This window comes from Caballeronia arationis (assembly GCF_001544975.2).
GTDB lineage: Bacteria > Pseudomonadota > Gammaproteobacteria > Burkholderiales > Burkholderiaceae > Caballeronia > Caballeronia arationis.
The window spans coordinates 1-183,712 of the sequence record NZ_FCOG02000005.1; the positions used below are offsets into that span (position 1 = coordinate 1).

At 64.5% G+C, this 183,712-nt stretch carries 178 protein-coding genes, 1 tRNA gene, 1 other RNA gene, 1 pseudogene and 1 riboswitch; of the genes and pseudogenes, 93 read left to right on the forward strand and 88 right to left on the reverse strand.

The features are described 5' to 3' along the window. The 3 genes and pseudogenes from AWB81_RS04170 to xseA all read right to left on the reverse strand — a co-directional run. A pseudogene (locus AWB81_RS04170) lies at positions 1-226 on the reverse strand (IS110 family transposase); the annotation flags it as partial. A gap of 171 nt (positions 227-397) precedes the next feature. Further along, complete coding sequence (sodB, locus tag AWB81_RS04175) at positions 398-979, reverse strand: superoxide dismutase [Fe] (protein ID WP_062632644.1); 582 nt, start codon at positions 977-979, stop codon at positions 398-400. A 211-nt stretch (positions 980-1,190) separates the two neighbouring features. Next, the gene (xseA, locus tag AWB81_RS04180; RefSeq protein ID WP_062632645.1) at positions 1,191-2,558 is read right to left on the reverse strand and encodes an exodeoxyribonuclease VII large subunit; all 1,368 of its coding nucleotides are present in this window, start codon (positions 2,556-2,558) and stop codon (positions 1,191-1,193) included. Positions 2,559-3,051: 493 nt separating this feature from the next. Between xseA and lpxK the strand changes: the two genes are divergently transcribed. From lpxK to AWB81_RS04205, 5 genes are all read left to right on the forward strand, one after another. Then, on the forward strand, positions 3,052-4,068 hold the full coding sequence (gene lpxK / locus AWB81_RS04185) for a tetraacyldisaccharide 4'-kinase (RefSeq protein ID WP_062632646.1): 1,017 nt from the start codon (positions 3,052-3,054) through the stop codon (positions 4,066-4,068). After that, positions 4,049-4,252, forward strand: coding sequence for a Trm112 family protein (locus AWB81_RS04190; protein WP_062632647.1), 204 nt, complete (start codon positions 4,049-4,051; stop codon positions 4,250-4,252). The genes lpxK and AWB81_RS04190 overlap by 20 nt, the downstream gene beginning before the upstream one ends. A 10-nt stretch (positions 4,253-4,262) precedes the next feature. Next, positions 4,263-5,060, forward strand: a complete 798-nt coding sequence (gene kdsB / locus AWB81_RS04195; RefSeq protein WP_062632648.1) for a 3-deoxy-manno-octulosonate cytidylyltransferase — start codon at positions 4,263-4,265, stop codon at positions 5,058-5,060. A gap of 298 nt (positions 5,061-5,358) precedes the next feature. Next, positions 5,359-6,021: an adenylate kinase gene (adk, locus tag AWB81_RS04200; protein ID WP_062632649.1), complete on the forward strand. Its 663-nt coding sequence runs from the start codon at positions 5,359-5,361 to the stop codon at positions 6,019-6,021. A gap of 163 nt (positions 6,022-6,184) precedes the next feature. Next, on the forward strand, positions 6,185-6,943 hold the full coding sequence (locus AWB81_RS04205) for a 3-hydroxyacyl-CoA dehydrogenase (RefSeq protein WP_062632650.1): 759 nt from the start codon (positions 6,185-6,187) through the stop codon (positions 6,941-6,943). 57 nt (positions 6,944-7,000) lie between these two features. Here the strand turns inward: AWB81_RS04205 and AWB81_RS04210 are convergent, their stop codons facing one another. Both AWB81_RS04210 and murJ read right to left on the reverse strand, forming a co-directional pair. Then, the gene (locus AWB81_RS04210; protein ID WP_062632651.1) at positions 7,001-7,846 is read right to left on the reverse strand and encodes a SirB1 family protein; all 846 of its coding nucleotides are present in this window, start codon (positions 7,844-7,846) and stop codon (positions 7,001-7,003) included. After that, positions 7,846-9,396 carry a murein biosynthesis integral membrane protein MurJ gene (gene murJ / locus AWB81_RS04215; RefSeq protein WP_062632652.1) on the reverse strand — a complete coding sequence of 517 codons (1,551 nt, stop codon included), beginning with the start codon at positions 9,394-9,396 and terminating at the stop codon, positions 7,846-7,848. The genes AWB81_RS04210 and murJ overlap by 1 nt, the downstream gene beginning before the upstream one ends. A 365-nt stretch (positions 9,397-9,761) precedes the next feature. On the opposite strand from murJ, the gene rpsT reads away from it, so the two are divergent. Continuing rightward, a complete protein-coding gene (gene rpsT / locus AWB81_RS04220; protein WP_062632653.1) occupies positions 9,762-10,040 on the forward strand; it encodes a 30S ribosomal protein S20 in 279 nt (92 codons plus the stop codon). 165 nt (positions 10,041-10,205) lie between these two features. Here the strand turns inward: rpsT and AWB81_RS04225 are convergent, their stop codons facing one another. Next, positions 10,206-10,538, reverse strand: coding sequence for a DUF3579 domain-containing protein (locus tag AWB81_RS04225; protein WP_062632654.1), 333 nt, complete (start codon positions 10,536-10,538; stop codon positions 10,206-10,208). A gap of 498 nt (positions 10,539-11,036) precedes the next feature. Here AWB81_RS04225 and argF point away from each other — a divergent pair, with 498 nt between their 5' ends. Continuing rightward, positions 11,037-11,966, forward strand: coding sequence for an ornithine carbamoyltransferase (gene argF / locus AWB81_RS04230; RefSeq protein ID WP_062632825.1), 930 nt, complete (start codon positions 11,037-11,039; stop codon positions 11,964-11,966). Between the two features lie 65 nt (positions 11,967-12,031). On the opposite strand, the gene murB is transcribed toward argF, so the two are convergent. Continuing rightward, positions 12,032-13,048 (reverse strand): UDP-N-acetylmuramate dehydrogenase, encoded by a 1,017-nt coding sequence (gene murB, locus AWB81_RS04235; protein WP_062632655.1) that lies wholly within the window; start codon positions 13,046-13,048, stop codon positions 12,032-12,034. A 128-nt stretch (positions 13,049-13,176) separates the two neighbouring features. On the opposite strand from murB, the gene AWB81_RS04240 reads away from it, so the two are divergent. Further along, positions 13,177-13,662, forward strand: a complete 486-nt coding sequence (locus tag AWB81_RS04240; protein WP_062632827.1) for a YajQ family cyclic di-GMP-binding protein — start codon at positions 13,177-13,179, stop codon at positions 13,660-13,662. A 57-nt stretch (positions 13,663-13,719) separates the two neighbouring features. Here AWB81_RS04240 and plsY read toward each other — a convergent pair whose 3' ends face one another. From plsY to queG, 5 genes are all read right to left on the reverse strand, one after another. Then, complete coding sequence (plsY, locus tag AWB81_RS04245) at positions 13,720-14,343, reverse strand: glycerol-3-phosphate 1-O-acyltransferase PlsY (protein WP_062632656.1); 624 nt, start codon at positions 14,341-14,343, stop codon at positions 13,720-13,722. Positions 14,344-14,382: 39 nt separating this feature from the next. Next, complete coding sequence (gene ybaK, locus AWB81_RS04250; RefSeq protein ID WP_062632829.1) at positions 14,383-14,874, reverse strand: Cys-tRNA(Pro) deacylase; 492 nt, start codon at positions 14,872-14,874, stop codon at positions 14,383-14,385. Positions 14,875-14,982: 108 nt separating this feature from the next. Then, positions 14,983-15,912 carry a site-specific tyrosine recombinase XerD gene (gene xerD, locus AWB81_RS04255; protein WP_062632657.1) on the reverse strand — a complete coding sequence of 310 codons (930 nt, stop codon included), beginning with the start codon at positions 15,910-15,912 and terminating at the stop codon, positions 14,983-14,985. After that, a complete protein-coding gene (locus AWB81_RS04260) occupies positions 15,909-16,379 on the reverse strand; it encodes a methylated-DNA--[protein]-cysteine S-methyltransferase (RefSeq protein WP_062632831.1) in 471 nt (156 codons plus the stop codon). The genes xerD and AWB81_RS04260 overlap by 4 nt, the downstream gene beginning before the upstream one ends. Before the next feature lie 7 nt (positions 16,380-16,386). After that, on the reverse strand, positions 16,387-17,649 hold the full coding sequence (queG, locus tag AWB81_RS04265) for a tRNA epoxyqueuosine(34) reductase QueG (protein ID WP_062632833.1): 1,263 nt from the start codon (positions 17,647-17,649) through the stop codon (positions 16,387-16,389). An 18-nt stretch (positions 17,650-17,667) separates the two neighbouring features. Here queG and tsaE point away from each other — a divergent pair, with 18 nt between their 5' ends. Beyond that, positions 17,668-18,219: a tRNA (adenosine(37)-N6)-threonylcarbamoyltransferase complex ATPase subunit type 1 TsaE gene (tsaE, locus tag AWB81_RS04270; protein ID WP_062632658.1), complete on the forward strand. Its 552-nt coding sequence runs from the start codon at positions 17,668-17,670 to the stop codon at positions 18,217-18,219. Further along, on the forward strand, positions 18,201-19,724 hold the full coding sequence (locus tag AWB81_RS04275; RefSeq protein WP_062632659.1) for an N-acetylmuramoyl-L-alanine amidase: 1,524 nt from the start codon (positions 18,201-18,203) through the stop codon (positions 19,722-19,724). Before tsaE ends, AWB81_RS04275 begins: the two co-directional genes overlap by 19 nt. A gap of 38 nt (positions 19,725-19,762) precedes the next feature. On the opposite strand, the gene AWB81_RS04280 is transcribed toward AWB81_RS04275, so the two are convergent. Both AWB81_RS04280 and AWB81_RS04285 read right to left on the reverse strand, forming a co-directional pair. After that, complete coding sequence (locus AWB81_RS04280; protein WP_062632660.1) at positions 19,763-20,644, reverse strand: EamA family transporter; 882 nt, start codon at positions 20,642-20,644, stop codon at positions 19,763-19,765. Positions 20,645-20,788: 144 nt separating this feature from the next. Next, positions 20,789-21,064 carry a hypothetical protein gene (locus tag AWB81_RS04285; RefSeq protein ID WP_062632661.1) on the reverse strand — a complete coding sequence of 92 codons (276 nt, stop codon included), beginning with the start codon at positions 21,062-21,064 and terminating at the stop codon, positions 20,789-20,791. Positions 21,065-21,288: 224 nt separating this feature from the next. Between AWB81_RS04285 and AWB81_RS04290 the strand changes: the two genes are divergently transcribed. Then, entirely contained in the window at positions 21,289-22,188 is a 900-nt protein-coding gene (locus tag AWB81_RS04290) for a pirin family protein (protein WP_062632662.1), read from the forward strand. 86 nt (positions 22,189-22,274) lie between these two features. After that, positions 22,275-23,123: a thioredoxin gene (trxA, locus tag AWB81_RS04295; protein WP_062632663.1), complete on the forward strand. Its 849-nt coding sequence runs from the start codon at positions 22,275-22,277 to the stop codon at positions 23,121-23,123. Positions 23,124-23,221: 98 nt separating this feature from the next. Here the strand turns inward: trxA and tcdA are convergent, their stop codons facing one another. Further along, entirely contained in the window at positions 23,222-24,085 is an 864-nt protein-coding gene (gene tcdA, locus AWB81_RS04300; protein ID WP_062632664.1) for a tRNA cyclic N6-threonylcarbamoyladenosine(37) synthase TcdA, read from the reverse strand. 283 nt (positions 24,086-24,368) lie between these two features. On the opposite strand from tcdA, the gene pdxH reads away from it, so the two are divergent. The 3 genes from pdxH (at position 24,369) to AWB81_RS04315 (ending at position 27,492) form a co-directional block, all read left to right on the forward strand. Beyond that, complete coding sequence (gene pdxH / locus AWB81_RS04305; protein ID WP_062632665.1) at positions 24,369-25,010, forward strand: pyridoxamine 5'-phosphate oxidase; 642 nt, start codon at positions 24,369-24,371, stop codon at positions 25,008-25,010. Between the two features lie 200 nt (positions 25,011-25,210). Continuing rightward, a complete protein-coding gene (locus AWB81_RS04310) occupies positions 25,211-26,425 on the forward strand; it encodes a class I SAM-dependent methyltransferase (RefSeq protein WP_062632666.1) in 1,215 nt (404 codons plus the stop codon). Next, positions 26,389-27,492, forward strand: a complete 1,104-nt coding sequence (locus AWB81_RS04315) for a DUF72 domain-containing protein (RefSeq protein ID WP_087134805.1) — start codon at positions 26,389-26,391, stop codon at positions 27,490-27,492. Before AWB81_RS04310 ends, AWB81_RS04315 begins: the two co-directional genes overlap by 37 nt. Positions 27,493-27,526: 34 nt before the next feature. Here the strand turns inward: AWB81_RS04315 and msrA are convergent, their stop codons facing one another. Beyond that, positions 27,527-28,096, reverse strand: a complete 570-nt coding sequence (gene msrA / locus AWB81_RS04320) for a peptide-methionine (S)-S-oxide reductase MsrA (RefSeq protein WP_062632667.1) — start codon at positions 28,094-28,096, stop codon at positions 27,527-27,529. A gap of 241 nt (positions 28,097-28,337) precedes the next feature. Here msrA and AWB81_RS04325 point away from each other — a divergent pair, with 241 nt between their 5' ends. After that, on the forward strand, positions 28,338-28,850 hold the full coding sequence (locus AWB81_RS04325) for a flavin reductase family protein (RefSeq protein ID WP_062632668.1): 513 nt from the start codon (positions 28,338-28,340) through the stop codon (positions 28,848-28,850). 6 nt (positions 28,851-28,856) lie between these two features. On the opposite strand, the gene AWB81_RS04330 is transcribed toward AWB81_RS04325, so the two are convergent. After that, entirely contained in the window at positions 28,857-29,348 is a 492-nt protein-coding gene (locus AWB81_RS04330; RefSeq protein ID WP_062632669.1) for an Lrp/AsnC family transcriptional regulator, read from the reverse strand. 135 nt (positions 29,349-29,483) lie between these two features. Between AWB81_RS04330 and kynB the strand changes: the two genes are divergently transcribed. Genes kynB through kynA form a run of 3 tightly spaced genes read left to right on the forward strand, consistent with a single transcriptional unit; the run spans position 29,484 to position 32,292 of the window. Further along, on the forward strand, positions 29,484-30,113 hold the full coding sequence (kynB, locus tag AWB81_RS04335) for an arylformamidase (protein ID WP_062632670.1): 630 nt from the start codon (positions 29,484-29,486) through the stop codon (positions 30,111-30,113). A gap of 26 nt (positions 30,114-30,139) precedes the next feature. Further along, on the forward strand, positions 30,140-31,405 hold the full coding sequence (gene kynU / locus AWB81_RS04340; protein WP_062632671.1) for a kynureninase: 1,266 nt from the start codon (positions 30,140-30,142) through the stop codon (positions 31,403-31,405). Positions 31,406-31,410: 5 nt separating this feature from the next. After that, positions 31,411-32,292, forward strand: a complete 882-nt coding sequence (gene kynA, locus AWB81_RS04345; protein ID WP_062632672.1) for a tryptophan 2,3-dioxygenase — start codon at positions 31,411-31,413, stop codon at positions 32,290-32,292. Between the two features lie 3 nt (positions 32,293-32,295). Here the strand turns inward: kynA and AWB81_RS04350 are convergent, their stop codons facing one another. Next, complete coding sequence (locus AWB81_RS04350) at positions 32,296-33,084, reverse strand: IclR family transcriptional regulator (protein ID WP_062632673.1); 789 nt, start codon at positions 33,082-33,084, stop codon at positions 32,296-32,298. A 112-nt stretch (positions 33,085-33,196) separates the two neighbouring features. Here AWB81_RS04350 and AWB81_RS04355 point away from each other — a divergent pair, with 112 nt between their 5' ends. The 5 genes from AWB81_RS04355 to AWB81_RS04370 all read left to right on the forward strand — a co-directional run bounded on the left by AWB81_RS04355 (position 33,197) and on the right by AWB81_RS04370 (position 36,219). Next, positions 33,197-34,387, forward strand: coding sequence for an acyl-CoA dehydrogenase (locus tag AWB81_RS04355; protein WP_062632674.1), 1,191 nt, complete (start codon positions 33,197-33,199; stop codon positions 34,385-34,387). Positions 34,388-34,410: 23 nt separating this feature from the next. Further along, on the forward strand, positions 34,411-34,632 hold the full coding sequence (locus tag AWB81_RS44540; RefSeq protein ID WP_144444082.1) for a hypothetical protein: 222 nt from the start codon (positions 34,411-34,413) through the stop codon (positions 34,630-34,632). Positions 34,633-34,697: 65 nt separating this feature from the next. Further along, positions 34,698-35,000, forward strand: coding sequence for an ElaB/YgaM/YqjD family protein (locus AWB81_RS04360; protein ID WP_062632675.1), 303 nt, complete (start codon positions 34,698-34,700; stop codon positions 34,998-35,000). Between the two features lie 262 nt (positions 35,001-35,262). Then, positions 35,263-35,643, forward strand: coding sequence for a phage holin family protein (locus tag AWB81_RS04365; RefSeq protein WP_062632676.1), 381 nt, complete (start codon positions 35,263-35,265; stop codon positions 35,641-35,643). A 75-nt stretch (positions 35,644-35,718) separates the two neighbouring features. Next, entirely contained in the window at positions 35,719-36,219 is a 501-nt protein-coding gene (locus tag AWB81_RS04370; RefSeq protein ID WP_062632677.1) for a DUF3318 domain-containing protein, read from the forward strand. A 10-nt stretch (positions 36,220-36,229) separates the two neighbouring features. On the opposite strand, the gene AWB81_RS04375 is transcribed toward AWB81_RS04370, so the two are convergent. The 7 genes from AWB81_RS04375 to glyA form a co-directional block, all read right to left on the reverse strand. After that, positions 36,230-36,685, reverse strand: coding sequence for a type IV pilin protein (locus tag AWB81_RS04375; RefSeq protein WP_062632837.1), 456 nt, complete (start codon positions 36,683-36,685; stop codon positions 36,230-36,232). Between the two features lie 11 nt (positions 36,686-36,696). Then, entirely contained in the window at positions 36,697-37,200 is a 504-nt protein-coding gene (locus tag AWB81_RS04380) for a pilus assembly PilX family protein (protein WP_062632678.1), read from the reverse strand. After that, positions 37,197-37,985, reverse strand: coding sequence for a PilW family protein (locus AWB81_RS04385; RefSeq protein ID WP_062632679.1), 789 nt, complete (start codon positions 37,983-37,985; stop codon positions 37,197-37,199). Before AWB81_RS04385 ends, AWB81_RS04380 begins: the two co-directional genes overlap by 4 nt. Further along, positions 37,982-38,383 carry a type IV pilus modification PilV family protein gene (locus AWB81_RS04390; RefSeq protein ID WP_062632680.1) on the reverse strand — a complete coding sequence of 134 codons (402 nt, stop codon included), beginning with the start codon at positions 38,381-38,383 and terminating at the stop codon, positions 37,982-37,984. Before AWB81_RS04390 ends, AWB81_RS04385 begins: the two co-directional genes overlap by 4 nt. Continuing rightward, complete coding sequence (locus AWB81_RS04395; RefSeq protein ID WP_374730472.1) at positions 38,380-38,919, reverse strand: GspH/FimT family pseudopilin; 540 nt, start codon at positions 38,917-38,919, stop codon at positions 38,380-38,382. Before AWB81_RS04395 ends, AWB81_RS04390 begins: the two co-directional genes overlap by 4 nt. Before the next feature lie 161 nt (positions 38,920-39,080). Continuing rightward, a complete protein-coding gene (gene nrdR, locus AWB81_RS04400; protein ID WP_062632682.1) occupies positions 39,081-39,563 on the reverse strand; it encodes a transcriptional regulator NrdR in 483 nt (160 codons plus the stop codon). A gap of 6 nt (positions 39,564-39,569) precedes the next feature. Continuing rightward, entirely contained in the window at positions 39,570-40,817 is a 1,248-nt protein-coding gene (glyA, locus tag AWB81_RS04405; RefSeq protein WP_062632683.1) for a serine hydroxymethyltransferase, read from the reverse strand. Positions 40,818-41,007: 190 nt separating this feature from the next. After that, positions 41,008-41,106: riboswitch (ZMP/ZTP riboswitch) on the reverse strand. A 230-nt stretch (positions 41,107-41,336) separates the two neighbouring features. Here glyA and ydfG point away from each other — a divergent pair. The 13 genes from ydfG (at position 41,337) to AWB81_RS04470 (ending at position 53,309) form a co-directional block, all read left to right on the forward strand. Beyond that, the gene (ydfG, locus tag AWB81_RS04410) at positions 41,337-42,083 is read left to right on the forward strand and encodes a bifunctional NADP-dependent 3-hydroxy acid dehydrogenase/3-hydroxypropionate dehydrogenase YdfG (protein WP_062632839.1); all 747 of its coding nucleotides are present in this window, start codon (positions 41,337-41,339) and stop codon (positions 42,081-42,083) included. Between the two features lie 52 nt (positions 42,084-42,135). Continuing rightward, positions 42,136-42,597, forward strand: coding sequence for a tol-pal system-associated acyl-CoA thioesterase (ybgC, locus tag AWB81_RS04415; RefSeq protein ID WP_235025711.1), 462 nt, complete (start codon positions 42,136-42,138; stop codon positions 42,595-42,597). Between the two features lie 180 nt (positions 42,598-42,777). After that, a complete protein-coding gene (gene tolQ, locus AWB81_RS04420) occupies positions 42,778-43,455 on the forward strand; it encodes a protein TolQ (protein ID WP_062632685.1) in 678 nt (225 codons plus the stop codon). Positions 43,456-43,465: 10 nt separating this feature from the next. Continuing rightward, positions 43,466-43,912, forward strand: a complete 447-nt coding sequence (gene tolR / locus AWB81_RS04425; protein ID WP_062632686.1) for a protein TolR — start codon at positions 43,466-43,468, stop codon at positions 43,910-43,912. Positions 43,913-43,916: 4 nt separating this feature from the next. Further along, on the forward strand, positions 43,917-44,993 hold the full coding sequence (tolA, locus tag AWB81_RS04430; protein ID WP_062632687.1) for a cell envelope integrity protein TolA: 1,077 nt from the start codon (positions 43,917-43,919) through the stop codon (positions 44,991-44,993). Positions 44,994-45,088: 95 nt separating this feature from the next. After that, positions 45,089-46,378 carry a Tol-Pal system beta propeller repeat protein TolB gene (gene tolB, locus AWB81_RS04435; RefSeq protein WP_062632688.1) on the forward strand — a complete coding sequence of 430 codons (1,290 nt, stop codon included), beginning with the start codon at positions 45,089-45,091 and terminating at the stop codon, positions 46,376-46,378. Between the two features lie 50 nt (positions 46,379-46,428). Beyond that, complete coding sequence (gene pal, locus AWB81_RS04440) at positions 46,429-46,935, forward strand: peptidoglycan-associated lipoprotein Pal (RefSeq protein ID WP_062632689.1); 507 nt, start codon at positions 46,429-46,431, stop codon at positions 46,933-46,935. Positions 46,936-46,962: 27 nt separating this feature from the next. Further along, positions 46,963-47,712 carry a tol-pal system protein YbgF gene (ybgF, locus tag AWB81_RS04445; protein WP_062632690.1) on the forward strand — a complete coding sequence of 250 codons (750 nt, stop codon included), beginning with the start codon at positions 46,963-46,965 and terminating at the stop codon, positions 47,710-47,712. A gap of 155 nt (positions 47,713-47,867) precedes the next feature. Beyond that, positions 47,868-47,943 (forward strand) — tRNA-Lys (locus AWB81_RS04450). Positions 47,944-48,326: 383 nt separating this feature from the next. Continuing rightward, positions 48,327-49,451, forward strand: coding sequence for a polyphosphate kinase 2 (gene ppk2, locus AWB81_RS04455; RefSeq protein WP_087134807.1), 1,125 nt, complete (start codon positions 48,327-48,329; stop codon positions 49,449-49,451). Positions 49,452-49,594: 143 nt separating this feature from the next. Continuing rightward, positions 49,595-50,725 carry a sensor histidine kinase gene (locus AWB81_RS04460; protein ID WP_062632691.1) on the forward strand — a complete coding sequence of 377 codons (1,131 nt, stop codon included), beginning with the start codon at positions 49,595-49,597 and terminating at the stop codon, positions 50,723-50,725. A gap of 340 nt (positions 50,726-51,065) precedes the next feature. Continuing rightward, positions 51,066-51,419, forward strand: a complete 354-nt coding sequence (locus AWB81_RS04465) for a BON domain-containing protein (RefSeq protein ID WP_062632692.1) — start codon at positions 51,066-51,068, stop codon at positions 51,417-51,419. 303 nt (positions 51,420-51,722) lie between these two features. Beyond that, a complete protein-coding gene (locus AWB81_RS04470) occupies positions 51,723-53,309 on the forward strand; it encodes an aspartate:alanine exchanger family transporter (RefSeq protein WP_062632693.1) in 1,587 nt (528 codons plus the stop codon). Positions 53,310-53,311: 2 nt separating this feature from the next. Here the strand turns inward: AWB81_RS04470 and AWB81_RS04475 are convergent, their stop codons facing one another. From AWB81_RS04475 to AWB81_RS04505, 7 genes are all read right to left on the reverse strand, one after another. Beyond that, positions 53,312-53,566, reverse strand: coding sequence for an RNA-binding protein (locus AWB81_RS04475; protein WP_062632694.1), 255 nt, complete (start codon positions 53,564-53,566; stop codon positions 53,312-53,314). A 141-nt stretch (positions 53,567-53,707) separates the two neighbouring features. After that, entirely contained in the window at positions 53,708-53,953 is a 246-nt protein-coding gene (locus AWB81_RS46780; protein WP_062632695.1) for an STAS domain-containing protein, read from the reverse strand. Between the two features lie 178 nt (positions 53,954-54,131). Further along, positions 54,132-54,953 (reverse strand): polyphosphate kinase 2, encoded by an 822-nt coding sequence (gene ppk2 / locus AWB81_RS04485; RefSeq protein WP_062632696.1) that lies wholly within the window; start codon positions 54,951-54,953, stop codon positions 54,132-54,134. Between the two features lie 74 nt (positions 54,954-55,027). Next, on the reverse strand, positions 55,028-56,407 hold the full coding sequence (gene gad / locus AWB81_RS04490; RefSeq protein ID WP_062632697.1) for a glutamate decarboxylase: 1,380 nt from the start codon (positions 56,405-56,407) through the stop codon (positions 55,028-55,030). Positions 56,408-56,432: 25 nt separating this feature from the next. Then, a complete protein-coding gene (locus tag AWB81_RS04495) occupies positions 56,433-58,046 on the reverse strand; it encodes a bifunctional aspartate transaminase/aspartate 4-decarboxylase (protein ID WP_235025717.1) in 1,614 nt (537 codons plus the stop codon). A gap of 150 nt (positions 58,047-58,196) precedes the next feature. Then, on the reverse strand, positions 58,197-59,888 hold the full coding sequence (gene aspT, locus AWB81_RS04500; protein ID WP_062632699.1) for an aspartate-alanine antiporter: 1,692 nt from the start codon (positions 59,886-59,888) through the stop codon (positions 58,197-58,199). 628 nt (positions 59,889-60,516) lie between these two features. Further along, positions 60,517-60,765 carry a hypothetical protein gene (locus AWB81_RS04505; protein ID WP_144444083.1) on the reverse strand — a complete coding sequence of 83 codons (249 nt, stop codon included), beginning with the start codon at positions 60,763-60,765 and terminating at the stop codon, positions 60,517-60,519. A 22-nt stretch (positions 60,766-60,787) separates the two neighbouring features. On the opposite strand from AWB81_RS04505, the gene AWB81_RS04510 reads away from it, so the two are divergent. From AWB81_RS04510 to AWB81_RS04520, 3 genes are read left to right on the forward strand one after another with little or no spacing between them, the layout of a single operon-like run. Continuing rightward, positions 60,788-61,201: a DUF3302 domain-containing protein gene (locus AWB81_RS04510; protein WP_235025712.1), complete on the forward strand. Its 414-nt coding sequence runs from the start codon at positions 60,788-60,790 to the stop codon at positions 61,199-61,201. After that, positions 61,201-62,331 (forward strand): HlyD family secretion protein, encoded by a 1,131-nt coding sequence (locus AWB81_RS04515; RefSeq protein WP_062632701.1) that lies wholly within the window; start codon positions 61,201-61,203, stop codon positions 62,329-62,331. Before AWB81_RS04510 ends, AWB81_RS04515 begins: the two co-directional genes overlap by 1 nt. 2 nt (positions 62,332-62,333) lie before the next feature. Further along, a complete protein-coding gene (locus tag AWB81_RS04520; RefSeq protein ID WP_062632702.1) occupies positions 62,334-63,782 on the forward strand; it encodes a TolC family protein in 1,449 nt (482 codons plus the stop codon). Positions 63,783-63,819: 37 nt separating this feature from the next. On the opposite strand, the gene AWB81_RS04525 is transcribed toward AWB81_RS04520, so the two are convergent. The 8 genes from AWB81_RS04525 to AWB81_RS04560 all read right to left on the reverse strand — a co-directional run bounded on the left by AWB81_RS04525 (position 63,820) and on the right by AWB81_RS04560 (position 73,426). Beyond that, complete coding sequence (locus AWB81_RS04525; protein WP_374730473.1) at positions 63,820-64,962, reverse strand: porin; 1,143 nt, start codon at positions 64,960-64,962, stop codon at positions 63,820-63,822. A 102-nt stretch (positions 64,963-65,064) separates the two neighbouring features. Continuing rightward, the gene (locus AWB81_RS04530; protein ID WP_235025713.1) at positions 65,065-66,552 is read right to left on the reverse strand and encodes a coniferyl aldehyde dehydrogenase; all 1,488 of its coding nucleotides are present in this window, start codon (positions 66,550-66,552) and stop codon (positions 65,065-65,067) included. Between the two features lie 60 nt (positions 66,553-66,612). Then, entirely contained in the window at positions 66,613-67,302 is a 690-nt protein-coding gene (gene ribB / locus AWB81_RS04535) for a 3,4-dihydroxy-2-butanone-4-phosphate synthase (protein ID WP_062632704.1), read from the reverse strand. Positions 67,303-67,336: 34 nt separating this feature from the next. Further along, positions 67,337-67,750: a GFA family protein gene (locus AWB81_RS04540; protein WP_062632705.1), complete on the reverse strand. Its 414-nt coding sequence runs from the start codon at positions 67,748-67,750 to the stop codon at positions 67,337-67,339. 28 nt (positions 67,751-67,778) lie between these two features. Beyond that, complete coding sequence (locus AWB81_RS04545) at positions 67,779-69,401, reverse strand: 3-(methylthio)propionyl-CoA ligase (protein WP_062632845.1); 1,623 nt, start codon at positions 69,399-69,401, stop codon at positions 67,779-67,781. 265 nt (positions 69,402-69,666) lie between these two features. After that, entirely contained in the window at positions 69,667-71,100 is a 1,434-nt protein-coding gene (locus tag AWB81_RS04550; RefSeq protein WP_062632706.1) for an MFS transporter, read from the reverse strand. Between the two features lie 176 nt (positions 71,101-71,276). Continuing rightward, the gene (locus AWB81_RS04555) at positions 71,277-72,290 is read right to left on the reverse strand and encodes a flavin reductase family protein (RefSeq protein ID WP_062632707.1); all 1,014 of its coding nucleotides are present in this window, start codon (positions 72,288-72,290) and stop codon (positions 71,277-71,279) included. Between the two features lie 71 nt (positions 72,291-72,361). Continuing rightward, positions 72,362-73,426 carry an LLM class flavin-dependent oxidoreductase gene (locus AWB81_RS04560; protein ID WP_062632708.1) on the reverse strand — a complete coding sequence of 355 codons (1,065 nt, stop codon included), beginning with the start codon at positions 73,424-73,426 and terminating at the stop codon, positions 72,362-72,364. Positions 73,427-73,507: 81 nt separating this feature from the next. Here AWB81_RS04560 and AWB81_RS04565 point away from each other — a divergent pair, with 81 nt between their 5' ends. After that, entirely contained in the window at positions 73,508-74,449 is a 942-nt protein-coding gene (locus tag AWB81_RS04565; protein ID WP_062632709.1) for a LysR family transcriptional regulator, read from the forward strand. 42 nt (positions 74,450-74,491) lie between these two features. On the opposite strand, the gene AWB81_RS04570 is transcribed toward AWB81_RS04565, so the two are convergent. Genes AWB81_RS04570 through AWB81_RS04580 form a run of 3 tightly spaced genes read right to left on the reverse strand, consistent with a single transcriptional unit; the run spans position 74,492 to position 76,458 of the window. Beyond that, on the reverse strand, positions 74,492-74,917 hold the full coding sequence (locus AWB81_RS04570; protein WP_062632710.1) for a hypothetical protein: 426 nt from the start codon (positions 74,915-74,917) through the stop codon (positions 74,492-74,494). 52 nt (positions 74,918-74,969) lie between these two features. Further along, positions 74,970-75,560, reverse strand: a complete 591-nt coding sequence (bamE, locus tag AWB81_RS04575; RefSeq protein ID WP_062632711.1) for an outer membrane protein assembly factor BamE domain-containing protein — start codon at positions 75,558-75,560, stop codon at positions 74,970-74,972. Between the two features lie 28 nt (positions 75,561-75,588). Beyond that, positions 75,589-76,458, reverse strand: coding sequence for a peptidoglycan DD-metalloendopeptidase family protein (locus AWB81_RS04580; protein WP_235025714.1), 870 nt, complete (start codon positions 76,456-76,458; stop codon positions 75,589-75,591). Positions 76,459-77,066: 608 nt separating this feature from the next. Between AWB81_RS04580 and AWB81_RS04585 the strand changes: the two genes are divergently transcribed. Next, complete coding sequence (locus tag AWB81_RS04585) at positions 77,067-77,318, forward strand: GlsB/YeaQ/YmgE family stress response membrane protein (RefSeq protein ID WP_062632849.1); 252 nt, start codon at positions 77,067-77,069, stop codon at positions 77,316-77,318. A gap of 82 nt (positions 77,319-77,400) precedes the next feature. On the opposite strand, the gene AWB81_RS04590 is transcribed toward AWB81_RS04585, so the two are convergent. Next, on the reverse strand, positions 77,401-78,063 hold the full coding sequence (locus tag AWB81_RS04590; RefSeq protein WP_062632712.1) for a VTT domain-containing protein: 663 nt from the start codon (positions 78,061-78,063) through the stop codon (positions 77,401-77,403). A gap of 202 nt (positions 78,064-78,265) precedes the next feature. On the opposite strand from AWB81_RS04590, the gene mutL reads away from it, so the two are divergent. Then, positions 78,266-80,203 carry a DNA mismatch repair endonuclease MutL gene (mutL, locus tag AWB81_RS04595; RefSeq protein ID WP_062632851.1) on the forward strand — a complete coding sequence of 646 codons (1,938 nt, stop codon included), beginning with the start codon at positions 78,266-78,268 and terminating at the stop codon, positions 80,201-80,203. Beyond that, the gene (gene miaA / locus AWB81_RS04600; protein ID WP_062632713.1) at positions 80,200-81,147 is read left to right on the forward strand and encodes a tRNA (adenosine(37)-N6)-dimethylallyltransferase MiaA; all 948 of its coding nucleotides are present in this window, start codon (positions 80,200-80,202) and stop codon (positions 81,145-81,147) included. Before mutL ends, miaA begins: the two co-directional genes overlap by 4 nt. A 47-nt stretch (positions 81,148-81,194) precedes the next feature. Here the strand turns inward: miaA and purM are convergent, their stop codons facing one another. Further along, positions 81,195-82,250, reverse strand: a complete 1,056-nt coding sequence (purM, locus tag AWB81_RS04605) for a phosphoribosylformylglycinamidine cyclo-ligase (protein ID WP_062632714.1) — start codon at positions 82,248-82,250, stop codon at positions 81,195-81,197. A 211-nt stretch (positions 82,251-82,461) separates the two neighbouring features. Here purM and hda point away from each other — a divergent pair, with 211 nt between their 5' ends. The 6 genes from hda to panB are packed head-to-tail and all read left to right on the forward strand — an operon-like array spanning position 82,462 to position 87,780. After that, positions 82,462-83,301 (forward strand): DnaA regulatory inactivator Hda, encoded by an 840-nt coding sequence (gene hda / locus AWB81_RS04610; protein WP_200822473.1) that lies wholly within the window; start codon positions 82,462-82,464, stop codon positions 83,299-83,301. 11 nt (positions 83,302-83,312) lie between these two features. Continuing rightward, the gene (locus AWB81_RS04615) at positions 83,313-83,996 is read left to right on the forward strand and encodes a histidinol-phosphatase (RefSeq protein ID WP_062632716.1); all 684 of its coding nucleotides are present in this window, start codon (positions 83,313-83,315) and stop codon (positions 83,994-83,996) included. Continuing rightward, positions 83,993-85,609, forward strand: coding sequence for a polynucleotide adenylyltransferase PcnB (gene pcnB / locus AWB81_RS04620; RefSeq protein ID WP_062632717.1), 1,617 nt, complete (start codon positions 83,993-83,995; stop codon positions 85,607-85,609). The genes AWB81_RS04615 and pcnB overlap by 4 nt, the downstream gene beginning before the upstream one ends. 59 nt (positions 85,610-85,668) lie before the next feature. Continuing rightward, on the forward strand, positions 85,669-86,226 hold the full coding sequence (gene folK, locus AWB81_RS04625) for a 2-amino-4-hydroxy-6-hydroxymethyldihydropteridine diphosphokinase (protein WP_062632718.1): 558 nt from the start codon (positions 85,669-85,671) through the stop codon (positions 86,224-86,226). Continuing rightward, positions 86,223-86,906 carry a deoxynucleoside kinase gene (locus AWB81_RS04630; protein WP_062632719.1) on the forward strand — a complete coding sequence of 228 codons (684 nt, stop codon included), beginning with the start codon at positions 86,223-86,225 and terminating at the stop codon, positions 86,904-86,906. The genes folK and AWB81_RS04630 overlap by 4 nt, the downstream gene beginning before the upstream one ends. 58 nt (positions 86,907-86,964) lie before the next feature. Next, positions 86,965-87,780, forward strand: a complete 816-nt coding sequence (gene panB / locus AWB81_RS04635) for a 3-methyl-2-oxobutanoate hydroxymethyltransferase (protein ID WP_062632720.1) — start codon at positions 86,965-86,967, stop codon at positions 87,778-87,780. 45 nt (positions 87,781-87,825) lie between these two features. On the opposite strand, the gene pabB is transcribed toward panB, so the two are convergent. From pabB to grpE, 5 genes are all read right to left on the reverse strand, one after another. Next, positions 87,826-89,640, reverse strand: coding sequence for an aminodeoxychorismate synthase component I (gene pabB, locus AWB81_RS04640; protein WP_235025715.1), 1,815 nt, complete (start codon positions 89,638-89,640; stop codon positions 87,826-87,828). A 24-nt stretch (positions 89,641-89,664) separates the two neighbouring features. Continuing rightward, positions 89,665-90,798 (reverse strand): molecular chaperone DnaJ, encoded by a 1,134-nt coding sequence (gene dnaJ / locus AWB81_RS04645; RefSeq protein ID WP_062632721.1) that lies wholly within the window; start codon positions 90,796-90,798, stop codon positions 89,665-89,667. A gap of 282 nt (positions 90,799-91,080) precedes the next feature. Then, positions 91,081-93,039 carry a molecular chaperone DnaK gene (gene dnaK / locus AWB81_RS04650; protein ID WP_062632722.1) on the reverse strand — a complete coding sequence of 653 codons (1,959 nt, stop codon included), beginning with the start codon at positions 93,037-93,039 and terminating at the stop codon, positions 91,081-91,083. Between the two features lie 184 nt (positions 93,040-93,223). Then, positions 93,224-93,619: a thioredoxin fold domain-containing protein gene (locus tag AWB81_RS04655; protein WP_062632723.1), complete on the reverse strand. Its 396-nt coding sequence runs from the start codon at positions 93,617-93,619 to the stop codon at positions 93,224-93,226. A gap of 16 nt (positions 93,620-93,635) precedes the next feature. Then, a complete protein-coding gene (gene grpE / locus AWB81_RS04660) occupies positions 93,636-94,235 on the reverse strand; it encodes a nucleotide exchange factor GrpE (protein ID WP_062632724.1) in 600 nt (199 codons plus the stop codon). Between the two features lie 372 nt (positions 94,236-94,607). Here grpE and AWB81_RS46365 point away from each other — a divergent pair, with 372 nt between their 5' ends. Continuing rightward, entirely contained in the window at positions 94,608-94,769 is a 162-nt protein-coding gene (locus AWB81_RS46365) for a hypothetical protein (RefSeq protein ID WP_167306342.1), read from the forward strand. On the opposite strand, the gene AWB81_RS04665 is transcribed toward AWB81_RS46365, so the two are convergent. The 3 genes from AWB81_RS04665 to hrcA form a co-directional block, all read right to left on the reverse strand. Further along, the gene (locus tag AWB81_RS04665; RefSeq protein WP_062632725.1) at positions 94,741-95,148 is read right to left on the reverse strand and encodes an Hsp15 family ribosome-associated heat shock protein; all 408 of its coding nucleotides are present in this window, start codon (positions 95,146-95,148) and stop codon (positions 94,741-94,743) included. The two genes, AWB81_RS46365 and AWB81_RS04665, sit on opposite strands and share 29 nt — an antisense overlap. A 16-nt stretch (positions 95,149-95,164) precedes the next feature. Further along, complete coding sequence (gene hemH / locus AWB81_RS04670) at positions 95,165-96,232, reverse strand: ferrochelatase (protein WP_062632726.1); 1,068 nt, start codon at positions 96,230-96,232, stop codon at positions 95,165-95,167. Positions 96,233-96,367: 135 nt separating this feature from the next. Next, complete coding sequence (gene hrcA / locus AWB81_RS04675) at positions 96,368-97,384, reverse strand: heat-inducible transcriptional repressor HrcA (RefSeq protein ID WP_062632727.1); 1,017 nt, start codon at positions 97,382-97,384, stop codon at positions 96,368-96,370. Positions 97,385-97,570: 186 nt separating this feature from the next. Here hrcA and AWB81_RS04680 point away from each other — a divergent pair, with 186 nt between their 5' ends. The 3 genes from AWB81_RS04680 (at position 97,571) to AWB81_RS04690 (ending at position 101,264) form a co-directional block, all read left to right on the forward strand. Beyond that, complete coding sequence (locus tag AWB81_RS04680) at positions 97,571-98,464, forward strand: NAD kinase (RefSeq protein WP_062632728.1); 894 nt, start codon at positions 97,571-97,573, stop codon at positions 98,462-98,464. A 21-nt stretch (positions 98,465-98,485) separates the two neighbouring features. Further along, the gene (gene recN, locus AWB81_RS04685; RefSeq protein WP_062632729.1) at positions 98,486-100,141 is read left to right on the forward strand and encodes a DNA repair protein RecN; all 1,656 of its coding nucleotides are present in this window, start codon (positions 98,486-98,488) and stop codon (positions 100,139-100,141) included. A 184-nt stretch (positions 100,142-100,325) separates the two neighbouring features. Next, positions 100,326-101,264 carry a hypothetical protein gene (locus tag AWB81_RS04690; RefSeq protein WP_062632730.1) on the forward strand — a complete coding sequence of 313 codons (939 nt, stop codon included), beginning with the start codon at positions 100,326-100,328 and terminating at the stop codon, positions 101,262-101,264. A gap of 108 nt (positions 101,265-101,372) precedes the next feature. Here AWB81_RS04690 and glnE read toward each other — a convergent pair whose 3' ends face one another. Then, the gene (gene glnE, locus AWB81_RS04695; RefSeq protein ID WP_268811734.1) at positions 101,373-104,351 is read right to left on the reverse strand and encodes a bifunctional [glutamate--ammonia ligase]-adenylyl-L-tyrosine phosphorylase/[glutamate--ammonia-ligase] adenylyltransferase; all 2,979 of its coding nucleotides are present in this window, start codon (positions 104,349-104,351) and stop codon (positions 101,373-101,375) included. 42 nt (positions 104,352-104,393) lie between these two features. On the opposite strand from glnE, the gene AWB81_RS04700 reads away from it, so the two are divergent. The 3 genes from AWB81_RS04700 (at position 104,394) to tldD (ending at position 111,100) form a co-directional block, all read left to right on the forward strand. Further along, positions 104,394-108,596, forward strand: coding sequence for a YhdP family phospholipid transporter (locus AWB81_RS04700; RefSeq protein ID WP_062632732.1), 4,203 nt, complete (start codon positions 104,394-104,396; stop codon positions 108,594-108,596). Between the two features lie 77 nt (positions 108,597-108,673). After that, on the forward strand, positions 108,674-109,507 hold the full coding sequence (locus tag AWB81_RS04705) for a carbon-nitrogen hydrolase family protein (RefSeq protein ID WP_062632733.1): 834 nt from the start codon (positions 108,674-108,676) through the stop codon (positions 109,505-109,507). Between the two features lie 126 nt (positions 109,508-109,633). Continuing rightward, positions 109,634-111,100 carry a metalloprotease TldD gene (tldD, locus tag AWB81_RS04710; RefSeq protein WP_062632734.1) on the forward strand — a complete coding sequence of 489 codons (1,467 nt, stop codon included), beginning with the start codon at positions 109,634-109,636 and terminating at the stop codon, positions 111,098-111,100. 20 nt (positions 111,101-111,120) lie between these two features. On the opposite strand, the gene AWB81_RS45615 is transcribed toward tldD, so the two are convergent. Continuing rightward, positions 111,121-111,435 (reverse strand): hypothetical protein, encoded by a 315-nt coding sequence (locus tag AWB81_RS45615; RefSeq protein WP_159938817.1) that lies wholly within the window; start codon positions 111,433-111,435, stop codon positions 111,121-111,123. A gap of 23 nt (positions 111,436-111,458) precedes the next feature. On the opposite strand from AWB81_RS45615, the gene aroG reads away from it, so the two are divergent. Then, a complete protein-coding gene (aroG, locus tag AWB81_RS04715) occupies positions 111,459-112,532 on the forward strand; it encodes a 3-deoxy-7-phosphoheptulonate synthase AroG (protein ID WP_062632735.1) in 1,074 nt (357 codons plus the stop codon). A 60-nt stretch (positions 112,533-112,592) separates the two neighbouring features. Here the strand turns inward: aroG and hmpA are convergent, their stop codons facing one another. Next, positions 112,593-113,795, reverse strand: a complete 1,203-nt coding sequence (hmpA, locus tag AWB81_RS04720; RefSeq protein ID WP_062632736.1) for an NO-inducible flavohemoprotein — start codon at positions 113,793-113,795, stop codon at positions 112,593-112,595. A 233-nt stretch (positions 113,796-114,028) separates the two neighbouring features. After that, positions 114,029-114,580: a cob(I)yrinic acid a,c-diamide adenosyltransferase gene (locus AWB81_RS04725; protein ID WP_062632737.1), complete on the reverse strand. Its 552-nt coding sequence runs from the start codon at positions 114,578-114,580 to the stop codon at positions 114,029-114,031. 227 nt (positions 114,581-114,807) lie between these two features. Between AWB81_RS04725 and AWB81_RS04730 the strand changes: the two genes are divergently transcribed. The 6 genes from AWB81_RS04730 (at position 114,808) to proC (ending at position 121,849) form a co-directional block, all read left to right on the forward strand. Then, positions 114,808-116,223, forward strand: a complete 1,416-nt coding sequence (locus tag AWB81_RS04730; protein WP_062632738.1) for an FAD-binding oxidoreductase — start codon at positions 114,808-114,810, stop codon at positions 116,221-116,223. A gap of 113 nt (positions 116,224-116,336) precedes the next feature. After that, positions 116,337-117,830 (forward strand): FAD-linked oxidase C-terminal domain-containing protein, encoded by a 1,494-nt coding sequence (locus tag AWB81_RS04735; RefSeq protein ID WP_062632739.1) that lies wholly within the window; start codon positions 116,337-116,339, stop codon positions 117,828-117,830. A gap of 92 nt (positions 117,831-117,922) precedes the next feature. After that, positions 117,923-119,011 (forward strand): glycolate oxidase subunit GlcE, encoded by a 1,089-nt coding sequence (gene glcE, locus AWB81_RS04740; RefSeq protein ID WP_062632740.1) that lies wholly within the window; start codon positions 117,923-117,925, stop codon positions 119,009-119,011. Positions 119,012-119,028: 17 nt separating this feature from the next. Next, a complete protein-coding gene (gene glcF / locus AWB81_RS04745) occupies positions 119,029-120,255 on the forward strand; it encodes a glycolate oxidase subunit GlcF (protein WP_062632741.1) in 1,227 nt (408 codons plus the stop codon). 58 nt (positions 120,256-120,313) lie between these two features. Further along, positions 120,314-121,018 carry a YggS family pyridoxal phosphate-dependent enzyme gene (locus tag AWB81_RS04750; protein WP_062632742.1) on the forward strand — a complete coding sequence of 235 codons (705 nt, stop codon included), beginning with the start codon at positions 120,314-120,316 and terminating at the stop codon, positions 121,016-121,018. Between the two features lie 18 nt (positions 121,019-121,036). Then, a complete protein-coding gene (gene proC / locus AWB81_RS04755) occupies positions 121,037-121,849 on the forward strand; it encodes a pyrroline-5-carboxylate reductase (protein WP_062632743.1) in 813 nt (270 codons plus the stop codon). A gap of 153 nt (positions 121,850-122,002) precedes the next feature. On the opposite strand, the gene ubiA is transcribed toward proC, so the two are convergent. From ubiA to recG, 6 genes are all read right to left on the reverse strand, one after another. Next, a complete protein-coding gene (gene ubiA, locus AWB81_RS04760) occupies positions 122,003-122,863 on the reverse strand; it encodes a 4-hydroxybenzoate octaprenyltransferase (RefSeq protein ID WP_062632744.1) in 861 nt (286 codons plus the stop codon). A gap of 120 nt (positions 122,864-122,983) precedes the next feature. Then, a complete protein-coding gene (locus AWB81_RS04765) occupies positions 122,984-123,472 on the reverse strand; it encodes a Dps family protein (protein WP_062632745.1) in 489 nt (162 codons plus the stop codon). A gap of 179 nt (positions 123,473-123,651) precedes the next feature. Beyond that, the gene (locus AWB81_RS45620) at positions 123,652-123,822 is read right to left on the reverse strand and encodes a hypothetical protein (RefSeq protein WP_159938822.1); all 171 of its coding nucleotides are present in this window, start codon (positions 123,820-123,822) and stop codon (positions 123,652-123,654) included. Between the two features lie 27 nt (positions 123,823-123,849). Further along, positions 123,850-125,337 (reverse strand): catalase, encoded by a 1,488-nt coding sequence (locus AWB81_RS04770; RefSeq protein WP_062632746.1) that lies wholly within the window; start codon positions 125,335-125,337, stop codon positions 123,850-123,852. 299 nt (positions 125,338-125,636) lie between these two features. Then, complete coding sequence (locus AWB81_RS04775; RefSeq protein ID WP_062632747.1) at positions 125,637-126,596, reverse strand: hydrogen peroxide-inducible genes activator; 960 nt, start codon at positions 126,594-126,596, stop codon at positions 125,637-125,639. A 133-nt stretch (positions 126,597-126,729) separates the two neighbouring features. Beyond that, positions 126,730-128,952: an ATP-dependent DNA helicase RecG gene (gene recG / locus AWB81_RS04780; RefSeq protein ID WP_062632748.1), complete on the reverse strand. Its 2,223-nt coding sequence runs from the start codon at positions 128,950-128,952 to the stop codon at positions 126,730-126,732. Positions 128,953-129,084: 132 nt separating this feature from the next. Between recG and queA the strand changes: the two genes are divergently transcribed. From queA to secF, 5 genes are all read left to right on the forward strand, one after another. Then, the gene (gene queA / locus AWB81_RS04785; RefSeq protein WP_062632749.1) at positions 129,085-130,134 is read left to right on the forward strand and encodes a tRNA preQ1(34) S-adenosylmethionine ribosyltransferase-isomerase QueA; all 1,050 of its coding nucleotides are present in this window, start codon (positions 129,085-129,087) and stop codon (positions 130,132-130,134) included. Positions 130,135-130,186: 52 nt separating this feature from the next. Further along, positions 130,187-131,347: a tRNA guanosine(34) transglycosylase Tgt gene (gene tgt / locus AWB81_RS04790; protein WP_062632750.1), complete on the forward strand. Its 1,161-nt coding sequence runs from the start codon at positions 130,187-130,189 to the stop codon at positions 131,345-131,347. A gap of 168 nt (positions 131,348-131,515) precedes the next feature. Then, a complete protein-coding gene (gene yajC / locus AWB81_RS04795; protein ID WP_062632751.1) occupies positions 131,516-131,845 on the forward strand; it encodes a preprotein translocase subunit YajC in 330 nt (109 codons plus the stop codon). 132 nt (positions 131,846-131,977) lie between these two features. Beyond that, positions 131,978-134,050 carry a protein translocase subunit SecD gene (gene secD, locus AWB81_RS04800; protein ID WP_062632752.1) on the forward strand — a complete coding sequence of 691 codons (2,073 nt, stop codon included), beginning with the start codon at positions 131,978-131,980 and terminating at the stop codon, positions 134,048-134,050. A 17-nt stretch (positions 134,051-134,067) separates the two neighbouring features. Beyond that, entirely contained in the window at positions 134,068-135,018 is a 951-nt protein-coding gene (gene secF / locus AWB81_RS04805; protein WP_062632753.1) for a protein translocase subunit SecF, read from the forward strand. A 76-nt stretch (positions 135,019-135,094) separates the two neighbouring features. On the opposite strand, the gene AWB81_RS04810 is transcribed toward secF, so the two are convergent. The 3 genes from AWB81_RS04810 to AWB81_RS04820 form a co-directional block, all read right to left on the reverse strand. Then, positions 135,095-135,673 carry a YceI family protein gene (locus AWB81_RS04810; RefSeq protein WP_062632754.1) on the reverse strand — a complete coding sequence of 193 codons (579 nt, stop codon included), beginning with the start codon at positions 135,671-135,673 and terminating at the stop codon, positions 135,095-135,097. Positions 135,674-135,699: 26 nt separating this feature from the next. Further along, on the reverse strand, positions 135,700-136,263 hold the full coding sequence (locus AWB81_RS04815) for a YceI family protein (RefSeq protein WP_062632755.1): 564 nt from the start codon (positions 136,261-136,263) through the stop codon (positions 135,700-135,702). Positions 136,264-136,398: 135 nt separating this feature from the next. After that, positions 136,399-136,971, reverse strand: coding sequence for a cytochrome b (locus AWB81_RS04820; RefSeq protein ID WP_062632756.1), 573 nt, complete (start codon positions 136,969-136,971; stop codon positions 136,399-136,401). A 427-nt stretch (positions 136,972-137,398) separates the two neighbouring features. Between AWB81_RS04820 and AWB81_RS04825 the strand changes: the two genes are divergently transcribed. The 5 genes from AWB81_RS04825 (at position 137,399) to AWB81_RS04845 (ending at position 141,930) form a co-directional block, all read left to right on the forward strand. Continuing rightward, on the forward strand, positions 137,399-138,100 hold the full coding sequence (locus tag AWB81_RS04825) for a paraquat-inducible protein A (protein ID WP_062632757.1): 702 nt from the start codon (positions 137,399-137,401) through the stop codon (positions 138,098-138,100). A 57-nt stretch (positions 138,101-138,157) separates the two neighbouring features. Next, a complete protein-coding gene (locus AWB81_RS04830; protein WP_062632854.1) occupies positions 138,158-138,793 on the forward strand; it encodes a paraquat-inducible protein A in 636 nt (211 codons plus the stop codon). Further along, positions 138,786-140,456, forward strand: coding sequence for a PqiB family protein (locus AWB81_RS04835; protein ID WP_062632758.1), 1,671 nt, complete (start codon positions 138,786-138,788; stop codon positions 140,454-140,456). Before AWB81_RS04830 ends, AWB81_RS04835 begins: the two co-directional genes overlap by 8 nt. After that, entirely contained in the window at positions 140,453-141,160 is a 708-nt protein-coding gene (locus tag AWB81_RS04840) for a PqiC family protein (RefSeq protein ID WP_062632759.1), read from the forward strand. Before AWB81_RS04835 ends, AWB81_RS04840 begins: the two co-directional genes overlap by 4 nt. A 158-nt stretch (positions 141,161-141,318) precedes the next feature. Next, on the forward strand, positions 141,319-141,930 hold the full coding sequence (locus AWB81_RS04845) for a glutathione S-transferase family protein (protein ID WP_062632760.1): 612 nt from the start codon (positions 141,319-141,321) through the stop codon (positions 141,928-141,930). A 286-nt stretch (positions 141,931-142,216) separates the two neighbouring features. On the opposite strand, the gene AWB81_RS04850 is transcribed toward AWB81_RS04845, so the two are convergent. From AWB81_RS04850 to AWB81_RS04860, 3 genes are all read right to left on the reverse strand, one after another. Continuing rightward, positions 142,217-142,786, reverse strand: coding sequence for a TetR/AcrR family transcriptional regulator (locus tag AWB81_RS04850; protein WP_062632761.1), 570 nt, complete (start codon positions 142,784-142,786; stop codon positions 142,217-142,219). Positions 142,787-142,915: 129 nt separating this feature from the next. Next, positions 142,916-144,052, reverse strand: a complete 1,137-nt coding sequence (gene mnmA, locus AWB81_RS04855) for a tRNA 2-thiouridine(34) synthase MnmA (RefSeq protein WP_062632762.1) — start codon at positions 144,050-144,052, stop codon at positions 142,916-142,918. 46 nt (positions 144,053-144,098) lie between these two features. Next, positions 144,099-144,581 (reverse strand): NUDIX hydrolase, encoded by a 483-nt coding sequence (locus AWB81_RS04860; RefSeq protein ID WP_062632763.1) that lies wholly within the window; start codon positions 144,579-144,581, stop codon positions 144,099-144,101. A gap of 275 nt (positions 144,582-144,856) precedes the next feature. Between AWB81_RS04860 and AWB81_RS04865 the strand changes: the two genes are divergently transcribed. The 12 genes from AWB81_RS04865 to ruvB all read left to right on the forward strand — a co-directional run bounded on the left by AWB81_RS04865 (position 144,857) and on the right by ruvB (position 157,453). Further along, entirely contained in the window at positions 144,857-145,999 is a 1,143-nt protein-coding gene (locus AWB81_RS04865) for a Re/Si-specific NAD(P)(+) transhydrogenase subunit alpha (protein ID WP_062632764.1), read from the forward strand. A gap of 20 nt (positions 146,000-146,019) precedes the next feature. Next, the gene (locus AWB81_RS04870) at positions 146,020-146,343 is read left to right on the forward strand and encodes an NAD(P) transhydrogenase subunit alpha part 2 (protein WP_062632856.1); all 324 of its coding nucleotides are present in this window, start codon (positions 146,020-146,022) and stop codon (positions 146,341-146,343) included. Then, positions 146,340-147,782, forward strand: a complete 1,443-nt coding sequence (locus tag AWB81_RS04875) for an NAD(P)(+) transhydrogenase (Re/Si-specific) subunit beta (protein ID WP_062632765.1) — start codon at positions 146,340-146,342, stop codon at positions 147,780-147,782. Before AWB81_RS04870 ends, AWB81_RS04875 begins: the two co-directional genes overlap by 4 nt. A 141-nt stretch (positions 147,783-147,923) precedes the next feature. Further along, entirely contained in the window at positions 147,924-149,240 is a 1,317-nt protein-coding gene (locus AWB81_RS04880; RefSeq protein ID WP_062632766.1) for a THUMP domain-containing class I SAM-dependent RNA methyltransferase, read from the forward strand. A gap of 46 nt (positions 149,241-149,286) precedes the next feature. Continuing rightward, positions 149,287-150,672: an aminopeptidase P N-terminal domain-containing protein gene (locus tag AWB81_RS04885; protein ID WP_062632858.1), complete on the forward strand. Its 1,386-nt coding sequence runs from the start codon at positions 149,287-149,289 to the stop codon at positions 150,670-150,672. Between the two features lie 7 nt (positions 150,673-150,679). Beyond that, positions 150,680-151,837: a UbiH/UbiF/VisC/COQ6 family ubiquinone biosynthesis hydroxylase gene (locus tag AWB81_RS04890; RefSeq protein ID WP_062632767.1), complete on the forward strand. Its 1,158-nt coding sequence runs from the start codon at positions 150,680-150,682 to the stop codon at positions 151,835-151,837. A 198-nt stretch (positions 151,838-152,035) separates the two neighbouring features. Further along, positions 152,036-153,124 (forward strand): tRNA dihydrouridine synthase DusB, encoded by a 1,089-nt coding sequence (gene dusB, locus AWB81_RS04895; protein ID WP_062632859.1) that lies wholly within the window; start codon positions 152,036-152,038, stop codon positions 153,122-153,124. Next, positions 153,121-153,354 (forward strand): Fis family transcriptional regulator, encoded by a 234-nt coding sequence (locus AWB81_RS04900; protein ID WP_062632768.1) that lies wholly within the window; start codon positions 153,121-153,123, stop codon positions 153,352-153,354. The genes dusB and AWB81_RS04900 overlap by 4 nt, the downstream gene beginning before the upstream one ends. 59 nt (positions 153,355-153,413) lie before the next feature. Continuing rightward, complete coding sequence (purH, locus tag AWB81_RS04905; RefSeq protein WP_062632770.1) at positions 153,414-154,979, forward strand: bifunctional phosphoribosylaminoimidazolecarboxamide formyltransferase/IMP cyclohydrolase; 1,566 nt, start codon at positions 153,414-153,416, stop codon at positions 154,977-154,979. 168 nt (positions 154,980-155,147) lie between these two features. Further along, positions 155,148-155,690 carry a crossover junction endodeoxyribonuclease RuvC gene (gene ruvC / locus AWB81_RS04910; RefSeq protein WP_062632772.1) on the forward strand — a complete coding sequence of 181 codons (543 nt, stop codon included), beginning with the start codon at positions 155,148-155,150 and terminating at the stop codon, positions 155,688-155,690. Positions 155,691-155,723: 33 nt separating this feature from the next. Next, positions 155,724-156,305, forward strand: a complete 582-nt coding sequence (gene ruvA / locus AWB81_RS04915; protein ID WP_062632774.1) for a Holliday junction branch migration protein RuvA — start codon at positions 155,724-155,726, stop codon at positions 156,303-156,305. 89 nt (positions 156,306-156,394) lie between these two features. Beyond that, the gene (gene ruvB / locus AWB81_RS04920) at positions 156,395-157,453 is read left to right on the forward strand and encodes a Holliday junction branch migration DNA helicase RuvB (protein ID WP_062632776.1); all 1,059 of its coding nucleotides are present in this window, start codon (positions 156,395-156,397) and stop codon (positions 157,451-157,453) included. Here the strand turns inward: ruvB and AWB81_RS04925 are convergent. Genes AWB81_RS04925 through tyrS form a run of 3 tightly spaced genes read right to left on the reverse strand, consistent with a single transcriptional unit; the run spans position 157,450 to position 159,843 of the window. Then, complete coding sequence (locus tag AWB81_RS04925; protein ID WP_062632778.1) at positions 157,450-158,109, reverse strand: histidine phosphatase family protein; 660 nt, start codon at positions 158,107-158,109, stop codon at positions 157,450-157,452. The two genes, ruvB and AWB81_RS04925, sit on opposite strands and share 4 nt — an antisense overlap. Positions 158,110-158,139: 30 nt before the next feature. Next, positions 158,140-158,583: a D-aminoacyl-tRNA deacylase gene (gene dtd / locus AWB81_RS04930; protein ID WP_062632780.1), complete on the reverse strand. Its 444-nt coding sequence runs from the start codon at positions 158,581-158,583 to the stop codon at positions 158,140-158,142. A 3-nt stretch (positions 158,584-158,586) separates the two neighbouring features. After that, positions 158,587-159,843 carry a tyrosine--tRNA ligase gene (gene tyrS / locus AWB81_RS04935; RefSeq protein WP_062632782.1) on the reverse strand — a complete coding sequence of 419 codons (1,257 nt, stop codon included), beginning with the start codon at positions 159,841-159,843 and terminating at the stop codon, positions 158,587-158,589. Between the two features lie 386 nt (positions 159,844-160,229). Between tyrS and AWB81_RS04940 the strand changes: the two genes are divergently transcribed. Continuing rightward, complete coding sequence (locus AWB81_RS04940; RefSeq protein WP_087134808.1) at positions 160,230-161,360, forward strand: anhydro-N-acetylmuramic acid kinase; 1,131 nt, start codon at positions 160,230-160,232, stop codon at positions 161,358-161,360. Between the two features lie 80 nt (positions 161,361-161,440). On the opposite strand, the gene erpA is transcribed toward AWB81_RS04940, so the two are convergent. The 3 genes from erpA to rplM form a co-directional block, all read right to left on the reverse strand. Continuing rightward, the gene (gene erpA / locus AWB81_RS04945; protein WP_035941185.1) at positions 161,441-161,806 is read right to left on the reverse strand and encodes an iron-sulfur cluster insertion protein ErpA; all 366 of its coding nucleotides are present in this window, start codon (positions 161,804-161,806) and stop codon (positions 161,441-161,443) included. A 196-nt stretch (positions 161,807-162,002) separates the two neighbouring features. Next, positions 162,003-162,395: a 30S ribosomal protein S9 gene (rpsI, locus tag AWB81_RS04950; RefSeq protein ID WP_062632784.1), complete on the reverse strand. Its 393-nt coding sequence runs from the start codon at positions 162,393-162,395 to the stop codon at positions 162,003-162,005. Positions 162,396-162,406: 11 nt separating this feature from the next. Next, complete coding sequence (rplM, locus tag AWB81_RS04955) at positions 162,407-162,835, reverse strand: 50S ribosomal protein L13 (protein WP_062632786.1); 429 nt, start codon at positions 162,833-162,835, stop codon at positions 162,407-162,409. 646 nt (positions 162,836-163,481) lie between these two features. Here rplM and AWB81_RS04960 point away from each other — a divergent pair. After that, the gene (locus AWB81_RS04960; protein ID WP_062632788.1) at positions 163,482-163,904 is read left to right on the forward strand and encodes an OsmC family protein; all 423 of its coding nucleotides are present in this window, start codon (positions 163,482-163,484) and stop codon (positions 163,902-163,904) included. A gap of 70 nt (positions 163,905-163,974) precedes the next feature. Here AWB81_RS04960 and rnpB read toward each other — a convergent pair. The 3 genes from rnpB to pyrC all read right to left on the reverse strand — a co-directional run bounded on the left by rnpB (position 163,975) and on the right by pyrC (position 166,380). Next, positions 163,975-164,388: RNase P RNA component class A (gene rnpB / locus AWB81_RS04965), an RNA gene on the reverse strand. Positions 164,389-164,443: 55 nt separating this feature from the next. Further along, positions 164,444-165,271, reverse strand: a complete 828-nt coding sequence (locus tag AWB81_RS04970) for a DUF3025 domain-containing protein (protein WP_062632790.1) — start codon at positions 165,269-165,271, stop codon at positions 164,444-164,446. A gap of 20 nt (positions 165,272-165,291) precedes the next feature. Next, positions 165,292-166,380 carry a dihydroorotase gene (pyrC, locus tag AWB81_RS04975; RefSeq protein ID WP_062632792.1) on the reverse strand — a complete coding sequence of 363 codons (1,089 nt, stop codon included), beginning with the start codon at positions 166,378-166,380 and terminating at the stop codon, positions 165,292-165,294. Between the two features lie 247 nt (positions 166,381-166,627). Between pyrC and AWB81_RS04980 the strand changes: the two genes are divergently transcribed. Then, positions 166,628-167,521, forward strand: a complete 894-nt coding sequence (locus AWB81_RS04980) for a class II glutamine amidotransferase (protein WP_087134810.1) — start codon at positions 166,628-166,630, stop codon at positions 167,519-167,521. Positions 167,522-167,582: 61 nt separating this feature from the next. After that, the gene (locus AWB81_RS04985) at positions 167,583-167,918 is read left to right on the forward strand and encodes a YegP family protein (protein ID WP_062632796.1); all 336 of its coding nucleotides are present in this window, start codon (positions 167,583-167,585) and stop codon (positions 167,916-167,918) included. Between the two features lie 70 nt (positions 167,919-167,988). Here the strand turns inward: AWB81_RS04985 and AWB81_RS04990 are convergent, their stop codons facing one another. The 6 genes from AWB81_RS04990 to AWB81_RS05015 all read right to left on the reverse strand — a co-directional run bounded on the left by AWB81_RS04990 (position 167,989) and on the right by AWB81_RS05015 (position 173,726). Beyond that, on the reverse strand, positions 167,989-168,714 hold the full coding sequence (locus tag AWB81_RS04990; RefSeq protein ID WP_062632798.1) for an amino acid ABC transporter ATP-binding protein: 726 nt from the start codon (positions 168,712-168,714) through the stop codon (positions 167,989-167,991). Then, positions 168,711-169,388: a glutamate/aspartate ABC transporter permease GltK gene (gltK, locus tag AWB81_RS04995; protein ID WP_062632800.1), complete on the reverse strand. Its 678-nt coding sequence runs from the start codon at positions 169,386-169,388 to the stop codon at positions 168,711-168,713. The genes AWB81_RS04990 and gltK overlap by 4 nt, the downstream gene beginning before the upstream one ends. Then, positions 169,388-170,128: an amino acid ABC transporter permease gene (locus tag AWB81_RS05000; RefSeq protein WP_062632802.1), complete on the reverse strand. Its 741-nt coding sequence runs from the start codon at positions 170,126-170,128 to the stop codon at positions 169,388-169,390. The genes gltK and AWB81_RS05000 overlap by 1 nt, the downstream gene beginning before the upstream one ends. A gap of 71 nt (positions 170,129-170,199) precedes the next feature. Continuing rightward, positions 170,200-171,093: a glutamate/aspartate ABC transporter substrate-binding protein gene (locus AWB81_RS05005; RefSeq protein WP_062632804.1), complete on the reverse strand. Its 894-nt coding sequence runs from the start codon at positions 171,091-171,093 to the stop codon at positions 170,200-170,202. Between the two features lie 238 nt (positions 171,094-171,331). Continuing rightward, positions 171,332-172,645 (reverse strand): Glu/Leu/Phe/Val family dehydrogenase, encoded by a 1,314-nt coding sequence (locus tag AWB81_RS05010; protein WP_062632807.1) that lies wholly within the window; start codon positions 172,643-172,645, stop codon positions 171,332-171,334. Positions 172,646-172,754: 109 nt separating this feature from the next. After that, positions 172,755-173,726, reverse strand: a complete 972-nt coding sequence (locus AWB81_RS05015; protein ID WP_062632809.1) for a LysR substrate-binding domain-containing protein — start codon at positions 173,724-173,726, stop codon at positions 172,755-172,757. 328 nt (positions 173,727-174,054) lie between these two features. Here AWB81_RS05015 and AWB81_RS05020 point away from each other — a divergent pair, with 328 nt between their 5' ends. Further along, complete coding sequence (locus tag AWB81_RS05020) at positions 174,055-175,452, forward strand: MFS transporter (protein ID WP_062632811.1); 1,398 nt, start codon at positions 174,055-174,057, stop codon at positions 175,450-175,452. Positions 175,453-175,509: 57 nt separating this feature from the next. On the opposite strand, the gene AWB81_RS05025 is transcribed toward AWB81_RS05020, so the two are convergent. Further along, a complete protein-coding gene (locus AWB81_RS05025) occupies positions 175,510-177,420 on the reverse strand; it encodes an ABCB family ABC transporter ATP-binding protein/permease (protein ID WP_062632813.1) in 1,911 nt (636 codons plus the stop codon). 254 nt (positions 177,421-177,674) lie between these two features. Here AWB81_RS05025 and AWB81_RS05030 point away from each other — a divergent pair, with 254 nt between their 5' ends. Further along, positions 177,675-178,070 (forward strand): acyl-CoA thioesterase, encoded by a 396-nt coding sequence (locus tag AWB81_RS05030; protein ID WP_062632815.1) that lies wholly within the window; start codon positions 177,675-177,677, stop codon positions 178,068-178,070. A gap of 12 nt (positions 178,071-178,082) precedes the next feature. Here AWB81_RS05030 and AWB81_RS05035 read toward each other — a convergent pair whose 3' ends face one another. Further along, positions 178,083-181,184 carry a sensor domain-containing protein gene (locus AWB81_RS05035; RefSeq protein WP_062632817.1) on the reverse strand — a complete coding sequence of 1,034 codons (3,102 nt, stop codon included), beginning with the start codon at positions 181,182-181,184 and terminating at the stop codon, positions 178,083-178,085. Positions 181,185-181,398: 214 nt separating this feature from the next. Next, positions 181,399-181,878, reverse strand: coding sequence for a nitrate reductase associated protein (locus tag AWB81_RS05040; RefSeq protein ID WP_062632819.1), 480 nt, complete (start codon positions 181,876-181,878; stop codon positions 181,399-181,401). 193 nt (positions 181,879-182,071) lie between these two features. Between AWB81_RS05040 and fdhD the strand changes: the two genes are divergently transcribed. Beyond that, positions 182,072-182,902 (forward strand): formate dehydrogenase accessory sulfurtransferase FdhD, encoded by an 831-nt coding sequence (gene fdhD, locus AWB81_RS05045; protein WP_062632821.1) that lies wholly within the window; start codon positions 182,072-182,074, stop codon positions 182,900-182,902. A gap of 12 nt (positions 182,903-182,914) precedes the next feature. Here fdhD and AWB81_RS05050 read toward each other — a convergent pair whose 3' ends face one another. Continuing rightward, a complete protein-coding gene (locus tag AWB81_RS05050) occupies positions 182,915-183,679 on the reverse strand; it encodes an enoyl-CoA hydratase (RefSeq protein WP_062632823.1) in 765 nt (254 codons plus the stop codon). Positions 183,680-183,712 lie beyond the last annotated feature (33 nt).

A 183,712-nucleotide genomic window follows, 5' to 3' on the forward strand; every position in this document is an offset into this window, starting at 1 on the left:
AGATGAGCTTGACCTGATGCCCGAAGGCCGTCAGTTTGCGGGCCATGTGATGGGCACCGGCGCAAGCTTCCATGACCACGGTACAGGCGTGAAACGTGGCGAAAAATTCGGTAAGCTGCTTGCGGCTGACCTTCTTGCGAAACACGGCTTTGCCGTGCCGGTCCTGGCCGTGAAGGTGAAACGAATGCTTGCCCAGATCGATTCCAACCAGCGTCACGTCTTGCATGATGGCCTCTCCAGAAAGGAAAACACCCTACAGCGTAACCCGCGTGTAGGGTGGGGGTGACCATCTCATTAGCCCTCACGTCGGAGGGCTTTCAAACAAGCTACTTTCTAAAGTTCGTTGCGGATCATCCCGCTGTATTTCCAAACTTTATTGTCACGGAACAGCGGCGACTCACGCGCCGAAATTCTTCGCAGCAAAGTCCCAGTTCACGATGTTCCAGTAAGCCTCGACGAACTTCGGACGCGCATTGCGATAGTCGATGTAATACGCGTGTTCCCAGACGTCGATCGTCAGGAGCGCCTTCGAGTCGGTGGTGAGCGGCGTGGCGGCGTTGCTCGTCGACACGATGTCGAGCGCGCCGTCCGCCTTCTTCACGAGCCATGCCCAGCCCGAGCCGAACGTCCCGATGGCAACCTTCGCGAATTCTTCCTTGAATTTGTCGTAGGAGCCCCACTTGGCGTTGATCGCGTCGCCAAGTGCGCCCGACGGAGCGCCACCGCCGTTCGGCGAGAGGCTGTTCCAGAAGAACGTGTGATTCCAGATCTGGGCCGAATTGTTGAACACACCGCCCGACGATTTCTTCACGATCTCTTCGAGGGAGAGGTTCTCGAATTCGGTGCCCGGAATCAACTTGTTCAGGTTCGTCACATAGGTCTGGTGGTGCTTGCCATAGTGGTACTCAAGCGTTTCTTCCGACATGTGCGGAGCCAGCGCGTTCTTGTCGAACGGCAGCGGCGGGAGCGTATGTTCCATGGTGCGAGCTTCCTTCTATGTTGATTTGTGGGGACTGTGAGGAGTGAGGCAGTGGAGCAATGGATTGTAGGCGAGTTGGGATAACCCCGCAAACCGCATGCCCTTTATGAGGAGGATCGCTTTCGGGACTCTGCCTGCGGCGTAAATAATGCTCGGCTGCCTCGTTCGGAAGGCGTCAAAACTACATTCGCGGATACAGAAAACGCACCCTTCAGAACTCGTCGGAGAGGCGCGGCTGCACATCGGCGAGAAGGACATCCGCGCTGCCTTCGGCGAGATGCACGGTCAGCGCGCGCTTCGGTTTCAGCGCGCCCGGCGCACGCAATGCGCGGCCCGTCTGCGTATCGATCAGTGCCGCGTATCCGCGTTCCAGTGTGCGCCGCGGACTCAGCACCTGCAAGCGCGCCGACAATTCCGACACGCGCGCCGTCTCCCGCTCGTGACGGCTGCCCTGTGCTGCCCGCAATCGCTGCGCCACCCGCATCAGGTGCTCGCGTTCGGCGCCGGGATCCGGCCGCAGGCGCCGCCATCGCAACTGCGCCATCGCAAAGCGTGCGCGCGCTTCACGCGCCGGACGCGCCGCCGCGGAGACGAGACGCATCGCCAGTTGCCGAAGATGCACGCGCTGACGTTCGAGGCGCTCAGCCGGGCTCACGAGCCGGCGCGCGAGCCAGTCGAGTTGCTGCTCGCGGCGTTCCATCATGCGGCCGAAGCCACGCGCGAGCGCCGCGTGCCGGTGATCGAGATCGCGCAGAAGCAACACGCGCTGTGGACTGACGAGTTCGGCGGCCGCCGTGGGCGTCGGCGCGCGGACGTCGGCGGCGAAATCGGCGATCGTGAAATCCGTCTCGTGCCCGACGCCGCTCACCACCGGCAACGCGCTCGCCGCGATCGCGCGCGCGAGCACTTCCTCGTTGAACGCCCACAGATCCTCGATCGATCCGCCACCCCGGCACACGATCAGCACATCCACTTCGCGCCTCGCGTTCGCCGCCTCGACCATCGCGGCGAGCTTCGCGCCGACGCCCGCGCCCTGCACGGGCGCCGGATAGACGATGACCGGCACGTGCGGCGCTCGGCGACAGAGTGTCGTCAGCACGTCGCGCAGCGCGGCGGCCTGCAGCGACGTGACGATGCCGATCGCCCGCGGATGCGCGGGCAGCGCGCGCTTTCGCCCGGGGGCGAACAGGCCCTCGCTTTCGAGCTGCGCTTTCAGGCGGAGGAAAGCTTCGAAAAGCCGCCCCTGCCCGGTGCGCCTCACCGCTTCGACATTCAACTGCAATTCGCCGCGCGGCTCGTACATCGTGACGAGCGCGCGCACTTCGATCTTGTCGCCCTCGCGCGGCGTAAACTCGGCGTACTGTGCACGGCCCCGAAACATGACGCAGCGCATCTGCGCCTGCGCGTCCTTGATCGAGAAGTACCAGTGACCGCTCGCGGCGCGCGTGAAATTCGACACTTCGCCCGACACCCACACGAGCGGAAACGACCGTTCGAGCAGGTTGCCGATCGCGCGGTTCAGCGCGGAAACGGGGACGACGGCATCGCCGCCTTGCGACGACAGGGGATCGGAATTCATGGCAGCGCGGAGTTCGTAGACCTGCCGGACGATACGCCATTCGGCCAGGGCACGTTAAAAATGGACTCGGAGTGTACCAAGTGTCCACACAGCAGGACTTACCGACCGACGCCTCGAAAGCGCTCTGGAAGCCCGAGCGATGGAAATAAGTCGTTGATTTTAAAAGCGAATATTTGTGGAACCATTCGCATTGCCGGAGCAACTCTTTCTTGACGCGGCTTCAGGCGATTTCGGGCGCAAGTTCTTCACAGAGTTATCCACAGGCTGTGGACCCGGCGCCCGTACGGCTCGACGCGGGGATGCCGGCCATTTTCGCCAGTTTTCGCGACTGGCGCGCGCGGCCCGCCCGCGCTAGAGTGCCGGGTTCGTGCACCGGTCGCTCTCGCGAGCGGTCGAGCAAGTTTCTGGAGACCCATGCCGATGCTGAATCCGTCGCACCCTTTCACACCGGCCGCCACATCGCGCGTCAACGTCCACGGCCGCAAGGCGGTCCATGTCTGATCTCAAGCCGCCGATAGAAACCTTCCTCGCGCGCGAATGGCGCAAGCGCGGCTACGTCGCGTGGGCGCTCACGCCGTTCGCCTGCGTGTTCGGCGCCGTCGCCGCGACGCGCCGCGCGCTCTTCGACCTCGGCTGGATCAAGCGGGTCGACGTCGGCGTGCCGGTCGTGGTCGTCGGCAACGTGACGGTCGGCGGGACCGGCAAGACGCCCACGGTGATCGCGCTCGTCGAGGCGCTGCGCGCCGCCGGCTTCCAGCCGGGCGTCGTGTCGCGCGGCTACGGCGCGAAGATTGAAGCGCCGACGAGCGTCACCGCATCGAGTTCGCCGGACAAGGTCGGCGACGAACCGCTCCTGATCGCGCGCCGCACGCATGCGCCCGTCTACGTGAGCCCGGACCGCGTCGCGGCGGCGGTGTCGCTGCTGAAAGCGAATCCGTCGGTGGACGTGATCGTGAGCGACGACGGCCTGCAGCATTACCGGCTCGCCCGCGCGTTCGAACTCGTCGTGTTCGACGACCGGCTCGGCGGCAACAACTTCCTGCTGCCCGCAGGCCCGCTGCGCGAACCGATGTCGCGACGCCGCGATGCGACGCTCGTCAACAGTCCCTACGAGCGCACGCTGCCGCCGTGGCCGAACACCTTCCCGCTCGACCTCACGCCCGGCGACGCCTGGCTGCTCGACGATCCGTCCATGCGCCGGCCGCTTGCGCAGTTCGCGGGCGAAAAGGTCGTGGCGGCGGCGGGCATCGGCTCGCCCGAGCGCTTCTTCGCGACATTGCGCGCGGCGGGCATCACGCCTGCAACGCGCGCGTTCCCCGATCACTACTCGTATCGCGAGAATCCGTTCGCCGACATCGACGCCGACGCGATCCTGATCACCGAGAAGGATGCAGTAAAATTCGGGGCCTGGCGCGACGCGCGCATCTGGGTCGTCCCAGTGGAAGCCGTGCTGAAGCCCCGCCTCATCGCCCTAGTTGTGGAGAAACTCCGTGGACGCACGCCTGCTTGAAATCCTCGTCTGCCCGATCTGCAAGGGCCCGCTCATTTACGATCGCGCGGCGCAGGAGCTCATCTGCAGCGCGGACAAGCTCGCCTATCCGATCCGCGACGGCATCCCCGTGATGCTCGCCGACGAAGCGCGGCAGACCGTCGAAGGCACGCCCGTCGAGCCGCTCAAGCCCGCCGGCAACTGAGCGGCATCTCATGAACGCTTCCGTCAACTTCGTCGCGGTCATTCCGGCGCGGCTCGCGTCCACGCGCCTGCCGAACAAGCCGCTCGCCGATATCGGCGGCAAGCCGATGGTCGTGCGTGTCGCCGAGCGCGCGCGGCTCTCGGGCGCGCAGCACGTGCTGATCGCGACGGACTCGCCGCGTGTCGTGGACATCGCGAACGAACATGGCATCGACGTGCTGCTCACGCGCGCGGATCACCCGAACGGCACCGACCGGCTCGCCGAAGTCGCGACGCATTTCGGCTGGAGCGACGACACCATCGTCGTCAACGTGCAGGGCGACGAACCGTTGATCGACCCGCAACTCGTGCGCGATGTCGCCGCGCATCTCGCGGCGCATCCTTCGTGCGCGATCGCGACCGCCGCGCATCCGATCCACGATCCCGCCGACGTCTTCAGCCCGAACGTCGTGAAAGTCGTGCTCGATGCGAAGAGCGTCGCGCTCTATTTCTCGCGCGCGCCGATTCCGTGGTCGCGCGACGCGTGGCAATCGCGCTGGCCCGATGTCGGTGCGCTCGCCGCACTGCCCGCCGTGCCGCCGAACGTGCTGCGCCACATCGGCCTCTATGCGTATCGCGCGAAATTCCTGCGCGTCTATCCGACGCTCGCGCAGGCGCCGATCGAAGAAGCCGAAGCGCTCGAACAACTGCGCGCGCTCTGGCACGGCGAGCGTATCGCGGTGCTCGTCACGAGCGACGCGCCGCCGCCGGGTGTCGACACCCCCGCCGATCTTGCGCGCGTGCAGGCGCTTTTCGGCAGCGGAAACTGACGCAGGAAGGCGCATGACGCGCCTTCGGCGCAACTCGTGTAAACCCCCGCTCTCGCCCGAATAACGGGCATCACAGCCGTTTTTAACGGTCGCGATTATGACGAGCCGTGGCATAATCAACCGATTAGCGCGAGCCATCCGGTCAGCGCCACGCTCAACATTGCGCCGCTGTCGACTGGTGCCGCGCCGTCTCTCCGACCGGCTGCGCCCCACGTTTCTGACGCCGCACGAGCGCCGCATCACCGGATGCATTTCAGGCCTCGCGACGCAGGTTTCAATACGATTCGGAGATATCACCATGCGTTTGATCCTGTTGGGCGCACCCGGCGCGGGCAAGGGCACCCAGGCAAACTTCATCAAGGAAAAGTTCGGCATTCCGCAGATCTCGACGGGCGACATGCTGCGCGCCGCGGTCAAGGCGGGCTCGCCGCTCGGCGTCGAGGCGAAGCGCTTCATGGACGCCGGCGAGCTGGTGCCGGACACGCTCATCATCAATCTCGTGAGGGAACGGCTGCAACAGCCGGACTGCGCGAACGGGTACCTGTTCGACGGTTTCCCGCGCACGCTGCCGCAGGCGGAAGCGATGAAGCAGGCGAACGTCGCGATCGACTACGTGCTCGAAATCGACGTCCCGTTCGACGAGATCATCTTGCGCATGAGCGGCCGTCGCGTGCATGCCGCGTCGGGCCGCACGTATCACGTGAAGTTCAATCCGCCGAAGAACGACATGGTCGACGACGTCACCGGGGAACCGCTGATCCAGCGCGACGACGACAAGGAAGAGACCGTGAAAAAGCGGCTCGACGTCTATGTTGCGCAGACCAAGCCGCTCATCCAGTACTACAACGAATGGGCGCAGCACGGCGACACGAGCGGGCTGAAGGCACCGGAATACCGGAAGATCTCGGGTCTCGGCAGCGTCGATGACATCCGGACGCGCGTGTTCGATGCGCTGAAATAAAGGCGTCCGTTTTTCGATTTGCCCAGGCAAACCCGCTCCCAGTGAGCGGGTTTTGTCTTTCTGCGCGTCGCGAAACGAAGCGGCGCACACGAGCGGCTACAATCGTCCGGCCCAGCGATATGCGTGCAACGCACCAAGAGACACTCAAGCAAAGGAGCGAGACATGGAGATTCAAGGCAACGTCTTTCTGATCACCGGTGGCGCGTCGGGACTCGGCGCCGCGACCGCGCGCCTCGTCACCGAACACGGCGGCAAGGTCGTGCTTGCCGACATGAACGAAGCGGCGGGCGTTGCGCTCGCGAAGGAACTCGGCGGCGTCTTCGTGAAGTGCGACGTCAGTCAGGAAGCGGACGGGAAGCAGGCCGTCGATGCCGCCACGCAACTCGGCAGCCTGCGCGGCCTCGTGAACTGCGCGGGCGTCGCGCCGGCATCGAAGACGGTCGGGAAGGACGGCCCCCACCCGCTCGACCTGTTCTCGAAGACGATCGCCATCAACCTGATCGGCACGTTCAACATGATCCGGCTCGCGGCAGCCGCCATGTCGAAGAACGAGCCGAATGCCGCCGGCGAACGCGGTGTGATCGTCAGCACGGCGTCGGTTGCGGCTTTCGACGGACAAATCGGCCAGGCGGCGTATGCGGCATCGAAGAGCGGCGTCGCGGGCATGACGCTGCCGATCGCGCGCGACCTCTCGCGCAGCGCGATCCGCGTGATGACGATCGCGCCGGGCATCTTCGAGACGCCGATGCTGCTCGGCATGCCGCAGGACGTGCAGGACGCGCTCGGCGCGATGGTGCCGTTCCCGCCGCGGCTCGGCCGGCCCGCGGAATTCGCGATGCTCGTCAAGCAGATCTTCGACAACCCGATGCTCAACGGCGAAGTGATCCGGCTCGACGGCGCAATTCGCATGCAACCGAAATGAAATAAAAAACGGCGGCCTTTGCGGGCCGCCGTCTTCGTTCTGGCTGCAACGAGCGCTTCAGTCGCCGTCGTGCTGGGTGCGTTGCCTGAGTTCGTGCAATTCCGTTTCCACGACCGTCGCGTCTTCCGCTTCCGGCCGGTCTTCGAGATAGCGCTGCAGGTCTTCCAGCGCCGGGCGCAGGTAATCGAGCCGCGCGTAGGCGAAACCGCGATCGCGCACTTCTTCGATGCTCTCCGGCAGCAGGATCACGAGCCGCTGCTGAACCGCGAGCAGCCGCTGCCAGCGTTCCGTCTGCAGGTAGACGCTCTTCAGGTTGCGCAGCATCCGCGCGACGATCTCGCGGCGCGTCGCGGGCTGCAGCAGGACGCGCAGCGCGCTCCCGAGCGATTCGCCGACGCGCTGCACATACGGCTCCAGCATCTCCACCATCTGCGATTCCGACAGATAGTGGCCGGTGGTCGGATCGAGCATCACGTCGCCGTCGGGCGCGGTCACGCGCAGCAGGAAGTGTCCTGGAAACGACACGCCGCGCACCGGAATGCCGAGCTGCTCGGCCATTTCCAGATAGATCACCGCGAGCGAAATCGGAATGCCGCGCCGGCGCTTGAGCACGACGTTCAGATGGCTGTTGTCAGGATCGTAGTAATCGTTGAGATTGCTCGTGAAGCCGAGTTCGCGGAAGAAATAGCGATTCAGCACGCCGACTTTCTGCTTGATGTCGGCATTGTCGGGCATGCGGCGGCGCACCCGCAAAACGAGTTCGTCGACTTCGGCCAGCACGCCCTGCAAGTCGAGATCGGGATAGGCGTCCTGCGCCAGCGACAAGGCCGACTCCGTGAGCGGCAGCGTTTCGTCTTCCGCCACGAGCGAGCCGAAATAGTCGAGGATGCGCGTTGTCGTCATCAGAGCGTTCGCCTTCGGAAATACGCGTATTTAAAGCCCATCGCGGAGAGCATACCGAAATATAGCGCGGCGAAGATAACCAGGCTTGCTCCGAGCAGCACAATTCGTGCGAGCGGCGTCGCGCGCATGCCGATCCAGTCGAAGTTCGCCGATACCCAGTGCATCACGCCCGCGAGCACTAGACACGCGCCGGTCAACTGCACGAAAAAGCGCGTCCAGCCCGCCGACGGCTGGTAGATCCCGCGCCTGCGCAAGCCGAAAAACAGCAAGAGCGCGTTGGCGAGCGCGCCGAGGCCGATCGAGAGCGTCAGGCCCGCGTGCGAAAAAATCGGCACGAAAATGTAATTGCTGACCTGCGTCATTACCAGCACACCAATCGCGATTTTCACGGGCGTCTTGATGTCCTGTATCGCGTAGAAGCCGGGCGCGAGAATCTTGATCAGGATGAGTCCGATCAGGCCGATCCCGTACGCCGACAACGCCCGGCCGACCATCAGGACGGAATGCGCGTCGAACTTGCCGTAGTGGAAGAGCGTCGCGGTGAGCGGCTCGGCGAAGAAGAACAGCGCGACGGCGCTCGGCGCGGCGAGCAGGAACGTGATCCGCAGGCCCCAGTCCAGAAGCGCGGAATATTCGACCGGATCAGCATCGACGTGCGCTTTTGAAAGACTCGGCAGGAGGATCGTGCCGAGCGCGGCGCCGAGAAGCGCGGTCGGGAATTCCATCAGGCGGTCGGCGTAGTTGATCCACGAGACGGCGCCCTGCCCGATCTGCGACGCGATGTTCGTATTGATGATGAGGCTCAACTGGCCGACGGAGACCGCGAACGTCGCCGGGACCATCTTGAGGAGCACGCGCTTGACGCCGGGATGCCGCAGTGCGCGGAAGAAGTTGAGCCCGATGCGCGGGATCATGTCGATCTTCCTGAGTCCCGGCAGTTGCACGAGAAACTGCAGAATCCCGCCGACGATCACCGCGTACGCGAGGGCGAACACCGGCACTTTCAGGTGCGGCGCGACGAACACGGCCGCGCCAATGAACGCGACGTTCAACAGCACCGGCGCGAACGCGGGCAGGGAAAACTGCTTGTACGTGTTGAGCACGCCGGAAGCGAGCGTCGTCAGCGAGATGAAGATGATGTAGGGGAACATGATCCGCGTCATCGACACCGCCAGCACGTACGCCTGGCCGTCGTGTTTCAGCCCCGACGCCACCGCGAACACCACCCACGACGCGCCCGCCACGCCCGCGATCGAAAGCACGGCGAGGCCCCAGGCGAGAACGGTGGACATCGCATCGACGAGCGCCTTGGTCGGGTCGTGGCCTTCGGTGTTCTTGAACTCGGCGAGGATCGGCACGAACGCCTGTGCGAACGCACCTTCCGCGGACAGACGCCGCAGCAGGTTCGGGATCCGGAAGGCGACGTAAAAGGCGTCGGTAAACTGGCTGGCGCCGAAGGCTCGGGCGATCAGCGTTTCGCGGACCAGGCCGGTCACGCGCGACAGCAGCGTGAAGCCGCTGACCGTCAGGAGGGCTCGGAATAGATTCATGGGGCGCTTATTATACGGGCGGCGCGGGCCGGTCTCAGATCGGCTGCGCACAAAGACGCGGACGGAACCGCCAGTCGACCCGGCGCGGCTTCGGCAACCCGGGAGGCACGCGGCCCGAATCCCCGCTTGTCACATCTTGTGGTTGCTTGCTATAATCTTCGGTTTCGAAGCTCCGCAAAGGCAGCTTCACGTGTTTTTTCCACGATTTTTGCGCTCTCGGGCAATCGTTCCCGGGAGTTCCGATCAAAGCAGCGCGTAGGAAACCACACTCGCACCCTCGTCTGGTCTGCGGCCAGAGCAATAGCGAGAGAGGGCAGAACACTCGCTGGCATAAGTGAACAGCTGGAACAGGATAAGGAACCGTCATGGCAAATACCGCACAAGCTCGCAAGCGCGCCCGTCAGGCCGCCAAAGCAAACTCGCACAACTCGGCACTGCGCTCGAAGTTCCGCACCGCCATCAAGGCAGTTCGCAAGGCGATCGACGCCGGCGACCAGGCCAAGGCTGCTGAAATCTTCAAGTCGTCGTCGAAGACGATCGACATCATCGCCGACAAGAAAATCGTTCACAAGAACAAGGCCGCTCGCCATAAGAGCCGCCTGGCTGCAGCCATCAAGGGTCTGCAGGCTCCCGCAGCCCAGTAATTCCGGCTCGCTGCCGGCCAGATCCGTCGCCGGGCGCGCATCTTCTGCGCACTTCCCGGTGTTTGCGTGATCCAGCCGGCCGCTGCTTCCTGTTTCCGCTGCCGCAGCATCGAAAAAGCCCGCTTTCGCGGGCTTTTTTGTCTTCCGGCGGCGCGCCTCGATGGCTCATCTCTGATTCACCTGCGTACCGTGATGCGGCGGCAGTTCGCACGCCTCGGTGACCACCAGGTCGTTGTCCTTCGCGAAGTTCATCACGAAATCGAACGCCATCGGCTCAACGTCGCGCAGCCGCGAGTCCACGATCACCGTCTTCACGTTGCCGAGCATTGTCGGCCGCACGTATATCGAATATTGCAGGCGCGCATTCGGCCCCCTCGCCCCCGGCCCGAACGCAGACATCACGCCGCAAAGACGCTCCGACCAGTCGCTCGGGCGAAAAGTCTTTCCGCTCTTGGTAACGCCTTGAATGAAGTATTCGGTTGGGGTTGCTTCGGCCATGTAGGAATACCTGTTTGACGGCCGGCTGGCACGCCGGCGAACGCGCACGCATGATGCACAAACCGCGTCGGCGGGCGCTGCCGATGCGGTTTCATCATCGGATACGGCCTTTCGTGGTTCTGTCGGTTCCGGGCTCGTGGTCTGTCGGCCGGACTCGCTTCAGACATCCGGCGCAACGCTGCATCTGAAAGCGTGCGCGTCATGCGCATTGGATCGCGCGTTTCCGGCGAGTCGAACCTGCGCCGCGAGCACGCGTTGAAAGCTGCGAAATGTCACTGATGTGTTGAAAAAACCAGCGCAATTATACAGCAGCGGCCCTCTTTCCGCAGTGCACACAAAAGCCCGGATGCCCTGCTCTGCGCCTTGCGGCGCGGTTCTGCGCGTTTTGGCCAACTCGTCAAACAACGTGAAATCCTTTATGCTCAAATGTGATACCACCAACGACGGCGGCGCCGTCCGGCTCATTCCGGGCCGGGTCGAAGCCGCCGTATGCGTTTCATGACCTCCAAAAAAATTCGCCACTATCTGCAGTTCAAGGACTTCTCGCTCGACGATTACGACTACGTCCTCGAACGCGCGCGCATCCTGAAGCGCAAGTTCAAGAGCTACGAGACCTATCATCCGCTGCACGACCGCACGCTTGCGATGATCTTCGAAAAGAATTCGACGCGCACGCGTCTTTCGTTCGAAGCCGGCATCTTCCAGCTCGGCGGCCACGCGGTGTTTCTCAGCACGCGCGACACGCAGCTCGGTCGCGGAGAGCCGATCGAGGACGCGGCGCAGGTCGTCTCGCGGATGGTCGACATCATCATGATCCGCACGTTCGGCCAGGAGATCATCCAGCGTTTCGCCGAGAATTCGCGCGTGCCGGTGATCAACGGTCTGACGAACGAATATCACCCCTGCCAGGTGCTTGCCGACATCTTCACGTACTACGAGCATCGCGGCCCGATCCACGGCAAGACGGTCGCGTGGGTCGGCGACGCCAACAACATGCTCTACACGTGGATCGAGGCGGCGCAGATCCTCGGTTTCAAGCTGCGGCTCTCGACGCCGCCGGGCTACAAGCTCGACCGTGCGCTCGTCTCCGACGAAAGCGCGCCGTTCTACGAGGAATTCGACGATCCGAACGACGCCTGCACCGGCGCGGATCTCGTCACGACGGACGTGTGGACCAGCATGGGCTTCGAGGCCGAGAACGAGGCGCGCAAGAAGGCGTTCGCGGACTGGTGCGTCGATGCCGAAATGATGGCGCGCGCCAATCCGGACGCGCTTTTCATGCACTGCCTGCCCGCGCATCGCGGCGAGGAAGTGAGCGCGGAGGTGATCGACGGTCCGCAGAGCGTCGTCTGGGACGAGGCGGAAAACCGTCTGCATGTGCAAAAGGCGCTGATGGAGTACCTGCTGCTCGGCAAGCTCAATCACTGAAAAACGCCCGCTTCAACGTAAAAACCCGCCGGCAACGGCGGGTTTTTACGTTCTGACGCGGCGCTTCAGAGACAAACCGGTTCGGCTTCCAGTTCGACATCGAAGCGCGCGAGAACATCTCGCTTGATCGCGTCCGCGAGTTCGAGCACTTGCGCCCCCGTCGCGCCGCCGCGGTTCACGAGCACGAGCGCCTGCCGGTCGTGCACCGCAGCGCCGCCGATCGAGCGCCCTTTCCAGCCGCAGCGGTCGATCAGCCAGCCGGCCGCGAGTTTCGCCGAGCCGTCCGGCTGCCGGTACGAAACCACGTCGGGCTCGCGCGCGCGGAGCGCTTCGAACGCTTCGGCGCTCACCACCGGATTCTTGAAGAAACTGCCTGCGTTGCCGAGCACTGTCCAGTCGGGCAGTTTCGCCCGCCGCACGGCGACGACAGCATCGAAGATTGCCTGCGCATCGCGCTTGCCCGAGCCTTCGAGCACACGCGCGACGTCCGCGTAATCCGCACGAGGCGTCCACGCTTTCGGCAGCCGGAACACGACCGACGTGATCAGAAATCGCCCGCGCCCGGCCCGCTTGAAAAAGCTGTCTCGATAGCCGAATGCGCACGCTTCGCGGTCAAATTCGCGCGCCTCGCCTGTTGCGAGTTCGATCGCTCGCAGACGCTCGAAGCGCTCGCCCATTTCGAGCCCATACGCGCCGATGTTCTGGATCGGCGCCGCGCCGACCGTGCCCGGAATCAGCGCGAGATTTTCGAGCCCCGGCATGCCTTGGGCGAGCGTCCACGCGACGAAGTCGTGCCAGTTCTCGCCCGCGCCGGCTTCGACGAGGTAGGCGTCGGCGGCCTCGAAAATCACGCGCTTGCCCGGAATGCCGACCAGCAAGGCGACGCCGTCGAAATCGCGCGTCAGCACGACGTTGCTGCCGCCGCCGAGCACGAGGCGCGGCAGGCTCGCGATACGGTCATCGCGCGCGAGCGCCGCGACCTGCGCTTCGGTGTCGAGCTTCATCGCATAACGTGCACGGACATCGAAACCGAACGTGTTGTGCGCGCGAAGCGAATAGTCGGCGATGAGAGACGGGAGCATGGAAAAACCGCGTGGGGAAAGACGCGTCCTTGGGCAAAGCAGGACGGCATCGTAAAATGATGTCGGTCCGTGATTATAGCGAGTGCACGCGTGCAAGCCGCGCCTCGCCTCAACGAAGGGGAATGCAGATGCCATCGTTTGACGTAGTCAGCGAAGCAAACATGATCGAGGTGAAGAACGCGATCGAGCAGTCGAACAAGGAGATTTCGACGCGCTTCGACTTCAAGGGTTCCGACGCGCGCGTCGAGCAGAAGGAGCGCGAACTGACGCTCTACGCCGACGACGACTTCAAGCTCGGCCAGGTGAAGGACGTGCTGCTCTCGAAGATGGCCAAGCGCAACGTCGACGTGCGTTTTCTCGACTACAAGAAAATCGAGAAGATCGGCGGAGACAAGGTCAAACAGGTCGTCGAGATCAAGAAAGGCGTGACGGGCGACCTCGCGAAGAAGATCGTCAGGCTCGTGAAGGACAGCAAGATCAAGGTGCAGGCGAGCATTCAGGGCGATGCGGTGCGCGTCTCCGGCACGAAACGCGACGACCTGCAAAGCACGATCGCGATGCTGAAAAAGGACGTGACGGACACGCCGCTCGACTTCAACAATTTCCGCGACTGACGCCTCTGACGCCTGAGCCGCGCACGAAGAAGCCGCCTGCGGGCGGCTTTGTCGTTCTCATTCCGCCGCCTGCGCGGCCCGCTTCTTGTCGCCGATGCGGCTTTCCTGCCCGTTGAGCAGCTTCGAGATATTGCCGCGATGGCGCCAGATCAGGAGCGCGCTCATCGCGACGACCGCGAGCGAAATGCGGCTCGGCCCGAACAGGAATACCTGAAAGAACGGTGCGAAAACGGCCGCGACGAGCGCCGCGAGCGACGAATAGCGGAAGAAGAACGCGATGATGAGCCACGTCAGCAAGGTGGCGAGCCCGAGCGCGGGATGGATCGCGAGCAGGACGCCCGCCGCAGTGGCCACGCCCTTGCCGCCCTGGAACCTGAAGAAGACCGGGTACAGGTGGCCGAGAAACACCGCGATTGCCGCGAGTGCGATGGCGGTTGAATCGAGACCGAAGCGCGCACCGAAATGCACGACGAGCCACACCGGCAGCCAGCCCTTGAAGGCATCGCCGACGAGCGTCAGGATGGCCGCGAGCTTGTTGCCGGTGCGCAGCACGTTGGTCGCGCCGGGGTTGCCGGAGCCATATGAGCGCGGATCCGCGAGGCCCATCGCGCGGCTCACGACGACGGCGAACGAAATCGAGCCGATCAGGTAAGCCGCGACCGCGACGATCAGATTGTTCATGGGTTCAGCTCATTCAACATGGCGGGAGTGGCGCGCATTTTAATCGACGCTCGCGCACTGCACGGGTTTCGCGTGCAGCAGCTCGGTCAGGACCGATGGCCTGATGCTCAAGAGATAGCCGCGCCGCCCGCCGTTCAGGTAGATCGTGTCGAGGTCGAGGATGCTCGATTCGACGTACACCGGCATCGCCTTTTTCGTGCCGAACGGCGACGTGCCGCCGACCAGAAACCCGCTGTGCCGGTTCGCGACTTCCGGTTTGCACGGCTCGATGCGTTTCGCGCCTGTCTGCCGCGCCAGATTCTTCGTCGAGACGGTGCGGTCGCCGTGCATCAGCACGATGAGCGGCTTCGCGTGCTCGTCTTCCATCACGAGCGTCTTTACCACGCGATGTTCGTCGACGCCGAGCTGGCGCGCCGATTCCTCGGTGCCGCCATGCTCGACATATTCATACGGATGTTCGCCGAATTCGACCTTGTTGCGGCGCAGGAACTGCGTCGCCGGCGTTTCGGACACGTGTTTCGCTTTGGACATGTGCGCATTGTAGCGGCGCGCGCATGGGACCGTTGAGCGCTCACCATCGGCCGAACGGTCTATTGCGTGCGTCGCCGCGAGCATGGCACGATCGTTCGCAAGCGTCCCTCAACCGCGCGGATGATGCTGCTGATGAAGCGTCTTCAGCCGCTCGCGCGCGACGTGCGTATAGATTTGAGTCGTGGAGATATCCGAGTGGCCGAGCAGCAGTTGCACGACGCGCAGGTCCGCGCCGTGATTGAGCAGATGCGTCGCGAACGCGTGCCGCAGCGTGTGCGGCGAGAGCGGCGCGTTCACGCCGCCCGTCAGCGCATGGCGCTTGATGATGTTCCAGAACTGCTGGCGCGTCATGCCCTCGCCGCGCGCGGTGACGAAGAGCGCGTCGGCGGCCCGCGCGCCGAGCAGCGCCGGGCGCGACTCGCGCAGATAGCGCTCGATCCAGCCGTGCGCCGTTTCGCCGAACGGCACGAGCCGCTCCTTTGAGCCCTTGCCCATCACGCGCAGCACGCCGTCGTTCAGGCTGATCTCGACCGTCTTCAACGTAACGAGTTCGGTCACGCGCAGGCCGCTCGCGTACATCAGTTCGAGCATCGTGCGGTCGCGCAGACCGAGCGCAGTCTCGATGTCGGGCGCGTGCAGCAGCGCTTCGACTTGCGATTCGTTGAGCGTCTTCGGAAAGCGCGGCGGCTGCTTCGCGGAGCGCAGCTTGATCGTCGGGTCGGCTACGGTGCGGTGTTCGCGCAGCGCCCAGCCGTAATAGCGGCGAAACACGGAAAGCCGCCGGTTCGCGGAAGTCGCCTTGTCGCCGCGGCGCACGGCCATGTAGCGGTTCAGGTCGGCTTCGGTGGCGGTGTCGATCGAGCCGCCGCGCGTTTTCGCGAGCCAGTCGCAGAAAAGCGTGAGGTCGCGCCGGTACGCTTCGAGCGTATTCTTCGCGAGGCCGTGCTCGAGCCAGAGCGCGTCGCAGAAGAGATCGATCGATGCGTTGCTCGCGGCGAATTCCGGAGTCTGCGTGGCTTCGGTGAGTTCGGTGCTCATGCGATCTTTACGCCTTCGTGCGCCAGCAGCCAGCGCTTGATGTCGGTGAAAAAATTCTGGCCCGCGTGGTGCGCGAAACCGCCGAGCCCGTTCGATCCCACCACGCGATGGCACGGCACCACGATCGGCAGCGGATTCGACCCGCACGCCTGCCCGACCGCGCGCGGCACGCTGCCGATCGATTGCGCGAGCTGGCCGTAGGTCCACACTTCGCCGGGCGGAATGCTGCTGATCGCCTGCCACACGCGCCGCTGGAACGCGGTCCCGCGCGACGCGAGCGGAAGATCGAAACGCATTGAGGCCTCTTCGAAATAACGGTGAATCTGCTCGGCGGCCTCGCGTGCGAGCGGTGTGTCCGGCGCAAAACTGGCGGTCGACGCCGGCAGGTAGACGATCTCGCGCACGAGCGAAGCGTCGGTCCGGATGCCGATCTTGCCGAACGGCGCATCGATTATCGCGTTGAACATCATCGCTTCACTCCTCGGGCGCCGCACCGCGCAACGCCCACTCGACATGTTCGCGCACGAGCGCCGACGAATCGTCCGCGCGCGAACGCAACGCTTCGACGATTTCGCCGCGCTGCGCGGGTTCCAGCTTCGTCCGCAACGCGTTGCCCATCGCCACCGCGATATTGCGCGACCACCGCTCATAACCAATGCGCCGGATCGCGCTGCCCTGCATCCTGACATCGAAATCGGCGGCGCTCCAGCGGAACAGATCTACGAGCGACGCCTCGTCGAGACCGTGCCGCACGTCGAAATCGGCGACCGGCGCGGCCTGCGCGAACTTGTTCCACGGACACACGAGCTGGCAGTCGTCGCAGCCGTACACGCGGTTGCCGATCAGCGGCCGCAGGTCCTCGGGGATGCTGCCCGCAAGTTCGATCGTGAGGTAGGAAATGCAACGCCGCGCATCCACGCGATACGGCGCGACGATCGCGCCCGTCGGGCACGCCGCGATGCATCGGGTGCACTGGCCGCAGTGGGCGCCTTCGTGCTCCGGCGCGCTCGACGGATGCGTCTCGGCGTCCGTCGGCAAAGGAATGTCGACGTAGATCTCGCCGAGAAAGAAGAGCGATCCGGCGTCGCGCTGGAGCAGCAGCGTATGCTTGCCGCGCCAGCCGACGCCCGCCTTCTGCGCCAGTTCGACTTCGAGCACCGGCGCCGAATCGGTGAACGCGCGATAGCCGAAACGACCGATTTCGCCTTCGATGCGCTCCGCCAGCTGCTGCAGGCGGTTGCGCATCACCTTGTGATAATCGCGTCCGCGAGCGTAGATCGACACCACCGCCGCGGCCGGATCGGCGAGCCGCGACCACTCGACCGCGCGCCAGTCGTTGCGTTGACCGGCGGACTTCGAAGCGGCTGTCACGACGCTTTCGTCGCCCTTCTGGCCAAGCGTCGAAGCCGGCAAATAAGCGATGCGGGCAGTGATGACGCGTCGCGTGCCGGCCACAAGCTCGGCCGGCCGTGCGCGTTTCATGCCATGTTTCGCCATATAATCCATTTCGCCGTGATAGCCTGCTTCGAGCCATGAGGCCAGGCCTTTCTCGGCATCCGTCAGGTCGGCATCGCTGATGCCGACGGCACCGAACCCCAGCTCGCGCCCCCACGTCCTGATGCGTTGCGCGAGTCCTGCCAGCGCGGCTTCATCGTGGATATCGAAGGCGCGCACGTCGTCGGCGGCGTTCCCGGACGCGGCCGCGACTTCAATGGAGTGTTCCGGCAATCGGTTCATCACGACATTTTACGAGCAATGCCCGCAGCCCAAGCACGATCGACGCATCCTCTTCCCCCAGCGCTATTCGAACGCCGCTTCGAACTGCCGGACGAAGACGCGACGCTCGCCTTCGGCACGCGCTTCGCGCAGGCGCTCGACGCTGTGCGCCACGCTTCAGATTCGAATAACGAACGTTTCACCGGCCTGCAGGTCCAGTTGACTGGCGACCTCGGCGCGGGGAAGACCACGCTCGTGCGCGCGACGTTGCGCGCACTCGGCCATCATGGGCGCGTGCGCAGCCCGACCTACACGCTCGTCGAGCCTTATTCGCTCGAGACGAAGGCGGGTCCGCTCGATGTCTATCACTTCGATCTCTACCGCTTCGCCGATCCCGCCGAGTGGGCCGATGCCGGCTTTCGCGAGTATTTCGACCGCGGCGCGGTCTGTCTTGTCGAATGGCCGCAGCAGGCGGGCGGCCTGCTCGGCGTGCCGGATCTCGAATTCGCGCTGGACATCGAGGGAGAAGGCCGCGTTCTGATTGCGCGGGCGTTTAGCGAAACAGGAAAGACATGTCTCGAAAGATGTTGATCAAGCCGTTCCATTCGATCGAATCGACGGCCACCGCCTCGCACAACTGGAGACGCCGCCAGGTGCTGCGCGCGGGCGTCTCGACGATCGCCCTTGCGCTCGTCGCCCCGCGTCTCGCGCATGCGAGTTCCGTACTCGGCGTGCGCGTGTGGCCGGCGCGCGATTACACGCGCGTCACCATCGAATCCGACCAGCCGCTCGCGAACAGCCAGCAACTGCTGCAGGGACCGGACCGGCTCGTCGTCGACCTGAACGGCCTCGATCTCGACCAGGAGCTGAAGGACCTCGTCTCCAAGATCACGCCGAACGATCCGCAGATCCAGGCTGTGCGCATCGGGCAATATCAGCCGCACGTCGTGCGCATGGTGTTCGACCTGAAGGGATCGGTGAAGCCGCAGGTTTTCACGTTGACGCCGATTGGCAGCTACAAGTATCGGCTCGTGTTCGACCTGTATCCAGCCGTCGCGCCCGATCCGCTGATGGAACTGCTCGCGCAGTCCGAGCACAAGCAGGAGGCATTCGACAAGTCGAACCCGAATCCTGCACCGCCGCCCGCCACGTTGAGCGGCCCGGCGCAGCCCCAGCGGTCGCCCGCGCCCGACAACCCCGACGATTTCTTCCAGAAGTACGCGGACAACACCGACCTGCCGCGCGCGCCCGTCCCGCTCGTGCCGGCACCGAAGCCGTCAGTGAAGCCGGCCGTGCCGCTCGCGCCACCCGTCGCAAGGAAGAACGACAGCGACGACGATACCTACGCCTTTTCCACGCCCAAGCAGAGCGGCAAATCCGCGACGACGCGCCTCTTGACCGTCGCGATCGATCCGGGGCATGGCGGCGAGGACCCGGGCGCGATCGGCGGCGGCGGGACCTATGAGAAGCACATCGCGCTCGACATCGCGAAAAAGCTGCGCGCGAAAATCGACGCCCAGCCGAACATGCGCGCGATGATGACGCGCGACGCCGATTTCTTCGTGCCGCTCAATGTGCGCGTGCAGAAGGCGCGGCGAGTCGACGCGGACCTGTTCGTGTCGATTCACGCCGATGCGTTTACCTCTCCGGACGCGCGGGGTTCGTCGGTGTTCGCACTGTCGGACCACGGCGCGTCGAGCGCTGCCGCGCGGTGGCTCGCGAACAAGGAGAACGAGTCGGATTCGGTCGGCGGGATCAACGTGCGCTCGCAGGATGTGAGCGTCAACCGCGCGCTGTTCGACATGTCGACGACAGCGCAGATTCGCGATTCGATGCGCTATGGCAATTTCGTGCTGAACGAGATTGGCGGCATCAACAAGCTGCACAAGGGTTCGGTGGAGCAGGCGGGATTCGCGGTACTGAAAGCGCCGGACATTCCTTCGATTCTTGTCGAGACCGCCTTCATCAGCAACCCGGACGAGGAAGCGCGGCTCAATGACGATGCCTATCGCGAGAAGATGGCCAACGCGATTCTCAAAGGGATCAAGCGGTATTTTGCGGCGAATCCGCCGTTGGCCAAGAGTCGCATGACCTGAGGTTTCGGGCGGCCGCCCGGGCCGCGCCCGCGGCCCGCTCATTGCGTGGCAAAAAACCTCTGTACGATCCACCCGCCGAATACATTCACGGCGAGCCCCGCCATGACGAGAGCCGCGCCGGCGATCTGCATCGGTGTCAAGGCCTCCCCAAGCAGGACGGCCGCCGAAGCGAGCCCGATGATCGGCACGAGCAGCGAAAACGGCGCGACCTGGCTCGCCGGATATCGCGCTAGCAACTTGCCCCAAAGGCTATAACCGATCAGCGTGGCAACAAACGCGAGATACGCAATCGCAAACACCGACAGCGCCGGAATCGACCGCAGACTCGCCTCGATACGATGAGGCCCCTCGAACACCAGCGACAGCGCAAGAAAAGGCAACGGCGGAATCAGGCTCGCCCACACGACGAGCGACACCAGATCGACCCGCCCCATCCGCTTCGTGACGACGTTCCCGAGCGCCCACATCGCGGCTGCGACGAGCGTCAGTGCAAAGCCGGCGAAGGTCGTCGCGTGGCCGCCCTGCAAGCCGATCAGCGCGAGTCCGCCCGCCGCAATGACGAGCCCGACGAGATTCGCCGCCCGAATGCGCTCGCGAAGGAACATCGCCGCAAAGATCAGCGTGAAGAACGCCTGCGCCTGGAGCACCAGCGATGCAAGCCCCGCCGGCATGCCGACATACATCGCGTAGAAAAGAAACGCGAACTGCCCTAGCGATATGGATAGACCGTAAGCGAACAGCCAGCGCAGCGGCACGCTGGGCCGCTTGACGAAGAACACCGCGGGAAACGCCGCGAGCGTGAAGCGCAGCGCGCCGAGCAGCATCGGCGGGACACCGTGCAGTCCCACCTTGATCACGACGAAATTCACGCCCCACGCGAGAATGACGACAAAAGCGAGCAGCAAATCCTTGGGCGACATCCCGGCTCCGTTGTTGGCCTTGTTGTCGGGCCTTGTTGCGCAAACGGGCAGTTTAGCGGAGGACTTTGCAGCGAGTCTGTAAAAATGCGGTGGGGAAAGAACGCGATGGACCGGTCCGGTCGCGAACATCCATCGCGTATCCGCTTACTTGCCCTGGCCGTTTTCGGTGCCGGCGGCACCGCCGGCCGTCGTCTGGTCCGGGGTCTTCTTGCCGGTCGAAGGCGCATGGCTGCTTGTGTGATGATGCTTCGACTTGTGCTTCGAAGGCGCCATCGTCCCCGAGGACATGTTGTCCTGCATCGGCGATGCGGTCGGCGCGGCCGTCGCATTCGACGAGTTGCCCGACGACGTCTGCGCGATCGCGCCGGTAGCTGCAAAAAGTCCTGCGGTACTGGCGATCAAAAGCTTGCTCTTGCTCATTGTCAGACTCCTATCAAAGTTGCGCGAGACTCACTCGAAGCTCACGGTGACTGCCGTCAATGACCGAAACCCGGTTGCAGGACGGCCCGGCCAAACGCGGCACGTTCCGCACGGCACGCGCCGCCACGAAAACCGCGATGACTGCCCGTCGTCGGGACGAACGCTGCGCCGCCCCGGTTCGGCCAGTAGAATCGGCAGTTCCAGGACTCCTCGCGGCGGACCCCATGTCTTCGGCCATCCACGTCTCTCTCAAGCCGCATCAACATGATGTCGGCGGCCTCACCGTGCGGCGCGTGCTGCCTGCGCTCGCCGTGCGGACCGTCGGCCCGTTCATCTTCTTCGACCACATCGGACCCGCAACGCTCGTGCCCGGCGCGGGCCTCGACGTGCGCCCGCATCCGCATATCGGGCTTGCCACCGTCACCTATCTGTTCGACGGCGCGATCATGCATCGCGACAGCGTCGGCTCGGTGCAGAAGATCGTCCCCGGCGATGTCAACTGGATGACAGCCGGGCGCGGCATCGTCCATTCGGAACGCACGCCCGACGAGGAGCGCGCGTCCGGCCAGTCGATGCACGGCGTCCAGACGTGGGTCGCGCTGCCGGTCGCGAGCGAGGACATCGAGCCGTCGTTCGAGCATCATCCGGGCGCGACGCTGCCGCAGATCGAGCGCGACGGCGTGACGTTGCGCGTGATCGCGGGCAGCGCGTTCGGCGAGACGGCGCCGACCAGAACGTTCTCGCCGACGCTCTACGTCGCCGCGCACTTCGCCGCCGACGGCGAGATCACGCTCGACACCGAACACGAGGAACGCGGCGTCTATCTGGTCGAAGGCGACCTGTCGATCGACGGCACGCCGGTCGCCGAATGCGAGATGGCGGTGCTGACACCGGGCGCAAGCGTGACGCTCGCGAGCGCGAACGGCGCCATCGCGATGCTGCTCGGCGGCGCGCCGCTCGACGGCAAGCGGTTTATCGAATGGAATTTCGTGTCGAGTTCGCGTGAGAAGATCGAGGCCGCCAGGCTCGCGTGGAGCGAACAGAAGATGGGCCACGTGCCCGGCGAAACCGAGTTCATCTCGCTGCCGCCGCCGCGCCGCGAGAACAAGGCGCCGGAGGCTTGATTCAGTATCGGCGGCACATGAGTTGACAATTGCGCAACGCGCCCCAATATGAGCGCCAATCAAAGCGCAAAGGAAAGGAGAACATCATGGATACGACGCTGGCAACTTTCGAAAACGACGTGATCGCGGCCTCGATGCTTGCGCCGGTGCTCGTCGATTTCTGGGCCCCGTGGTGCGGCCCGTGCAAGACGCTCGGGCCGATGCTCGAACGGCTCGAAGCCGAAGGCGCGGGCAAGTGGAAGCTCGTGAAGGTGAACGTCGACGAGAACCAGGAACTTGCCGGCCACTTTCAGGTGCGCAGCATTCCGCACGTCATCGCGTTCGCGGACGGCCATGCGGTCGACCAGTTCGTCGGCGTGCTGCCGGAAGGTCAGTTGCGCGCGTTCCTCGACAAGCTGGTGCCGGACGGCGCCGATGCCGAGCGCCGCGCCGCGCACAGCGCGTGGGCCGCGGGCGACAAGGCCGGCGCGATCGACCTGATCAAGGCGGCGCTCGCGATGGACCCCGGCTACGACGACGCGCGTCTCGACCTGATCGAGTGGCTCCTCGCCGAGCGCCGCACCGACGAGGCGCGCGAAGAAGACAAGCTGCTCTCGCCGAAGACGACGCAAGGCATCGACGCGCGCTACAACGCGCTGAAGACCGAGCTGGACGCCGCCGACGCCGCAGCCGCCCTGCCGCCCGCCGACGCGCTGATCGAAGCCGTGGAAAAGAATCCGGAGGACCTCGACGCGCGCTTCGCGCTCGCGAACCGGCTGATCGCCGGGCGCGACTATGCCGGCGCGCTGGAACATCTGTTCGCGATCGTCCAGCGCGACCGCGGCTTCATGGACGATGTCGGCCGCAAGACGATGCTGTCGGTTTTCGACCTCGCCGCTCATCAGCCAGAACTGGTCGCGCAATGGCGGCGCAAATTGAGCGCGGCTCTCAATTAATGCACGCCCGATAAAAAGCTTTCAGCTTCATTCATTCGGGCTTTTTAAAATAACAACGGCCGGCTTTCACAAGCTGGCCGTTTTTATTACGCCCGGTTTTAAGCCCGCTTTGCCAGATCGCGCAATACGTAGGCGACGGCCGCAAACCCGAAACTCGCTGTCACGCAGACGCTCGATCCGAATCCCGCGCAGTTCAGGCCGACGGGTCCGGCATAGCCCGGCGCGGTTTCGAGGTGCTCGGCGTCCTCGCCGATATCGCAGGCGGGCGCTTCCGGGTAGATCAACGGCTCGTCGGAATAGACCGCGTTCACCCTGAACTTCGACTTCGACCCGCGCGGAAAGCCGTGCAGCTTGCGCAACTGGCCGCGCACCTTCGAGAGCAGCGGGTCCTGGATCGTCTGCGCGAGGTCGTCGATGCGAATCCGCGTCGGGTCGAGCTGGCCGCCCGCGCCACCTACCGTGATGAGCGGCTGCCGGCGCTCGACGCACCACGCGATCAGCGCGGTCTTGGTGCGCACGCTGTCGATCGCGTCGATCACGAAGTCGAAGCCGCCGCCGAGCACCGCGTCGAAATTCGACGGCTCCACGAAATCCTCGACCTGCCGGACGTCGCACGCCGGATCGATCGCGCGGATGCGCTCGGCCATCGCGGTCACTTTCGCCTTGCCGTAGTTGCCGTCGAGCGCGTGGATCTGCCGGTTGGTGTTGCTTTCCGCGACGTTGTCGAGGTCGATCAGCGTTATGCACCCGACGGCGCTCCGCGCGAGCGCTTCCGCCGCCCACGAGCCGACACCGCCAATGCCGATCACCGCGACGTGCGCGCGTTCGAACGCGGCCAGCGCGGGGGCGCCGTACAGCCGCGCGATGCCGCCGAAACGCCGCGCACGGTCGGCCTGCGCTTCGGCGTCCCCGGCAGGAATGGGCGTGGCAGGGTTAAGATTGGAATCGGATGGCGCGGTCATGTGATGTCGGAAGCAGTGGCGGGCAGCGCGTTCAAACCGCGCAAAGCATTATCTGCAGGTTTTTATCGGATTGCGTATTCTGCCTCATCGCGCTGCCTCATCGCGCTGCCCTGACGCGCTGCCTTATCGCGGATTCGCGGACGGAGAACGGCGCGCCATTCGTACATTGACGCCAGATTTACGCCGGGCTTTGACCGCGCGACAATGCTCGCATGGGGATGTAATCGGGGCACGAATTTCCGGCCTTGGCTATACTGATGCGACTGTAGCGTTTGCATAAAACATGACGACTCTCGCCGATCTTCGTAAGAGCTATACCCTCGGATCGCTCGACGCTGCCGATGTCGATCCGAATCCGGTTCGCCAGTTCGAGACGTGGTTCGCCGAGGCGCTCGACGCCAAACTGCCCGAACCGAACACCATGACGCTCGCCACCGTCGACGAGCGTGGCCGGCCGTCGGCGCGCATCGTCCTGATCAAGGGCGTCGACGAGCGCGGGTTTGTCTTCTTCACGAATTATGAAAGCCGCAAGGGCCGCGAGCTCTCCGCCAACTCCGCCGCGAGCCTCCTCTTCTACTGGATCGAACTCGAGCGCCAGGTGCGCATCGAGGGCTCCGTCGTCAAGACGAGCGCCGAAGAAAGCGACGCGTACTTCGCGTCGCGGCCGCTCGGGTCGCGCATCGGTGCGTGGGCGTCGGAGCAGAGTCAGGTGCTCGAAAGCCGTGCGGCGCTCGAGGCCCGTGAGCGCGAAGTGATCGCGCAATACGGCGACAGCCCGCCGCGCCCTCCGCGCTGGGGCGGCTACCGGCTCGTGCCCGACACCATCGAATTCTGGCAAGGCCGTCCTTCACGGTTGCACGACCGCATCGTGTACCGGCGCGAAGACACGGGCAGCGATTGGAGCATCGTCAGGCTCGCGCCTTGAACCGGCTTTCGCCGGTCAGGCGCGCGCGAGCGTTGCATCGCCCCCGGTCCATCGCGGACCATGCAGTTTCATGCGCACCGCAGCGTAACAGTGGCGGCGCGCGTGACCCGTTGGTCGTTCACGGAGTGTAGAAGCAGAAGTCAGGACGAACTGAAGATGCGAGCCTTCCCTTAATTTCATCTAAGCGCGGAGAAACAAGCATGTTCTCGGAGAAGAAGCTGACGCAGTGGGTGCAGGACGTTCGGGACCGGGCCAACCTGCCCGCGCGTCTGGTGTTGTGGGACGGACAGCAGCATGACTTCGGCAGTTTCGCCGCGCCGCAGGTCACGCTGCACGTGAAGAGCGCCACCGCGCTGCCCTATCTGCTCGAACCTAGCCTCGACAATCTCGGCGAAGCCTACGTGAAAGGCAAGATCGACATCGAAGGCAAGCTGTCGGACATCATCAACATCGGCTACTCGCTCGCGACGAGCACCGTCACCAGCGCGAGCAAGCTGGCGCGCGTGCGACGCTACTTCACCCATTCGAAATTGTCGGACAGAAAGGCGATCCAGTATCACTACGACGTCTCCAACGACTTCTACCAGCTCTGGCTCGACCGCAACATGGTCTACTCGTGCGCGTACTTCGAGAACGGCGACGAAGACATCGATACCGCGCAGTTGAAGAAGATCGACCACATCCTCACCAAGATCCAGTTGCAGCCCGGCCAGCTCCTGCTCGATATCGGCTGCGGCTGGGGCGCGCTCGTGATCCGCGCGGCGCAGAAGTTCGGTGCGAAGTGCGTCGGCGTGACGCTCTCGCAGAACCAGTTCGATCTCGCGACGAAACGCGTGAAGGACGCCGGCCTCGAAGGCCAGGTCGAAATCCGCCTGCAGGACTATCGCGACATCGACGGCCAGTTCGACCGCATCACGAGCGTCGGCATGTTCGAGCACGTCGGGCGCAAGAACCTGCCGGTGTATTTCCGCAAGGTCTGCGACCTCCTGACCGACGACGGCGTCGCGATGAACCACGGCATCACGTCGACGGATTCCGACAGCGGCGAAACCGCCTACGGCGCCGGCGAATTCATCGACCGCTACGTGTTCCCCGACGGCGAGCTTCCGCACATCGGACTCGCGCTCGAGTCGCTACAGCGCGGCGGACTGGAGGCGATCGACGTCGAAAGCTTGCGACGCCATTACGCGCGCACGCTCGACGCCTGGGCGGAGCGCTTCGAGTCGAATGCGGAACAGGCAAAGCAACTCGTCGACGACGAGAAATTCCGCATCTGGCGCGTGTATCTCGCGGGCTGCGCGTACGCGTTCGAGAACGACGACGTGTCGATCTACCAGATCGTGTGCCGCAAGGCGGGGCGCAGCGCGACGACGCTGCCGTGGTCGCGCGGCTACATGTACGAGAAGGCGCTCTGAACAGGCCGGTCGAAGGGCTCGCGCCCGAGGAGCAAGGCGACCTGTTCGGCGAGCCAGCCGCTGCCGAACCCCCGCCGACGACGACCTCGCCTCGCAAGCCGCGCGGCGTGCTGCCCGCGACCGTCCCACCCGAGCTCGACGCGCTGTCGCGACGCGTTCCAGCCGCCGTGCATCTGGGCACGTCGACGTGGTCGTTTCCGGGCTGGCGCGACATCGTCTACGGCGACGATTACTCGAACACCAGACTTTCCCGCGACGGCCTGAACGCTTACGGCGCGCATCCGCTGCTGAAATGCGTGTCGATCGACCGGTCGTTCTATGCGCCGCTCTCGCTCGCGGAATACGCGCGCTACGGCAGCCAGGTGCCCGAGCATTTCCGCTTTATCGTGAAGGCGCCCGCCTCCGTCACCGACGCCGTGTTGCGCGGCGAACGCGGCGCGCCCGCCGGCGACAATCCGGCGTTCCTGAACGCGCAGATCGCCATCGACGAATTCGTGCGGCCGTGCATCGACGGGCTCGGCGCGAAAGCCGGCGCGCTCGTGTTCCAGTTCTCGCCGCTGCCCGACGCGATGATCGTCGAGCCGTCGCTTTTCATCGACCGGCTCGCCGCGTTCATGCGCGCGCTGCCGCCGCTCGAAGGCGAAAGCCGCTACGCGGTGGAACTGCGCGACGCCGTCATGCTGACGCCGCGCTTCATCCGCGCGCTGCGCGACGCGAACGTGCGCTACTGCATCGGCGTGCATGCGCGCATGTCCGACACGTGGCGCCAGGCGAAGGCGCTTGCGCTGCTCGACGAAAACGAACTGGGGCCATTGATCGTCCGCTGGAGCCTGCACAGCGGCTTCAGGTACGAGCAGGCGAAGTCGAAGTACGAGCCGTTCGACAAGCTCGTAGACGAAGACCCGGACACGCGCCGCGCGCTGGCCGAATTGGCCGCGCGCTATGTGTTCGCGGGCCAGCCGGTCGTGATCGCGGTGAACAACAAGGCGGAAGGCTCGGCGCCGCTCACCTGCTTCAAGCTGGCGCACGAGATCGCGCTCGCATGCGAAGAGCGGCGCGAAAAATAAAAAACGGCGCCGAGTGGCGCCGTCGAAGAGTACATCAGCGTTTGAGCCGGCTCGCGAACTTCTGCCGGAACTTCGCGACCTTCGGCGCGATCACGAACGAGCAGTAGCCCTGGTTCGGATGCTGCGCGAAGTAGTTCTGGTGGTAGGCCTCGGCGGGAAAGTAGTTGCCGTCGAGCGGCGTCACTTCGGTCACGATCTTGCCGTCGTAGACGTCCTCGCGCTGCAGTTCGTCGATCACTTCCTGCGCGATGCTGCGCTGCTCGTCCGATTCCGTGAATACGGCCGACCGGTACTGCGTGCCGACATCGTTGCCCTGCCGGTTGAGCTGCGTCGGATCGTGCGTCGCGAAAAAGATTTCGAGCACTTCGCGATAGCCGATCACCGACGGATCGAACTCCACTTTCACCACTTCGGCGTGACCGGTGTTGCCGTCGCAGACCTGCTCGTAGGACGGATTCTGCACCCGGCCGCCCGCGTAGCCCGATTCCACCGACAACACGCCCTCGACGCCGAGAAACACCGCCTCCGTGCACCAGAAGCAACCACCGCCGACGGTCGCCGTCTCGCGCGAGGAGGGCTGATTCTGCTGGTTTTGCTCAGTCATGGTTCGCTCCGGTTTGTGCGCATCGCTGACTTATATGGGTGCGCGAACTGAGTCCTCAACCCGGCGAGCTTACTGTCTTTTCAAAAGCCACGCCGGCGACGCGGACTTGAAAAGCCGCTGCAAAGGCGATTCCGCTAGAATCCAGACAATTCCGAAATTTCTTTACATGACTTTTGAAAAAGTCCTTCCGTCTCCAGCGCGACAAGCGGCCGGTCCGGTTGTACACGACACAGTTGCCCCGATGAAACGCGCCAAATCCCCGAATTTCGATCACCCCGCCTTCCGCGACGCACTGAGCCAGTTCGCGACGGGCGTCACGGTCATCACGACGCGCTCGTCGTCCGGCCAGCTGATCGGCATCACTGCAAGCTCGTTCAATTCCGTGTCGCTCGATCCGCCGCTCGTGTTGTGGAGCCTCGCGACCAAATCGGCGTCGATGCCGGTGTTCCAGTCGAACAGTCACTACGTGGTCAACGTGCTGGCGGCATCCCAGATCGACTTGTGCAAGCGCTTCGCCACGGTCAAGGGCGACCGTTTCGCGGGCGTCTCGCACGCGGCCGGCGACACCGGCATGCCAGTGCTCGACGGCGCGCTCGCGTGGTTCGAATGCCATAACCGCAGCCGCTATCAGGAAGGCGACCACGTGATTTTCGTCGGCGAAGTGGAGCGCTGCGGCGTGCACGAGAACGCAAAGGACATCGCCCCGCTGGTCTTCCAGGCGGGGGAGTTCCACACGATCAAGACGATCGGCTGATCCTGACTACGGTCGCGGCTGCTCGATCAGCGCGACCGGCACGCCGCCTTCGTCCTTCATGGTCTGCAGGACGATGTTCGAGCGGATGTCGATCACGCCCGGCGCCTTGTACAGCTTGCTCAGGATGAAATCCGAGTAGTGCTTGAGGTTGTGCGCGAGCACGCGCAGCACATAATGCGTGTCGCCCGTCACGACGAACGCGCTGACCACTTCCGGCCATTCCCGCACGGCCGCAGCAAACGTCTCGTGCCAGTTTTCCTGGTCGTTGCGCATCGAGACGTGGACGAACGCCTCCAGTTCGATGCCGAGCCGCTCGCGATCCAGACACGCGCGATAGCTCGCGATAACACCCTCTTCCTCTAAAAGACGCATCCGGCGCAGACACGCCGACGGCGACAGCGAAATGCGCTCCGCCAAATCCAGGTTGCTGATCCGTCCATCTTCCTGCAGTACCGCCAAAATACGGCAATCCGTTGCATCGAGCGTGAACCCAGTCATTTTTTAGTCTCCCTGGCCCGTTTCATCGAATTATGTTCTAAGACGCGCGGTTTTGGGTGGTTATTTCGCAAGCACTTTTCAGGACTTGACGACTATGATTTGACGCATGTTCACAATTCTGTCAGGCGCCCCGCAATGACCATCCTCTGGGACATTTCCCCGCCGATCCGCCCGGAAACGCCCGTCTGGCCGGGCGATACGCCGGTCGGCGTCGAGCGCGTCTGGCGCATGGAGGCGGGTTCGCCCGTGAACGTCGGACGGCTCACGCTTTCGCCGCACACTGGCGCGCACGCCGACGCCCCGCTTCACTACGACGCCGAAGGCGCGCCGATCGGCGAGGTGGCGCTCGATACCTATCTTGGCCCGTGCCGCGTCATTCACTGCATCGGCGCAGCGCCGGTCGTGACGCCCGCGCACGTCGCGCGCTTTCTTGGCGATGCGCCGCCGCGCGTTTTGCTGCGCACCTACGACCGGGCGCCGCTCGACGCCTGGGACCCGCACTTTTGCGCGGTCGCGCCGGAAACCGTCGATCTGCTGGCGAACCACGGCGTGCGCCTGATCGGCATCGATACGCCGTCGCTCGACCCGCAGGAGTCGAAGACGATGGACGCCCACCAGCGCATCCGCGCGCATCGGATGGCGATTCTCGAAGGCCTCGTGCTCGACGCCATCGCGCCCGGTGACTACGAACTGATCGCGCTGCCGCTCAGATTCGCGACGCTCGACGCCAGCCCCGTGCGTGCGGTGCTGCGGCCACTTCCCTGATTTTCATGACCCAACCGGACATTTCGATGACTAACCGAGACGAAAACGCGCGTGACGATGCAGCGGCCCTCGACCGCGACGACCCGCTTCGCACCCTGCGCGACCAGTTCGCGCTCCAGAGCGACGTGATCTACCTCGACGGCAACTCGCTCGGCGTTCCGCCGAAAGCCGCCGCCGCGCGCGCCGCCGCCGTGATCGCCGGCGAATGGGGCGAGGGCCTCATCCGAAGCTGGAACACGGCGGGCTGGTTCGCCCTGCCGAAGCGCCTCGGCAACAAGCTCGCGCCCCTTATCGGCGCGGGCGAAGACGAAGTCGTCGTTACCGATACGATTTCTAGCAACCTTTTCAAGCTGCTGTCGGCGGCGTTGAAGATGGCGAACGAGCGCGATCCGAAGCGTCGCGTGATCGTGTCGGAACGCTCGAATTTCCCGACCGACCTGTATATCGCGCAGGGGCTCATCGAACAACTGGATCGCGGCTATGAGCTGCGCCTCGTCGACGATCCCTCGGAACTCGAGGCCGCGATCGACGAAAACACCGCCATCGCGATGATCACGCACGTCAATTACCGCACCGGCTACATGCACGACATGGCCGCCGTCACGCAATTGATCCATCGCGCGGGCGCGCTCGCAGTGTGGGATCTGGCGCACTCGGCGGGCGCGGTACCGGTCGACCTGAACGGCGTCGGCGCGGATTACGCGGTCGGCTGCACGTACAAATATCTGAATGGCGGCCCGGGTTCGCCCGCGTTCGTCTGGGTGCCGAAGCGCCACCAGAACGCGTTCTCGCAGCCGCTCTCCGGCTGGTGGGGCCACAAGAAGCCTTTTGAAATGAGCCCGACGTACCGTCCGGACGACGGCATCGGCCGCTTCCTGTGCGGCACGCAGCCGGTGGTTTCGATGGCGCTCGTCGAATGCGGGCTCGACGTCTTCCTGCAAACCAACATGGCGACGCTGCGCCGCAAGTCGCTCGCGCTCTCCGATCTGTTCATCCGGCTCGTCGAGGAGCGCTGCGGGAAGTTTCCGCTGACGCTCGTCACGCCGCGCGAGCACGAACAGCGCGGCTCGCAGGCGAGCTTCGAGCATCCGCACGGCTACGAGGTGATGCAGGCGCTGATCGCGCGCAACGTGATCGGTGATTATCGGGAGCCGCACGTGCTGCGGTTTGGCTTTACGCCGCTCTACACGCGGTTCGTCGACGTCTGGGACGCGGTGGAAGTCCTGCGCGACGTGCTCGAAACAGAAGCGTGGCGCGCGTCCGAATTCGCCGAGCGCGGCGCGGTGACCTGAGAGGTATGGACATGACACAGACTACGACCGGCTGCCCGATGGGCCATGGCGCCGCCACGCCCGCGCAGGAAGGCTGGCACGACGCCCAGCTCGATTTCTCCGACTCGATGAGCTACGGCGACTACCTGTCGCTCGATGCGATCCTCTCGGCGCAGCATCCGCTTTCGCCCGATCACAACGAGATGCTGTTCATCGTGCAGCATCAGACGAGCGAGCTCTGGATGAAGCTCGCGCTCTACGAACTGCGCGCGGCGCTCGAGGCCGTGCATCGCGACGAACTGCCGCCCGCATTCAAGATGCTCGCGCGCGTCTCGCGGATTTTCGAGCAGCTCGTGCAGGCATGGACCGTCCTTTCGACAATGACGCCGTCCGAATACACGGCGATGCGGCCTTACCTGGGCGCGTCGTCGGGGTTCCAGTCGCATCAGTACCGGCAGATCGAGTTCCTGCTCGGCAACAAGAACGTTCAGATGCTCAAGCCGCACGCGCACCGGCCGGCGGTGCTCGCCGAGGTTCAGGCGACGCTTGAAGCGCCTTCGTTCTACGACGAAGTCATTCGTCTGCTGGCACGGCGCGGTTTTCCGATCGCGCCGGAGCGGCTCGATCGCGACTGGACGCAGCCGACGACCCACGACGCCTCGGTCGAAGCAGCGTGGCTCGCGGTCTATCGCGATCCCTCGAAGTACTGGGAACTGTACGAGATGGCGGAAGAGCTGGTCGATCTGGAAGACGCGTTCCGGCAGTGGCGCTTCCGCCATGTGACGACCGTCGAGCGGATCATCGGCTTCAAGCAGGGCACGGGCGGCACGAACGGCGCGCCGTATCTGCGCAAGATGCTCGATGTCGTGCTGTTTCCGGAACTGTGGCACGTGAGGACCGTGCTCTGACCTTCACGCGAGCCGCGCCGCCAGCGCCCTGAGCTTCGGCGCGATGACCTCGCGAAACATCGCCTCCCCCATCGACGACGCCGGCCCGCTGCTGCTCAGCACGAGCCAGCGGCCGTTGCGCACATCGCGGAACGGCGCGGCGATCGCGTTGACGTCCTCATGCCAGTCGCGAAAAGAATAGCAACAGCCGTCGCGGGCGAGATCCTCTAGCGCGTCTTCCGCCGCCTTCACGAGCGCAGGGCCATCATCGCCGGCCGCCGCCGACAGTTCTTCCAGCAACGCCGCGCGCGCCGCCGGCTCCTGCACGGCGAGATAGGCGCGACCCATCGAACTCGTCAGCATCGAGAGCCGCGAGCCGGGCGCGAGACCGAGCGTCAGCGCGGTCTCGCTGCGTATCGTTTCGAGATAGATCATGTCGAGCCCGTCGCGGCATCCGAGCGACACCGCCGCGCCGATCTCCCGCGCGAGTTCCCGCATATGCGGTCGCGCGAGTTCGAGCGTGTCCGCGCCCGCGAGCAAAGCGAATCCGAGCGACAACACGCCCGTGTCCAGCGCGTACTTGCCCGCAGGCTCGTCGAAACGCAGGTAGCCGAGCGCGGTAAGCGTGTAGGCGAGCCGGTTGACCGTCGCTTTCGGCAGGCCGGTGCGCTCGGCGAAATCGCGATTGCCGAGCAGAACCTCGCCCGGCCGGAACGCGCGCAACAACTCCAGCCCGCGAGCGAGCGCGACGACGAACTTGCGCTCGTCGATCGCCTCCGACGAGGCGAAATTACGAATGGAATCCGACGACATCGAGTGCTAAACTCCACATTGGTTTGCAAAACATTGTTCCGCACAGCGGAATTTAAGTCAAGCGCCGAGCGTTTCGAAGCCGGCGCCTTTCGATGAAGTCAGGAGAAAGCACATGGCCGAAGCCGCCCGTTTCAACTGGGAAGACCCGCTGCTGATCGATCAGCAACTGAACGACGAAGAACGCATGATCCGCGATGCCGCGCGCGCCTACGCGCAGGACAAGCTCGCGCCGCGCGTCCTCGCGGCGTTTCGCGAGGAAAAGACCGATCCGGCGATCTTCCGCGAGATGGGCGAACTCGGCCTCCTCGGCCCGACGATTCCCGAACAGTACGGCGGCCCCGGTCTCAACTACGTGAGCTACGGCCTGATCGCGCGGGAAGTCGAGCGCGTGGATTCGGGCTACCGGTCGATGATGTCGGTGCAGTCGTCGCTCGTGATGGTGCCGATCAACGAGTTCGGCACCGATGCGCAGAAGGAAAAATACCTGCCGAAGCTCGCCACCGGCGAGTGGATCGGCTGCTTCGGCCTGACCGAGCCCAACGCCGGCTCGGACCCGGCCAGCATGACGACGCGCGCGAAGAAGGTGAACGGCGGCTACTCGCTGTCGGGATCGAAGATGTGGATTTCGAACTCGCCGATCGCCGATGTGTTCGTCGTCTGGGCGAAGCTCGAAGAGCACGGCCGGGACGAGATCCGCGGCTTCATCCTGGAGAAAGGCTGGAAGGGGCTGTCGGCGCCCGCAATCCACGGCAAGGTGGGCTTGCGCGCATCGATCACCGGCGAAATCGTGATGGACGAGGTCTTCGTCCCTGAAGACAACCTCATGCCGAACGTGCGCGGCCTCAAAGGTCCGTTTACCTGCCTGAACTCGGCGCGCTACGGCATCGCATGGGGCGCGCTCGGCGCGGCGGAGGCGTGCTGGCACACGGCGCGCCAGTACGTGCTCGATCGCAAACAGTTCGGCCGGCCGCTCGCCGCCAACCAGTTGATTCAAAAGAAACTCGCCGACATGCAGACCGAAATCACGCTCGGCCTGCAAGGCGTGCTGCGCCTCGGCCGCATGAAGGACGAAGGCACGGCGGCCGTCGAAATCACGTCGATCATGAAACGCAATTCCTGCGGCAAGGCGCTCGACATCGCCCGGCTCGCACGCGACATGCTCGGCGGCAACGGCATTTCCGACGAATTCGGCATCGCGCGGCATCTCGTGAATCTCGAAGTGGTGAACACCTACGAAGGTACGCACGACATCCACGCATTGATCCTCGGTCGCGCCCAGACCGGGATTCAGGCGTTTTTCTGACGCCCTTCCCGACGCTCCCCGGCATGAAGAAAGCCAACGCGATTTCCGCGTTGGCTTTTTTTATTGAAGAACCGGCTTATATGAACGACGTCTGCCAATCCGCATTTCGTGTAATCTTTCGGCCGTCCGAAGAAACTTTTACGGGCCAGATCGTCTCCATTCCTTTCATGCGCATCGCGCTGCGCCGGGCTGCACATCGTTCGGCGGGAACAAAACGTGCGCATCGAGCTTTCCAAGACGCCTGAGGGCGCTCGTCAGCGACCGCATCTTTGGTTACGATTCGCGTAGCCTCACCCGATTGGAGTCATCAATGTCAGAAATCAATAAGGAGCGATTCATGTCGGATATCAAAACCGTTCTCTCCGATGCCGAGGACCTGCTCAAGCAGGCAGCCAGCGCCACCGGCGAGCGTGCATCCGAATTGCGCGAGACCGCTCTGACCCGGTTGAAGCAGGCGAAGGAGAAGGCAGCGGACGCGCAGGTCGTGGTCGTGGAGCGGGGCAAGAAGGCAGCGCGCGCCACCGACGACTACGTGCACGAGCATCCGTGGGCATCGATTGGTATCGCGGCGGGCCTCGGCGTGATGATCGGCCTCTTGATCAATCGCCGCTGATCGCCGCCGTTCTTCTGTTTTGAAGCGGCAACGGTCGCGCCTGTCTGGTAAACCGGCCAGCAGCGACTGTGTGGGCAGCGAAGCGATCCTTCGCGGTAGCTGGCGGTGGCCTGATCATTGCTGAGACCGTTGCCAACGCTTCGAACCGTTCTCTGCAGTATTCGCCCGACATTCGAACCGGTTCGAACCCATCGCACCGGCGGTCCTCGCTGAGGTCCGCCGGCCCCACTCAGCGCTACTCAACGCGCCTCGCGCCCACGCCATGACGACTGAAAGGCCATCTCCGCAATCGCCCCCCGGACCCTTGCGACGTATCGTGAGTTCCGCGTTCGCCATCTTCGAGACGCGCCTGGAACTGCTCGGCATCGAACTTCAGGAGGAGAAGGACCGTCTGATCAGCGTGCTGTTCCTCGGCCTCGCCGCGATGATGCTGACGATGATGGCGCTGATCACGCTGACGGTGCTGATCGCCATCTTCTTCTGGGACACCTACCGCTGGCAGTCGCTTGCGGGCATTACGCTCGCCTATGCGCTGGTCGCGCTGTTCTGCGGCTTGCGGGCAAGAAGCGGCCTGCGCGACGCACCGAACATGTTCGACGAAACGCTCTCGGAATTCCGCAAGGACCGCGACACGTTCCGCTGACACGCGTATGCCACGACACGTCGCCCCGACACCGCGCCGAACTCTCAACCGCCGACCCCGAACAAGCCGCCCGACATGAGCCAATCCGACGACACCTTCAAGGCGCAAAAGCGCGCCCAGGCGCACAAGCTGAGCACGCCGCACATGCGCGCGCTGCGCAAGGAACTGCTGATCGCGCGCGCGGACGTCGAGCGCATGGAGATCGCGCAGGCGACCGCCGACCTGCGCCACTCGGTGACGCACTTCAGCTTTCTCAAGTTCCTGATCCCGCGGCGTGCCGCCGGCGGCTTCGGCCGGAACCGCGCGGCGGGCGGCGGCGGCATCGCCTCGTTGCTGAGCGGTCTGCTCTCCGGCGGCGGCTTCGCTTCGCTGCTGAGGCAATATCCGATCATCGGTTCGCTCGCCTCGCTGGTTCTGACGAAACCGGTGCTGGGCAAGCTCGCGCGCGGTGCGAAGCCGGCGCTCAAGTGGGGCGGACTTGCATTGGTCGTCTGGGAAGGCTTTCGCGTCTGGCAGCAAATGAAGAGCACGTCCACCGAAACCTCGGCCGACGCCGTCGACCCGACCGTCTTCTGAGCGTTCCCATTCACCGGCCGCTCCAGCAGACGGTGGCGTCGACTGGGGCGGCCGACGCTGGCGCACGGTTCGAACGCGCTCCGGTTGCGTCGATGACGAAGACGCCACAGGCATCGTCCTGCATCGCACCGGGCGCGACCGGCTCGGCCTCTATCGCGTAGCCGCCATTCGTCGCCGATTCTGCGATCGCGCGCAGGCGATACACCGGCGTTCCGTTTGCGGGCGCCTGATCGAAACCAGCGGGCAAGGACGGCACGTCGGCATTGGGTGACGACTGCGCCGCGCGAGCCGTCTCGATGAACTGCGCGGCGCGATACAGCGCCGCCGAAGCCTCCATGCGGTGCGCCTTCGCCACGTGCCCTCGGTACGCGAGAATCGCAAACGTCGCGATGATCGCAACGACGCCAAGCGCGATCATCAGTTCGAGCAAGGTGAAGCCAGCCCGGCGCGTGCACGTCAGGATCATGTCGAATTCCCTCAAAACGGTTTTGCGACGACGCGTCGCCAGCGGCGCTTGACGCTGCTTCCGGCGATTTCGATTTCGAGTTGCAGCCAGCTTTCCGCGTCGCCGCTCGCTCCGAAGCCGCGCGCCGTCAACAGATACGAGCGCGCGGAGGCGTCGCCGGAGCGTGACCAGGGCTCGATCAGGCACTGTGGAACACGCCGTGCATAAGGCCACGCGACGAACGGCGCAATCGCCGATGCGCCCGCTCCTTCGAACGACGCCTTCGCGCGCCAGCCTGTCGGTTTGCCGGCGAAAGCGTTTTGCGGCGGGTCGGACGAATCGACGACCATCCGGCTGCATCGCGCGAGCGCGCTGTCCGCCGCATGAAACGCCTGCACCCGATCGCGCAGGCTCGCGGCCGAGCGCGTGGCGACGATCGAACTTTCGAGCCACGCGCTCGCCGTCACCAGCATCATCGACGACAGAAGCAGCACGATCGGCAGGACCGTGCCGCGCGATTTCGAACGCGGAGTCATGACGGCCTCCCGCTGTCGACCGTGACTGCGTTGCGGATCGCCACGCGCCGCCAGAAAGCCTGCCGGGCGCGCGAATCGGTGGAAACGACGAGCGAGCCGTCGCAATCGACGTAGCTTCTGCCCTTGCCGGCCGTGACCGGATCGCCGCGCAACCGCACGCAGATGTCGGCAGCGACCACCGATGTCCAGCGCTCGCGCGGAACGCTTGCGGCATTGACGGCCGTCTCCGCGTTGTCGAGCCAGTAGGCGAGGCGCAGCCGCTCGATGCCTTCAACCATCGGTAGTGCCTGTCTGCCGACGCCTTCGCAATACAGCTCCGGCTCGCCGGTCGAGGCGCTGGCCTTCGCGTAAAAGCGGTCGACGACATAGGCGCCGGCGGCTTGCCCCTGGCAATCGGTGGGCGCGCCCGACGACGACGGCCACGTCGCGACGACATCTGCGGCGTAGCGGATCAACACGCCGTCCGAATGGCTCGCGAGCGATTCGCACGCTGGCGCATCGTCCGAGCCGACCACGCGCCCCTGCGAGCAGCCGAACAGGCCCACGCCGACGGCGCTTCCAGGTGGCGCGAACGCGGCCATCTGCAATTGCTGGCCGACGAGATCGAGCGCGGCGGCAGCGGCCTCGTGCATGCGCAGGATGTCGGCGGCGCGGTCGTGCGACGCGCGCTGTCCGCGATAAAGCGTCAGCGCCGCGACCACGACGAGAATGCCGAGCGCCATGGAAATCGCCAGTTCGAGCAACGTGTGGCCGCGAGAGACGGGACAGCGACGAACCGGGCTCATCGCGCAAACGCCACTGCGACGCAAGCTGAATTCGGTTTCGCCAGCGGCTCGGCGCAGGCTTCGGCCGAGTCGTCCGCTCGCCAACTCACGACCGCGACGCGCACGCTGTCCGCCTGGTCGAACACATCGACGTCGCCCTGCGGCAACATCGACGCCGCGCGCGGGCGCCATTGCGACACCACCGGTCCGCGATCTTCATCGCGCCGGATGCCCTCAGCGACGGAATCGGCGATCAGCGTCGCCCGTTCGCGGGCCAGCACCATCCGCTCGCTGCGCGCGAGCCACGTCTGCCCTGCGATCAGGCCAAGCGTAGTGATTGCGATGAGCGACAGCGCGATCATCACTTCGATCAACGAGTCGCCGCGTTGCCTCCGATACTGCGTGCGATGGATGATCATGCCGCCGCTCCGCAGCCGCCTTGCGTCATGCGCGCCCGGCCGCCGGTTGCAAGGCGGATGCAGCGGGCGGAAAGCGCGGACGCCGCGAGCCTGCTGTTGCGCGCGCTGAAATCGAAACTCCGGAAGCCGCCGATCACCTGGCCGGCGGGCGGCGTGAACGACAGATCGGTCGTCGCCCCGGCGATTGCAATCGAAGGCGAAGCAGGTTGCGCTCGCAACAACACGGGGGCGCCGTCGCGTTCAACGAAGAGCGCCCAGCCGCACGACCAGTCGGCCGCGCCCGAACCGCAGTTCTTGCCGGGCGCGAGACAGTGGCGCGCGACGTCGATCCGGCACAGCGTCACGCGCGCGCCTCGCTTCACGGCTTCCGAGCGCGCGAGCGAGAGCGTGGAAAAGAGCGCACGGGCGCGCGCGTCGACCTGGTCACGCAGGTGCCACGCAAGAAAAGAAGGCGTCGCGAACGTCGCGATGATCGCCATCACGGCGAGCACCACGGACAGTTCGACGACCGTGAAGCCAAAAAAGCGAGGTTTCATTCGCATCCCTCATCGATCGAGTGAGAACAGCGCTCAATCTAGCGAGAAATGCTGGCCGCCGCCATCGGCCGAATGGCCGACTACCGGACGCGCGAAAGCCGCGACAGACTCTTCTTTGTCGTTGGCTCTCAATGCACGGGAAGGGAAAAATGCAGAAACGCTCAGCGCTTGCGGGAAGTCGATTTCTTCGGCGCGGCACGCCGGAATTCATCGAGCACGTCTTCGAACTCGGAAACGTCTTCGAAGCGTTTGTAGACGGACGCGAATCGTACGTAGGCGATGGTGTCGAGCTGGCGCAACTCGTTCATCACGAGTTCGCCGAGGCGCTCGCTGCGCACTTCGCGCTCGCCGCTGCCGAGCAACTGGTATTCGATGCGGGCGACGGCTGCGTCGATCGCATCGGCTGCAACCGGGCGCTTTCTCAGCGCCAGTTGCATGCTCGCGACGATCTTGCGACGATCGAATTCGGTGCGGCTGCCATCCTTCTTCACCACCGACGGCAGCGCCAGCTCGACCCGCTCATACGTCGTGAAACGCTTGTCGCAGGACGGGCAGCGGCGCCGGCGCCGGATGGCCGCGCCGTCTTCGGACACGCGCGAATCCACCACTTGCGTGTCGTCGTGACGGCAGAAGGGGCAGCGCATCGGGGCTCAGCCGTAGACCGGGAACTGCTTCGTCAGCTCGGCGACCTTTGCGCGCACGCGCTCGAGATTCGCCTGATCTTCCGGGTTGTCCAGCACGTCCGCGATCAGGTTGCCGACGATTTCCGCTTCCTTCACGCCGAAGCCGCGCGTCGTCATGGCGGGCGAACCGAGGCGCACGCCGCTCGTGACGAACGGCTTTTCCGGATCGTTCGGAATCGCGTTCTTGTTGACCGTGATGTGCGCGGCGCCGAGCGCAGCTTCCGCAGCCTTGCCGGTGATCTTCTTCGCGCGCAGGTCGACCAGCATCACGTGGCTTTCCGTGCGGCCGGAGACGATGCGCAGGCCGCGCTTCACCAGCGTTTCGGCGAGCACGCGCGCGTTGTCGACCACGCGCTGCTGGTATTCCTTGAATTCCGGCGACAGCGCTTCCTTGAAGGCGACGGCCTTGGCGGCAATCACGTGCATGAGCGGACCGCCCTGGATGCCCGGGAAGATGGCCGAGTTAATCTGCTTCTCGAACTCGGCCTTCATCAGGATCACGCCGCCGCGCGGGCCGCGCAGGCTCTTGTGCGTCGTGGTCGTGACGAAGTCGGCGTGCGGCACCGGATTCGGATAGACGCCCGCGGCGATGAGGCCCGCGTAGTGCGCCATGTCGACCATGAAGTAGGCGCCGACGCTCTTCGCGATCTGCGACATGCGCTCGAAGTCGATCTTCAGCGCGAACGCGGAAGCGCCCGCCACGATCAGCTTCGGCTTGTGTTCCTTCGCGAGCTCTTCCGTCTTTGCGTAGTCGATGTCTTCGGCTTCGTTCAGGCCGTAACTCACGACCTTGAACCACTTGCCCGACATGTTGACGGGCGAGCCGTGCGTGAGGTGGCCGCCTTCGGCGAGGCTCATGCCCATGATGGTGTCGCCGGGCTTGAGCATCGCGAAGAAGACGCCCTGGTTCGCCTGCGAGCCGGAGTTCGGCTGCACGTTCGCGGCTTCGGCGCCAAACAGCTGCTTCACGCGGTCGATAGCGAGCTGCTCGACCACGTCGACATACTCGCAGCCGCCGTAGTAACGCTTGCCGGGATAGCCTTCGGCGTACTTGTTGGTGAGCTGCGAGCCCTGCGCTTCCATGACGGCCGGGCTCGTGTAGTTTTCCGACGCGATCAGTTCGATGTGATCTTCCTGGCGGCGGTTTTCCAGTTCGATGGCCTTGAACAGTTCGGGATCGACGCTGGCGATGGTGCTTTGGGCTCTGTCAAACATACGTTTTCCGTTAGATCTAAACAGGTTGACCGGATCGCGCGTGCGCGGGCATGGCTGCCTGACGTCACGCTGGTGACACTGGTGACGTTACGGCACGTGGCGCGGGATGCAGAATGGGTCCTGGCGTGGGAGGAAAACTCCGTATACGCGAGACGGACAGCCACCGGCAGCGCAGCGACGGCGCGCGGATCTCAGCTGCCCAGGCGAACGGCAAAACGATGCTCCGCGCTTCCCGGTGGGTCGTTCCACCTTGAATCCGAAGATTCTATCGCCAGTCACGCGGAGTTTGAGCGTTGTAGTGTAATGGGGTGTCGTGCAATAGGCAACCGAGGCCGCGCGCCGCTGCGGGAGCCTAAATCAGGCAAAATTGCACGACCGTTCGTATTGCTGTACGCCCATGATCATGCGGAGCCCGCGACTTGCCGCGCCGCACCAATGGAAGTACGCTTTGCGCCGTTGCAAGGCGCACCCATGCGCCGCGCGAACCTCGTTTCCCTACATCACAACCGGAACCCGCTCATGATCGTATTCGTCACTGGCGCGTCCGCCGGCTTCGGCGCCGCCATCGCCCGCACTTTCGTGAAAGGCGGTCATCGCGTGATCGCCAGCGCCCGGCGCCGTGACCGGCTCCAGGCGCTCTCGAACGAGCTCGGCGACGCGCTCCTGCCCCTCGAACTCGATGTCACCGACGACCGCGCCGTTGCCGCCGCCATCGCGTCGCTGCCGGAAGCCTTCTCGCAGGTCGACGTGCTCGTCAACAACGCCGGCCTCGCGCTCGGCCTCGAACCGGCGCAGCGCGCGAATCTCGACGACTGGAAGAAGATGATCGAGACGAACTGCACGGGCCTCGTCTCGGTTACGCACGCGGTGCTGCCGGGCATGGTCGAGCGCAATCGCGGCCATGTGTTCAACATGGGATCCGTCGCGGGCACCTATCCGTATGCGGGCGGCAACGTGTACGGCGCGAGCAAGGCGTTCGTGCGCCAGTTCAGCCTGAACCTGCGCGCGGATGTGGCGGGCACCGCGCTGCGCGTCACCGATATCGAGCCGGGCCTCGTCGGCGGCACCGAATTTTCGAACGTGCGCTTCAAGGGCGACGACTCGAAAGCGGCCAACGTCTACCAGAATGTTCAGGCGCTCACCCCCGAAGACATCGCCGACGCCATCTACTGGATCGCGACCCGTCCGGCGCACGTGAACGTCAACGCCATCGAGATCATGCCGATCGCGCAGACCTTCGCACCGTTGCAAATACATCGCGGTTGAATGCCCGATTTCGCGTCATATGCGTAGCTTCCGGTAAAATGCGCGGATGAATATGTCTAGCAGCGAAAATCAGCCGGCGAACGATCCGCTGACTTTCGAGTGGCCGATTCGCGTGTATTACGAGGACACCGACGCCGGCGGCATCGTCTTCTACGCGAACTATCTGAAGTTCTTCGAGCGAGCGCGCACCGAATGGCTGCGCGCGTGCGGCATCGACCAGCGAAAGCTGATCGACTCCGAAGGCGTCGCGTTCGTCGTCAAGCGCACGGCCGTGGATTATTCGGCGCCGGCGCGGCTCGACGACATCGTGCGGGTCGTCAGCCGGATCGATCGCCTCGGCCGCGCGTCGGTGGATTTTCATCAGGAAGCATGGCGCGACGAGGTCCTGCTCGCATCCGGAGATATCCGCGTGGCATCGGTCGATCTCGCATCGATCCGTCCCGTCGGCATTCCGGGCGCGGTGCTCGCCGGACTGAAACGCGGGCCCGTGACACCTTCCATGCCGGCTGCATGAGGGCCGCATGAGCATCGGAACGAGCGCCGGCAGAAAACCAATGAACTCGTCGTGACCCTGAGAACACCAAGCCTGCATTGCAAGGCAAGCAGCATCGAGCATGAGCCGGCAAGAGCCGGGACTTTCGAAACTTTCACGAAAGCCTGACACGCTCCATTCGGGACGTAACAGCGGACCTTTATGAACAATACACAAGACCTGTCGATCGTTTCCCTCGTCATTCACGCGAGTCTGCTCGCGCAGGCCGTCATGGCCCTGCTGCTGATCCTGTCGCTGCTGTCGTGGACTTTCATCTTCCGCAAGTGGTTCGCCATCCGGCGCGCCCGCGCGCAAACCGAGCGCTTCGAACGCGATTTCTGGTCCGGCGGGGACCTGCAGGCGCTCTATCAGAGCGCAGCCAACAACCGTCACACCATCGGCGCGCTCGAGCGCATTTTCGAATCCGGCATGCGCGAGTTCCTGAAGGGCAAGGAGCGCCGCATCACGGATCCAGGCGCGATCCTCGATGGCTCCCGCCGCGCTATGCGTGCCGCCTTCCAGCGCGAGATGGACGTGCTCGAAGCAAACCTCGCGTTTCTCGCGTCGGTGGGTTCGGTCAGTCCGTATATCGGCCTCTTCGGCACGGTCTGGGGGATCATGAATTCGTTCCGCGGCCTGGCCAACGTACAGCAGGCGACGCTCGCGAACGTTGCGCCAGGTATCGCCGAGGCGCTCGTCGCCACCGCAATCGGCCTCTTTGCCGCGATTCCGGCGGTGGTCGCATACAACCGCTACGCGCACGATATCGACCGTCTGGCGATCCGCTTCGAGACCTTCATCGAAGAGTTCTCGAACATCTTGCAGCGTCAGGCGCACTAAGGAGTCCGCGATGGCCGGAGGCCCTACTCGTTCCAGCATGCGCGGCAGTTCGCGCCGCGCGATGTCCGACATCAACGTCGTGCCGTATATCGACGTGATGCTCGTGCTGCTCGTCATCTTCATGGTGACGGCGCCGCTCGTCTCGCCGTCGATCATCAACCTGCCGACAGTCGGCAACGCGCAGCCGCAGGAGCAGACGCCGCCGCTCGTGGTCAACATCAAGGCGGACGGCAGCATGAACGTGCGCTACAAGGAAGACGGCGGCGCGGCGCAGCAGCAGAACATGACCAAGGACGAGCTCAATTCGTTCGTGCTGAACCGGCAGGAATCGCATCCAGACCAGCCGGTCGTGATCGCCGCCGACAAGACCGTGAAGTACGAAGTCGTGATGAACGTGATGTCCGACATGAAAGCGCGCGGCGTCAAGCGCGTCGGCTTGCTGGTGAAATCTCAATAACGCAATGATCGATCGGCATATCCGGCAGACCCGCGCCCGACCCATCCGCCCGCCGCGCGAGCGCGGCACGTGGAAAGCGTTCGCGCTCGCCGCGCTGATGCACCTGCTGCTCGGCTGGCTGCTGTATCACGGCATCAACTGGCAGAACAACACGCCCGCCGGCTCGGAAGCGGAACTCTGGACCGAGATTCCGGACCTCTCCACGCCGACGCCCCGCCCTGCACCGCCGCCGCCTGCGCCCGTCAAGGTGCAGCCCGCGCCGCCGCCCGCGAAGGACGAGGAGGCCGACATCGCGTTGCAGGAAAAGAAGCGCAAGCAGCAGGAAGCCGCCGCGCGCGAGGCGCAGCTCGCGGAACAGCGCCGCCAGCAGGAGCAGGCACAACAGGAAGCGGACGCGAAGCGTCAGCAGCAGCTCGCCGCGCAGCAGGCGGCCATGGCTGCGGCGCAGAAGGCCGCGCAGGAAAAGCAGAAACAGGTCGAAAAGCAGAAGCAGCTCGACCAGCAGAAGGCCGACCAGCAGAAGCAGCAGCAACTGAAGGCGCAGCAGAAGGAAGCCGAGGCGGCCAAGGCCGAGCAGTTGAAGGAACAGAAGGAAGCCAAGGACAAGGCCGACGCGCAGGCGAAAGCCAAGGCGGACGCCGATGCGAAGGCCAAGGATAAAGCCAAGGCCGACGCCGCCGCGAAAGCCAAGCTCGATTCCGAGCGCCGCGCGCGACTCGCGCAGTTGCAGGGGCAGGCCGGCGGCGGGTCGAGTGACAGCGGCGAGGGGCTGGCGAAGGGCGGAACGGGCCGCGGCGCGGGTGGCAATGCGACCTCGCCGGGCTATGCGGAGAAGGTTCAGCGCCGTGTGCGTCCGAACATCGTCTGGGCCGGTGAAACGGCCGGGCTCGAGACCGTGGTCACGGTACGTTGCGCGCCCTCGGGCACACTGCTTTCGTCGTCGATCTCGCGCTCGAGCGGCAACGATCAGTGGGACGAGGCGGCATTGCGCGCGGTGCGGCGCTCCGACCCGATGCCGGTCGACATCAACGGCCAGGCTCCGGCGTCCTTTACCATCACGCTGCGCCCGGCTGGCGGCTGATTGCAAGGCTTACAACGCGGGAACGAATCGTGCGGCCGGCGGTCTGTTCTGCAGTTTCGAATAGTTTAAAAATCGCTTTTGGGAACGAATACAGCATGAGTTTGATGACAAAGCTTGGCCTGAGGACGCTCATCGCGTCCTGCCTGATCGCCGCGGGTACCGCACATGCGGAGCTCAACGTGCTCGTGACCGGCGTCGGTTCAACCCAGTTTCCGATCGCAACCGCAAACTTCGCGAACGAAGCGAATTCGCCGCAACAGGTGAGTGCCATCGTGCGGCAGGATCTGGCGCGCAGCGGCAAGTTCAACAACATCGATGCGGGCAGCACGCCGGTATCGGAGACGGACTCCGTCGATCTCGGCAGCTGGAAAGCCAAGGGCGCCGACGCCTTTGTGTCCGGCAGTGTGACGAAGCTGTCGAACGGCCAGTACGAAGTGCGCTTCCGCCTTTATGACACGGTCAAGCAGCAGAGCCTCGGCGGCCTGTCGCTCGTCAGTCCCGAAAGCGGCCTGCGCATGAGCGCGCACAAGGTCGCCGACTACATCTACGCAAAACTGCTCGGCGGCCGCGGCGTGTTCGCGACGCGTCTTTCGTATGTGATCCAGACAGGCGGCAAGTACCAGTTGCAGATTTCCGACTCGGACGGCCAGGACGCGCGCATCGCGCTCAACAGCCCCGAGCCGATCATCTCGCCGGCCTGGTCGCCCGACGGCACGAAGGTCGCGTACGTCTCGTTCGAGAAGAAGAAGCCGGTCGTCTATATCCACGACCTGCCGACGGGCAAGCGCGTCGTCGTTTCGAATCAGAAGGGCAACAACAGTGCGCCGGCGTGGTCTCCGGACGGCCGCAAGCTCGCGGTCGCGCTGTCGCGCACGGGCAACACGCAGATTTTCGAAGTCAATGCGGACGGCAGCGGTTTGCGCCGCCTGACGCAAGGCAGCTCCATCGACACGGAGCCGGCCTACTCTCCTGATGGCAACTCGATTTATTTCACGAGCGACCGCGGCGGCCAACCGCAGATCTACAAGATGCCCGCGGGCGGCGAGAACGCCGGGGCAGCGCAGCGCGTCACGTTCACGGGCAACTACAACACAAGCCCGCGCGTGAGCCCGGACGGCAAGCAACTCGCGTACATTTCGCGTACTGGCGGCGGCTTCAAGCTGTACCTGCAGGACCTCGGGTCCGGCACGGCTACTGGCCTGACCGACACGACGCATGACGAATCGCCCAGCTTCGCGGCGAATGGTCAGTACATCCTCTACGCCACCCAGGTGAACGGGCGTGGCGTGTTGGCAGCCGTTTCGACCGACGGTCGGACGCGGCAAGTCTTGTCCGTGCAGGGCGGCGTCGTACGCGAACCGTCCTGGGGTCCGTTCATGCAATAACCTCATGCTTTAAGTAGATTACGTTGCGCAATAACACAAGGAGAGTAACCATGATGTCGAAACTTCGTGTCGGCTTTGCAATCGCGATGGTCGGTGCGCTGGCCGCCTGTTCTTCGGGCGTGAAGCTCGATGAAGGCGCGAACAAGGGTACAGGCACCAACCAGCCGAACCCGAACGCCGTGGCGACGGTCAACGTCGACCCGCTGAACGATCCGAACAGCCCGCTCGCCAAGCGCAGCATCTATTTCGACTTCGACAGCTACGCCGTCAAGGACGAATACCAGTCGCTGGTGCAGCAACACTCGACGTACCTGAAGGGTCATCCGGAGCGGCGCGTCCTGATCCAGGGCAACACCGACGAGCGTGGCACGAGCGAGTACAACCTCGCGCTGGGTCAGAAGCGTGCTGAAGCCGTGCGTCGCGCAATGTCGCTGATGGGCGTCGCCGACACGCAGATGGAAGCCGTGAGCCTCGGCAAGGAAAAGCCGACGGCGACGGGTCATGACGAAGCTTCGTGGGCCGAAAACCGCCGCGCCGACCTCGTCTATCAACAGTAACGTAACCAGTCACGGGTGAGTCGCCCTATGTTGTATCGCTTCCCCTCGCTGCGCATCGTCGCAGCCGTTTGTGTGGCCGGATCGGCGCTCGCAGGCGCGCCCGCGCATGCGGGTGTCTTCGACGACAACGAAGCGCGCAAGGCCGTGCTCGACCTGCGCACGAAATCGGACAACCTGACGAGTCAGCTGTCCGCAGCCCAACGCACGATCCTCGATCAATCGAATCGTCTCGACCAGCTGAACCAGCAGGTCGCGACGCTTCGAGGCCAGAACGAGGACTTGTCCAACCAGGTCGCCACGCTGCAGAAGCAGCAGAAGGACTACTACGCCGATCTCGATGCGCGGCTGAAGAAGTTCGAGCCGCAGCAGCAGACGGTCGATGGCATGCAGGGCACCGTGCAGCCAGGCGAGACGGAAGCGTTCAACGCGGCGTCGAATCAGTTCCGTGCCGGTGACTTCAAGAGCGCCGCAGCGTCGTTCAAGACGTTCGTGGCGAAGTATCCGCAGAGCCCGTATCAGCCGACCGCGCAGTACTGGCTCGGCAATGCGCTGTATGCCGAGCGCGACTACAAAGGGTCCACTGCAATCTGGCAGAACCTGGTGAAGTCGTACCCCACGCATCCGCGAGCGCCCGAAGCGTTGCTCGCAATCGCGAACAACCAGATCGAACAGGGCCAGAAAGCCGCTGCGAAGAAGACGCTGGAACAGATCATCTCGCAGTACAGCGGCACCGAGACTGCGCAGACCGCGCAGAGCAGGATGTCGCAGGTGAAGTAAGCGAAGCTTCTTCGTCGGAAATTCGCGCCTCTCGCTGTAAGGGCCCGCTGCTTGGTTGCAGCGGGCCTTTTCTTTTGTGAGGGGGCTTGTCGGATGAATCGTTCCCGGCCGATGTTGACAAATTCCGTGTCGAATGACTATAATTTCGGCTCTTTGGGTCGTTAGCTCAGCTGGTAGAGCAGCGGACTTTTAATCCGTTGGTCACAGGTTCGAATCCCGTACGGCCTACCAAAGATCAAAAGGGTTACAGGCGAAAGCCTGTAACCCTTTTCCGTTTGGGCGCTCATCAGCGCATTGCTTGCCAAGCGGATCTGTCAGCCGGCCCGCTCACTCCCGCCTCAAAGCATCCCGGGGTCATTCACACCCGTCTCCGATTTCGCTGTCACTTCGTTCCGCTTTGTCGATATCCCGTTACACGCGACTCCCGGATAAAACATACGCAATCCTGATCATCCACTCGCCTCCCACGGATGACATTCATCAACAATCTCGACGCGCCCAAGCGACAGAATGGATGTCAAAACCTCGTGCTCAGTTGCTACATGCCGCCTTCGAATGACGATACGAATCGCGTCGACGCAACGAGGATGCATCGCAAGCAAGCCGGATACGACATGGAAGAACGACCGCAAGCCCACGAACACCCGGCGTCCGCCGAACAGGCGCGCAATAGCCCAACCCGTCGAAGAGTAAAACAAGGCGACGTCATCCCCACCAACACGCCGCTCGCCTCGCAACGCAACCAGGTCGGCAGCGCGATCGAGTCCGCCGGCGCGATCGTCGCGAGCAGCATGCAGGACATTCTCGCGAGACATGCCACGCAAGAATCCGCGAGCCTCATCGATACCGTCAAGACCTTGATGGCCGGTCTCTCGCCCGACGAAGCCGCTCGCCTTCGCACCGAGTTGCTGACGGGCGAACCCAATGCCTGGCACGCAAACGCGGCGCGTCATCCGGATGAGGAGTTCGCCTTCGGATGGCGCGACGGTGAATATCCTTACCGACACTTGATGTCGCGCCGCAATTACGAAAGGCAGAAGTATCAGCTTCAGGTCGAATTGCTGAAGCTGCAGGCGTGGGTTCGCGAGACGGGCCAACGTCTCGTCGTGCTGTTCGAGGGACGCGACGCCGCCGGCAAGGGCGGGACGATCAAGCGCTCCATGGAGCATCTGAATCCGCGCGGCGCGAGAGTCGTCGCGCTGGAAAAACCCACCGCGACCGAGCGCTCGCAATGGTATTTCCAGCGCTATGTGCAGCATCTGCCGACCGCGGGCGAGATCGTGCTCTTCGACCGCTCCTGGTACAACCGCGCAGGTGTCGAGCGCGTGATGGGCTTCTGCTCCGACCAGGAATACACCGATTTCATGCAGCAGGTTCCGGAATTCGAGCGGCATCTCGCGAGAAGCGGCATTCACGTCGTCAAGTTCTGGTTTTCGGTGAGTCGTGAAGAGCAGCGACGCCGTTTCAGGGAACGCGAAATCCATCCGCTCAAGCAATGGAAGCTGCGTCCGGTCGACGTTGCTTCGCTCGAAAAATGGGACGAATACACGCAAGCGAAGGAGGACATGTTCGCCCGGACCGATACCGCCGACTGTCCGTGGACCGTCATTCGTTCCGATTGCAAGAAGCGAGCGCGCCTGAACGCAATGCGTCATCTGCTGCACAAGTTGCCGTATGCGAACCGCGATCTGAAGACGATCGGCCCCGTCGATTCGCTGATTGTCGGCCGGGCGCTGTAGTCATCGGCGCGCGTCCTCGTCCGCACCGAACCGCCATCCCCGTGCGCCCGGCGGAGTTTTTCGGACCCGCCGACTGAACGATCGAAATAGCGGGTACCATGGCTTTCGAAAGCCCCTGACCCTTCCGGTCTTCGAGAGCGACCATGCGACTGGCCGATTTCATCTTGCGCGACATGGAATCCATTCTCGTGCAATGGGAAGCGTTCGCAGCAACCCTGTTGCCCGCCGCCGCGGAGATGAAGTCGCTCGCGTTGCGCGATCACGCGCAGCAGATTCTGGAGGCCGTCGCGAAAGATCTGGCGACCTTCCAGAGCCGCGAAGCCCAAATGGACAAGTCGCTCGGCAACGGACCGGTCGCCCTCGGCGCGCCGGAAACGGCCGCACAGACGCACGCGGTCCTCCGGGCGTGCAGCGGCTTCGACATCAGGCAGCTCGCCGCCGAATATCGCGCCCTGCGCGCGAGCGTGCTGCGGCTCTGGATGGACGACTGCGCGCCGGGTCAACCGTTCATCGATGACGTCATACGGTTCAACGAAGCGATCGACCAGGCGCTGGCGGAATCAATCGGCTTTTTCAGCGGGCAAGTGGACCAGGCGCGCAACCTGTTGCTCGGCATGCTCGGGCATGACATGCGCAGCCCGCTTCAGACCATCCAGATGACCGCCTCGTACCTCGCCGCGCTCAACGCCGGCGCGAAGGTATCGGAAGCGGCGGCACGGCTGATCAATAGCGGCGCACGCATGCAGGCGCTGCTCGACGATCTGCTCGATCTCAACCGCACCAATCTGGGTCTCGGCATCAACATTGCGCCGGTGGAGGTCGATCTGACGCGTCTCTTCGCCGATGAACTCGATCTCGTGCGCGCCGCGCATCCCGACGTTCGCATCGACCTCGAAGCGGCGGGTGAACTGCGCGGCGTCTGCGACGGCCGGCGGCTTCAGCAACTGCTCGGAAACCTGGTGCTGAACGCAATCAAATACGGCGCCCCCAACGAGCCGGTCCGCGTAACGATGACGGGCGATCCGCAACACATCCGCTTCGACGTCAGCAACACGGGCCCGCGCATCGAGCCGCCGGCGCTCGAGCTCATCTTCGATCCGCTTCACCGTGGTGCAAACCAGGCGAACCAGTACGACTCGGACGGCAATCTCGGCCTCGGTCTCTACATTGCGCGCGAGATCGCCAAGGCGCACGGCGGCGAGATCGCGGCGCGCTCGGACGAGCAGCAGACCACCTTCTCGGTGCGCCTGCCGCGCGTTGGGCCGCCGGCTTAGACCTCGGATCGGAACGCACCCCGATGCGCTCGAGACGACCGTCCGTTCGTTTCGATTCCGGGCATTCAACCCACGTAATCCACACAAGAAGTTCGCAGAACTGCCTTACAAGTTCTTTCGGATCGGCGTATCTTTCTTTGCAGCGCACCCGGAGGGTTCGCCCGTCCGCCGCGCGCAGGTATCACGCTCGACGCGCGCGGGATTTCACCACCGTTTCGGCGGGCCTCGACAGCCGCACGCGTCAGGGGAGTCGCACCACCGCAATACAGGAGCCGTGCCGATTGCGTGCCCGTGCAGTTTCGTCCGGGCCGTTTGAAGATTTCGTCAAAGGAGAATCGCAATGAATGCACTAAAACCACTCAAGTTGGCGGCTGGCGTTCTCGTCGTCATGGCGTCCATCAGCGTTGCATCCATCAGCGCGCATGCGCAATCGAGCGATGCAGCCGCCGCGCCCACCGCGAAGTCGACGAAGGCGACGAACAAGGCGCTCGCCAAGGAAGTGCGGAAGGCACTGACGAAGACGAAGGGCCTGGTTTCGTCGAACATCAACATTCGTGCGCACGACGGCGTAGTGACGCTCGCGGGCACCGTGCCCGACAACTCGCAGATCGACAAAGCGACCGAGGCCGCCAAAGGCGTGGCCGGCGTGACATCAGTGAAAAACGCGATCACGGTCCATTCGATCGGGCAGTAAGCGCCGCAACGGCCTCGCCGCTTCGGTGCCAGTCGCGGCGGCGCGACCGGCACCGAAGCGCAGTTCCGTCGGAGCGCGTCGCAGGGCGCGAACCACGCGACGTCAAACGACTGCTTCGGCAGAACCGGAGCGGCATGTTCCGCGGGCACTCGTTTCATCTTCCGACACAACTGGCCTCACCGAGCGCCAGCGCTTCAACAATCCCGTCGACCATCGATAAACCGTGCTTTCCCTATCGAGAAAGCCACTATCATGCAAAGGCTGGCTACACAGACGACGCCCGATAAAAAAACGAGGTGAGACGTGGAATTCGTCAGAACGCTACTCGAACAGCAGCCGCTGATGGCCGTGTTCCTCACCATCGCAATCGGCTATCTCGTCGGCGAGATCAATATCAAGGGCTTTTCGCTTGGGGTGGGCGCCGTGCTCTTCGTCGCGCTCGGGGTCGGCTGGTTCGCGCCCAAGGCGGCGCCGGCCCCGATGGTCGGCACGCTCGGGCTCGCGCTCTTCCTCTATACGGTGGGCGTCCAGTACGGCAAGCAGTTCTTCCTCGGCCTGACGAGCGCCAGCGGCCGCCGCGCCAACCTGATCGCGCTCATCGGCGTGCTGGTGGCCGGCATCGTGAGCATCGTCATCCAGCACGCGATGCATCTGAAGCTCGGCTACGCGCTCGGCCTCTTCGCGGGATCGGGCACGAGCACGGCGGCGCTGCAGGCGACCATCGCGACGCTCCGCAACGACGACGCCGCCGTCGGCTACTCGGTCTCCTACCCGTTCGGCGTGGCCGGGCCGATCCTGCTGCTCTATCTCGCGTTCATGCTGAAGAAGCCGAAGATCGACACGGCGGCGGGCGCGGGCCTCGAATACGTCGAGATTGCGCTCTCCAACCCGGCGCTCTTTGGCAAAACGCTCGGCGACGTGACCGCGCTGCTGCCCCCCGACGTGCAGATCGTCGCGCGCCGCTCCGCGCACCACAACGAACCGGCGACGCCGGCCATCGTCATCGGCGAGAACGACGTCCTGCTCGCCGTCGGGCCGAGCCGCGAGACGCTCGACCGCGCGCGCGAAGTCCTGGGCGTTGCGGCGCCCGGCCGCGTCACGAGGGATCGGAGCGATCTCGACTACATCCGCATTTTCGCGTCGCGCGCGACCGTGGTGGGCCGGCCGCTCGGCGATCTGCAACTGCCGGGCGACAAGGCGTCGATCGTCGCGCAAGTGCGCCGCGGAGACACCGACATTCTGCCGAGCCCCGAACTCGTCCTCGAATTCGGCGACCGCATCGGCCTGCTCGCCAATCGCAGCGATTTTCCGGCGCTGCGCAAGTACTTCGGCGATTCGATCAAGGGAACCGCCGAGTTCAGCTATATCTCGATCGGCCTCGGCATGGCACTTGGCTTTCTGCTCGGCGCGGTGCAGATTCCGTTGCCGGGCATCGGCAAGCTCGCGCTGGGGCTCTCGGGCGTCCTGATCGTCGCGCTCGTGCTCGGCCGGTTGCGGCGCACGGGCGGCATGAACTGGACGATCCCGCTCTCCGCCAATCTCGTGATGCGCAACCTCGGTCTCACGCTGTTTCTCGCGCAGGTCGGGATGGCGTCGGGGCCGAAGTTCGCGGCGACGATCACCGAGACGGGGCTTCTGATGCTCGGTCTCGGTGCCATCGTGCTGCTCGCGCTGGTGGTGCCGGTGCTGGTGCTCGGGCTCGTGGTGTACCGCATGCCCTTCGACGAAGTGGCGGGCATCGTCGCGGGCGCGTGCGGCAATCCGGCGATCCTCGCGTTCGCGAACAAGCTCGGTCCGACCGAGCGCCCCGACATCGGCTACGCGATGATCTTTCCCGGCATGACGATCGTGAAGATCCTGTTCGTCGATATCGTCGGCGCGCTGATGTAGCGTCAGGCGAAGCCGTCGCGCAGGATCTGGGCGGTCAGCGCGCGGTTCTTCCAGTGCATGTTGTGAATGCGCTTCTGCAACTGGCCGAGCGCATTGGGATCGATGCTCCGGTAGGTGAGCACCGCAGCCGGGCGCGACCCGTCGCCGGGTGCGTGCTCGATCTCGTCGAACGGCGGAAAGCCGTACTTCGCCAGGAACTCGCCGATCTCTTCGTCGGACGTATCGGGTGCGAGGTTGCCGAGATAAAGACGTGTCATGGCAGAACTCCAGTTGATCGGCCGTGCATATGACGTTGCGGAGCGCGTCGCATTCCTGCGCTCGTCGTTCGCCTTCACGGACCTCGTGGACTCATATTACGCAAAGCGTCCGGAGGCCGCAAATCGGTGTGCGCCGCGCGCTCATCGTGCGCCGTCCGCTGAAGTCGAACGGCGATGAAAATCGACCGCCCGGTCGAGGTTGTGGAACATGCGTTCCCGGCCGAGCGTCTCGCCGAGCGGCGAACGCTGCACCATCTCCAGCACGCCCGGATTCAGCCCGACGAGCCACAGCGACACACCCGCCTGCCGAAAGTGCTCTTCGGCACGCGTGAGCATCTTGAGCGCTGTGTATTCGATATCGAACACGCCGCCGGGATCCAGCACCACGACACGCGCGGCTCGGCCTCTTCGATAAACGCGCGCATCTTCTGCCCGACGAGCTTCGCGTTGGCAAAGAAAATGCGGCCCTCGGGCCGCAACACCAGCAGAATGATCGGTAACCCGCAGCCCCGGTCCGCCGACATGCGGCGCGCGGGTCCCGAATGGAGCATCGGCGCAGGTTCGCTCAGAACTTCTCCGGTACGTACTTGTATGGATAATCCGGTTCGCGATAGCCCTTCGGGCCTTGTCGCTTCGGCAGCGTGATCTTCGGCCGCGGCATCGCTTCGTAGGGAATGCTTTTCAGCAGATGCGTGATGATGTTGAGCCGCACGCGCTTCTTGCTGTTCGAACGCGCGACGAACCACGGCGCGAAATCGGTATCGGTGGCGGCGAACATGTCGTCCCGCGCGCGTGAGTAGTCGTACCAGCGGCTGTACGAATCCAGGTCCATGCGCGAGAGCTTCCAGACCTTGCGCCCGTCGTGGATGCGCCCCTGAAGCCGCCGCGTCTGCTCCTCCTCGCTCACTTCGAGCCAGTACTTGATGAGCGTGATCCCCGATCCGACGATCGCGCGCTCGACGAGCGGCACCGCCATCAAAAACGACTCGGCCTGTTCCTTCGTACAGAAACCCATCACACGCTCGACGCCCGCGCGGTTGTACCAGCTGCGGTCGAAGATCACGATTTCGCCCGCGGCCGGCAGATGCGGCAGATAGCGCTGCACGTACATCTGGCTTTTCTCGCGATCGGTCGGAGCAGGCAGGGCGATCACGCGAAACACACGCGGGCTCACGCGTTCGGTGATCGCCTTGATCGTACCGCCCTTGCCCGCGCCGTCGCGCCCTTCGAAGACGATGCAGATCTTCGCGCCCGTCTGCACGACCCATTCCTGAAGCTTCACCATCTCGACATGCAGCCGCGCAAGCTCCTTTTCGTAGGCCTTGTTCGACATCGGGGCTTCCGGATCGTCGCTGGCTTCGGTCTCTTGCTTGTTGCCCTTGCCCATGGTCGTCTCCCTCTCCGAGTGGTGGGCGCGTCCGCATCGCCGTCAGTGGCGACAGCGCGTGCGGACGCGCCGTATCAGCACTTCGCCGCCGTGGTCTTTTCGTCGCCGTGCCCGTGCAGCGTCGGCGCGGTCGCGCTGCCGCCGTGCTGCTCCAGATACTTGCACGCACCGATTATGTCCCGCGCCAGGATCATCGCGACGTTGTGGTTGATGTGCGGCCGCACGACGACGCGCAGACTTCTGACTTCCTGTGCATCGGGTGGCATCGAATACGCCGACAGCACCCAGCCCTTCTCGCGCACCTTGTTCGAGACGTCGAACTCGTTGAAGTTTTTCACCTTCGGATCGAGTGTAACGGCCACCACCGGAATGCGCTGCGTCTCGTTCATGATCGTGAAGTAGCCGCTTTCCACGAGCGCGTTGCGCAGCGCCACGGCGTTCTTGAGCGTGTGCGTCATGCCGCGCTTGTAGCCGTCGAAGCCAAGCCGCAGGAACTGGTAATACTGCACCGCGATCGGCGCGGCGTTGCGGCTGAAGTTGAGCGTCGCGGTGGGCATCTCGCCGCCCAGGTAGTTCACATAGAAGATCAGGTCCTCGTTGAACACCTTGCGCTCGCGGAACACCACCCATCCGAGACCCGGCGGCGTCAGCCCGAACTTGTGCCCCGACGCGTTGATCGACTGCACGCGCGGCAGCCGGAAGTCCCACTTGTAGTCGGGATAGAGAAACGGGTTCACGAAGCCGCCCGAAGCGCCGTCGATATGCATGGGGATCGAGATGCCCGTCTTCTTCTCGTAGGCGTCGAGCCAGTCGTGAATCTCCTGGATGTCGTCGTCCTCTCCGGTGAAGGTCTGCCCCGCGATTGCGACCACCGCGATGGTGTTCTCGTCGACGAACTTGTCGAGGTGCTCGGCGGTCAGGCGATAGTTGCCCGGCTTGAGCGGCACGATGCGCGGCTCGACGTCGAAGTAGCGCAGGAACTTCTTCCAGACGATCTGCACGTTGCCGCCTGTCACCATGTTCGGGCGCGTCGCGTCCTTGCCCGCCTTCTCGCGTGCCTGCCGCCAGTTCCACTTGTGCGCGAGGCCCGCGAGCATGCACGCCTCCGACGAGCCGATGGTCGCCGTGCCATAAGGCTCGACGCCCTTCGGTCCGTTCCATAGCTGATGCAGCCACTTCACCATCCGCGTTTCCATCGCGAACACTTGCGGGTACATGTCATGGTCGATGTAGTTCTTGTACATGTTGCGCTTCGCGACCTCGACCGCTTCCGGCTCCGCGAAGGTCGTGACGAACGACGACATGTTCAGCATCGGGTTGGCGTCGGTCCATTCCTCGCTGACGACGAGCGCGGCGGCCGCGCGCGCCGAGATGCCTGACTGGGGGAACTCGTCCTCGGGTATCGGGAGGTTGAACTCGTCATACGGCGTGACTTTGTCCATCGATGTGTCCATTTGCTTCTCCTGTGAAGGATGCAAGTCAGAGCACCTTGCTCCTGTCGAGCTTCTTGCCGGTTTCGGCGTTGTAGCGCTCCACGTACTCGCCGAGCAGGTTGCGGATCGCCCGGCCGATCTTCACGTAGTCGCTCTCGTTGAGATTCGCGAGCGACACGCGCCCCGACGGATGCTGGGTACCGAAACCGCGTCCCGGCAGCAGCACGACGCGCGCATCCTTCGCGAGCCGGAACAGCAGTTCGGACGGCTTCGTCTTCTTGATGAGCCAGTCGACGAATTCGCGCCCGTATGCGCGCTCGCCCAGAAACTCCATGTCGAGGATCGTGTAGTAGTCGACCTTGTTGACATCGTCGTCATCGAAGGTGATGCCGATCTCGCGATAGAGCGCCTCCTTGCGGCTGCGGATCAGGCGCTTCAACGCGTTCTTGTACGCGTCGGGCGTGTCCATCAGCGAGAAGAGCGAGAACAGGACCATCTGCACCTGCTGCGGCGTCGAGAGCCCGGCGGTGTGGTTCAGCGCGACCGTGCGGCTGTCAGCCACCAGCCGGTCGATGAACTTGAGGTTCTCCGGCTCCGTCGTGATCGACTCATAGCGTTCGTGCAGTTGCTTCTTCTGCTCCTTCGACAGCTCCGCGATCTGTCTGTCGAGGACGTTGTCGCGATGCGTCGCGATCGCGCCGAGCCGCCAGCCGGTCGCGCCGAAATACTTCGAATACGAATACACGAGGATCGTGTTCTTTGGGCACAGTGCGAAGAGCGAGACGAAGTCGTCGGCGAAGGTGCCGTAGACGTCGTCGGTCAGCAGAACGAGATCGGGCCGCTCCTTCACGATTTCGGCAATGTATTCGAGGCTCTCCGTGTCCATCTTCACCGAAGGCGGATTGCTCGGATTCACGAGGAAGAACGCCTTCACCTTCGGGTCGCGCAGCTTGTCGAGTTCGCTCTTCGAGTACTGCCAGCCGTTGGCGACATCGGCTTCGAGATTGACGACGTTCAGGCGGTAGTCGTTCAGGCGCGGGATCTCGATGTACGGCGTGAAGATCGGCGTGCCGAGCGCGATGGTGTCGCCGGGCTTGATCAGATGGTTCTCGCGCATCGTGTTGAAGATGTACGTCATCGCGGCCGTGCCGCCTTCGACGGCGAACACGTCGAACTCGCCGATGAACGGATACGAGCCGACCATCTCGCGCCGCAGATACTGCCCGACGATCACCTCCGAGAGCCTGAGCATCCGGTCCGGCACCGGATAGTTCGACGCCAGAATTCCCTCGCACATCTCATAGAGGAAGTCCGAGGCGGAGAGGCCCATCTGGTCGCGCACATACGACACCGCACCGCGCAGAAAGTCGATGCCCGGCACACCCTTGTTGTCGCGGGCGAAGATCTCGAAGCGCTCTTCCAGCCCTTCGCGCTTCGGAAAGCCGCCGAGCCCTTCGGGCATGTGTGCGAACGAGCGCTCCGATTCGCGCATCGCGAACAGGCCGAGTTGCCAGAAGCCGTGGCGCGGGATCGTCGCGAGGAAGTTCGGATTGCCGCGGCCGGCGTTGAGCATCGACAGGTTCGCCGGGCGGTCCACCGCGCCGCCGCCGGCCGCCTTGATGAGTTCGTCCTTCAGTTCGAAGGGGCTCAGCGACGCCATCTTCGAATCGGCGCCAATGCCCGGCGCGGAGTCTGCCTTGCCCGACTTTGCTGACTTCTCTGACTTTGCCATCCAACACCTCCAGATTAGGGTGAACTGCAAGAATCGAAATCGATGAATCGGTAACGCGCGGTCCGTCGAGCCGGAAAGCTAGGTGAGCATCATCACGATCACCATCCCCCAGATCGTCAGCAGCGTGTTGCCGACCGCGTAGGTGACCGTATAGCCGAGACCGGGCACCTGGCTTTTCGCGGCATCGCAGATCATGCCGAGCGCGGCCGTGGTCGTGCGCGAACCCGCGCAGATGCCGAGCAGGAGCGCCGGATGAAACTTGAAGACATACTTCGCGATGAACATGCCGATTATGAGCGGCACCGTGGTCGCGAAGATGCCCCATAGAAACAGGCTCACGCCGAGTTGCTGCAGCCCCTTGACGAAGCCGGGTCCCGCCGTGATGCCGACCACCGCGATGAACACGTTCAGGCCCACGGAATTCATGAACCAGATGGTCGGCTCGGGAATGCGGCCGAAGGTCGGATGGATAGCACGCAGCCAGCCGAACACGATGCCCGCAATCAGCGCGCCACCCGCGGTGGAAAGCGTGATCGGCACCGCGCCGACCTTGATGACCACCGCGCCGACCAGCGCGCCCAGCGTGATCGCGAAGCCGACGAACGCGATGTCCGCCGCATTCGACGGCCGGTCGATCACGCCGAGCGCCTTCGCGGCCGCCGTCGTGTCCTGCGTGCGGCCGACGAGCGTCACGGTGTCGCCGCGATGCAGCTTGGTGCTCGGCAGCACCGGGATCGGCGTTTCGGTGGCGCCGCGCTTGATCTTGCGCAGGAACACGCCGCGCGCCGCCGGCAGCGTGGAAAGTTCCGACAGCGTCTTGCCGTCCACTTCCTTGCTCGTGATGTAGACGTCGACGCCCTCGGCCGGCACCGCGAGCAGTTCCGCATCGTCGACTTCGTTGCCGCGCGGCCCGACTATGTCGACGAGCTGCTCGCGGCGTCCGCCGACCGCGACGACGTCGCCCGCCTGCAGCACGTCGTCGAGCTTCGCGTCCTGCACGGTACCCCCGCGCCGGATACGTTCGATGAAAAGCCGTGTGCCCGCCGGCGCGCTGCCCTCCGCCTGTCCCACCGACTTGCCGACGAGCGGCGCGCCTTCCGGAATCCGGTACGCGCGCAGCTCGTACTTGTGCCAGGCCTGGCCGGCACCGCCGAGTTCCTGCGCACCGCCGAGCGTCGCCTCGTATTCCTTGCACGCGGCGACCAGGTCGATGCGCAGCAGCAAGGGGCCGAGCGTCGCTAGGATGATCGCCGAGCCGATCGTGCCGAAGATGTACGTGACCGCGTAGGCGGTCGGCATCGCGTTGAGCAGCGCCTCGGCTTCGTCCGGTGGCAGTCCGATCCGGTTGATCGCGTCGGTGGCGAGCCCCATTGATGCGGAGATGGTTTGCGAGCCCGCGAAGAGCCCTGCCGCCGAACCGATGGAATAGCCCGCGAGCTTCGCGGCTACGAAAGGCGCTGCGAGACAGAGCACGCACTGCACGACCGAGAACAGCGCCTGCGGCACGCCGTCCTTCGCGATACCGCGCACGAACTGCGGGCCGACGCCATAGCCGACCGCAAACAGAAACATCAGAAAGAAAACAGATTTGACGTTCGGCGAGATCGTAATTCCGAGCTGCCCGATCGCAATTGCCGCGAGCAGCGTCGCGGTGACGGCGCCGAGACTAAATCCTCGATAACTCTTGCCTCCTACCCAATACCCGATCCCCAGTGAGAGAAAGATGGCGATTTCCGGATAACTGCGTAGCGTTGCGGTAAGCCATGACATACGCACTCCTTTTTGGGCCGATTTTCAGGCAGCGAATTACATGGTAAGCAATATGGAGGGATATTTGAAGTAAAAGCATCCTGCGCGCAAACCATAGGCGCGCGTGGAACGGCAAAAGCGGCGCATTCACCAGATATTCCGCGATGCGGAGAACGAAACGATCGAGCGATGCGTTGCGCCGGCCGACATGGTGGTGGTCTCCTGTCCATATTTGTTCGACTATAGCCGATCTATCTTAGGCGCAGGATTTCGACTATTCAACTTCTTCCGGGCAGTTTTTTAGTTGCTGCTTACAGGAAACACCGAAGATTCCTTCGGATCGATGACGCGCGTGGAGGCTAAATGGAGCAGCTGCGGCACCGGCCGCTCGAAGCTATCGGCATTTCTTATTACGCAACGATAATGTCCCATTGTTTTCAACGATGGCTCGCTAAACACCATTCACTCCTTATATCGCAAATCGTAGGATGTAAAGCGGGAGTAACGGCTTGTCGCACCCGATTAAAAGCAAATAATCAACGCCGATTTTTGCGAAATGGTCTGCGATATAAGGAATCTGCATGCCGCCGGCGATTAGAACCCGAATTCCGGGGCCTTCATTTTCCGTTTGACGCGCCCGCAATTTGTGTTATTGATATTGATTCCATCGTATCGCGAATGTCGTCCGCGACGTATCCGGATTGAACCGAAAATCGAAATTCCAGCCGGCATCGCCTGCCGGTGCGACGCATAGAAAGCTGTCCGGGAGGTTTTCACGACAATGAAACCGATCCTTGCCTGCCTCGCCAGCGTCCTGATCTTTCTTCCGCGTCGCCGCCGCCCACGCGTCCAGCGAGACCATCGACAAGATCGCCGACTGGCTCGCCATTTTCGTCATCTGCGTCGTGCCGGTCGCGGCGGTGGCGATCCTGCTGATGATTCACGTGCTGCCCGAGAAGATCGCGGAGAAGCGCCATCATCCGCAGAAGGACGCGATCCAGATGCTGTGCTTCCTCTCGCTCGTGTTCGGCGGCCTGCTCTGGCCGGTTGCCTGGCTCTGGACCTACTTCAAGCCGCTCGGCTACCGCATGGCCTACGGCACCGACAAGCACGACGACTACTTCTTCCACGCACGGGAAATGGCGCGGCGCGGCGAACTTCCCGCCGACGAACTCGGCTATATCCTCGGCGAACTCGACAGCATCGCCGCCCGCCGCATCCTGCCGCCCGAACTGCAGCGCGTGCGCGACGAACTCGAAGCGCTTCAGCCAAGCGCGCCGCCGCCACGCCCGCACGACGGCGCGCGCGGTGACCAGCGGAAAGGAGATGCCTGATGGAACTCCTCCTCGCCTTTTACGCGTTCATCGCGTGGCTGATCTTCGGCAAGTTCAGGTGGCTGCCGTGGAATATCGTCACGGGTTCGATCACGATCGTGCTGCCGATCATCGGGCTCACCGTGCTCATCCTGACGCTCAATGTCGTCGCGCCCGCCTCGGAAGACGTGCGCGTGATCCGCTATGTCGTGCAGATCGTGCCGCAGGTGCGCGGCCGCGTGATCGACGTGCCAATCGCCGGCAACACGCCGATCAAGAAGGGCGACGTGCTCTTCAAGATCGATCCGACGCCGTTCAACCTGCAGGTGAAGGCGCTCGAAGCTCAGCTCGTCAATGCGCAGGGCTCGGCGCGCAAGCTCAACGAGGACCTGTCGGCCGCCACCGCGAAAAGCGACGCCGTGCGCGCGCAGATCGACCTTGCGAAGCGGCGCGTGTCGGAGAACCGGCAGCTCGTCGAGCGCGGCGCCGGTGACCGCTTCGCGCTCGAACAGGCCGAGACCAACCTGAAGTCGCTGCAGGCCGACCTCGCCGCCGCGCGCGCCCAGGAAGCGCAGGTGCGCGCGGCGCTGAACGCGACCGTCGACAACGACCAGGCCGAAGTCGCGCAGATCCGCGCGCAGCTCGAATCGGCAAAATGGGATCTTTCGCAGACGACGGTCATCGCGCCGGCCAACGGCGTCGCGATCAATCTTCAGCTGCGGCCCGGCTCGATCGTGACGCCGTTGCTGCAGAACCCGGCCATGAGTTTCGTCGAGGACGACTATCAGGTGATCGCGCTCTTCGACCAGAACGAGCTGCGCATGGTCGTGCCCGGCGACGAGGCCGAGATCGCGCTCAAGACGCTTCCCGGCAAGGTGCTGAAGGCGCGCGTGGTGTCGGTCGTATGGGCACAGGGACAAGGCCAGCTCACGCCGGGCGGCACGCTCCCGATCACGGGCAACGAGCCGACCCCGGCCGCGCGCTTCGCGGTCCGGCTCCAGCTCGACGAAAAGGAGCGCGACGTGTTCCTCGCCGCCGGTGCGCGCGGCCACGCGGCGATCTACACCGACCATCTCGAGGAAATCCAGATTCTGCGCAAGGTGATCATCCGCGTCGGCGCGTATGTCAACTACCTCGTGCTCAAGGTTTGATCATGCACGCGCGTCGTTCTGCCTTCTTCGCGTCGCTGGTTGCGCTTCTGCTGCTGGCGCCGATTGGCGGCTGCGCGCTGAAGGACCCGCCCGATGCCGCGACCGTCCAGCGCGACAGCATGAGCAACGCGCACATCCCGCCCGCTTGGACCGCAGAGGGCGCCGTGCCCGGCCCCGTGCGCGCCGACTGGATCGACTCCTTCGGCGATCCGGCGTTGAGCGCGCTCGTCGCCGAGGCGATCGCGTACAACACGAATCTGCGCGTCGCGGCGGCGCGCGTCGCGCAGGCGGCCGCGCTCGTCAAGGTGGCGGGCGGCGAACTCTATCCCGCCGCGAACTTCCTGGCGCGCCCGGGCGGCACCCTAGGCGGCGACGGCTCTGGCCTGAAGGGTTGGCTCCTGTCCACGTCGTGGGAAATCGACCTCTGGGGGCGCGTGCGCTACGGCGTGCGTGCTTCCGAGGACCAGTACGCGTCCGCGCAGGCCGATGCCGAGTACGCGCGGCAGTCGATTGCGGCGCTCGTCGTGAAGGCGTGGTTCGGCGCGATAGAAGCGCAACTGCAATACGCGATCGCCATCGACATGGTCCGGCACGCCGACGAACTCCACGATCTCGCGCAGCATCGCCTGCGTATCGGCAACGGTTCGCAAATCGACGTGAAAAGCGCGGCGGTCGCGACCCAGACCTATCGCGATACCGCCCGTCAGCTGAAGCTCGCACGCGAGCAGTCGCTGCGCGCGCTCAAACTGCTCGTCGGCCGCTATCCGTCGGCGGAAGTCGCCGTGCCCGGCGCGCTCGGACCGTTACCGTCGATGCTGCCTTCCGGTGTGCCCGCCGACCTGCTGGAGCGCCGGCCCGATGTGATCGCGGCGCAACGGCGTATTTCGGCCGCCTTCGATCTCGCGCGCCAGGCCGACGCCGCCCGGCTGCCGCGCGTGACGCTGAGCGCGGGGCTGTTGAGCGTATCGAGTGAGCTGTTCCTCCTTCAGGATCGCGACAACCCGAGCTGGAGTCTCGGCGCAGGCATTCTGGTGCCGCTTTTTCGCGGCGGCGCGCTGAAGGCACAGGCAGAGTACCGGACGGCCGAACAGGATCAGGCACTCGCGAGTTACGGTCAGATTGCGCTGCAGGCGTTCGGCGAAGTCGAGAACTCGCTCGCCGCGGAGGCCGCGCTGCACGAGCGCGACGCGCTGCTCACGCGCGCCGTCGCGGAAAACGCGAGTCTCTTCGATCTTCAAAAGGTGCGCTACAAAGTGGGCTCAGGCGATCTGATCGCCGTGACGCAACAGGAGCTTGCCTATGCGTCGTCGCGTTCCGGCCTGGTGCGCGTGCAGAGCGAGCAGCGCATGCAACTCGCGAATCTGTATCTCGCGCTGGGCGGGGGTATCGACACGACATCGAACGTCGCCGATTCGGGCGGCGCGCCGGCCTCCGCCGTCGCACCGCAATAGACCGCGCCGCTCGCGCGCGGCGCGGCCGGTCAGAACTTCAGAACAAGTGCCGCAAGCCGAACATCACGGCGGTCGTCGCCATGCCGGGGGCGACCGGCTGACCGTACGCGATCGTCTGCGTCATCGTGCCCTTGTTGTTCACGTGACCGACCTGGCCATAGACCAGCGTCGCCTTTGAGAGGCTGTATTCCGCGCCCGCCGCGACTTCGGTCGACTTGTTCGCCGAATTGTTGCGGTCCTTCAGATAATAGACGCCGCTCGTCACCCGGAACGCCGGCGTGAACAGATAGCCAAGTCCCGCCGTGAACATGTCGATGTTGACCTGATTCGAGCGCGCCGGATTCTTGCCGTTGCTGTACGACGCCGACACTGAGAAGTCGTGGAACGTGTAGAGCGCGCCGAGATAGAACATCCGATTGTTGGCGAGGCCCGTCGGCACCGCGTTCGGCGCGGGGTTGGTGTCGTGGCCGTTGTAGTACGCCGCCGAGAGCCGCAACCCGTAGCCCGAATACTTCAGCACCGCCGATTCGCGCGTGTTCCCCTCGAAGCTCCCCGCGACGCCGCCCGGCGCATATTCGAGCAGGCCCTTCACGCCGCCGAAACTCGGCGATTCGTAGATGATCGCATTGCTGTCGTACAGCGCGCCGAGCGGGCCGTTGGTGCTCGTTCCTGCCCAGCCCGCCGCCTGGTTCATGCCGAGCCAGGAGGTCAGGATGCTGCCGAACCACCGTCCGCCGCGCACGTCGGTTTCGCCCATCGCGATTGCAATCGGCGCGATCTGGCGGCCCAGGTTCACCGTGCCGAACGGGCCCGAGACGCCCACGCTCGCGATCTGGTTGAATTCGCCCGCGACGCCCGGCGTGTCTGAGAGTCCGGCCCTGCCGTTACCCGAATCGTACGTGCCTTGCAGCTTGAAGTTCACGCGATACCCGCCGCCGATGTCCTCGGTGCCGGTCAAGCCCCAGTTGCTCGAATAGATGCCCGCATCCTTGAAGCGATAAAGCTTGCCGAGATTCCTCGACGCCGGATTGAACGACGCCGCCGACGTGCTCTGGTACATCAGCCCGGCGTCGATGACGCCGTAGAGCGTCACCGACGACTGTGCGTGCGCCGTGCCGCCCGCCGCGGCGAGCGCGGCCAGGCCCATCCCTTTCCACTTCGACTTCCACTTCGACTTCATTTCGTCTCCCGCCTGATGTGTGTGTTTGAACTTCAACTTCCTGCATGCGGTCGGGCGCTACGATGGCGACTTTCCTGCTGGCGAGCCATTCGCCGCTGCCGTTCACGACGGCAGGCTGCTGCGCGGCCGCGACGGCGCCGGCCCGGTTTCGTTCGCGGCCGGCACGGCGCCGAGAAACATCCGCAATGCCAGCCGCTGCACGAAGCTGCCGTAGGGCGGATGAAACAGCTCGATCGGGAACCAGCGATGCTCCGAGAACACCGACTTCGCATGCGACAACTCGCGGAACCCTTCTTCGCCGTGATAGTTGCCCATGCCCGAGCCGCCGATGCCGCCGAACGGCATGTCGTGATTCAGCACGTGCCAGCCCCAGTCGTTGAGCGTCACGCCGCCGGCGTGCGTGCGCTTCAGCAACGCGTCGGACTCCGTCCTGTCATGGCCGAAGTAATAGAGCGCGAGCGGCCGCGTGCCCTCCTGGATGTGCGCGATGGCAGCATCGAAATCGCGATAGGTGAAGACAGGCAGAATCGGACCGAATATCTCCTCGCGGGCGATGCGCATCGCGGGCGTCACGTCGAGCACGACATGGAGCGGCATCCGGCGCCCGCCCGCCGGCATCGGGCAGACGAAGACACTCGCGCCGTGAGCGCGCGCGTCGTCGATAAGCGCCTGCTGGCGCTCGTACGCACGCTCGTGGATCACAGCCGCGTAGTCCTCGCTGCCCGCCGGATGCATGCGCGCGGCCGCTTCCATCACTTGCCGGGCGAACGCTTCCTCGTCGCCTTCGGGCACCAGCGCATAGTCCGGCGCCACGCAGATCTGCCCGGCGTTGACCGTCTTGCCATGCGCGATGCGGCGCGCCGCCACCGCAAGGTCGGCACTCTTCGACACCACCGCAGGCGACTTGCCGCCGAGTTCGAGCGTGACAGGCGTGAGATTGTCGGCGGCAGCGCGCATCACGTGGCGTCCCACTTCGGGCGAGCCAGTGAAGACGATGTGATCGACCGGCAGCGCGCTGAAGGCCCGCGCCACGGCGGCGTCGCCTTCGACCACGGCGACTTCGTCATCGGCGAAGACGTCGGCGAGCATCGCGCGCAGCGCGTGCGACGTATGCGGCGCGAACTCCGATGTCTTCACCATGCAGCGATTCCCCGCTGCAAGCGCGGTCGCAAGCGGACCGAGCGCGAGATAGACGGGGAAATTCCACGGCACCACGATGCCGACGACACCCTTCGGCTGATACATCACGGCGGCGCGATTGGTGAGGAACAGCCACTCGGTATGGCGCCGCGACGGCTTCATCCAGCGCCGCAGCCCGCCGAGCAGGTGATTGATGTGGAGCACCGACGGAAGCACGTCGACCATCATGGTCTCGGCGTGCGCGCGCTCGCTGAAGTCGCACTGCGCGGCCGCCGCGAGCCGTCCCGCGTGCTCGCGAACCGCCGTCCGCAGACGACGCAGCACGCTGCGCCGCTCGGCGAGCGTCGGGTACGGGCGCGCAACGAACGCCGCGCGCTGACATTCGAGGAGCCTCGACAGGCCGTCGCCGCGGCGCATCTCGCCGGCGGGGCAATCATCTGGATTTGTCATCGTGAGTGGATCTGGTGAGTACAGAACGAGGCGCCGGGGCACCTCGCACGCATGCCGTGTTCACGCGGCCATCGCGTCGCATTCGACCGGCACCGTGTCATGCATGCGCTCGCGATACGCGATCAGGTCGCGGATCGTGATGATCGGCAGATCGTGCTGCCGCGCAAAGGCGATCAGTTGCGGCAGGCGCGCCATGCTGCCGTCGTCGTTGACGACCTCCGCGAGCACGCCACCCGCGCGCAAGCCCGCGAGCCGGCACAGGTCGACCGTCGCTTCCGTGTGTCCCGGACGCTCGAGCACGCCGCCCGGCATCGCGCACAACGGAAAGAGGTGGCCGGGACGGTTGAAGTCGTCCGCGTTCGCGCGCGGATCGACCAGCGCCCGGATGGTGATTGCGCGGTCGGAGGCCGAAATGCCGGTCGTCGTGCCGTGCCGGTAGTCCACGGTCACGGTGAACGCGGTCTGCATCGACTCGTTGCCGCGGGGGACCATCAGCGGCAGTCGCAGCGCGTCGAGCCGTTCGCCCGGCAGCGCCACGCACAGCACGCCGCTCGTGTAGCGGACCATGAACGCGACCGCGGCAGGCGTCGCCATTTCGGCGGCCATGATGAGGTCGCCCTCGTTCTCGCGATCCTCGTCGTCGACGACCACAACGAGCGAACCGCGCCGAATTGCCTGCAACGCGTCTTCGATGCGATCGATGTGATTGAGGCGATTGATGTCGTCGGCACTGAGTTTGTCGGTCTTCATACTTTGTCTCTGCTCAAAACTGGGTGAGAACGTGCTATGCGTCGGGATTGCGCTCGAAGCAGACGGCACCGTCGTCGATGCTCACCCACTCCTGCGCCGACGAACGCCAGATGTGCGTCTGCGGCCGCAGCCACGAGGTATCGTCGAGCGTGCCCGCCTTCACCGCGACGACGCCCGGATTCGCTTCCAGTTCCGTGTACACCGGCGACCCGCAGCGGCTGCAAAAGTGACGCTTCACCGCGAGACCGCTCGCGCCGACGTCGTCGAACGTCGCGAGCGTCTCGCCCGCGACTTCGAATCCCGCCGCCGGAACGAGGACGTTCGTCGAGAACGCGCTACCCGACTGCTTCTGGCAATGGACGCAATGGCAGATCGCGTTCATCAGCGGCGCCTGCGACGATTCATAGCGAACGCTGCCGCACAGGCAACCGCCCTTGATTCGATTCATGTTTCCTCCTGTTTGACCGGTTTTATCGTCACGCGACGAACAGCACGTTCGCGTACTGACGACGCAAATCCATCTTCTGCACCTTGCCGGTAGCGCCGAGCGGCAGGCCGTCGAGGAAGATCACCTCGTCGGGCAGCCACCACTTCGCGACCTTGTCCGCGAGCCAGGCGAGCATGTCGGCACGGTCGACGTCGTGCCCCGGCTTTTTCACGACGAACAGCACCGGCCGCTCGTCCCACTTCAGATGCCGCGCGCCGATCACCGCCGCCATCAGCACCGCCGGATGACCGGCTGCGGCATTTTCCAGATCGATCGAACTGATCCATTCGCCGCCTGACTTGATCACGTCCTTCACGCGGTCCGTGATCTGCATGTAGCCGTCGGCGTCGATCGTGGCGATGTCGCCGGTCGGGAACCAGCCTTCGCGCGTCGCGGGCTTGTCCTCCTTGAAATAGCTCGCCGCGATCCACGGGCCGCGCACCTGAAGCTCCCCCGCGGACGTGCCATCGCGCGGCTGCTCGCGCCCCAGCGAATCGACGATCCGCATCTCGACGCCGAATACCGCCCGCCCTTGCTTCGCGCGTTGCGCGCACTGCTCGTCGGAAGAAAGCGCCGCGTGCTTCGGCAGCAGCGCGCCCTGCGTGCCGAGCGGGCTCGTCTCGGTCATGCCCCACGCGTGCCGCACCTCGACGCCGAAGCGCTGCGTCCACGTGCGGATCTGCGTCTCCGGCATCGCCGAGCCGCCGACGACCGTGCGCGTCATCGTCGTCGGCTTGAGGCCGCGCTGCTCCATGTACTGCGAAAGACCGAGCCAGATGGTCGGCACGCCGGCGCTGCAGGTCACGCGCTCGCTTTCGATCAGCTCGTAGAGGCTTGCGCCGTCGAGCTTCGGCCCGGGCAGCACGAGCTTGCAGCCGTTCATCGCCGCCGCGTACGGAAGGCCCCACGCGTTGACGTGGAACATCGGCACGACCGGCAGCAGGCAGTCCTCCGCGCACAGTCCGAGCGAATCCGGGAGACTCACGGCGAAGATGTGCAGGATCGTCGAGCGATGCGTGTAGAGCACGCCTTTCGGGTTGCCCGTCGTGCCCGACGTGTAGCAGAGCGTGCTCGCGGTGTATTCGTCGAACTCGGGCCAGACGAAGTCGTCCGCCGATGCGGCGATCAGGTCCTCGTAGCAGACGAGACCCGGCACGCGACTCTCCCGCGGCTTATCGGACGCATCACCCATCACGACGTAATGGCGAATCGCCGGACAGCGCGGCGCGACGGCTTCCACAAGCGGCAGGAAGCTGATGTCGAAGAGCAAAACCTCGTCTTCCGCGTGATTGAGGATGTAGGCGAGTTGCTCCGGATGCAGCCGCGGATTGCATGTATGCAGCACCGCGGCGCTGCCCGACACGGCGAAATACGCTTCGAGATGCCGGTGATTGTTCCAGGCGAGCGTCGCGACGCGCGTGCCGTGCGCGACGCCCATCAGTTCGAGCGCCAGAGCAAGCTGACGCGCGCGTTTCGCAGCATCGCGAAAGGTGTAGCGATGGAGCGCGCCGCTCGTTTCGCGCGACACGATCTCGGTATTGCCGAACTGGCGCTCGGCGTGCACGAGCAGCGACGAGACCAGAAGTGGCCGGTCCATCATCGATCCGAGCATGAGGTTGCTCCTTCGGTTGATTGATTCGAGTGGAGTGGCGCGTTCTTCGGCGAAGATGTCGAACAAACGCGCCGGGAGGATGTCGCGCGCGGCGGCGCGACGATCTCCGTCAAGACGTTGGCCGTCGGCGGGCTGGAAAGCAGTCATCCGTGATGTCTCCTCGACATTGCGCTGACGGGCGCACGCGCGAGTCCGCGCACCGCATGCGTGGTGCGTTCGTCCTCGTGACATGCAAAATGGGGCAGTGAACGGGCGCGCCTGGCCTTCAGTGCGCGACGGCAGCGGCTTTCGCGGTATCCGCCGCAGCTTCGGCAACCGCGGCCGGACGCCAGTCGACGGCGTTGCCGAGCGTCCCGCGATACGATCGGATGCCGTATCGGAACAACACGCAGGCAATCGCGCCGAACACGAGGCAGACGATGGCAATGGAATGTCCGATCGCCATCGGACTCTTCAGCACGTAGTCGGTCAGCACGCCGACCGCGACGGGGCCGCAGCCCGCTCCGAGCAGGTTCAGGAGGCCCGTGTACAAGGCCGCAAACTGGCCGCGCATGGGCGCAGGCGAAATCTCCTGGATCGCCGACGGTCCCGCGCCGAAAAGGAAGAACGAGAACAGCGACAAAAGCGCGACGAACACGAGCGCGACATGGCCGTCATGCGCGCTCGCCATGCCGAGCGTCGAGACGACGAGACCCAAGCTCGCCACGATTGCGACGCGCAGATAGCCGTGCGCAACGCCGCGGCGCTTCCAGAAATCGCCAAGCCATCCGCCGAAGATCGCACCGACCGGCCCGACGGACGCGAGCAGCAGGCCGAGCGCCTTGCCGATCTCTGAGTACTTCCAGCCGAATTCGCGTACGAAATACGTCGGCACCCAGGTGGACCAGCCATACACGCAGGTGTAGAAAAATCCCGCGCCGAGCATCAGGCAGAGCATCGTGCGACGGTTCCGCGCCACGTACTGCCTGACCGCTGCGACAGGCACGCCCTCGCGCGGCGCCGCAACGGCGCTCGCCGATCGGTCGCGCGCATTCCTCGGCTCCGTTACGGCCAGCATGAACAGCGCGACGACAAGGCCAGGCAGGCCGAGCGCCATCATCGTCGCCTGCCAGGGGTGCAGGGCGCCGAATCCGGGCAGCACGGGCGGTGCCAGCGTGAAGATACCGAGAATCAGGCCGCCCGCGATCAGGCCCGCGCCCGAACCGAATGGCCCGCTTGCGCCGAATATGCTCATCGCGCGGCCGCGGCGGTTGGCGGGGAACAGATCCGCGATCAGCGAGACGGCGCCCGGCAACAGGACCGCTTCGCCGACCGCCACACCGACGCGGGCGAGCAGAAGATGCCAGTACTCGGTCGCGAGGCCGCCGGCCGCAGTCGCGAGACTCCACAGCGCAATGCCGATCGCGATGATGAGCCGCCGGTCGCCGCGGTCGATGATGCGTGCGATCGGCAAGCCCATCAGCGCATAGAAGGCGGCGAACGTGAAGCCGTGCAGTACGCCCATCAGCGTGTCGCTGACATGCAGCGTCTGCTGGATCGGACCGACGAGCAAGGTGAGGATCTGCCGGTCCATGATGGAAAAGATGTACGCGACCAGCAACACGCCGACCGCGTACCAGGAGCGGCCCGCGCTGATTTCGGGAACGCCCCGCGCGGCGGTGGGTTCGAGCCGTTCCGCTTCGATGGATTCTAGTTTCATGCTTGTCTCCCCCTGTCGACCAGAGTTGGCGCTGGCGCCTTACTGGTCTCATGCAAGGTGGTTGCTGTTGATTCGATCGCCTGATTTTTATGTGCGATCAATCGGGTATTTGTCTTCTCGCTTGGTGGCATGCGAGAAACGGTGAACTTGGCCTGCTTCGATAGGTTCCGGTCCGCTCAGGCGGCGTCCGACGCCACCGGATCGCGCCAGAGATGCTCGTCGCGCCAGAACTGATCGCGGCGCCAGTGGTCCGGAAGCGCTGCGGTTGTCGACTCGATCACGCGCTTGAGCAGGAGCTTCAGCATCTGCGCTTCGCGGTAATCGAGTTCACGCTCCGCGTCGCTCTCCGCCGCCTTCGCGATGCTCAACAATTCGATCGCGTAGGAACGGCCCGACTCCGTGAAGCGCACGACTCGCTTCTCTGCCTGAGCGTTCGCTTCCATCGCGACGATGCCGCGCGCAGCGAGCGTTTCGACGTCTTCTGGCGTGACACGAAGGCCCGAGATCGACACGAGCTTGTCGAGTTCCTCGATCGTGCGCCCGTCGCCCATGCTGAGCACGGTGAGAATGTTGTAGTCGATGTCCTGCAGACCGTGGCCGTTCAGATTGTTGCGAACCGGCACGAGCAGCTGGTAGTAGGCGCGCGCGAGCAGAAAGCCGAGCCAGCCGTCGCGGAAACTCGACGCGGTTTGTCCTGCCGCCTCGCCCTTCTTCATCACCAGGCCGTAGTTGCCACCGTGGAAGACGAGCGGCGCGTGATCGAAGCTGTCGAAGTTCATCACCTCACCGACGAAGATCACGTGGTCGCCGCCTTCGTAGCGATGCACCACACGGCATTCGAAGCGCGCGGAGCAGCCGTCGAGCAGCGGCACGCCGCCGTGACCGCGAGTGAGCTCGCAGCCGGCGAACTTGTCGGCGCCACTCTTCGAAAACCGGTTCGATACCGCTTCCTGATCGGCGGCGAGGATATGCACTGCGAAGTAGTCCGTCGCCGCGAAAACCGGCAGACTGGACGACTTCTTGCCGAGGCTCCAGAGCACCATCGGCGGGTCCATCGACACCGAGTTGAAACTGTTCGCCGTGAGACCGTAGTCTCGGCCGTCGGCGCCTTGCGTCGTGACGACGGTCACGCCCGTGGTGAACGAGCCAAGCGCCTTGCGGAACTGGCGCGCGTCGATTTGCGTTGTCATGCTTGTCTCCTGCTTCATGCCCCGGCCTTTTGGTTTTTTTTCGCCGGGGCGCCATGCTTGGTTGGGTTGGGTCAGCGCATCAGGAGCGGCATGACGAGCCGTCCGAAGCGCTCGGCCTCTTCATGATGCGGGTAGCCCGAAAGGCAAAAACCGCTGCAGCCCACTTCGATGAATTCGCGCAATTGCGCCGCCACCTGCTGCGGGTTGCCGACCACCGCGACGCCCGCGCCGGGCCGCACTTCGGTGATGCCGGTCCACAGGTGCGGCGTCATCTTGCTGCCGACCGTCCTCGACAATTCCTGCTGCCGCTGGTTGGCCACCGAATCCATGTTCGCGCTGAGGTTCTTCACTTGGTCCTTCCAGCCGTCGGCGCCGGCCACGAGCCGGTGCGCGGCCTCCCACGCCTCATCCTCGGTCTCGCGGCACACGATCTGCAGGCGCATTGCGAAGCGCAGCTCATTCTCGCGGCCGTATTTGGCGGCACGCGCACGCATTTCCTTGATCTGCTCGCCGATGCGCTCCGGATAGTCGCCCCAGAACAGATGCACCGCCGAATGACGCGCGGAAATCTCCGCCGCGTGCTCGGAACCACCACCGAGGAAGAACGGCGGATACGACTTCTGGACCGACTTCGGAATGATGACCGGCTGGTCGACGTGATAGTACTTGCCGCTGAACTGGACCTGCTCCTCGGAAAGCAGCCGCTTGATCAGCACGACCTCTTCTTCGAGCTGCTCGTAACGCGCTCCCTTCGATGCCGGTTGCCCTTCGGCGAGGGCGTCCTTTTCGCTCAGACCGGCGATCAGGTTCATGTAGAGGCGTCCCTGCGACAACTGGTCGAAGGTCGAGATCATCTTGGCCTGCGCGACCGGATGGATGAAGCCCGGCTTCATCGCGACGAGCGCCTTCAGCTTCGACGTGCGGCTCACGATGAATGAAGCCGCGACCCACGCGTCCCAGCAATGCGCCGAGACCGGGACCAGCATGTAGTCGAAGCCGGCGTTTTCGGCGGCCACCGCGACGCGCTCGAAATGTTCCATCGACTGGGGAAAGGCCTTCGAGGCATCGCCGAATGCGCTCGTGTCGCCGAGTGTGGGGCAGAACCAGCCCATCGAAAGGGGTGTCTTGCTACTCATGTTCGTCTCCTTGGTTGCGGCTTTTTTGCTATATGAACAGGAGCAGTCTTATAAGTAAAATGAAGTGTTATTATATGGCGCATGCACAAAATTAATATCACTGGGTTCGACCTGAACCTGCTCTCGATATTCGTGATGCTGTGGGAGACGCGCAGCGTCACGCGGGCGAGCGACCGGCTCGCGCTGACGCAGCCCGCCGTGAGCCACGCGCTGCGGCGTCTGCGCGATGCCGTCGGGGACGACCTGTTCGTGAATGCGAAAGGCGGACTCCTGCCGACCGCGCGCGCCGAAGCGCTGATCGGTCCGGTCCGGGAGGCGCTGGAAAAGATCGGGCTCGCGCTGCAGGGTCAGGAAGCGTTCGTGCCGTCGCTCGCTGTCCGGCAGTTGAACATCGCTGCGGGCGATCTGGTCGAGTTTTCGATCGTGCCGCAACTGGTCGAGCATCTCGGGAAGGTAGCGCCGGGCATCGTCGTGCGGATGCATCCCGTGTCGGAGGGCGATCTGGCGCTGGCACAACTGGAGTCGGGTCAGGTCGATGCGATCGTCGGCAGCCAGCCGCTCAAGGGCATGGGCGTGCACAACGAAACGCTCGCGGAGATCACGATCGCGACGCTCGTCTGGAAACAGGAAAAGCTCAGGAGCCGCCGTTTCCCGCTCGATCTTTATCTGAAACGACCGCATGTGATCATTCAGATGCCGCCGCGCCAGGAATCGATCGTCGATCAGACGCTCGCGAACCTAGGCTTGCAGCGACCGGTCGGGGCGGTCGTGCAGAACTTCATGGCAATGCCGATCATCGCGGCGCGCACGGGCTATATCTGCAATGTGCCGAGCCGCCTGGCCGGCGCGTTTGCCGAGCGCTTCGGGCTCTCCGCGCACGAGCCGCCGGTCGACTTCAGCGCCACGCCGCTCTACATGTCCTGGCACAAGCGGTTCGAGGCGGACCCGGCGCACGCGTGGCTGATGCAGCAGATTCGGGACATGGCGCAGAAACCGGAGACAGGCGGCCGGTTTAGCGAATGAAGCGAGGCGTCGAGCCCGATGCACTTCGGCATCGCTGGACGACTAGCCGCGTTGAGCGTGCGAAACCGTGTCATACACACGCTCGCGCACGCAATCGGGGCACCATTCGCGATCGATCGCGGCCGGGCGCGCTTCCCACACATGCCCGAACGCGCATTGCCAGCGCAGAGGCGTGGCCGCATCGACGTAGGATTCCGACAGCAGCGCGCCGCCGCGCAGCGCCGCGAATTCTTGCAGGCGTTGCGTCTGCGTCTCGCGGCGCTGCGAAGCGCAGTTCATGCAGCGCACGTTTTGTGTGGCGCTCAAGGTGTCGTCCCAGGCGTGGCCGCGTGTGCAGTCCCACGCTTTGCCGGCCTGCGCGGCGTGCCTCTCTGCACGCGCTTCCCGATATTGTCCCGCCTGTTCCATCAGTGCGCGACGCTCGCGCACGGTCTCGCTGAATTGATTGCAATAGGTCTTGTGGTCCATCGTCCCGCCAGGGTTCCTGCCATCGACGCCCGGTCGCCGATCTGCCGCGTCTTCAGTGCTTGCCGCCGCCCTCTGCTTCCGAGCGCGATGTCGTCGTGACGATGCCGTCTGGGCCGAAGTGCGCGTTGAACATCGCGTCGCGCGTCACGCCACCCTCTTCCCAGTGCCAGCTCCAGACGCGCTCCTTTTTGAGCGGATACTCGGCGACGGTGGTCGGCTTGCCGAGCAGGCGCCGGACTTCGTCCAGCGTCATGCCCGGCCGCACTTTCGCGATGTTCTCCGCCGTCAGCACCTGCGTGACCGCGACGAAGCGGCCGTTCGCATCGAGATCGACCATGTAGGTTTTCGTGCCCGCCGGACCGCGCGGATATTCGAGCCGCTTCGAACCGTCCGTGAACGTGCGCGCGGTTTCGGGTTCGCCCATCTGGTCGCGGATCTCGGCCTCCGTCGTCACGCCCGGCTTCAGGTCCTTCAGCAGCAGGGCATCCGGCTTCACCGAATTGAAAAACGACTTGAGCTTGTTCATGGCCTCATCGCTTTGCTGCTGGTCGCAGCCGGTCAGGAGCGACGCCGCGCAGAGCACGGCAAGCGCGATTCTTTTCACGAGCGGCCTCCCTGCCGTCTGGATCACTCTGGTTCGCATTGCCGCGCGCAGGGCGCGGCGCGGGCCGTCACTTGAGCAGCGGCACCGGATCGACCGCCTGACCCGATTTGCGCAGCTCGAAGTGGAGCACCGCCTTGCCGTCCGGGCCGGTGCCCATGTCGGCTATGGTCGTGCCCTGCTTCACCGTATCGCCTTCGTGCACGAGCAGCTTGCTGTTGTGCGCGTAAGCGGTGAGGTAGTCGCCGCCGTGCTTCACGATGATCATCTGGCCGTAGGCGCGCAGCCCGCTTCCCGCATAGACCACCTTGCCCGGCGCCGCAGCCTTCACGGGCGACCCGACCTTGCCCGAGATGTCGATGCCCTTGCTGCCGCTCGCGCCGAACTTCGTGACGACGTCGCCCTGGGTCGGCCACGCGAGCGAAATGCCCTTGCCGCCGGCTTCCGGCTCGGCAGCCGATGGCTCCGGTGCCGGTTTGGGCGAAGGAGTCGCGGAAGGCGCCGGTGCCGTGGCGGCCAGCACCGGCGGCTGGGCGGACTTTGCCGTGGCCGGCGCCGCAGCGGACTTGCTCCAGTCGTCGGTGGAAGCGACGGCCGCGCCGGGCGGCGCGATGCGCAGCAACTGGTCGATGTTGACCTGCCGGCTTTCCGGCAGATTGTTCCACTTGACGATATCGGCCGGCTTCTGTTTGAACGTGCGCGCGATGCCAAAGAGCGTATCGCCCGGCTTCACGCGATAGAACCCGGGCCCGGCCGGCGCCACGGCGGGCGCCGCCGATGCGAGTGGCGGCGTGGGCGCAGGCGTCGCCGACGTGCCGGCGGTGGACTGACCCGCCACGGACGCATCACCGCCCGTAGACCGCTCGACGACCGGCGCCGGCACGAGCGCCGACGAACACCCCGCGAGCCCCGCCCCGCAAACGACGGCCCACGCCGTCAACCTGAAAAATCCTGAACGCATCACCGCCATACTTCCGAACCCTGCCTGTTTGTTTTATCGACGTCCCGACGACCACCGCGCCGCTCAGAACCGCATGCCGGCGCCGCATCCGCCTAAAAAGCCACCGTTCGACGCGGCGCCGCTGCAGCCGAAGATACCGCATCCGGACAACATCGCCCCCAGTCCGAACGCCACGACCGCCAAGCGAACCCGACGCCACCCGTTCATTTCACTGCTTCCTGCCACCTTCGATTCAACTTTCCACTTCACGCCTGACACATCCCCGCGAGCATAAAACATTTAACGATTATTCACGATTACACGCGCCAAATTCACAACACCGGGGCGCCTTAACGGCCCCGAAACTTTGGCGTTCTAACCTTTCACGTAATCACACCGGATCGCGCGCTCGCATCTGCGTATGTCCGAATAACCGGCTGGCGCAGGCGGCATTTTATCGGCTACCCGGCCGAATGGCAGCGCGATCGACGTTCTGACAATGCTTGACATTTCCGGGCATCCACGGGGCGTGCGCATCGGCTACATTCACCGCGCTCGATGCGGGTGCATCCTGCATTTCAATTTACGGAGATTGATGCATGGAATTCATGCAACACGGACTCATTTGGGCGCTGATCATCGGCGCGGTGGCGGGCTGGCTCGCAGGCCTGCTCGTCAAGGGCGGCGGTTTCGGCCTCTTGGTGGACATTCTGGTCGGCATCGTCGGCGCGGTGATCGGCAGCTGGCTTTCGGGCGCAGTCGGCATTTCGCTCGGCGGCGGGCTGCTCGGCTCGCTCGTCACGGCGGTGATCGGTGCGGTCGTGCTGCTGTTCGTCCTGCGGATTCTCAAGCGCGGCTAGACCATCCGCGCGATCCGCAGAAACGACGAGGCCGCCAGCAAGGCGGCCTCGTCCGCTTCATGCCGATGCCGGCGAACTCCGCTCAGACCTTCGACGACTTGCGCCGTGTCATCTTCCACAGCGCGCCGAGCGCGATCGGAATGACCGCCGCGCCGATCCCCACCAGCACGATCACGTTCAGGTATTGCCGGATGAACGGAATATTGCCGAAGAAGTAGCCGAGCAGCACGAGCAGCAGCACCCAGATCAGCGCGCCGAGCACGTTGAACAGCTGAAACCGCGCGGCATCCATCGCCGACGCGCCCGCGACGAACGGCGCGAAGGTGCGCACCACCGGCACGAAACGCGCGATGACGATGGTCTTGCCGCCGTGCTTCTCGTAGAAATTGTGCGTCTTCTGGAGCGCTGCACGGTCGAGGAAGCGTTCGAGAATCGGGATGTTCGAATGGAAGACCTTCGGACCAACCGCGCGCCCGATCCAGTAGTTCACGGTGTTGCCGCCGATGGCCGCAACCAGCAGCAGCACGATCAGCACGCCGAGGTGCATCGAGCCGGTCGCGGCGAACGCGCCGCCGATGAAGAGCAGCGAATCGCCCGGCAGGAACGGGAACACGACCAGTCCCGTTTCGCAGAACACGATCAGGAAGAGCACCGCATACACCCAGCCGCCGTAGTGCTGGATGAAGAAGCCGAGCGACTTGTCGATGTGGAGAATGAGCCCCAGAAATTGCAGCAGTGTGTCCAAAAGCGTTCCTTGAAATGATTGAGACGGCGCACTCGGACCGCGCGTGGCGGGCATCGAAGGCGTCGAAAAGCAGTCGCGTCATGATACCGAAAGTCGAAAGCCGGAAACTTAGCGCGCCCGCATTTGGCGGCGCAGAGCGGATACCGTGGCGGTCGAAGCCGGCCAGCGAGTGCGCTTCGCACGCGATCGCTATAATTTCGCCATGCCCGAACTCACCGATACCCCCGCCGCGGACGCGGCCACCGGCGCCACGCGCCGCCTGCGCGCGATCCAGCCGCTCCCCGACCAGCTGATCAGCCAGATCGCGGCGGGCGAAGTGGTCGAGCGCCCGGCGTCCGTCGTGAAGGAACTGCTCGAGAACGCGCTCGACGCCGGCGCCACGAACCTGCGCATCACGCTCGACGAAGGCGGCGTGAAACGCATCGTGATCGCCGACGACGGCTGCGGCATGCCGCCCGATCAACTGCCGCTCGCTCTCTTGCGCCACGCGACGAGCAAGATCCGCTCGCTCGCGGAACTCGAAGCCGTCGCGACGCTCGGCTTTCGCGGCGAGGCGCTGGCGTCGATCGCGTCGGTCGCCGAGCTGTTCATCACGAGCCGCACGAGCGAATGCGCGCACGCAATGCGCATCGACGCGCAGACGGGCGCCCTCTCGCCAGCGGCGGGCACCGTCGGCACCACGATGGAAGTGCGCGAACTCTACTTCAACACGCCCGCGCGCAGAAAGTTCCTGAAAAGCGAGCAGACCGAACTCGGCCATTGCCTCGAAATGATCCGCCGCGTCGCGCTCGCGCGGCCCGACGTCGCGATTTCGGTGATGCATAACGGGAAGGCCGTCGAGCACTGGAACGCGAGTGATCCGCAGACGCGTGTCGCGAAGATTCTCGGCGAAGTGTTCGACACGGCGCACCTGCCGCTCGACGAGCGCGCCGGGCCGCTCGCGGTCTACGGCTGCGCCGGCCTGCCGACCGCGAGCCGCGGCCGCGCCGACCAGCAGTATTTCTTCGTCAACGGCCGCTTTGTGCGCGACAAGCTGCTGACGCACGCCGTGCGCGCCGCCTACGAGGACGTGCTGCACGGCAACCGCTATCCGTCGTACGTGCTGTTTCTCGACCTGCCGCCCGAGTCCGTCGACGTGAATGTGCATCCGTCGAAGATCGACGTGCGTTTCCGCGATTCGCGCTCGATCCACCAGTTCGTGTTTCACGCCGTGCAGCGGGCGCTGGCACGCCACGCGGGGGCGTCGCCGGAAACGACGGCGGGCGGCCACGCCGCGCAGTTGCAGCCGACCGGCCCCGCTTCGTTCAGCGCGCGGCCGCTCGCGGGCGCGGGCGTGCTGGGCTCGAACGCTGCGCAGAACACGCTGGGCAACACCGCAAGAAGCGAAAACGGCACGACCTGGCTGCGCCAGTCGCGCATGACGCAAGGCACGCTGCCCGTCGCGCAGCCGCTCGCACTCTACGACGCCCTCTTCGGCCGCAAGGACGCACCGTCAGCCCCCACCCAGTGGGCGTCGGACAGCGCGCCGGCGGCACGATACGACAACGACGAAGCCGAGCAGCCGCTCGGCTTCGCCCTCGGCCAGATTCACGGCATCTACGTGCTCGCGCAGAACGCTCAGGGGCTCGTGATCGTCGACATGCACGCCGCCCACGAGCGCATCCTGTACGAGCAGTTCAAGAACGCGCTCGCCGATCGCACCATCGCCGTGCAGCCGCTTTTGATCCCCGTTTCGATGACGGCGGAACCGGTGGAGATCGGCGTCGTCGAGGAGGAGCGCGCGACGCTCGATGCGCTCGGTTTCGATCTGGCGGTGCTGTCGCCGACCTCGATCGCGATCCGCGCCGTGCCTGCGCTCCTCAAGGACGCCGACCTGCAATCGCTCGCGCGCGCCGTGCTCGCCGATTTGCAGGCCTACGGCGGCTCGCGCGTGCTGACCGAGCGCCAGCACGAACTGCTCGGCACGCTCGCGTGCCATCACGCAGTCCGCGCGAACCGGCGCCTCACGCTCGACGAAATGAACGCGCTCCTGCGCCAGATGGAAGCCACCGAGCGCGCCGACCAGTGCAATCACGGCCGGCCTACATGGTTTCAGCTGACGCTCGGCGACCTCGACCGCCTCTTCATGCGCGGACAATGAGCGATCGCCAAGCGAAGAAGATCGCCTGTCTGCTCGGCCCGACCGCGTCGGGCAAGACCGCCGCCGCGCTCGCGTTCGCGGCGCGGCGGCCGGTGGAAATCGTGAGCGTCGATTCGGCGCTCGTCTATCGCGAGATGGACATCGGAACCGCGAAGCCTGCTGCCAGCGAACTCGCGGCGGCGCCTCATCATCTGATCGACATCATCGATCCCGCCGAGACTTATTCCGCCGCCGGGTTTCGCGCCGACGCGCTGCGCCTCGTCGGCGAGATCGAGGCGCGCGGGAACGTGCCGCTTCTGGTCGGTGGAACGATGCTGTACTACAAGGCGCTGACGCAGGGGCTCAACGACCTGCCCGCGGCGGACCCGGAAGTTCGCGCGGCGCTCGATGCCGACGCCGCCCGCGACGGCTGGCCCGCGCTGCATGCGCGGCTTGCAGTCGTCGATTCCGAGACCGCCGCGCGCCTCGCGCCGAACGACTCGCAACGCATCCAGCGCGCGCTCGAAGTGTTCATGCTGACCGGGCAGCCGATGTCGGCGCTGCTCGCCGCCCCGCGCCGCGAAGAGGAAGCCGCGCGCTGGCAGTTCGTGCCGGTCGCGCTGGAACCGTCGGACCGCAGCGTGCTGCACGCGCGCATCGCGGCACGTTTCGACGCGATGCTCGCGCACGGTTTGATCGACGAAGTGAAGCGCCTGCGCGCGCGCGGCGATCTGGATCTCGCGATGCCGTCGATGCGCTGCGTCGGCTACCGGCAGGCGTGGGAGTACCTCGACGGCGCGACCGATTACGACACGATGCGCGACAAGGGCATCTTCGCGACGCGCCAGCTGTGCAAGCGCCAGTTGACGTGGCTGCGCGCGATGCCGGAGCGGATCGTCATCGACTGCTGCGCGGACGATGCCACTGCGCAGGCCGTCCGAGCGATCGAGCGCGTGAGCCAATAAAAAACCGCTCACGAGGAGCGGTTTTCATGAACGGCTGTGTGTGAAACTCAGATCACCACGGTCTGCGCCTCGCCTTCGCGGGTTTCGCGCACCGTGCCGATGGTCCAGACCTGCTCGCCGGCAGCCGAAAGCAACCCGGTCGCCGCTTCCACGTCCTCGGCGGCAATGACCACCGCCATCCCGATCCCGCAGTTGAACACGCGATGCATTTCCGCATCCGCGACGCCGCCGTGCTTCTGCAGCCACGCGAACAGCGGCGACAGCGGCCACGCGCGATGATCGAGTTCCGCGGTCAGCCCTTCGCGCAGCACGCGCGGAATGTTCTCGACCAGCCCGCCGCCCGTGATATGCGCCATGCCCTTCACGGTCACGCTCTGCATCAGCGAAAGCAGCGGCTTCACGTAGATGCGGGTCGGCGCCATCAGCGCGTCGGAAAGCGACCGGCCGTCGAAGTCGGCGGCGAGGTCCGGCTGCGCACGCTCGATGATCTTGCGCACGAGGGAATAGCCGTTCGAATGGATGCCGCTCGACGCCAGCCCGAGCACGACGTCGCCCGGCTTGATGGTGCTGCCGTCGATGATCTTGCTCTTTTCCACCGCGCCGACAGCGAAGCCCGCGAGATCGTACTCGCCGTCCGGGTACATGCCCGGCATTTCCGCCGTTTCGCCGCCGATCAGCGCACAGCCCGCGTACTCGCACCCTTGCGCGATGCCCTTGACGACGGTCGCCGCCGTTTCGACGTCGAGCTTGCCGCACGCGAAGTAGTCGAGGAAGAAGAGCGGCTCGGCGCCTTGCACCAGGATGTCGTTCACGCTCATCGCGACCAGATCCTGGCCGACCGTGTCGTGCTTGTTCAACTGGAACGCGAGGCGCAGCTTGGTGCCGACGCCGTCCGTGCCCGACACCAGCACCGGCTCCTTGTAGCGCTTCGGCACTTCGAACAGCGCGCCAAACCCGCCGATGCCGCCCAGCACGCCGTCGCGCATCGTTTTCTTGGCAAACGGCTTGATCCGGTCGACGAGCGCGTCGCCGGCATCGATGTCCACGCCCGCGTCGCGATAGGACAAACCTTGGGCGTCGGGGGCGGTTTTCGGCTGATTCATGGGGGATGAGCGAGAAGGTCGGTAAAATAGGATTTTACCCGATGACAGCCGTCCGGCTGGAATTCACGCGTTTCGCCGCGCCTTGCCCGAATCATGCCCCGAATCGTTTCGGGATCGGGGAAAATCGCGGGCCAACGCCCTGCGCCCGGCGCGAACCGTACCGCGGCACAACCCGCACCATGCATTTCAAGATACGCCCCGACGGAACCGACTGCCCGTGCAACGCCAACTGACGCTCGATCTCGGCACGCCTCCGCCTGCCACCTTCGACAATTTCTTTGCCGCGAGCAACCACGAACTCGTGACGCGCCTGCGCGAGCTGGAAGGCGCGCTCGCGGCCGGCCCGGTCGCGGACCGCACTTTCTATATCTGGGGCGAGCCGGGCAGCGGGCGCAGTCACCTGCTGCAGGCGCTCGTCCACGAAGCAACCGGCCGCGCGCGTTTTCTGAGCCCGCAAAGCGCGCTGACCGCGTTCGGCTTCGATCCGCGCGTGACGCTCTATGCCATCGACGACTGCGACGGCCTGTCCGGCGCGCAGCAGATCGCGCTCTTCAACCTCTTCAACGAAGTGCGCGCGCATCCGACGAGCGCGCTCGTCGCCACCGGCGGCGCGCCGCCGATGGGCCTCGAAGTGCGCGAAGACCTGCGCACGCGGCTCGGCTGGGGACTCGTGTTTCACCTCGCCGCGCTTACGGACGAAGGCAAGGCGTCGGTGCTGAAGCACGCGGCGCGCGAACGCGGCATCGCACTGGCGGACGACCTGCCCGCCTACCTGCTGACGCATTTTCGCCGCGACATGCCGAGCCTGATGGCGCTTCTCGACGAACTCGACCGCTTTTCGCTCGAACAAAAGCGCGCGGTCACGCTGACGCTCCTGCGCAACATGACGAAGAGCGCCCGCGCGACCGACGGCGAGGATGCGCCCGCGGACGCGCCGCCCGAACACGACACACCCGCGCCGGACCCCGGAACGACCGACCTGCTCGGCGATCCCCTGAGCCTCGATTCCGTCTCGGCGCCGCCGGAAACGGCTTCAACCCGCTTCAAGTAAAATGCGCTCCCATGAACCTCGCCCTCTTTGATCTCGATCACACGCTCATCCCGACCGACAGCGACCACGAATGGGGTCGCTTCATGGTGAAGCTCGGCATCGTCGATGCGGAAAAGTTCGCGCGCCAGAACGACGCGTTCTACGCGGATTACAAGGCGGGCGTGCTCGACATCGACGCCTACCTGCACGCGATGCTCGCGCCGCTCTCGAAGTATTCGCGCGAGCAGCTCGCCGACTGGCACGCGCAGTTCATGCGCGAGGTCATCAGTCCACGCATCGTGCCGGCCGCCGTCACGCTCGTGCGCGAGCACCAGGACAACGGCGACCTCTGCTGCCTCGTCACCGCGACCAACGCGTTCATCACCGCGCCGATCGCCGAGGCATTCGGCATCGACGCGCTGATCGCGTGCGAAGTCGAAACCGTCGACGACCATCCGCACGGCGCCTTCACCGGCCGCCCGAAAGGCACGCCGAGCTACCGCGAGGGCAAGATCGTGCGCGTCGAGGCGTGGCTCGAATCGATGGGCAAGAAACTCCCGGACTTCAAGCACAGCTACTTCTACAGCGACTCGCACAACGACATCCCGCTGCTCGAGCAAGTCACCGACCCGATCGCGACCAACCCCGACGACCTGCTCCGCGCCCACGCGCAAACCCGCGGCTGGCGCATCCTGGACCTCTTCAATTCACAGTGATCAAAAAACTCATCCGCAAGCTGTTCGGCCAGGATAGCGCCGCATCCAACGATGCCGCATCGGCCGACGCTGCATCGTCGGCTGCTTCTTCGACCGATTCACCCGCCCGGGCTCCGGCCCGCAAGAGCACGCGCAAGAAGACCGCCGACGCACCGGTGCCGAAGCGCGATCCGAACGTGCCGGTCATCCTTTCGTCGGACATCCACGGCATCGATCCTTCCCTGATCTCGAAGAACGCCATCCGCGTGACCGACGGGCTGCAGGAAGCAGGCCACCGCGCGTTCATCGTCGGCGGGGCGGTGCGTGACCTGCTGCTCGGCGTCGCGCCGAAGGATTTCGACGTCGCAACCGACGCCACGCCCGATCAGGTGCAGAAGCTCTTTCGCCGCGCGCGCATCATCGGGCGGCGGTTTCAGATCGTGCACGTGCAGTTCGGGCAGGACATCATCGAGACTTCGACCTTTCGCGCGCTCGTCGACGTTCCCGCCGACGCACCGCCCGCCGAGCCGCCACGTCGTCTGAAGCGCGGCGAACTGGATGCGCGCACGCATGCGGTGGATGCGAGCGGCCGCGTGCTGCGCGACAACGTCTGGGGCGAGCAGCACGAAGACGCCACGCGCCGCGATTTCACGATCAACGCGATGTATTACGATCCGGCGACGCAAACCGTGCTGGACTATCACGACGGCATGGCCGACATCCGCGCGCGCCTGTTGCGCATGATCGGCGATCCGGCGACGCGTTACCGCGAAGATCCGGTGCGCATGCTGCGCGTCGTGCGTTTCGCGGCAAAGCTCGGCTTCGAGATCGAGGACGCGACGCGCGCCCCGATCAAGGAACTCGCCGACCTGATGAACAACGTGCCTGCCGCGCGTCTCTTCGACGAAATGCTCAAGCTCCTGCTGTCCGGCCATGCGCTCGCGTGCCTCACGCGCCTGCGCGCGGAAGGCCTGCATCACGGCGTGCTGCCGCTCCTCGACGTCGTGCTGGAACAGCCGCACGGCGAGAAGTTCGTGACGCTCGCGCTCACCAATACCGACGAACGCGTGCGCGCCGGCAAGCCCGTATCGCCGGGCTTTCTGTTCGCCACGCTCCTGTGGCACGACATGCAGACGCGCTGGCAGCAGTACACGAGCGCGGGCGAGTATCCGGTGCCCGCGCTGCATCGCGCGATGGACGACGTGCTCGACATGCAAACGGAGAAGCTCGCGATCCACAAGCGCTTCTCGTCCGACATGCGCGAGATCTGGGGCCTGCAGCATCGGCTCGAAAAACGCTCGGGAAGAAGCGCGCTGAAGCTGCTGGAACACCAAAGGTTTAGAGCGGGTTATGATTTCCTCCTGCTGCGATGCGAATCCGGCGAACTCGATCCGGCAGTCGGACAGTGGTGGACGGATTTCATCGACGGCGACGCCGCCGCGCGCGAGGCACTGTTGTCGCAAGGCGGCAAGGACCACGCGCCGAAGAAACGGCGCCGCCGCAGCAGCAACGCGAAGAACCGCAGGACGGGCGACTCGGCGAACAGTGGCGCGAGCGTCGCGGAACGTGAAGGCGGCGAGCGTCGTGACGATGGCGACACACGCGAAGCACGCAACGACAGCCGCGACGATTGACGCAACCGGAGCGTCGGCCGTCACGCTGGCCGCGCAACGACAGTCGTAGGACTTATGCCATGACGGTAGCTTATCTGGGCCTCGGCGCGAATCTCGGCGATGCGCGCCAGACCCTGAAAGACGCAGTCGTGTGTCTTGCTCAGCAACGCACGATCACCGTGCTCGCGAAATCGAGCCTCTATCGCACCGCGCCCATCGACGCCGGTGGCGACGACTATTTCAATTGCGTCGTGAAGCTCGAAACGTCGTTGCCCGCGCGGCAACTGCTGCGACTCTGTCATAGTGTCGAAGAGCAGTTCGGGCGCGAGCGGCCGTATCGCAACGCGCCGCGCACGCTCGACCTCGATATCCTGCTCTACGGCGACTCCAGCATCGACGAAGCCGACCTGATCGTGCCGCATCCGCGCCTCACCGAGCGCGCGTTCGTGCTCGTGCCGCTCGTCGAACTCGACGGCGAATGCATCATTCCGCTGCGCGGCCGCGCCGACGCGTTCCTCGCTGCCGTCGTCGATCAGCGCATCGAGAAGGTCGCGACGTGCCAGTGTCCCCTGCTCGGCACGCCGGACGCCGGCAAGACCGCATCCTCCACCGCATCCAACAAGCCCGACTGCCGATGAGCGCCGCTCCGCCCCTGACCGTCACCGCGCCGCAGACGCGCCCGCCGCATCGTTACATCGCGATCGAAGGTCCGATCGGCGTCGGCAAGACGACGCTCGCGACGCTGCTCGCCGAGCGCTGGTCGATGCGCACGCTCTTCGAGCGTCCGCAGGAGAACCCGTTTCTCGAACGCTTCTACCGCGACACGACCCGCTATGCACTGCAGACGCAACTGAACTTCGCGTTGCAGCGCCTTCAGCAGACGCGCGAGGTCGCCGATGCGATGGCCGGCCACGCGCCGCTCATCGCCGACTTCATCACGCAGAAGAGCGAACTCTTCGCGCGCGTCACGCTGCCCGACGACGAATTCCAGCTCTATCGAGATATCGCCTCGCGGATCGATGCGAGCGCGCCCGCGCCGGATCTCGTCGTGTATCTGCAGGCGAGCCCTGAAGTGCTGTTCGCGCGCATTCAGAAGCGCGCGCTGCCGATGGAGTTACAGATTTCGGACGCGTATCTGCGCGCGCTCTGCGACGCGTACAACGACTTCTTCTATCACTATGACGCGACGCCGCTGCTCACGGTAAACGCCGAGCACCTGAATCCGCTCGATTCGCACGCGGATCTCGCGCTGCTAGTCGAGCGCATCGAATCGATGCGTGGCCGCAAGGAATTTTTCGTCAAGGGCATGTCGCTCTGACGGCTGCACCTCTCGCCGGTGCCACGTCAAGTCTGGCTCATCTACTTCTGGAAAGATCATGGCGTACTTGCAGGAAACCGCGCGCAACGCGATCACCGTCCCCAAGCTTCAGGCGATGCGCGACGCGGGTGAAAAAATCGTGATGCTGACGTGCTACGACTCGAGCTTCTCGGCGCTGCTCGACCGCGCGGGCGTCGATGTGATGCTGATCGGCGATTCGCTCGGCAACGTACTGCAGGGCCACAGCACGACGCTGCCCGTGACGCTCGCGGACATCGCGTATCACACGGCGTCGGTCGCGCGCGGCAACAAGGGCGCGCTGATCGTCGCGGACATGCCGTTCGGCACCATCGGCTCGCGCGAGGACGCCTACGCGAACGCGGTGCAACTGATGCGCGCGGGCGCGCAGATGGTGAAGATCGAAGGCGGCGAATGGCTCGCCGATACGGTGCGCTTTCTCGTCGAGCGATCGATTCCGGTGTGCGGCCATGTGGGGCTCACGCCGCAGTCGGTGCATGCGTTCGGCGGCTTCAAGGTGCAGGGCAAGACCGACGCGGCCGCGGCCCAGATGCGCCGCGACGCGCTCGCGCTTCAGGAGGCGGGCGCGCAACTGCTCGTGATCGAAGCCGTGCCGACGCTGCTCGCGCGCGAAGTGACGGAGCAGGTCGCGATTCCGACGATCGGGATCGGCGCGGGCATCGACTGTTCGGGGCAGGTGCTGGTGCTGCACGACATGCTCGGGATTTTCCCCGGCAAGCGGCCGCGCTTCGTGAAGGATTTTATGAACGGACAACCGTCGATCTTCGCTGCCGTCGAAGCGTATGTGCGCGCCGTGAGGGACGGAAGCTTTCCCGGGCCGGAGCATACGTTCTAGTCACAGGCGCCGGGCCGCTGCGCCCGCGCCTCGTGTGCCGCGAAATTACTTCGCGACCCTGAGCCTTGCCTTCACCGCGCCGCGCAGCGCATTGCTCAACATCAGCGCTTCCGCGCCTTCCAGTTCCTTGCGCGTGATCGTGCGTTCGGCCGCGTCCAGGTCTTCCAGCAGCACGGCGCGCATCACGCCCGGCAGGACACCGGCGTCGATCGGTGGCGTATACCAGCGGCCTTCGAGTTTGACGAAGACCGTCGAGCGCCCGCCTTCCGTCACTTCATCGCGTTCGTTGAAGAAGATCATGTCGAAGGCGCCCTGCGCTTCCGCCTCTTTCCATGCGCGATCGTAGTCCGCGCGGCGCGTGGTCTTGTGGCGCAGCAGCGGATCGGTTGACGCTTGCGGCGCGAAGCCGTGCTCGGGTGCAAGCAACACATCGATGGTATCGGCGGCCAACGGAGCGAGCAAAGCGCTCGTCAGCGTAATCGTGCCGTCCTTGCCGAGCGCGATTCGCAGACGATACGGCGCGCCCTCGTCGAACGATTCGCAGCGCTCCTCGATCAGCACTCGGAGCCGGTCCTGATCCAGCGCGAAGCCGAGATAGCGCGCGCTCGTTGCGAGCCGCGCGAGATGGCGCTCGACATGCCGGACGCCCTCGCCGCGCGTCGCATAGGCGGTTTCGAAAAGTTCGAAGCCCGGTTCGGCGCCCGTCAAAAACGATGCTTTCAACCTGCACTCCGCATATTCGTCGGCGGCGACGCTGTCGAGGACGATGCCCGCGCCGATGCCCATCGTTCCGCGACCGTCGCCTGTGACCAGCGTGCGAATCGCGACCGAAAGACAGAAGTCCCCGCCGTGATCGACCCAGCCGATCGCACCCGTATACAAGCCGCGCGGCGTGCTCTCGATCTCGTCGATCAGTTGAATCGTCCGGTACTTCGGCGCGCCGGTGATCGAGCCGCACGGAAAGAGCGCGCGGAAAATGTCGGCGAAGACGACGCCCGGGCGCACGCGCGCCTCGATGGTCGATGTCATCTGCCAGACCGACGCATACGGTTCGACCGAGAACAGCGCCGGCACATGCACCGAACCAGTGGCCGCCACGCGCGACATGTCGTTGCGCAACAAGTCGACGATCATCACGTTTTCGGCGCGATTCTTCGGATCGTCGTGGAGAAGTCGGGGATCGGTATCTCGCGGCGCCGTGCCTTTCATCGGGCGCGCGCGCAGCACGTCGCCCTGGCGCTCGACGAAAAGTTCGGGCGAACACGAGATCACCGCGTCGCCGTCCGGCAGAGCGATCAGCGCGCCGTAGCGCACTGGCTGCCTCGCCCGCAGCCGCCGATACAGCGCGAGCGACGTGCCGAACACGTCGAACGCGAGCCGGTAGGTGTAATTGACCTGATACGAATCTCCCGCGCGCAAGGCTTCGTGCACGGCGGCGATCGCCGTATCGAACTCATCGCGCGTGACGCTCGCCTCGATGCCCGCGACACCCGCCGCCGACGGCACCGCCGCGCCATTGTCGTGCGACGCGAGCCACGCATCGGCTTCGTCGCGCGAAAGATACACACATTCGCGGAACAACAAAAAGCGCAGCGCGGCATCGCCGGGCTGCGCCTTTTCAGACAACTGCAGATTGCGGCCGAATTCGTAGTCCGCGACGAGAACCGCATGGAGACCGTCGCGCACGTCCGCCTCGACCTGCGCGCACAGGGAATCGAGCGCGGCGCCGTCCGTCGCGGACCGCTCGTGCGCGAATCCCGTATAGAGACGAGTCGACCGTCTTTCGGCGGACGACTCGCAATCGTCGAGCAGCGCGAACACCGCGCCGCGTGGATCGGACGCCAATGAATCGGACGTCATTGCATCGACCAGATCAATGAAGCATCAATCGAAAAAGCTCTTCACGCGATCGAACCAGCTCTTGCTCTGCGGACTATGCCGCGAGCCGCCCTCGACCAGCGATTTCTCGAACTGCTTGAGCAGGTCGCGTTGTTGATCGGTGAGCTTGACCGGCGTTTCGACCTGCACATGCACGTACAAATCGCCTGCGATGCTGGAGCGTAAACCCTTGATGCCCTTGCCGCGCAGACGGAACGTCTTGCCCGACTGCGTGCCTTCCGGCACCGTGAAGCTCGCGCGGCCCGCGAGCGTCGGCACTTCGATCTCGCCGCCGATTGCCGCCGTCGTGAATTGGATCGGCATCTGGCAGTGGAGGTCGTCGCCATCGCGCTCGAACACCGAGTGCTGCTTGATGTGAATCTCGACGTACAGGTCACCGCTCGGGCCGCCGTTGATGCCAGGCTCGCCGTTGCCAGCGGAGCGGATGCGCATGCCGTCGTCGATGCCCGCCGGGATTTTCACTTCCAGCGTCTTCGTTTCCTTCACCTTGCCCGCGCCGTGGCAGTGTGCGCACGGATCGGGGATATAGCTGCCGGTGCCGTGGCACTTCGGACACGTCTGCTGGATGCTGAAAAAACCCTGCGACATGCGCACGGTACCGTTGCCGTGACAGGTCGGGCAGGTTTCCGGCTTGGTGCCGGGCTTCGCGCCCGAGCCCTTGCAGACGGTACAGTTCACCCAGCTCGGCACGCGAATCTGCGTGTCGTAGCCGTGCGCGGCCTGCTCCAGCGTGATTTCCATGCTGTAGCGCAGATCGGCGCCGCGATATACCTGCGGACCTGCGCGCCCACGCGCGCCGCCGCCGGCTTGCTGGCCGAAGATGTCGCCGAAGATATCGCCGAACGCGTCGGCGAACCCGCCGAAACCCTGCGCGCCCGCGCCCGCCATGTTCGGATCGACGCCCGCATGGCCGTATTGATCGTAGGCCGCACGCTTTTGCGAATCCGACAGCATTTCATAGGCTTCCTTCGCCTCTTTGAAATGGTCTTCCGCATTCTTGTTGTCCGGATTGCGGTCGGGGTGGTACTTCATCGCAAGCTTGCGATACGACTTCTTGATCTCGTCGTCGCTCGCGTTCTTCGCAACGCCCAGAACCTCGTAGTAATCCCGTTTCGCCATATCGGTTCGATGCCGCCGCACGCGACGCGCGCCGGCTCCCTCTCGGATGCTTCGAGTCTCGCGACTCGTGTGTAACTTCGACGCCGCGCTTTCCTCGTCGACGCATTTCGTCGATGAAGGCGGCGCCCTCTAAAAAAACAACGTGCCCGGAAAGCCATTTGGCTCGCCAGGCGCGTCTTCAAACCTGCTTCGTCTCGATCGGCCGGTTTCGCGCATCGTCATTCAATCTGCGCGAAACCAGCTCCGTCCGTGGCGATGAATCGCTCGTCGCGGTCAATCGATTTAATCCTTCTTCACTTCCTTGAAATCCGCGTCGACCACGTCGTCGTGCTGCTGGCTCGCGCCCGCCGACGATGCACCCGCTTCCGCGCCTGCCGCACCGGCCGCTGCACCCGCCGCGCCCTGCGCTGCCTGCATGTCGGCGTACATCTTCTCGCCGAGCTTCTGCGATGCGCTGGACAGCGCCTCGATCTTCGCGTCGATCGCGGCCTTGTCGCTCGAACCGCTCTTCAGCGCGTCTTCGAGATCTTTCAACGCGGTTTCGATCTTTTCCTTCTCGGCACCGTCCAGCTTCTCGCCGTATTCAGCCACGGCCTTCTTCGTGCTGTGAACGAGCGCGTCGCCCTGGTTGCGCGAGTCGGCCAGTTCGCGAAGCTTGTGATCTTCTTCGGCGTTGGCTTCGGCGTCCTTCACCATCTTGTCGATCTCGGCGTCCGACAGGCCCGAGTTCGCCTTGATGGTGATCTTGTTTTCCTTGCCCGTCGCCTTGTCCTTCGCGCCGACGTGCAGAATGCCGTTCGCGTCGATGTCGAAGGTCACTTCGATCTGCGGCGTGCCGCGCGGTGCCGGCGGAATCCCTTCCAGGTTGAACTCGCCCAGCAGCTTGTTGCCCACCGCCATTTCGCGCTCGCCCTGGAACACCTTGATCGTCACGGCGCCCTGATTGTCGTCCGCCGTCGAATACACTTGCGCGTGCTTCGTCGGGATCGTCGTGTTCTTGTTGATCATCTTCGTCATCACGCCGCCGAGCGTCTCGATGCCGAGCGACAGAGGCGTCACGTCGAGCAGCAACACGTCCTTGCGGTCGCCCGACAGAACCTGGCCCTGAATTGCGGCGCCGACTGCGACGGCTTCGTCCGGGTTCACGTCACGGCGCGGGTCCTTGCCGAAGAACTCTTTCACCTTTTCCTGCACCTTCGGCATGCGCGTCATGCCCCCGACGAGGATCACGTCGTCGATGTCGCCGACCTTCACGCCCGCATCCTTGATTGCGATGCGGCACGGTTCGATCGTGCGCTCGATCAGTTCCTCGACGAGCGCTTCGAGCTTCGCACGCGTAAATTTCAGGTTCAAGTGCTTCGGACCCGACGCGTCGGCCGTGATGTACGGCAGGTTGATGTCGGTCTGCGCGGTCGACGAGAGTTCGATCTTCGCCTTTTCCGCCGCTTCCTTCAGGCGTTGCAGTGCGAGCACGTCCTTCGAGAGGTCGACGCCCTGCTCTTTCTTGAACTCGGCGATGATGTAATCGATGATGCGCTGGTCGAAGTCTTCGCCGCCGAGGAACGTGTCGCCGTTCGTCGAGAGCACCTCGAACTGCTTTTCGCCGTCCACATCCGCGATTTCGATGATCGAGACGTCGAACGTGCCGCCGCCCAGGTCATACACTGCGATCTTGCGGTCGCCCTTTTCGGCCTTGTCGAGACCGAACGCGAGCGCGGCTGCCGTCGGCTCGTTGATGATGCGCTTGACTTCCAGGCCCGCGATGCGGCCGGCGTCCTTGGTGGCCTGGCGCTGGCTGTCGTTGAAGTACGCGGGAACCGTGATCACGGCTTCCGTGACCGGCTCGCCGAGGTAGTCTTCAGCGGTCTTCTTCATTTTGCGAAGCACTTCCGCCGAAATCTGCGGCGGCGCGAGCTTCTGGCCATGCGCTTCCACCCAGGCGTCGCCGTTGTCGGCCTTGACGATCTGGTAAGGCATCAGCGCGATGTCCTTCTGCACTTCCTTTTCTTCGAAACGGCGGCCGATCAGGCGCTTGACCGCGTACAGCGTGTTGCGCGGATTGGTGACCGACTGACGCTTCGCCGGCGCGCCGACCAGAATCTCGTTCTCATCGACATAAGCGATGATCGACGGCGTGGTGCGCGCGCCTTCCGAGTTCTCGATGACGCGAACCTGATTGCCTTCCATGATCGCCACGCACGAGTTGGTCGTGCCGAGGTCGATTCCAATGATTTTGCCCATTTTTGTAATCTCCAGAACTTTGATCGCTGCGGGGCCGGCCGTTCGAATCGCCGGTTTATCGTCGATTCATCGGGCCGACGCCCTAAAATTCATACCTAATCGCAAGATAAGTGCGCTCGCACCGTTTTCAAGACCCTGAATTCGAAGCGGTCTTTCTTTTTTTGAACCTTTTTGCCGCGCCAACTCATGCTTTTTCGTCGAGTGCGCGCATTTTTTCACGCGCAGCCGCCACAGCCGCCTCGAACTGCCCGAGGCCGTGCCAGCCGGTCGCCCGGCCGAGCCGCTTGCCGCGGTAGAAGAAAAACCACGTCGGCACGCCATGCAGCACGAAGCGGCGCCCCAATTCGCGATGGTCATACACATTGCTATGGAACCACTTCAGGCCAAGCGCACGGATTTCGTCCGGTTTTGCGAGCATCGCTTTCTTCGCGATCTCGCAATTGAAGCAATCGACGCCCCAGAAAAACACGACCGCCAGTTCGCCTTCCGCCGACGCGAGCCCGGCGTCGAAATCATCGGCGCCCAGTTCCTGCATGGCGAAGGCGGAAAACGCGGTGGCGTCGACTGGGGTGTGGGCCATGGCTTCCGGCGCCGGCTTACTTCGGCGCGGCGACGGTGACGAGCGCCGGGCGCAGCACGCGATCAGCGATCACGTAGCCCTTTTGCAGCACGTTCACGATGGTGTTGGCTTCCTGCTCCGCCGGGACCATCGAAATGGCCTGATGGCGATGCGGATCGAATTTCTCGCCGACCGGGTTCAACGCGATCACACGCCCCTTTTCGAGCGCGCCGGTCAACTGGCGCAGCGTCAGCTCGACGCCTTCGCGCACCTTGCCGATATCGGTCGACGAGTCTGCCAGGGCCGCTTCGAGACTGTCGAGCACCGGCAGCAAGTTTTCCGCGAAGTTTTCGATGGCGAACTTGTGCGCCTTCGACACGTCTTCCTGAGCCCGGCGGCGAACGTTCTCCGTTTCGGCCTTGGCGCGCAGGAACTCTTCCTGGAGCGCGGCGACCTTCGCCTGCGCTTCGGCGAGTTGCGCCGCGGTCTCGTTCGCCTGGGCGGCTGCCGGTGCCGCCGCTTCTGCGGGCTGCGCCGGCTGGGCGTTGTTGGCACCGGGAGCGTCGGCGGCCTGGCGCGCTGCGTCGTCGGCGGGCGTGGGGTTCTGGCTCGCTGGATTCTCTTGCGTGTTTTCCATGTCGCTGAATGTCTTGCTGAGGGTTGATTCGGATGCGAACCGCGGGATAGACGCCGGCAGAACCGGCCACCCCGCGTTGCAAAAATACAACTAGGGAAACGCAGACACCGATGCGTTCCCGCACCAGCGACTCATCTAAGGCTCGTGCGGGCATTTTCAAGAGCCGCCGCGCGATTTTTCCGACGTTTCGGGTGCTGCCGAAACACGCGGTAACAAGCAATTGACGGCTTCCTGCAGATTCAGATTGAGCCTATGGCGCCGGTCGCCTACACTTCGATCAGGCTCTCGTTGGCACAGGTTAACCCTTAATCCTACGGAAGCATTTCAAACCGCTCAAGCCCTTGCCCGTTTCGCCCGCTCACCGGGGGTACCATGAAACTGACCTTTGCTATCGCGGTGGTCGCCCTGGTACTGGTTGCGGGAACCACGACCATCTGCATGTCCGGCGCCGTCACGGCGCGCAATACCGAATACGGCGGCATTCATGCCACCGTCGAGCAGTATTTCAATCCGGACCTGAAAATTTGTCGATGATCCGGCGGTCGCGCTTGGTCGGCCGGCCCGAAAGCTCGGCGGCCGGCTCGCGATACGTCTTGCGCCGCTCGGTTTCCGCCAGCCGCTTCTCGCGGCCTTCCTGCGTTTCGGCGTAGAGCGTCTGCGCAACCGTCGCCGGTCCGCGCACGTCGCAGATTCCCAGCACTTCCACTTGCCAGACGATCCGCTCGATGTCGATCTCCACAAGGTCGCCGACGCGCACGTCCTTCGACGGCTTCACGTTCGCGCCGTCGATTCGCACGCGGCCTTTCTCGACGGCGTCGCTCGCGAGCGAGCGCGTCTTGAAGAAGCGCGCTGCCCAGAGCCATTTGTCGATGCGAAGTCGCGCACCGGGTTCAGTCGAAATCTTGTAGTTCATGACAATTCGGGTTCGGTCAGGCGACCGCGCTCAACGGCTGCACCGTTTGCACCGGCCAGCCCTGCAGATGTTGCGCGACGATCTCGCCGAGCGCCTTGATCCAGGCCGGCGATGCATTCAGGCACGGAATGCGGTGAAACTCCTTGCCGCCCGCACGCAGGAATTCGTCGCGCACCTCGATGCCGATTTCCTCGATCGTCTCCAGGCAATCGGCGGTGAAACCCGGGCAAAACACGTCCACGCGCTTCACGCCGCCGGCACCCAGCTCGGCGAGCGTCGGCGCCGTATATGGTTGCAGCCATTCCGCCCGGCCAAAGCGCGACTGGAACGTCACGCGGCATTCGACGGGCGTGAGCCCGAGTGCCGCCGCGAGCAGCGAGCCGGTTCGCTGGCACTGGTCGTGATAGGGATCGCCGAGATCCATCGTACGCTTCGGTACGCCGTGAAAGCTCAGTACGAGTTTGTCGCCGGCAGCGAAATCCGGATGTCCGTGATGACGCCAGTATTCGCGAACCTGTTCGGCAAGCGCGCCGATATAGGCCGGATGATCGGCGTACTGGCGGATCGTGCGGATTTCGGGCTGATTGCGAACGCGTTTCAGCGCGTTGAAGGCGTCGTCGAAGGCGGTTGCCGTCGTCGAGGACGAATATTGAGGATACATCGGCACGAGCAGCACGCGCTCGGCGCCTTCCAGCTTCAGTTGATTGAGCATCGCGGGGATGCCCGGCGCACCGTAGCGCATCGCGTATTCGACTATCACGTGGTAGTCGTTCGCCGCGAACAGGCGCCTCAACTGCTCGACCTGCCTTTCCGTGTACACGCGCAGCGGCGAGCCTTCCGGCAACCACACCTGCGCATATTTCTTTGCCGACGCGCGCGAGCGGAACGGCAGGATCGCGAGCCGCAGGATCAGTTGCCACACGAATTGCGGAATCTCGACGACGCGCGGATCGGACAGGAACTGCGCCAGGTACTTGCGCACGGCGCGCGGCGTGGGCGCATCAGGCGTACCGAGATTGATCAGCAGCACCGCGACCCGATGCGAGGCGGCGTGCTGCGAAGGCAACTCGAGATCGAAACGCATGAAGGAAGCGGCCGGATGAGCGACGTCGTGAAGTGAAGGCCATTATAGCGGCGCGGCTCGCGACGCATCATCGGCCGAACGGCCTAGTGGCGGCCGCGTTGGCGGAGGCGCAAGATCAATGTGAGAAGCGCGGCGTCACTGCTGGCTGAGCGACATGGAAAGAAGCCGCGCGGTGATGTCGACGATCGGGATCACGCGGTTGTAGGCCATGCGCGTCGGCCCGATCACCCCGAGCGTGCCGACGATCTTGCCGTTCACTTCATACGGCGCGGTCACCACGCTCATTTCCTCGATCGGCACGAGATTCGACTCGCCGCCGATGAAAATCTGCACGCCTTGCGCGTGGCTCGATACGTCGAGCAATTGCAGGAGACTCGTCTTTTGGTCGAATACATCGAAGAGCTTGCGCAGCCGCGCCATGTCGGACGAAAGGTCCGCCACTTCCAGCAGGTTGCGCTCGCCGGAAATCAGGAGCGTGTCGCCGGGATCGGTTTCATCCGTGCTGGCGGCCACCGCTGCGTGCATCAGCGTGGTCATGTCGCCGCGCAGCTGGTCGATTTCCTCGCGAAGTCGGCGGCGTACTTCGTCGAAGGACAAGCCGGCAAAGTGCGCGTTGATGTAATTCGACGCCTCGGTCAGCTGCGACGGCGAATAATCGCGCTGCGTCGCCATGATGCGGTTCTGAACGTCGCCTTCCGGCGTCACGATGATGAGCAGGATGCGCTTGTCCGACAGGCGCATGAACTCGATCTGCTTGAACATGTGGCTGCGGCGCGGGGTGAGGATCACGCCCGCGAACGACGAGAGATTCGAGAGCACGCTTGCCGCCGCCGCGACGATCTTCTGCGGCTCCTCGCCCTGAAGGCGCGTCTTGACCGCGGTGGTCATGGCCTCGTCTTCCGGCGCCTCTACCGTGAGCATGGTGTCGACGAAGACGCGGTAGCCGCGCGGCGTGGGAATGCGCCCGGCCGAGGTATGCGGACTCGCAACGAGTCCGAGCTCCTCGAGGTCCGACATGACGTTGCGGATCGTGGCAGGGCTGAGTTCGAGGCCGGAGTAGCGCGACAACGTGCGCGAACCCACCGGCTGACCTTCGGCGATGTAGCGCTCGATCAACGTCTTGAGAAGGGTTTGTGCACGTGGGTCTAGCATGGGGAAATTTTAGCTCAACGCGTCATCGTACGGCGAGCGCGCCGGCGCCTTTGCCGTTACGCACCCGAATTCAGGATGTGCTCCATTCTAGCCACAAACAATGCGGACGACGGACAAGCACGCACGTGCTGACAGCCGGGTTCGCCCACGGTTCTTTTCGACCTTCACCTATGGTGTAATGCCGGCATGGAAATTGGCCAATTCAAGACCGTCGCGCTCGTGGGGCGCACCAACACGCCCGGCATCGAAGAGCCGCTGGCTTCGCTTGCCGAGCTGATCGCGAGCCAGGGCTTCGAAGTCGTGTTCGAGGCGCAGACGGCCAAGGAGGTCGGCGTGACCGGCTATCCCGCGCTTTCGACGGCGGAAATCGGTGCGCGCGCGAATGTCGCCGTGGTGCTCGGCGGCGACGGCACGATGCTCGGTCTCGGCCGGCAGCTCGCGCCGTACAAGACGCCGCTGATCGGCGTGAATCACGGCCGGCTCGGCTTCATCACGGACATTTCCCTCAAACAGATGCGCGACCTCGTCCCGCAGATGCTCGCCGGCTGTTTCGAGCGCGAGGAGCGCACCCTGCTCGAAGCGCGCATCGTCCGCGACGGCAAGCCGATCTATCACGCGCTCGCGTTCAACGATGTCGTCGTCAACCGCAGCGGCTTTTCGGGCATGGCGGAACTGCGCGTGTCCGTGGACGGCCACTTCATGTACGACCAGCGGTCCGACGGCCTGATCGTCGCGACGCCCACCGGCTCGACCGCCTACTCGCTGTCTGCCGCCGGACCGATCCTGCATCCCGAGTTGCAGGGCTTCCTGCTCGTGCCGATCGCGCCGCATTCGCTCTCCAACCGGCCGATAGTGCTGCCCGACGACTCGAAGGTCGACATCCAGATCATCGGCGGGCGCGACGTGAACGTGAACTTCGACATGCAGTCGTTCACGGCGGTCGAACTGAACGACACGATCGAAGTGCGCCGCTCTCGTCATACGGTGCCGGTGCTGCATCCAGTCGGCTACAGTTATTTCGCGACGCTTCGCAAGAAGCTCCACTGGAACGAGCATCCGTCGCAAGAAGACGCTTCTTAATCAGCATCCAAGCATTCATCCATGCTCCGTCATCTCTCGATTCGCGACTTCGTGATCGTCGCCGCGCTCGACCTCGAATTCGACAGCGGTTTCACGGTTTTTTCGGGCGAAACCGGCGCCGGCAAATCCATTCTGATCGACGCGCTCGCGCTCACGCTCGGCGCGCGCGGCGACGCGAGCGTCGTGCGCACGGGAGAAGCGCGCGCCGACATCACCGCCGAATTCTCGACGCACGACGGCGTATCGAGCTGGCTCGAGGAGCACGCGCTCGTGGCGGAGGAATCGGACACCGTGATGCTGCGCCGCGTGGTCGATTCGAATGGCCGCTCGCGTGCGTTCATCAACGGCACGCCGGCGACGCTCACGCAGCTGCGCGAAGTCGGCGAGATGCTCGTCGACATTCACGGGCAGCACGCGCATCAACTGCTGATGCGCCCCGACGCGCAGCGCGAACTCTTCGACACCCATGCGGGCCTCACCGACACCGCCGCCTCGGTGACGCGCGCGTATCGCGCGTGGCGCGACGCGGCGCAGGCGGTCGATGCGGCGCAGAGCCGCGACCGCGAACTGCAACTGGAGCGTGAGCGGCTCGCGTGGCAACTGAGCGAATTTGACAAGATCGCCGCGCAGCCCGGCGAATGGGAGGACGTGAGCGCGGAGCATCATCGGCTGTCTCATTCCGCGAGTCTCATCGACGGCGTGCAGGGCGCGCTGAACGCGCTTTCCGAATCCGACGAAGCGATGATCACGCAGCTTGCCTCGATCATCTCGAAGCTGCGCGGTCTCGCCGACATCGATCCGGCGCTGTCGGACGTGCTCGCTTCGCTTGAACCGGCCGAGATCCAGTTGCAGGAAGCGTCGTATTCGCTCTCGCACTACGCGCAGCGGCTCGAACTCGACCCCGACCGCCTCGCGCAGGTCGAAAAGCGCATGGACCAGTTGCATTCGACCGCGCGCAAGTTCCGCCTGCAGCCGGAAGCGCTGCCCGAGGAACACGAAGCGCGCCGCCGGCAGCTCGCGCAGCTCGATGCTGCCGCCGACCTCGATGCGTTGCGCGCTACGGAGTCGAAAGCGAAGGATGCCTATCTCGCCGAGGCAAAGGTGCTGTCGAAGGCGCGCGCGAAGGCGGCGAAGGCGCTCGGCGCGGCCGTCACGACGGGCATGCAGGAATTGTCGATGGCGGGCGGCAGCTTCGACGTCGCACTGGTGCCGCTCGCCGAAGGCGGCGCGAACGGGCTGGAACAGATTGAATTTCGTGTCGCCGGCCATGCGGGCGTGGCGCTGCGGCCGCTTGCGAAGGTGGCGTCCGGCGGCGAACTGGCGCGCATCAGCCTGGCGCTCGCGGTGATCGCGAGCACGGCCAGTCCCACGCCGACGCTGATCTTCGACGAGGTCGATACGGGGATTGGCGGGGGTGTCGCGGAGGTCGTGGGGCGGCTGTTGCATCAGCTCGGGCGCGATCGACAGGTGCTGTGCGTCACGCATTTGCCGCAGGTCGCAGCGCGCGGAGATCAGCATTTTCAGGTGGCGAAGGCAGGCGATTCGAACGGTGGCACCGTCAGTACGGTCACGCCGCTCGACAAGGCGAAGCGGGTCGAGGAAGTTGCGCGGATGCTCGGGGGAATCGAGATCACCGCTACCACGCGCAAGCACGCGAAGGAGATGCTGGCGGCTTAGGACGGGTTGTGGAGAACCGTCTGACCTGACGCGGCGATCGAATCGAAAATGTTCGCCGGCCCGCGGGCTTCAGGCCACGGCGGGCTAATGTTTTGCGCGTTGCATGCCGATATCCAGGGTGTGACAAACGCCTGCGTCAGTGTTCGCAGCAAACTTGAACAGTCAGAAAATCTTGAGACGAACGATGTCGTTGAACGAACCAGGTACGAAATTCAATTGCTCCGACAGCAAAGTTATCATTTTCACGTTTGCAGGAAGAGAAGCGTATCTGGAAATTCAAAAATCGTACATTCTCAAACTGCTGGAAACCCACGATAACGTCGAATATCACATCTGGAATTTCAGCAGGAATGAACGCGATAATGCCTATCTGCAAAAGCTGGCAAAAACCTCGCCGAAGATCAGGATTTTCAATGAATTCTATGAAGGCGACAACAAGGTTACGACGTGCGTGAAAAAAGTCGGCGTCATTTGCGCGTGCGTTAAGTGTCGGGTCGGAAAATGGTCCGAGCCTTATAAGTATTACGCGCGTAACGCCGAGCATAAAAACGACGTGTTCATCAAGGTCGACGACGATGTCGTTTTTATCGATACCGACCGTTTCCCATCGTTCGTCGACGTAGTCAGGGAACATCGCGGCAAGATCCTGAGTGCGAAGGTCATGAACAACGGCATTTGCTCCCTGACCGACCAGGCATTGCGCAGCCAGATAGAACAACTCGGCATCGTCAGAGACAAGACCTCGGCTGAAGCCTGGTGGTACCTCTGTACGGACATCAACTTTCTGAGGCTGTCGCACAATTGCTTCTTTGAAAACAAAGAGCGCCTCCTGAGCGAAAGCATTTGCGTTTATCCGATTCCACGCACGCGTTTTTCGATCAACACGATCGGATTCGACTGGACGGTCATGAATGAAATCGCGCTCAAACTTGGCACCGGCGCGAACATGAACGACGAGCACGTCATTTCCATGAACTTCGACATTCTGATAATGCAAGGCTTCGTCACGTGCCATTTGCATTTCAGCGATCAGCGGGCCGTGCTGTCCAATGAAGAAGAATCGATTCTGCTTGGCGCCTATACAGAACAGAAGGAAGAATATCTCGCGCTTGCGGAAGTGTGACTGGCGCGTTTTATCGCCAGCACGACACTGTCGTCACCTGCGAAAAGTGCGGTCAAGTCGAAAAAACGGCCAGGGTGGAGCGATATCCCATCGCTCCACGCCGTCCCCCTACAGCCCCGCGAACACCCTCTCCCTCCACGAAACCACGGCCGCCCTCTCCCCGGCGACCATTTCCGGCTCGACCCTCGCCTTCTCCATCCCGTCGAGCCTCAGCTTGTGCTGCAGCTTGCGATACAACCGGTAAGCCGCGCCAACCGTCTCCGCCTCCTCGCCCGTCATCAGCCCGCACTGCGCCGCGATCCGGAGCAGCGAAATATTCCCGGCATTCCGCACGAACTCGCGATGCTCGCGCGAATGCAGCAACACCCAGTACTGCACGATGAATTCGATATCGACCATTCCACCGCGATCGTGCTTCAAATCGAACAAGGCCGTCCGGTTCGGATGCCCGACGGAAACCCGCTCGCGCATCGCGACGATCTCGCGCGCCAGCGCCTCGGCCTCCCGCGGCATCACCAGCACTTCCGCGCGGATCGCTTCGAACCGCTCGCCGATCGCGGCATCGCCCGCGCAATAGCGCGCCCTTGACAGCGCCTGATGCTCCCAGACCCAGGCGGTGTTGGCCGCGTCGCCTTCGCGGATCTGATAGGCACGAAACGACTGCAGGCTCGTGACGAGCAGCCCCGATTCGCCGTTCGGCCGCAGCCGCAAGTCGACGTCGAAGAGCGTGCCCGCGCCGGTCGCCGTCGTGAGCCAGGTGATGAGCCGGCGCGCGAACATTGCGTAGATGTCGGAGGCGGCGTCGTCCGAGTCGTCGTAGAGAAAGATCAGGTCGAGGTCGGATGCGTAGCCCAGTTCCTTCCCGCCCAGCTTCCCGTACGCGATCACCGCGAACTTCGGCACTTCGCGATGCCGCTTCGGAAACTGCTTCCAGACCGTTTCGACCGTTACGTCGAGCACCGCGTCGGCGAGTTCCGAGAGCCGGTCGCTCACGTGCTCGACAGTGAGCTTGCCCGCGAGATCGATCAGCAGGATGCGAAACACTTCGGCCTGATGCGCATGCCGCAACAGGTCCATCTGCTGCTCGGCGCCATCGGCGGCGGCAAGGCTCGCGCGCAGCGACCGCTTGAACTCGGGCCAGTCGAACGGGCTCGCGATGGCTTCGTCGTCGAGCAGTTCGTCGAGCAGTTGCGGATGCCGGATCAGATAGCCCGCCGCCCAGCGCGCGCCGCCGAGCACCGACAGCACACGATCGAGCGCCGCCGGGTATTCAGTCAGGAGCGCGAGATAGGCGCCTCGCTTGGCTGTCGCTTCGAGCAGGTCGAAGAGGCGCATGACCGTGTCGCCGCGCCGTTCGGGCGGCTCGATCGAACTGGCCGCCGCGAGCGAGCGCTGCGCAATGATGTCGAATCGCTCACGGCTCTTCGCGGGCAAGCCCGCGTAACGCGCCGATTTCCAGACGTTGGTGAGCCGCTCGAGCAGCCCGGCCGGATTGGTGAAGCCAAGTTCCGCGAGGCTCGCGACCAGCTCTTCGCTCGCGCTTTCGTCGCCGAGCGCGCTGCTCCAGACCCACGACGCCACCGAGTCGTCCGGCACGCCGCAGCCGCCCTGACCGCTCACCTTGTCGGCGAAAATCTCGTCGAACTGCTCTTCGACGGCTTCCCGGTGCGCATCGAGGGTCGCCATCAGCGCGGCATAGTCGGCGAAACCGAGCGATTCGGCGAGCCGCGCGCGTTCTTCGGGCGCGACGGGCATCGCGTGCGTCTGAGCGTCGTTGCGATACTGCAGGCGGTGCTCGACCGTGCGCAGAAACAGATACGCCTCGCTCAGTGCCTTGCAGACCTGCGTCGAAATCAGGCCGTGCGCCGCGGCGCGCGCGAGCACGGCAAGCGTCGGACGAATGCGGAATTCCGCCGCCTGGCCGCCGCGAATCAACTGGAACACCTGTGCGCTGAACTCGATCTCGCGGATGCCTCCGCGCCCGAGCTTGATGTCGTCGGCCTTGTCGGGGCGCATCGACGCACGCCGCTGCGCTTCCTGCCGAATCTGCGCATGCAGCGAGCGGATCGCTGCGATCACGCCGTAGTCGAGATAGCGGCGATAGACGAACGGCGTCACGATCGCCTCCAGCTGTTTCGCGAGCCGTTTCGCGGAAACGCTCCCGGCTTCCGACACGAGCCGTCCCTTGATCCACGCGTAACGCTCCCACTCGCGTCCCTGCACGTAGAAATACTCTTCGAGCATGCCGAGGCTGCACACGAGCGGACCGGAATCGCCGTTCGGCCGCAGCCGCATGTCGACGCGAAACACGTATCCGTCCTGCGTGAGTTCGGCGAGCGCCCCGATCAGCCGGCGGCCGAGCCGTGTGAAGAATTCCTGCGTGGTGAGCGGAGCGCGCTGGCCGCCTGCCGTCTCGCCATCCTCTTCATAGACGAAGATCAGGTCGATGTCCGACGACGCGTTCAGTTCCCGCCCGCCGAGCTTGCCCATCCCGACGACGCCGAGCGTCAGCCGTTCGCCGTCGGGCCCGCGCGGCTCGCCGAAGAGCGCCTCCAGATCCGCCGAGAGCACCGCGAGCGCGCGCTGGATCGTGACTTCCGCGAGGTCGGTCATCGCGCCGGTCACTTCGGCAACGTCGGCGAGGCCCGCGAGATCGCGTTCCATCACCGTGCAGAAAACTTCGGTACGCAGGCGCCGCAGCGCGGTCTTGAGCGCGGCCTCGTCGAGCGCGCCGTCACCGGCGCAGCTCGCGCAAAGCGCGTTCAGGCGCGCTTCGATCCAGCCGCGCGTGACGCGTGACGTCGCCCGCTCGGCCACCTGCGCGGATAGTTCGGGGCGCGCCGCGTACGCGCGCGACGCATAGCTGGAATAAGCGGAACTGCGAAGTGCTGCGGGAGTCATCTGAAGTCGGGCTCGCTCGTTGCTTGGTGTTCGTTGCTCGATTGAATCAAGGATGGCCGAAAAGACGCCGGGCGCACCCGGCACGGTCACTCGCAAACCGCGCGGACGCAGACCGGACATGGCTTTCCGGCGGGCACCGAAGGCGCGTACACGGCCGAAATAACGGCACCCTGTGTTACATTCCATCGTCAAACACGCAAAACTACCATATCGCACAAACGCCGCAGCATGTCCGACAGCAAGGAATCCGTCGACCCTCTCGAAGTTGGACAAGCGAAGCCCAGCGGCACTGCCGAGCGCGCGCTTTCACGCGTCCTCAAGATCATCCTGGTGCTGGGCGTCGCGATCTATTTCGTAATCGCGGCGCTCTATCTCGGCCTGCGCTATGCCGTCCTGCCGCAGATCGACGCGTTCCGGCCGCGCATCGAACAGCTGGTCTCCGCGAAGATTCACGCGCAGTTGCGCATCGGCCGGCTTACCTCGCACTGGTCGGGACTGCAGCCGGTCATCGAAGTCGACAACCTGCGGATAGACGCCCCCGACGGCGCGCCCGGCCTCGCCGTGCCGCACGCGAGCGCGAGCCTCTCGTGGGCCTCGGTGTTCAAGCTCGCGCCGGCGCTCTCGAACCTCACCGTCGACGGTCCCGACGTAATCGTCTCGCGCGCGACGGACGGCACGATCCGCGTCGCGGGCGTGCCGATTCCGGCGAGGCGCACGAACGAGAGCGCCTTCACCACATGGCTCCTCAAGCAGGAGCACATCGTCCTGCGCGACGGCACGCTGCGCTGGCGCGACGCGCAGCGCACGGCGCCGGAGATCGCGCTCAAGCGCCTCAAGGTCGTCGTGCTCAACGAGGGCATCCGTCACCGGCTCGCGCTGCAGGCGCCCGCCGACGGCGACGTGCTGCGCGGTCCGCTCGATTTCCGTGCCGACTTCCGCCACCGGCCGTTCGCGGCCATCGGCGCGCCCGCGCACTGGACAGGCCGCGCGTATGTCTCGACCGGCCCCGTCGACCTGCCGACGCTCGCACGCTACGTGACGATGCCGTTCGAGATGTATAGCGGCCAGTTCGACAACCGCATCTGGCTCAACTTCGCGGGCGGCAAGCTGCAGACGGCGAGCGGCGACGCGTCGGGCGGCCAGATCGCGCTGCGCGTGCGGCCGACGCAGCCGCGCCTCGACCTGCCGGTCGCGCAGTTCGGCTGGGCGCTCGAACAGAGCGACAACGAGTACACGCTGCATCTGTCCGACCTGCGCGCGGAGTTCGGCCAGCCGGCGCTCGACGACGGCACGCCGCTCACGCGCCTCCTCGCGTTCCGCACACTGACCGGCACGTATCGCGCGGCGTCGGCGAATCGCGGGCAGGTCTTCGGCGTGTCGGGCGACCGCGTCGACGTGGGCATCCTCGCCGAATTCGCGCGCGCGCTGCCGCTGCCGCGCAAGGTCCTGACCGAACTCGTGCTGTTCAATCCGCGCGGGCTCGTCGCGAACTACACGCTGCGCTCCGAGCGCGCCGCGCCGAAGACCGACGCGCAGGCCGAGGAGGAGCGCGTGAAGGGCGAGGCCCCGCCGCTCAAGAGCTACACGATCAAGGGTGACCTGCAAGGTATCAGCGTGCAGGCGCAGGAGCCGCCGCCCGGCCTCACGGTGAACAACCATCCGCGCGCGGGGATTCCGGGCATCGAGAACCTGTGGGGCAAGATCGACGCAGACCAGTCGCAAGGCTCGATCACGATCGACACGAAGAATGCGGCGCTCACCATCCCCGGCGCCTTCGACGACCCGCGCCTCACCTTCGATGCGCTCACGGGCCGCGCGTCCTGGAACATCGCCGACGCACCCGCGCCCGGTGAGCCGCGCAAGGCGTTCACGATGCGCATCGAGACGCTGCACGTGAAGAACGCGGACGCCGAGGGCGAGGCGACCGCCTATTACTGGAACCAGGGCCACGGGCGCGGCACGCTCGACCTCAAGGCGAAGGTCGCGCGCCTGAAGGTGACGAGCCTCGTGCGCTACCTGCCGACGAGTCTCAGCGAACGCGTGCGCATCTATCTCGGGCACGCGCTGCAGGCAGGCGTCTCGCGCGGCGGCACGATCGAAGTTCATGGCGACCTCACGCGCTTCCCGTACGCGAAGTTCCCTAACGACGGCATCTTCCACATCGAGGCGCCCTTCACCGGCGGCAAGTTCGACCCGACGCCCTACCCGCCGCGCAAGATGAGGAACGGCCTGCCGAACACCTGGCCGGGCTTCGAGGGCATCAACGGCAAGTTCACGCTCGCGCAGAACAAGCTGCGCTTCGACATCGACCGCGCGCACTATCGTCGGGTCGCGATCACGAAGACGAGCGGGCGCATCGAGGACACGGGCAATCGCGAGTCGCTGTTGCTGATCGACGGCAACGCGCACGGCCCGCTCGCCGACATGCTCCAGTACGTCGACGACAGCTCGCTCGGCCTGATCGCGAAGCACGCGACGCGCAAGATCCGCGCGACCGGCGACGCGACGCTCGCGCTCAAGCTCGGCATCCCGCGCATCCGGCTGCCGAAACCTCACGTCGACTACGAAGGCTCGCTCACTTTCGCCGACAACGACCTCGCATACGAGAACCTGCCGCCGCTCGCGCACGTGCGCGGCCGCGCGCGCTTCGCGGAAAAAACCGTCATGCTCGACAACCTCAGCGGGCGTTTTCTCGGCGGCGAAGTGCGCGGCACCGGCGGCGTGAAGCCGGACGGCAGCTATGCACTCGATGTGAACGGGCGCATCGGCACGGATGCCGCGCAAGGGCTCAACATGCGCATCACCCCGCAAGTCGCGCAGTTGCTGAAGCACATAAGCGGCACGGCGCCCTACCGGATGCAGGTGCACGGCGTGAAGAGCGCGCTGCCGCGCATCGAGGCCAGTTCCGACCTGACCGGGCTCGGGCTCGACTTCCCCGCGCCGTTCGCGAAGCCGCAGGGCACGCCGATGCCGTTCGCCCTGAGCTTCGAGCCCGCCGCGGGCGAAGCCGGCCGTCACGACGCCAGTCTCACGCTCGGGCCGGTGAAGGCGCACTACATGGTGCAGCAGGTCGCGCAGACGCAGTTCAACGTCGTGCGCGGCGCGATCGGCGTGAACAAGCCGGCCGATCTGCCTGCGCAGGGCGTGGTGGCCAACATCGAACTCGAAGAGTTCGATGCCGACGCATGGCGCCGGCTGTTCGCGGAACTGAACCCGCCGCAGGCGCAGAGCGTGGCGCGCGCGGCCCCGCCGAAGCCCCCGATGAGCGAGAACGTCAGGCAGTTCATCCCGACGCGCTTCGCGCTCCATCTCACGAAGCTCAAGCTGCTGAACCGCCGCTGGGAAAACGTCGTGATCGGCGCAAGCGAGGCCGACCGGAAATGGCAGGCGAACATCGCGTCAAACCAGGTGTCGGGCTATGTCGCGTGGACGCCGGGCGCGACCCGCGACAGTCCCGGCGCATTGCAGGCGCGCTTCGCGCAAGTCGTGATTCCCGAGAAGGCGGAGAACGACCTTGTCGGACAGATGATCCGCCGGCCGCCGCGCAACATGCCGACGATCGATCTGATCGTGAACGAAGTGGTCATGCGCGGCCGCACACTCGGTCGGCTCGAAGTCGACGCGAGCAACGAAGTCGAGGACGGCATGCCGGTGTGGCGGCTCGACAAGTTCGAGTTCTCCAATCCCGACGCGACGCTCAGCGCGACTGCGAACTGGCGCGCGCTCACGGCCGCGCCCGAAGACGCCGACGACGATGCCCTGCGCCGCACCGCGCTCGATTTCAAGCTGGACGTGAAGGACGCGGGCGCGCTGCTCGACCGCTTCGGCCTGCCGCGCACGGTCAATGCGGGCACGGGCTCGATATCGGGCAAGGCCGCCTGGAACGGCAGCCCGACCGTCCCCGACCTGCCGACGCTCAACGGCGATCTCGCCGTCGACCTGCGTCACGGCCAGATCCTCAAGGTGGACGCGGGCGCGGCGAAGCTGCTCGGCATCCTCAGCCTGCAGAGCCTCGCGCATCTGCTCACCCTCCATTTCGATGATGTCGTCGGCAAGGGGCTGCCGTTCGAGAAGATCACCGGCACGGCGAAGATCGAGAACGGCATCGGCCGCACCGACAACTTCACGATGGTGACTTCGCCCGCGCGCGTCGAGCTGAAGGGCTTCGTCAATCTGCCGACGCAGTCGCAGGATCTGCACGCACTCGTGATTCCGACCGTGAGCGCGGGCGCGGTCGCGCTCGGTGCGGCTGTCATCAATCCGTTGCTCGGGCTCGGCACGCTCGCGGCGGATCTGGTGCTGTCGAAATCGATCAGCAAGGCGTTCGCCCGCGACTACGCGATCACCGGAACGTGGTCGAAACCGGTCATCCAGCGGGTGCACGGCGATCAGGGTAAGATCGAAATTCCTGCCGCCGCTGTCACCGACTGAGGCCGACAGCGTCGCGTTTTTGTCCCCGAGGCCTCAGGCCCGATCGACGCAACCGGACGCATTCACCGCAGGCAGACATGAGCGAAAGATCAAGCGAAAACCACGCCGGGCCGTTCCGGGTCGCGGCGCTGCAGATGGTCAGCACGCCGGATCGCGAGCGCAATCTCGCCGAAGCGGGCCGGCTGATCGCCGAAGCGGCGCGCGATGGCGCGCAGATGGTGCTGCTGCCCGAATACTTCTGCTTCATGGGTTTCAAGGACACGGACAAGCTCGCCATCCGCGAGACGCCCGGCGCCGGGCCGATCCAGCAGTTTCTCGCCGATGCCGCGCGCGAACATCGCGTGTGGGTGATCGGCGGAACGCTGCCGCTCGAATCGCCGGAGCCTTCGCGCGTCCTGAACACGACGCTCGTGTTCGAGCCGGCGGGCAAGCAGGCCGCGCGCTACGACAAGATTCATCTGTTCAATTTCGAAAAAGGCGACGAGTCCTTCGACGAAGCCCGCACCATCTGCCCCGGCGGCGAAGTCCGCACGTTCGACGCGCCGTTCGGACGCGTCGGGCTGTCCGTGTGCTACGACCTGCGCTTTCCCGAGCTGTACCGCAAGATGGGTGACTGCGCGCTGATCGTCGTTCCTTCTGCGTTTACTTACACCACCGGCAAGGCGCACTGGGAAACGCTCCTGAAGGCGCGCGCCGTCGAGAACCAGTGCTACGTGCTCGCCGCGGCCCAGGGCGGCAAGCACGAAAACGGCCGACGCACGTGGGGCCACAGCATCCTGATCGATCCGTGGGGCGAAACGCTCGCCGTGCGCGAGGAAGGCGCGGGCGTCGTGGCGGGCGACATCGATCCGGCGCGCATCGCGTCCGTGCGGCAGAGCCTGCCGGCGTGGCGCCATCGCGTGCTAGGCTGATCACTGGACACAAAACCTCAGACCAGATTCTCGGGCTTGAAAGCGCGCTTTTTTTCCCGCAGATAGCTCCCCAGACACCGACGCTAGAATATTCATACACGTCACCGATACAGCCACAGGCACCGCATGAACATCATCGAACCCGGCATCCGCAATCTCGTCACCGCGAAGGACGTTCTGCTCACGCCCTACGGGCTCGACGAGGCGCTCATCACGCGCACGCTCGCCGAGATCTTCACGCACAAGGTCGACTACGCGGACCTCTACTTCCAGGCGACCCGCAGCGAGGCATGGAGCCTCGAAGAGGGCATCGTCAAATCGGGCAGTTTCAGCATCGATCAGGGCGTCGGCGTGCGCGCCGTGTCGGGTGACCGCACGGCGTTTGCCTATTCCGACGACCTCTCGCCCGACGCGATCCGCCAGGCGGCCCACGCCACCCGCGCGATCGCGAAGGCAGGTGGCGGCAAGCACAAGATCAAGTCGGCGAGTTCGCTGACGGGCGTCTCCGGCCGCGACCTCTATCTACCCTCCGACCCGCTCCATTCGCTCGACGCGGCCTCGAAAGTGAAGTTGCTGGAGCGCGTCGAAAAGATGGCGCGCGGGCGCGATCCGCGCATCACGCAGGTGATGGCAGGCCTCGCCGGCGAATACGACGTCGTGCTGGTCGCGCGCAGCGACGGCGCGCTCGCCGCTGACGTGCGCCCGCTCGTGCGCGTGTCCGTCACGGTGATCGCAGAGCACAACGGGCGCCGCGAAATCGGCAGCGGCGGCGGCGGCGGACGCTTCGACTACGGCTATTTCACCGACGCGATCCTGTCGAAATACGTCGACGACGCGGTGCATGCCGCGCTCGTCAACCTCGAAGCGCGCCCCGCTCCGGCCGGCGCGATGACCGTGGTGCTCGGGCCGGGCTGGCCGGGCGTGCTGCTGCACGAGGCGATCGGCCATGGGCTCGAAGGCGACTTCAACCGCAAGGGATCGTCGGCGTTCGCGGGACGCATGGGCGAGCAGGTGGCCGCGAAGGGCGTGACGGTCGTCGATGACGGCACGCTGCCGAATCGCCGCGGATCGCTCAATATCGACGACGAAGGCAACCCGACGCAGTGCACGACGCTCATCGAAGACGGCATCCTCAAGGGTTACATCCAGGATTCGCTGAATGCGCGCCTGATGAAGATGCCGGTGACGGGCAACGCACGGCGCGAGTCCTACGCCGCGCTGCCGATGCCGCGCATGACCAACACCTACATGCTCAACGGCGACAAGGACCCGGGCGAAATCCTCGCGTCGGTGAAGAACGGCCTGTACGCGGTGAATTTCGGCGGCGGCCAGGTCGACATCACCAACGGCAAGTTCGTGTTCTCGGCCTCCGAGGCGTACATGATCGAAAACGGCAAGATCAGCTACCCGGTGAAGGGCGCGACGCTCATCGGCAGCGGCCCGGAATCGCTCAAGTACGTGACGATGATCGGCAACGACATGGCGCTCGATTCGGGCGTCGGCGTGTGCGGCAAGGAAGGCCAGAGCGTGCCGGTGGGCGTCGGCCAGCCGACGCTGCGCATCGAAAGGATGACCGTGGGCGGCACGGCCTGAAGCGTGTGGACCATGCGGTTTTACCGCATGGTCCACACTCGTTTCATGCAGTTTTGATCGCCAACGCGCGGATTTCCCGCGTTTTGCGGCTCGATGGCTTGCCAGTCGAGCATTCCAGAGGTTATAAAGGCAGTCACCTGTTTTTCACGACACACATCCGAACCGCCATGTCCGCCAAGTTTTACTTTTATTTCTTTTGGCATCTCAAGCCGCTGGCGGATCGAGAGGGGTGAGTCGTAGGTACGCAGAACCCGAAATTCCCGAAAAACCGCCAGCCGAGCCTGGCGGTTTTTTTTCGCCCCGGTCCGGCAAAAGCACGCAATAAATCGACGCAACCGAGCGTCCCTGGAGAACCGCAATGCCCCCGCATAACACCGACGACGTCCGTATCCGCGAATTGAAAGAACTGACCCCGCCCGCGCACCTGATCCGCGAATTCGCTCTCGGCGAGCCCGTATCGGAACTGATCTACACCGCCCGGCAGTCGATGCACCGCATCCTGCACGGCATGGACGACCGCCTGATCGTCATCATCGGGCCGTGCTCGATCCACGATCCGAAGGCGGCGCTCGAATACGCGGGCCGCTTGATCGAGCAGCGCAAGCGCTTCGCCGGCGAACTCGAAATCGTGATGCGCGTGTACTTCGAGAAGCCGCGCACGACGGTCGGCTGGAAAGGCCTGATCAACGATCCGCATCTCGACAACAGCTTCAAGATCAACGATGGCCTGCGCGCCGCGCGCGAACTGCTCCTGAACATCAACGAAATGGGCCTGCCCGCGGGGACCGAGTACCTCGACATGATCAGCCCGCAGTACATCGCCGACCTGATCTCGTGGGGCGCGATCGGCGCGCGCACGACGGAATCGCAGGTGCATCGCGAGCTGGCCTCGGGACTGTCGTGCCCGGTCGGCTTCAAGAACGGCACGGACGGCAACGTGAAAATCGCCGTCGATGCGATCAAGGCCGCGTCGCAGCCGCACCATTTCCTGTCGGTGACGAAGGGCGGGCATTCGGCGATCGTCTCGACGGCCGGCAACGAGGACTGCCACATCATCCTGCGCGGCGGCAAGGCGCCTAACTACGATGCGGCGAGCGTCGATGCCGCCTGCAGCGACGTCGGCAAGGCGGGACTGGCGGCGCGCCTGATGATCGACGCGAGCCATGCGAACAGCTCGAAGAAACACGAGAACCAGATTCCGGTCTGCGCGGATATCGGACGGCAGATTGCGGCGGGCGACGAGCGGATCGTCGGCGTGATGGTGGAATCGCACCTTGTCGCGGGGCGGCAGGATCTGAAGGAAGGCTGCGAGTTGACCTACGGCCAGAGCATCACCGATGCGTGCATTAGCTGGGAGGAGAGCGTAAAGGTGCTCGAAGGACTGGCGGACAGCGTGAAGCAGCGGCGCGTCGTGCGCGGCGGGGGGAACTGAGCGCGTTTGCGCTTGAAATGCGAAGGGCTGCGAGATTCGCAGCCCTTTGTTTGAGGCGCGTCAGTCGAGCATTCCCGAGCCGAAGATCTCAGTATGAATGCGCTCGGCGCGAATGCCCGCCGCGTGCAGCGCGGCGACCTGCTCGCGCATGAACGCGAGCGGGCCGCAGACGTAATAGTCGGCGTCAGGCAAGAGCGCGAGGCTCACGAACTTCGCCCACTCCATGCGCCCTTCGAAATCGAAGTCCACGCCTTGACGGTCCACCGCGCGCGGCCACTCATAGAACACCGCGCGCGAGACGTTCGAATGCCGTCCGACGATCTCGTTCAGCCAGTGCCTGAACGCATGCACGCCGCCGTTCCTGCACGCATGCACGAACGCTACCTGCCGCGCGCCGCCCTCGCCGGCGAGCGACGCCAGCATCGACACCATCGGCGTGATGCCGACGCCGGCGCTTATCAGCACGACGGGCGTCGTCTTCGAGCGATCCAGTGAGAATTCGCCCATCGGCGCGCTCACCTCGACGATCGAGCCGGCGACGACATCGTCGTGCAGACCGTTCGAGACGTATCCGCTCGGCCGGTCGGCCGGACGTTCGCGCTTCACCGAAATGCGCAGCCACTGGCCGTTCGAGGCATCGGAGAGTGAATACTGGCGCGGCTGATCGACACCGACCGCCTGCACGAAGCGCTTCACGCTCACGTACTGCCCGGGCGCGAAATCGCAGACCTTGCCGCCATCGGACGGCTTCAGGTAGAACGACGTGATTTCGTCGCTCTCCATTTCCTTGCGCACGACCACGAACGGCCGGAAGCCGCTCCACGCCGCGCCGTCGTAAAGCTTCTGCTCGGCGCCGATCAGGATGCCGGCGAGCTGGCCGTAGGCGGCGGCCCAGGCGTCGAGCGTCGGCTGGTCGGCGGCGTCGCCGAGCACTTCGGAGATCGCCGCGAGCAGGTTCTCGCCGACGATCGGATAATGCTCCGCGCGGATGTTGAGGCTCGCGTGCTTGTGCGCGATATGCGCGACGGCGCCGCCCAGCACGCCGAGATTATCGATGTTGGCCGCGTACGCGTAGACCGCGCGTGCGAGCGCCTCGGGCTGACTGCCGCTTTGCTGGTGCGCCTGATTGAACGCGTTCTTCAACTCGGGATGGTTGGCGAACATCCGCTTGTAAAAGTGCTTCGTGATGGTCGTGCCGTACTCGGCGAGAACCGGAGCCGTGGCCTTGACGCGGGCGATCTGGTCGGCGGTCAGTGTGGTCATTCGTGCTTCTCCTTAAAAGATGCGTTGATGCTACATCTTTTAAGCGGGCTCTGATTGCGCGATCTTGTCGCAGTTGCAGTCGCGAGCGCGCCCCTGGGCGAACGCCGGAGCGATCCGCGCTGCGCTCCAATCGGTGGGGACGCCCATTGGCGCGTATGACACGCTGATCGCCGGGCGGGCACTGGCGTGCGAGGCTTGCGAATCGAAGATCGGGAAGCCCGAAGCGCGGCAACCTACTTCCGCCGCTCGTGCTTCCACAGCACATCGGTCCCGCCATCCACGCGATTCATCACGCGCGCGAACACGAAGAGCAGATCCGACAGCCGGTTCACATATCGCCGCGGTGCGTCGTTCACCGTCTCGACGCGTCCGAGTGCCACGATCGACCGCTCCGCCCTCCGACACACCGTGCGCGCGACATGCGCCAGCGCCGCCGCGCGCGAACCGCCCGGCAGGATGAATTCTTTCAGCGGCGGCAGCGTCCCGTTGTAATCGGCGAGCCATTCGTCGAGCCGTGCAAGATGCGCTTCCTCGATCATCGAATGCCCTGGGATGCACAACTCGCCGCCGAGATCGAAGAGATCGTGCTGGATATCGACGAGCGCCTTGCGCACGCTGCCCGGCAGCGGCTCGCACAGCAATACGCCGATCTGCGAATTCAGTTCGTCGACGTCGCCGATCGCCGCTATCCGCGCGTCGTCCTTCTGCACGCGGCTGCCGTCGCCGAGACCGGTCGTGCCGTCGTCGCCGGTACGCGTCGCTATCTTGCTCAGGCGATTGCCCATGGTCCATCTCCCATCGTCCGTGAGTGCGCGGTCCATTATAGGTGCCGCGCGAGGGGCGGCGGGCGAGGGTCTATCGGCGTAAAATGTACGGAAAATATCCTTTAGGCGCTCGCCGGGCATTCGTTGAACCGTCGTTGAGCATGCGCCGGCGCAGCATTCGAACAAAAAGCCATCGCCCAATAACAGGGCCGCCACGCAATGTGCGGCCGCCGTCCGGAGACAACAACGTGAATCACCCCGTTCCGCCACTGGCCGTCCGTCGTCGGTTTCCCGCCGCCCTCTTCGACGCGCTCAAGTCCCGCTTCGGCGACCGCGCGACGAGCGCCCACGCGGTGCTCGAACATCATGGCCGCGACGAATCCCCGTTCGACCCGCAACTGCCCGATGCCGTCGTGTACGCGCGCAGCACCGAGGAAGTGCAGGCGATCGTGACGCTCTGCGGGCAAGACGACGTGCCGATCATCCCGTACGGCAACGGCTCGTCGCTCGAAGGCCATCTGCTCGCGGTGCAGGGCGGCGTGTCGATCGACCTGTCCGAGATGAACCAGGTGCTCGCAATCAACGCCGAGGACCTGACCGTCACCGTTCAGCCCGGCATTTCGCGCAAGCAGTTGAACGAAGCGCTGCGCGACACCGGCCTCTTCTTCCCGATCGATCCGGGTGCGGACGCGAGTATCGGCGGCATGTCGGCGACGCGCGCCTCGGGCACCAACGCCGTGCGCTACGGCACGATGCGCGAGAACGTGCTCGCGCTCACCGTCGTGCTCGCGGACGGCCGTGTCATCAAAACGGGCACGCGGGCGCGCAAATCGTCGGCGGGATACGACCTCACGCGCCTTTTCGTCGGCTCGGAAGGCACGCTCGGCGTGATCACCGAGATCACCGTGCGCCTCTATCCGCAGCCCGAAGCCGTGTCGGCGGCCGTGTGCGCGTTTCCGTCAATGGGCGACGCGGTGCGCGCCGTCATCGAAACCATTCAGATGGGCGTGCCAGTCGCGCGCGTCGAGTTCCTCGACTCGCTCGCCGTGCGCGCGATCAACCGTCATTCGAACCTGAGCTTCCGCGAATCGCCGATGCTTTTCTTCGAATTCCACGGCTCGGAGGCAGGCGTCGCGGAACAGGCGGGCATCGTGCAGGAAATCGTCGCGCAGAACTCGGGCGCGGACTTCGAATGGGCGACGCGCCCCGAAGACCGCAGCCGCCTCTGGAACGCGCGCCACTCCGCCTACTTCGCGATGCTGCAGTTGAAGCCCGGCTGCCGCGCGGTGACGACCGACGTCTGCGTGCCGATTTCGCGGCTCGCCGAATGTGTAGTCGAGACGGAGCAGGACCTGAAGGCATCGTCGCTGCCTTGCCCGATCGTCGGGCACGTGGGCGACGGCAACTTCCACGTCGCGATGCTGCTCGATCCCGCGAAACCGGAAGAGATGGAGGAAGCCGAGGCAATCAATCACCGCATCGTGCAGCGCGCGCTGCGCATGGGCGGAACCTGCACGGGCGAACACGGCGTCGGGCTGCACAAGATCGGCTTTCTGATCGAGGAGCACGGCGAGGACGCGATCGGCGTGATGCGCGCAATCAAGCAGTCGCTCGACCCGAAAAACCTGATGAATCCCGGCAAGATCTTTTCCTTCGCGGCATAGGGCACCTTACGGCAGCATGACGAGCCGGATCGACGCAAAGCGCGCAAGATGAGCAGAAGGATCGACATCATCGGCGCCCCGGCCCCATTCGAAATCAAGCGCCTGGAGGAGACATGAACGCACCCACCGAGCTCACGCCGGATGTGCTGGAACAGCGCCAGCGCGAAGTCGTGCAGGCGCTGATGGCCGTGCTGCCGACGCATTGCCTGCTGTTTCGCGACGAAGACACCGCCGCGTACGAATGCGACGGCCTCGCGGCGTATCGCCGCCTGCCGCTCGCAGTCGCGCTGCCTGAGACGGAAGCGCAGGTCCAGCGCGTCGTGCAGATCTGCCAGCGCCTCGACGTGCCCATCGTCCCGCGCGGCGCGGGCACGGGCCTCTCCGGCGGCGCGATGCCGATCCGGCACGGCATCGTGCTGTCGCTCGCGCGCTTCCGGAAGATCGTCGAAGTCGATCCGTATGCGCGCACCGCGACCGTTCAGCCGGGCGTGCGCAACATATCGATCTCGGAAGCCGCCGCGCCCTATGGCCTTTACTACGCGCCCGATCCGTCGTCGCAAATCGCCTGCACGATCGGCGGCAACGTCTCCGAAAATTCGGGCGGCGTCCACTGCCTGAAGTACGGCCTCACCGTGCACAACGTGCTGCGCGTGCGCGCGGTGACGATGGAAGGCGATGTCGTCGAGTTCGGCTCGCTCGCGCCGGATGCACCGGGGCTCGACCTGCTCGCGGTGCTGATCGGCAGCGAAGGCATGTTCGCGATCGTCACTGAGATCACCGTCAAGCTGATCCCGAAGCCGCAGACGGCGCAAGTCATCATGGCCAGCTTCGACGACGTCGTGAAAGGCGGCAACGCGGTCGCCGCGATCATCGCGGCCGGCATCATCCCGGCCGGGCTGGAGATGATGGACAAGCCCGCGACGCGCGCCGTCGAGGAATTCGTGAACGCGGGCTACGACCTCGACGCCGCCGCGATCCTGCTGTGCGAATCGGACGGCACCTACGACGAAGTGGCGGAAGAGATCGTCCGGATGACGGCCGTGCTGCGCGAGCATGGCGCGTCGCGCATCCAGATTTCGCGTTCGGAAGCCGAGCGGCTCAAGTTCTGGTCGGGGCGCAAGAATGCGTTTCCGGCGGCGGGCCGCATCTCGCCGGACTACTACTGCATGGACGGCACCGTGCCGCGCCGCGCGATCGGGCCGCTGCTCGCGCGCATCGAGGAAATGGAGAAAAAGTACGCCCTGCGGTGCATCAACGTGTTCCATGCCGGCGACGGCAACATGCATCCACTCATTCTCTTCAACGGCAACGATCTCGACGAATGGCACCGCGCCGAGGCGTTCGGCTCCGACATCCTGGAGACGTGCGTCGAACTGGGCGGCACGGTGACGGGCGAGCATGGCGTCGGCATCGAGAAGATCAATTCGATGTGCGTGCAGTTTTCGCCGGAAGAGCGCGACGCGTTCCACGCGGTCAAGCGCGCGTTCGATCCGCCCGGGCTTCTCAATCCCGACAAGGGCATTCCAACCCGCGCGCGCTGTGCGGAGTACGGCAAGATGCACATTCGCGGCGGATTGCTGCCGCATCCGGAGATTCCACGCTTCTGACGCCGGTCACGGAGCTATCCACGTTTCACCCGAGGCGTTGGGACTGAACCGGCCGGTACAATCGATCGACGAGCCACGAGAAGCAGGACACCATGGAACACGACGACATCGTCGCCGGCTGGTCGGAACGGATTCGCCATGCCACCGAAACGGGGACGCCGCTGCGCATCCGCGGCGGCGGCACGAAGGACTGGTACGGTCAGACGTTGCAAGGCGAGCTTCTCGATACGCGCGCGCTTCGCGGGATCATCGCCTACGACCCGGCCGAACTCGTCATTACCGTGAAGGCCGGCACGCCGCTCGCGCAAGTCGAGGCGGCGCTGCGCGAATGCGACCAGATGCTGCCATTCGAGCCTCCGCACTTCGGGCGCGATGCGACCATCGGCGGCTGCATCGCGGCGGGAATCGCGGGCCCGCGCCGCGCGTGGACCGGCGCGCCGCGCGACTTCGTGCTCGGCGCGGTCGTGATGAACGGCCGCGGACAGGTGCTGCGGTTTGGCGGCCAGGTGGTGAAGAACGTCGCGGGCTACGACGTCTCGCGGCTTCTGGCCGGCTCGCTCGGCACACTCGGACTGATTCTCGAACTGTCGATCAAGGTGCTGCCGAGGCCGGTCGCCGAAGCGACGCTCAAGTTCGACATGCACGCAACCGACGGCGTGCGCAAGCTCAACGAATGGGGCGGCCATCCGTTGCCGATCACCGGCAGCGCGTGGCGCGACGGTACGCTCGCGCTCCGGCTCGCGGGCGCGGAAGCCGCGGTGAAATCGGCGCGCACGTCGCTTGGCGGCGAAGTCGTCGATGCGGTGGAGGCCGATCGCTTCTGGATCGGCATGCGCGAGCAGACCGATCCGTTCTTCGCGGTGATCGAGCCGAAGTCGGCGCTCTGGCGCCTCGCGCTGCCGTCGATTGCCGAGCCGCTGCATCTGCCGGGCGCGCAACTGATGGAATGGGGCGGCTCGCAGCGCTGGTGGATTACCGACACCGATCCGCAGACCGTGCGCATCAGCGCGAAGCAGGCGGGCGGCCACGCAACGATCTTTCGGGCCGGCACCGCCTACGATCGCAACGCGGGCGTCTTCACGCCGCTGCCCGCGCCCGTGATGAAAATTCATCGCGGTCTGAAGGCCGCTTTCGATCCCGCGCGCATCTTCAATCGCGGCCGTCTCTATCCCGACTTCTGAGCCGACGAACCCACGCGATGCAAACCAACCTCGCCGATTTCATCCGCGGCACGCCCGACGGCGACGAAGCCGATGCCATCCTGCGAAAGTGCGTGCACTGCGGCTTCTGCACGGCGACCTGCCCGACCTATCAGCTGCTCGGCGACGAACTCGACGGGCCGCGCGGGCGCATCTACCTTATGAAGCAGATGATGGAAGGCGCGCCCGTCACGCGCAGCACGCAGTTGCATCTCGACCGCTGCCTCACGTGCCGCAATTGCGAGAGCACGTGCCCGTCCGGCGTGCAGTATGGACGGCTCGTCGAGATCGGGCGCAAGGTGATCGAGGAGAAGGTCGAACGGCCGCTCAGACAGCGCTTGCAGCGCAAGCTGCTCGCGAACTTCCTGCCGAACAGCACGCTTTTCACGCCCGCGATGAAGCTCGGGCAGCAGTTCCGTCCGCTGCTTTCGAGAAAGCTGCGCGCGAAGATCCCGCAGGCCGAGCGGCCGCTTGCCCTGCCCACGCGCAAGCACGAACGCAAGATGCTGATGCTTTCCGGTTGCGTGCAGCCTGCGATGATGCCGAATGTGAACACGGCGACGATGCGCGTCTTCGATGCGCTCGGCATCGAGATCGTGACCGCGCCCGACGCGGGCTGCTGCGGCGCGATCCGCCTGCATCTCGGCTACAACGACGACGCGCTCGACGACGTGCGCAACAACATCGACGCCTGGTGGCCGTATGTCGAAGAGGGCATCGAGGCGATCGTGATGAACGCGTCGGGCTGCGGCGCCACGGTGAAGGAATACGCGCACCTGTTGCGCCACGATCCGGCGTACGCGGAGAAGGCGCAGCGCATCGTCGACCTCACGCGCGATCTCGCCGAAATCCTGCCGCTCTACGAGGAAGAACTCGTGGCGCTCGCGCGCCGCCGCGGCGTCCATACGGTTGCGTTCCATCCGCCCTGCACGCTGCAGCACGGTCAGCAGATTCGCGGACGCGTCGAGCAGTTGCTGACCTCGCTCGGCCTCGAGGTGCGCCTGCCCGTCGACAGCCATCTCTGCTGCGGCTCGGCCGGCACGTATTCGGTGCTGCAGCCGAAGCTCTCGTACCAGCTCCGCGACCAGAAGCTCGACAAACTCGAAAAGCTGGAGACGCAGCTGATCGTATCGGCGAATGTCGGCTGCATCGCGCACCTGCAGAGCGGCACGTCGACGCCCGTCACGCACTGGATCCAGTTGCTCGAACACCTGCTTTACGGGTAAGACCTGCTTCGGGCGGGCGTCCTATAATCGACGCTTTGCAACGCTCGCCGCTTTTGCCATGTCCGCATCCGATATCGCCCAGCATCTCGATGAAGTCCGGCAGCGCATCGCGCAGGCGGCCGCGGCCGCGTCGCGCGATCCGGCTTCGATTGCGCTGCTCGCCGTCTCCAAGACCTTTCCCGCCGACGATGTCCGCGCCGCGTTCGACGCCGGCCAGCGCGCGTTCGGCGAAAACTACGTGCAGGAAGCGGTCGCGAAGATTGCGGCGCTTGGACGTTTGCGCGGCGAGATCGAATGGCATTTCATCGGGCCATTGCAATCGAACAAGACGAAGCTTGTCGCGGAGCAGTTCGACTGGGTACATTCCGTCGACCGGCTGAAGATTGCCGAGCGGCTCTCCGACCAGCGTCCCGAAGGCGCGCGCGCACTCAACGTCTGCCTGCAGGTGAACGTGAGCGGCGAGGAATCGAAGAGCGGCGTCGAGCCGGCCGAAGCCGCCGCGCTCGCGCACCGGATCGCCGCCCTGCCCGGCTTGCGGCTGCGCGGCCTGATGGCAATTCCCGAACCCGCCGCCACGCTCGACGCGCAACGCGAACCGCACGCCCGGTTGCGCGCGCTGATGGACACACTGTGCGCGGACGGCCTCGACCTCGACACGCTGTCGATGGGCATGTCGGCGGATCTGGAGGCGGCCGTGCTCGAAGGCGCGACGATGGTCCGCATCGGCACCGCGATCTTCGGCGCACGCGATTACTCACACTGACGTTTAACTGAACTCACCATGAAAATTGCATTCATCGGCGGCGGCAACATGGCCGCCGCGCTCATCGGCGGACTCATCAAGCGCGGCGTCGCGCCGACGGACCTCTACGCGATCGACATCAACGACGAAGCCCGCGCGCGCACCGCGCAACAGTTCGGCATCGCGACGGGCGGCGCGATCGACGGCACGCTCGCCGGTTTCGACGCGATCCTGCTCGCAGTCAAGCCGCAGGTGCTGAAGGATGTCGCCTCGTCGCTGGCGCCGCATCTGTCGAAGCAGCTGGTCATCAGTATCGCGGCGGGGATTCGCGCTTCCGATCTGTCGCGCTGGCTCGGCGGCTACGCACGCATCGTGCGCACGATGCCGAACACGCCCGCGCTGATCGGCATGGGCGTGACGGGGCTGGCCGCGTTGCCGGGCGTGGATGATGACGCGAAGACGCTGGCGTCGCGGGTGCTGGAGGCGGTCGGCTCGGCGGTCTGGTTTGACGACGAAGCGAAGATTGATGCGGTCACCGCTATCTCCGGCAGCGGGCCGGCGTACGTGTTTTATTTCATCGAAGCGATGCAGGAGGCGGCGCGCCAGCTCGGCATGAACGAGGAGCAGGGACGCGCGCTCGCGGTCGCGACGTTCACCGGCGCGGCGCAGCTGGCCGCGCAGTCGGGAGAGCCGGCGAGCGTGTTGCGCGAACGCGTGACATCGAAGGGCGGGACGACGGCGGCAGCGCTGGCTTCGTTCGATGCGTCGGGCGTGAAGGATGCGATCGTGCGTGGTGCGCTCGCGGCGGATGCAAGAGCGAAGGAAATGGGGGATGAGTTGGGAGCGGCTTGAGTCGCCCGAACGACTCGACGCACCACGCGTAAAAAAAGCCGTTCCGGTTGTGAGGCCGAAACGGCTTTTTTGTGTCTGGCAGGCGACGAGGCTTCCGTTACCGCTGAACGCGGCGCGATGCCACCGGCTTCGCGCCCGGCGGGGGCGCCGCGCCTACTGCGCGACCGCGTAATGCAACGCGATCCCGGCGAACAGCATCCCACCGAGCCAGTTGTTGTGCTTGAACGCGGCGAAGCAAGGCATGCGTTCGCGATTGCGGATCAGCGCGTAGTGATAAACCGCACAACCCGCCGCCGCCGCCCAGCCGAGCCAGTACACCCAGCCGAAACCAAGCGCGATGCCAATCCCCACGTAAATCGCAAGCGTCGCCGCATAGCAGAGCATCACGGCGAACACGTCGTAGCGGCCGAAAGTCAGCGCAGACGTCCGGATCCCGATCTTGATGTCGTCATCCCGATCGACCATCGCATATTCGGTGTCATAGGCGACCGACCAGAACACGTTCGCGATCAGCATGATCCACGCGAGCATCGGCACATGGTCCTGCACGGCGGCGAACGCCATCGGAATGCCGAATCCGAACGCGATGCCGAGGTACGCCTGAGGAATCGCGAAGAAGCGCTTGGTGAACGGATACGTACCCGCGACGAAAAGCGCGAACACCGAGAGTTCCTTCGTCAGCGTGTTGAGCGGCAGAATCAACAGAAACGCGATGAGCGAAAGCGCCGCCGCCAGCGCGACCGCTTCCCACGCCTCGATCTTGCCCGACGTCAGCGGACGGTTCTCAGTGCGCTTCACGTGACGATCGAAGTCGCGGTCGGCGTAATCGTTGATCGCGCAACCGGCCGAGCGCATCAGGATCGTGCCGATCACGAAGATGACGAGCAGCATCGGCGACGGATGGCCGTTCGACGCTATCCACAGCGCGTTTAGCGTCGGCCACAGGAGCAGCAGGCTGCCGATGGGCTTGTCGAGGCGCACGAGGCGCAGGTAGAGCGGAAGGCGGGCGAACATGGGCGCGGGCAGTGAGGGCGATGCCGTATTCTAGAACAGCGGGAAACCACCGCCCCAAATACAAAACCCCCGTACTCCAGCGAGCACGGGGGCTGCGAACCGCAACTTCCAGTCAAGCCATCAAGCCAGCATCGCGCGCAGCATCCACGCGGTCTTCTCATGCGTCTGCATGCGCTGGGTCAGCAGGTCGGCGGTCGGCTCGTCGTTGGCGGCTTCGGTCGCCGGGAAGATTTCGCGCGCCGTGCGCACCACCGCTTCCTGCCCTTCAACCAACTGGCGAATCATCTCTTCGGCCGCGGGCACGCCATCGGCTTCCGGAATCGACGAGAGCTTCGCGAACTCGCGATAGCTGCCCGGCGCATGCACGCCGAGCGCGCGAATGCGTTCGGCGATCTGATCGACGGCCAGCGCCAGTTCGTTGTATTGCGTCTCGAACATCAGGTGCAGCGTATTGAACATCGGCCCCGTGACGTTCCAGTGGAAATTGTGCGTCTTCAGATACAGCGTGTAGGTATCCGCGAGCAGACGCGAGAGACCGTCGGCGATCTTCTTCCGATCCTTGTCGCTGATACCGATATTCACAGCCGGTGCAGTTCCTTTCTTCGCCATGATGACTCCGTGAGAGAGTGATACGAACGGTGCGAACGCGCCGCGCCTGGCCGGTTGCTCCAAACGCAGCCGTTCGAGCGTTCGACAGTTTATCTTAGAAACGTTGGCCGCTTCGTTGCCTGGCGAGGCGGGAAGCCGTTCTGCGACGCGCCTTTGCGGCGCATCGCATGCCGCCGGTTTCAGGCGAACGCACCCGCGCCGCCCGCGCGCAACGCCTCCACGACGATCGCTCCATACCCCGCCGCGATCATCCCGAAAGCCAGCGCGACGCGCACCCCGCGCGACGCCTTGCGGCTTTTTGCCTCGATCCGCTCCACGGCCTGTTCGATCGTCATCAGCGCTTGTGTCATCGCCCTTCTCCTTGCATCGTCAGAGTGTTACTTCATCGCCGCTTCGAGCGGCTCGTCGCGCCCCGCGCCGACCTTCTGGCCGAGCGCCGCGAGCGCGTTCACGACGCCTTCCGCATACGCCGGATCGGCGCGGCGGAAATGCTCGATCTGCCTCGCGACGATCTCGTTAGGCACGCCGAGAATATGCCGCGCGATGTTGCCGAAGAGCCGTCCGCGCTGGCCCGCGTCGAACAGGCGAAAGAGCGCGCCCGGCTGGCTGTAGTAGTCGCCGTCCTCGCGATGGTCGTAGCGCGCGACGTCGCCCGCAGCAAGCGGCGGTTCGTTCACGCTCGCGTCCTGCGCGTAGTCGCCGAAACGATTCGGCTCGTAGTTCGCGCGGCCGCCCTGGTTGCCATCGGTGCGCATGGCGCCGTCGCGATGAAACGAGTTCTGCACGGACGCACGCGGCGCATTCACCGGAATCTGGTGATGATTGATCCCGAGCCGATAGCGATGCGCGTCGCCATACGAGAACAGGCGCCCCTGCAACAGGCGGTCCGGCGAGAAGCCGATGCCCGGCACCACGTTCGCCGGCGTGAACGCCGCCTGCTCGACGTCCGCGAAATAGTTGGCCGCGTTGCGGTTCAACTCGATCGTGCCGACGTCGATCAGCGGGTAATCCTTGTGCGGCCACACCTTCGTGATGTCGAACGGATTGAGGTGGTACGTGGCCGCGTCGGCTTCGGGCATCACCTGGATGCGGAAATTCCAGCGCGGGAAGTTGCCGCGATTGATGTTGTCGATCAGGTCGCGCTGCGCGCTTTCACGGTCGCCCGCGACCACGGCCGCCGCCTCTGCGTCGGTGTAGTTCTCGATCGGCTGCTGCGACTTGAAATGGAACTTCACGTAGAACCGTTCGTTTTCCGCGTTGACGAACGAGTACGTATGCGAGCCGAAACCGTGCATCTGCCGATAATTCTTCGGAATGCCGCGATCGCTCATGAGGATCGTCACCTGATGCAGCGACTCCGGATGACGCGACCAGAAGTCCCACGCGGCGATGTTGCTGCGCAGGTTCGTGTACGGATCGCGCTTTTGCGTGTGGATGAAATCCGGGAACTTGAGCGGATCGCGGATGAAGAACACCGGCGTGTTGTTGCCGACCACGTCCCAGTTGCCCTCTTCCGTGTAGAACTTGATGGAGAAGCCGCGCACGTCGCGCTCGGCATCGGCGGCGCCGCGCTCGCCCGCGACCGTCGAGAAGCGCATGAAGAGCGGCGTTTCCTTGCCGGCCTGCGCGAACACCTTCGCTTTCGTGTAGCGCGAGATGTCGTGCGTCACCTTCAGCGTGCCGAACGCACCGGAACCCTTCGCATGAACACGGCGTTCGGGGATCACTTCGCGATCGAAGTGCGCGAGCTTTTCAATCAGCCAGAAGTCCTGCAGCGTGACGGGACCGCGCGGGCCGGCCGTCTGCGAATTCTGGTTGTCGCCGACGGGTGCGCCGGCTGCCGTGGTGAGATTGCGGGTGGTCATCGCGGGTTCCTTGTTTTATCGGAATTCGTAGGCAACACGCCGTTCAGCACACACCGGCGAAGCTCGCCAGCACGTCCGCGATCACATCGCGGGTTTCGCGCAGGCTTTCTGCATAGCGGGTCAGTTGCGTCACGGCGCCTCTCCGGTTTGTGATGGAGATGAGCTTAACAAATACTATTCGCGTTTAGAATTCGATAAATTTTATCTATTCGATAGCCAAAGACTCGGGCGAGGCGATTACGGGCAGGAAAACGGAAGGAGTGAAGAACCGCGCCCCGGGCGGGGCGCGGCGTGCGCGGTCAGTTGACGGCGACAGGCATGTCCAGCTTCTTGACGCCGGGAAGATCGCAGGCGGCGATGGCGTCGGAGATGGCGTCGATGGCGGGCATCCGCGTGAAGCTCTTGCGCCACGCGAGGACGACGCGACGGTCCGGCACCGGCTCGTCGAACGGGACGTAGCTGAGGAGGCCGGCGTCGATGCCCCCGGCGTGCGGTTTCACTTCATGCACCGACATGCGCGGCAGCACCGTAATGCCGACACCGCTCGCGACCATATGCCGGATCGTCTCCAGCGACGATCCTTCGAACGTCTTCTGGATGCCGTCGGCGTTCTGCGAAAAGCGCATCAGTTCCGGGCACACGCCGAGGACGTGATCGCGGAAACAGTGGCCGCTGCCGAGCAGCAGCATGGTTTCCTGCTTCAGATCGTCGGGATCGATCTTGCTGCGGTTTTCCCACGCGTGGCCGGACGGCATCGCGACGACGAACGGCTCGTCGTAGAGCGCGCGCACCATCAGGCCGGTTTCGGGAAACGGCAACGCCATGATCGCGACGTCGATTTCGCCCTGTTTCAGCAGTTCGATCAGCTTCAGCGTGTAGTTTTCCTGCAGCATCAGCGGCATCTGCGGGACGTTGCGGATCATCTGCTTGACGAGCGTCGGCAGCAGATAGGGCCCGATCGTATAGATGACGCCGAGGCGCAGCGGACCCACAAGCGGATCTTTCCCTTGCTTGGCGATTTCCTTGATGGCGAGCGTCTGTTCGAGCACGCGCTGCGCCTGGGTGACGATCTGCTCGCCGATCGGCGTGACGCTGACTTCGCTCGTGCCGCGCTCGAAAATCTGCACGTTGAGCTCGTCTTCGAGCTTCTTGATCGCCACCGACAAGGTCGGCTGGCTGACGAAGCATGCCTCGGCGGCACGTCCGAAGTGCCGTTCGCGGGCCACCGCGACGATGTACTTCAATTCAGTGAGCGTCATTGGGGACCAATGAGAGACGTTGATTCGATAGGTTTGACTTATACACCCGCGACGACGATTCGCCAACTGATCGGCTTTTCGCGCGCGGCGCCGGGTGAAATAGGGACCGACACGCGCACGCCGAGTTCAACGCCTACGCCTTCAGGTACTGTTCGCGTGCGCCGAGCCAGCGGGTCAGATGGCGCGTAACGGCATCGGGAAATTCCTTGAGCATGTGATCCGCGGCCGCTCGCGCCGGGTCGATCAGCCAGCCGTCGTTCTCCAGGCTCGCGAAACGCAGCATCGCCTCGCCGGACTGCCGGGCGCCCAGAAACTCGCCGGGGCCGCGAATTTCGAGATCGCGCCGGGCGATTTCGAAGCCGTCCGTGGTTTCGCGCATCGTCTGAAGGCGGGAGCGGGCCGTCTGCGAGAGCGGCCCCGCGTACATCAGCACGCACACCGACGCCGCGCTCCCCCGCCCGACGCGCCCGCGCAACTGATGCAACTGCGCGAGCCCGAAGCGCTCGGCGTGCTCGATCACCATCAGCGATGCGTTCGGCACATCCACCCCCACTTCGATCACCGTCGTGGCGACGAGCAACTGCACCTCGTTGCGCGTGAAGGCGTCCATGACAGCGGCCTTCTCGGCCGGCGCGAGCCGCCCGTGAACCAGTCCGACGCACAGTTCCCGCAGCGTCGCGGCGAGCGTCTCGTAGGTTTCGACCGCCGTCTGCAACTGCAGCGTCTCGCTCTCCTCGATCAGCGGACACACCCAGTACACCTGGCGGCCCGTGAGCGCCGCCTCGCGCACGCGGCCGATCACTTCCTCGCGCCGGGCGTCAGAGACGAGCTTCGTCAGGATCGGCGTGCGGCCGGGCGGCAGTTCGTCGATGGTGGACACGTCCAGGTCGGCGTAGTAGGTCATCGCGAGCGTGCGCGGGATCGGCGTCGCGGACATCATCAATTGATGCGGCTGGAAATCGCGGCGGCCGTCGGCGGCGTTTTGCGCCTTCGCGCGCAATGCGAGCCGCTGCGCGACGCCGAAGCGATGCTGTTCGTCGACGATCACGAGCCCGAGCCGCGCGAACTCCACCGCGTCCTGGATGATCGCGTGCGTGCCGATCACGAGTTGCGCGCCGCCCGACGCCGCAGCTTCGAGCGCAGCGCGCTTTTCCTTCGCCTTGAGGCTGCCGGCGAGCCACGCGACCGTCACGCCGAGCGGTTCGAGCCAGCCGCGCAGCTTGCGCGCGTGCTGCTCGGCGAGGATTTCGGTCGGCGCCATCAACGCGGCCTGATAACCGGCGTCGATCGCCTGCGCCGCCGCGAGCGCCGCGACGATGGTCTTGCCGCTGCCGACGTCGCCTTGCAGAAGACGTTGCATCGGATGCGGCAGCGTCAGCTCGCCCGCGATTTCCGCGCACACGCGCTCCTGCGCGCCGGTCAGGCGAAACGGCAACGCTTTCAGGAATCGGGCCGACAGACACTCGGGCTCATCGATCGAGCGGCGCGGCATCGCGGGCGCGGCGCGCGTGCGGCGCTCCTCGTGCGCGCGCTTGAGCGACAGCTGCTGCGCGAGCAGTTCCTCGAACTTGATGCGCGTCCACGCCGGATGCGTGCCGTCGACGAGCGCGGTCTCGTCGGAATCGGCGCGCGGGTGGTGAAGCGTGTTCACGGCATCGAGGAGGCCCGGCACGTTGAGCGGCTCGAGGTAAGCGCGCGAGATCTTCTCCGGCAGCAGTTCCGGCAGCGATACGCGCTTGAGCGCGCCGTCGATCGCCTTCCGCAGATACGCCTGCGACACGCCCGCCGTGCTCGGATAAACCGGCGTGAGCGCTTGCGGCAGCGGCGTGTCCTCGTCGACGGGACGCAGCGCCGGATGCACCATCTCCAGCCCGAAGAAGCCGCCGCGCACGTCGCCGCGCACGCGCAGGCGCACACCGACCGCCATCTGCTTGACCTGCGAGCCGTAGAAGTTGAGAAAACGCAGCGTGAGCTGGTCGCCAGCGTCGTCCTGGATCTTCACGAGCAACTGGCGCCGCGGCCGGTACGCGATCTCGTTTTCGAACACGACGCCTTCGGTTTGCGTGTTGTCGCCGGGGATCAGTTCGCCGATGGGCGTGAGCGTCGTTTCGTCCTCGTAGCGCATCGGCAGATGCAGCACGAGATCGATGTCGGATTTGAGGCCGAGTTTCGCGAGCTTGTCGGCGGGCTTGGCGGGCGCGGAGGCGGCCGGTTTTTTCTGCGATTTGAGCGCCTCCGCCGGTTCAACGCCGCCCGTTTTCGTCCGTCCACGTGGCTTTGCGACAGGCGTGCCGGGATCGTCGGCTGCGTCGGGAGCGTCGGGAACGGAGGCCAGGCGGCGGTCGGACAAGGGCATCTAATCTCTTCGCAAGTACAATATCGGGCTTATTCTCAGGCCTGGGTCTGCTGCGGTGGCGCTTTTCGAGGCGGTCCGGCGCGACTCGTGCCGGCTGCAACCGCGCGTCTCCCGCGCCCCAACCCGCTTCCCATGTTCACGCTTTCCGATTTCGATTTTAATCTGCCGCCCGAGCTGATCGCGCAAACGGCGCTCACTGAGCGCAGCGCGAGCCGTCTGCTCGAAGTCGACAACCGCACGACGCCCGCCGCCTTCACCGACCGCCAGTTCGCCGAATTGCCGAACCTGATCGAGCCCGGCGACCTGCTCGTCTTCAACGATACCAAAGTCCTGAAGGCGCGCTTTCTCGGCAAAAAGGCCAGCGGCGGGCGCATCGAGGTGCTGGTGGAGCGCCTCACCGGCCCGACCACCGCGCTCGCGCAGATTCGCGCGAGCAAGAGCCCGGCGCCCGGCACGGTCCTGACGCTCGCGGACGCGTTCGACGTGACCGTCGGCGAGCGCGTCGAGCCGTTCTACACGCTGCATTTCCCCACCGACTGCCTCACGCTGATCGAGCAGTACGGCCGGCTGCCGCTGCCGCCGTACATCGAGCACGATCCCGACGCCGTCGACGAAACGCGCTACCAGACCGTCTATGCGGCCAATCCGGGCGCGGTCGCGGCGCCCACGGCGGGCCTCCATTTCGACGACGCGCTCTTCGCGAGGCTCGACGCACGCGGCGTCGAGCGCGCGACGCTCACGCTGCACGTCGGCGCGGGCACGTTCCAGCCGGTGCGCGTCGAGAAGATCGACGAGCACAAGATGCACAGCGAGTGGTATCAGTTGCCGCAATCGCTCGTCGACCGGATCGCCGCCGTGAAAGCGCGCGGCAATCGCGTGATCGCGGTCGGCACGACCTCGATGCGCGCGCTCGAAGCCGCCGCCCGCGACGCCGCGAACGAAAACCGCCCGCTCGCGGCCGCCGTCGCGGAGACCGACATCTTCATCACGCCGGGCTACGAATTTCGCGTCGTCGACCGGCTGGTGACGAATTTCCATCTGCCGAAGTCGACGCTCCTGATGCTCGTGTCGGCGTTCGCGGGCATGGACACGATCCGCGATGCGTATCGGCATGCAATCGAACAGCGTTACCGCTTCTTCAGTTACGGCGACGCGATGCTGCTCACTCGCCGGCCGCGCTGATTTTCAACCCACTTGCGCCGGACTGTTTTCCGGTGGCACAGGAGCCTCCCCGATGACCGATGGTCATAATCCGCCCGCGAACGGGCTCAAGTTCGACCTTCTCACCACCGACGGCCAGGCGCGCCGCGGCCGCCTGACGCTCAACCACGGCGTCGTCGAAACGCCGATCTTCATGCCGGTCGGCACCTACGGCACCGTCAAGGCGATCCAGCCGCGCGAACTCGAAGAGATCCGCGCGCAGATCATTCTCGGCAACACGTTTCACCTCTGGCTGCGTCCCGGGCTGGAGACGATCCGCGCGCACGGCGGCCTGCATCAGTTCATGAACTGGAAGCGCCCGATCCTCACTGATTCCGGCGGTTTTCAGGTGTTTTCGCTCGGCGACCTGCGCAAGATCACCGAAGACGGCGTCACATTCGCCTCGCCGATCAACGGCGACAAGCTGTTCCTCTCGCCCGAAATCTCGATGCAGATTCAGAAAATACTGAATTCCGACATCGTGATGCAGTTCGACGAATGCACGCCCTACGCAACCAACGGCGTGCCGACTTCGCACAAGGACGCCGCCGACTCGATGCGCATGTCGATGCGCTGGGCGAAGCGTTCCATCGACGAATTCGACCGCCTCGGCAATCCAAACGCACTCTTCGGCATCGTGCAGGGCGGCATGTTCGAGGATTTGCGCGACGAATCGCTCGCGGGACTGGCGGACATCGGCTTCCACGGACTCGCGATCGGCGGGCTGTCGGTCGGCGAGCCGAAGGAAGACATGATGCGCGTGCTGAAACACATCGGCCCGAAGCTGCCCGCCGACAAACCGCATTACCTGATGGGCGTCGGCACGCCGGAAGACCTCGTGGCCGGGGTGGCGGCGGGCGTCGACATGTTCGACTGCGTGATGCCGACGCGCAACGCGCGCAACGGCTGGCTCTTCACCCGCTTCGGCGACGTGAAGATCCGCAACGCGACGCATAAGAACTCGCTGAAACCGCTCGACGAAACCTGCGGCTGCTACACCTGCGCCAATTTCACGCGCGGATATCTGCACCACCTGCATCGCGTCGGCGAGATTCTCGGCGCGCAGCTGAACACCATCCACAACCTCCACTACTACCTGCAATTGATGACCGAAGTGCGCGAATCGATTGAAAATCACAAGTTCGACACGTTCCGGAAGCAGTTTCACGAAAACCGGGCGCGCGGCATCGACTAGCCAAGCCTACAAAACCTTTACAATCAGCGGGCACCGAATTACCGGAAGCAGCCTCGTGCCATGCGTTAACAGCTTGATCGCAAAGCACTTCCGGTGCTGTCGCGGCCTTGCCCGGTGTAGAATACCGGGCTAATTTTCTGAATCAGTCGTCATAACGGAGAGACCAACGTGTCGTTTATTTCCAATGCCTTTGCACAGGGCACATCAACGGGTGGCATGGAATCGAGCATCATGCAGTTCCTGCCGCTGATCCTCATGTTCGCGGTGCTGTACTTCATCATGATCCGCCCGCAAATGAAGCGTCAGAAGGAGCATCGGAACATGCTCGCCGCAATGGCGAAGGGCGACGAAGTGGTGACGAACGGCGGCATCGTCGGCAAGGTCACCAAGGTGTCGGACGCGTATGTCGGAGTCGAGATCGCTGAAGGCACCGAAATCACGGTCCAGAAGGCATCCGTCACGACGATTCTCCCGAAGGGCACGATCAAGTCGCTGTAAGGCCAGTTTCTCCCGCGTCCGGCGCGGCCTCGCCCCTCCCGGGCCGCTGTCAGCCACGTCTGCCGGCTCGTCGCGCTCAACGCCGGACGCACCCCGCTCTTCTCAAGCCAACTTTCCCGTTCGGCCATCCCCATGAATCGTTACCCCCTTTGGAAATACGCCGTGATGCTGGTGGCGCTCGTCATCGGCCTCGTGTACACGCTGCCCAATTTCTTCGGCGAAGCGCCGGCGGTGCAGGTGTCGAGCGGCAAGGCAACGGTCAAGCTCGATTCGTCCACCCTCGACAAGGTCGAGAGCGCGCTCGCCGCCAATCAGGTGAAGCCCGATGAAGTGACGTTCGACAATTCGTCGACCAACGCGAACATCCGCGTGCGCCTGAAAGACACCGACACGCAGTTGCGCGTGAAGGACGTCCTGCAGAAGTCGCTAAATCCCGATCCGTCCGACCCGATCTACATCGTCGCGCTGAACCTGCAGGCTGCGTCGCCCCGCTGGCTGACCGCGCTGCACGCGCTGCCGATGTATCTCGGCCTCGACCTGCGCGGCGGCGTGCACTTCCTGCTGCAAGTCGACATGGCCGGCGCGCTGAACAAGAAACTCGATTCCGACGCTGCCGACGCGCGCGCGCTGCTGCGCGACAAGAACATCCGCGATGGCGGCGTGAACCGCGTGGCGCAGTCGGTCGTCGTCAATTTCTCCGATCAGGCGGTGGCGGACAACGCGCGCCAGATGCTCGCGACCGGAGTAAGCGAACTGCAATGGGCGACGCGCCAGGGCGGCGACGGTTATCAGGTCGTCGGCACCTTCACGCCGGCGGCGCAGAAGCTGGTCGAAGACGGCGCGCTCAAGCAGAACATCACGACGCTGCATAACCGCGTGAACGAACTCGGCGTCGCGGAGCCGGTGATCCAGCAGCAAGGCTCCGACCGCATCGTGGTCGAACTGCCGGGCGTGCAGGACACGGCGAAGGCGAAGGACATCATCGGCCGCACGGCGACGCTCGAAGCGCGTCTCGCCGACCCGACCAACACGCATCCGAATCCGAACGACCCGGTCCCGCCGGGCGACGAACTCTTCACGCAGGGCAATTCGACGCCGGTTCTCTTGCGCAAGCAGGTGATCTTCACCGGCGACCGCATCATCGACGCGTCGGCGAGCTTCGACGAGCATCAGCGTCCTTCGGTGAGCATCCGGCTGGATGCGGCAGGCGGCCGCGCGGTGAGCAGCGTGTCGCGCGACAACATCGGCAAGCCGATGGCGATGGTGCTGTTCGAAAAGGGCAAGGGCGAAGTGCTGACGGTCGCGACCATTCAGTCCGAACTGGGCGACCGCTTCCAGATCACTGGCCAGCCGACGCCGCAGGCCGCCACCGATCTCGCGCTGCTTCTGCGCGCCGGCTCGCTTGCCGCGCCGATGGACATCATCGAGGAACGCACGATCGGCCCGAGTCTCGGCGCCGACAACATCAAGAAGGGCTTCGATTCGGTTCAGTACGGCTTTGCCGCGATCGCCGTCTTCATGATCGCGTACTACATGCTGTTCGGCCTGATCTCGATGCTGTCGCTGTCGGTGAACCTGCTGCTCCTCGTTGCGATCCTGTCGATGTTGCAGGCCACGCTCACGCTGCCCGGCATCGCCGCTATCGCACTCGCACTCGGTATGGCGATCGACGCGAACGTGCTGATCAACGAGCGTATCCGCGAGGAACTGCGCAACGGCGCGCCGCCGCAACTCGCCATCCAGAACGGCTTCTCGCACGCCTGGGCGACGATTCTCGACTCGAACGTGACGACGCTCATCGCCGGCCTTGCGCTGCTCGCGTTCGGCTCGGGTCCGGTGCGCGGCTTCGCGGTCGTGCATTGCATCGGCATTCTCACGTCGATGTTCTCGGCCGTGTTCTTCTCGCGCGGTCTCGTGAACCTCTGGTACGGCGGCAAGAAGAAACTGCAGACGCTCGCGATCGGCCAGGTATGGCGTCCGGAAGGCGGCGATACCGCTGCCGCGACCGCCCACTATCTGGCGATGCAACGCGGCGACGACTCCCCCGTCGACGAAATCGTCCAGCCCGCGAAGGCCAAGGCGAAGACCCCGGTTCCCGCGCGTGCGGCCAGCCAGGCCGCAGCACCCGCACGCACCGGCAAGCCGGTCGCGCGCCGCCGCTCGGGTCCGGGCGTCGATCAAAAGAAACCGGGCTCGTCCCGCTGAGCCCCGGAGAGTAGACCATGGAATTTTTCCGCATTCGTCGTGACCTGCCGCTGATGCAGCGCGCGTTGATCTTCAACGCGATCTCGCTCATCACTTTTCTTGCGGCCGTGTTTTTCCTCGTGCATCGCGGGCTGCATCTGTCGGTGGAGTTCACCGGCGGGACGGTCGTCGAGGTGCAATATCCGCAGGCCGTGTCGCTCGAACCAGTGCGCGACACGATGGCGAAGCTCGGTTACGCCGACGCGCAGGTGCAGAACTTCGGCACCTCGCGCGACGTGCTGATCCGCCTGCCGCTCAAGCAGGGCCTGACGTCCGCCCAGCAGAGCGAACAGGTGATGACCGCCCTGAAGGGTCAGGACGCGCAGGCGCAATTGCAGCGCGTCGAGTTCGTCGGCCCGCAGGTCGGCAAGGAACTGGTGACGAACGGCCTGCTCGCGCTCGCGTGCGTGGTGATCGGCATCATCGTCTACCTGTCGTTCCGCTTCGAGTGGAAGTACGCGGTGGCGGGCGTGATCGCCAACCTGCACGACGTCGTGATCATCCTCGGGTTCTTCGCGTTCTTTCAGTGGGAGTTTTCGCTCTCGGTGCTCGCGGCGATTCTCGCGGTGCTCGGCTACTCGGTGAACGAATCGGTCGTTATCTTCGACCGGATCCGCGAAACCTTCCGCAAGCAGCGCAAGATGAGCGTGATCGAAGTGATCAACCACGCGATCACGAGCACGATGTCGCGAACCATCATCACCCACGGCTGTACGGAAATGATGGTGCTCTCGATGTTCTTCTTCGGCGGCCCGACGCTTCACTACTTCGCGCTCGCGCTGACGGTCGGTATCCTGTTCGGTATCTATTCGTCGGTGTTCGTGGCGGCAGCCATCGCGATGTGGCTCGGCGTGAAGCGCGAGGACCTCGTGAAGGAAAAGAAGTCGAAGTACGATCCGAACGATCCGAACGCGGGCGCGGAAGTCTGATCCTTCCTGCCGCAGAATGAACAAAAGGCCGGTTCACGATGTGAACCGGCCTTTTGCATTTTTCAGGCGGTGAAGCTTATTGCTTGATGCCTTCTGCCTGGATGTGCAGCACGGTCTTCAGGCTGAAACCGTAGGACTTGCCGTAGTCCATGCCGAAGTCGCCGCGATCGAACGTCGCCGTTGCTTCCGTGCCGCACACTTCCTTCTTCAGCATCGGGTTCTGGAAACACTTGAACGACTCGATCGTCAGGTTCATCGGCTTGGTGACGCCGTGCATCGTCAGCGTGCCTTCCACTGCCACCGGCTTGTCGCCGTCGAACTTGATCGACGTGCCCTTGTAGACGGCCGTCGGGAACTTCGCGACGTCGAAGAATTCAGCCTTCTGCAGGTGCTCGTTCAGCTTCTCGTTGCCCGTGTTGATCGATGCCACGTCGATCGTCACGTTCACCGTGCCGGTCTTCGCCGCGCGATCGAGCGTCACGGTGCCGCTCGACTTGTTGAACTTGCCGCGCCACGTCGACACGCCACCGAAGTGGTCCGCCTCGAAGCTCGGATAGGTGTGGTTCGGGTCGAGCTGATACGTATCGGCGGCCATCGCATTAAATGACATGCCTGCGACGAGCGCACCCGCTGCGATCAAAAGTTGCTTCTTCAAGTTCTTCTCCTGGCTGGTTGTGCCGCTCACTTCTTCGCGGCGACGATGTGAAATTTGATGACGACGTCGTCCGCCACCACCGAAGTGTCCTTCCATTCCCCGGTACCGACGTCGAACTGCGTGCGCTTGATCGGAAGCGACCCGTCAAAGGTTTCCGTCGCGCCCTGCTGCGTGACGGTGACAGGGACCGTGACCGTCTGCGACTTGCCCTTGATGGTCAGCTTGCCCGTGACCTTGTACTGGTTCGTGCCGGCCGGCGCGATCGCCGTCGAGGCGAAGGTCGCGCTCGGAAAGGCGGCGCTGTCGAACCATTCCTTGCCGCGGACCTGCTTGTTGTATTCGTCGTCGCCGAGGTCGTAGCTGCCCGTGTCGATGGAGATGTTCGCGCTGCCCGCTGCCGGCTTCGACGCGTCGAAGCTGATCTGCGCGGTGAACTTCTTGAACTTGCCGTCGACGGGCACGTTCATCTGCTTCGACGTCGCGATGACCGTGCTCTTCGCCGTGTCGACCTGCGCGTAAGCGGCGACGGCCGCGGCGAGCGATGTGGCGGCCACGCCTGCCAGGACCCAACGTTGGAGATTCGCTTTCATGTCTTCCTTGTTCTTTGTTGATTCACGCAAATGATCGGCGCAAAAAGAGACGCAACCTGTATTGAAATGCAAAAAGCGGTCAAAACAATCCGCAGCGGGGAAATGCGCCGCCAACGGACGGGAAACAGTGCGCGGCTACTTCACGAACGGAAGCATGCGTCCGAGCAGGCCGTCGCGATCGACGAAATGATGCTTGAGCGCCGCGAGGACGTGCATGACGACGAGCGCAAGCAGTGCATAGTTGAGCCATACGTGCACGAGCCGCAGCGTGCCCTTGAGCGCCTGATCCGGTCCGATGATCGTCGGCAGTGGCAGCACACCGAGATAGACCACCTGGATGCCCGCCGCCGAGCTGTAGAAGTAGCCGGAAATGGGGATCACGAGCATCAGAAGGTAGAGCAGAAAATGCGTGATGTGCGCGGCGCCCTTTTGCCAGGCCGCCATGCCGTCGGGCATTGCAGGCGCGCGATGGTTGATTCGCCACAGCACGCGCAAGGCGGCCAGCGCGAACACCGTCACGCCGATCCACTTGTGCCACGAGAAATACTTGAGCTTCGTCGGCGTGAAGCCGGGGATGTCCGTCATGATCCAGCCGAGCCAGAATCCGCCCACGATCAGCAACGCGATCAGCCAGTGAAGGCCGATTGCCGTGCCGCTGTAGCGGGTCGTCGACGAGAGATTGGCGCTGCCTTGCACGCTGCTTTCCATGGAGGACCTGACAGAAGGATTGCGGGATTGCGAAAAAACCAGTCGATCTTCGTCGACCGGTGTTCAAGGCCGCCATCGTACCCGAACGGAAACGAACGGGCTTGACGCTCCAAAACACCTGCTTCGCCGCCGCGCACGCCCGCCGGCATTGGCTTTGACGGCTTTTATGCGCTCATTCTCGCAGCCGCGTTCTGCTGCTGCAACGAACTATTCCACCGGTGCAACGCTCCGAAGCGCCATGACCCCAATGGCGGCCACATGGACTAAACGCATGAATCCTTGTATTCATTCCGAAACAGTCGCGTGACATGTGTGCGAATTGTGTCATTTGGTACCATGCGCACTGGCCCGCCGCTTGCTAGAAACGCCGGTCGCCGGTGAACCGGTGCTTTGGAATGCACGCTTGAGGAGCCCAGGCATCTCGTCCATGAAAGAAGCAGAACAGAAGGAAACAGTCGATCTGATCGCGTGTCACGAGTGCGACGCACTCCTCTCCAGGCGAAGCCTGCCCCGCCGCACAACAGCGCATTGCCCGCGCTGCGGGACGCTGCTCTATCGCGCGATGTCGTCGAATCTCGACCGCGTCTGTGCGATCACGCTTGCCGCGCTCATCACGTTTCTCATTGCGCAGGCGTTTCCGATCGTCGAGCTGGATGCGAACGGCCTCGTCTCCCAGACGACGCTGATCGGCGCGATCGTCGCGCTGTGGGACGAGAACATGCAGGTGGTCGCGGTGCTCGTGTTCTGCTCGACGATTCTCTTCCCGCTGACCGAACTCGTCGCGCTGCTCTATGTGCTCGTGCCGTTGCGCGCGGGCTATGTGCCGGGCGGCTTCAACCTGGTGCTGCGCGCGATCCAGGCCGTGCGGCCGTGGGGAATGATCGAAGTGTTCATGCTCGGCATCCTGGTCACGCTCGTGAAGATGGTGAGCATCGCGCGCGTGATCCCCGAAGCCGCGCTCTTCGCGTTCGGCGCGCTCACGCTGATGATCGCGGTCGTCGTGAGTTTCGATCCGGGCGTGCTGTGGGACATCGCCGAGCGCCTGCCGAGGCGCCGCGCCGCGCGCGTGAGGGCCAGGCGCATGCGACGGAACCGGGAATCGGCCGGCTCCGCGACGAAACATGGATGAGGACCGCCCATCATGAATGAATCCACCGACATGACTGTCGAGCCAGCCGAGCCCGACCTGCACTACACGACCGCGTCGCGGGCGGGACTCGTCGCGTGTCATTCGTGCGGGCGCGTCCAGCCGCGCGCATACACCGTCGAAAAGCAGCGCTGCGCGCGCTGCGACGCCACGCTGCACCGGCGCCATCCGGACAGCATCGCGCGCACCTGGGCGCTGCTCATCACCGCGGCGATCCTCTACATCCCGGCGAACCTGTATCCGGTGATGCACACCGCGTCGATCCTCGGCTCCGAGGACGACACCATCATGAGCGGCGTCGCGCTCTTCTGGAACGACGGCGACTATCCGCTTGCGGCGGTGATCTTCATCGCGAGCATTCTCGTGCCGATGCTGAAGCTCGGCACGCTCGCGTTCCTCGCGTGGACCGTGCGGACGCGCTCGACATGGCGGCCGCGCCAGCGCACGACGCTCTATCGCGCGGTCGAGCGCATCGGCCGCTGGTCGATGCTCGACGTCTTCGTCATCACGCTCACGGTCGCGCTGGTGCGCTTCCGCTCGCTCGCCGTCATCACGGCGGGGCCGGGCGCACTCGCATTCGCGGCGGTCGTCGTGCTGACGATGCTCGCTTCAATGCAATTCGATCCGCGCCTCATGTGGGACAACATCGAACCCTCAGGAAAGAAATATGACTAGTCCGCAAGGGCCGAACGAGCCGAACGAATCCACCAACGGCGGCAAAAGCAACGGCGGCAACGGCGGCGGCCTGCCGCCCAACCTGCCTGAGCCCGTCATCGAACCGCGCAGCCGCTGGCTGCCGTCGCTCGTCTGGGTGATTCCGCTCGTCGCCGCGCTCGTGGGCGTGCTGCTGGTGGTAAAGACGGTCGCCGGGCGCGGACCGACCATCACGATAAGCTTCGTGAGCGCCGAAGGGCTGGAGCCGGGCAAGACGAAACTCAAGTACAAGGACGTCGATGTCGGCACCGTCAAGACGATCACGCTCTCGAAGGACCATGCGCGCGTGCTCGTCGACGTGCAATTGACGAAGGAAGCCTCCGACTTCGCCGTGAAGGACACGCGCTTCTGGGTCGTGCGTCCGCGGGTCGCGGCAAGCGGCGTGAGCGGGCTTTCGACACTCCTGTCGGGCGCGTATATCGGCGTGGACGCGGGCAAGTCCGACGAGGACCAGACGGAGTTCGTCGGGCTGGAGACGCCGCCGGCCGTCACCGGCGACCAGAAAGGCCACAAGTTCACGCTGCGCGGCGAGTCGCTCGGCTCGATCGACATCGGCTCGCCGATCTACTACCGGCGCGTGCAGGTCGGCCAGGTGACCGGCTTTTCACTCGACAAGGACGGCACCGGTGTGACGATGCAGGTGTTCGTCAACGCGCCGTACGACCAGTACGTCGGCGCGAATTCGCGCTGGTGGCACGCGAGCGGCGTCGACCTGCGGCTCGATTCCAGCGGTTTCAAGCTCAACACGCAGTCGCTCGCGACGGTCGTGCTCGGCGGTATCGCGTTCCAGACGCCGCCGAACCAGCAGCCGGGCCAGCAGGCGCAGGACAACATGACGTTTCGCCTGGGCTCCGACGAAGCCGATGCGATGCGCGATCCGGACGGCACGCCGCTGCGCGTCGTGATGAACTTCAACCAGTCGCTGCGCGGGCTGTCGGTCGGCGCGCCGGTCGACTTCCGCGGTATCGTGCTCGGGCAGGTGACGAACATCGGCATCGAATACGATCCGAAAGCGCGCAATTTCATGATGCCGGTCACGATCAATCTCTATCCGGACCGCCTCGGCCGCCGCACGCGCGACGCGTTGCCCTCGCCCGGATCGACGGCGAGCCAGGAACTGCTGCAACGCCTTGTCCAGCATGGCCTGCGCGGGCAGTTGCGCACGGGCAACCTGCTGACGAGCCAGTTGTACATCGCGCTCGACTTCTTCCCGAAGGCGGCGCAGGTGAAGATCAACGCGAGTGCCGATCCGCTCGAACTGCCAACCGTGCCGAACACGCTCGACGAACTGCAGCTGCAAGTCGCCGATATTGCGAAGAAGCTCGACAAGATCCCGTTCGACGAGATCGGTGCGAACCTGAACAGCTCGCTCAAGAACGCGAACAGCCTCTTCAAGCAGCTCGACACGCAGGTCGCGCCTGAAGCACGCGACACGCTGTCGGCCGCGCGCAAGACCTTCGCCGACGCGCAGTCGACGCTGCAGCAGGATTCGCCGCTGCAGTCCGACGTGCATCAGGCGCTCCAGGAACTCACGCGGACGCTGCAATCCCTCAATGCGCTCTCCGATTACCTGGAACGTCATCCGGAATCGTTGCTGCGCGGCAAATCAGGAGACAAACCATGAGGTCCGGCGCGCTTTTCTTGATGACCGCAAGCGTCGTTTCGCTGCTGGCGGGCTGCGCTTCGTCGCCGTCGAGCCGCTTCTACACGCTTGGCGGCGATGCCGCGCCAGCGGCCGCGTCGATGCCGGCTTCGTTCTATGTCGAAGTGCCGCCCGTCGACATGCCGCCGCAGGTCGCCAAAAACCAGTTGGTCGTGCAGACAAGCCCCGCGCAGGTCCAGGTGCTCGAGCAGGAACGCTGGGCGTCGCTGCCCGCCGACGAAGTGCGGCGCGCGCTGTCGGCGGATCTCACGCGGCAGCTCGGCGCAATCGATGTCTACAACACGCCGCGTCCGGACTCCGTGCCGGTCTATCGCGTGAAGGTAAATGTGCAGCGCTTCGAGTCGTGGCCGGGTTCGCAGGCGGTGATCGATGCCGTCTGGAGCGTGCGCGCCGCGGGTTCGCAAACGGTGCTCACGTGCCGGACCGTGGCGCAGCAGCCGGTCGCCGCGGGCTACGACGCGCTCGTCGCGGGACACCGGAAAGCGGTCGACCAACTCGCTGCCGAGATTGCCGCGGGCGTTCGCGAAGTCAGCGCGATTCCCGCGCCGGCGGCCGCGGCGGCCGAAGGCGCTTCGTCGGCGAGGGCGAAGGTGCGGATGCCGGTGGCAACGCGGCCGCTGCCGTGTCCGGTGGCGAGCGCCTCGGCGAACGCGCCGGCAAATTGAAGCGCCGAACCGGAAGCAGAACTGACGAGGCGCGCCGGCAGCTCGACGAATCTGTTGTCGCCCTGCCACAACGCCGCTATCTCGAAATCACCTTACGGCAATGTCGGGCGGTTAAGATCGATCTCCACGATCAATCCCGCTGAAAACCGCAAGAAGAGATGATGAAACTGATCGGTTCGCTAGGCAGCCCGTTCGTCCGCAAGGTGCGGATCGTGATGGCGGAAAAGAAAATCGAATGCGAACTGGTGCTCGAAAATGTATGGGCATCCGATTCGAAGATTCACAGCTACAACCCGCTCGGCAAGGTGCCGTGTCTGGTTCTCGACGACGGCGAAGCCGTGTTCGACTCGCGTGTCATCTGCGAATACGTCGATACGCTCACGCCCGTCGGCAAGCTCCTGCCGCCCGAGCGCCGCGAGCGCACGGAAGTGCGCTGCTGGGAAGCGCTTGCGGACGGCATGCTCGACGCCGCGGTGCTGATCCGGCTCGAAGGCGTGCTGCGCGAGGAAGCCCATCGCAACGACGCTTGGGTCGCCCGCCAGCAGCACAAGATCGACGATGGCCTGAAGGCGATGTCGAAAGGCCTCGGCTCGAAGACCTGGTGCTCGGCGAATCACTTCACGCTGGCGGACATCGCGTGCGGCTGCGCGCTCGGCTACCTCGATTTCCGGATGCCCGAACTGGACTGGCGCGACGCGTATCCAAATCTCGACAAGCACTTTCAGCGGCTTTCGCAACGTCAGTCGTTTATCGATACGCTGCCGTCCTGACAGACTGCGCCGCTTTTCGGTGTGAAAGGCCACCCGCTGGGTGGCTTTTTTCATTGCAGCGGGTGAAATCGGTCCGCAGAGGCCATCAGCGTGCGCTACCGATCATAATTAATCTACTCATAGATAGAATGGCTGGCGGATAAAACCGAAAGCAAGGTCTGCGCCTCTTCTCGGCCTCGATTTTGCAGTGCGTGTTGGCGAAAATCAGCTAGGGCTCGGCCGATAGGTAGATTTCGTCAAAATCTACCTACCTGAAGGTAGGTAGATCCGAGCAGGAAGATCGGAGTTATCCACAATTTCTGGTCTTTACGACGAGCGCGATGTCTTCCAGCCTCGCCTTTGTCTGAAAGAGGCGGCTCGTCAGCAAACTGCCCTGAAAGGCCGCATACAACGCCCGCGCCGCAGCTTCGGGCTGGCCGTTAGCCTGCAGCGTCTCCTGCATTTCGCCCTCGGCGAGCACCTTGGCAAGCCAGTTCTCGTTCGCCTTGTAGAACGCCTGGATCGCCTGCCGCACCTTGTCCGGCAAAGCTGCGATATCCGCCGCGAGCATCGCGCACAGGCAAATCTGGTCGCCTTCGCCCAGCATGCGGCCGATCACCTTCGTGTAGCGGTCGAGCTTCTTGTCGGCGGGCGCGGAGCTGTCAATGGCGTAAATCGACGACATCACATCCGCGCTGTAGGCGTTGACCGCCTCGAAGGCCAGATCCTCCTTCGACGGGAAGTAGTAGTGAATGCTCGACGTCTTGACGCCAACGAGCGCCGACAGATCACGATAACTAAAGCCGTTGTAGCCTCGCGTCATCAGGAGCGTTCGTGCATGGTCGAGCAGTTGGTCGCGTACCGGGTTCCTGTCCATCTTCACATCATTATCTACTACTAGGTAGACGGTCAAGCGCTTGTATCAAAAAAGGATTCCGCTTCGGAACGTCGGTCACGCGCGGAGAATACGGACAAAAAAAAGCGGGCCGCAGCCCGCCTGGTGGATTTAGCGTGCGCCGAGCAGCGCCGCCTCTCCCGCTTCGCCGACCGGCGCGGCCGTCGTCGCCTGTTCGATGATGCCGCCGCCCAGACACACGTCGCCCTGATAAAGCACGGCGGATTGCCCCGGCGTCACGGCCCATTGAGCGTCGGCAAAATGCAGTGCGAAGTGGCCGTCGTCCGCCACGTTGAAGGTGCATGGCGCGTCGGCCTGGCGGTAGCGCGTTTTCGCGCCGCACGCGGTGCCTTCATCGGGAGCCGCGCCCGCGACCCAGCTCGTGTTGCCCGCGACAAGTGTCCCGGCAAGCAGCCACGGATGATCGTGCCCCTGCACGACGTAGAGCGTATTGCTCGCCATGTCCTTGCCCGCGACAAACCACGGTTCGCCGCTACCGTCCTTCGCCCCGCCGATGCCGATGCCCTTTCGCTGTCCGAACGTGTAGAACGCGAGTCCGATGTGCTCGCCGATCGTCTTGCCGTCGGGCGTCTTCATCGGGCCGGGCTTCGTCGGCAGATAGCGATTCAGGAATTCGCGGAACGGCCGTTCGCCGATGAAACAGATGCCGGTCGAATCCTTCTTCTTCGCGTTCGGCAGGCCGATCTGGGCGGCGATCTCGCGCACGCGTGTCTTCGGCATCTCGCCGAGCGGGAAAAGTGTCTTCGACAACTGCTGCTGGTTCAGCCGGTGCAGAAAGTACGACTGGTCCTTGGTATGGTCCGTTGCCTTCAGCAGTTCAAAGCGCCCGTCGCGTTCGCGCACGCGCGCATAGTGGCCGGTCGCGATGGTCTCCGCCCCGAGCGACATCGCGTGATCGAGGAACGCCTTGAACTTGATCTCGGCGTTGCACAGCACGTCCGGATTCGGCGTGCGGCCGGCCGAGTATTCGCGCAGGAACTCGGCGAACACGCGGTCCTTGTACTCGGCAGCAAAGTTGACCGCCTCGACGTCGATGCCGATCAGGTCCGCGACGGATACCACGTCGATCCAGTCCTGGCGCGTCGAGCAGTATTCGCCGTCGTCGTCGTCTTCCCAGTTCTTCATGAAAAGACCGACGACGTCGTAGCCCTGCTCCTTCAGCAGCCACGCCGTCACCGACGAATCCACGCCGCCCGACATGCCCACCACCACTTTTTGCTTGCTCATGTTGCTACCAGTTTGCTGATTGGCGCCGTGGCGGGCATCGAAGGAATCAAGCCCGCACCACTGGCGCGACGGAATGCGTATGGATGAAGTCGAGCGGCACGCGCCGCCCGGAGAGGTAATCGTCGACGCACTTCATCACGAGCGGCGTCCGGTGCCGCGCCAATGAAGCGCGCAGTTCGTCGGGGGTGAGCCACATCGCGCGGATGATGCCTTCGTCGAGCGCGCGGCCTTCCACCTCACCCGCAGATTGGCCGCAGAACGTGAAGCGCAGATACGTGACGGCACCGTGCGGCCGCTCGAAATGCGTCATGTAGGCGCCGACGAGCGCCTCCGGCACGAAGCGATGCGCGGTTTCCTCGAGCGTTTCGCGGACCACGGCCTGGGCGAGCGTCTCGCCCGCCTCCAGGTGACCGGCCGGTTGGTTGATTCTGATGCCCGCCGACGTGTGCTCCTCGATCACGAGAAAGCGCCCGTCCCGCTCCACGATGGCCGCGACCGTCACATGGGGTGCCCAATGATCTGGTTTCATGGGTCGCTATTTTACCGTTTCGTGCCATTTCACGCCGCACAGCCGAACGGCCGGTCCGCCAGCCGATCCGGTCCAGACTGATGCACAGGAGAAATGAGTCGGTCGGAATTGCCAAAGAAATGCGCCAAACAGGTGCCGGATCGGATTTTTGTGCGGGCCTTCTTCGGTTACAGTTGCGGTAGCCGTTTGCCCCAAGCATTTGAATATTCTTTCTCAGCCTTAAATCCACGCCTCCTCAGGGAACGCGTGCGTACAAAAATCTGGAGGATTCAAAGATGCACATCGGAGTGCCTGCTGAAACGCGGGCGAACGAGGCGCGCGTCGCCGCCACGCCCGAGACGGTCAAGAAGCTCGTGTCGCAAGGTCACCGGGTCACGGTGCAGAGCGGCGCGGGCCTGCCGGCGAGTTATATCGACGATGCTTACGCGCAAGCGGGAGCGGATATCGTCGATGCAAACACCGCGTTTGCCGCCGAGATCGTCCTCAAGGTCCAGTCACCGAGCGAAGCCGAATTGCCGCTGCTGAAGTCAGGCAGCGTGCTGGCCGGCATGCTCGATCCCTTCAACACCGAGAACACCGCGCGGCTTGCCGCAGCGGGCGTCACCGCGTTCGCGCTCGAAGCCGCGCCACGCACGACGCGCGCGCAGAGTCTCGACGTGCTGTCGTCGCAGGCCAACATCGCGGGCTACAAGGCGGTGCTGGTTGCGGCCAATCTGTATCAGCGCTTCATGCCGATGCTGATGACCGCCGCCGGCACGGTAAAGGCGGCGCGCGTGCTGATTCTCGGCGCGGGCGTCGCGGGCTTGCAGGCGATTGCAACGGCCAAGCGCCTCGGCGCCGTGGTCGAAGCGTCCGATGTGCGGCCGGCCGTGAAGGAGCAGATCGAGTCGCTGGGCGCGAAGTTCGTCGACGTGCCCTTCGAAACCGATGAGGAACGCGAAGCGGCAGTGGGCGTCGGCGGCTATGCGCGTCCGATGCCGCCAAGCTGGCTCGCGCGGCAGGCCGCGCAGGTGCACGAGCGTGCGAAGCTCGCGGACATCGTGATTTCCACCGCGCTGATCCCGGGCCGTCCGGCGCCGACGTTGCTGTCGGTCGAGACGGTCAAGCACATGAAGCCGGGTTCCGTGATCATCGATCTCGCGGCCGGACGCGGCGCCGAGTACGAGGGAAAACGTGGCGGCAACTGTCCGCTGACAGTCGTCGATGAAGCCGTGATGAAGCATGACGTGCATATCGTCGGTTATACCAATCTGGCATCAATGGTGGCCGCCGATGCCTCCGCACTCTACGCACGCAACCTGCTCGACTTCCTCAAGCTGATTATCACGAAGGAAGGCACGCTCAACATCGATCTTGCGGACGATATCGTCGCGGCCACGCTCCAGTGCCGCGACGGACAAGTCACGCGCCCGGCCTGACAGGGGAGACAGAAATGGAAGTGGACATCATCAACCATACGGTGATCAACCTGATCATCTTCGTGCTGGCGATCTACGTCGGCTATCACGTGGTCTGGAACGTCACGCCCGCGCTGCACACGCCGCTGATGGCCGTGACCAACGCGATCTCGGCGATCGTGATCGTCGGCGCGATGCTCGCCACCGGTCTCACAATCGGCGGCACGGGCAAGTTCTTCGGCACGCTCGCGGTGTTGCTCGCGGCGGTGAACGTGTTCGGCGGCTTTCTCGTCACGAGGCGCATGCTCGAAATGTTCAAGAAGAAGGAGCCCAAGAAGCTCGTGAGCAAGGAGGGCGCGCGATGAGCCTCAATGTCGTCACGCTGCTTTATCTGGTCGCCTCGGTGTGCTTCATCCAGGCGTTGAAGGGCTTGTCCAATCCGAAGACCGCGCGCATCGGCAACACGTTCGGCATGACCGGCATGGCCATCGCGATGGTCACGACGCTCGCGCTGATCGTCAAGCAGGCCGCCTATCTCGGTTCCAACCTGGGCGCGGGACTTGGCCTCTTGTTCGCGGCGCTGATCATCGGCGGTGCGGCGGGCGCGTACATCGCGGCGAAAGTCGAGATGACGAAGATGCCGGAACTCGTCGCCGCCATGCACTCGCTGATCGGTCTCGCGGCGGTGTGCATCGCGTATGCGGTGGTCGCCGAGCCTTCCGCGTTCGGTCTGGCCGCTCCGGGCTATCCGATTCCGTACGGCAACCGCGTCGAGTTGTTCATCGGCACGTTCGTCGGCGCGATCACGTTCTCGGGTTCGGTCATCGCGTTCGGCAAGCTCTCGGGCAAGTACAAGTTCCGGCTGTTCCAGGGCGCGCCGGTCGTGTACGCGGGCCAGCACATGATCAACCTCTTGCTCGCGATCGCGATGCTCGGCTTCGGCATCATCTTTATGATGACGCAGTCGTGGCTGCCGTTCGTGATCATGACGCTGATCGCGTTCGCGCTCGGCGTGCTGATCATCATCCCGATCGGCGGCGCGGACATGCCCGTGGTCGTGTCGATGCTCAACTCGTACTCGGGCTGGGCGGCGGCGGGTATCGGTTTCTCGCTAAACAATCCGATGCTGATCATCGCGGGATCGCTCGTCGGCTCGTCGGGTGCGATCCTGTCGTACATCATGTGCAAGGCGATGAACCGGTCGTTCTTCAACGTGATTCTCGGCGGCTTCGGCGGCGAAGCGGGCGCGGCAACCGTGGGCGGTTCGGCAGAGCAGCGTCCGGTGAAGTCGGGTTCTGCAGACGACGCTGCGTTCATGCTCGGCAATGCCGAGAGCGTGGTGATCGTGCCGGGTTATGGCCTGGCCGTGGCTCGTGCTCAACACGCGCTGAAGGAACTCACCGACAAGCTGGTCGAAAAAGGCATCGACGTGCGCTACGCGATTCACCCGGTTGCCGGGCGGATGCCGGGGCACATGAACGTGCTGCTGGCCGAAGCCGAAGTGCCCTATGAACTCGTGCACGAGATGGAGGACATCAACAGCGAGTTCGGCCAGACCGACGTGGTGCTGGTGCTCGGTGCCAACGACGTGGTGAATCCTGCCGCGAAGACCGATCCGAAATCGGTGATTGCGGGCATGCCGATTCTGGAAGCGTACAAGGCACGCACCATCATCGTGAACAAGCGGTCGATGGCGGCGGGTTATGCCGGTCTCGACAACGAGTTGTTCTACATGGACAAGACGATGATGGTCTTCGGCGATGCGAAGAAAGTGGTGGAGGACATGATGAAGGCGGTGGATTGAGCCGTACCGCAGTCAGCAGGTAGCGCCGCCGAGGCCCCGCAACGCGGGGCCTCGGCGTTTTGACGCCACGCGCTGAAGCCGCGACCCTGCGCGCCCCCGCGTACAATGTCGCCTTCATAGACCCCACCTCAGCACCGCACCATGGCCCCTCCCCTTTTCGACTGGTTTGTCCCCTGCCCGCGCGGCCTCGAAGCGCCTCTCGCGGCCGAACTCGCCGAAATCGGGCAACGCCATCTCGGCGGCGCGGCGTTCAAGCCCGGCGCGCAGGTCCCCGGCGGCGTGCATTTTCGCGGCGGCTGGGCGGCTGGCATGGCCGCAAACCTGCATTCGCGCATCGCGAGCCGCGTGCTCCTGAAGATCGCGCACGGCCCGTATCGCAGCGAAAACGACATCTATGAACTCGCGTATCAGCAGCAATGGGAACAATGGTTCACGCCAAACCAGACGATGCGCGTCGACATCACCGCGATCAAGTCACCGCTGCGCAGTCTCGAATTCGCGACACTGCGCGTGAAGGACGCCGTCTGCGACCGCCTGCGCGAACTGAGCGGCTCGCGTCCGAGCATCGATACCGCGCAGCCCGACGTGCGCGTCTTCGCCTTCCTGACGATCAACGAATGCACGCTCTATCTCGACACGTCCGGCGACCCGCTCTTCAAGCGCGGCTGGCGGCTCGACAAGGGCGCGGCGCCGCTGCGTGAAAATCTCGCCGCGGGCATCCTGCGCCTGACCGGCTGGACGCCCGGCACGCCGCTCTACGATCCGATGTGCGGCAGCGGCACGTTCCTCGCCGAAGCCGCGCAAGTCGCGCTGAACATCGCGCCGGGCGTCGAGCGGCGCTTCGGCTTCGAGAAGCTGAAGCAATACGACGTCAACGCGTGGCAGAAGCTGAAAGTCGCCGCCGTCGACGCAAAACGCGCTGCGCGCAACTCGCGTGCGGACTTGCAGATCTTCGGCAGCGACATCTCCGGCGACATGCTCGACAAGGCACGCGCGAATCTCGACCGCGCGGGTCTGCCCGACTTTCCGCTAAAGCAGATCGACGCGCGCAACATGACGCCGCCCGCCGACGCGTCCGGCATCCTCGTCGCGAATCCGCCGTACGGCGAGCGCATCGAGGTGCGCGGACGCGGCCCGCGCGGCGAGATCCGCGATACGGGGCGCGGCCGCCGCGAGCGCGACGAAGAGGACGACGACGCGTTCACCCGCGCCCAGCCCGATCCCGCCGACACGGAGTTCTTCATTTCCTTCGGCAACGCGCTCAAGCAGCGCTTTCCGGGCTGGCGCGCCTACGTGCTGACCTCGGACCGCAAGCTGCCGGGCCTGATGCGCCTGCGCGAATCGACGAAAACGCCGCTTTTCAACGGCGCGCTCGAATGCCGCCTGTTCCGCTTCGACCTGATCGCGGGCAGCGTGCGCAATCGTCCGGCCAATCCGGACGCGCCTCGTGAGGAATGAAGCGGCGGCGCCCGCGAACGATTCAGGCGGGCGCTACAATCGCTGCATGAACTCTCAGACCGAATCCGCCATCGACGTCTACCGCGCCCGCCGCGCCCGCGTTCTCGCAGCGCTTAAGGCCGCGGGCGGCGGCGTCGCCATCGTGCCGACCGCGCCGGAAGTCATGCGCAACCGCGACACCGACTATCCGTTCCGCCACGACAGCTACTTCTACTATCTGACAGGCTTCACCGAGCCCGAAGCGACGCTCGTGCTGGACGCCGGCGCAAAGGACGGCGAGCCTTCGTCGATCCTGTTCTGCCGCGAAAAGAACGTCGAGCGCGAAACGTGGGAGGGCTTTCGCTTCGGCCCGGAAGGCGCGCGCGAAGCGTTCGGCTTCGACGTCGCGTTCCCCATCGATTCGCTCGGCGAACACATGCCGCGCCTCATCGCGGAGTCGCCCGCGCTGCACTATGCGCTCGGCTCGTCGGCGGCGCTCGACGAGAAAGTGCGCGGCTGGCTCGCCGCCGTGCGCGCGCAAAGCCGCATCGGCGTGCGGGCGCCGTCGTCCGCGCACGACCTGCTGCCGCTGCTCGACGAAATGCGCCTCATCAAGGACGCGCGTGAAATCGCGATCATGCGGCGCGCGGCATCGATTTCAGCGGAGGCGCACCGCCGCGCAATGCAGGCCTGCCGTCCCGGCATGCGCGAATACGAAATCGAAGCCGAGCTGCTCTACACGTTCCGCCGGCATGGCGCGCAGGCGCCGGCTTACGGATCGATCGTCGCGGCCGGGGCGAACGCTTGCGTGCTGCACTATCCGGCGGGCAACACGATCGTGCAGGAAGGCGACCTGATCCTAATCGACGCCGCCTGCGAACTCGACGGCTACGCCTCCGACATCACCCGCACCTTCCCGGCTAGCGGCCGCTTCACGGCGGCGCAGCGCGAGCTTTACGAGATCGTGCTCGCCGCGCAGACGGCCGCCGTCGAGGCAACGCGCGCGGGCGTAAGCTTCGACGCGTCGCATCAGGCCGCGTTGCGCGTGCTGTCGCAGGGCCTGCTCGATACGGGTATCGTCGACAAGACGAAATTCGCCACCGTCGACGACGTGATCGCAGGGCGCGCCTACGCGCCCTTCTACATGCACCGGACGGGACACTGGATCGGCATGGACGTGCACGACGCCGGCAACTACCGCGACCACGACGGCCCGCTCGACGAGCAGGGCGCGCGGCCATGGCGCGTGCTGCAGCCGGGCATGGCGCTGACGATCGAGCCGGGCCTCTACGTGCGCGCGGCCGAGGGCGTGCCCGAGCGGTACTGGAACATCGGCATCCGCATCGAGGACGACGCGGTCGTCACGCCCACGGGCTGCGATCTGCTGACGCGCGAAGTGCCCGTCGCCGCCGGCGAAATCGAAGCGCTGATGCGCGACTCGGCTTTGAGGTGAGCCGGACATGAACGACATGGACTACGACATCGCGATCGTCGGCGCGGGGCCGGTCGGCCTCGCGCTCGCAGGCTGGCTCGCGCGGCGCAGCGCGACCTCGCGGCTTTCGATCGCGCTCGTCGACGCGCGCACGCCCGAAGCGGCGTCGAGCGATCCGCGCTCGCTCGCGCTTTCGCACGGCAGCCGCACGATGCTCGAACCGCTCGGCCTTCCCGCCGACGCTACGCCGATCCGCCGCATCCACGTCTCGCAGCGCGGCCACTTCGGGCGCACGCTCATCGAGCACGACGAGCACGAACTGCCCGAACTCGGCTACGTGGTGCGCTACGGGTCTCTCGTGAGCGCGCTCGCTAGCGGCGTGCGCGCGACCGGCGTGCACTGGCTCACCGAAACGACCGCGCTCGCGCCGATCCAGGATCACGAAGGCGTCACGCTGCCGATTCAATCCGCGAGCGGCGAGCGCACGATCCGCGTCCGCGTGCTCGTGAATGCGGAAGGCGGCCTGTATCAGGACACCCGCGAGCACGCGCGCGACTACGGCCAGACGGCAATCGTCGGCACGGTGAGCGTGTCGGCACCGCAGCCGAATGTCGCGTGGGAACGTTTCACGCCCGAAGGCCCGATCGCGTTGCTGCCAAGCGGCGGCGCGCGTCACGCGGACTATTCTCTCGTCTGGTGCTGCGCGCCCGACCAGGCGGCGCGCCGCGCGCAACTCCCCGACGACGCGTTTCTTACGGAACTCGGCGTCGCGTTCGGCGAACGCATGGGCCGTTTCACGCGTATCGCGGGGCGCGCCGCATTCCCGCTCGGACTGAACGCGCTGCATGCGCTGGTGGACCGGCGCACGGTCGCGATCGGCAACGCGGCGCAGACGCTGCATCCGGTCGCGGGCCAGGGGCTGAACCTCGGCCTGCGCGACGCGCACGCGCTCTGCAACGCGCTTTCCTCCTACGGCCCGACGGCCCTCGCGCTCGCGCACTTCGCAAAAGCGCGTTCGCTCGACCGGCGCCTGACGATCGGCGCGACCGACGCGCTCGCGCGCCTTTTCACGGTCGATTTCCCGCCGCTCGCCGCGCTGCGCGGGCTCGCGCTCACCGCGCTGGAATTCGTGCCGCCGGTGAAGACCGCGCTCGCGCGCCAGATGATGTTCGGACAGCGGCGCTAGGCCGCGCGCGGACACCGCGAGCCCGGGCAATCCGGGCCCGCCAGCCCGACTTATCCTCTGTGAGCGCGACGACTTTCATAGAAGATTTAACGACTTGCAGACGATTGCACTTAAATTCAGCAAGCCGTTCGCGCTAAAATACGCGTTTTCCTACAGCATCATTGCGTCCGCCGTGTCATGCGGACGCCGCTCGCGTTCATGCCCAGCATCGGTTCACACGTCCTTCGCAACAATCTCTTCGTCGCCCCGATGGCGGGCGTCACCGACCGCCCGTTCCGGCAGTTGTGCAAGCGCATGGGCGCGGGCTACGCGGTGTCGGAGATGGTCGCGTCGAACGCGCAGTTGTGGAAAAGCGAGAAGACGATGCGCCGCGCGAACCACGCGGGCGAAGTCGAGCCGATCTCCGTGCAGATCGCGGGCGCCGACCCGCAGATGCTGGCCGAAGCCGCGCGTCACAACGTCGCGAACGGCGCGCAGATCATCGACATCAACATGGGTTGTCCCGCGAAAAAGGTCTGCAACGTCGCGGCCGGGTCCGCGCTCCTGCAGAACGAGCCGCTCGTCGCGCGGATCGTCGAGGCGGTGGTGCAGGCGGTCGGCGTGGGGCCCGATGCCGTGCCCGTCACGCTGAAAATCCGCACGGGCTGGGATCGCGAGAACAAGAACGCGCTGACCATCGCGCGGATCGCGGAAAACGCCGGCATCTCGATGCTGACCGTGCACGGCCGCACGCGCGCCGATCTCTACAAGGGCGAAGCGGAGTACGAGACCATCGCGGCCGTGAAGGCCTCGGTGAAGATCCCGGTGGTCGCGAACGGCGACATCGGCACGCCAGAAAAAGCGCGCGACGTGCTCGCCGCCACCGGTGCCGACGCGATCATGATCGGCCGCGCGGCGCAGGGTCGCCCGTGGCTTTTTCGCGAGATCGAGCATTTCCTTCTGACCGGCGAGCGCCTCCTGCCGCCGCGCATCGACGAGATCCAGCAGGTGATGAACGAGCACCTCGAAGATCACTACGCCTTCTACGGGGAATTCACGGGCGTACGGACTGCGCGCAAACACATCGGCTGGTACACTCGCGGCCTTTCTGGCGCCAACACGTTCAGGCATCGCATGAACACGCTGGACACCACACGAGAACAACTGCTCGCCGTCAATGAATTTTTCGACGCTCAAAAGGCATTGTCCGACCGGCTCGTCTACGTGGACGACGCAGCCGAAGCGGAAGCAGGCGCCGACGAAGAATCGTGCGACGGGCAAAACAACACAGACCGACTAGCCGCATGAGCAGAAACAACATCGAACAATGCGTCCGCCAGAGCCTGGACAACTATTTCCAGGACCTGGACGGCTCGAATCCACACGACGTCTACGACATGGTGATTTCGTGCGTCGAAAAACCGCTGCTCGAGGTAGTGCTCGAGCAGGCGGGCGGCAACCAGTCGCTCGCGGCCGAGTATCTCGGCATCAACCGCAATACGCTGCGCAAGAAACTGCAACAGCACGGACTGATTTGACTCTCCGGGGCCGTCGCGACGGTCCGACCCGTATCCCTACTTCGGTTTCAGCCTTCATCATGATCAAGCAAGCGCTCATCTCCGTCTCCGACAAATCCGGCATCGTCGATTTTGCGAAATCGCTGTCGGATCTCGGCGTCAAGATCCTGTCGACCGGCGGCACGGCGAAACTGCTCGCCGACTCGGGTCTGCCCGTCACCGAAGTCGCCGACTACACCGGCTTCCCGGAAATGCTCGACGGCCGCGTGAAGACGCTGCATCCGAAGGTGCACGGCGGCATCCTGGCGCGACGCGACTTGCCCGAACACATGGCTGCACTGGAAGCGCACGAGATCCCGACGATCGACCTGCTCGTCGTGAACCTGTATCCGTTCGTGCAGACGGTATCGAAGGCGGAATGCTCGCTCGAAGACGCAATCGAGAACATCGACATCGGCGGACCGACGATGCTGCGCTCGGCGGCGAAGAATCATCGCGACGTGACGGTCGTGGTCGATCCCGCCGACTACGCCACGGTGCTCGAGGAAATGCGCGCAAACGGCAACACGGTGGCCTACGCGACCAACTTCAAGCTCGCGACGAAGGTGTTCGCGCACACTGCGCAATACGACGGCGCGATCACGAACTACCTGACGAGCCTGACCGAAGAACTGCGCCATGCGGACCGCAACACGTATCCGTCGACGTTCAATCTCGCGTTCGAGAAGGTGCAGGACCTGCGCTACGGCGAAAATCCGCATCAGAGCGCCGCGTTCTATCGCGACCTGAGCACGCCGGCAGGTTCGCTCGCGAACTACAGGCAGTTGCAGGGCAAGGAACTGTCGTACAACAACATCGCCGATTCCGATGCTGCGTGGGAATGCGTGAAGACGTTCGACACGCCTGCGTGCGTGATCATCAAGCACGCGAATCCGTGCGGCGTGGCCGTCGGCGCAAGCCCGCACGAAGGGTATTCGAAGGCGTTCCAGACCGATCCGACTTCTGCGTTCGGCGGCATCATCGCGTTCAATCGCGAAGTCGACGAAGCGGCGGCGCAGGCGGTGGCCAAGCAGTTCGTCGAAGTGCTGATCGCGCCTTCGTTCAGCGAAGCCGCGAAGGCCGTGTTCGCCGCGAAGCAGAATGTGCGCCTCTTGCAGATCGCGCTTGGCGACGGCCACAACGCGTTCGACCTGAAGCGCGTCGGCGGCGGGCTACTCGTGCAGTCGCTCGATTCGAAAAACGTGCAGCCGCATGAACTGCGCGTCGTGACCAAGCGCCACCCGACGCCGAAGGAAATGGACGACCTGATGTTCGCGTGGCGCGTGGCGAAGTATGTGAAGTCGAACGCGATCGTGTTCTGCGGCAACGGCATGACGCTCGGCGTCGGCGCCGGACAGATGAGCCGCGTGGATTCGGCGCGCATCGCGAGCATCAAGGCGCAGAACGCCGGACTCACGCTGACCGGATCGGCGGTGGCGTCGGACGCGTTCTTCCCGTTCCGCGACGGCCTCGACGTCGTTGTGAACGCGGGCGCAACCTGCGTGATCCAGCCGGGCGGCTCGATGCGCGACGACGAAGTGGTCGCCGCCGCCGATGAGCACAACGTCGCGATGATCCTGACGGGCACGCGCCACTTCCGGCACTAAGCCGCTCATGGCCGACGCGTGGCGCCTGCTGGTGCGCCGCCCCGCGCCGGTCGGCGGCGTTGCCGCAATCGCGCGCGACGCCGACAATACGTTCGTGTCCGACTCCGAAAAGAGCATTACAGTGCGCGACAACAGAACTCCAGCCATCTCTCGAGCACCAGCGAGCCCATGCGAATCCTCGGCATAGACCCGGGCCTGCGCGTCACGGGCTTCGGCGTCATCGACAAGACCGGCCACACGCTGACCTACGTGACGAGCGGCATCATCAAGACTGCCGACGCCGACCTGCCGTCGCGCCTGAACACGATCTTCGAAGGCATCTCGACGCTCGTCAAAGAGCACAACCCCGATCAGTCGGCGATCGAAAAGGTCTTCGTCAACGTCAATCCGCAATCCACGCTGCTGCTGGGCCAGGCGCGCGGCGCTGCGATCTGCGGGCTGGTCGCGAGCGGCGTGCCGGTCTCCGAATACACGGCGCTGCAACTGAAGCAGGCGGTCGTCGGCTACGGGCGCGCGACGAAGGAACAGATGCAGCAGATGGTCGTGCGCCTGCTGAGCCTCTCCGGCGTCCCGAGCACCGACGCAGCCGACGCACTCGGCATGGCGATCTGCCACGCGCACGGCGGCGGCGCGCTCGCGACGCTTGGCGGTATCGCGCCATCGCTTGCGAAAAAAGGCCTGCGCGTGCGGCGCGGACGTCTTGTCGGGTAACCGGCTGGCCAACAACATTCAAAACATCTCACCATGATCGGTCGCATCGCCGGCGTTCTGCTGGAAAAAAACCCGCCGCACCTGCTCGTCGACTGCAATGGCGTCGGCTACGAACTCGCCGTGCCGATGAGCACGTTCTATAACCTGCCGCACACCGGCGAAAAGGTCGTGCTGCTCACGCAACTGATCGTGCGCGAGGATGCGCACCTGCTCTACGGCTTCGGCACGCAGCCGGAGCGAAACACCTTTCGCGAACTGCTCAAGATCAGCGGCATCGGTGCGCGCATGGCGCTCGCCGTGCTCTCCGGCATGAGTGTGCAGGAACTCGCGCAGGCAGTGACGCTGCAGGACGCCGCGCGCCTCACGCGCACGCCGGGCATCGGCAAGAAGACGGCCGAGCGGCTGCTGCTCGAACTCAAGGGCAAGCTCGGCGCCGATCTGGGCGCGGCGGCGGGCGCGGTATCGGCGTCGGATCACGCGGGCGACATTCTGAACGCTTTGCTGGCACTGGGTTACTCCGAGAAGGAAGCCGTCGCGGCGGTCAAGAACGTGCCGGGCGGCACGGGTGTGTCGGACGGCATCAAGCTCGCGTTGAAGGCGCTGTCGAAGAGCTAGGAGCACACAGCTTCGCACGGCCGCGCGCGCCGCGACACTAGGCCGTTCGGCCAGCTTTCTGCGCGACAGGCACGCTGTACAATCAAGCCATGATCGAAACCGACAAACTCGCCGCCGAACGCATCATTTCGGCCACGCCCGTCTCGCCCAACGAGGAAGCGTTCGAGCGCGCGCTGCGCCCGCGCCAGCTCGACGAATACGTCGGCCAGGAGAAGGTGCGCGGCCAGCTCGAAATCTTCATCGAGGCGGCGAGGCGCCGTTCCGAAGCACTCGACCACGTGCTCCTGTTCGGCCCACCGGGCCTTGGCAAGACGACGCTCGCGCATATCATCGCGCGCGAGATGGGCGTGAACCTTCGGCAGACGTCTGGGCCGGTGCTGGAACGCGCCGGCGACCTCGCGGCGCTTCTGACCAATCTCGAAGCAAACGACGTCCTGTTCATCGACGAGATTCACCGGCTCTCGCCGGTCGTCGAGGAAATCCTGTATCCGGCGCTCGAGGATTACCAGATCGACATCATGATCGGCGAAGGGCCGGCAGCGCGCAGCGTCAAGCTCGACCTGCAGCCGTTCACGCTGGTTGGCGCAACCACGCGCGCCGGCATGCTGACCAATCCGCTGCGCGACCGCTTCGGCATCGTGTCGCGGCTCGAGTTTTATAACGCGAGCGAGCTGGCGCGAATCGTGATGCGCTCTGCGTCACTGCTGAAGGCCGAGATCGTGCCCGAAGGCGCGCTGGAAATCGCGAAGCGTTCGCGTGGCACGCCGCGAATCGCGAACCGGCTATTGCGCCGGGTGCGCGACTACGCCGAAGTGAAGGCCGATGGCAACATCACCGCGCAAGTCGCCGATGCCGCGCTGAAAATGCTCGACGTCGACCCGGTCGGCTTCGACCTGATGGACCGCAAGCTCCTGGAAGCGATCCTGCACAAGTTCGACGGCGGTCCGGTGGGCGTCGACAATCTCGCGGCGGCGATCGGCGAGGAGCGCGACACCATCGAGGACGTGCTCGAACCGTATCTGATCCAGCAGGGCTTTCTGCAACGCACGCCGCGCGGACGCGTCGCCACGTTGCTGACCTACCGCCACTTCGGTCTCGCCGCGCCGGATGCCGGCGATGTGCGCGACCTGTGGGACACGAACGGCTAAGCCGTTTTCCGGAGGCCGTCGTCGCTGGTGTCGGTGGAAAGATGCGCGATGTCGCCCCAAGCCACGACCGACGCCGCGCCTGTTTCGAAATCCACGATATTGATGCTGCAGTTCAGGAGCGGCCACTTGCGCGGTTCCTGGAGCGCCACGCGCATCGCGAACCGGTAGATGCAATCGAGCACGCCGCCATGCGCGACGCACGCGATGCGCCCGCCCGGATGCGCCGCCACGATCGGTTCGACTGCGTGCAGCACGCGATGATAGAAAGCGCGCTGCGACTCGCCGCCCGTCGGCACGAAGCCGGGATCGCGCGTCTGCCACTCGACGTATTCATCGGGAAACTTCTGGCTGATCTCGTCGCTGTCGTGGCCCTGGAATGCGCCATACCAGCGCTCGCGCAACCCTTCGCTCAATTGCAGCGGCAAGCCGAGCGCATCGGCGAAAGGACGCGCCGTCTGCTGCGCGCGCTGCAGGTCGCTCGAATAGACCGCGTCGAGACGCGCTCCCGCCTTCACATCGCGCACCATGCGCGCCGCCAGTTGCTCGGCCTGCGTGAAGCCGTGCTCGTTGAGCGGAATGTCGATGTGCCCCTGAATGCGCTTGATGCGATTCCAGTCGGTTTCGCCGTGCCGGATGAAGAGGATTTGCGTGGTCATGGGCGCGTGGATGGAGTTATCGGTGGTTAATCATGGACGAACTTGCAGCCAGAACGTGACTGGCCCGTCGTTCACGAGCGACACCTGCATGTCGGCGCCGAATTCACCCATCTCGACGACCGGATGCTTCGCGCGCGCCTGCGACACGTAGTAGTCGAAGAGCCGCTTGCCTTCGTCGGGCGGCGCCGCGGGCGTGAAGCTCGGACGCAGGCCACTCGACGTGTCGGCGGCGAGCGTGAACTGCGATACAAGTAACACGCCGCCATTGACGTTCTGCACCGACAGATTCATCTTGCCCGCCGCATCGCTGAATACGCGATACGCGAGCATTTTCGAGAGCAGTTTGTCGGCGACCGCTTCGGTATCACCGCGTTCGGCGCAGACGAGCGCGAGCAGGCCCGCGTCGATCGCGCCGGTCACGCGCTCGCCGACGCGCACTTCCGCGCGCCGGACCCGCTGGATGAGCGCGATCACTTCTTACGCCGTCAGCGTGACGCGCGCAAAGCGGCGCTTGCCGACCTGCACGACGAACTCGCCCGCTTCGACTTTCAGACCCTTGTCGGAGACAGTGGCACCGTCGATCTTCACGCCGCCCTGCTCGATATTGCGCAGCGCCTCGCTGGTCGACGGCACGAGCCCCGCCTGCTTCAGCAACTGGCCGATCGCAACCGGCGCGCCCGCGAGCGTCACCGACGGAATATCGTCCGGCACGCCGCCCTTCGCGCGGCGGTTGAAGTCTTCGAGCGCGTGCTCGGCGTCGGCGGACGAATGGAATCGCGCGACAAGTTCCTGGCCGAGCATCACCTTGAAGTCGCGCGGATTGCGCCCTTCTTCCGTTTCCTTTTTGAAGCGAGCGATTTCCTCGATGCTACGGAACGACAGCAGTTCGAAGTAGCGCCACATCAGCGTGTCCGAAATGCTCATCAGCTTGCCGAACATGTCGGCGGGTTTTTCGCTGATCCCGATGTAGTTGTTCTTCGACTTCGACATCTTCTCGACGCCGTCGAGCCCTTCGAGCAGCGGCATCGTCAGGATGCACTGCTGTTCCTGGCCGTACTGCTTCTGCAATTCGCGGCCGACGAGCAGGTTGAACTTCTGGTCCGTGCCGCCGAGTTCGAGGTCGGCGTTCAGCGCGACCGAGTCGTAGCCCTGCATCAGCGGATAGAGGAATTCGTGGATCGAAATCGGCACGCCGCCCTGGAAGCGCCTGGTGAAATCCTCGCGTTCCAGAATGCGCGCGACCGTGTAGCGCGACGCGAGCTTGATCATGCCGTCGGCGCCGAGCGGCATCGACCATTCGCTGTTGTAGCGGATCTCGGTCTTCTCGCGGTCGAGCACGAGCGACGCCTGATCGAAATAGGTTTTCGCATTCGCTTCGATCTGCTCGCGCGTGAGCGGCGGGCGCGTCGCATTGCGGCCCGACGGATCGCCGATCAGCGACGTGAAATCGCCGATCAGGAAGATCACCTTGTGGCCGAGGTCCTGCAACTGCCGCATCTTGTTCAGCACGACCGTGTGACCGATGTGAATGTCGGGTGCGGTCGGATCGAGGCCGAGCTTGATGCGCAGCGGCTTCTGAGTCGCGGCGCTCCTCGCGAGCTTCTGCGCGAATTCGTCTTCGATCAGCAGTTCGTCGCAACCGCGTTTGGCGATCGCGAGCGCGGCGCGGACCTCGTCGGTGAGGGGGAAAGCTTGCGCCGCGGGCGCGGAGGATGCGGTGGAGTCAGTGGTCATGCTTGCGACTTTTGAATTGAAAGTGGTTCGAAGGCCGCTTGGCGGCCTGGCCGGGCGATTCGGCATGTAAGCCGATTGGCCGACGCTGGCAGAAATTGCTCGAAGCGATTGCGGACGGCGGTTGCACGAGGCGCTGCAATCCCTTGTTCAGGCAAAGGATTTTACGCGATGACGCCACGCTTCGCCCCGTTTTCGCCCTTCGCACGGGTGCATCGCGGCTCCCAGTCAATTCTGACGCACCTTAACGATTCGTCCCGATGCGCGGATAATCGCGCTTGATCGACGAAACCGGCATCGGCCGCAACTATTTTGCATGGGATCAGAGTAAGCGCTGAAGCACTGACTCTGGTCGACAGGAGACGAGCGTGGGACGAAAACCCGAGGCAATCGAAGCGGGCAAGGCGGACGGCGTCTATTTCGGTCTGATGTCCGGCACGAGCATGGACGGCGTCGACGGCGTGGCCGTCCAGTTCGTGACCGGGAAGCCTCCGGTCGTGCTGGGCGAAGCGCACGTGAGCTTCTCGCAAGGTCTGCGCGATGCGCTCTTCGCGCTGCAGGCGCCCGGCGAGAACGAAATCGAACGCGCGGCGCTCTGTGCAAACGCGCTCGCGACGCGCTACGCGGTCTGCTGCCACGAGTTGCAGAGCATGAGCAACTGCTCGGCGACGAAAGTACGCGCGATCGGCGTGCACGGGCAGACAGTGCGGCATCGGCCGGAGAAGGGATACACGACGCAGATCAACAACCCGGCGCTGCTCGCGGAAATGACGAACATCGACGTGATCGCCGATTTTCGCCGCCGCGATGTCGCCGCGGGCGGCCAGGGCGCGCCGCTCGTGCCCGCGTTCCACGCGACGGTGTTCGGCGCGAAAGGCGAGACGCGCGTCGTCTGCAATCTGGGCGGCATCAGCAATATCACGATTCTGTCGGCGGACGGCTCGGTGCGCGGCTTCGATTGCGGACCGGCGAACGCGCTTCTCGATGAATGGGCGCATCGGCACCTGAAAAAGCCCTATGACGAAGGCGGTCATTTTGCGGCGCAGGGCGAGTTGAATCGGCCGCTGTTGAACGCGTTGCTCGACGAGCCGTTCTTCGGGCAGTTGCCGCCCAAGAGCACCGGACGCGATCTGTTCAACCCGCAATGGCTCGATGCGAAGCTGGCGGCGTTCCCAAGCGTCGCACCCGCCGACGTGCAGGCGACGCTCGTCGCGTTGACGGCTGTGAGCATCGCTCGCGAGATTCAGCGGCATGCACCCGACACCCGCACGGTCTACGTCTGCGGCGGCGGTGCGCGCAATTCCGTGCTGATGAACGCGATCCAGCTGGCACTGGACGAGAGCGGCGTGCCGGGCGTGCCAGTCATGACGACGGAAGCGCTCGGCGTGCCGCCGCAGCAGGTCGAGGCACTCGCCTTCGCCTGGCTCGCGATGCGATGTGTCGCTCGTGAGCCCGGCAATCTCGCGGCCGTGACCGGCGCGGCCGGCGATCGCGTACTCGGCGCGGTCTATCCGCATTGAGCGCGGCCTCGGTTCAATCGGCCAAATAAAAAACGGAGCCCGCAGGCTCCGTTTTCTTTACCGGGTTCAGCGCGAAACGATCACACCGAGAACGACGATCCGCAGCCGCAGGTCGTCGTCGCGTTCGGATTCTTGATCACGAACTGCGCACCGTTGAGGTCGTCCTTGTAGTCGATCTCGGCGCCGACCAGATACTGGTAGCTCATCGAATCGACCAGGAGTTGCACGCCACTCTTGTCCATCACGGTATCGTCTTCGTTGACGGCTTCGTCGAACGTGAAACCATACTGGAAACCCGAACAGCCGCCGCCCTGCACGAACACGCGCAGCTTCAGGTCCGGATTGCCTTCTTCGTCGATCAGTTGCTTGACCTTGTCGGCGGCCGCGTCGGTGAAGACGAATGGCATCGGCATTTCGGTCGTGGGGGTGTCGGTGACAGCGTTCATTCGAACTCTCCAAAAAAGCTTCTATCCGCCATTGTAGGGCTGATCTCAATATTGTGCTGGAAGTCCATGAAATCAATGGGCTATATACACGGTCGCGGATCGCCCCCGCAAATGAAAAAGCCGCCAGGCGCATGGCGCCGGCGGCTTTTCGCAGCAGTTTCGCCCGTACAAACAAGGCGAAACGCGCGGATACAGCTTAACGCTTCGAGAATTGCTTCCTGCGGCGTGCCTTGTGGAAACCGACCTTCTTACGTTCCACTTCACGCGCGTCACGCGTGACGAAGCCAGCGTTCGACAGTTGCGACTTGAGCGTTGCGTCGTAGTCCATCAGCGCGCGGGTGATGCCGTGGCGAACCGCACCGGCCTGACCCGTTTCGCCGCCGCCCGACACGTTGACCTTGATGTCGAACGTGACAGCGTGGTTCGTGAGTTCCAGCGGCTGGCGCACGATCATCAGCGACGTTTCGCGCGAGAAGTAATCAGCGATGGGCTTGCCGTTGACAACGATGTCGCCCTTGCCTGCCTTGATGAAGACACGAGCGACGGCGCTCTTGCGGCGGCCCGTACCGTAGTTCCAGTTACCGATCATGTGGGCTCCCCTTAGATCTCGAGCGCTTTAGGCTGTTGAGCCGTATGCGGATGCGTTGCGTCGGCGTAGACCTTCAGCTTCTTGATCATCGCGTAGCCGAGCGGACCCTTCGGCAGCATGCCCTTCACGGCCTTCTCGAGCGCGCGGCCCGGGAAGCGTTCTTGCATCTTGCCAAACGTCGTTTCGTAGATGCCGCCCGGGTAGCCCGAGTGACGATAGTACTTCTTGTCCGTGGTCTTGTTGCCCGTGACCTTCAGCTTGCCGGCGTTGATGATGATGATGAAATCACCAGTGTCGACGTGCGGGGTGAACTCGGGTTTGTGCTTGCCGCGAAGACGGCGTGCCACTTCGCTGGCGACACGGCCGAGAATCTTATCCGTCGCGTCAATCACGTACCATTCACGCGTCACCTCATGGGCTTTTGCGGAAAACGTCTTCATGATCGATCCAAAAAAATAACTGTGCCCTTGATGTCCCGCTTGTATGAAATGTTGCGCATCGAGGCGCGTGCAGGCTCTCCCTGAGCTCCCTCCGCGGGCATGGTGCGAAGAGAACTTTGAATTATAAGGGGTTTTCTGGTATCGAGTCAAAACTTGCTCGATGAGGCTGCGCGAGGGGTGGCGCGCGGTGGGAAAACTGCGGGAAACGCGCGCGAAAACAGCGAAAAAAAACCCGAGCATCTGAGGCTCGGGCTTAATCCACCAAGGAGGAGGTGGAGGAGACGCGGTAGAGATGTCGAACTGCGACAACCAATGAGCCGAGTATAGGCACCCCGTTGCTGCAAAGCAAGAAAATTTGCATGGTGAGAAGTGATTTCATAATTCGAAATTTCCAGCTAACAAACTGAATCGTGCTTTTCCTTTTGAAAACAGATATCTACATCGGACAGCGTGTGCTCGCCGGACCGAATCGATCTGCTAGAAGGCTTCTTCGGTTTTGGGAAGCATTCCGCGCTGCTCGTACCGGGCCGTTGATATCTGCTCCGTCAACCCGTATATGCGCGTATCGGCGGCGTTCGGGAAAATGAGCGAGCCGCTACAATGCAGCTTTGTAAAACAACGTCTTGAGTTGCGCTGGAGCCTGAGCATGGAATGCAAAGTAAGCTGGATGGGACAGGATGGCATGGCGTTCGCCGCCGAAACCGGTAGCGGCCACCTCGTCACGATGGACGGCGCGCCCGACGGCGGCGGCCGCAACCTCGCACCGCGTCCGATGGAAATGGTGCTGCTCGGCACGGGCGGCTGCACGGCCTACGACGTCGTCATGATCCTGAAGAAGAGCCGTCAGGAAGTGGCCGGATGTTCGGTGACGCTCAAGGCCGAGCGCGCCAGCGAAGATCCGAAGATCTTCACGAAGATCCACTTCCACTTCACGGTGACGGGCAAGAATCTGAATCCGGCGACCGTCGAGCGTGCGATCAACCTGTCGCACGACAAATACTGCTCCGCGTCGATCATGCTTGCGAAGACGGCCGAACTGACCCATTCGTTCGATATCGTCGCGACCTGATCGTTTCGAAGCGGGCCAGATAGCAAAAAGCCGGCGTCATCACTGACGCCGGCTTTTTGACTTTGAGCGAATGCAAAGCAGGCCGATAAGCCGGATTCTGTGCGCGCAGCGCATCCGAAGACGCGCTGCGCGTGGCAGTCATTCCTCTAGACGCGCCATTGCTGACGCGCTCAAGCTTCCTACCCGCAGACGAAACGGGGGCCCCGTCCTGCATCCCGAAGATGCGCGCCTGCCTACTTGGAATTGCTCCGGGCGGAGGTTACCGTGCCGGTCTGTCTCGCGACAGCCGCGGTGCGCTCTTACCGCACCGTTTCACCCTTACCTGATCCCGATTTGCATCGGGCCATCGGCGGTTTGCTTTCTGTTGCCCTGTTCCGCGTGTCGCCACGGATGGCCGTTAGCCATCACCCTGCCCTGTGGAGTCCGGACTTTCCTCGCCTCTCCCGGTCGAAACCGGAAAAGCCGCGACTGCCTGGCCTGCTTTGCTGCGCGAATCTTAACATGGCGATCTGGAGCCGCATTCGGCCCGAACGCGCGATTCAGCGGCCGCGTCGTCCGGGACGGAACACCGATGCGTCGTCGTAAAACGCCATCGATTCGTTCGCCGGCCACCAGCCCGGCACGCCCAGAACGGGCAGCGGCGCGAAATCGCGGCTCGTCGGCGGATCGCCGAGCAGCATCTCCGCGATGCGCTCGTCGAGCATCGCGCGGCGTTGCGCATCGTCAGAGGAAAAATACGCCGACGGGACCTCGACGATCCACGCGTGCCCCGTGCACGCCTTGTACGGCACGACCAGCTTCTCCAGCAGCGCATGCCCGAAAATGCGCGCCTCGCAGCGTTCGCCCCACCCGTCGCGGCCGGTCACGAAGAGCGTCTGCCAGTCGAAGTCGCGCAACACCTCGGACACGCCTGCATCACACGACGCAAAGATCACCGCGTTTTCGTCGAAAAGCGTGAGCGCGTCGCGCAGACCGCCGCGCGTCGGACCGATGCCGAGCGCATCGATCTGCCCGGCCTGCAGCGCGTTTAGCGCCGCCTTGATCCGCGGATACTGAAACCACATCGACGCATTGAAGAAATCGTGCAGGTTGTGGCGCGTCGGGACGCAGCCGGTCGCGGCGATGTGTCCTTCGTACGACGCGCCCGGCGGAAGATCGTCCTGCGCGATGAACGACAGCGGCTTGCCGCGGCCTGTCGAAAGAGCTGCACGACGGGCGTCGACGTTGAGAGAGTGAAGATAGGTGACGTAGTCGGCGAGTGCCGCTTCCTGCCAGCGCGCGCCCCGCTCGGCGAGCGGCGCGAGCCACGGCTGGCCCCAGTCGATGCGCGCGAACGCCGTGGGTGTGTCTGCGGCGGTTTCCTGCATGCCCGTCGATCGAAACGAGCTTAAATCTGCCGCCAGCCGATCGACTCGCCGCCCCGCAGCGGCACGACTTCCGTGTCGCCGGCTGCGAACTGGGCCGGCAGCGTCCACGATTCGCGTCGCAGCGTCACCGTCTCCGTGCTGCGGGGCAGTCGGTAGAAATCGGGGCCGTAAAAACTCGCGAAACCTTCCAGCTTGTCGAGCGCGCCGGCCTGATCGAAGGCTTCGGTGTACAGCTCCAGCGCGTGCAGCGCCGTGTAGCAGCCCGCGCAACCGCATGCGTGCTCCTTCAGCCCCTTCGGATGCGGCGCGCTGTCGGTGCCGAGGAAAAAGCGCGGATTGCCCGAAATCGCCGCCTCGACGAGCGCCACGCGATGTGTTTCGCGCTTCAACACCGGCAGGCAGTAATAGTGCGGACGAATCCCACCGAGAAAGATCGCGTTGCGGTTGTACAGCAGGTGATGCGCAGTGATCGTGGCGCCGATGGTGCCGTCCGGGCCGCTCGCGTCGCGCACGTACTCGGCGGCGTCCTTCGTGGTGATGTGCTCGAACACCACCTTCAGCGCCGGAAAATCGCGGCGCAGCGGCGTCATCACACGGTCGATGAACACCTTCTCGCGGTCGAACAAGTCGATCGCCGGGTCGGTCACTTCGCCGTGCACGAGGAGCGGCATGCCGCTTTCCTGCATCGCTTCGAGCGTCTTTGCGCACTTCGCCAGGTCGGTCACGCCCGCGTCCGAGTTGGTCGTCGCGCCCGCCGGATACAGCTTCACGCCGTGCACGAAGCCGCTCTCGCGCGCACGGCGGATTTCGTCGGGCGGCGTGTTGTCGGTGAGATAGAGCGTCATCAGCGGCTCGAAGCGCGCGCCGGGGCCGTCCTTCGGAAGCGCGGCCAGGATCCGCTCGCGATACGCGGCGGCCATCTCGGTCGTCGTCACCGGCGGGCGCAGGTTCGGCATGATGATCGCGCGACCGAACTGGCGCGCGGTGTGCGGCAGGACGGCGGCGAGCATCGCGCCGTCGCGCACGTGCAGGTGCCAGTCGTCGGGGCGCGCGATGGTGAGCGTGGCGGGAGACTGCATCGATTCGGAAGCGGCTTGTTGAGCGGACATGGCGATTTGACGGCGAAGACGATCGGATTGCGGGACACGAGCCTTGAGCGGACATCGAATGCGGCGCGTGATCGAAGCGGCATTGAAGCAGCACCGAAGCGATATCGGGAAAAATCGCCGTGGAAAATCAGCAACGATGCCCGTGGGCAGCCGGATGATCGATATTTTCGGGCGTTGGCTCGGTGATATGCTTGTGAGACAGCATTGTAACAATTCGCTCCAACACCCAGCCTGCAGCCCCAGCAACATGTGCCAACTTCTTGGAATGAACTGCGCGGAGCCAACCGACGTGACGTTTTCGTTCACGGGTTTCGCGGCGCGCGGCGGCGTCACCGATCACCACGCCGACGGCTGGGGCATCGCCTTCTTCGAAGACAAGGCGTGCCGGCTGTTCATCGACCATCAGTCTTCCGCCAGTTCGCCGCTCGCGGAGATGGTGAAGCGCTATCCGATCAAGTCGAAGAACACGATCGCGCATATCCGCAAGGCGACCCAAGGGCACATCCTGCTCGAAAACTGCCACCCGTTCCTGCGCGAACTGTGGGGCCGCCACTGGATCTTCGCGCACAACGGCGATCTGAAGGGACACGCGCCGCAACTGGCGGGCGTCTACCAGCCGGTCGGCACGACCGACAGCGAACTCGCGTTCTGCGCGCTCCTGCAGGGATTGCGCGAAGCGTTTCCCGGCTCGCAACCGCCGCTCGACGAACTCTTCGACGCGCTTGCCACGCTCACGCGCGAGATCACGCAGTACGGCGTGTTCAATTTCCTGATGTCGAACGGGCAGGCGCTCTTCTCGCATTGCTCGACGCACCTCTATTATCTGGTGCGCAGCTGGCCGTTCTCGACCGCGCATCTGATCGACGCCGACATGTCGATCGACTTCGCGAAGTACACGACGCCTGAAGACCGCGTCGCGGTTATCGCGACGTCGCCGCTCACCGACAACGAAGTCTGGACCCGCTTCGCCCCGGGCGATCTCGCGATGTTCCAGAAAGGCGCGCTGCAAAAGACCGTGAATATCCCGGTGCCGGAAGACGTGGCGAAAAAGGCCGCCGAGCCGCTCTGCAAGGTCTGCGTGGAATCGGCGCTGAAGATCGAGACGAGCGCCGCTGTCGAAACGGCGCTCGGCATCGAATAGCATCGACTGGTTGCGTTGACCCCCTCCGACTCAAGCTTCATCCACCGCGAAAGGAAGCGCCATGTCAGGAAAATTCGTCATCGATAAAGCGAAGAACGGCCAGTTCTACTTCAACTTGCGCGCAGGCAACGGCGAGCCGATCCTGCAAAGCGAGTTGTATGTGACACGCGCGTCGGCGGAACACGGGATCGAATCGGTGCGCAAGAACGCGCCGCTCGACGAGCGCTACGACCGCAAGGAAAACAGCAAGGGCGAACCCATGTTCACGCTCAAGGCCGGCAATCACGAAGTGATCGGCGTGAGCGAAAGCTACAGCAGCGCGGCGGCGCGCGACAACGGTATCGAGTCGGTGAAGAAGAACGCGCCCGACGCCACCGTTCAGGACAATACGAAGTAATTCGCGCGGATGAAAAAAACGGCCTCTTTCGCAAGAGGCCGTTTTGTCGTTGCTTTGAGCGAAGCGCCGCTCAGTGCAAGATCTTCGCCAGAAAATCCTTCGCGCGATCCGACTTCGGGTTCGCGAAGAACTCTTCCTTCTTGTCGTCTTCCACGATGAGACCCTTGTCCATGAAGACCACGCGATGCGCGACCTTTTTGGCAAAGCCCATTTCGTGCGTGACGCACATCATCGTCATCCCTTCCTGCGCCAGTTCAACCATCACGTCGAGCACTTCGTTGATCATCTCCGGGTCGAGCGCGGAGGTGGGTTCGTCGAAGAGCATCGCGATCGGGTCCATCGACAGCGCGCGCGCAATCGCCACGCGCTGCTGCTGGCCGCCCGACAACTGGCCCGGATACTTCTCGGCGTGAGCGCGCAGTCCGACGCGATCGAGCAGCTTCAGCCCTTTCGCCATCGCTTCGTCGTTCGAGCGGCCGAGCACCTTGACCTGCGCGAGCGTCAGGTTCTGCACGATGGACAGATGCGGGAACAGTTCGAAGTGCTGGAACACCATGCCGACCTTCGAGCGCAACTTCGACAGATTCGTCTTCTTGTCGCTGACGGACTGACCGTTGATCGTGATCTCGCCCTTCTGGAACGGCTCCAGGCCGTTCACGGTCTTGATGAGCGTCGACTTGCCCGAGCCCGACGGGCCGCACACGACGACCACTTCGCCCTTTTTCACTTCGGTCGTGCAGTCGGTCAGCACCTGGAACTGGCCGTACCACTTGGAAACATTTTTCAAAGAGATCATCTTGCGACCTTTTTCTGAAGACTTTTGACTAGGGCCGATGCCAGCACGCAGATCACGAAATAGCATGCCCCGGCGAAGAGGACCATCTCGACGGTCGTGCCGTCACGGTCGCCGACGTTCGTCGCCGTGCGAAAGAAGTCCGCGAGGCTGATCACATAGACGAGCGACGTGTCCTGGAACAGCACGATAGCCTGCGTGAGCAAGAGCGGCACCATCGCGCGGAACGCCTGCGGCAGCACGACGAGCTTCATCGCCTGTGCGTACGTCATGCCGAGCGCGAACGCCGCGTTCACCTGTCCGCGCGAGACCGACTGGATGCCCGCGCGAATGATCTCCGAATAGTAAGCGGCCTCGAACAGCGAGAACGCGACCATCGCGGAGGCGAGCCGGATGTCGATGTCGGCCGAGAGCCCGAGCACATTCTGCAGGAACTGCGGCACGATCAAAAAGAACCACAGCAGCACCATCACGAGCGGGATCGAGCGGAACAGCGTGACGTAGATGTTCGCAAACCATTCGAGCGGCTTGATGCCCGACAGGCGCATCAGCGCGATCATCGTGCCCCAGACGATGCCGACGACGATGGCAAGCACCGTGATCTGCAGCGTGATGATCGCGCCGGTCCAGAGCGTCGGCAAGGCGCCGATGACGCCACTCCAGTTGAATTGATGCATCACTTGCCTCCGATGTAGCCGGGCAACCGGGTCTTTGCTTCGACCCAGCGCATCAAGAGCATGACGATCAGGTTGATCAGCATGTAGGCGAGCGTCACCGCAATGAACGACTCATATGTCTGCGCCGTGTAGTCGACGAGCTGGCGCGCCTGCGCGGACAAATCGAGCAGGCCGATGGTCGAAGCGACCGCCGAGTTCTTGAACACGTTGAGGAATTCCGACGTGAGCGGCGGCACGATGATGCGGTACGCCACCGGCATCAGCACGTAGCGATACGTCTGCCATTGCGTGAGCCCCATCGCGAGGCCGGCGGCGCGCTGGCCGCGCGGCAGCGCGTTGATGCCCGAGCGCACCTGCTCGCACACGCGCGCGCCGGTGAAGAGCCCGAGACAGATGATCGACGACGAAAAGAACTGCGCGGTCGGCGGCAATTGCTTGAACCAGTTGCCGATGGACGGCGGCAGCAACTCCGGAATCACGAGATACCAGACGAAGAACTGCACGATCAGCGGAATATTGCGGAAGATCGCCACGTAGACCGTGCCGATGCCCGCGAGAAAGCGATTCGGGACCGTGCGCAAGATGCCGAACAGCGAACCGATCACCAGTGCGATCACCCACGCGGCGAGCGACACCGTGACGGTCACCCAGAAGCCGGAAATCAGCCAGCCGAGGTAGGTAGTGGGCTCCCCGGTCGATACCGGACTCAGCAGGATGCCCCAGTTCCAGTGATAAGACATGGACTCACTCCAAAAGAAAACGGAAGAAGCGCGACGCTCCTTCCGTTCCGTTCACCCGATACCCGGACAGGTTAGTCGATTGCCTTGTCATTCGGGCTCTTGAAGAGAGCCTTGATGTCGTCGCTTTCCGGGAAGTTGAGGTTCAGGCCCTTCGGCGGAATCGGGCTTTCGAACCACTTCTTGTAGATCTTGTCGCCCTCGCCCGAGGTTTCGACCTGCGCGATCGCGTCGTCGACGACCTTCTTGAACTCCGGATCATTCTTGCGAATCATGCAGCCGTACGCTTCATGCGACTGCGGCGCACCGACGATCACGAAGTCGTTCGGATTGTTCGACTTCGCGCGCTCGCCTGCGAGCAGTGCGTCGTCCATCATGAACGCCACGGCGCGGCCGGTCGACAGCGTCAGGAACGACTCGCCGTGATCCTTCGCGCTGATGATGTTCATGCCCATGCTCTTGTCCTGGTTCATCTTGCGAAGCAGGCGCTCGGACGTGGTGCCCGCGGTCGTCACGACGGTCTTGCCCTTCAGGTCGGCCCAGTCCTTCACGCCCGAATCCTTCTTGGTCATGAGGCGCGTGCCGATCACGAAGATCGTGTTCGAGAACGACACCTGCTGCTGGCGCTCGGCGTTGTTCGTGGTCGAGCCGCACTCGATGTCGACCGTGCCGTTCTGCACGAGCGGAATGCGGTTCTGCGACGTGATCGGCGTGAGCTTCACCTTCAGGTCGGACATGCCGAGCTTCTTCTTGACGGCGTCAACCACCTTCAATGCGAACTCATGCGAGTAACCGACGACGTTCTGCTTGTCGTCGTAGTACGAAAACGGAATCGACGATTCGCGGTGACCCAGCGAAATCACCCCGGTGTCCTTGATCTTCTTCAGCGTGCCGGCGTCCTGAGCGTAAGCGCCCGTTGCGAGAAAACCCAGTGCGGCGAGCGTCAGCGCAGCTTTTTTAATCTTCATTTGTTCGATCTCCTGTGGCGAAAACGGGGCAAGTTTAGCAGGGTAATTATTCTGAAAGAATGATTGTTAACCACACGTCTCAAAATTTGAATCCACCGCGCCACACGCCCCTGCGACGCGCATTCTAACCGTAGTTTCCATGCAAAAGCAGGCGGCATCCCGCGCGGGATGCCGCCTGCTTTTTTAAGGGCGCGAACAGGGCCTGGAGCCTCGCGCACGCCGCCGTAAGCGCAATCGATCACGGATAGAGACCACGCATCTCGCGCGCCATCAGGATCCGCGTACAAGCGACGATGAACGCGGCCGTCCGCACAGACACCTTGTGTTCGCTCGATACCTGCCACACCGCTGCGAACGCCTCGCGCATCACGCGTTCGAGCCGCTGGTTGATCTCGTCCTCGGTCCAGAAGAAGCTCGAGAAGTCCTGCACCCATTCAAAGTACGAAACCGTCACGCCACCCGCGTTCGCCACCACGTCCGGGATCACGAGGATGCCCTTGTCGTGGAGGATGTCGTCCGCGGCGGTGGTCGTCGGGCCGTTCGCGCCTTCCACGACGATCTTCGTCTTGATCTTGGACGCGTTCTTCTCGGTGATCTGTCCTTCGAGCGCGGCGGGAATCAGGATGTCGCTTTCGATCGTCCAGAACTCGTCGGCGGAAACCGGGTCGGCGCCCGCGAAGCCGCCCACGCCGCCGTTCTTCGCCACGTGATCGAGCAGCGCGACCGCATCGATGCCCTTGGAGTTATGCAGCGTGCCCGTGTGGTCCTGCACGGCGATCACGCGCGCGCCGGCTTCCTCGAAGAGCCGCGCTGCGATCCCGCCGACGTTGCCAAAGCCCTGCACCGCGATGCGCGCGCCTTCGATGTCGAAGCCGATGCGCCGCGCCGCTTCCGTACCGACCACGAACACGCCGCGCCCGGTCGCTTCCTTGCGGCCGAGCGAGCCGCCGAGCGCAATCGGCTTGCCGGTCACGACACCGGTGGCCGTCTGCCCCTGGTTCATCGAGTACGTGTCCATCATCCACGCCATGATCTGCTCGTTCGTGTTCACGTCCGGCGCGGGGATGTCGGTGTTCGGTCCGATGATGATGCCGATCTCGCTGGTGTAGCGGCGCGTCAAGCGTTCGAGTTCGCCGCGCGAGAGCGTGCGCGGATCGACGCGGATGCCGCCCTTCGCGCCGCCGTACGGCACGTTCACGGCGGCGTTCTTCACCGACATCCACGCGGAGAGCGCCATGACTTCCGAGAGCGTCACGTCCTGGTGATAGCGCACGCCGCCCTTGCCGGGACCGCGCGACGTATTGTGCTGCACGCGATAGCCTTCGAAGTGAGCGACGGTGCCGTTATCGAGTTCGATCGGGCAGTCGACGATGAGGATGCGCTTCGGACGCTTGAGGGTTTCGATCCAGCGCGAGAGGGAGCCGAGATACGGCGCGACGCGGTCGACCTGCTTCAGATAGTTGCCCCACGGGCCGAGATCGTCGGCGTGAAGGTAGGACGGAATGGCATGTTGTGCGGCGGGTGACGGCAGGTCGTGCTTCGGAGATGACATTTACGCTCCAGCGTTTTGGGCAATGCGCACATTGTCGAAAAACGCCGTTTCGAAATCCAATGCCGTTTCCTTATCCGATTATGCGTTTTGTGCATAACGTCGGAGAAGCTTATCCCGCCTGGTTTTCCGGCGATGCCTTAAGCACTTCCTCACCTACTACGTCCCACAGGCTGCGCGTGAGCGCCTGGCGCGGGTCGTCGCCCTGCGAGGCGAGCTTGTCGCGGTAGAGACGGATCTCCATCGTCAGCGTGAACTGACCGGCCGGTGTTCCGCGCGTTCCCCGGTCCAGCCGGATCAGGCGCCCCTCCTCGACCGCATCCTCGACGGCGCTATGCGGCAGGAACGCGACGCCGTGTCCCGCGAGCGCCATCGCCTTCAGGCCTTCGGCCATGTCGGTTTCATAGACCTTGTCGAGATGCGGGCGGGTCGGCGCGGTTGCGATGATCACCTCGGTCATGCGGCCGAGATAGGCGTTCGGCGTGTATGACAAATATGGCGCCGGCGCCTCGGCGCTCGCGGGCAGCGTGTAGCGCGCACGGCCGCCCTTGCCGACCGCCGAAAACGGACTGATCGGCTCGGTGCCGAGCGTGAGCATGTCGTAGCGCGCGGGATCTAGCGCGACCGGATGGCTCGGATGGTGATAGCCCATCACGAGATCGCAGCCACCTTCGACGAGCGAGAGCACCGCGTCGTGCACGTTCAGCGCGCGAAGTCTCGTGTGAATGCGTCCGAGGCGCGCTTCGATGCGTTGCAGCCAGCGCGGAAAATAGGTGAGCGAGAGCGTGTGCGGCACGGCAAATTCGATCGTCGCGGTAGGCGCGCCGCCCTGGCCTCGCAGGAGCGTGCGCGCTTCATGGAACTGCGAAAGCATCGCGAGCGCCTGCTCGTAGAAGACCTGGCCGGCTTGCGTGAGGCGCGTCGGATACACCGAGCGGTCGATGAGTTCCGTTCCGAGCCACGCTTCGAGCGCCTGAATGCGCCGGGAGAACGCCGGCTGCGTGATGTGACGCAGTTCCGCCGAGCGGCTGAAGCTGCGCGTCTCCGCGAGCGAGACGAAGTCTTCGAGCCATTTGAGTTCCATGCTGGTCTTTGCTCCTAATCCGCGCCCTCGGCGGCGAAGCCCGCATTTTAGCGGCGCGTGGACGCGTCGCGCGCCGCCCGACGATGCGTCATCGCACCATTCTCACGCAGCGCGCACCCGGGCGGTGCTGCGCTGCAGTGTCGCCGGTGCGCTCGAATGCGCGACGCCGCTCCACTGTAACCGCGCTGGAACCCGCGCCAACATTCGCTCCCGGCGATCCGTCGAAAAGATGCACTCGATTGGCATGATGCTTGCGATTTCGGGGACCGCCCGCGCGCGACGACGATCGACGACAGATGAATCGCGCCGCCCCATTCGAGGATCCTTGATGAAAAATCTGACGACATCGCTGAAAAGCGGCAACTGGCGCTCGCTGCTCGCCTGCTTCCTGTACTTCGACACCGGCTTCACCGTCTGGGTGCTGTACGGCCCGCTCGCGCCGTTCATCAGCAAGGACATCGCGATGACGGCCGCGCAACAGGGCTTTCTCGTCGCGGTGCCGGTGCTGGCCGCCGCGATCCTCCGCGTGACGCTCGGCAACCTCTACCAGTCGACCGACGGACGGCGCGTCGCGCTGATGGGCGTCGTGCTCTCCTCCATTCCGACGATCGTACTGCCGCTCCTGCCGGGCGTGCCATCGTATTCGCTGATGCTCGTGCTCGGCGTCTTTCTCGGCATGGGCGGCGCGAGCTTCTCGGTTGCGTTGCCGATGGCGGGCAGCACCTATGCGCCCAAAGTCCAGGGCCTCGTGCTCGGGCTCGCGGCGGCGGGCAACATCGGCGCGGTGCTCGACGGCTTCCTGTTTCCGCATCTCGCCGAAGCGTTCGGCTGGAAGGTTTCGACGGCGGCCGCCTTGCCGCTCCTCGCGATCACGGCCATCGCGCTCTACGCATGGGCGGCGGACGCGGGCGAAAAGACCGGCAGCACGCTGCGCGCGCTGACGAGCTTCGCGGTCACGCTCGTCGGGCTGGTCGTGCTCGTGCTGGCCGTGCACGGCGGCGTGTTCGGCACCGGACGCACCGGCGTGCTGATGTTGCCGGTGATCGGTGCGCTGCTCGCGATCGCGGTGCTGCCGAAGCGCTATCGCGCGGTGCTCGGCGAGCGCGACACGTGGGTCATCATGCTGATCTACAGCATCACGTTCGGCGGTTTCGTCGGGATGTCGTCGTACGTGACGCTGCTCCTCACGACGCTCTATCAGATGCCGAAGATCGAAGCCGGCCTCTTCATGGCGCTGCTGGCGTTTCTCGGCGCGATCGTGCGGCCGTTCGGCGGATATGTCGCGGATCGCGTGACGGGCGTGCGCGCGCTCCTCGTGCTGCTCGCGGTGATTGCGGCCGCCGACTTCACGTTCGCGATCTGGATGCCGCCCGTCGCCGGCGGGATCGTGCTGCTGATCTGCCTTTACATCGCGTTTGGCCTCGGCAACGGCTCGACGTTCCAGCTCGTCCCGCAACGCTGGAAGGGCAAGACCGGGCTGCTGTCAGGGATCGTCGGGGCCGCGGGCGGGATCGGCGGCTTCTACTTGCCGGTGATCATGGGCATCGCGAAGGAAAGCACCGGCAGCTACCAGATGGGCTTCGCGACCTTCGGCGTGCTCGCGACCTGCGCGTTCGGCCTGCTGGTCGCGCTGCGCTCGCAATGGCTGCGCTGGGCGGCGCCGGCGATGGCCTTCGGCAGCGCGCAAGGCGGCGTGGCGATCTCGACGGTGCACGCGACGGAATAGCCCTCGCAGCAGGTCTGCAGCACGAAGCGCCGATGCTCTCCAGTATCGGCGCTTTTTTTAAGCCCGCGCCGTGTCCTGCTGATCCAGCGCTTCCCGATCGACTCGCGGCTCTGCCGCTCGCTGCTGCTGCAGCGCCCACATCTGCGAGAAAAGGCCTCCGGCGAGCAACAGCTCGGCATGCGTCCCGCGCTCGACGATGCGCCCGTGATCCATCACGATGATCTGCTCCGCATGCACGACCGTGGAAAGCCGGTGCGCGATGATGAGCGTCGTCCGCTCGCGCGCGATCGAATCGAGTTCATGCTGGATCGCGCGTTCGGACTTCGAATCGAGCGCGGACGTCGCTTCGTCGAAGATCAGGAGCGGCGGGTTCTTGAGGAGCGTTCGCGCAATCGCGACGCGCTGCTTCTCGCCGCCCGACAGTTTCAGCCCGCGCTCGCCGACCGGCGTGTCGTACCCGGCCGGCAGGCTTTCGATGAAATCGTGGATATGCGCCGCACGCGCGGCCGCGATCACTTCGTCGCGCGTCGCCGACGGACGCCCGTAAGCGATGTTGTAGTAAATCGAATCGTTGAAGAGCACCGTGTCCTGCGGCACGATGCCGATCGCCGCGCGCAGCGAATCCTGCGTGACGTCGCGAATGTCCTGTCCGTCGATCAGGATGCGCCCGCCGTGTGTGCGGTCGAGATCGTAGAAGCGAAACAGCAGGCGCCCGAGCGTCGACTTGCCCGAGCCGCTGTGACCGACCACCGCGGTTGTCGTGCCCGCGGCAATCGTGAAATCGACGTCGTGCAGGATCGGCCGCGCGGCTTCGTAGCCGAAGCTGACGTTCTCGAAACGCACCGCCGCGCCGCCGACGACGAGCGCCTCTGCACCGGGCGCATCGGGCACTTCGCGGCCCGCCGCGAGCAGCGTGAACATGCGGTCCATGTCGGTGAGGCTTTGCTTCAGCTCGCGGTACACCACGCCCAGGAAGTTCAGCGGAATGTAGAGCTGCAGCATGAACGTGTTGATGAGCACGAGATCGCCGAGCGTGAGCCGTCCCGCCATCACGCCTTGCGTCGCGCGCCAGAGAATGAACACGAGCCCGGTGCCGATGATCGTCTGCTGCCCGAAATTCAGCATCGACAGCGAACGCTGCGACTTGATCGCGGCCGTCCGGTAGCGCTTCAGGTTTTCGTCGTAGCGGTCAGCTTCCCACTGCTCGTTGCCGAAGTACTTTACCGTCTCGTAGTTCAGCAGCGAATCGATCGCGCGCGAGTTCGCCTTCGAATCGAGATCGTTCATCGTGCGCCGGAAGTGCGTGCGCCACTCGGTCACCTTCACGGTGAACACGATATACACGACGAGCGCGATGAACGTGACGATCGCGTAGTACGCCTCGTACTTCGTCACGAAGAAGCCGAGCACGAGGCCGACTTCGACGAGCGTCGGCAGGATGCTGTAGAGCGAATACGACACGAGCTGCTGGATGCCGCGCGTCCCGCGCTCGATGTCGCGGGACATGCCGCCCGTCTGCCGTTCGAGGTGAAAGCGCAGCGACAACGAATGCAGATGGCGGAACACGCGCAGCGCGAGCGTGCGCACGGCGCTCTCGGTCACCTTCGCGAAGAGGATCTCGCGCAGCTCGGTGAAGAGCGATGTGGACAGCCGCACGACTGCATACGCCACGACGAGCAATCCGATCCCGCCGATCAGCACGATGCCGGGCGAATCGTTCGCGCGGCCAAGCGCCGTGAGATGCTGCACGGAGTCGAGACCATCGACGATCTTCTTCATCACGATCGGCACGCCCAGATTCGCGACCTTCGCGCCGATCAGGCAGGTAAGCGCGAACGCCACACGCCACTTGTAGGTCGTCAGATACGGCAGCAGCGAGCGGATGGTCTGCCAGTCGTTGCGCGGGCCCTTCTGGAGCGGTGCCGGCTCGGCGTTCGAGGAACTGGATGAATTGGAAGAGCGGCGCATGAATTGGGGATCGGCATGGGCACGCGGCGCGCCGGTCGTGACCGGTGCGCGGGCAGCGCTGTATCGCGGTATCGCGGGGCGGGAGCACGTCGAGGGCGCATGCTTTCCCGTACAATCCGATGAACCGGGCAGCCGTCCTGCACTGTCGTGCACTTGCAGGCGCGGCCGTCGTGGCATCGTTTCACGCGTTCATTGTCGCAGATGGCGGCATCCACCGCTCACGACTGCTCAAGCGCCCTTACCGGACACCACCGATGACCGACTCGATACAACTTCCAGACAAGCCGGTCGCGCTGCGCGTGATGCCGCAGCCCGCCGATTCGAACGTCCACGGCGACGTGTTCGGCGGCTGGATCATGGCGCAGGTCGACATCGCCGGATCGATTCCCGCCAGCCGCCGCGCGAACGGACGCGTCGCGACCATCTCGGTGAACTCGTTCATCTTCAAGCAGCCGGTGTTCGTCGGCGACCTGCTGAGCTTCTATGCCGAAGTCGTGAAGACGGGCAACACGTCGGTCACGGTGTCGGTCGAGGTGTACGCGCAGCGCATGCGCCTGAACGGCGAAGTCGTGAAGGTAACGGAAGCGATGCTTACCTACGTCGCCACCGACCGCGACCGCCGCCCTCGCGCGCTGCCGGCCATCGACTGAAGACTGTCGCGCTCAGTTCAATGTGATCCCGTGCTGCAACAGCCCGGGAATGTCGTCGCGCGGCATCGGCCGGGAAAAATAGTAGCCCTGCATCTCGTCGCAATCGCGTGCGCGCAGGAATTCGTGCTGCGCGGACGTCTCGACGCCCTCTGCGATCACCTGCAATTCCAGCGAATGTGCGAGCGCGATGATCGCCGACGTGATCGTTTCGTCGTCGCCGCATGAGCCGATGTCGGCGACGAACGATCGGTCGATCTTGAGCCGGTGCACCGGAAAGCGCTTCAGATAGGCGAGGCTCGAATAGCCGGTGCCGAAGTCGTCGATCGCGATGCCGATACCGAGCGCGGACAGCTCCGCCAGCATCGTGATCGCTTCCTCGGCGTTGCGCATGATGGTGCTCTCGGTGAGTTCGAGTTCGAGATACTTCGGCTCCAGCCCGGTTTCCTCCAGCACCGACGTCACGAGCCGCGCGATGTCGCGTTGCTGGAACTGCCGCGCCGACAGGTTCACCGAGACTCTCGCGGCAGGCAATCCGGCATCCTGCCACGCCTTGTTCTGCCGGCACGCTTCGCGCAGCACCCACTCCGAGAGCGGCCCGATCAGCCCGCTTTCCTCCGCCACCGGAATGAACGACGCCGGCGACACGAGCCCGTGTTCGGGGTCCATCCAGCGCACGAGCGCCTCGATGCCGACGATGCCGCCCGTCGTCATGTCGACCTGCGGCTGGTAGTGAAGGATGAACTCGCCATCGCGCAGCGCGCGCCGCAGACGCCGCTCGACGTTCATCCGCGCACCGACGCTCGCATTCATCTCCGGCAGATAGAACTGGAACGTGTTGCGGCCCATGTCCTTCGCGCGGTACATCGCGAGGTCGGCTTTCTTCAGCACGGTCTCGGCGTCGTCGCCGTCCTGCGGGAAAAGGCTCGCGCCCATGCTGCAGCCGACATACAGCTCCGTGCCGTCGAGCCACACCGGTTCGGAGATCGCCGCGCGCACGCGCTCCATCCACTCGATCAGCGCCGTTTCGTCGGCGAAGTCAGGCAGCACGATCACGAACTCGTCGCCGCCGTGACGCGCCACCGTGTCACCCGGGCGCGCACAGCGCGCGAGCCGTTCCCCGACCACCGCGAGCAGCCGGTCGCCGACACTATGGCCGAGGCTGTCGTTGACGTTCTTGAAGCCGTCGAGATCGATGAACACGACCGACAGCTTCGTGTCGTGCCGCCGTGCATGGTCGATGGCGTGCTGCAAGCGCTCGCGCAGCAGGTTGCGGTTCGGCAGGCGCGTAAGCGTGTCGTAGTTCGCCTGATATTCCAGTTGTTCCTGATAGCGGATCAGGTCGGTGACGTCGTTGATCACGCCGATGTGATGCGTCGTATGGCCGTTCACGTCCGGCACGGGAGCGACGAACAGCTGGTTCCAGAACAGCGCGCCGTCCTTGCGGTAGTTGCGCAGCACCGCGCTCACTTCGCGGTTGGCCTCGAGGCCGCGGCGAATGGTGTCGAGCCCTTCCTGGTCCGGCTCGTCGCCCTGCAGGAAGCGGCAGTCGCGGCCGATCACCTCGGCCGGATCGTAGCCCGTGATGCGCTTGAACGCCGGATTCGCATACTCGATCACATTGCCGCCGTTCGCCGGGCCGGTGATCAGGAGCGCGTTGACGCTCGCGTCGAGTGCGCGGCTTTGCAGACGCAGCGCGAGCTCCGAGCGCTTTCTTTCCGTCACGTCGTGATACGAACCGAGCACGCCGATGATCCGCCCTTCACCGTCGGTGAGCGGCAGCTTGCTCGTGACCACAGTTCGCAGCGTGTCGCCGACCAGGATGTCGCGCTCGAAGTGCATTTTCGGCACGCTCGTCATGACCACTTCCTCGTCATCGGCGCGCAGCACGTGGGCGAAGGCGCCCCACGGCAACTCGTCGTCGGTCTTGCCGAGCACCTGCTCGTTGTAGGACAGGCCGGCGTCGCGCGCGAATGCGTTGTTGCAGCCGAGATAACGCGAGTCGCGATCCTTCCAGAACACGCGCTGCGGAATGTTGTCGATCACGGCTTCGAGCATCTCGTTCGAACGCCGCGCCTCGGCTTCGGCGTTGATTCGGTCGGTCACATCGTTCGCGAGCATGAAGAGGCCCGGCCGACCCGAATAGACGAGTGCGTGATACGAGACGTCCGCGCTGATCGACTTGCCGTCCCTGTGCCGGTGCCGCCAAACTCCCGCCGAGCGTTGCCCCGGCGCTTCGTCGTTCCCGCCCCGCGCGAGCCGCGCGGCGAACAGGTCGAAGTCGTCCGCGCAGTGCAGGTCACGCAGCGTGAGGTTCATGAACTCCGGCTCGGTGTAACCGTAATGCTGGAGCGCCGCCGGGTTCACGGCGACGAAGCGCATCGTCTCGCTATCGACGATCCACATCGGCACGGGATGCGAGTCAAATAGTCCGCGAAAGCGTTCGTTGCTGCGCTGCATCGCACGGGCGATGCGCAGCTTGCCGCGCGCCGAACGCTCGTGGCTCGCGAAGGTGTAGATCAGCACGCCGCTGCCCGCAAGCATCGTGACGATCAGAAGCAGCATCGCCTGGCCGGACGCCTGCGTCGAGACATCGAGCGCCGAGGTCAGCGCAGTGTCCTCGCGGGCGCGCAGCGCAGCGAGTTCTTCGTCGACGGCCTGCTGGTCTTCCGCCATCTGCACGAAAAGCGCATCGACCCAGTCACGCGGCGCGCCGGTTCTGGCCTTCGCCGCCCGCTCGAACGCGGACCGAGAGTCGCGCTTCATGACGGCGACCGCGCGCGCGAGCGCGTCGAACGCACCGTCCATGCCCGGCTCGATCGCGAGTTGAGCGCGCAGGCTGCTTTCGAGCGCGTCGATATGCGCGGTACGCGCGTCGCGGACGGCGGCCGAGTCCAGCGTGCCGGTCGCCTCGAAGCGGCTGAGTACGGTCAGATTTTCGCCGAGCGTGCTGCGGTAGGCGTCCAGGTCGCGCATCAGGCTCATCGAACGCAGCGTGCGCGCGTCGGCCTCGCTCTGACCGCTGATCTGCCGGTAAGCGACGAACGCATTCGCGCCGAGCGCGAGAAGCACGACAGCGACATTGATCAGCAGGCGCCTGGAAAAGAATGGGATCATGGGCTACAGGCGTCATCCGTGAAAGCAGGCGCGGATGCGGTTTCGCAAGCGCCGCTGAAAATCGGCGCACGAAGCCGGCGCGCGGACCCGTCGTCCACGCCGCGATCTCTGGATAACGGCAGCCAGGCCGCCGGGTTTAGGGCGACAGCCGAAAAAAATCCCTGAAGTGCTTAAATGCGGTCGCTCGAAGGGTCAGCGAAGACCGCGCGCCGATTCACTCCGCGAGCCCGAATTCGCGCATGGCGGGCAGGAAGTCGTGATTCAGCTCGCCCGTGCGGCGCGCGAGCTTCGCGAGCGCGTAACGCTGGAACGGGTCGAGTGCGCCCCAGTGCGACAGGCTCGGCGCGCTCACACCCGCCAGGCTGCTCTGCCGTATGACCGTCTCGGGTACGGCGTCGGCGTGGGCCCAGACCGGATCGGCGTCGGGCGTAAACTTCTCGGGCTCGGCGCTCGCATGCGTGCGCAGCATCTCGTCGATCGCGCGATCGAAGTTCGGCTCGATCTCGCTGTCCGCTTCGACCGGGAAGCGTGCGAGCAGCACGCGGTCGTCGTGAGGGAGCATCTGCCATTGATCGAGCGTTATCCGCAGACCAAAGCGATCGAGGTTGAAACGCACGGCAAGGGGAATGAAGCGCAGGTTTTCGGACGACTCGACTTCGAATTCGAACAGACGCGCGGCGTCGTAAAGTCCCATGACAGTTGCCTCGTTGGCGTGATGGCGAGCATCGGCATGCTTCGCCGGCTTAAGTTATTGTAGGGCCTCGGATGACAAATATACCCACAGTTGCGGCGCCCCTGCATGGGGTCGCGCACGCTCCTTTGTCGATCCGGGCAGCAAACGTTATGCCCGTGCCTTCATCGCGGGCAGCTCCAGGGAAAACAGCAAAGTGAACGAACTCGACACCGACGATCAGCCCGGATACATCGAGCGCCAGGTGCGCCGCCATCGCATCGGCGATACGATGGTCGCCTCAGACAACGTCGGGCAGGAATGGCCCGTCGCGCTCGTCTTCAACGGCATTTCGCACGCGGTGATGATGTGCACGCCGCGCGACCTCGAAGCATTCGCGGTCGGCTTCTCGATCACCGAAGGGATCGTCGAGCGCGGCAGCGACATCCACGACATCGAAGTGTTCTTCCGCGATAGCGACGACGCCACCTCGCCGCATGCGGAAGTGCATCTGCAGGTAGTGCAGCAGGCGTTCGTCGCGCTGAAGGACAAGCGCCGCGCGCTCGCCGGCAGAACCGGCTGCGGCGTATGCGGTATCGAGAGCATCGAGTTGCTCGACCTGCAACCCGAGCACGTGCCGGACACGGGCTTTCTCGCGCGCCTGGCCGACGACGCGATCGCCCGCGCCGCGCGCGAACTGCCCGCGCACCAGCAGCTGACGAAGCTGACCGGCGGCCTGCACGCGGCCGCGTGGTGCGACGCGAGCGGTGCGGTGCGCTACGCGTTCGAGGACGTCGGCCGGCACAACGCGCTCGACAAGCTGATCGGCCATCTGATCCTGAAGCGCGAAGACACGACGCAAGGTTTCGTGTTCCTGTCGAGCCGCGCGAGCTATGAGCTCGTGCGCAAATCGGCGCGCGTCGGCGTGCCGATGGTCGTCACGATTTCCGCGCCGACGTCTCTCGCCATCGCCATCGCGAAGCAGGCGGGCCTCCGGCTCGTGAGCTTCGCGCGGGAAAACAGCTTCGTCGAATATGACGTGGAGTAACGCTCGGCCGGGCTAGTCGAAGCGGCTGAAGTCCGGCTTGCGCTTTTCGAAAAACGCCTGGAACGCCTCGCGCGCTTCCGGCGCCTTCAGCATCTTGCCGAAGTGTCCTGCCTCCTCGTCGATGCGATGCGCGACGGCAGCGGCATCGGCGCTTTTCATCAGCGACTTGGAGAGGCGCAGCGACGAAGCGGGCAGCGACGCCAGCTTCTGTGCCTGCTTCAACGCGAAGGCATCGACTTCGGCGGCGTCCAGCACGCGATTCACGAAGCCCATGCTGACGGCTTCCTCTGCGTCGAACGCTTCGCCGAGCAGCAGCTTTTCCGCCGCGCGCTGATACCCCGCGACGCGCGGCAGCAACAGGCTTGACGCCGCTTCCGGACACAGCCCGAGTTGCACGAACGGCACCGAGAATTTCGTCGTTGACGCCGCATAGACGAGGTCGCAATGCAGCAGCATCGTCGTGCCGACACCGACCGCCGCGCCCGCCACCGCCGCCACGACGGGCTTCGGCGCGCTGCTGATGCGGCGCAGGAACTGGAGTACGGGCGCGTCGTGGTCCGTGTTCGGCGCCTTCATGAAGTCTTCGAGATCGTTGCCTGCGCAGAACGTGCCGCCGTTGCCGCGAATCAGCACGACGCGCACGGTCGCGTCCTTCTCGGCTTCGAAGAAGGCGTCGGCCATTTCCTGGTACATCGCGGCCGTGATCGCGTTCTTCTTGTCCGGCCGGTTGAGCGCGATGGTCAGTACACCGCCGTCCCGGTTGATCAGAATGTCCATCTTTGTCCCCTATGTAAAAGGCGGTTCGCGAGC

Coding starts and splice junctions, on each gene's coding strand:
- sodB (WP_062632644.1), bottom strand. CDS start 979: ATGGAACATACGCTCCCGCCGCTGCCGTTCGACAAGAACGCGCTGGCT.
- xseA (WP_062632645.1), bottom strand. CDS start 2,558: ATGAATTCCGATCCCCTGTCGTCGCAAGGCGGCGATGCCGTCGTCCCC.
- lpxK (WP_062632646.1), top strand. CDS start 3,052: ATGTCTGATCTCAAGCCGCCGATAGAAACCTTCCTCGCGCGCGAATGG.
- kdsB (WP_062632648.1), top strand. CDS start 4,263: ATGAACGCTTCCGTCAACTTCGTCGCGGTCATTCCGGCGCGGCTCGCG.
- adk (WP_062632649.1), top strand. CDS start 5,359: ATGCGTTTGATCCTGTTGGGCGCACCCGGCGCGGGCAAGGGCACCCAG.
- AWB81_RS04205 (WP_062632650.1), top strand. CDS start 6,185: ATGGAGATTCAAGGCAACGTCTTTCTGATCACCGGTGGCGCGTCGGGA.
- AWB81_RS04210 (WP_062632651.1), bottom strand. CDS start 7,846: ATGACGACAACGCGCATCCTCGACTATTTCGGCTCGCTCGTGGCGGAA.
- murJ (WP_062632652.1), bottom strand. CDS start 9,396: ATGAATCTATTCCGAGCCCTCCTGACGGTCAGCGGCTTCACGCTGCTG.
- rpsT (WP_062632653.1), top strand. CDS start 9,762: ATGGCAAATACCGCACAAGCTCGCAAGCGCGCCCGTCAGGCCGCCAAA.
- AWB81_RS04225 (WP_062632654.1), bottom strand. CDS start 10,538: ATGGCCGAAGCAACCCCAACCGAATACTTCATTCAAGGCGTTACCAAG.
- argF (WP_062632825.1), top strand. CDS start 11,037: ATGACCTCCAAAAAAATTCGCCACTATCTGCAGTTCAAGGACTTCTCG.
- murB (WP_062632655.1), bottom strand. CDS start 13,048: ATGCTCCCGTCTCTCATCGCCGACTATTCGCTTCGCGCGCACAACACG.
- AWB81_RS04240 (WP_062632827.1), top strand. CDS start 13,177: ATGCCATCGTTTGACGTAGTCAGCGAAGCAAACATGATCGAGGTGAAG.
- plsY (WP_062632656.1), bottom strand. CDS start 14,343: ATGAACAATCTGATCGTCGCGGTCGCGGCTTACCTGATCGGCTCGATT.
- ybaK (WP_062632829.1), bottom strand. CDS start 14,874: ATGTCCAAAGCGAAACACGTGTCCGAAACGCCGGCGACGCAGTTCCTG.
- xerD (WP_062632657.1), bottom strand. CDS start 15,912: ATGAGCACCGAACTCACCGAAGCCACGCAGACTCCGGAATTCGCCGCG.
- AWB81_RS04260 (WP_062632831.1), bottom strand. CDS start 16,379: ATGTTCAACGCGATAATCGATGCGCCGTTCGGCAAGATCGGCATCCGG.
- queG (WP_062632833.1), bottom strand. CDS start 17,649: ATGAACCGATTGCCGGAACACTCCATTGAAGTCGCGGCCGCGTCCGGG.
- tsaE (WP_062632658.1), top strand. CDS start 17,668: ATGCCCGCAGCCCAAGCACGATCGACGCATCCTCTTCCCCCAGCGCTA.
- AWB81_RS04275 (WP_062632659.1), top strand. CDS start 18,201: ATGTCTCGAAAGATGTTGATCAAGCCGTTCCATTCGATCGAATCGACG.
- AWB81_RS04280 (WP_062632660.1), bottom strand. CDS start 20,644: ATGTCGCCCAAGGATTTGCTGCTCGCTTTTGTCGTCATTCTCGCGTGG.
- AWB81_RS04285 (WP_062632661.1), bottom strand. CDS start 21,064: ATGAGCAAGAGCAAGCTTTTGATCGCCAGTACCGCAGGACTTTTTGCA.
- AWB81_RS04290 (WP_062632662.1), top strand. CDS start 21,289: ATGTCTTCGGCCATCCACGTCTCTCTCAAGCCGCATCAACATGATGTC.
- trxA (WP_062632663.1), top strand. CDS start 22,275: ATGGATACGACGCTGGCAACTTTCGAAAACGACGTGATCGCGGCCTCG.
- tcdA (WP_062632664.1), bottom strand. CDS start 24,085: ATGACCGCGCCATCCGATTCCAATCTTAACCCTGCCACGCCCATTCCT.
- pdxH (WP_062632665.1), top strand. CDS start 24,369: ATGACGACTCTCGCCGATCTTCGTAAGAGCTATACCCTCGGATCGCTC.
- AWB81_RS04310 (WP_062632666.1), top strand. CDS start 25,211: ATGTTCTCGGAGAAGAAGCTGACGCAGTGGGTGCAGGACGTTCGGGAC.
- msrA (WP_062632667.1), bottom strand. CDS start 28,096: ATGACTGAGCAAAACCAGCAGAATCAGCCCTCCTCGCGCGAGACGGCG.
- AWB81_RS04325 (WP_062632668.1), top strand. CDS start 28,338: ATGAAACGCGCCAAATCCCCGAATTTCGATCACCCCGCCTTCCGCGAC.
- AWB81_RS04330 (WP_062632669.1), bottom strand. CDS start 29,348: ATGACTGGGTTCACGCTCGATGCAACGGATTGCCGTATTTTGGCGGTA.
- kynB (WP_062632670.1), top strand. CDS start 29,484: ATGACCATCCTCTGGGACATTTCCCCGCCGATCCGCCCGGAAACGCCC.
- kynU (WP_062632671.1), top strand. CDS start 30,140: ATGACTAACCGAGACGAAAACGCGCGTGACGATGCAGCGGCCCTCGAC.
- kynA (WP_062632672.1), top strand. CDS start 31,411: ATGGACATGACACAGACTACGACCGGCTGCCCGATGGGCCATGGCGCC.
- AWB81_RS04350 (WP_062632673.1), bottom strand. CDS start 33,084: ATGTCGTCGGATTCCATTCGTAATTTCGCCTCGTCGGAGGCGATCGAC.
- AWB81_RS04355 (WP_062632674.1), top strand. CDS start 33,197: ATGGCCGAAGCCGCCCGTTTCAACTGGGAAGACCCGCTGCTGATCGAT.
- AWB81_RS44540 (WP_144444082.1), top strand. CDS start 34,411: ATGAAGAAAGCCAACGCGATTTCCGCGTTGGCTTTTTTTATTGAAGAA.
- AWB81_RS04360 (WP_062632675.1), top strand. CDS start 34,698: ATGTCAGAAATCAATAAGGAGCGATTCATGTCGGATATCAAAACCGTT.
- AWB81_RS04365 (WP_062632676.1), top strand. CDS start 35,263: ATGACGACTGAAAGGCCATCTCCGCAATCGCCCCCCGGACCCTTGCGA.
- AWB81_RS04370 (WP_062632677.1), top strand. CDS start 35,719: ATGAGCCAATCCGACGACACCTTCAAGGCGCAAAAGCGCGCCCAGGCG.
- AWB81_RS04375 (WP_062632837.1), bottom strand. CDS start 36,685: ATGATCCTGACGTGCACGCGCCGGGCTGGCTTCACCTTGCTCGAACTG.
- AWB81_RS04380 (WP_062632678.1), bottom strand. CDS start 37,200: ATGACTCCGCGTTCGAAATCGCGCGGCACGGTCCTGCCGATCGTGCTG.
- AWB81_RS04385 (WP_062632679.1), bottom strand. CDS start 37,985: ATGAGCCCGGTTCGTCGCTGTCCCGTCTCTCGCGGCCACACGTTGCTC.
- AWB81_RS04390 (WP_062632680.1), bottom strand. CDS start 38,383: ATGATCATCCATCGCACGCAGTATCGGAGGCAACGCGGCGACTCGTTG.
- AWB81_RS04395 (WP_374730472.1), bottom strand. CDS start 38,919: ATGAAACCTCGCTTTTTTGGCTTCACGGTCGTCGAACTGTCCGTGGTG.
- nrdR (WP_062632682.1), bottom strand. CDS start 39,563: ATGCGCTGCCCCTTCTGCCGTCACGACGACACGCAAGTGGTGGATTCG.
- glyA (WP_062632683.1), bottom strand. CDS start 40,817: ATGTTTGACAGAGCCCAAAGCACCATCGCCAGCGTCGATCCCGAACTG.
- ydfG (WP_062632839.1), top strand. CDS start 41,337: ATGATCGTATTCGTCACTGGCGCGTCCGCCGGCTTCGGCGCCGCCATC.
- ybgC (WP_235025711.1), top strand. CDS start 42,136: ATGTCTAGCAGCGAAAATCAGCCGGCGAACGATCCGCTGACTTTCGAG.
- tolQ (WP_062632685.1), top strand. CDS start 42,778: ATGAACAATACACAAGACCTGTCGATCGTTTCCCTCGTCATTCACGCG.
- tolR (WP_062632686.1), top strand. CDS start 43,466: ATGGCCGGAGGCCCTACTCGTTCCAGCATGCGCGGCAGTTCGCGCCGC.
- tolA (WP_062632687.1), top strand. CDS start 43,917: ATGATCGATCGGCATATCCGGCAGACCCGCGCCCGACCCATCCGCCCG.
- tolB (WP_062632688.1), top strand. CDS start 45,089: ATGAGTTTGATGACAAAGCTTGGCCTGAGGACGCTCATCGCGTCCTGC.
- pal (WP_062632689.1), top strand. CDS start 46,429: ATGATGTCGAAACTTCGTGTCGGCTTTGCAATCGCGATGGTCGGTGCG.
- ybgF (WP_062632690.1), top strand. CDS start 46,963: ATGTTGTATCGCTTCCCCTCGCTGCGCATCGTCGCAGCCGTTTGTGTG.
- ppk2 (WP_087134807.1), top strand. CDS start 48,327: ATGGAAGAACGACCGCAAGCCCACGAACACCCGGCGTCCGCCGAACAG.
- AWB81_RS04460 (WP_062632691.1), top strand. CDS start 49,595: ATGCGACTGGCCGATTTCATCTTGCGCGACATGGAATCCATTCTCGTG.
- AWB81_RS04465 (WP_062632692.1), top strand. CDS start 51,066: ATGAATGCACTAAAACCACTCAAGTTGGCGGCTGGCGTTCTCGTCGTC.
- AWB81_RS04475 (WP_062632694.1), bottom strand. CDS start 53,566: ATGACACGTCTTTATCTCGGCAACCTCGCACCCGATACGTCCGACGAA.
- ppk2 (WP_062632696.1), bottom strand. CDS start 54,953: ATGGGCAAGGGCAACAAGCAAGAGACCGAAGCCAGCGACGATCCGGAA.
- gad (WP_062632697.1), bottom strand. CDS start 56,407: ATGGACACATCGATGGACAAAGTCACGCCGTATGACGAGTTCAACCTC.
- AWB81_RS04495 (WP_235025717.1), bottom strand. CDS start 58,046: ATGGCGTCGCTGAGCCCCTTCGAACTGAAGGACGAACTCATCAAGGCG.
- aspT (WP_062632699.1), bottom strand. CDS start 59,888: ATGTCATGGCTTACCGCAACGCTACGCAGTTATCCGGAAATCGCCATC.
- AWB81_RS04505 (WP_144444083.1), bottom strand. CDS start 60,765: ATGACGAAAATGGCGAGCCAGTCGGCGATCTTGTCGATGGTCTCGCTG.
- AWB81_RS04515 (WP_062632701.1), top strand. CDS start 61,201: ATGGAACTCCTCCTCGCCTTTTACGCGTTCATCGCGTGGCTGATCTTC.
- AWB81_RS04520 (WP_062632702.1), top strand. CDS start 62,334: ATGCACGCGCGTCGTTCTGCCTTCTTCGCGTCGCTGGTTGCGCTTCTG.
- AWB81_RS04525 (WP_374730473.1), bottom strand. CDS start 64,962: ATGAAGTCGAAGTGGAAGTCGAAGTGGAAAGGGATGGGCCTGGCCGCG.
- AWB81_RS04530 (WP_235025713.1), bottom strand. CDS start 66,552: ATGACAAATCCAGATGATTGCCCCGCCGGCGAGATGCGCCGCGGCGAC.
- ribB (WP_062632704.1), bottom strand. CDS start 67,302: ATGAAGACCGACAAACTCAGTGCCGACGACATCAATCGCCTCAATCAC.
- AWB81_RS04540 (WP_062632705.1), bottom strand. CDS start 67,750: ATGAATCGAATCAAGGGCGGTTGCCTGTGCGGCAGCGTTCGCTATGAA.
- AWB81_RS04545 (WP_062632845.1), bottom strand. CDS start 69,401: ATGCTCGGATCGATGATGGACCGGCCACTTCTGGTCTCGTCGCTGCTC.
- AWB81_RS04550 (WP_062632706.1), bottom strand. CDS start 71,100: ATGAAACTAGAATCCATCGAAGCGGAACGGCTCGAACCCACCGCCGCG.
- AWB81_RS04555 (WP_062632707.1), bottom strand. CDS start 72,290: ATGACAACGCAAATCGACGCGCGCCAGTTCCGCAAGGCGCTTGGCTCG.
- AWB81_RS04560 (WP_062632708.1), bottom strand. CDS start 73,426: ATGAGTAGCAAGACACCCCTTTCGATGGGCTGGTTCTGCCCCACACTC.
- AWB81_RS04565 (WP_062632709.1), top strand. CDS start 73,508: ATGCACAAAATTAATATCACTGGGTTCGACCTGAACCTGCTCTCGATA.
- AWB81_RS04570 (WP_062632710.1), bottom strand. CDS start 74,917: ATGGACCACAAGACCTATTGCAATCAATTCAGCGAGACCGTGCGCGAG.
- bamE (WP_062632711.1), bottom strand. CDS start 75,560: ATGCGAACCAGAGTGATCCAGACGGCAGGGAGGCCGCTCGTGAAAAGA.
- AWB81_RS04585 (WP_062632849.1), top strand. CDS start 77,067: ATGCAACACGGACTCATTTGGGCGCTGATCATCGGCGCGGTGGCGGGC.
- mutL (WP_062632851.1), top strand. CDS start 78,266: ATGCCCGAACTCACCGATACCCCCGCCGCGGACGCGGCCACCGGCGCC.
- miaA (WP_062632713.1), top strand. CDS start 80,200: ATGAGCGATCGCCAAGCGAAGAAGATCGCCTGTCTGCTCGGCCCGACC.
- purM (WP_062632714.1), bottom strand. CDS start 82,250: ATGAATCAGCCGAAAACCGCCCCCGACGCCCAAGGTTTGTCCTATCGC.
- AWB81_RS04615 (WP_062632716.1), top strand. CDS start 83,313: ATGAACCTCGCCCTCTTTGATCTCGATCACACGCTCATCCCGACCGAC.
- folK (WP_062632718.1), top strand. CDS start 85,669: ATGACGGTAGCTTATCTGGGCCTCGGCGCGAATCTCGGCGATGCGCGC.
- AWB81_RS04630 (WP_062632719.1), top strand. CDS start 86,223: ATGAGCGCCGCTCCGCCCCTGACCGTCACCGCGCCGCAGACGCGCCCG.
- panB (WP_062632720.1), top strand. CDS start 86,965: ATGGCGTACTTGCAGGAAACCGCGCGCAACGCGATCACCGTCCCCAAG.
- pabB (WP_235025715.1), bottom strand. CDS start 89,640: ATGACGTCCGATTCATTGGCGTCCGATCCACGCGGCGCGGTGTTCGCG.
- dnaJ (WP_062632721.1), bottom strand. CDS start 90,798: ATGGCGAAACGGGATTACTACGAGGTTCTGGGCGTTGCGAAGAACGCG.
- dnaK (WP_062632722.1), bottom strand. CDS start 93,039: ATGGGCAAAATCATTGGAATCGACCTCGGCACGACCAACTCGTGCGTG.
- AWB81_RS04655 (WP_062632723.1), bottom strand. CDS start 93,619: ATGGCCCACACCCCAGTCGACGCCACCGCGTTTTCCGCCTTCGCCATG.
- grpE (WP_062632724.1), bottom strand. CDS start 94,235: ATGGAAAACACGCAAGAGAATCCAGCGAGCCAGAACCCCACGCCCGCC.
- AWB81_RS46365 (WP_167306342.1), top strand. CDS start 94,608: ATGAAACTGACCTTTGCTATCGCGGTGGTCGCCCTGGTACTGGTTGCG.
- AWB81_RS04665 (WP_062632725.1), bottom strand. CDS start 95,148: ATGAACTACAAGATTTCGACTGAACCCGGTGCGCGACTTCGCATCGAC.
- hemH (WP_062632726.1), bottom strand. CDS start 96,232: ATGCGTTTCGATCTCGAGTTGCCTTCGCAGCACGCCGCCTCGCATCGG.
- hrcA (WP_062632727.1), bottom strand. CDS start 97,384: ATGCTAGACCCACGTGCACAAACCCTTCTCAAGACGTTGATCGAGCGC.
- AWB81_RS04680 (WP_062632728.1), top strand. CDS start 97,571: ATGGAAATTGGCCAATTCAAGACCGTCGCGCTCGTGGGGCGCACCAAC.
- recN (WP_062632729.1), top strand. CDS start 98,486: ATGCTCCGTCATCTCTCGATTCGCGACTTCGTGATCGTCGCCGCGCTC.
- AWB81_RS04690 (WP_062632730.1), top strand. CDS start 100,326: ATGTCGTTGAACGAACCAGGTACGAAATTCAATTGCTCCGACAGCAAA.
- glnE (WP_268811734.1), bottom strand. CDS start 104,351: ATGGAATGTAACACAGGGTGCCGTTATTTCGGCCGTGTACGCGCCTTC.
- AWB81_RS04700 (WP_062632732.1), top strand. CDS start 104,394: ATGTCCGACAGCAAGGAATCCGTCGACCCTCTCGAAGTTGGACAAGCG.
- AWB81_RS04705 (WP_062632733.1), top strand. CDS start 108,674: ATGAGCGAAAGATCAAGCGAAAACCACGCCGGGCCGTTCCGGGTCGCG.
- tldD (WP_062632734.1), top strand. CDS start 109,634: ATGAACATCATCGAACCCGGCATCCGCAATCTCGTCACCGCGAAGGAC.
- aroG (WP_062632735.1), top strand. CDS start 111,459: ATGCCCCCGCATAACACCGACGACGTCCGTATCCGCGAATTGAAAGAA.
- hmpA (WP_062632736.1), bottom strand. CDS start 113,795: ATGACCACACTGACCGCCGACCAGATCGCCCGCGTCAAGGCCACGGCT.
- AWB81_RS04725 (WP_062632737.1), bottom strand. CDS start 114,580: ATGGGCAATCGCCTGAGCAAGATAGCGACGCGTACCGGCGACGACGGC.
- AWB81_RS04735 (WP_062632739.1), top strand. CDS start 116,337: ATGAACGCACCCACCGAGCTCACGCCGGATGTGCTGGAACAGCGCCAG.
- glcE (WP_062632740.1), top strand. CDS start 117,923: ATGGAACACGACGACATCGTCGCCGGCTGGTCGGAACGGATTCGCCAT.
- glcF (WP_062632741.1), top strand. CDS start 119,029: ATGCAAACCAACCTCGCCGATTTCATCCGCGGCACGCCCGACGGCGAC.
- AWB81_RS04750 (WP_062632742.1), top strand. CDS start 120,314: ATGTCCGCATCCGATATCGCCCAGCATCTCGATGAAGTCCGGCAGCGC.
- proC (WP_062632743.1), top strand. CDS start 121,037: ATGAAAATTGCATTCATCGGCGGCGGCAACATGGCCGCCGCGCTCATC.
- ubiA (WP_062632744.1), bottom strand. CDS start 122,863: ATGTTCGCCCGCCTTCCGCTCTACCTGCGCCTCGTGCGCCTCGACAAG.
- AWB81_RS04765 (WP_062632745.1), bottom strand. CDS start 123,472: ATGGCGAAGAAAGGAACTGCACCGGCTGTGAATATCGGTATCAGCGAC.
- AWB81_RS45620 (WP_159938822.1), bottom strand. CDS start 123,822: ATGACACAAGCGCTGATGACGATCGAACAGGCCGTGGAGCGGATCGAG.
- AWB81_RS04770 (WP_062632746.1), bottom strand. CDS start 125,337: ATGACCACCCGCAATCTCACCACGGCAGCCGGCGCACCCGTCGGCGAC.
- AWB81_RS04775 (WP_062632747.1), bottom strand. CDS start 126,596: ATGACGCTCACTGAATTGAAGTACATCGTCGCGGTGGCCCGCGAACGG.
- recG (WP_062632748.1), bottom strand. CDS start 128,952: ATGCCCTTGTCCGACCGCCGCCTGGCCTCCGTTCCCGACGCTCCCGAC.
- queA (WP_062632749.1), top strand. CDS start 129,085: ATGTTCACGCTTTCCGATTTCGATTTTAATCTGCCGCCCGAGCTGATC.
- tgt (WP_062632750.1), top strand. CDS start 130,187: ATGACCGATGGTCATAATCCGCCCGCGAACGGGCTCAAGTTCGACCTT.
- secD (WP_062632752.1), top strand. CDS start 131,978: ATGAATCGTTACCCCCTTTGGAAATACGCCGTGATGCTGGTGGCGCTC.
- secF (WP_062632753.1), top strand. CDS start 134,068: ATGGAATTTTTCCGCATTCGTCGTGACCTGCCGCTGATGCAGCGCGCG.
- AWB81_RS04815 (WP_062632755.1), bottom strand. CDS start 136,263: ATGAAAGCGAATCTCCAACGTTGGGTCCTGGCAGGCGTGGCCGCCACA.
- AWB81_RS04820 (WP_062632756.1), bottom strand. CDS start 136,971: ATGGAAAGCAGCGTGCAAGGCAGCGCCAATCTCTCGTCGACGACCCGC.
- AWB81_RS04825 (WP_062632757.1), top strand. CDS start 137,399: ATGAAAGAAGCAGAACAGAAGGAAACAGTCGATCTGATCGCGTGTCAC.
- AWB81_RS04835 (WP_062632758.1), top strand. CDS start 138,786: ATGACTAGTCCGCAAGGGCCGAACGAGCCGAACGAATCCACCAACGGC.
- AWB81_RS04840 (WP_062632759.1), top strand. CDS start 140,453: ATGAGGTCCGGCGCGCTTTTCTTGATGACCGCAAGCGTCGTTTCGCTG.
- AWB81_RS04845 (WP_062632760.1), top strand. CDS start 141,319: ATGATGAAACTGATCGGTTCGCTAGGCAGCCCGTTCGTCCGCAAGGTG.
- AWB81_RS04850 (WP_062632761.1), bottom strand. CDS start 142,786: ATGGACAGGAACCCGGTACGCGACCAACTGCTCGACCATGCACGAACG.
- mnmA (WP_062632762.1), bottom strand. CDS start 144,052: ATGAGCAAGCAAAAAGTGGTGGTGGGCATGTCGGGCGGCGTGGATTCG.
- AWB81_RS04860 (WP_062632763.1), bottom strand. CDS start 144,581: ATGAAACCAGATCATTGGGCACCCCATGTGACGGTCGCGGCCATCGTG.
- AWB81_RS04865 (WP_062632764.1), top strand. CDS start 144,857: ATGCACATCGGAGTGCCTGCTGAAACGCGGGCGAACGAGGCGCGCGTC.
- AWB81_RS04875 (WP_062632765.1), top strand. CDS start 146,340: ATGAGCCTCAATGTCGTCACGCTGCTTTATCTGGTCGCCTCGGTGTGC.
- AWB81_RS04880 (WP_062632766.1), top strand. CDS start 147,924: ATGGCCCCTCCCCTTTTCGACTGGTTTGTCCCCTGCCCGCGCGGCCTC.
- AWB81_RS04885 (WP_062632858.1), top strand. CDS start 149,287: ATGAACTCTCAGACCGAATCCGCCATCGACGTCTACCGCGCCCGCCGC.
- AWB81_RS04890 (WP_062632767.1), top strand. CDS start 150,680: ATGAACGACATGGACTACGACATCGCGATCGTCGGCGCGGGGCCGGTC.
- dusB (WP_062632859.1), top strand. CDS start 152,036: ATGCCCAGCATCGGTTCACACGTCCTTCGCAACAATCTCTTCGTCGCC.
- AWB81_RS04900 (WP_062632768.1), top strand. CDS start 153,121: ATGAGCAGAAACAACATCGAACAATGCGTCCGCCAGAGCCTGGACAAC.
- purH (WP_062632770.1), top strand. CDS start 153,414: ATGATCAAGCAAGCGCTCATCTCCGTCTCCGACAAATCCGGCATCGTC.
- ruvC (WP_062632772.1), top strand. CDS start 155,148: ATGCGAATCCTCGGCATAGACCCGGGCCTGCGCGTCACGGGCTTCGGC.
- ruvA (WP_062632774.1), top strand. CDS start 155,724: ATGATCGGTCGCATCGCCGGCGTTCTGCTGGAAAAAAACCCGCCGCAC.
- ruvB (WP_062632776.1), top strand. CDS start 156,395: ATGATCGAAACCGACAAACTCGCCGCCGAACGCATCATTTCGGCCACG.
- AWB81_RS04925 (WP_062632778.1), bottom strand. CDS start 158,109: ATGACCACGCAAATCCTCTTCATCCGGCACGGCGAAACCGACTGGAAT.
- tyrS (WP_062632782.1), bottom strand. CDS start 159,843: ATGACCACTGACTCCACCGCATCCTCCGCGCCCGCGGCGCAAGCTTTC.
- erpA (WP_035941185.1), bottom strand. CDS start 161,806: ATGAACGCTGTCACCGACACCCCCACGACCGAAATGCCGATGCCATTC.
- rpsI (WP_062632784.1), bottom strand. CDS start 162,395: ATGATCGGTAACTGGAACTACGGTACGGGCCGCCGCAAGAGCGCCGTC.
- rplM (WP_062632786.1), bottom strand. CDS start 162,835: ATGAAGACGTTTTCCGCAAAAGCCCATGAGGTGACGCGTGAATGGTAC.
- AWB81_RS04960 (WP_062632788.1), top strand. CDS start 163,482: ATGGAATGCAAAGTAAGCTGGATGGGACAGGATGGCATGGCGTTCGCC.
- AWB81_RS04970 (WP_062632790.1), bottom strand. CDS start 165,271: ATGCAGGAAACCGCCGCAGACACACCCACGGCGTTCGCGCGCATCGAC.
- pyrC (WP_062632792.1), bottom strand. CDS start 166,380: ATGTCCGCTCAACAAGCCGCTTCCGAATCGATGCAGTCTCCCGCCACG.
- AWB81_RS04980 (WP_087134810.1), top strand. CDS start 166,628: ATGTGCCAACTTCTTGGAATGAACTGCGCGGAGCCAACCGACGTGACG.
- AWB81_RS04985 (WP_062632796.1), top strand. CDS start 167,583: ATGTCAGGAAAATTCGTCATCGATAAAGCGAAGAACGGCCAGTTCTAC.
- AWB81_RS04990 (WP_062632798.1), bottom strand. CDS start 168,714: ATGATCTCTTTGAAAAATGTTTCCAAGTGGTACGGCCAGTTCCAGGTG.
- gltK (WP_062632800.1), bottom strand. CDS start 169,388: ATGCATCAATTCAACTGGAGTGGCGTCATCGGCGCCTTGCCGACGCTC.
- AWB81_RS05000 (WP_062632802.1), bottom strand. CDS start 170,128: ATGTCTTATCACTGGAACTGGGGCATCCTGCTGAGTCCGGTATCGACC.
- AWB81_RS05005 (WP_062632804.1), bottom strand. CDS start 171,093: ATGAAGATTAAAAAAGCTGCGCTGACGCTCGCCGCACTGGGTTTTCTC.
- AWB81_RS05010 (WP_062632807.1), bottom strand. CDS start 172,645: ATGTCATCTCCGAAGCACGACCTGCCGTCACCCGCCGCACAACATGCC.
- AWB81_RS05015 (WP_062632809.1), bottom strand. CDS start 173,726: ATGGAACTCAAATGGCTCGAAGACTTCGTCTCGCTCGCGGAGACGCGC.
- AWB81_RS05020 (WP_062632811.1), top strand. CDS start 174,055: ATGAAAAATCTGACGACATCGCTGAAAAGCGGCAACTGGCGCTCGCTG.
- AWB81_RS05025 (WP_062632813.1), bottom strand. CDS start 177,420: ATGCGCCGCTCTTCCAATTCATCCAGTTCCTCGAACGCCGAGCCGGCA.
- AWB81_RS05030 (WP_062632815.1), top strand. CDS start 177,675: ATGACCGACTCGATACAACTTCCAGACAAGCCGGTCGCGCTGCGCGTG.
- AWB81_RS05035 (WP_062632817.1), bottom strand. CDS start 181,184: ATGATCCCATTCTTTTCCAGGCGCCTGCTGATCAATGTCGCTGTCGTG.
- AWB81_RS05040 (WP_062632819.1), bottom strand. CDS start 181,878: ATGGGACTTTACGACGCCGCGCGTCTGTTCGAATTCGAAGTCGAGTCG.
- AWB81_RS05050 (WP_062632823.1), bottom strand. CDS start 183,679: ATGGACATTCTGATCAACCGGGACGGCGGTGTACTGACCATCGCGCTC.